The sequence below is a fragment of the Micromonospora sp. C28ISP2-4 genome, from assembly GCF_030519385.1.
Lineage (GTDB): Bacteria > Actinomycetota > Actinomycetes > Mycobacteriales > Micromonosporaceae > Micromonospora > Micromonospora tulbaghiae.
The window spans coordinates 110,813-341,498 of the sequence record NZ_JAUMKG010000003.1 but is presented as its reverse complement, the minus strand read 5'-3'; the positions used below and the strand labels follow the sequence as shown (position 1 = coordinate 341,498).

199 protein-coding genes, 4 pseudogenes and 1 riboswitch (2 of these 204 cut by a window edge) are annotated in these 230,686 nt (G+C 73.2%); of the genes and pseudogenes, 113 read left to right on the top strand and 90 right to left on the bottom strand.

Annotated elements, in window-relative coordinates:
• Window positions 1-361 carry the final stretch of a Tex family protein gene (locus Q3W68_RS14845; RefSeq protein ID WP_302905980.1) on the top strand. 2,129 nt of this gene lie to the left of the window's left edge, so the window shows 361 of its 2,490 coding nt (coding positions 2,130-2,490); the start codon falls outside the window, past its left edge; its stop codon occupies window positions 359-361.
• A 121-nt stretch (window positions 362-482) separates the two neighbouring features.
• Here the strand turns inward: Q3W68_RS14845 and Q3W68_RS14840 are convergent, their stop codons facing one another.
• The gene (locus Q3W68_RS14840; protein ID WP_302905979.1) at window positions 483-1,490 is read right to left on the bottom strand and encodes a DUF389 domain-containing protein; all 1,008 of its coding nucleotides are present in this window, start codon (window positions 1,488-1,490) and stop codon (window positions 483-485) included.
• Between the two features lie 143 nt (window positions 1,491-1,633).
• On the opposite strand from Q3W68_RS14840, the gene Q3W68_RS14835 reads away from it, so the two are divergent.
• The 7 genes from Q3W68_RS14835 to Q3W68_RS14805 all read left to right on the top strand — a co-directional run bounded on the left by Q3W68_RS14835 (window position 1,634) and on the right by Q3W68_RS14805 (window position 10,588).
• Window positions 1,634-2,068, top strand: coding sequence for a hypothetical protein (locus tag Q3W68_RS14835; RefSeq protein ID WP_302905978.1), 435 nt, complete (start codon window positions 1,634-1,636; stop codon window positions 2,066-2,068).
• A 112-nt stretch (window positions 2,069-2,180) separates the two neighbouring features.
• Complete coding sequence (locus tag Q3W68_RS14830; RefSeq protein ID WP_302905977.1) at window positions 2,181-3,263, top strand: GNAT family N-acetyltransferase; 1,083 nt, start codon at window positions 2,181-2,183, stop codon at window positions 3,261-3,263.
• 130 nt (window positions 3,264-3,393) lie between these two features.
• A complete protein-coding gene (locus tag Q3W68_RS14825) occupies window positions 3,394-4,623 on the top strand; it encodes a DegT/DnrJ/EryC1/StrS family aminotransferase (RefSeq protein ID WP_368045740.1) in 1,230 nt (409 codons plus the stop codon).
• An 85-nt stretch (window positions 4,624-4,708) separates the two neighbouring features.
• Complete coding sequence (locus Q3W68_RS14820; protein WP_302905976.1) at window positions 4,709-5,947, top strand: glycosyltransferase family 4 protein; 1,239 nt, start codon at window positions 4,709-4,711, stop codon at window positions 5,945-5,947.
• A 121-nt stretch (window positions 5,948-6,068) separates the two neighbouring features.
• Window positions 6,069-7,700: a hypothetical protein gene (locus Q3W68_RS14815; protein ID WP_302905975.1), complete on the top strand. Its 1,632-nt coding sequence runs from the start codon at window positions 6,069-6,071 to the stop codon at window positions 7,698-7,700.
• 28 nt (window positions 7,701-7,728) lie between these two features.
• Window positions 7,729-9,063, top strand: coding sequence for a lipopolysaccharide biosynthesis protein (locus Q3W68_RS14810; protein ID WP_302905974.1), 1,335 nt, complete (start codon window positions 7,729-7,731; stop codon window positions 9,061-9,063).
• Between the two features lie 250 nt (window positions 9,064-9,313).
• Entirely contained in the window at window positions 9,314-10,588 is a 1,275-nt protein-coding gene (locus Q3W68_RS14805) for a hypothetical protein (protein ID WP_302905973.1), read from the top strand.
• Window positions 10,589-10,611: 23 nt separating this feature from the next.
• On the opposite strand, the gene Q3W68_RS14800 is transcribed toward Q3W68_RS14805, so the two are convergent.
• Entirely contained in the window at window positions 10,612-11,598 is a 987-nt protein-coding gene (locus Q3W68_RS14800; protein ID WP_302905972.1) for an NAD-dependent epimerase/dehydratase family protein, read from the bottom strand.
• 137 nt (window positions 11,599-11,735) lie between these two features.
• Between Q3W68_RS14800 and Q3W68_RS14795 the strand changes: the two genes are divergently transcribed.
• Together Q3W68_RS14795 and Q3W68_RS14790 are read left to right on the top strand one after the other, a co-directional pair.
• A complete protein-coding gene (locus Q3W68_RS14795; protein WP_302905971.1) occupies window positions 11,736-13,022 on the top strand; it encodes a glycosyltransferase in 1,287 nt (428 codons plus the stop codon).
• Window positions 13,019-13,660 carry a sugar transferase gene (locus tag Q3W68_RS14790; RefSeq protein ID WP_302905970.1) on the top strand — a complete coding sequence of 214 codons (642 nt, stop codon included), beginning with the start codon at window positions 13,019-13,021 and terminating at the stop codon, window positions 13,658-13,660. The genes Q3W68_RS14795 and Q3W68_RS14790 overlap by 4 nt, the downstream gene beginning before the upstream one ends.
• On the opposite strand, the gene Q3W68_RS14785 is transcribed toward Q3W68_RS14790, so the two are convergent.
• Together Q3W68_RS14785 and Q3W68_RS14780 are read right to left on the bottom strand one after the other, a co-directional pair.
• Entirely contained in the window at window positions 13,644-14,759 is a 1,116-nt protein-coding gene (locus tag Q3W68_RS14785; RefSeq protein WP_302905969.1) for a DegT/DnrJ/EryC1/StrS family aminotransferase, read from the bottom strand. The two genes, Q3W68_RS14790 and Q3W68_RS14785, sit on opposite strands and share 17 nt — an antisense overlap.
• Window positions 14,756-15,619, bottom strand: coding sequence for a GNAT family N-acetyltransferase (locus Q3W68_RS14780; protein WP_302905968.1), 864 nt, complete (start codon window positions 15,617-15,619; stop codon window positions 14,756-14,758). Before Q3W68_RS14780 ends, Q3W68_RS14785 begins: the two co-directional genes overlap by 4 nt.
• Window positions 15,620-15,717: 98 nt before the next feature.
• On the opposite strand from Q3W68_RS14780, the gene Q3W68_RS14775 reads away from it, so the two are divergent.
• On the top strand, window positions 15,718-16,647 hold the full coding sequence (locus Q3W68_RS14775) for an NAD(+)/NADH kinase (RefSeq protein ID WP_302905967.1): 930 nt from the start codon (window positions 15,718-15,720) through the stop codon (window positions 16,645-16,647).
• A gap of 6 nt (window positions 16,648-16,653) precedes the next feature.
• Here the strand turns inward: Q3W68_RS14775 and pgm are convergent, their stop codons facing one another.
• Window positions 16,654-18,297, bottom strand: coding sequence for a phosphoglucomutase (alpha-D-glucose-1,6-bisphosphate-dependent) (pgm, locus tag Q3W68_RS14770; RefSeq protein ID WP_302905966.1), 1,644 nt, complete (start codon window positions 18,295-18,297; stop codon window positions 16,654-16,656).
• Between the two features lie 34 nt (window positions 18,298-18,331).
• Entirely contained in the window at window positions 18,332-19,564 is a 1,233-nt protein-coding gene (gene glgC / locus Q3W68_RS14765) for a glucose-1-phosphate adenylyltransferase (protein WP_194800913.1), read from the bottom strand.
• 93 nt (window positions 19,565-19,657) lie between these two features.
• Here glgC and glgA point away from each other — a divergent pair, with 93 nt between their 5' ends.
• From glgA to glgB, 8 genes are all read left to right on the top strand, one after another.
• Window positions 19,658-20,851, top strand: coding sequence for a glycogen synthase (gene glgA, locus Q3W68_RS14760; protein ID WP_302905965.1), 1,194 nt, complete (start codon window positions 19,658-19,660; stop codon window positions 20,849-20,851).
• Between the two features lie 116 nt (window positions 20,852-20,967).
• Window positions 20,968-21,711, top strand: coding sequence for a bifunctional 2-polyprenyl-6-hydroxyphenol methylase/3-demethylubiquinol 3-O-methyltransferase UbiG (locus Q3W68_RS14755; RefSeq protein ID WP_302905964.1), 744 nt, complete (start codon window positions 20,968-20,970; stop codon window positions 21,709-21,711).
• Between the two features lie 79 nt (window positions 21,712-21,790).
• Window positions 21,791-22,360 carry a TetR/AcrR family transcriptional regulator gene (locus Q3W68_RS14750; protein WP_302905963.1) on the top strand — a complete coding sequence of 190 codons (570 nt, stop codon included), beginning with the start codon at window positions 21,791-21,793 and terminating at the stop codon, window positions 22,358-22,360.
• Window positions 22,357-23,586 carry an NADH:flavin oxidoreductase gene (locus Q3W68_RS14745; protein WP_302905962.1) on the top strand — a complete coding sequence of 410 codons (1,230 nt, stop codon included), beginning with the start codon at window positions 22,357-22,359 and terminating at the stop codon, window positions 23,584-23,586. The genes Q3W68_RS14750 and Q3W68_RS14745 overlap by 4 nt, the downstream gene beginning before the upstream one ends.
• A gap of 14 nt (window positions 23,587-23,600) precedes the next feature.
• The gene (locus Q3W68_RS14740; RefSeq protein WP_302905961.1) at window positions 23,601-25,313 is read left to right on the top strand and encodes a 3-ketosteroid-delta-1-dehydrogenase; all 1,713 of its coding nucleotides are present in this window, start codon (window positions 23,601-23,603) and stop codon (window positions 25,311-25,313) included.
• A gap of 101 nt (window positions 25,314-25,414) precedes the next feature.
• Complete coding sequence (locus tag Q3W68_RS14735) at window positions 25,415-26,260, top strand: SDR family oxidoreductase (protein WP_302905960.1); 846 nt, start codon at window positions 25,415-25,417, stop codon at window positions 26,258-26,260.
• Window positions 26,261-26,360: 100 nt separating this feature from the next.
• Window positions 26,361-28,481: an alpha-1,4-glucan--maltose-1-phosphate maltosyltransferase gene (locus Q3W68_RS14730; protein WP_302905959.1), complete on the top strand. Its 2,121-nt coding sequence runs from the start codon at window positions 26,361-26,363 to the stop codon at window positions 28,479-28,481.
• Window positions 28,469-30,571: a 1,4-alpha-glucan branching protein GlgB gene (glgB, locus tag Q3W68_RS14725; RefSeq protein ID WP_302905958.1), complete on the top strand. Its 2,103-nt coding sequence runs from the start codon at window positions 28,469-28,471 to the stop codon at window positions 30,569-30,571. The genes Q3W68_RS14730 and glgB overlap by 13 nt, the downstream gene beginning before the upstream one ends.
• Before the next feature lie 116 nt (window positions 30,572-30,687).
• Here glgB and Q3W68_RS14720 read toward each other — a convergent pair whose 3' ends face one another.
• The gene (locus Q3W68_RS14720) at window positions 30,688-31,728 is read right to left on the bottom strand and encodes an App1 family protein (RefSeq protein ID WP_302905957.1); all 1,041 of its coding nucleotides are present in this window, start codon (window positions 31,726-31,728) and stop codon (window positions 30,688-30,690) included.
• 118 nt (window positions 31,729-31,846) lie between these two features.
• Between Q3W68_RS14720 and Q3W68_RS14715 the strand changes: the two genes are divergently transcribed.
• The 4 genes from Q3W68_RS14715 to Q3W68_RS14700 all read left to right on the top strand — a co-directional run bounded on the left by Q3W68_RS14715 (window position 31,847) and on the right by Q3W68_RS14700 (window position 36,021).
• A complete protein-coding gene (locus tag Q3W68_RS14715; RefSeq protein ID WP_302905956.1) occupies window positions 31,847-33,451 on the top strand; it encodes a hypothetical protein in 1,605 nt (534 codons plus the stop codon).
• Window positions 33,452-33,467: 16 nt separating this feature from the next.
• The gene (yaaA, locus tag Q3W68_RS14710; RefSeq protein ID WP_302906193.1) at window positions 33,468-34,271 is read left to right on the top strand and encodes a peroxide stress protein YaaA; all 804 of its coding nucleotides are present in this window, start codon (window positions 33,468-33,470) and stop codon (window positions 34,269-34,271) included.
• A 109-nt stretch (window positions 34,272-34,380) separates the two neighbouring features.
• On the top strand, window positions 34,381-35,025 hold the full coding sequence (locus tag Q3W68_RS14705) for a hypothetical protein (protein ID WP_302905955.1): 645 nt from the start codon (window positions 34,381-34,383) through the stop codon (window positions 35,023-35,025).
• 54 nt (window positions 35,026-35,079) lie between these two features.
• Window positions 35,080-36,021 carry a TAXI family TRAP transporter solute-binding subunit gene (locus Q3W68_RS14700; protein ID WP_302905954.1) on the top strand — a complete coding sequence of 314 codons (942 nt, stop codon included), beginning with the start codon at window positions 35,080-35,082 and terminating at the stop codon, window positions 36,019-36,021.
• 6 nt (window positions 36,022-36,027) lie between these two features.
• Here Q3W68_RS14700 and Q3W68_RS14695 read toward each other — a convergent pair whose 3' ends face one another.
• Window positions 36,028-37,416, bottom strand: a complete 1,389-nt coding sequence (locus tag Q3W68_RS14695) for a HAMP domain-containing sensor histidine kinase (protein ID WP_302905953.1) — start codon at window positions 37,414-37,416, stop codon at window positions 36,028-36,030.
• Between the two features lie 10 nt (window positions 37,417-37,426).
• Window positions 37,427-38,083 carry a response regulator transcription factor gene (locus tag Q3W68_RS14690; RefSeq protein WP_302905952.1) on the bottom strand — a complete coding sequence of 219 codons (657 nt, stop codon included), beginning with the start codon at window positions 38,081-38,083 and terminating at the stop codon, window positions 37,427-37,429.
• A 241-nt stretch (window positions 38,084-38,324) separates the two neighbouring features.
• Between Q3W68_RS14690 and Q3W68_RS14685 the strand changes: the two genes are divergently transcribed.
• A complete protein-coding gene (locus Q3W68_RS14685; RefSeq protein WP_302905951.1) occupies window positions 38,325-38,867 on the top strand; it encodes an acyltransferase in 543 nt (180 codons plus the stop codon).
• A 54-nt stretch (window positions 38,868-38,921) separates the two neighbouring features.
• On the opposite strand, the gene Q3W68_RS14680 is transcribed toward Q3W68_RS14685, so the two are convergent.
• The 4 genes from Q3W68_RS14680 to Q3W68_RS14665 all read right to left on the bottom strand — a co-directional run bounded on the left by Q3W68_RS14680 (window position 38,922) and on the right by Q3W68_RS14665 (window position 45,281).
• Entirely contained in the window at window positions 38,922-40,670 is a 1,749-nt protein-coding gene (locus Q3W68_RS14680) for a CDP-glycerol glycerophosphotransferase family protein (protein ID WP_302905950.1), read from the bottom strand.
• Between the two features lie 190 nt (window positions 40,671-40,860).
• Window positions 40,861-42,144 (bottom strand): nucleotide sugar dehydrogenase, encoded by a 1,284-nt coding sequence (locus Q3W68_RS14675; RefSeq protein ID WP_091423628.1) that lies wholly within the window; start codon window positions 42,142-42,144, stop codon window positions 40,861-40,863.
• 3 nt (window positions 42,145-42,147) lie between these two features.
• The gene (locus Q3W68_RS14670; protein WP_302905949.1) at window positions 42,148-43,716 is read right to left on the bottom strand and encodes a glycosyltransferase; all 1,569 of its coding nucleotides are present in this window, start codon (window positions 43,714-43,716) and stop codon (window positions 42,148-42,150) included.
• On the bottom strand, window positions 43,713-45,281 hold the full coding sequence (locus Q3W68_RS14665) for a glycosyltransferase family 4 protein (protein ID WP_302906192.1): 1,569 nt from the start codon (window positions 45,279-45,281) through the stop codon (window positions 43,713-43,715). Before Q3W68_RS14665 ends, Q3W68_RS14670 begins: the two co-directional genes overlap by 4 nt.
• A gap of 281 nt (window positions 45,282-45,562) precedes the next feature.
• Between Q3W68_RS14665 and Q3W68_RS14660 the strand changes: the two genes are divergently transcribed.
• Window positions 45,563-46,753: a hypothetical protein gene (locus tag Q3W68_RS14660; protein WP_302905948.1), complete on the top strand. Its 1,191-nt coding sequence runs from the start codon at window positions 45,563-45,565 to the stop codon at window positions 46,751-46,753.
• 4 nt (window positions 46,754-46,757) lie between these two features.
• Here Q3W68_RS14660 and Q3W68_RS14655 read toward each other — a convergent pair whose 3' ends face one another.
• On the bottom strand, window positions 46,758-48,653 hold the full coding sequence (locus Q3W68_RS14655) for a hypothetical protein (RefSeq protein ID WP_302905947.1): 1,896 nt from the start codon (window positions 48,651-48,653) through the stop codon (window positions 46,758-46,760).
• Window positions 48,654-48,930: 277 nt separating this feature from the next.
• Between Q3W68_RS14655 and Q3W68_RS14650 the strand changes: the two genes are divergently transcribed.
• Both Q3W68_RS14650 and Q3W68_RS14645 read left to right on the top strand, forming a co-directional pair.
• A complete protein-coding gene (locus Q3W68_RS14650; RefSeq protein ID WP_302905946.1) occupies window positions 48,931-50,373 on the top strand; it encodes a glycosyltransferase in 1,443 nt (480 codons plus the stop codon).
• Window positions 50,370-52,520 (top strand): glycosyltransferase family 1 protein, encoded by a 2,151-nt coding sequence (locus tag Q3W68_RS14645; protein WP_302905945.1) that lies wholly within the window; start codon window positions 50,370-50,372, stop codon window positions 52,518-52,520. The genes Q3W68_RS14650 and Q3W68_RS14645 overlap by 4 nt, the downstream gene beginning before the upstream one ends.
• Before the next feature lie 66 nt (window positions 52,521-52,586).
• Here the strand turns inward: Q3W68_RS14645 and Q3W68_RS14640 are convergent, their stop codons facing one another.
• The 5 genes from Q3W68_RS14640 to Q3W68_RS14620 form a co-directional block, all read right to left on the bottom strand.
• Entirely contained in the window at window positions 52,587-54,206 is a 1,620-nt protein-coding gene (locus tag Q3W68_RS14640) for a glycosyltransferase family 4 protein (protein ID WP_302906191.1), read from the bottom strand.
• A gap of 50 nt (window positions 54,207-54,256) precedes the next feature.
• Window positions 54,257-55,939: a glycosyl transferase family 1 gene (locus Q3W68_RS14635; RefSeq protein ID WP_302905944.1), complete on the bottom strand. Its 1,683-nt coding sequence runs from the start codon at window positions 55,937-55,939 to the stop codon at window positions 54,257-54,259.
• The gene (locus Q3W68_RS14630) at window positions 55,936-56,967 is read right to left on the bottom strand and encodes a Gfo/Idh/MocA family protein (protein ID WP_091423607.1); all 1,032 of its coding nucleotides are present in this window, start codon (window positions 56,965-56,967) and stop codon (window positions 55,936-55,938) included. The genes Q3W68_RS14635 and Q3W68_RS14630 overlap by 4 nt, the downstream gene beginning before the upstream one ends.
• Window positions 56,964-58,073: a DegT/DnrJ/EryC1/StrS aminotransferase family protein gene (locus Q3W68_RS14625; RefSeq protein WP_302905943.1), complete on the bottom strand. Its 1,110-nt coding sequence runs from the start codon at window positions 58,071-58,073 to the stop codon at window positions 56,964-56,966. Before Q3W68_RS14625 ends, Q3W68_RS14630 begins: the two co-directional genes overlap by 4 nt.
• Window positions 58,074-58,224: 151 nt before the next feature.
• Complete coding sequence (locus tag Q3W68_RS14620) at window positions 58,225-58,857, bottom strand: TetR/AcrR family transcriptional regulator (protein ID WP_120570716.1); 633 nt, start codon at window positions 58,855-58,857, stop codon at window positions 58,225-58,227.
• Between the two features lie 155 nt (window positions 58,858-59,012).
• Between Q3W68_RS14620 and Q3W68_RS14615 the strand changes: the two genes are divergently transcribed.
• The 4 genes from Q3W68_RS14615 to Q3W68_RS14600 all read left to right on the top strand — a co-directional run bounded on the left by Q3W68_RS14615 (window position 59,013) and on the right by Q3W68_RS14600 (window position 64,008).
• Window positions 59,013-59,915, top strand: coding sequence for an ABC transporter permease (locus Q3W68_RS14615; RefSeq protein WP_302905942.1), 903 nt, complete (start codon window positions 59,013-59,015; stop codon window positions 59,913-59,915).
• Window positions 59,908-60,708: an ABC transporter ATP-binding protein gene (locus tag Q3W68_RS14610; RefSeq protein WP_302905941.1), complete on the top strand. Its 801-nt coding sequence runs from the start codon at window positions 59,908-59,910 to the stop codon at window positions 60,706-60,708. The genes Q3W68_RS14615 and Q3W68_RS14610 overlap by 8 nt, the downstream gene beginning before the upstream one ends.
• A gap of 104 nt (window positions 60,709-60,812) precedes the next feature.
• The gene (locus tag Q3W68_RS14605) at window positions 60,813-62,315 is read left to right on the top strand and encodes a bifunctional cytidylyltransferase/SDR family oxidoreductase (protein WP_302905940.1); all 1,503 of its coding nucleotides are present in this window, start codon (window positions 60,813-60,815) and stop codon (window positions 62,313-62,315) included.
• A gap of 19 nt (window positions 62,316-62,334) precedes the next feature.
• Complete coding sequence (locus tag Q3W68_RS14600) at window positions 62,335-64,008, top strand: CDP-glycerol glycerophosphotransferase family protein (protein WP_302905939.1); 1,674 nt, start codon at window positions 62,335-62,337, stop codon at window positions 64,006-64,008.
• Window positions 64,009-64,054: 46 nt separating this feature from the next.
• Here Q3W68_RS14600 and Q3W68_RS14595 read toward each other — a convergent pair whose 3' ends face one another.
• The 5 genes and pseudogenes from Q3W68_RS14595 to Q3W68_RS14575 all read right to left on the bottom strand — a co-directional run bounded on the left by Q3W68_RS14595 (window position 64,055) and on the right by Q3W68_RS14575 (window position 69,038).
• Window positions 64,055-64,801, bottom strand: a complete 747-nt coding sequence (locus tag Q3W68_RS14595; protein WP_302906190.1) for an alpha/beta fold hydrolase — start codon at window positions 64,799-64,801, stop codon at window positions 64,055-64,057.
• 198 nt (window positions 64,802-64,999) lie between these two features.
• Window positions 65,000-65,843, bottom strand: a pseudogene (locus Q3W68_RS14590) (C39 family peptidase); the annotation flags it as partial.
• Between the two features lie 190 nt (window positions 65,844-66,033).
• Window positions 66,034-66,176: riboswitch (cyclic di-AMP (ydaO/yuaA leader) on the bottom strand.
• A gap of 308 nt (window positions 66,177-66,484) precedes the next feature.
• The gene (locus Q3W68_RS14585; RefSeq protein ID WP_302905938.1) at window positions 66,485-67,249 is read right to left on the bottom strand and encodes a hypothetical protein; all 765 of its coding nucleotides are present in this window, start codon (window positions 67,247-67,249) and stop codon (window positions 66,485-66,487) included.
• Between the two features lie 134 nt (window positions 67,250-67,383).
• Window positions 67,384-67,728, bottom strand: a complete 345-nt coding sequence (locus tag Q3W68_RS14580; protein WP_302905937.1) for a hypothetical protein — start codon at window positions 67,726-67,728, stop codon at window positions 67,384-67,386.
• Window positions 67,729-67,808: 80 nt separating this feature from the next.
• On the bottom strand, window positions 67,809-69,038 hold the full coding sequence (locus tag Q3W68_RS14575; RefSeq protein WP_302905936.1) for an acyltransferase: 1,230 nt from the start codon (window positions 69,036-69,038) through the stop codon (window positions 67,809-67,811).
• Between the two features lie 156 nt (window positions 69,039-69,194).
• On the opposite strand from Q3W68_RS14575, the gene Q3W68_RS14570 reads away from it, so the two are divergent.
• The 3 genes from Q3W68_RS14570 to Q3W68_RS14560 all read left to right on the top strand — a co-directional run bounded on the left by Q3W68_RS14570 (window position 69,195) and on the right by Q3W68_RS14560 (window position 72,632).
• Window positions 69,195-70,520 (top strand): polysaccharide pyruvyl transferase family protein, encoded by a 1,326-nt coding sequence (locus Q3W68_RS14570; RefSeq protein WP_302905935.1) that lies wholly within the window; start codon window positions 69,195-69,197, stop codon window positions 70,518-70,520.
• A gap of 40 nt (window positions 70,521-70,560) precedes the next feature.
• Window positions 70,561-71,196, top strand: a complete 636-nt coding sequence (locus Q3W68_RS14565; protein WP_302905934.1) for an alpha-ketoglutarate-dependent dioxygenase AlkB — start codon at window positions 70,561-70,563, stop codon at window positions 71,194-71,196.
• A 95-nt stretch (window positions 71,197-71,291) separates the two neighbouring features.
• On the top strand, window positions 71,292-72,632 hold the full coding sequence (locus Q3W68_RS14560; RefSeq protein WP_302905933.1) for a uracil-xanthine permease family protein: 1,341 nt from the start codon (window positions 71,292-71,294) through the stop codon (window positions 72,630-72,632).
• A 234-nt stretch (window positions 72,633-72,866) separates the two neighbouring features.
• Here Q3W68_RS14560 and Q3W68_RS14555 read toward each other — a convergent pair whose 3' ends face one another.
• Both Q3W68_RS14555 and Q3W68_RS14550 read right to left on the bottom strand, forming a co-directional pair.
• Window positions 72,867-75,356: a DNA topoisomerase (ATP-hydrolyzing) subunit A gene (locus Q3W68_RS14555; RefSeq protein ID WP_302905932.1), complete on the bottom strand. Its 2,490-nt coding sequence runs from the start codon at window positions 75,354-75,356 to the stop codon at window positions 72,867-72,869.
• A gap of 32 nt (window positions 75,357-75,388) precedes the next feature.
• The gene (locus Q3W68_RS14550) at window positions 75,389-77,503 is read right to left on the bottom strand and encodes a type IIA DNA topoisomerase subunit B (RefSeq protein ID WP_302905931.1); all 2,115 of its coding nucleotides are present in this window, start codon (window positions 77,501-77,503) and stop codon (window positions 75,389-75,391) included.
• 300 nt (window positions 77,504-77,803) lie between these two features.
• Here Q3W68_RS14550 and Q3W68_RS14545 point away from each other — a divergent pair, with 300 nt between their 5' ends.
• Window positions 77,804-79,060, top strand: coding sequence for a hypothetical protein (locus Q3W68_RS14545; protein ID WP_302905930.1), 1,257 nt, complete (start codon window positions 77,804-77,806; stop codon window positions 79,058-79,060).
• A gap of 80 nt (window positions 79,061-79,140) precedes the next feature.
• Here Q3W68_RS14545 and Q3W68_RS14540 read toward each other — a convergent pair whose 3' ends face one another.
• Window positions 79,141-79,773, bottom strand: a complete 633-nt coding sequence (locus Q3W68_RS14540) for a class I SAM-dependent methyltransferase (protein ID WP_302905929.1) — start codon at window positions 79,771-79,773, stop codon at window positions 79,141-79,143.
• Window positions 79,773-80,210, bottom strand: a complete 438-nt coding sequence (locus Q3W68_RS14535) for an Rrf2 family transcriptional regulator (RefSeq protein ID WP_302905928.1) — start codon at window positions 80,208-80,210, stop codon at window positions 79,773-79,775. The genes Q3W68_RS14540 and Q3W68_RS14535 overlap by 1 nt, the downstream gene beginning before the upstream one ends.
• Window positions 80,211-80,365: 155 nt before the next feature.
• Between Q3W68_RS14535 and Q3W68_RS14530 the strand changes: the two genes are divergently transcribed.
• The 13 genes and pseudogenes from Q3W68_RS14530 (at window position 80,366) to Q3W68_RS14470 (ending at window position 94,303) form a co-directional block, all read left to right on the top strand.
• Window positions 80,366-81,577, top strand: a complete 1,212-nt coding sequence (locus Q3W68_RS14530; protein ID WP_302905927.1) for a globin domain-containing protein — start codon at window positions 80,366-80,368, stop codon at window positions 81,575-81,577.
• 168 nt (window positions 81,578-81,745) lie between these two features.
• A complete protein-coding gene (locus Q3W68_RS14525) occupies window positions 81,746-83,398 on the top strand; it encodes a carbamoyltransferase C-terminal domain-containing protein (RefSeq protein WP_302905926.1) in 1,653 nt (550 codons plus the stop codon).
• The gene (locus Q3W68_RS14520; protein ID WP_302905925.1) at window positions 83,395-84,411 is read left to right on the top strand and encodes a glycosyltransferase family 2 protein; all 1,017 of its coding nucleotides are present in this window, start codon (window positions 83,395-83,397) and stop codon (window positions 84,409-84,411) included. The genes Q3W68_RS14525 and Q3W68_RS14520 overlap by 4 nt, the downstream gene beginning before the upstream one ends.
• Window positions 84,411-85,979 (top strand): HAD-IIIA family hydrolase, encoded by a 1,569-nt coding sequence (locus Q3W68_RS14515; protein WP_302905924.1) that lies wholly within the window; start codon window positions 84,411-84,413, stop codon window positions 85,977-85,979. The genes Q3W68_RS14520 and Q3W68_RS14515 overlap by 1 nt, the downstream gene beginning before the upstream one ends.
• Before the next feature lie 51 nt (window positions 85,980-86,030).
• Window positions 86,031-87,014: a glycosyltransferase gene (locus Q3W68_RS14510; RefSeq protein ID WP_302905923.1), complete on the top strand. Its 984-nt coding sequence runs from the start codon at window positions 86,031-86,033 to the stop codon at window positions 87,012-87,014.
• A complete protein-coding gene (locus Q3W68_RS14505; protein WP_302905922.1) occupies window positions 86,999-88,216 on the top strand; it encodes a glycosyltransferase in 1,218 nt (405 codons plus the stop codon). The genes Q3W68_RS14510 and Q3W68_RS14505 overlap by 16 nt, the downstream gene beginning before the upstream one ends.
• Window positions 88,216-88,782 (top strand): annotated as a pseudogene (locus tag Q3W68_RS14500) (SIS domain-containing protein); the annotation flags it as partial. The gene Q3W68_RS14505 and the pseudogene Q3W68_RS14500, both read left to right, overlap by 1 nt.
• A gap of 335 nt (window positions 88,783-89,117) precedes the next feature.
• Complete coding sequence (gene rfaE2 / locus Q3W68_RS14495) at window positions 89,118-90,518, top strand: D-glycero-beta-D-manno-heptose 1-phosphate adenylyltransferase (protein WP_302905921.1); 1,401 nt, start codon at window positions 89,118-89,120, stop codon at window positions 90,516-90,518.
• Window positions 90,519-90,551: 33 nt separating this feature from the next.
• Window positions 90,552-91,235, top strand: a complete 684-nt coding sequence (locus tag Q3W68_RS14490) for an SDR family oxidoreductase (protein WP_302906189.1) — start codon at window positions 90,552-90,554, stop codon at window positions 91,233-91,235.
• Window positions 91,232-92,218, top strand: a complete 987-nt coding sequence (locus Q3W68_RS14485) for a glycosyltransferase family 9 protein (protein ID WP_302905920.1) — start codon at window positions 91,232-91,234, stop codon at window positions 92,216-92,218. Before Q3W68_RS14490 ends, Q3W68_RS14485 begins: the two co-directional genes overlap by 4 nt.
• Window positions 92,219-92,241: 23 nt before the next feature.
• Window positions 92,242-93,099 (top strand): alpha/beta fold hydrolase, encoded by an 858-nt coding sequence (locus Q3W68_RS14480; protein ID WP_302905919.1) that lies wholly within the window; start codon window positions 92,242-92,244, stop codon window positions 93,097-93,099.
• A gap of 85 nt (window positions 93,100-93,184) precedes the next feature.
• A complete protein-coding gene (locus Q3W68_RS14475) occupies window positions 93,185-93,814 on the top strand; it encodes a hypothetical protein (protein ID WP_302905918.1) in 630 nt (209 codons plus the stop codon).
• A 111-nt stretch (window positions 93,815-93,925) separates the two neighbouring features.
• Window positions 93,926-94,303: a hypothetical protein gene (locus Q3W68_RS14470; protein ID WP_302905917.1), complete on the top strand. Its 378-nt coding sequence runs from the start codon at window positions 93,926-93,928 to the stop codon at window positions 94,301-94,303.
• Window positions 94,304-94,307: 4 nt separating this feature from the next.
• Here the strand turns inward: Q3W68_RS14470 and Q3W68_RS14465 are convergent, their stop codons facing one another.
• Together Q3W68_RS14465 and Q3W68_RS14460 are read right to left on the bottom strand one after the other, a co-directional pair.
• Window positions 94,308-94,493 (bottom strand): GTPase activator, encoded by a 186-nt coding sequence (locus tag Q3W68_RS14465; protein ID WP_252454082.1) that lies wholly within the window; start codon window positions 94,491-94,493, stop codon window positions 94,308-94,310.
• 60 nt (window positions 94,494-94,553) lie between these two features.
• Window positions 94,554-95,444, bottom strand: a complete 891-nt coding sequence (locus Q3W68_RS14460; protein WP_302905916.1) for a DUF72 domain-containing protein — start codon at window positions 95,442-95,444, stop codon at window positions 94,554-94,556.
• A gap of 144 nt (window positions 95,445-95,588) precedes the next feature.
• Between Q3W68_RS14460 and Q3W68_RS14455 the strand changes: the two genes are divergently transcribed.
• Together Q3W68_RS14455 and Q3W68_RS14450 are read left to right on the top strand one after the other, a co-directional pair.
• A complete protein-coding gene (locus Q3W68_RS14455; RefSeq protein WP_302905915.1) occupies window positions 95,589-96,299 on the top strand; it encodes a hypothetical protein in 711 nt (236 codons plus the stop codon).
• 23 nt (window positions 96,300-96,322) lie between these two features.
• Entirely contained in the window at window positions 96,323-97,039 is a 717-nt protein-coding gene (locus tag Q3W68_RS14450; protein WP_302905914.1) for a Pr6Pr family membrane protein, read from the top strand.
• 12 nt (window positions 97,040-97,051) lie between these two features.
• Here Q3W68_RS14450 and Q3W68_RS14445 read toward each other — a convergent pair whose 3' ends face one another.
• The gene (locus Q3W68_RS14445) at window positions 97,052-99,130 is read right to left on the bottom strand and encodes a glycogen debranching N-terminal domain-containing protein (RefSeq protein ID WP_302905913.1); all 2,079 of its coding nucleotides are present in this window, start codon (window positions 99,128-99,130) and stop codon (window positions 97,052-97,054) included.
• Window positions 99,127-99,504, bottom strand: coding sequence for an SCP2 sterol-binding domain-containing protein (locus Q3W68_RS14440; protein ID WP_302905912.1), 378 nt, complete (start codon window positions 99,502-99,504; stop codon window positions 99,127-99,129). Before Q3W68_RS14440 ends, Q3W68_RS14445 begins: the two co-directional genes overlap by 4 nt.
• Before the next feature lie 134 nt (window positions 99,505-99,638).
• Here Q3W68_RS14440 and Q3W68_RS14435 point away from each other — a divergent pair, with 134 nt between their 5' ends.
• Window positions 99,639-100,616 (top strand): glycoside hydrolase family 88 protein, encoded by a 978-nt coding sequence (locus tag Q3W68_RS14435; RefSeq protein WP_302905911.1) that lies wholly within the window; start codon window positions 99,639-99,641, stop codon window positions 100,614-100,616.
• Here Q3W68_RS14435 and Q3W68_RS14430 read toward each other — a convergent pair.
• Complete coding sequence (locus Q3W68_RS14430; protein ID WP_302905910.1) at window positions 100,603-101,109, bottom strand: DinB family protein; 507 nt, start codon at window positions 101,107-101,109, stop codon at window positions 100,603-100,605. The genes Q3W68_RS14435 and Q3W68_RS14430 overlap by 14 nt on opposite strands.
• 99 nt (window positions 101,110-101,208) lie before the next feature.
• Here Q3W68_RS14430 and Q3W68_RS14425 point away from each other — a divergent pair, with 99 nt between their 5' ends.
• On the top strand, window positions 101,209-101,724 hold the full coding sequence (locus Q3W68_RS14425) for a 2'-5' RNA ligase family protein (RefSeq protein ID WP_302905909.1): 516 nt from the start codon (window positions 101,209-101,211) through the stop codon (window positions 101,722-101,724).
• Between the two features lie 45 nt (window positions 101,725-101,769).
• Here the strand turns inward: Q3W68_RS14425 and Q3W68_RS14420 are convergent, their stop codons facing one another.
• Complete coding sequence (locus Q3W68_RS14420) at window positions 101,770-102,309, bottom strand: GNAT family N-acetyltransferase (protein WP_302905908.1); 540 nt, start codon at window positions 102,307-102,309, stop codon at window positions 101,770-101,772.
• Window positions 102,310-102,321: 12 nt separating this feature from the next.
• Between Q3W68_RS14420 and Q3W68_RS14415 the strand changes: the two genes are divergently transcribed.
• From Q3W68_RS14415 to Q3W68_RS14370, 10 genes are all read left to right on the top strand, one after another.
• Window positions 102,322-103,149 carry an MEDS domain-containing protein gene (locus tag Q3W68_RS14415; protein ID WP_302905907.1) on the top strand — a complete coding sequence of 276 codons (828 nt, stop codon included), beginning with the start codon at window positions 102,322-102,324 and terminating at the stop codon, window positions 103,147-103,149.
• The gene (locus Q3W68_RS14410; protein ID WP_302905906.1) at window positions 103,146-104,108 is read left to right on the top strand and encodes an anti-sigma factor RsbA family regulatory protein; all 963 of its coding nucleotides are present in this window, start codon (window positions 103,146-103,148) and stop codon (window positions 104,106-104,108) included. Before Q3W68_RS14415 ends, Q3W68_RS14410 begins: the two co-directional genes overlap by 4 nt.
• Before the next feature lie 136 nt (window positions 104,109-104,244).
• A complete protein-coding gene (locus Q3W68_RS14405) occupies window positions 104,245-105,714 on the top strand; it encodes a hypothetical protein (protein ID WP_302905905.1) in 1,470 nt (489 codons plus the stop codon).
• A gap of 124 nt (window positions 105,715-105,838) precedes the next feature.
• Entirely contained in the window at window positions 105,839-106,213 is a 375-nt protein-coding gene (locus Q3W68_RS14400) for a hypothetical protein (protein WP_120570752.1), read from the top strand.
• 43 nt (window positions 106,214-106,256) lie between these two features.
• A complete protein-coding gene (gene pip / locus Q3W68_RS14395; protein WP_302905904.1) occupies window positions 106,257-107,207 on the top strand; it encodes a prolyl aminopeptidase in 951 nt (316 codons plus the stop codon).
• A gap of 55 nt (window positions 107,208-107,262) precedes the next feature.
• Window positions 107,263-108,087, top strand: coding sequence for a metallophosphoesterase (locus tag Q3W68_RS14390; protein ID WP_302905903.1), 825 nt, complete (start codon window positions 107,263-107,265; stop codon window positions 108,085-108,087).
• Entirely contained in the window at window positions 108,084-108,746 is a 663-nt protein-coding gene (locus tag Q3W68_RS14385) for a 4'-phosphopantetheinyl transferase (protein WP_302905902.1), read from the top strand. The genes Q3W68_RS14390 and Q3W68_RS14385 overlap by 4 nt, the downstream gene beginning before the upstream one ends.
• A 90-nt stretch (window positions 108,747-108,836) precedes the next feature.
• Window positions 108,837-111,098, top strand: coding sequence for a catalase (locus Q3W68_RS14380; protein WP_302905901.1), 2,262 nt, complete (start codon window positions 108,837-108,839; stop codon window positions 111,096-111,098).
• An 85-nt stretch (window positions 111,099-111,183) separates the two neighbouring features.
• Window positions 111,184-112,284: an L-dopachrome tautomerase-related protein gene (locus Q3W68_RS14375; RefSeq protein ID WP_302905900.1), complete on the top strand. Its 1,101-nt coding sequence runs from the start codon at window positions 111,184-111,186 to the stop codon at window positions 112,282-112,284.
• A gap of 121 nt (window positions 112,285-112,405) precedes the next feature.
• Window positions 112,406-113,779 carry a glycosyl hydrolase family 18 protein gene (locus Q3W68_RS14370; RefSeq protein WP_302905899.1) on the top strand — a complete coding sequence of 458 codons (1,374 nt, stop codon included), beginning with the start codon at window positions 112,406-112,408 and terminating at the stop codon, window positions 113,777-113,779.
• A 59-nt stretch (window positions 113,780-113,838) separates the two neighbouring features.
• Here the strand turns inward: Q3W68_RS14370 and Q3W68_RS14365 are convergent, their stop codons facing one another.
• A complete protein-coding gene (locus Q3W68_RS14365; RefSeq protein ID WP_302905898.1) occupies window positions 113,839-114,597 on the bottom strand; it encodes a peptidylprolyl isomerase in 759 nt (252 codons plus the stop codon).
• A 224-nt stretch (window positions 114,598-114,821) separates the two neighbouring features.
• Here Q3W68_RS14365 and Q3W68_RS14360 point away from each other — a divergent pair, with 224 nt between their 5' ends.
• Window positions 114,822-115,970 carry an RNA ligase RtcB family protein gene (locus Q3W68_RS14360; protein ID WP_302905897.1) on the top strand — a complete coding sequence of 383 codons (1,149 nt, stop codon included), beginning with the start codon at window positions 114,822-114,824 and terminating at the stop codon, window positions 115,968-115,970.
• Window positions 115,967-116,572, top strand: coding sequence for a peptide chain release factor H (prfH, locus tag Q3W68_RS14355; protein WP_302905896.1), 606 nt, complete (start codon window positions 115,967-115,969; stop codon window positions 116,570-116,572). The genes Q3W68_RS14360 and prfH overlap by 4 nt, the downstream gene beginning before the upstream one ends.
• A 33-nt stretch (window positions 116,573-116,605) precedes the next feature.
• Here the strand turns inward: prfH and Q3W68_RS14350 are convergent, their stop codons facing one another.
• A complete protein-coding gene (locus Q3W68_RS14350; RefSeq protein ID WP_302905895.1) occupies window positions 116,606-117,028 on the bottom strand; it encodes a VOC family protein in 423 nt (140 codons plus the stop codon).
• A 304-nt stretch (window positions 117,029-117,332) separates the two neighbouring features.
• Between Q3W68_RS14350 and Q3W68_RS14345 the strand changes: the two genes are divergently transcribed.
• Together Q3W68_RS14345 and Q3W68_RS14340 are read left to right on the top strand one after the other, a co-directional pair.
• Complete coding sequence (locus tag Q3W68_RS14345) at window positions 117,333-117,962, top strand: hypothetical protein (RefSeq protein WP_302905894.1); 630 nt, start codon at window positions 117,333-117,335, stop codon at window positions 117,960-117,962.
• Window positions 117,963-117,991: 29 nt separating this feature from the next.
• The gene (locus Q3W68_RS14340) at window positions 117,992-118,819 is read left to right on the top strand and encodes a DUF72 domain-containing protein (RefSeq protein ID WP_302906188.1); all 828 of its coding nucleotides are present in this window, start codon (window positions 117,992-117,994) and stop codon (window positions 118,817-118,819) included.
• Window positions 118,820-118,902: 83 nt separating this feature from the next.
• Here Q3W68_RS14340 and Q3W68_RS14335 read toward each other — a convergent pair whose 3' ends face one another.
• Complete coding sequence (locus Q3W68_RS14335; protein ID WP_302905893.1) at window positions 118,903-119,697, bottom strand: DUF3152 domain-containing protein; 795 nt, start codon at window positions 119,695-119,697, stop codon at window positions 118,903-118,905.
• A gap of 136 nt (window positions 119,698-119,833) precedes the next feature.
• Between Q3W68_RS14335 and Q3W68_RS14330 the strand changes: the two genes are divergently transcribed.
• The 3 genes from Q3W68_RS14330 (at window position 119,834) to Q3W68_RS14320 (ending at window position 122,591) form a co-directional block, all read left to right on the top strand.
• On the top strand, window positions 119,834-120,337 hold the full coding sequence (locus Q3W68_RS14330; protein WP_302905892.1) for a SigE family RNA polymerase sigma factor: 504 nt from the start codon (window positions 119,834-119,836) through the stop codon (window positions 120,335-120,337).
• 5 nt (window positions 120,338-120,342) lie between these two features.
• Window positions 120,343-121,062 carry a hypothetical protein gene (locus Q3W68_RS14325; RefSeq protein ID WP_302906187.1) on the top strand — a complete coding sequence of 240 codons (720 nt, stop codon included), beginning with the start codon at window positions 120,343-120,345 and terminating at the stop codon, window positions 121,060-121,062.
• Between the two features lie 533 nt (window positions 121,063-121,595).
• Window positions 121,596-122,591, top strand: a complete 996-nt coding sequence (locus Q3W68_RS14320; RefSeq protein WP_302905891.1) for a zinc-dependent alcohol dehydrogenase family protein — start codon at window positions 121,596-121,598, stop codon at window positions 122,589-122,591.
• Between the two features lie 64 nt (window positions 122,592-122,655).
• Here Q3W68_RS14320 and Q3W68_RS14315 read toward each other — a convergent pair whose 3' ends face one another.
• Window positions 122,656-125,886, bottom strand: a complete 3,231-nt coding sequence (locus Q3W68_RS14315) for an Ig-like domain-containing protein (protein WP_302905890.1) — start codon at window positions 125,884-125,886, stop codon at window positions 122,656-122,658.
• Window positions 125,887-126,141: 255 nt separating this feature from the next.
• A complete protein-coding gene (locus Q3W68_RS14310; RefSeq protein ID WP_302905889.1) occupies window positions 126,142-126,714 on the bottom strand; it encodes a winged helix-turn-helix domain-containing protein in 573 nt (190 codons plus the stop codon).
• Window positions 126,715-126,973: 259 nt separating this feature from the next.
• Between Q3W68_RS14310 and Q3W68_RS14305 the strand changes: the two genes are divergently transcribed.
• Window positions 126,974-131,371, top strand: coding sequence for a S8 family serine peptidase (locus Q3W68_RS14305; protein WP_302905888.1), 4,398 nt, complete (start codon window positions 126,974-126,976; stop codon window positions 131,369-131,371).
• 153 nt (window positions 131,372-131,524) lie between these two features.
• Here Q3W68_RS14305 and Q3W68_RS14300 read toward each other — a convergent pair whose 3' ends face one another.
• Entirely contained in the window at window positions 131,525-132,016 is a 492-nt protein-coding gene (locus Q3W68_RS14300) for a winged helix-turn-helix domain-containing protein (protein WP_302905887.1), read from the bottom strand.
• Here Q3W68_RS14300 and Q3W68_RS28340 point away from each other — a divergent pair.
• A pseudogene (locus Q3W68_RS28340) lies at window positions 131,903-132,469 on the top strand (hypothetical protein); the annotation flags it as partial. The gene Q3W68_RS14300 and the pseudogene Q3W68_RS28340 overlap by 114 nt on opposite strands.
• Before the next feature lie 30 nt (window positions 132,470-132,499).
• Here Q3W68_RS28340 and Q3W68_RS14290 read toward each other — a convergent pair.
• Entirely contained in the window at window positions 132,500-133,534 is a 1,035-nt protein-coding gene (locus Q3W68_RS14290; RefSeq protein WP_302905886.1) for a sigma-70 family RNA polymerase sigma factor, read from the bottom strand.
• A gap of 96 nt (window positions 133,535-133,630) precedes the next feature.
• On the opposite strand from Q3W68_RS14290, the pseudogene Q3W68_RS14285 reads away from it, so the two are divergent.
• Window positions 133,631-134,196: pseudogene (locus Q3W68_RS14285) on the top strand (alpha/beta fold hydrolase).
• Between the two features lie 69 nt (window positions 134,197-134,265).
• A complete protein-coding gene (locus Q3W68_RS14280; RefSeq protein ID WP_302905884.1) occupies window positions 134,266-134,493 on the top strand; it encodes a hypothetical protein in 228 nt (75 codons plus the stop codon).
• Window positions 134,494-134,545: 52 nt separating this feature from the next.
• On the opposite strand, the gene surE is transcribed toward Q3W68_RS14280, so the two are convergent.
• The 5 genes from surE to Q3W68_RS14255 all read right to left on the bottom strand — a co-directional run bounded on the left by surE (window position 134,546) and on the right by Q3W68_RS14255 (window position 138,315).
• The gene (surE, locus tag Q3W68_RS14275; RefSeq protein ID WP_302905883.1) at window positions 134,546-135,376 is read right to left on the bottom strand and encodes a 5'/3'-nucleotidase SurE; all 831 of its coding nucleotides are present in this window, start codon (window positions 135,374-135,376) and stop codon (window positions 134,546-134,548) included.
• Entirely contained in the window at window positions 135,366-136,307 is a 942-nt protein-coding gene (locus Q3W68_RS14270; protein ID WP_302905882.1) for a 1-phosphofructokinase family hexose kinase, read from the bottom strand. Before Q3W68_RS14270 ends, surE begins: the two co-directional genes overlap by 11 nt.
• Window positions 136,308-136,349: 42 nt before the next feature.
• On the bottom strand, window positions 136,350-136,562 hold the full coding sequence (locus Q3W68_RS14265; protein WP_302905881.1) for a hypothetical protein: 213 nt from the start codon (window positions 136,560-136,562) through the stop codon (window positions 136,350-136,352).
• A gap of 208 nt (window positions 136,563-136,770) precedes the next feature.
• Entirely contained in the window at window positions 136,771-137,313 is a 543-nt protein-coding gene (locus Q3W68_RS14260; RefSeq protein WP_302905880.1) for a hypothetical protein, read from the bottom strand.
• A 57-nt stretch (window positions 137,314-137,370) separates the two neighbouring features.
• Window positions 137,371-138,315, bottom strand: a complete 945-nt coding sequence (locus Q3W68_RS14255) for an FAD-dependent oxidoreductase (protein WP_302905879.1) — start codon at window positions 138,313-138,315, stop codon at window positions 137,371-137,373.
• A gap of 136 nt (window positions 138,316-138,451) precedes the next feature.
• On the opposite strand from Q3W68_RS14255, the gene Q3W68_RS14250 reads away from it, so the two are divergent.
• Genes Q3W68_RS14250 through Q3W68_RS14225 form a run of 6 tightly spaced genes read left to right on the top strand, consistent with a single transcriptional unit; the run spans window position 138,452 to window position 141,284 of the window.
• Entirely contained in the window at window positions 138,452-138,865 is a 414-nt protein-coding gene (locus tag Q3W68_RS14250) for a YbaB/EbfC family nucleoid-associated protein (protein WP_302905878.1), read from the top strand.
• Complete coding sequence (locus Q3W68_RS14245; protein WP_302905877.1) at window positions 138,862-139,191, top strand: hypothetical protein; 330 nt, start codon at window positions 138,862-138,864, stop codon at window positions 139,189-139,191. Before Q3W68_RS14250 ends, Q3W68_RS14245 begins: the two co-directional genes overlap by 4 nt.
• 3 nt (window positions 139,192-139,194) lie before the next feature.
• Window positions 139,195-139,689, top strand: coding sequence for a hypothetical protein (locus Q3W68_RS14240; RefSeq protein ID WP_302905876.1), 495 nt, complete (start codon window positions 139,195-139,197; stop codon window positions 139,687-139,689).
• Entirely contained in the window at window positions 139,682-140,209 is a 528-nt protein-coding gene (locus tag Q3W68_RS14235; RefSeq protein ID WP_252450152.1) for an endonuclease, read from the top strand. The genes Q3W68_RS14240 and Q3W68_RS14235 overlap by 8 nt, the downstream gene beginning before the upstream one ends.
• Window positions 140,206-140,751: an SUKH-4 family immunity protein gene (locus tag Q3W68_RS14230; RefSeq protein ID WP_302905875.1), complete on the top strand. Its 546-nt coding sequence runs from the start codon at window positions 140,206-140,208 to the stop codon at window positions 140,749-140,751. The genes Q3W68_RS14235 and Q3W68_RS14230 overlap by 4 nt, the downstream gene beginning before the upstream one ends.
• Window positions 140,748-141,284, top strand: a complete 537-nt coding sequence (locus tag Q3W68_RS14225) for an SUKH-4 family immunity protein (protein ID WP_269700841.1) — start codon at window positions 140,748-140,750, stop codon at window positions 141,282-141,284. The genes Q3W68_RS14230 and Q3W68_RS14225 overlap by 4 nt, the downstream gene beginning before the upstream one ends.
• Before the next feature lie 2 nt (window positions 141,285-141,286).
• On the opposite strand, the gene Q3W68_RS14220 is transcribed toward Q3W68_RS14225, so the two are convergent.
• Together Q3W68_RS14220 and Q3W68_RS14215 are read right to left on the bottom strand one after the other, a co-directional pair.
• Window positions 141,287-142,153 carry a hypothetical protein gene (locus Q3W68_RS14220; RefSeq protein WP_302905874.1) on the bottom strand — a complete coding sequence of 289 codons (867 nt, stop codon included), beginning with the start codon at window positions 142,151-142,153 and terminating at the stop codon, window positions 141,287-141,289.
• 47 nt (window positions 142,154-142,200) lie between these two features.
• Window positions 142,201-142,815 (bottom strand): dihydrofolate reductase family protein, encoded by a 615-nt coding sequence (locus Q3W68_RS14215; RefSeq protein WP_302905873.1) that lies wholly within the window; start codon window positions 142,813-142,815, stop codon window positions 142,201-142,203.
• Between the two features lie 219 nt (window positions 142,816-143,034).
• Between Q3W68_RS14215 and Q3W68_RS14210 the strand changes: the two genes are divergently transcribed.
• On the top strand, window positions 143,035-143,385 hold the full coding sequence (locus tag Q3W68_RS14210; protein ID WP_302905872.1) for an ADP-ribosylation/crystallin J1: 351 nt from the start codon (window positions 143,035-143,037) through the stop codon (window positions 143,383-143,385).
• Window positions 143,386-143,429: 44 nt separating this feature from the next.
• On the opposite strand, the gene Q3W68_RS14205 is transcribed toward Q3W68_RS14210, so the two are convergent.
• Window positions 143,430-144,167: a VOC family protein gene (locus Q3W68_RS14205; RefSeq protein ID WP_302905871.1), complete on the bottom strand. Its 738-nt coding sequence runs from the start codon at window positions 144,165-144,167 to the stop codon at window positions 143,430-143,432.
• Between the two features lie 143 nt (window positions 144,168-144,310).
• Here Q3W68_RS14205 and Q3W68_RS14200 point away from each other — a divergent pair, with 143 nt between their 5' ends.
• The gene (locus Q3W68_RS14200) at window positions 144,311-144,736 is read left to right on the top strand and encodes an iron chaperone (protein ID WP_302905870.1); all 426 of its coding nucleotides are present in this window, start codon (window positions 144,311-144,313) and stop codon (window positions 144,734-144,736) included.
• A gap of 16 nt (window positions 144,737-144,752) precedes the next feature.
• Here the strand turns inward: Q3W68_RS14200 and Q3W68_RS14195 are convergent, their stop codons facing one another.
• Window positions 144,753-145,706, bottom strand: coding sequence for an FAD-dependent oxidoreductase (locus Q3W68_RS14195; protein WP_302905869.1), 954 nt, complete (start codon window positions 145,704-145,706; stop codon window positions 144,753-144,755).
• Between the two features lie 164 nt (window positions 145,707-145,870).
• On the opposite strand from Q3W68_RS14195, the gene Q3W68_RS14190 reads away from it, so the two are divergent.
• On the top strand, window positions 145,871-147,010 hold the full coding sequence (locus Q3W68_RS14190; RefSeq protein WP_302905868.1) for a zinc-dependent alcohol dehydrogenase: 1,140 nt from the start codon (window positions 145,871-145,873) through the stop codon (window positions 147,008-147,010).
• 17 nt (window positions 147,011-147,027) lie between these two features.
• Window positions 147,028-147,600, top strand: coding sequence for a hypothetical protein (locus Q3W68_RS14185; RefSeq protein WP_302905867.1), 573 nt, complete (start codon window positions 147,028-147,030; stop codon window positions 147,598-147,600).
• On the opposite strand, the gene Q3W68_RS14180 is transcribed toward Q3W68_RS14185, so the two are convergent.
• Window positions 147,597-148,316: a hypothetical protein gene (locus Q3W68_RS14180; protein ID WP_302905866.1), complete on the bottom strand. Its 720-nt coding sequence runs from the start codon at window positions 148,314-148,316 to the stop codon at window positions 147,597-147,599. The two genes, Q3W68_RS14185 and Q3W68_RS14180, sit on opposite strands and share 4 nt — an antisense overlap.
• A gap of 215 nt (window positions 148,317-148,531) precedes the next feature.
• Between Q3W68_RS14180 and Q3W68_RS14175 the strand changes: the two genes are divergently transcribed.
• Genes Q3W68_RS14175 through Q3W68_RS14165 form a run of 3 tightly spaced genes read left to right on the top strand, consistent with a single transcriptional unit; the run spans window position 148,532 to window position 149,683 of the window.
• Entirely contained in the window at window positions 148,532-148,864 is a 333-nt protein-coding gene (locus Q3W68_RS14175; RefSeq protein ID WP_302905865.1) for a helix-turn-helix transcriptional regulator, read from the top strand.
• A complete protein-coding gene (locus Q3W68_RS14170; protein WP_302905864.1) occupies window positions 148,861-149,337 on the top strand; it encodes an SRPBCC domain-containing protein in 477 nt (158 codons plus the stop codon). The genes Q3W68_RS14175 and Q3W68_RS14170 overlap by 4 nt, the downstream gene beginning before the upstream one ends.
• Window positions 149,315-149,683 (top strand): nuclear transport factor 2 family protein, encoded by a 369-nt coding sequence (locus Q3W68_RS14165; RefSeq protein ID WP_302905863.1) that lies wholly within the window; start codon window positions 149,315-149,317, stop codon window positions 149,681-149,683. Before Q3W68_RS14170 ends, Q3W68_RS14165 begins: the two co-directional genes overlap by 23 nt.
• Here Q3W68_RS14165 and ftrA read toward each other — a convergent pair.
• Window positions 149,650-150,651 (bottom strand): transcriptional regulator FtrA, encoded by a 1,002-nt coding sequence (ftrA, locus tag Q3W68_RS14160; RefSeq protein WP_302905862.1) that lies wholly within the window; start codon window positions 150,649-150,651, stop codon window positions 149,650-149,652. The genes Q3W68_RS14165 and ftrA overlap by 34 nt on opposite strands.
• A 62-nt stretch (window positions 150,652-150,713) precedes the next feature.
• Here ftrA and Q3W68_RS14155 point away from each other — a divergent pair, with 62 nt between their 5' ends.
• Together Q3W68_RS14155 and Q3W68_RS14150 are read left to right on the top strand one after the other, a co-directional pair.
• Window positions 150,714-151,178: a rhodanese-like domain-containing protein gene (locus Q3W68_RS14155; RefSeq protein WP_302905861.1), complete on the top strand. Its 465-nt coding sequence runs from the start codon at window positions 150,714-150,716 to the stop codon at window positions 151,176-151,178.
• A 54-nt stretch (window positions 151,179-151,232) separates the two neighbouring features.
• Window positions 151,233-151,811, top strand: a complete 579-nt coding sequence (locus Q3W68_RS14150; RefSeq protein ID WP_302905860.1) for a dihydrofolate reductase family protein — start codon at window positions 151,233-151,235, stop codon at window positions 151,809-151,811.
• On the opposite strand, the gene Q3W68_RS14145 is transcribed toward Q3W68_RS14150, so the two are convergent.
• Complete coding sequence (locus Q3W68_RS14145) at window positions 151,793-152,503, bottom strand: helix-turn-helix domain-containing protein (protein ID WP_302905859.1); 711 nt, start codon at window positions 152,501-152,503, stop codon at window positions 151,793-151,795. The two genes, Q3W68_RS14150 and Q3W68_RS14145, sit on opposite strands and share 19 nt — an antisense overlap.
• Window positions 152,504-152,524: 21 nt before the next feature.
• Window positions 152,525-153,400, bottom strand: a complete 876-nt coding sequence (locus Q3W68_RS14140) for a sulfotransferase domain-containing protein (protein ID WP_302905858.1) — start codon at window positions 153,398-153,400, stop codon at window positions 152,525-152,527.
• Between the two features lie 242 nt (window positions 153,401-153,642).
• On the opposite strand from Q3W68_RS14140, the gene Q3W68_RS14135 reads away from it, so the two are divergent.
• A complete protein-coding gene (locus Q3W68_RS14135; RefSeq protein ID WP_302905857.1) occupies window positions 153,643-156,915 on the top strand; it encodes a hypothetical protein in 3,273 nt (1,090 codons plus the stop codon).
• A 45-nt stretch (window positions 156,916-156,960) separates the two neighbouring features.
• Window positions 156,961-157,386 carry a VOC family protein gene (locus Q3W68_RS14130; protein ID WP_302906186.1) on the top strand — a complete coding sequence of 142 codons (426 nt, stop codon included), beginning with the start codon at window positions 156,961-156,963 and terminating at the stop codon, window positions 157,384-157,386.
• A 3-nt stretch (window positions 157,387-157,389) separates the two neighbouring features.
• Here the strand turns inward: Q3W68_RS14130 and Q3W68_RS14125 are convergent, their stop codons facing one another.
• The 3 genes from Q3W68_RS14125 to Q3W68_RS14115 all read right to left on the bottom strand — a co-directional run bounded on the left by Q3W68_RS14125 (window position 157,390) and on the right by Q3W68_RS14115 (window position 160,132).
• Window positions 157,390-158,379, bottom strand: a complete 990-nt coding sequence (locus Q3W68_RS14125; RefSeq protein ID WP_302905856.1) for a BtrH N-terminal domain-containing protein — start codon at window positions 158,377-158,379, stop codon at window positions 157,390-157,392.
• Window positions 158,376-159,485 carry a DUF3800 domain-containing protein gene (locus tag Q3W68_RS14120; protein WP_302905855.1) on the bottom strand — a complete coding sequence of 370 codons (1,110 nt, stop codon included), beginning with the start codon at window positions 159,483-159,485 and terminating at the stop codon, window positions 158,376-158,378. The genes Q3W68_RS14125 and Q3W68_RS14120 overlap by 4 nt, the downstream gene beginning before the upstream one ends.
• 77 nt (window positions 159,486-159,562) lie before the next feature.
• Window positions 159,563-160,132, bottom strand: coding sequence for a DUF4240 domain-containing protein (locus Q3W68_RS14115; protein WP_302905854.1), 570 nt, complete (start codon window positions 160,130-160,132; stop codon window positions 159,563-159,565).
• A gap of 93 nt (window positions 160,133-160,225) precedes the next feature.
• On the opposite strand from Q3W68_RS14115, the gene Q3W68_RS14110 reads away from it, so the two are divergent.
• Together Q3W68_RS14110 and Q3W68_RS14105 are read left to right on the top strand one after the other, a co-directional pair.
• On the top strand, window positions 160,226-161,167 hold the full coding sequence (locus Q3W68_RS14110) for an ATP-binding cassette domain-containing protein (protein ID WP_302905853.1): 942 nt from the start codon (window positions 160,226-160,228) through the stop codon (window positions 161,165-161,167).
• Window positions 161,164-161,910, top strand: coding sequence for an ABC transporter permease (locus Q3W68_RS14105; RefSeq protein WP_302905852.1), 747 nt, complete (start codon window positions 161,164-161,166; stop codon window positions 161,908-161,910). The genes Q3W68_RS14110 and Q3W68_RS14105 overlap by 4 nt, the downstream gene beginning before the upstream one ends.
• Here Q3W68_RS14105 and Q3W68_RS14100 read toward each other — a convergent pair.
• From Q3W68_RS14100 to Q3W68_RS14085, 4 genes are read right to left on the bottom strand one after another with little or no spacing between them, the layout of a single operon-like run.
• The gene (locus tag Q3W68_RS14100; RefSeq protein ID WP_302905851.1) at window positions 161,894-165,031 is read right to left on the bottom strand and encodes a BTAD domain-containing putative transcriptional regulator; all 3,138 of its coding nucleotides are present in this window, start codon (window positions 165,029-165,031) and stop codon (window positions 161,894-161,896) included. The genes Q3W68_RS14105 and Q3W68_RS14100 overlap by 17 nt on opposite strands.
• A 52-nt stretch (window positions 165,032-165,083) precedes the next feature.
• A complete protein-coding gene (locus Q3W68_RS14095; RefSeq protein WP_302905850.1) occupies window positions 165,084-165,770 on the bottom strand; it encodes a hypothetical protein in 687 nt (228 codons plus the stop codon).
• Complete coding sequence (locus Q3W68_RS14090) at window positions 165,767-166,588, bottom strand: ATP-binding cassette domain-containing protein (protein WP_302905849.1); 822 nt, start codon at window positions 166,586-166,588, stop codon at window positions 165,767-165,769. Before Q3W68_RS14090 ends, Q3W68_RS14095 begins: the two co-directional genes overlap by 4 nt.
• Entirely contained in the window at window positions 166,585-166,935 is a 351-nt protein-coding gene (locus Q3W68_RS14085) for a PadR family transcriptional regulator (protein WP_302905848.1), read from the bottom strand. The genes Q3W68_RS14090 and Q3W68_RS14085 overlap by 4 nt, the downstream gene beginning before the upstream one ends.
• A gap of 133 nt (window positions 166,936-167,068) precedes the next feature.
• On the opposite strand from Q3W68_RS14085, the gene Q3W68_RS14080 reads away from it, so the two are divergent.
• Window positions 167,069-168,046: a hypothetical protein gene (locus Q3W68_RS14080; RefSeq protein WP_302905847.1), complete on the top strand. Its 978-nt coding sequence runs from the start codon at window positions 167,069-167,071 to the stop codon at window positions 168,044-168,046.
• Between the two features lie 38 nt (window positions 168,047-168,084).
• Here the strand turns inward: Q3W68_RS14080 and Q3W68_RS14075 are convergent, their stop codons facing one another.
• Together Q3W68_RS14075 and Q3W68_RS14070 are read right to left on the bottom strand one after the other, a co-directional pair.
• Entirely contained in the window at window positions 168,085-170,157 is a 2,073-nt protein-coding gene (locus Q3W68_RS14075; protein ID WP_302905846.1) for an N-acetylmuramoyl-L-alanine amidase, read from the bottom strand.
• Between the two features lie 20 nt (window positions 170,158-170,177).
• A complete protein-coding gene (locus tag Q3W68_RS14070) occupies window positions 170,178-171,626 on the bottom strand; it encodes a VCBS repeat-containing protein (protein WP_302905845.1) in 1,449 nt (482 codons plus the stop codon).
• A gap of 243 nt (window positions 171,627-171,869) precedes the next feature.
• Between Q3W68_RS14070 and Q3W68_RS14065 the strand changes: the two genes are divergently transcribed.
• On the top strand, window positions 171,870-172,934 hold the full coding sequence (locus Q3W68_RS14065) for a LacI family DNA-binding transcriptional regulator (RefSeq protein WP_302905844.1): 1,065 nt from the start codon (window positions 171,870-171,872) through the stop codon (window positions 172,932-172,934).
• Here the strand turns inward: Q3W68_RS14065 and Q3W68_RS14060 are convergent.
• From Q3W68_RS14060 to Q3W68_RS14035, 6 genes are read right to left on the bottom strand one after another with little or no spacing between them, the layout of a single operon-like run.
• Window positions 172,924-174,558, bottom strand: coding sequence for a fucose isomerase (locus Q3W68_RS14060; RefSeq protein WP_302905843.1), 1,635 nt, complete (start codon window positions 174,556-174,558; stop codon window positions 172,924-172,926). The genes Q3W68_RS14065 and Q3W68_RS14060 overlap by 11 nt on opposite strands.
• 43 nt (window positions 174,559-174,601) lie before the next feature.
• A complete protein-coding gene (locus Q3W68_RS14055; RefSeq protein WP_302905842.1) occupies window positions 174,602-175,594 on the bottom strand; it encodes a substrate-binding domain-containing protein in 993 nt (330 codons plus the stop codon).
• A gap of 26 nt (window positions 175,595-175,620) precedes the next feature.
• A complete protein-coding gene (locus Q3W68_RS14050; RefSeq protein ID WP_302905841.1) occupies window positions 175,621-176,715 on the bottom strand; it encodes an ABC transporter permease in 1,095 nt (364 codons plus the stop codon).
• Window positions 176,712-178,325, bottom strand: a complete 1,614-nt coding sequence (locus tag Q3W68_RS14045; protein WP_302905840.1) for a sugar ABC transporter ATP-binding protein — start codon at window positions 178,323-178,325, stop codon at window positions 176,712-176,714. The genes Q3W68_RS14050 and Q3W68_RS14045 overlap by 4 nt, the downstream gene beginning before the upstream one ends.
• Complete coding sequence (locus Q3W68_RS14040) at window positions 178,322-180,445, bottom strand: family 43 glycosylhydrolase (RefSeq protein WP_302905839.1); 2,124 nt, start codon at window positions 180,443-180,445, stop codon at window positions 178,322-178,324. Before Q3W68_RS14040 ends, Q3W68_RS14045 begins: the two co-directional genes overlap by 4 nt.
• Complete coding sequence (locus Q3W68_RS14035) at window positions 180,445-183,729, bottom strand: DUF2961 domain-containing protein (protein ID WP_302905838.1); 3,285 nt, start codon at window positions 183,727-183,729, stop codon at window positions 180,445-180,447. The genes Q3W68_RS14040 and Q3W68_RS14035 overlap by 1 nt, the downstream gene beginning before the upstream one ends.
• A gap of 395 nt (window positions 183,730-184,124) precedes the next feature.
• Here Q3W68_RS14035 and Q3W68_RS14030 point away from each other — a divergent pair, with 395 nt between their 5' ends.
• The 3 genes from Q3W68_RS14030 (at window position 184,125) to Q3W68_RS14020 (ending at window position 187,475) form a co-directional block, all read left to right on the top strand.
• The gene (locus Q3W68_RS14030) at window positions 184,125-185,648 is read left to right on the top strand and encodes a VCBS repeat domain-containing M23 family metallopeptidase (RefSeq protein ID WP_302905837.1); all 1,524 of its coding nucleotides are present in this window, start codon (window positions 184,125-184,127) and stop codon (window positions 185,646-185,648) included.
• Between the two features lie 33 nt (window positions 185,649-185,681).
• Window positions 185,682-186,680: an alpha/beta hydrolase family protein gene (locus Q3W68_RS14025; protein ID WP_302905836.1), complete on the top strand. Its 999-nt coding sequence runs from the start codon at window positions 185,682-185,684 to the stop codon at window positions 186,678-186,680.
• A gap of 159 nt (window positions 186,681-186,839) precedes the next feature.
• Complete coding sequence (locus Q3W68_RS14020) at window positions 186,840-187,475, top strand: helix-turn-helix domain-containing protein (protein WP_302905835.1); 636 nt, start codon at window positions 186,840-186,842, stop codon at window positions 187,473-187,475.
• A 74-nt stretch (window positions 187,476-187,549) separates the two neighbouring features.
• Here the strand turns inward: Q3W68_RS14020 and Q3W68_RS14015 are convergent, their stop codons facing one another.
• The 21 genes from Q3W68_RS14015 to Q3W68_RS13915 form a co-directional block, all read right to left on the bottom strand.
• Window positions 187,550-188,641: an alpha/beta hydrolase gene (locus Q3W68_RS14015; protein ID WP_302905834.1), complete on the bottom strand. Its 1,092-nt coding sequence runs from the start codon at window positions 188,639-188,641 to the stop codon at window positions 187,550-187,552.
• A 5-nt stretch (window positions 188,642-188,646) separates the two neighbouring features.
• Window positions 188,647-189,645, bottom strand: coding sequence for an LLM class flavin-dependent oxidoreductase (locus Q3W68_RS14010; protein WP_302905833.1), 999 nt, complete (start codon window positions 189,643-189,645; stop codon window positions 188,647-188,649).
• The gene (locus Q3W68_RS14005) at window positions 189,642-189,965 is read right to left on the bottom strand and encodes a TIGR04076 family protein (protein WP_302905832.1); all 324 of its coding nucleotides are present in this window, start codon (window positions 189,963-189,965) and stop codon (window positions 189,642-189,644) included. The genes Q3W68_RS14010 and Q3W68_RS14005 overlap by 4 nt, the downstream gene beginning before the upstream one ends.
• Window positions 189,962-190,966 carry a zinc-binding dehydrogenase gene (locus tag Q3W68_RS14000; protein ID WP_302905831.1) on the bottom strand — a complete coding sequence of 335 codons (1,005 nt, stop codon included), beginning with the start codon at window positions 190,964-190,966 and terminating at the stop codon, window positions 189,962-189,964. Before Q3W68_RS14000 ends, Q3W68_RS14005 begins: the two co-directional genes overlap by 4 nt.
• Window positions 190,963-191,376 (bottom strand): nuclear transport factor 2 family protein, encoded by a 414-nt coding sequence (locus tag Q3W68_RS13995; protein WP_120570821.1) that lies wholly within the window; start codon window positions 191,374-191,376, stop codon window positions 190,963-190,965. The genes Q3W68_RS14000 and Q3W68_RS13995 overlap by 4 nt, the downstream gene beginning before the upstream one ends.
• A complete protein-coding gene (locus tag Q3W68_RS13990; RefSeq protein WP_302905830.1) occupies window positions 191,373-192,638 on the bottom strand; it encodes an amidohydrolase family protein in 1,266 nt (421 codons plus the stop codon). Before Q3W68_RS13990 ends, Q3W68_RS13995 begins: the two co-directional genes overlap by 4 nt.
• Window positions 192,635-194,305, bottom strand: coding sequence for a hydantoinase B/oxoprolinase family protein (locus tag Q3W68_RS13985; RefSeq protein WP_302905829.1), 1,671 nt, complete (start codon window positions 194,303-194,305; stop codon window positions 192,635-192,637). The genes Q3W68_RS13990 and Q3W68_RS13985 overlap by 4 nt, the downstream gene beginning before the upstream one ends.
• Window positions 194,298-195,986: a hydantoinase B/oxoprolinase family protein gene (locus tag Q3W68_RS13980; protein WP_302905828.1), complete on the bottom strand. Its 1,689-nt coding sequence runs from the start codon at window positions 195,984-195,986 to the stop codon at window positions 194,298-194,300. The genes Q3W68_RS13985 and Q3W68_RS13980 overlap by 8 nt, the downstream gene beginning before the upstream one ends.
• Window positions 195,983-198,034: a hydantoinase/oxoprolinase family protein gene (locus Q3W68_RS13975; protein WP_302905827.1), complete on the bottom strand. Its 2,052-nt coding sequence runs from the start codon at window positions 198,032-198,034 to the stop codon at window positions 195,983-195,985. The genes Q3W68_RS13980 and Q3W68_RS13975 overlap by 4 nt, the downstream gene beginning before the upstream one ends.
• Complete coding sequence (locus tag Q3W68_RS13970) at window positions 198,031-200,064, bottom strand: ABC transporter ATP-binding protein (RefSeq protein ID WP_302906185.1); 2,034 nt, start codon at window positions 200,062-200,064, stop codon at window positions 198,031-198,033. Before Q3W68_RS13970 ends, Q3W68_RS13975 begins: the two co-directional genes overlap by 4 nt.
• A gap of 2 nt (window positions 200,065-200,066) precedes the next feature.
• Window positions 200,067-200,951: an ABC transporter permease gene (locus tag Q3W68_RS13965; RefSeq protein WP_091427917.1), complete on the bottom strand. Its 885-nt coding sequence runs from the start codon at window positions 200,949-200,951 to the stop codon at window positions 200,067-200,069.
• Window positions 200,951-201,961 (bottom strand): ABC transporter permease, encoded by a 1,011-nt coding sequence (locus Q3W68_RS13960; RefSeq protein ID WP_302905826.1) that lies wholly within the window; start codon window positions 201,959-201,961, stop codon window positions 200,951-200,953. Before Q3W68_RS13960 ends, Q3W68_RS13965 begins: the two co-directional genes overlap by 1 nt.
• Before the next feature lie 15 nt (window positions 201,962-201,976).
• On the bottom strand, window positions 201,977-203,632 hold the full coding sequence (locus tag Q3W68_RS13955) for an ABC transporter substrate-binding protein (protein WP_302905825.1): 1,656 nt from the start codon (window positions 203,630-203,632) through the stop codon (window positions 201,977-201,979).
• A 331-nt stretch (window positions 203,633-203,963) separates the two neighbouring features.
• Window positions 203,964-204,830 carry an IclR family transcriptional regulator gene (locus Q3W68_RS13950; protein WP_302905824.1) on the bottom strand — a complete coding sequence of 289 codons (867 nt, stop codon included), beginning with the start codon at window positions 204,828-204,830 and terminating at the stop codon, window positions 203,964-203,966.
• Between the two features lie 59 nt (window positions 204,831-204,889).
• Window positions 204,890-206,257, bottom strand: coding sequence for an MmgE/PrpD family protein (locus Q3W68_RS13945; RefSeq protein ID WP_302905823.1), 1,368 nt, complete (start codon window positions 206,255-206,257; stop codon window positions 204,890-204,892).
• 1 nt (window position 206,258) lies between these two features.
• Window positions 206,259-207,095 carry an ABC transporter permease gene (locus Q3W68_RS13940; RefSeq protein WP_302905822.1) on the bottom strand — a complete coding sequence of 279 codons (837 nt, stop codon included), beginning with the start codon at window positions 207,093-207,095 and terminating at the stop codon, window positions 206,259-206,261.
• Window positions 207,092-207,913, bottom strand: a complete 822-nt coding sequence (locus Q3W68_RS13935) for an ABC transporter ATP-binding protein (RefSeq protein ID WP_302905821.1) — start codon at window positions 207,911-207,913, stop codon at window positions 207,092-207,094. The genes Q3W68_RS13940 and Q3W68_RS13935 overlap by 4 nt, the downstream gene beginning before the upstream one ends.
• Window positions 207,914-207,934: 21 nt before the next feature.
• On the bottom strand, window positions 207,935-208,999 hold the full coding sequence (locus Q3W68_RS13930; protein ID WP_302905820.1) for an alpha-hydroxy acid oxidase: 1,065 nt from the start codon (window positions 208,997-208,999) through the stop codon (window positions 207,935-207,937).
• A gap of 79 nt (window positions 209,000-209,078) precedes the next feature.
• Complete coding sequence (locus Q3W68_RS13925) at window positions 209,079-210,194, bottom strand: ABC transporter substrate-binding protein (RefSeq protein WP_302905819.1); 1,116 nt, start codon at window positions 210,192-210,194, stop codon at window positions 209,079-209,081.
• Window positions 210,195-210,235: 41 nt separating this feature from the next.
• Window positions 210,236-210,979, bottom strand: a complete 744-nt coding sequence (locus Q3W68_RS13920; RefSeq protein ID WP_302905818.1) for an aspartate/glutamate racemase family protein — start codon at window positions 210,977-210,979, stop codon at window positions 210,236-210,238.
• Window positions 210,980-211,145: 166 nt separating this feature from the next.
• Window positions 211,146-211,901 (bottom strand): hypothetical protein, encoded by a 756-nt coding sequence (locus tag Q3W68_RS13915; RefSeq protein ID WP_302905817.1) that lies wholly within the window; start codon window positions 211,899-211,901, stop codon window positions 211,146-211,148.
• Window positions 211,902-212,083: 182 nt separating this feature from the next.
• Here Q3W68_RS13915 and Q3W68_RS13910 point away from each other — a divergent pair, with 182 nt between their 5' ends.
• From Q3W68_RS13910 to Q3W68_RS13835, 16 genes are all read left to right on the top strand, one after another.
• Entirely contained in the window at window positions 212,084-212,893 is an 810-nt protein-coding gene (locus tag Q3W68_RS13910) for a hypothetical protein (protein ID WP_302905816.1), read from the top strand.
• A complete protein-coding gene (locus Q3W68_RS13905) occupies window positions 212,890-213,552 on the top strand; it encodes a carboxymuconolactone decarboxylase family protein (protein WP_302905815.1) in 663 nt (220 codons plus the stop codon). Before Q3W68_RS13910 ends, Q3W68_RS13905 begins: the two co-directional genes overlap by 4 nt.
• Entirely contained in the window at window positions 213,549-214,214 is a 666-nt protein-coding gene (locus Q3W68_RS13900) for an SDR family NAD(P)-dependent oxidoreductase (RefSeq protein ID WP_302905814.1), read from the top strand. The genes Q3W68_RS13905 and Q3W68_RS13900 overlap by 4 nt, the downstream gene beginning before the upstream one ends.
• 31 nt (window positions 214,215-214,245) lie before the next feature.
• Complete coding sequence (locus tag Q3W68_RS13895) at window positions 214,246-215,469, top strand: CaiB/BaiF CoA-transferase family protein (protein WP_302905813.1); 1,224 nt, start codon at window positions 214,246-214,248, stop codon at window positions 215,467-215,469.
• Window positions 215,470-215,514: 45 nt separating this feature from the next.
• On the top strand, window positions 215,515-216,363 hold the full coding sequence (locus Q3W68_RS13890; protein ID WP_302905812.1) for a cyclase family protein: 849 nt from the start codon (window positions 215,515-215,517) through the stop codon (window positions 216,361-216,363).
• Entirely contained in the window at window positions 216,356-217,798 is a 1,443-nt protein-coding gene (locus Q3W68_RS13885; RefSeq protein WP_302905811.1) for an MmgE/PrpD family protein, read from the top strand. The genes Q3W68_RS13890 and Q3W68_RS13885 overlap by 8 nt, the downstream gene beginning before the upstream one ends.
• Window positions 217,795-219,252, top strand: a complete 1,458-nt coding sequence (locus tag Q3W68_RS13880) for a dihydroorotase family protein (protein WP_302905810.1) — start codon at window positions 217,795-217,797, stop codon at window positions 219,250-219,252. The genes Q3W68_RS13885 and Q3W68_RS13880 overlap by 4 nt, the downstream gene beginning before the upstream one ends.
• Window positions 219,249-220,100: a CoA ester lyase gene (locus Q3W68_RS13875; RefSeq protein WP_302905809.1), complete on the top strand. Its 852-nt coding sequence runs from the start codon at window positions 219,249-219,251 to the stop codon at window positions 220,098-220,100. Before Q3W68_RS13880 ends, Q3W68_RS13875 begins: the two co-directional genes overlap by 4 nt.
• A 391-nt stretch (window positions 220,101-220,491) precedes the next feature.
• Window positions 220,492-221,814 (top strand): cellulose binding domain-containing protein, encoded by a 1,323-nt coding sequence (locus Q3W68_RS13870; RefSeq protein WP_302905808.1) that lies wholly within the window; start codon window positions 220,492-220,494, stop codon window positions 221,812-221,814.
• Between the two features lie 285 nt (window positions 221,815-222,099).
• The gene (locus Q3W68_RS13865) at window positions 222,100-224,529 is read left to right on the top strand and encodes a ricin-type beta-trefoil lectin domain protein (RefSeq protein ID WP_302905807.1); all 2,430 of its coding nucleotides are present in this window, start codon (window positions 222,100-222,102) and stop codon (window positions 224,527-224,529) included.
• 124 nt (window positions 224,530-224,653) lie between these two features.
• Entirely contained in the window at window positions 224,654-226,396 is a 1,743-nt protein-coding gene (locus tag Q3W68_RS13860) for a family 43 glycosylhydrolase (protein ID WP_302906184.1), read from the top strand.
• 11 nt (window positions 226,397-226,407) lie between these two features.
• Window positions 226,408-227,532, top strand: coding sequence for an RICIN domain-containing protein (locus Q3W68_RS13855; protein WP_302905806.1), 1,125 nt, complete (start codon window positions 226,408-226,410; stop codon window positions 227,530-227,532).
• A gap of 103 nt (window positions 227,533-227,635) precedes the next feature.
• Window positions 227,636-228,055 (top strand): PPOX class F420-dependent oxidoreductase, encoded by a 420-nt coding sequence (locus Q3W68_RS13850; protein WP_302905805.1) that lies wholly within the window; start codon window positions 227,636-227,638, stop codon window positions 228,053-228,055.
• A gap of 43 nt (window positions 228,056-228,098) precedes the next feature.
• Complete coding sequence (locus tag Q3W68_RS13845) at window positions 228,099-228,689, top strand: DinB family protein (RefSeq protein WP_302905804.1); 591 nt, start codon at window positions 228,099-228,101, stop codon at window positions 228,687-228,689.
• Between the two features lie 89 nt (window positions 228,690-228,778).
• A complete protein-coding gene (locus Q3W68_RS13840) occupies window positions 228,779-230,590 on the top strand; it encodes a hypothetical protein (RefSeq protein ID WP_302905803.1) in 1,812 nt (603 codons plus the stop codon).
• 36 nt (window positions 230,591-230,626) lie between these two features.
• Window positions 230,627-230,686 carry the 5' end (the start) of a glycosyltransferase family 2 protein gene (locus Q3W68_RS13835; protein ID WP_302906183.1) on the top strand. It continues 951 nt past the right edge of the window, so 60 of the gene's 1,011 nt are visible here — the first part of the coding sequence; it begins with the start codon at window positions 230,627-230,629; its stop codon lies beyond the right edge, outside the window.

The following is a 230,686-nucleotide window of genomic DNA, read 5'->3' as shown; positions in this document are numbered from 1 at the left end:
CGTGGACGTGCCGCGCAAGCGGATCTCGCTGACGCTGCGGCTGGACGACGAGGCTCCGGCCGGCGGCCGGACCGCGACCGGCGGTCCGGGCGCAGAGCAGCGCGGCGGCCGGCGCGGCGGCGGGCAGCGCGGTGACGGCGGCGGCCAGCGCAGTGACGGCGGCGGCCCGCGCGGTGACGGCGGTGGCCAGGGCCGTGACGGCGGTGGCCGGCGCGGTGACGCCGGCGGCCGGCGTGGCGGCCAGGGCGATCGGGGCGGCTCGCGCGGTGGTCCGTCGCAGCGGCAGGGACGTGGTGGCGGAGCGGCGGCGCCGGTCAACGACGCGATGGCGGAGGCGCTGCGCCGGGCCGGCCTGGCCTGACGGCGGCGGCCGCTGGTCGGGCCGACGCCACGAACGCGTCAGCCCGACCGGCGGCCGCTGGATCGGCCCGGGCGCGCGCCGCCCGCTGGACGACGGCCGGCCGGGCGCGGGCCGGTCCGTCTCATCCGGCGTCGCGACGCGGGCGGTCGCTCCCGGCGGACGCCGGGTCACGTTCGGCCCGCTGCCGGGGCACCGGCCGCCCGGCCCGCCGCGCCACCCACCGCCACCAGGAGCGCTGGACCAGCAGCGTGAGCAGACCGGCCAGCACGATGGCGGCCAGGTTGATGACCAGCTGGAGCGCGGAACCGGCGGCCTCGTGCCAGACGCCGTACGCGGCGGCGACCGCCACGTTCGCGGCCGCCGGCACGGTGGTCACCGAGATCAGCACGCCGACCAGGGAGCCGGACTTCTTCGAGGTCAGCGACAGCATCCCGGCGATGCCGGCGAGCAGGCCGACCACCCACGACAGGGCGTCCGGACGCCAGATGAAGTCGGTCAGCGGCCGCTCGGCCAGCAGCATCTCCCGGCTCACCAGACCGGCCGCGTCCAGCGCCCGGGTGCTGACCACCGTCGCGAGCATCGCCGCCACGAAGCCGACGACGAGCGCCTGCACCGATCGGACGGCGACACCCCCCTTGCCGCGCAGCAGCGCCACGCAGAGCGCCGCGAGCGGGCCGAACTCCGGACCGACGACCATCGCGCCGACGATGAGAATGGGCTGGTCGAGCAGCACCCCGATACCGGCGATCATGGTGGCGACGACGATCAGCGCCAGGAAGATGCCGGTGAGCACCGTCTGCTCGCCCGTCTTCGCGGCGACCTCGTCCCAGATCAGGGCGTCGTCACCGTGACCCGGGGCCGCCTCGGCGGCCCGGTCCGCGGCGGCCGAGAGGGTCAGCTCCACGTCGTCGGCGGCGATCGCCCCGCGCCCCTCGACGCCCATCTCCCGCAGCCGGCGCAGGACACCGTCGGCGCTCTCCCGGACCACGTCGCAGGTGATGTAGTCGCCGGCCGGCTGACGGGCCGCGCCCGGCAACACCACGAGGTGCGTCACGCCGGGGTCCGCAGCCAGCAGGTCGGCGATGTCGGACGAGCGGTCCGCTGGTGCGATCACCCGGATGTGCAGCACGAACCAGGCTCCTCGATGGGCGCGACGGACGTCAGCACTCTAGACGATCCGTGCCGGGCGGCAGGTGGCGGCGCGACGGCCCGGCGGTCCTCCCGGGAGCGGCCGGGTCGGGCGGGCGCGGTTGTGGGCGTACCCTCGCGGTCGTGGGTGCCGACGACGACGAGCGGTGGCGGGAGCGGCGACGCCACGCGGTGCGGGCGCACGCCGAGGCCGACGCCCGGCAGCGCGCCGCGGAGCAGGCCGAGGCCGCGGAGCTGGTCGCCCGGTTCGCGGCCGACGCCGCCCGGCGGGGCCTGCGCACCGAGCGGCTCGTGGCCACGCCCTACAGCGGACGCGGCCGCTACCGGACCCCGCTGGTCGGCTGGTACGTGGACCGGGCGCGGAGCCGGGCGGTGGACACCGAGGGCCGGTACTACCTGCTGACCGTGCCGGCCGGCCTGCGCCCCCGGCTGCTCGGCGCCCGGCCCGAGCCGTCCACGCCCTCACTCGTCATCGGCCGCGGCGGGCGCGACGGGGAGTCCCTTCCACTGTCGGCGCTGCTCAGCGCGCGCCTCGAAGCGGGCGACGACTGGCCCTGACGCCGCCGGGCCACCTGTCGACACCGTCCCGGCCGATCCTCGTTACCCAGAACGGACGACGCGTGGCCGGCCGCCATCGGGGCGGCCGTGTCCCGGCGACGGGGGAGCGCAGATGCGACTGGAGATCCTGGACGCCCGCAGACCGGCCGACGACGAGCGCTGGCGTGCTCTGCACCGGGACTGGGACCGGCGGGAGGTCTTCGCCCACCCGGCCTACCTCCGGCTGTTCGCCGGACCGCAGGACGAGCCGCTGGCCGCGTACGCCCGGACCGAGCACGGTTTCGTGCTGTACCCGTTCCTGCTCCGCCCGGTCGACGCGCCGCACCTGGGCGTGCCATCCGGTCGATATCACGACATCACCAGTCCGTACGGCTACGGCGGCGCCTTCCAGAAGGACACGGACGAGCGGGAGGCGAAGGAGTTCTGGGAGGCGTTCGACGCCTTCTGCGCCCGCCGCCACGTGGTGTCCGAGGTCACCCGGCTGTCCCTGTTCGACGACGAGCGGCTCTCCCCGCCGGGTCCGGTCCGGGAGAAGCAGTTGAACGTGGTGCGTGACCTGCGGACCAGCGACGAGGAGATGTGGCGGGAGTTCGACCACAAGGTGCGAAAGAACGTCAACAAGGCTCGCCGCAACGGAGTGACGGTCGAGGTCGACCTCGTCGGCGCGCGGCTCGACGACTTCCTGGGCATCTACGAGAGCACGATGGACCGGCGGGCGGCCGCCAGTGGCTACTACTTTCCCCGTGACTTCTTCGCCCGGATCATCGACGAGTTGCCGGGACAGTTCGCCTTCTTCCACGCGTTGCACGAGGGGAAGGTCGTCTCCACGGAACTGGTGCTGGTGTCCGCACTGAGTCTCTTCTCGTATCTCGGCGGAACCGATCAGGCCGCCTTCGATCTTCGGCCCAACGATCTGCTCAAGGTCGAGATCTGCCGCTGGGGGCGCGCCCAGGGCCGGACCAGGTTCGTCCTGGGTGGCGGTTACACCCCCGACGACGGCATCTTCCGGTACAAGCGGGCCTTCGCCCCCGCAGGGCTGGTGCCGTTCCACCTCGGCACGAGGGTGATCGACGAGCAGACGTACGGACAGCTGTGTTCCGCGCACCGACAGGAGGGCATGCGGCGGGATCCGGCGTGGTCGGCCTCCTCGGAGTTCTTCCCCGAGTACCGCGGCACGTTGCCCGATGCCCGCTGAACGCTGGGTGGGTACGCCGACGTGATCCGCCCGGACACCGTAACGCCACCTCCGTCGGCACGTTGAACCAATGGACCGGGCGCGACCGAGGTCGCAACGGCCCGATTCACGTGTGGTAACGCTTCCCAGCGTGCTGCCCGAAGCAATCACCTTCGTGACGGAGACCAGCACCGTGGCCCAGAACCATCCATTGGCAGCTCGATCCGCTCCCCGGCAGGACGGGGCGAGAAGCCTGGGACGCATATACCTCTCCCCGCCGGATGTCGGTCCGGCCGAGGAAGCGCTGATCCTCTCGGCGGTCCGCTCCGGCTGGGTCGCGCCCGCCGGGCCCGATCTCGACGCCTTCGAACGCGAGGTGGCCGAGCGGGTGGGCAGTGGGCACGCGGTCGGGGTGAGTTCCGGCACCGCCGCTCTTCACCTGGCATTGACGGTGGCCGGAGCCGGCCCGGGCTCCGTGGTCGTGGTGCCCACCATGACGTTCGTGGCGACCGCCAACGTCGTGACCTACACCGGCGCCGAACCGATCTTCGTGGACTGCGATGCCGACAGCGGCCACCTCGACCCCGGCCTCTTGCCACCGCTGCTCGGCAGGCTTCGGGCACAGGGACGCCGGGTGGCGGCCGTGGTGACGGTGGACCTCAACGGCTCCTGCGCCGACTACGAGCGGATATCGCCGATCTGCGCCGAGTTCGGAGTGCCGCTCGTCGAGGACTCCGCCCAGGCTCTCGGCGCGACCCGGAAGGCCCGGCATGCCGGCACCTTCGGGCAGGTGGGAGTCTTCTCCTTCAACGGCAACAAGATCATGACCACGTCGAGCGGTGGGATGCTGATCTCCGACGACGCAGATCTGATCGATCGCGCGCGTCATCTCGCCACCCAGGCCCGGGAGCCGGTCGCACACTACGAGCACCAGCAGATCGGCTACAACTACCGGCTCAGCAACCTGCTCGCCGCGCTCGGGCGAGCACAGCTACGACGGTTGACCGGCATGATCGAGCGCCGCCGGGCGATCCGGAAGCGGTACGCCGAACTATTCGCCACCGTCCCGGGCACACGCATCCTCGGTGACGGCGATCCCGGATCGAACTGCTGGCTCACCTCGCTGATCGTCGATCCCGGCGAGGCGGGGTGGCGGGCGGACGAGTTGGCCGAACACCTCGCGCGCCATGACATCGAGAGCCGCCCGATGTTCAAGCCGATGCATCGTCAGCCGGCCCACCTCGGCCGCGAAGCCGTCGTGACCGGCGCCGCGGACCGCCTCTTCGCCACCGGCATCTCACTGCCGAGCGGGTCGACCCTGGCCGGCGGGGCCGCGGAGCGACTCTTCGACACGCTCGACAGCTTCCTCGCCAAGCGCTGACCGCTTCCCGGCGACGCGCGACGTCTCGGCCAGGAACTGTCCCCACCCCGCCCGGGCCACGGCCCGCTCTTGGAGGTTTCCGTCAATGAGGGTTGTCGTCAGCACGGAGTCCCGACTCGTCCGGACGCCGGACGGGCGGGTGTGGACGATGCACGTGCCCGCCTACGGCTTCTGGCAGCGCTACCTGAGCGCCTTCGACGAGGTCCGGATCATGGCTCGGATCGCCGACCAGGACAGCGTCCCCGAGGGGATGGTGCGCGTCGACGGACCCCGGGTCGACGTGCACGCCCTGCCGTACTACCTGGGATCTCGGCAGTACCTCCGGCAACGCCGGCGCATCGGCCACGCCGTCGCCGCCGCGGCCGGGCCGTCCGACGCGGTGATCGTGCGGGCGCCGTCCGCGTTCGGATCCCTGCTCGCCCGGAACCGCCGCCGGCAGGGGCTGCCTTACGCGCTGGAGGTCATCGGAGACCCGTACGACGTGCTCGGACCCGGTGTCCTCAGCCATCCGCTGCGCCCGCTGCTGCGGCAGAAGTTCAGCACCCAGCTACGCCGGGACTGCCGATCGGCCGCAGCCGTCTCCTACGTGACAGAGCAGCACCTCCAGAGCCGCTATCCAGCCGCCCCCGACGCGGTGACCGCCGCGATCTCCACCATCGACCTTCCGCCCACCGCCTTCGTCGCCGCTCCGCGTCCGGTCGCCCGATGTCGCACCGCCGAGGCCCACCTGGTGAGCGTCGGCACCCTCGACCAGCTGTACAAGGGCATCGACTGCCTCATCCTGGCGGTGGCCCGCCTGGCCGCGTCCGGCGTCCGTGTCCGGCTGACGCACCTCGGCGGCGGCCGGTACCAACCCGATCTGGAGCGGTTGGCCGCAGCGCACGGCGTGACCGAGCGGGTGAGCTTCGCCGGCTGGGTTGCTCCGGGCGAACCGCTGCACGCTCGGCTCGACGAGGCTGACGTCATCGTGATGCCCTCCCGGACCGAGGGCCTCCCCAAGGCGCTCATCGAGGGTATGGCCCGGGCGCTGCCTGCGCTCGGCACCCGCGTCGGCGGAATCCCCGAGCTACTCCCCCCCGACGATCTGGTGGAACCGAACTCGCCGGACGCCCTGGCGGAGGCCGTACGCCGAATGACCGGCGATCCAGAGCGGATGGCGTCGGCCTCCGGCCGCAACCTCGACCGGGCGAGGCGCTACTCGCGGGACGTTCTCACGCCGCGCCGCGCCGACTTCTACCGCTCGGTCCGGGAGGCGACCGAGAGTGCCGTCCGGGGCATGACCCGGCCGGCGCCGGCTGGTCCGCAACCGGCTCGGCACAGGTGACCGATCCGCCGAACGGGCCGGGACGTCCGGCCGCACCGGGGCATCGCTCCCACCTGCGGCTGGCCCCGGTCCCCGGCGCTGAGTGATGCAACGAGCGGGATCCAACGCCAGAGGAGGCAGAATGGCGACGCAGCCCGCCGGAACACGTTCACCTCGGCTGGGATACGACGGGCGATGGCTCCCTGCGATCCTGCTGCCTGCCCTCAGCAGCGCGATCTTGGCCGCCGTCGACGACCGGCTCTGGCACTGGTATCTGATCCCCGTCACTCTCTGCGGCATACTCATGGCGCCAGACGTTGTGGCCTGCGCCGCGAAACGGCTCGATCTGTTCGATCCGCAGGCGCTCGTCGGTCTGTTCGGGTTTCACTTCTTCTACCTGGCACCCATCCTTCATGTGCTGCTGGATTACTGGGCGCCCGAAATACCTCCGTTGGAGGACTGGCGATCGGGCCTCGGGGCCATGGCGGCCCTCAACGTATTCGGCCTTGTGGCCTACCGACTTTGCGTCGACCTGCCGAACGGACGTCGCGTCCGTCGGCACATGGTGTGGTCGCTGGACGTGCGGCGATTCGCCCGGCTCGGCTTGCTGGCTTTCGTCATCGGTCTGATCGGATTCGCGGCCATCCTCGCCAAGTTCGGCGGGCCCATCGCCTACCTCGACACGGCCGCCGACGACAGGCTCGGCTTCGCCGGACAGGGCTGGCTGCTGCTCGTCGGTGAGTCCTTCCCCTTCGTCGGGTTCGTGGTAGTGGCGATCCGCTACCGAGGGAAGCTGGCGTCGCGGCCGAATCTTCTGGCAGCCGCATTTCTGGCCTTCGCCGCAGCGCAGTTCCTGGCCGGCGGGTTGAGAGGCTCCCGTAGCAACACGATCTGGCCGCTTCTCGTCGGGCTCGTCGTCGTACATCTGGTGGTGCGGCCCATCGCGCGCCGGACGCTCGTCCCCATGGCCGTCGCCTTCATGGCCTTCATGTATGTCTATGGTGTCTACAAGGCGACCGGAAGCGAGATCGTACGGGCCGGCTCGGACGGTCGTTCGGTCGTCGAACTCGGCGACGAGACCGGGCGCACCCTCCCGGCCCTGCTTCTCGGTGACCTCGGCCGTGCGGACATCCAGGCGGTCGTCCTCGAACGCCAGCAGGCAGCAACCGCGCCGTTGGGATACGGCCTCAGCTATCTGGCATCGGTGAAGTTCCTCGTTCCCGACACTCTGCACCCCGAGTGGCTCAGGGACAAATCCCAGCTCGGCACCGACATGGTGTTCGGGGAGGGAACTTACGCCTCCGTCCGGCAATCATCGCGGATCTACGGTCTCGGGGGTGAGGCTCTCTTGAATTTCGGCCCGGCTGGCGTGATCGTGTCGTACGCCGTCTTCGGGTTCGCGGTTCGGGCTGCCCGGCGGCGTTACGCTCTGGCATTGACCAGAACCGACCTCGGCGCTGCCGTGTTCAGTGCCATCGGCGGCGTGTCCGTGATTCTCGCCCTCGGTAGCGACCTCGGCAACGTCTGGTGGTTCATGGTGAAGACGGGTGCCCCGTTGGCGGTCCTCGTCGTTCTTGCTCGGACATCCCGCAGCTCGGCCCGCGAAGCGCACTCGGCTGTCGGACGAAGCTCGAAAGGCGGCGGAACCGGCCTCACCCAACGCGCGCCCACAGAAACGTCGCTCGACGCCGCCGGGATCGCGTCAGCTTCCAGAAGCCAGTTCGGTAGCGACGGGCCGCCCCGGGCAATGTCGGGAGACGTTGGTGGCCCCTAGCCAGAGCCCCACCCAGGGGCGAGCGGTCGTGGAGACCACTGCGGGACCACGCAGGCCGGCCACCCGCCGGGTCAACCTGCGCCTTCCCGATCAGATCGGCAACGTTGCCTGGAACCTGCTCGGCCTGTTCGGAAGCGCCGCCGCCCAGTGGGGGATCATCGCCATGCTGGCCCGCTACGGCAGCCCGACGATGGTTGGCCAGTATGCCTTCGGCCTCGCCACCACCGCACCGGTGATTCTTCTGGCCAGTCTCGGGCTACGGGTCGTGCTGGTGACCGACACATCGGGGCGATTCGCTTTCCGGGAGTACCTGCGTCTTCGAACCGCGGCGATGGCGGTGGCGGTGGCTGCCATCGGCGTCGTCGCCGTCACTCGCGGCTCCGGCGACGGCACGGTGATCATGCTCATCGGCGTCGCCAAAGCCATCGACGGAGTCGGTGACATCTACTGCGGCCGGTTCCAGCAACTGCTGCGCATGCGGCTGGTCGCCACGTCGATGATCATCAACAATGTCGCAACCCTGTTGATCATGGCTGTGTTGCTCCGCCTGACGCGAGACATCGGCTGGACCACCGCGGGTTCCGTCGCCGGTTCGACACTCGGCTCCCTGGTCTACTGCCGATACGCAGCCGGAAGAGCGGGGTCGATGGCACCGTCGGGCGCCACCCGTCCCATCTGGAAAGCAATCAAGAGGGGCGGAACGCTGGTGCGGATCGCGCTGCCCGTCGGACTCGCATCCGGCCTGAACTCGTTCAGCGGCAACGTGCCCCGCTACCTCCTGGAGCACCGACTGGGGACGGGCGCCCTGGGTGTTTTCGCGGTGGTGGCATACGCCACCGTGGTAACCAACATCTTCTTCGCCGGAGTAGCCCAGACGGCACTGCCGAAGATGTCCGAGCTCTACTCGGGTGGCGCCTACCGAGCCCTGTCCACCCTGACCGCGCGTCTCGTTCTCGGGTCCCTCGCGCTAGGAGCGGTTGCCGTGGCTGCCGCGCTGTTCGGAGGAAACGCGGCGCTTCGGCTCGTCTATGGGAGCGCGTACGCGCAGCAGGGCCATCTCCTGGCGATCCTCGCGGCATCGGTGGGTTTCAGCGGCGCCCTCTTCTTCCTCAACGGCGCCATCTCCGCGACACGCAAGTTCGGCCGGCAGCTTGCGGTGAGCCTCGCCATGCTGGTCTTCAACGTCGCCATCAGCCTGATCTTGATCTCGACCCAGGGCCTGGCGGGAGCGGCCTGGGCACTGGTTGCGTCGCTCGGCTGCGAGGCCCTGCTGAAATTGATGGTGTTCCGCCACGCGCTCGCGGTGCCCGCTGAACTGTCAGCGACGGCAAGACACAGGGCCTCGCCCAGCAGGTATAGGTGATTCACCAGATCGGGCGGCGCGAACAATTGTCGTCGCGGCGGAGAGGCAAAGGACAAGCCGGGGCCTCGGTGGCGGCATCGCGGCGACCAACTGCCGAAATATGAGCAATTCCCCTCCGAAGAAGCCGTTCTGGTGAATCATTGGAAGCGACCGTGACACTCGGGAATCGCACGTTCTCGCCGCCGACAGTCCGACGTCGGCCAAGCACACGGCACGCGTCCCACCGGTCGGGCATCAACTTGGAGACTCCATGGAACTGAGCACCGGCCCGGTGGTCTGGCTGTCCCTCGCACTCGGCGTGGCGATGTTGCTCGCGGTCTTTCTCCGATCAGGCCGGAGCGACTTCCTACCCTATCTGTTCGCCTATTTCATCTTTTTCGGGTTCGGCCCTGCAATCAACTACGCCCTCGGCAACGAGATCTATGCAGGGATCATCCCCGACAAGATCAACCAGGCCTGTCTCGCGCTGCTGCTGGCCCTCGCCGGCGTAGCGGCAGTGGCCCTCCTCATGCCGATCCGCGACCGGCTACCGGACCTGTCGACCCTCGGGCGCTCACCGCGGAAGAATGCACTGGTTCCGGCGGCGCTCTGGACCCTGGCTGCCTATGCCGCCGTCATCCTGGTGCTGCGCGGTCCCGCGATGATCACCGGCAACAAACTCGAACGGATCCAGCTCGCCGGGCCACTGCACTACCGCTACCTAGCTCTCGAGATCTGCGCCTGCTCGCTCTACTTCCTGACCAGGGCGGTGCCCTCGGCGCGATTGCCCTACTGGTTGAACTTCGGCCTCTACGTGCTCTACTGCATGGCGACCAACGAACGGGACTTTCTCTTCGTCGCCTTCGCAGTTGCGATGCACATTCTTCTCCTACAGCGGAGACGCATCCCGCCCAAGTTCGGGTTGGCCGGCGTCGCGTTCGCCGTAGCGGCCACCTACCTCAGCGCCGTTCGCAGCGGGGGCACGCTGAACATCGGAAAGGCCCTGAACGAGGGTTCCACGATGTTCGTGGACACCTACGTCATGACGTACGGCGAGAGCAGTCTCCAACTGTGGCCGGGTCAGAGCTATACGGAGGCGTTGATCGCCATCCTGCCGTCCGCGTTGGTGGCGGACCGCCCCATGCTCATGTACTGGCTCGTCGACCAGTGGGCCCCCGGTTCCTCATCAGGTTATGGGTTCTCCCTTACGGCCGAGGCCTATCTCAACTTCGGTTTGCTCGGCATCCCGTTCGTCTTCGCCGCGATCACCCTCGGCCATCGGCTGATCCTTCTCCGAGCCGGGCGAGGTCACGTGTTCGCCTACGCGAGCATCCTCTACACCGTCGACTGGATGTACGGCTTCCGCGGGGAGAGCGTTACTTTTCTCAGCACTCTTCTGTACGGCGCCGTCTTCTACGCCATCATCTGCCTGGGCTTCGCGCGCGTGGGAACCATGTCGACCCCGGCACAAATCGTGTCGAGGCGCAAACCCGTATCCGCGCCGATCGCCGCCGCACCGCGCCATCCGGTGCGTGCATCCGGATAGCAGTAACTTCTCAAGTTCACGCCTCAGGAAAGAGGCGCGCTGAGGGGCTGCCCCTGCGCCGGCACGGCGTCCGTCAGGGCCTCCCCCGACCGGAACCACTCGACCGTGGCCCGCAACCCCTCGGCGAAGGGGGTCGGCAACGCGGTCGGGAACAGCTCGCGCAGTCGTGCGTGGTCGGCCTGGGACTCGCGTACGTCACCGGGCCGGGCCGGCACGTGCACGACGTCCAACGGCCGGCCCAGCACGGTCTCCAGTTCGACGATGAGGTCGAGCAGGGAGATACGCGCGCCGAACGCGAGGTTCACCACGTCCGGGGACGCCACCTGCCGTAGGACGGCGTCCACGATCACCGAGGTCACGCTGCCCACGTAGGTGAAGTCCCGGGACTGCCGCCCGTCGCCGTGCACCTGCAACGGCCGGTTCTCCAGGGCAGCGGTGACGAACCGCGGGACCACTGCGGCGTACACGTGGTTCGCCGCCTGCCTCGGCCCGAAGACGTTGAAGAAGCGGAACGGCAGGACCGCCATGCCGTAGCAGTTGGCGAACGCGATCCCGTACGCCTCGGTGGCCAGCTTCGACACCGCGTACGGGCTGACCGGCATGGGCCGCAGCCCCTCCTGGCGCGGCAGTACCGGATTGGCGCCGTACACCGAGGACGAGGAGGCCAGCACGCACTGCGGGACGCCGTTGCGGCGGGCGGCGTCGAGGACCGTCAGGGTGCCGGTGGCGTTCGCGTGGTGGCTTCGCAGCGGGTCGTCGATGGAGCGGGGCACCGAGCCGAGGGCGCCGAGGTGGACCACGCTCGACGCGCCGCTCATCGCGCGGTCGAGCAGCGCGGGGTCCAGGACGGTACCGATCAGCACCTCCACGGGCAGCCCGCGCAGGTTCTGCACCGACCCGGTGGAGAGGTCGTCGACGACGACGATCTCGGTGACCCGGCCCGTTTCCGACAGGGCCCGTACCAGGTTGGAACCGATGAAACCGGCGCCCCCCGTGACGACGACTCTCACGCGCGCTCCTACCGCTCGCCGGTGCTCTCTCCGCAGGGCCAACGAGAGAATCCGACGTTGGTTACTAAACACCACAAAGCTCGTTGCCCTGGGTGGAGCGGCGAACGACGCCGCGCCGACGGTTGGAGGCGAACCACGTGAGGCACGATCCCCGGTCCGGCGTCGCCGGCGACCCGCCCGGGCGCCGGTCACTGCGCGTCGCCGTCATCGTCAAGACGAACTACGGCGGACTCTGGACCATCCCGCAGGCGTGCGCCCTGCGGGATCGCGGCCACGAGGTGGTGGTGATCTGCCCGCCCGGCGGTCGGCTGAACGCCCGCCTCGCCGAGGCCGGGATCCGGACGGTGGCGTCGCCGTTCTCGTTCCGCTTCCGGCCCAGCCTCAGCACGCTGTCCGAGCTGTGGCGGCTGCGCCGCCTCGTCCGCCGCCTGCGGTCCGAGGTGCTCTACCACCACCTGTACGCGGCCACGCTGGGCGCACGGCTCGCCACCGTCGGCCTGCCCCTGACGCGGGTGCAGTTCGTCGCCGGCCCCGCGTTCCTGGAGTCACGGGCGGTCCGGATGGTCGAGCGGCTGCTCTGGCGCCTGGACCGCACGATCATCTGCGGCACCCGCTACACCTCCCGCCTCTACGGCGAGCTGGGCGTGCCGGTGTCGCGGCGGCCGGCCGTGACCAGCGGGCTCAACCTCGCCTGGGCGACCGCCGACCTGCCGGACGACACGGCGGCGACGCGGGCGGAGGCCCGGGCGAAGTGCCGGGCGGATCTCGGGCTGAGCCCGGACCAGTTCGTCGTGATCATGGTGGCGTACGTCTATCCCCCGCGGAAGCTCGCCGCCCACCGGGACCGCGCGTTCAAGGGCCACGACGTCCTGCTCGCCGCGTGGCAGGAGGTCCGGTCCCGGCACCCCGAGGCGCTGCTGATGCTCGTCGGCGGCGGCTCGGACCAGGCCGGTGAGGAGCACCGGCAGGAGCTGATCCGCCGGTTCGGGGTCGCTGACGACCACTCCGTCCGCTGGATCGACACCGCCGACGACGTGCGGCCCTACTACCGGGCGGCCGACCTCAGTGTCAGCCCGTCGCTGAGCGAGGGCCACGGCGCGCCGCCCGAGGCGGCGCTGCTGGACGTACCAAGCATCGTCAGCGACGCCGGCGGGCTGCCGGAGACGGTGGACGAGAGCTGCGGGTGGGTGGTTCCCCGGGACGACCCGGCCGCCCTGGCGGCGGCCATCGAGCACGCGTACGCCGAGTTCCGGTCCGGGCGGCTCGCCGAACGCGGCGTACGCGCCCGCGAGCGGTCGCACCGGCACTTCGACAACCGGATCTCCGCGGTGCGGATGGCCGAGGTCATCGAGCACGCCGCCGGCGTCGGCGGACCACCCGGGGAGTACGCGCCGCCGGCCGCCGGGAAGGCGCACTCCCGGTGAGCCCCGCCCGCCGGACGATCGAGCTGCGGCTCAAGCGGCTCATCGACATCACAGTGGCGCTCGTCGTCCTCGTGGTGACCGCGCCGGTCGTGGCGGTCGCCGCGTTGCTCGTCCTGGCCCAGTTCGGCAGCCCGGTCTTCTTCCGGCAGGAACGCACCGGCCGGTACGAGCGCCGCATCCGGGTCCTCAAGCTCAGGACGATGTCCGACGACCGCGACGCGGAGGGCCGGCTGCTGCCCGACGGGGTCCGCTGCCGGGGTGTCGGCCGGACCCTGCGGCGGCTGAGCATCGACGAGCTGCCGCAGATGGTCAACGTGCTGCGCGGCGACCTCAGCCTGGTCGGTCCCCGGCCGCTGCTGCTGCGCTACGACCCCTGGTACACCGACCGGGAGCGCAAGCGTTTCGAGGTCCGGCCCGGCATCACCGGGCTCGCGCAGGTCAACGGCCGCAACGACCTGGCCTGGACCGAGCGCCTGGAACTCGATGTCCGTTACGTTCTCGACTGGTCCCTCTGGCTCGACCTGCGCATCCTGGCGCGGACGGCGGGCAAGGTCCTGCGGGCCTCCGGCGTGGCGGTCGACCCGTCGGCGCAGATGCTCGACCTCGACCAGGAACGGCGCCTCACCGGCGTCCGCTGAGCCGGTCGGTGCCCCCCCGCGCCGGGCGGGCACCGACGCCCGTTCGGAAGGAGCCGGTGGGGACGCCGGACGGTCGCGGCGCCGCGGCGGCGCTGCCCTGGACCGGCGCCACCGGACGCCCGGCGAGCGCGCCGCGCTCGGGGAGCGTGTCCAACGCCCGCCGGAAGCTCGCGACCAGCGCCCGGTAGTCGGCCGGCTCGACGTCCTGGTGTACGGGGAAGTTGATGATCTGCCGGGACAGCCGTGCCATCGACGGGTGATCCCGCAACTGTTCGATGAGCGTGTGGTAGAGGCTGACCATGCCGAAGCCGTCCCGGTTCATCTCGGCGTAGACATGGTCGCGGTTCTCCCGTCCGGTGCCGAGGATCCGCACCGGCAGTGTCTGCGGGGCGTCCTCCGGCGACAGGTCGAGCCACATCAGCTCGAACGCGACGCCGAGTTCGGGCAGGCCGCGCAGCAGCGCGCTGAGGGCGCGGAAGTTCTCCTGTCGCCGCGCGGCGATGCCGAGCGTGTCGTGGTCGAGCACGTGCCGGGACAGGTCCGGCTCGGTCTCCCGCTGACCGGTGAGCCGGCTCGGATCGCGGTAAGTGATCATCCCGCCGCGCGCGCCGGGCATCGGCAGCATCTTGTGCAGGGAGTAGAGCGAGACGTCGCCGGTGCGGCCGGCCGGCCCGCCGAGCGCGTGGGTGAACCACGCGTGCGCGAGGTCTTCGAGCAGCAGCGCGCCGTGCCGGTCGGTCAGCTCCCGGATCCGGCCGATCGCCCGTTCGGTGCGGCCGAAGTAGTGGATGACCACCACCACGTCGTAGGGACGCTCCGCGAGCCGGGTCTCCAGCGAGGGCACGTCCACCGCGAGGTCCTCGGTCAGGTCGTAGAAGCCGGGATCGAGCCCGAGTTCGGTCACCGGGTCGAAGACGCCGCTGCCCTCGTTGGCGGACCAGCCGATGAACGCGGGCAGCAGGATGTCGCGCCGCTCGCCGCGCCAGACCTCGGGCTGGGCGAGCAGGTCGCGCATGCCCTCCCGGGCCGCCCGGTAGAACAGGCTCGGCGTGCGGAAGGCGCCCGGGTCGGTGGCGGTCTTGGGGATCGTCTGCGTCACGGAAGCTCCAGTCTGGCGCGGATCTCGGAGGTGGACATCCTGAGTGAGCGGTTGACGGCCCGGAGCGGGCCGACCTCGCTGGGCGGTGCGTCCTCGCCGGGCGTCATGACCAGGACGCGGTCGATGCCGGGGAAGGCCCGGACCGCTGCGGCGACCACGGCCGGCCGTCGCAGCGTCGCCGGGTCGAAGCACCGCAGCACCCGCGGGCTCGGCCGCCCCAGCACGTGGGTGGCGTCCCCCGCGACGACGGTGAGCTCACCGAAGCCGTACGTGTCGAGCCAGGCCCGCGCGGCGTGCAGCCCTTCGAAGCGGACCTCGGCGGGCGCGACGCCGCCGAGCGCGAGGTCGGCGACCCACCAGGTGGTCGTGGCGTCGCCGGCGAATCCGAGCCGGTCGTAGAGCGCGCGGGCCGGGGCGTTGTCGGCGAACACGTCCAGCCGCATCGACCGGAGGCCGGGGTGGGCGCGGGCGTAGCCGCGCAGCAGTTCCCGGGCGACGCCCCGGCCGCGCGCGGCCTCCACCACGCAGAGGTAGGACAGGTGCGCCAGGCCCGGCTCGACCCGGGTCAGGTCGGCGAAGCCCAGCCGCCGGCCGTCCTCGTCCTCGGCCACCAAGAAGCAACGGCCGGGGAACGACTCCGGGTGGGCGAGCACGACCTCCCAGAACCGGCCGACGCCGGGCTGGGCCGAGGTGAGGTAGTCGTGCAGATGCCGCGCGAACGACGCCCGGCTGACCTCGGCCAGCCAGTCCGCGTCCGCGACGGTGGCCGGGCGAATCCGGACCTCCGGCGCGTCCGGGCGGGACGCCACCGCGGCGCTCGGGGAGGGCACGATCGGCTGGGCACCATACGAGACCGGCATGTTCACACCATAGTGTCGACTAACACCCCAAAGGGGGATTTCGGATCATCGCCGCTCGGTCCGGGCCTGGTCCGGTCCGGGTGTGGTGAGCTGTACCGGTGGCGGGCGATGTGCTGGGGCTGGTGCTGCACCCCACCCGGGACGTCTCCGAGGTGGTGGGGATCATCGCGGACTGGGCGGCCCGGCAGCGGATCACGCTCGCGGTACGCACCGAGGACCGGGCGCGCGTACCGGCCTCGGTGGAGGCCATCGCCGCGGACGAAATGGCCGGGCGGTGCGCCGCACTGATCAGCATCGGCGGCGACGGCACCATGCTCGGTGCGCTGCGGATGGCCGTCCGCGACCCCAAGCCGGTACTCGGCGTGCACCTGGGCCGGCTCGGCTTCCTGGTCGAGGTGGAACCGCCGGACCTGCCCCGGGCGCTGGAACGGCTGGTGGAGCACGACTTCACCATCGAATCCCACGCCTGCCTGGCCTGCGACGTCTGCGGCGACGACGTGGTGGCGTTCAACGACATCGCGCTGGTGCGGCAGCCCGGCGCCGGTTTCGTCACGGCCACCCTGGCGGTGGACGGCCAGCGGTACGGCTACTACCGATGCGACGCGCTGGTGGTGAGCACGCCGACCGGCTCGACCGCGTACAGCTATGCCGCGGGCGGACCGCTGATCTCACCGGCCACCGAGGCGATGGTGGTGACGCCGTCCGCGCCGATGGCCGGGATCTCCCGCTCGGTGCTGCTCTCCGCGCACGAGACGGTGCACCTGGAGCTGCGCGCGGACTCGGCGCCGGTGGCGGTGGAGATGGACGGGCTGCTGATCCGGCACGCGGCGACGGAGGGATCGGTGCACATCCGGTACGTGAAGGACGCCGGCCGGGTGGTCCGCCTCGACCCGCGCCGCTACCAGGAGCGCAACCAGCTCAAGCTGAGTCTGCTGGACCTGCCGCTGCTGCCCGACCAGTTGCGCGAGCTGTTGCCGGACGGTTTGCGGGAGCAGCTCAACCGCCGGGAGCTGCCCCCGCCCCGCTGAGCCGGGTCAGGCGGTGGCGAGCACGCCGTCGACCAGCGCCTTCGCCTCCTCCTGGATCCGGGCCAGGTGCTCCGGCCCCTGGAACGACTCGGCGTAGATCTTGTAGACGTCCTCGGTGCCGGACGGGCGGGCGGCGAACCAGCCCGACTCCGTGGTCACCTTGAGCCCGCCGATCGCGGCGCCGTTGCCGGGCGCGGTGGTGAGGATCGCGCTGATCGGCTCGCCGGCCAGTTCGGTGGCGGTGACCTGCTCCGGCGACAGCTTCGCCAGGACGGCCTTCTGCGCCCGGTCGGCCGGCGCGTCGATCCGGGCGTACGCGGGCGCGCCGAAGCGGCCGGCCAGCTCGGCCCAGTGCTCGCTCGGCGTACGGCCGGTGGTGGCGATGATCTCCGCGGCGAGCAGGCAGAGCAGGATGCCGTCCTTGTCGGTGGTCCAGGTGCCGCCGTCGCGGCGCAGGAACGACGCACCGGCGCTCTCCTCGCCGCCGAAGCCGACGGTGCCGTCGAGCAGGCCGGGCACGAACCACTTGAACCCGACCGGCACCTCCAGCAGCGGGCGGCCGAGGTCGGCCGCGACCCGGTCGATCATCGACGAGGAGACGAGCGTCTTGCCCACCGCCGCGGCCGGGCCCCACTGCTCCCTGGTACGGAACAGGTGGCCGATCGCCACCGCCAGGTAGTGGTTGGGGTTCATCAGTCCGCCGTCGGGCGTGACGATGCCGTGCCGGTCGGCGTCGGCGTCGTTTCCGGTGGAGACCGCGTAGTCGTCCCGGCCGGCGATCAGGGAGGCCATCGCGTTCGGCGACGAGCAGTCCATCCGGATCTTGCCGTCGCCGTCGAGCGTCATGAACCGCCACGTCGGGTCCACGAGCGGGTTGATCACGGTGAGGTCGAGGCGGTGCCGCTCGGCGATCTCGCCCCAGTACGCCACGCTCGCCCCGCCCATCGGGTCCGCGCCGATGCGCACCCCGGCGTCGCGGATCGCGTCGATGTCCAGCGCGGCGGGCAGGTCGTCGACGTACCGGGCGAGGAAGTCGTACTCACCGGTGGTGGCGGCGGCGCGCGCCCGCGCGTACGGGATGCGTTTCACCTCCTTGAGCCCGGCGGCGAGGATGGCGTTCGCGCGGTCCTGGATCCACTTCGTGGCGTCGGTGTCGGCGGGCCCGCCGTGGGTGGGGTTGTACTTGAACCCGCCGTCCGACGGCGGGTTGTGCGACGGGGTGATCACGATGCCGTCGGCGAGGCCGCTGGTGCGCCCCCGGTTGTGGGTGAGGATGGCGTGCGAGACGGCGGGGGTCGGGGTGTAGCCGTCGCGGCTGTCGCGCAGCACCGTGACGTCGTTGGCGGCGAGCACCTCCAGCGCGTCGGCCTCGGCGGGCGCGGAGAGCGCGTGGGTGTCCCGGCCGAGGAACAGCGGCCCGGAAAGGCCCTGCTCGCGCCGGTAGTCGCAGAGCGCCTGGGTGACGGCGAGGATGTGGTCGGAGTTGAAGGCGTTGCGCAGGCTGGATCCGCGGTGCCCGGAGGTGCCGAAGGAGACCTGCTGCGCCGGGTCGTCCGGGTCCGGGTGCTCGGCGTAGTAGGCGGTGACCAGCCGGGGCACGTCGACCAGGTCGGCGGGCTGTGCGGGCTGGCCGGCACGGGGGTGGGCCACTGCGGGATCCTCCTCGGGGTTGCGGCGGGACTGCTCAGGGCTCGACGCGCTGGCCCTTGCCGATGACGACGATGCCGTTGTCGGACACGGTGTAGCGCTGGCGGTCCTTCTCCAGGTCGACGCCGATCTCGGCGCCCTCCGGGACGTGGACGTTCTTGTCCAGGATCGCGCGCCGGACGACCGCGTGGCGGCCGATTTGGACACCCTCCATCAGCACGGCGCCGTCGACGTGCGCCCAGGAGTGCACCTTCACCTTCGGCGCCACGATCGAGTTCTCCACCAGCGAACCGGAGATCACCGAGCCGGGCGACACCATCGAGCTGACCGCGCGGCCCACGCGCTCGCCCCAGGCGTGCACGAACTTGGCCGGCGGGTACGGCGGCTGCTCGGTGTAGATCGGCCACTCGAAGTTGTAGAGGTTGAACACCGGGTGCACGTTGATCAGGTCCATGTGCGCGTCGTAGAACGAGTCGAGCGTCCCCACGTCCCGCCAGTAGCCACGGTCGCGGTCGGTGCTGCCGGGCACCTCGTTGTCCTTGAAGTCGTAGACGTTCGCCTCGCCGCGCTCGACGAGCATCGGGATGATGCTGCCGCCCATGTCGTGCTTGCTCGTCTTGTCCGCCGCGTCGCGCTCGACCGCCTCGCACAGCGCCCTGGTGGTGAACACGTAGTTGCCCATCGAGGCGTAGATCTCGTCCGGCGCGTCGGGCAGCCCGACCGCGTCGGTGGGCTTCTCCCGGAACGCGCGGATGCGCTTGCCGTCCTCGCCGACCTCGATCACGCCGAACTGGTCGGCCGTCGACAGCGGCTGCCGGATGCCGGCCACCGTGACCCCGGCGCCGGAGGCGATGTGGTCCTCGACCATCTGCCGGGGGTCCATCCGGTAGATGTGGTCGGCGCCGAAGACGATCACGTAGTCGGGCTGCTCGTCGTTGATCAGGTTGAAGCTCTGGTAGATCGCGTCGGCCGAGCCGGCGAACCACCACGGGCCGCGGCGTTGCTGCGCGGGCACCGGCGTGACGTAGTTGCCCAGCAGCGTGGACATCCGCCAGGTCTTGGTGATGTGGCGGTCCAGCGAGTGGGACTTGTACTGGGTCAGCACCACGATCTTGAGGAAGCCGGCGTTCGCCAGGTTGGACAGGACGAAGTCGACCATGCGGTACATCCCGCCGAAGGGGACGGCGGGCTTCGCCCGGTCGGTGGTCAGGGGCATCAGGCGCTTGCCCTCCCCGCCGGCCAGGACGATCGCGAGCACCTTGGCAGCCATGCTCAGACGCTAACGACCTGGAACCGACTTCACCACTCGGACGCCCACACTTGCCACCGCGTGCGACGTGGCGCTCTGCACTAGGGTGCGGCCATGGCACCGATGCGCGTCGACCTGCTCACCCGCGAGTACCCGCCGGAGGTGTACGGCGGCGCCGGGGTGCACGTGGAATACCTCGCCCGCGAGCTGCGCCGGCTCGCCGACGTGCGGGTGCACTGCTTCGGCGCGCCCCGCGACGAGCAGGGCGTCACCGCGTACGCCGAACCGGCCCCGCTCGCCGGCGCCAACGCCGCGCTGCGGGTCATGGGCGTCGACCTGGAGATGGCCGCCGGGACCGCCGGCACCGACGTGGTGCACAGCCACACCTGGTACGCCAACCTGGCCGGGCACACAGCGAAGCTGCTGCACGGGGTGCCGCACGTGGTGACCGCGCACAGCCTGGAGCCGCTGCGCCCGTGGAAGGCCGAGCAGCTCGGCGGCGGGTACGCGCTCTCCTCCTGGTGCGAGCGGACCGCGTTCGAGGCGGCCGACGCGATCATCGCGGTGAGCGAGGGCATGCGGCGCGACGTGCTCACCGCCTACCCGGCGGTGAACCCCGACCGGGTCCGCGTGGTCTACAACGGCATCGACACCACGCAGTACGTTCCGGACCGGAACACCGACGTGCTCGACCGGCTCGGCATCGACCCGGGGAGGCCCAGCGTGGTCTACGTCGGGCGGATCACCCGGCAGAAGGGCCTGCCGTACCTGCTGCGCGCGGCCCGGGAACTGCCCGCCGACGTGCAGCTGGTGCTGCTGGCCGGCGCGCCGGACACCCCGGAGATCGCCGCCGAGGTCGAGGAGCTGGCCGCCGAACTGCGGGCCACCCGGTCGGGGGTCGTCTGGGTCGCGGCGATGCTGCCCAAGCACGAGGTGATCCAGGTGCTCACCCACGCCACGGTCTTCGCCTGCCCGTCCGTCTACGAGCCGATGGGCATCGTCAACCTGGAGGCGATGGCCTGCGAGACCGCGGTGGTGGCCACCGCCACCGGCGGCATCCCGGAGGTCGTGGCCGACGGCGAGACCGGGCTGCTGGTGCCGATCGAGCAGGCCGGCGACGGCTCCGGCACGCCGCTTCACCCGGAGCGTTTCGTGGCCGACCTGGCCGCGCGGATCAACGAGTTGCTGGCCGACCCGCAGCGAATCGCGGCATTCGGGGCGGCCGGGCGGCGGCGCGCGGTGGAGCACTTCTCCTGGGACGCGATCGCCCGCCAGACGCTGGAGGTGTACCGCTCGGTAGGGGTGTAAGGAAGGGCCCCTTCTTAACGCCTCCGGTAGAGGAAGGGCCCCTTGTCAACGGGTGCGGCCCACCGCGCCCGGGCGCTACGACGTGCGGGCGCCACAAGCCGGGTTAGGGTCGCCCGATGCCCGATGCGATCTTCGCCCATCCGCGCCTCGCGCCGGTCTACGACGCCTTCGACTCCGACCGGGACGACCTGGCCGCCTACCTCGCGCTCGCCCGTGAGCTGGGCGCGCGCACGGTGCTCGACGTGGGCTGCGGGACCGGGTCGCTGGCGGTCCTGCTGGCCCGGCACGGGCACGCGGTCGTCGGCGTCGACCCGGCCGAGGCGTCCCTCGACGTCGCGCGGGCCAAGGACGGGGCCGGCCCGGTCCACTGGATCCACGGCGACGCCACGGCGCTGCCCGCGCTCGACGCCGACCTGGCCACGATGACCGGGAACGTGGCGCAGGTCTTCCTGACCGATGCCGACTGGGGACGGACGCTCCGGAGCATCCACGCCGCGCTCCGGCCGCAGGGGCATCTCGTCTTCGAGACCCGGCGTCCCGATCACCGCGCGTGGGAGGAGTGGGCGACGGACACCGGCCCGGTCATCCGATCCGTCCCGGGCGTCGGACGGGTGGAACGGCGTCTTCGGGTCACCGCGATCGACCTGCCGTTCGTCTCCTTCCGCTTCACCTACCGGTTCCTGACCGACGAGGCGGTGATCACGTCGGACTCGACGCTGCGGTTCCGCGACCGCGACGAGGTCGAGTCGAGCCTGACGGCCGCCGGATACCGGGTGCTCGACGTGCGGGAGGCGCCTGATCGCCCCGATCGGGAGTTCGTGTTCGTCGCGCAGTGTCGCCGCCCGGTCGCCGATTATTGACGCTTCCTGACAAAAATGCTTCACTGATGGCATGGCCTCGGATAACCCGCCCGCGCGGCGCCGACGTGGCCGGCCCACGGTGCTCGATCCCGAAGCGGTCGGCACCGCGGCGCTGCGGCTCTGGGCGGAGCACGGCTACGGCGCCACCGGCTGGGACGACATCTCCGCGGCCACCGGGATCAGCGCCCGCACCCTGATGCGGCACTTCCCGTCCAAGGCCGCCCTCGCCTGGGTGGGGGTGCCCGCCGCCACCCGGCGGCTGACCGACACGTTCCGCGCGCTGCCCCTCGACATCCCGCTGTCGGACGCGCTGCGCGCCGCCGTGGTCGCCTCCGTCTCCGACGACGCGCTCGTGCTCAGCGCGGGCGGGTACTGGATGCGGGTCGTCGCCGAGGAACCCGAACTGGCGGAAGCCTCGGCGCGCGCCTACGCGCCCTGGACCGAGGCCCTCGCCCGGGAGATCGCCCGGCGTCGACCGGGAGCGCCGTGGGCGATCTACCACGCCGTCGCCACCGCGTACCGCGAGGCGGCCCAGGCCGCGCTGTACGACTGGGCCCGCGGCGGCCCCGACGGCTCGCCCGCCCACGCCGTCGACGCCCTGCTGCGTCTGCTGAACATCCGCATCACCACACCCGAGGAAGCCCCGTGACCACCACGCGCCCGATTCCCGACCCGCTCTCCCCCACCACCCTCGGTCCGGTGCGCCTGCGCAACCGGGTCATCAAATCCGCCACCTTCGAGGGGGCGACCCCGGACGCCCTGGTCACCGACCGCCTGATCGAGTACCACACCGCTGTGGGCCGCGGCGGCGTCGGCATGACGACTGTCGCCTACCTCGCCGTCGCGCCCGAGGGACGCACCGAACGGGGCCAGGTCTACTGGCGGCCGGAGGCGTTGCCCGGGCTGCGGCGGCTGACGGAGGCGGTGCACGCCACCGGCGCCAAGGTCAGCGCCCAGATCGGCCACGCCGGGCCGGTGGCGAACTCCCGCTCGAACGGGCTGCCCTCGCTCGCCTCGTCGGCGCGGTTCAACCCCCTGGCGATGGGCTTCGACCGCGCCGCGACGCACGACGACATCCGCCGCATCGTGGCCGCGCACGGCAGCGCCGCCGCGGCGGCGCGCGAGGTGGGCTTCGACGCCGTCGAGGTGCACCTGGGCCACACCTACCTCGCCGGATCGTTCCTGTCGCCGAAGCTCAACCGACGCCGGGACGAGTTCGGCGGTGCGCTGGCCAACCGCGCCGAGTTCCCGCGCCGGATCCTGGCCGCCGTCAAGGAGGCCGTCGGCGACGACGTGGCCGTCATCGCCAAGATGAACATGAGCGACGGCGTACGCGGCGGTTTCGATCTCGACGAGTCGATCCCGTTCGCCCGGATGCTGCAGACCGACGGGCACCTGGACGCCCTGGAGCTCACCGGCGGGTCCTCGCTGCTCAACCCGATGTTCCTGTTCCGGGGCGACATCCCGCTCGCGGCGATGGCCGCGCCCCAGCCGCCGCTGCTGCGGCTCGGCATGAAGATGTTCGGCCGGTTCCTGTTCCACGACTACCCCTACCAGCCGCTCTACTTCCGCGACCTCGCACTCCAGTTCCGCCGCGAGCTGTCCATGCCGCTGATCCTGCTCGGCGGCGTCACCGACCTGGACGGGATGCGCACGGCCATGAGCGACGGCTTCGAGTACGTCGCGATGGCCCGCGCCCTGCTCCGGGAGCCGGATCTGATCAACAAGATCAGCCGTGACGCCGCCACCCGGTCGCGCTGCACCCACTGCAACCTCTGCGCGGCCAGCATCTTCACCGGCACCCACTGCCCCCTGGACGCCGAGGGGACGGCGGCGCTCGTCGCCGCCGGCACCCGGCCCGTCGTCGCCCCGTAGCAAGGAGTCCCCCGATGTCCGTACCCCGGCAGCCCCGCCCGACCTCGGTCGACCTCGTCGTGATCGGCTCCGGCACCGGCCTCGCCGCCGCGCTCAGCGCCCACGAGGCCGGCCTCTCCGTCGTGGTCGTGGAGAAGTCGCGCTGGGTCGGCGGCTCCACGGCACGCTCCGGCGGCGCCTTCTGGATCCCCGCCAATCCCGTGCTGGCCGCCGAGGGCTCCGGGGACACGCCCGAGCGCGGCGCGGCGTACCTGGAGGCCGTCGTGGACGGCTCCGCGCCCGAACAGCGCTGGCGCAGCTTCCTGGAGCACGGCACCGCCACGATCGAGATGCTCACTCGGACCACGCCGATGCGGTTCCTCTGGGCCCGCGGCTACTCCGACTACCACCCGGAGCTGCCCGGCGGCACCGCCGAGGGCCGGAGCTGCGAGTGCCGTCCGCTAGACCTGAAGATCCTCGGCGCCGACCGCGCGCGGCTGCGTCCCGCCGTCCTCTCCGCGCCCGTGCCCATGCCGGTCACCGGCGCGGACTACAAGTGGCTCAACCTGATGGCGAAGACCCCGGTTCGCGCGCTGCCCCGCATCGTGACCCGCCTCGCCCAGGGCCTCGGCGGCCTCACGCTCGGGCGCGAGTACGCCGCCGGCGGCCAGGCCATCGCCGCCGGCCTCTTCGCCGGCGTCCGCCGCGCCGGCATCCCGGTCTGGACCGAGACGGCACTGGAGCGGCTCCTGGTCGAGGAGGACCGGGTCGTCGGGGCCGAGCTGCGCCACGGGGAGACGACGTTCGCGGTACGGGCCGAGCGGGGTGTCGTGCTCGCCACCGGCGGCTTCGACCACGACCTGCCGCTGCGGCGCGCCCACCACCACCGCGACCTGGGCGACTGGAGCCTCGGCGCAGGCAGCAACACCGGCGACGGGATCCGCGCCGGCCAGGAGGCGGGCGCCGGCACCGACCTGATGGAGCAGGCGTGGTGGTTCCCCGCCGTCGCGCCGGTCGGCGACGCCGCGCCGTCGGTGCTCCTCGCCGAGCGTTCCCTGCCCGGGTCGCTCATGGTGGACGGCGCGGGCCGCCGGTTCGTCAACGAGTCCTGCGACTACATGACGTTCGGGCAGCGAGTGCTCGGCCTCGCCCACGAGGGCGAAGCCCTGCCGGCCATGTGGCTGGTCTTCGACCAGCGGTACCGCAACAGCTACGTCTTCGCCGGCACGCAGTTCCCCCGCGCTCCGCTGCCGAAGTCCTGGTACGAGGCGGGCGTCGCGCACCGCGCGGGCACCCCGGGTGACCTCGCCCGGTCGATGGGCGTGGACGCCGACGCGTTGAGCGCCACGCTGGCGCGGTTCAACCAGCTCGCCGCCGCGGGCGTCGACGACGACTTCGCGCGTGGCGCCAGCGCGTACGACCGCTACTACGGCGACCCGACGGTGACGCCGAACCCGAACCTGCGGCCCCTGGCCGGCATCCTGTACGCCGTCCGGGTCGTCCTGTCCGACCTCGGGACCTGCGGTGGCATCCGGGCCGACGGCCTCGGTCGGGCGCTGTCCGGCGCGGGGACCCCGGTCCCCGGGCTGTACGCGATCGGCAACGCCGCCGCCAACGCCTTCGGCCGCACCTACCCGGGCGCCGGGGCGACCATCGGCCAAGGCCTGGTCTACGGCTACATCGTCGGGCGGCACGCGGCGGGCAAGCTCCCCGCCGCCCCGGCCCCGGGCCGCCCGACGGCGGGATAGGCACGGTTTCGTCGCACCCGGGGTCGCCCGGCGTGCCAGCATCCGGCAGGACGCACGGCGCCGACCCGAACCGGCCGTCGGCGAAACGGAGAGGAACCGACATGGGTACGTACGCGGTGACCGGCGCGGCCTCCGGCATGGGCCGGGCGTCCGCCGAGCGGCTGCGGCGCGACGGGCACACAGTCGTCGGCGTGGACCTGCGGGACGTGGAGGTCGTCGCCGACCTCTCCACGCCGACCGGGCGCGCGGCGGCGGCGACCGAGGTGCTGGAGCGGGCCGGAGAGCGGCTCGACGGAGCGGTCTGCGCCGCCGGGCTCGGTGGCATCCCCGGCCGGGACCGGCTCGTGCAGCAGGTCAACTTCTTCGGCGTGGTGGAGCTGCTCGAGGCGTGGCGACCGGCGCTGGCCGCCGCCGGCAACAGCAAGGTCGTGGTGTTCGGCTCGAACTCCGTCACGCTCACCCCGATGGTGCCGGAACGCGCCGTGCGGGCCCTGCTCGACCGCGACGCCGACAGGGCGCTGCGCGTGGTGGGGCGCTTCGGCAAGCGCTCGGCGCCGTTCGCGTACGCGAGCTCAAAGCTGGCGGTGACGCGGTGGGCACGCCGCGCCGCGATCTCGCCGGAGTGGGCCGGCGCCGGCATCCGGGTGAACGTCCTGGCCCCCGGCATCATCGCCACCCCGCTGCTGGAGGAGCAGATCGCCCGGGGCGAGAAGGAGGCGGTCGAGGGGCTGCCGGTGCCGATCGGCGGGCGCGGCCGGCCGGCGGACGTCGGCGAGTGGGTGGCGTTCATGCTGTCGCCGGCCGCCGACTTCCTCTGCGGTTCGGTGATCTTCCTGGACGGCGGCTCGGACGCCTACTTCCGCACCGACGACTGGCCGGTCTCCACCGGGCCGGCCGGGGTGTTGCGCTACATGCGGCGTGCCAAGGCGTGGCGGGCCCGGCGCTGACGCGGCGGGCCCACCCACCCGGGGCGCGGCCGGGCCCCGGGTGGGCGTGGAAGCAGCGCGCAACCGAGCGCGAAAGGATCTCGCGCAGTAGGTTGAGCGGGTGACTGGACGGTTCCCGATCGAAGACGTCTCCCCGGTCGTCTCCTGCGGTCGCTACCCGGCCAAGGCGGTGGTGGGCGAGGTCGTGCCGGTGTCGGCGCGGGCCTACCGCGAGGGCCACGACGCGCTCGGGTGCAACGTGGTCTGGCTCGGCCCGGACGGCGCGGCCCGCCCGTTCACCCGGATGCGCCAGGGCGAGCCCGGCCAGGACCGCTGGCACGCCACCATCCGCCCGGACGCGGTGGGCCTGTGGCGCTTCGCCGTGGAGGCGTTCGGAGATCCCTACCTCACCTGGCAGAACGCGGTCACCAAGAAGATCGCCGCCGGCCAGGGCGCGGCGGAGCTGGCGAACGACCTGGCCGAGGGCGCGCGCGTGCTGACCGCCGCGCTCGACCTGGTGCCGAGGGCCGACCGTGATCGCGTACGCGAAGCCGTGCGGGCGCTGACCGACGACGAGCTGGACCTGCCGCGGCGGGTGAGCGCGGCGCTGGACCTGGCCGACCTGCTCTGGGAGCACCCGGTCCGCGAGCTGGTCACCACCGGCGAGGAGCGCACGCTGTGGGTGGACCGGCCCCGGGCGCTCTTCTCCGCCTGGTACGAGTTCTTCCCCCGCTCCGAGGGCGCGATTCCGGCGACTGTCGACGCGCCCGCCCGTTCCGGCACGTTCGCCACCGCGATGGAACGGCTGCCCGGTGTCGCGGCGATGGGTTTCGACGTGCTCTACCTGCCGCCGATCCACCCGATCGGCCGGGTCAACCGCAAGGGCCGCAACAACGCGCTCACCGCCGGGCCGGACGACGTGGGCTCGCCGTGGGCGATCGGCGCGGCCGAGGGCGGCCACGACGCCATCCACCCCGACCTGGGTACGCCTGAGGACTTCCGCGACTTCGTCGCTGCCGCCGCCGAGCAGGGGCTGGAGGTGGCGATGGACCTGGCGTTGCAGTGCGCGCCGGACCACCCGTGGGTGACCGAGCACCCGGAGTGGTTCACCACCCGGGCCGACGGCAGCATCGCGTACGCGGAGAACCCGCCGAAGAAGTACCAGGACATCTATCCGCTGAACTTCGACAACGACCCGGAGGGCATCCGGGCCGAGGTGCTGCGGGTGGTGCTGCACTGGGTCGGCGAGGGCATCCGGATCTTCCGGGTCGACAACCCGCACACCAAGCCGTTCGACTTCTGGCACTGGCTGATCGCCGAGGTCAAGAAGGTGGACCCGGACGTGCTGTTCCTCGCCGAGGCGTTCACCCGGCCGGCGATCATGCACGGGCTCGGCAAGATCGGCTTCACCCAGTCGTACACCTATTTCACCTGGCGCACGACGGCGGCCGAGATGCGGGAGTACTGCGAGGAGCTGGTCGCCTCGGTCGACTGGATGCGGCCCAACTTCTGGCCCAACACGCCGGACATCCTGCACTCGTCGTTGCAGCACGGCGGCCCGCCGATGTTCAAGATCCGGGCGGTGCTGGCGGCGCTGCTGTCCCCCTCGTGGGGCATGTACGCCGGGTTCGAGCTGTTCGAGCACGTGGCGCGCCCCGGCGCCGAGGAGTACCTGGACAACGAGAAGTACGAGCTGCGCCCCCGGGACTGGGACGGCGCGCTGGCGCAGGGCCGGTCGCTGGCGCCGTTCATCACCACGCTGAACCGGGTACGCCGGGACAACCCCGCCCTGCACCAGCTGCGCAACCTGCGGTTCCACGACATCGACAACCCGGCGCTGCTGTGCTGGTCGAAGCACGACCTCCAGACCGGCAACACGGTGATCGTGGTCTGCTCGTTCGACTCCCGTGAGGTGCAGTGGGGCAACACCACACTCGACATGCCGGCGCTCGGCCTGGACTGGCACGAGCGGTTCACCGTGCGCGACGAGCTGACCGGCGCCGAGTACGACTGGGGGCAGCGCAACGCGGTACGGCTGGACCCGTACCTGCAACCGGCGCACGTGCTCACCGTGCGCCGCCCGGCCGCACCCGAGCCGGCGCAGCCGGCCGCACCGGCCCTCACGGAACCGGAGCACCCGGCCGCGCCCGACCTGACAGTGGAAAACGTACCCGCCGACCTCTCCGGCGGCACCGCCCCGACCGCACCGGCCGACAAGGACGACGCCCGATGGACCAGCTGATCACCGGCGAGGTACACGACCCGCACGCCGTGCTCGGCGCTCATCCGGCCGACGGGAGCACCACGATCCGGACGCTGCGCCGGGGCGCGGGCGAGGTGACGGTGCTCGCCGACGGCGAACGGCACCCGATGAAGCGGGTGCACGACGCCGGCGTCTTCGAGGCGGTGCTCCCCGGCGAGGTGCTCGACTACCGGGTCGAGGTGGACGGCACGGCGCACGACGACCCGTACCGCTATCCGCCCACGCTCGGCGACCTCGACCTGCACCTGATCGGTGAGGGCCGGCACGAGCGGCTCTGGTCGGCGCTCGGCGCCCGCGTGTTCGACGAGGGCGTCGCGTTCACCGTCTGGGCGCCGAACGCCCGCGCCGTGCGGCTCGTCGGCGACGTGACCGGCTGGGGCCCGGACGACGGGTGGCCGATGCGGTCGCTCGGCTCCAGCGGCGTGTGGGAGATCTTCGTGCCCGGCATGCCGGTGGGCGCCCGCTACAAGTACCGCGTCCTGGGCGCCGACGGCCGGTGGCGGGACAAGGCCGACCCGATGGCCGCGCGCACCGAGGTGCCGCCGGCCACCGCGTCGGTGGTGCACGAGTCACGGTACGAGTGGGGCGACGCGGACTGGATCGCGCGCCGGTCGCGGCAGGCGCCGCACCAGGAGCCGATGAGCGTGTACGAGGTGCACCTGGGCTCGTGGCGGCCCGGCCTCGGCTACCGGGAGCTGGCCGAGCAGCTCACCGCGTACGTGGTCGAGATGGGCTTCACCCACGTGGAGTTCCTGCCGGTGATGGAGCACCCGTTCGGCGGTTCGTGGGGCTACCAGGTCACCGGCTACTACGCGCCGACCGCCCGGTTCGGCGACCCGGACGACTTCCGCCACCTGGTGGACCGGCTGCACGCCGCGGGCGTCGGCGTGCTCCTGGACTGGGTGCCGGCGCACTTCCCGAAGGACGAGTGGGCGCTCGCCCGCTTCGACGGCACCCCGCTGTACGAGCACCCCGACCCGCGTCGCGGCGAGCACCCCGACTGGGGCACGTACGTCTTCGACTTCGGCCGCAACGAGGTCCGCAACTTCCTGGTCGCCAACGCGCTGTACTGGCTGGACGAGTTCCACATCGACGGGCTGCGCGTGGACGCGGTCGCCTCGATGCTCTACCTGGACTACTCGCGGTCCGACGGGCAGTGGGCGCCGAACGTGCACGGCGGGCGGGAGAACCTGGAGGCGATCGCGTTCCTCCAGGAGGTCAACGCCACCGTCTACCGGCACCACCCGGGCGTGCTGATGATCGCCGAGGAGTCCACCGCCTGGCCGGGCGTCACGAAGCCGACCTCGGACGGCGGCCTCGGGTTCGGGTTCAAGTGGAACATGGGCTGGATGCACGACACCCTGCTCTACACCTCGAAGGACCCGATCTACCGGCAGCACCACCACCATCAGCTCACGTTCTCGCTGGCGTACGCGTGGAGCGAGAACTACGTGCTGCCGATCAGCCACGACGAGGTGGTGCACGGCAAGGGGTCACTGGCCGGCAAGATGCCCGGCGACACCTGGCAGCGGCTGGCGACCGTGCGGGCGCTGCTGGCGTACATGTGGGCGCACCCGGGCAAGCAGTTGCTCTTCATGGGCTGCGAGCTGGCCGACGACAGGGAGTGGAGCGAGGAACGCGGCCTCGACTGGTACCTGACCCACGACCCGGCCCGCGCCGGCGTGCAACGGATGGTGGCCGACCTGAACCGGGTCTACCGGGCCACGCCGGCGCTCTGGGCGCAGGACACCGACCCGGCCGGCTTCCGCTGGATCGCCGGGGACGACGTCGCAAACAACACGGTGTCGTTCATCCGGATCGCGCCGGACGGGCAGACGCTGGTGTGCGTGGCGAACTTCTCCGCGGCCCCGCTGGAGGACTACCGGATCGGACTGCCGGCGGCCGGTACGTGGGCCGAGGCGCTGAACACCGACGCCCACCACTACGGCGGTTCCGGCGTGGGCAACCTGGGCGAGGTGCACGCGGAGAACGTCCCCTGGCACGGCCTGCCCGCGTCGGCGTCCCTGCGCGTCCCCCCGCTCGGCGTCCTCTGGCTGACACCGAGCTGACCCGCCCGCCCGGTTGATCATGAGGTTGACGGCACCTATGGAGATCCACAAGGCCGTCAACTTCATGATCGACGCTGAGAGGGCGGAGAGGTCCGGGGAGGCCGGGCCGGGGGCGGTCAGACCAGGTCGGCTTCTCGGAGGAGCTTCCAGAGGCCGGCGCCGTCGGGGGCACTGAGCCACTTCTGGCCGATCGGGCCCGACGAGGACCGCCCGGCCGGCGCGGGGAGGCTGCCTGCGAGCACCGACTGGGTCGGGGACAGCTGCCGGATCGCCACTCCGGCCACATGGTCCGGGTGCGCGGCGGCGAACTCCCGGTAGATCTCCGGGTCGTGCTGCCCGTCGTCGCCGATCAGCAGCCACCGCACCTCGGGGAACTCCCGGGCCAGCCGGGCCAGCGTGGCCCGCTTGTGTTCCCGGCCGCTGCGGAACCACCTGTCGGCTGTCGGCCCCCAGTCGGTGAGCAGCAGCGGCCCGGCCGGGTAGAGGTGCCGGGACAGGAACCGGGTGAGCGTCGGCGCGACGTTCCAGGCGCCGGTGGAGAGGTAGAAGACCGGTGCGCCCGGGTGGGCGGTGGCGAGCCGCTCGTACAGCACCGCCATGCCGGGCACGGCGGTGCGGGCGTGCTCGTCCAGCACGAACGTGTTCCACGCGGCGAGCAGCGGCCGGGGCAGCGCGGTCACCATGACCGTGTCGTCGATGTCGGAGAGGATGCCGAAGCGGACGGCCGGGTCGAGGATGCGTACCAGCGCCTCCACCGGTTCGGCGTCGGCGACGCTGAGGCGTACGCAGCCCCAGCCGGGGGTGAAGTTTGCCTCGATCACGGTGTCGACGAAGCCGCTGCGGTCGGCGGTCACCTCCTGGCGCACGCCGTCGGCCTCGATGGTCACGGTGACGTGCTTGGCGGGCAGCGTGGCGAAGCTGCGCCAGCCGCGCACCTTGTCCAGCCGGCCCCGACGCCGCGTGTCCGGACGCCCGAGCAGCACCCGGCAGAGCACGCGCGCCCAGCCCGGGGCGCCGTAGCCCGCGTACGCGATGATGTTGGGCTGCCACCCGGTGCGCCGCAACCGGCGCTCGACCAGGCCGTGCACGGCGTCCTCGAAGCGCGCGGCGCGGTGTAGTTGCGGTACGGCCAGCTGGTCCGGTGGTGTGGGCGGCACACGGCAACAGTGCCACAACCGGAGCGGCCGGGCCACGCGAGTGATCCACGCCGATCCGCCCCGGCGCCGGACGCCGCCGTGACAGACTGCGGTCGGGACGACGACGGGGGCGTTTGTCGTGTCGACGACGAAGCGGGACCGGGTACGACCGCGTCCGGACGTTCCGGCGCTGGTGGCGCTGCTGCTCGGCGTCGCGGGGGTCGGCTACCGGCTGGTGCTGACGCTGCTCACGGTGCCCGCGTCGAACAGCGACGAGGCCACGTTCGGCCTGGCCGCGCTGCACATCGCCGAGCGCGGTGAGCGGCCGGTCTTCCTCTACGGCCAGCGCTACATGGGCGTGCTGGAGTCGTACCTGGCCGCGCCGCTCGTCGGCTGGGCCGGGCCGAGCTGGCCGCTGCTGCGGCTGCCGCTGCTCGCGCTGTTCGCCGCCTTCCTGTGGCTGGCGTACCGGCTGACCCGCCGCCTGTTCTCCCCCTGGCTGGCAGTGGTCGTGGTGGGGCTGCTGGCGCTCGGCTCGGAGCGGGTGGTCCGCGACCAGCTCACCGTGGTCGGCGGCCGTCCGGAGGTCAAGCCGGCGGTGCTGGCGATGCTGCTCATCGCGGTCGCACTCGGTGACCGGCGGGTCCGGCACCACTGGCTGGCCACCGGCGCGTTCGGGCTGCTCGCCGGGCTGGCGCTCTGGTCGGACTGGCTGATCGCGCCGTACCTGCTGGTGGCCGCCGTGGTGCTCGCCGTCGCGGTGCCCCGGGATCTGATCGGCTGGCCGGGCGTGCTGCTGGTGGCGGGCTTCCTGGCCGGGATCGCCCCGGTGGTCAAGGACAACCTCGTCGCGCCACCAGGGCAGGACTCGCTGTCGGTGTTCCGCAAGATCAGCACCAAGGAGGGGGTCGCGCCGTCGCTCGCCGAACGGCTGCGCGGCGGGCTGCTGGAGGGGGTGCCGCTGGCCTCCGGCATGTGCCCGATGGACGGCTGCGCCCGCTGGGCGCAGTGGTTCGGCGTGCTCTACCCGGTGCTGCTGGTGGCCGCCGCCGGGCTCGGGCTGCTCGCGTACCGCCGGGCCGCCGACCACGCCGCGCGGGTGCGGGCCGTGGCGATCCTCGCGCTGGTCGCGGGCGCGGCGTTGACGCTTCTGGCGTACGTGCGCAGCCCGCTCGCCGCGACCGACCCGCTCGGCAACGCCCGCTACCTGTCGGTGCTCCAGGTCTCGCTGCCGGCCGTGCTGTGGCCGCTCTGGCTGGCCGCCGCGCACGCGCTGCGGGGCACCGCCGGGCGGGCGGCCCGGCTCGGCGGCGCCACGGCGGCGGCGGTGCTGGCCGGGCTGACCGCCGCCACCCTGGCCGGCACCGTGGCGTTCCTGGCCGGCGTGCCCGGTGTACGGGACGAGGAGCGAACCGCCCGCCGCCTGGCCGACGCGGTGCGGGCGGCGGGTCTGCACGAGGTGTACGGGGACTACTGGACCTGCAACCGGCTGATCTTCAACACCGGCGAGGCGGTGTCCTGCGGTGTGCTCGACGGGGCGCTGACGCCGGGGCAGAACCGTTATCCGGCGTACTGGCAGCGGGTGGCGCGCGCGGAACGGCCCGGGTACGTGGTGGCCGTCGGCTCCCCGGCCGAGCGCACGCTGCGGCGGCTGCTGGGCGACCGGGCCGACGCGGCGGTGGTGGCCGAGGTGGGCGGCAGTCGCGTGTACCACCCCGAGCGTGCCGTCCGGCCGTGGCGCTGACCCCGGCCCGTACGCTGTGCCGGTGCTCATCCTGCTGCCCCCGTCCGAGGGGAAGGCCGAGGCCGGCACCGGCCGCCGGCTGGACCTGTCCCGGCTGTCCCTGATCGAGCTGAACCCGGCCCGGGAGGCGGTCCTGACCGCGCTCGTCGACCTGTGCGCCGGGCCGGACGAGACGGCGGCGCGGGCCGCGCTGGGCCTGACCGAGGGGCAGCGCGGCGAACTGCGGCGCAACGCGCGGCTGCGGGAGGCGGCGACCGCGCCCGCCGGGCGGCTCTACACCGGTGTGCTCTACGAGGCGCTGGGCCTGGACACGCTGCCGCCCGAGGCGCAGCGGGCGGCCCGCCGCCAGGTGCTGATCAGCTCCGGCCTGTGGGGCGCGGTACGCCTCGCCGACCGGATCCCGCCGTACCGCTGCCCGATCGGGGCGCGGCTGCCGGGGCTCGGGGCGCTGTCGGCGTACTGGCGGGCGGCGCTCGGCCCGGTGCTGGAGCCCGCCGCCGGACGCGGCCCGGTGCTGGACCTGCGCTCTGGCGCGTACGCGGCCACCTGGACGCCGCGCGGCGCGCTCGCCGAACGCACGGTGACGGTGCGGGTGCTGCACGAACGGATCGTGGACGGCACGCCGGCCCGGTCGGTGGTGAGCCACTTCAACAAGGCGACGAAGGGCCGGCTGGTGCGGGATCTGCTGCTCGCCGACGCCCGGCCGCGCACCGCCGACGCGCTGGTGGGGGCGCTGCGGGAGCTGAAGTACACGGTCGAGGAGGCGCCCCGGGCGGCCGGGCGGCCCCGGCAGGTCGACCTGGTGGTCACCGAGCTCTGAGACGCGGGCTTCCCGCAAATTTTGCTCAAGGCTCGGGCGCAGCGGTTCCCGGCCCGGCGCTCGGCAGCGACGGTAGAGGTACCCCGACTCTGACCGAGGAGCCGCGCCGATGCTCACCACGCTGCTCGACCGCCCGCGCCCGTCGCCGCCGCTGGACTGGCTGACCCTGACCGACGCCTTCGAGATCGCCTGCATGGTGCGCTGCACGCCGCCGCCGGCCGCCGACGTACGCCGCCTCGACTCCGGACCGCACCGGGGCGGGATCGCCGAGTTCAACCGCGAGGACGCGGCACAGCGGATGCGGCAGCTGCTGGGACGCCTCGACGTGCCGGTGCAGCACGAGCTGACCACCGGTGGCCTGCGCCGCCGCTACGAGCTGCACCGGCTGTCCGTGCCGCCGCAGCACCGGGCGGCGTACGCGAACCTGCTGGCCGCGGGCTGGCGGCAGGGCCGCCGGGAGCTGCTCGGCGGGCCGTTCCCGGGCGCCTCGGCGCCACGGCGGCTGTGGCGGCCCCGGCTGGCGGCGGCGGCCTGGCGGGCGGCGCTGCTGGCCGGCGGCCGGCACGTCCGCCGGCACTGCCTCGGCATCCGGCTCGCCGACCGGGACCTGGCGGCGGTGCTGGTACGCGGAGCGGCGCTGCTGGACGTGCCGGCGGCGCTGCGGCCGGGCTCGGGCTGTTTCCTCGTCGTGGTGCCGAACGGCGAGTACCGGGAGCGGATCACCGAGAGCGCGGAGCTGGCCCCGGCGAGCTGACCGGCGCGGGCGCGGGCTTGCGCGGCGACGGGTGCACGGCGCAGAGTGCAGCCCGTGAGCCGACACTGGCCTGTGCGCGCCGCCGCCCCGCTCGTGCTGGTGCTCCTGCTCGTCGCCGGGACGGCCGGCTGCCGGGACGAGCCGTCCGAGCCGACCCGCATCCGTATCGCCACCGGCAGCCCGACCGCCGTCTACCACGCCTTCGGCCAGTCGCTCGCCGCGCTGCTCAACCGCGAGGTGCCCGGCGTACGGGCCGAGGTGGTGGTCACCGCCGCCTCGGCGCAGAACGTCCGGCTGGTCGGCGCCGGGGAGGCGGAACTGGGGTTCACCCAGGCCGACGTGCTGCCGCCTCGCGAACCCGAGCATCCGTCGGTGCTCGCCGTGGCCCGGGTCTACGACGACCTGCTGCACCTGGTCACCCGCGCGGGCGGTCCGATCCGCACGCTCGACGACCTGCGCGGCCGGCGGGTGTCGGTGGGCGCCGACGGCTCCGGCACCGAGATCACCGCCACCCGCCTGCTGGCCGTGGCCCAGCTCGGCGGCGACCGGGTACGCCAGGAGCACCTGGGACTGGACGACTCGGTGGCGGCCCTGCGGGAGGGGCGGATCGACGCGTTCTTCTTCTCCGGCGGGCTGCCCGTACGCGGCGTCGCCGAGCTGGCCCAGCGGACCTCGCTGCGGATCGTGGACCTGGGCGACTGGACCGAGCCGCTGCGCCGGGCGTACGGGCAGGTCTACGTGACCCGGGACGTGCCGCGGTCGGTGTACCGGGCCGACCCGGTGAGCACTGTGGCGAACCCGAACTACCTGATCGTCCGCGCCGACCTGCCCGCCGCGCTGGTGCGGGAGGTGACCCGGCTGCTGATGGACCGCCGGGAGGAACTGGCCGCCGCGCACCCGGCGGCGGGACGGATGAGTCCCCGGTCGGCGATCGTCACCACCCCGCTGCCGCTGCATCCGGGCGCCGCGCAGTGGTACCGCGCCGCGAAGCCCTGACGCGGGTCAGCACCGGACCGGGACGTCGGCGGGCGCCGGGAACCACAGCTCGGCGACCAGACCCCGGGGCTCGCCCTGGCGCATGGTGAGCCGGCCGTCGGAGGCGTCCACGAGCACCGCCGCGATGGTCAGGCCGAGGCCGACGCCGTCCACGTTCTGCGCGTCCGGCGCCCGCCAGAACCGCTCCGTGGCCTGGTCGAGCTGACTCGCAGTCATGCCCGGGCCGGTGTCGCCGACGGTCAGCACCGTCCCGCCGTCGTCGGCGCGTACGGTCACAGTCACCTCTCCCTGCGCGCCGCTGAACTTCACCGCGTTGTCGATCAGGGCGTCGAGCGCCTGGTCGATGGCGGTCGGCACGGTCCGGGCGTACACCGGCGCGTCGCCGGCGTCGAGGCGGAGCGTGACCCCGCGGTGCCGGGCCAGCGGCAGCCAGGCCGCCACCCGGGACGCCGCGGTGGCGGTGGCGTCCACAGTCACCCGCTGGTTCTCCTCCCGCTCGGCGCGGGCCAGGGTGAGCAGCGCGTCGAGTACCGTGGCGAGCCGGTCGGTCTCCTCCAGCGCCAGCCGGTGCTCGGCGCGCCCGTCCGGGTCGGTGAGGCTGGGGCCCAGTTCCTCCACCCGCAGCCGCAGCGCGGTGAGCGGGTTGCGGAGCTGGTGGCTGGCGTGCGCGACGAAGGCGCGCTGCCGGTCCATCACGTCGGAGACCGCGTCGGCCATGTCGTTGAAGCTGGTCGCCAGCCGGCGCAGCTCGGGCGGACCCAGCCCGGCGCGCACCCGCGCCGCGCGGCGGCCCTCGGCGATCTCGTGGGTCACCGCGTCCAGTTCGGTGACCGGGCGCAGCACCCAGCCGGCCAGCCCGAACGCGGTCGAGACGCAGGCCAGCACCGCCAGCAGGCCGATGCCCGCCAGCAGCAGCCACCACACGGTGACGGTGCGGCGAACCCCGTCCGCCGGGCTGGTCGTGACCACGGCGCCGAGCACCTCGCCGCCGTCGTTGATCGGCACCGCCGTCACCACCGGCCCGTCGCCCCAGGGCCAGACCGACTCCGGGCCGCTGAACTGCTGCCCGGACAGCGCGGTGTCGAGCGCCGCGCCGGTGCCCGCGCCCGGCTCCCAGCCGGACGAGGCCACCACGGTACGGCGGTCCCGGTCCACCACCGCCGCGCCGATGCCGTAGAGCGCGTCGTAGGCGGCCAGTTCCCCGTCCAGCGGGCCCGGACTGCCACCCCGCAACGCCGGCCCGGCCAGCGAGGCGAAGCGGGTGGCGTCGGCGAGACGGTCGGCGCGTACCCGGTCGGTCTCCCGGGTCGCGAGCGTGGCCGCAAGCGGGGTCTCCAGGGCGAGCAGGACCAGCACCATCAGCAGCAGGTAGCTGATCACCAGCCGACGGCGCACGGTCCCCTCCTCACGCGTCGCGGAGCCGGTAGCCGACCCCGCGCACGGTCTCCACGAGCGTCGGGTCGCCCAGCTTGCCGCGCAGCGAACCGACGTGCACCTCAACGGTGTGCCGGTCGGCCCAGGTGGTGCCCCACACGTCGAGCAGGATCCGTTCGCGCGGCACCGCCACCCCCGGCTGGCGGGCCAGGGACAGCAGGATGTCGAACTCCTTGCGGGTGAGCGCGACGTCGCGGCCGGCCACGTTCACCGTCCGGCCGCCCACGTCGATGCGGACCGCGCCGGCCTCGATCAGGTTGCGCTGCGGCGCGGTGTGCGCGGCCCGGCGCAGCACCGCCTCGATCCGCGCCTGCAACTCCCCCATCGAGAACGGCTTCACCACGTAGTCGTCGGCGCCCAGCCGCAGCCCCAGCACCCGGTCGCGTTCCTCGCCGCGCGCGGTCACCGCGATGATGCCGAGCCGGCTGCTGCGCCGGCGCAGCTCACGGCACAGGTCGGTGCCGTCGCCGTCGGGCAGCCCCAGGTCGAGCAGCACCAGGTCGCACGGGGCGGCGGAGAGCGCGGCGGCCACCGTCGCGGCGTGTTCCACCTGGTAGCCGCGCCGGGTCAGCGCGGACGACAACGCCGCGGCGACCCGGCGGTCGTCCTCGACCAGGAGGATCCGCACCCGTGCCTCCCTCCGTTCGACGTGTTGCCCTGCGAATGGTGGCAGACGCGCCGCCCGGACGCGAGGCCGCTCCGGCTTGCTGCCGTGACCGGGATTCTCTCCGACGACGAGTGGGCGCAGGCGCGGGCGGACGGCCGGCCCGCCGCCGACGCGGTGGCCGAACTGCTCGCGTGAGCGCTCGTTATGCTGCGTCGAGCCCGCCCGACGGCGCGACGCGCCCTGGCATGTGATGCGAGTTGAGATGACTGACAGCAACGACCGGTCCGCCTCCGTCTTCGTCCACCCGACGGCCGACGTCGAGGAGGGCGCCCAGGTCGGCGACGGCACCAAGGTCTGGCACCTGGCGCACATCCGGTCCAGCGCCCAGGTCGGCGCCGGCTGCGTGATCGGCCGCAACGTCTACGTCGACGCGGGCGTCACAGTGGGCGACCTGGTGAAGATCCAGAACAACGTCTCGGTCTACCAGGGCGTGACCATCGAGGACGAGGTGTTCGTGGGCCCGTGCGCGGTGTTCACCAACGACTTCCGCCCGCGCGCCCAGAATCCGGACTGGACGATCACCCCGACGCTCGTCCGCCGGGGCGCGTCGATCGGCGCGAACGCCACGCTCGTGTGCGGCATCGAGGTCGGCGAGTACGCGATGATCGCCGCCGGCTCGGTGGTGACCCGCGACGTCAAGCCGTACCAGCTGGTGGCCGGCAACCCGGCCCGCCCGAAGGGCTGGGTCGACGCCAAGGGCGAGGTCATCTCCCGCGACGTCGACAACCCGCCGCACCAGGGCTGACCGGACGGGAAGGGGCGACGACCGCGCCGGTCGTCGCCCCTTCCCGTGTACGCCTCAGCCGCAGAGCCGGCCGATCTCGTCCCGGAACCGGTCCATCGGGTTCGACCCGGCCGGGCCGAGCAGGTACTCCTTCAGCTCCCGCCGCGCCCCGGTCATCGGGTCGTCACCGGCCCGGGTCACGTCGAGGATCTTCGTCAGCTCACCGCAGTCCGCCGAGAGCAGGTACGCCGCCCGAGCGGTCGGGAACTGCCGCCGGAACTCGTCCTCGGGCAGGCCGGCCGGATTCGCCACCACGTACGGGCGCTCGCTCTGCACGAAGTCGGAGACCACGCTGGACACGTCGCTGACCAGCAGGTCGGTGACGTTGAAGCAGTCGAACAGCCCCGGGGTGCGACCGGCGACCACCAGGTGCGCGCCGCCGTCCAGTGAGGACGGGTCGGTCTCGCCGCCGGCGGCCTTGATCCGGGACACGATCCGCTCGTGCACGGCGCGGGCCCTGGGCGAGCGCGTCCCGGTCAGCGGGTGCGGCTTGTAGATCACCCGCACGTCCCCGGCGGCCAGCAGGCCGGACACGATCCGCTCCCCCATCAGCACGAGCGACGTGTGGTACGGGTCGTCGTCGAGCCAGCCCTCCCAGGTCGGCGCGTACAGAACGGTGAAACGGTGGTCGGCGGCGCCGGAGCCGAACGTGTGCACCCCGGCCAGCTGCGGGCGGCCGACCTCGACGATGTCGCGGTCCAGCACGCCGACGTCGGCCCGGGCGTACCGTTCCCGCCCGGCCGGCCCGGCCACCCAGACCTCGTCGTACACCTTGCTGTACGGGTTGACGCTCGCCTGCTTGTCGCTGTCGCCGTGGCCGACGAAGACGTGCTTCACGCCCGGCTCCCGCAGCAGGTGGATGTTGGCGCCGACGTTCGCCGCGTACAGCGCCACGCGCAGCGAGCTGAGGTCCAGGTTCATGAAGTCCACGCCGGCCGGCACGCAGATCACCGGCAGCCGGGTGTCGGCCAGCTGCTCGAACGCCTCCGCCGCGCGCAGCAGCACGACCGCCCGGCGGCCGGTCGCCTCCACCGGCGCGAGCCACATGTTGGCCTGGTAGACGTCCTTGGCCGGGCCGGCGAAGTAGAGCGCCACCTCGGGCCGCTCCCGGGCCATCCAGTCGTGCACGGCCGGCAGCACACCCGGGGCCTTGCCCCGGCCGCGCAGCGCGGTGAGCGCCAGCACCGCGGCGGTGACCAGGCCGGCGGCGAGCGTGACCAGGCCGGTGACCACCACCGGAGCGACCCGGTCGAGCGCGGCGGCCACCACTGCGGCCGGCACCAGCAGCACGTTCAGCAGCGGCATGCGCAGCCCGGCCAGCTGCCGCGCCCAGGCCGGCGGCACCGGAACCCGCCGCAGCGCGCCGAGGTCGATGTTGCGGGTGTACGCCGGGGGGTCGACCCGGCCGTCGATCACCTTGGTCACCGCGTTGGTGGCGACGGCCACCGTCCACAGCGCGGCGGGCAGCAGCAGGACGGCGACGGTGCCGGCCACCCCGGGGCGCACCGTGGCGACCACCAGCAGGGCCACCGACAGGTCCCGCACGAGCCGCCGGAAGGTCTCGCCGAGACCGGCCTTGTCGAGCAGTGTGGCGGTCCCGGTGTGCCGCCCGGCCAGGGCCACCTCACCGGCGACGGCGACCACAGCGGCCACCGCGTACGGGACCACCAGGCCGAGGACTCCGGCGAGGACCATGACCGCGTAGCCGAGGAGCGTCGCGCCGACCGCGGCGAGACCCTGCTGGCTGCGTACTCTGCTCAACAACTAACGCTCCCTGTCTGCCCCGCCGATGTCGGTCCGGGTCGATTTCCGACGGCTGCGACCCTAAACGGATCACATGACACAAGTATTGCCGGGGTGTCCGGCAGGTGAACTCCGCACGGCCCCATCCCGGGCGGCGGCACGCGACGGGCCCCGGCCGTTCGAGACGGCCGGGGCCCGTGGAGTCGGTGGGTCAGCCCCCGATGACCACCCGGCGCACGCCGGTCCAGCGTGCCGGGTCGGTGACGCGGCGGCCGTCGACGAGCACCGTCACGCCCGGCAGGTCGGCCGGGGCGAGGGTGCGGTACTCCGCGTGGTCGGCCTGGATGACCGCGGCACCGACCGGCTCGCCGTCGTAGCCGGGCAGGCCGTGCGCGACCAGCTCCTCGTTCGTGTACATCGGGTCCGAGACGTACGGCACCGCGCCCCGGCGGCGCAGCGCCTCCACCGTCGGGAAGACGCCGGAGAACGCGGTCTCCTTCACGCCACCCCGGTAGGCGGCGCCCAGCACCAGCACACCCACCCCGGTCAGGTCGCCGTACGCGGCGGCGAGCAGGTCGACCGCGTACTCCGGCATGGCCGCGTTGGCCTCACGGGCCGAGCGGACCACAGTGGCGGCCGGGTCGTTCCACAGGTACATCCGCGGGTAGATCGGGATGCAGTGGCCGCCGACCGCGATGCCCGGCGAGTGGATGTGGCTGTAGGGCTGCGTGTTGCACGCCTCGATGACCTTGGTGACGTCCACGCCGACGGTGTCGGCGAAGCGGGCGAACTGGTTCGCCAGGCCGATGTTCACGTCCCGGTAGGTCGTCTCGGCGAGCTTGGCCAGCTCGGACGCCTCGGCGGAACCGAGGTCCCACACGCCGTTGGGGCGGTCCAGGTCGGGCCGCTCGTCGAAGTCGAGCACCGCCTCGTAGAACCGCACGCCGTGCGCGGCCGACGCCTCGTCGATGCCGCCGACCAGCTTCGGGTAGCGGCGCAGGTCGGCGAAGACCCGGCCGGTGAGCACCCGCTCGGGGCTGAACACCAGGTGGAAGTCGGTGCCGGCGGTCAGGCCGGAACCCTCGGCGAGCATCGACGCCCACCGGTTGCGGGTGGTGCCGACCGGCAGGGTGGTCTCGTAGCTGACCAGCGTGCCCGGCTTCAGCCCGCGGGCGATGGCCCGGGTGGCGTCGTCCATCCAGCCGAAGTCCGGTACGCCCTCGGCGTCCACGAACAGCGGCACCACCACGACGACCGCCTCCGACTCGGCGACCGCGGCGGCGGTGTCGGTGGTGGCCGACAGCAGGCCGGCGGCCACCGTCTCCTTGAGCTTGACGTCCAGGTCGGCCTCGCCCGGGAAGGGCACGGCACCGTCGTTGACCAGCTGGACGACCCGCTCGGAGACGTCGGCGCCGATCACCCGGTGCCCCTTGGACGCGAACTGCACGGCCAGCGGCAGACCGATCTTGCCGAGCGCGACGACGCAGATGTTCATGAACTACTTTCCTCCAGAGGGCCAGATTCGGCGCAGGCGGGCAAGGAACCGACCGGGGGTCACCGGCGTGATCGCGACGATCACCTGGCCCTTGTGGTTCGTGGTGGGTGTGACGAGGTGCCAGCGGACACCGCGCCGGGCCACCAGCCGGGGTGCGGCGACGGGGCGGTCGGTGCGCAACGGCGCCGAGCCCGTCCCGCCCAGGGCGGAGACCTCGGCGCGTACGATACGACGCTCGGCCGTCCCCGCGACGACCGCCAGCAGCCGGTCCACCGCGAAGTCCGTTCGTACGACGGTACCGGGGCCGGCGGACTCGACCGACGTCACACCCGTCAGATCGCCCACGCTGACCCGCAGCGCCTCCGCGCTCAGCTCGGCCAGCTCGGCCCAGCGGCTGCGCGCGGTGACCACCAGGGCCCGCGCCCCGGCGGCGTCGCGTCCCCAGGCCAGCCCGGTCGCGGTCAGCTTGGCCAGTATCGCGGCGGCCCGCGCGGTGACGTCGTACCAGTCGTCCGGGTAGCCGAACGCCGGGTCGCGGAAGCCGACGTGGTCTGCGTACCAGCGGTCGCCGTCGACGACGACCTCCGGCAGAGACCGGTCGGACTGCTGGCCGATGAGCGTGCGCAGCGCGTCGAGGTCGCCGTCACGCGCCACCGCCACCCGCAGCCGCTCCTCGGACGCCATCCGGGCGGTCACCCCGTCGGTCAGGTACGCCTCGGCGAGCTTGCGGATCCGGTCGTGGACGTGCCGCTGCACGTCCGGGGCGAGGGCGAGGAACTCCGCGCGGAGCAGCTTCGCCACCTCCCAGGTGAAGTGGCGTACCAGCACCGCGTCCCGCCGCGGGCCGGGCTCGATCAGGCCGGCGACGAAACCGACCAGCTCCTCGGCGCAGCGCAACCGCTCCTCGAAGCGGCTGGCGTAGGTGATGTTCTGGGCGTTGTCCCGCTTGACCGCGTAGTAGTACTCGTAGTCGCCGAGGACCGACACCTTCTTCGCCCGGAAGCACGCCTCCAGCGTGAACGGCTGGTCGCTGCCCATCGGCATGTCCGTGCGGAACCGCAGGCCGTACCGCTCGATCAGGTCCCGGCGGAACAGCTTGGTGTTCGACAACGACCAGGGCAGGTCGCTGCCGAACAGGTCGAGCCGCTCCTGGGTGGTGGCGTAGACGGCCTGGTGCACGTAGCGCTTGTTGGTGCCGACCATCCGGCCCAGCACCACGTCGGAGTCCCACCGGTCGGCGGCGCCGACGAGGCGCTCCAGCGCCTCCGGACCGAGGTGGTCGTCCGAGCCGACGAAGAAGACGTACCGGCCGCGGGCGTGGTCGAGCGCCAGGTTGCTCGGCGCCGCCGGGCCGCCGGAGTTGGCCTGGTGCAGCACCCGGACCGTGTCCGGGTACCGCTGCGCGTAGCGGTCCAGTTCCGCGCCGCTGCCGTCGGTGGAGCCGTCGTCGACGGCGACGACCTCCAGCCGGTCCAGGCCGATGGTCTGCCCGACGAGCGAGTCGAGGCAGGCGGTCAGGTACGGCATGGTGTTGTAGACAGCGACCACCACTGTCACGTCCGGCCCGCTCACGCGCCCACCTCCACCTGTGCCGGCTCCACCGGGGTGTGCGCCGGCGGCACCGGCCGGGGCGGCGCGTCCGGCAGCAGCCGGGAGTAGACCTCGTCGAGCACCCGCGCCTGCGCCTCCCAGGTCCAGCCGGCCAGCAGGCCCGGCCGGTCGTACGCGGCGCGGTAACGCTGCGGGTCGGCCAGCACCGCGGTGACCGCGCGGACGAAGTCGGCCACGTCCTCGGCGCGGAACACCTCGCCCTGACCGGTCTCCCGGACGGTCTCGGCCATGGTGCGCACGTCGGAGACGACAAGCGGCAGGCGGGCGTGTGAATACTCGAAGAACTTGGTGATCAGCGCGATCTCGTGGTTCGGCCAGTGCTGGATCGGGATGACGCCGACCTGCGCGCCGCTGAGGTACCGGACCACCTGGTGGTGCGGCACGTACGGCAGCACGTGCAGCCGGTCCGCCACGCCCAGCTCGCCGGCCCGGGTGACCAGGCCCCGGACGTACGCCGAGTCGGGCTTGTTGACCACGAACGCGACGTGCGCGCCGGGCAGCCGGGGCAGCGCCTCGACCATCACAGCGAGACCGCGCTTGGCGGCGGCCACCCCGCTGTAGACCAGCAGCGGCTCGTCCGGCCCGAGCCCGCAGCGGGCGCGGATGTCCGGCGCAGGCTCGGCCGGATCCGCGGGCAACTCGTCCACCGCCGGGGCGTTGAGCACGACCGCGGGCCGTTCGGCCAGCCCGTGCTCGGCGCGCAGCAGGTCGGCCAGGCCGCCGGAGACGGTCATGGCGGCGTCGGCGTACGGCACGTACTCCCGCTCGTGCGCCACGTTGCCGGGCAGCCAGCGGGCGTTGTCGCGCCACGGCTGCACGCCGGGCAGGTACTCGTGGGCGTCCCAGACCAGCGCGATCCGCCGCCCCTTCGCGGCGGCCCGGACCTTCGCGCGGGCGCCGACGCCGAGCATCCGGAAGTCGTTGGCGTGGATCAGGTCCGGCGCCAGCTCGTCGACCACCGGGCCGTAGGCCAGCTCGTAGTCCCACAGGCCCGGTTCCAGGCGCCGCCACGCGCCGTCGCCGCGCAGCCTGCGCCAGAACAGCGTGTACGCGCGGTCCCAGGGGCCGTCCAGCTTGCGGCCCTTGCGGGCCCGGGTGAGCTGACGGTTGCGGAAGCCGACCCACTTGCGGGTCAGGCCGGACAGCTTCTCCTCGGCGCGCAGCGCGGCCCAGGGCAGCCCGCCCGGCCGGCCCGCGCCGGACTCGCGGGCCGCGACGGTCAGCGCCGCGCGGCGTACCGCCAGGTCCGCGCGCCAGGCCTTCACCGCCTGGGTACGGTGCGCCGCGATGCCGCTGGGCGGGTAGGCGAGCGGGTGCCGCAGCCAGGCCCGGCGGAACTCGTGCCGGCGGCGGGCCAGCGGCTCGGGCATCGGGACGAGGCGTACCTCGGCGGCGCCGAGGCGCCAGCTCTGCGGGCGGCCGACCGGCGCCCGTCCGAGCAGCACGACGTCCCAGCCGGCGTCGGCGGCGGAGCGGGCCGCCTTCTGCACCCGGGAGTCCCCGATGACCCCGTTGTCCACCAGCATCACGACCCGTCCCCGGGTGCCCGCCGCTGCGGTCGTGCCGTCAGATCCCATTCCTGCCCGTTTCGTCGTCGCCAGCACCGCGCCCGCGGACCCGAGCGAGTCTACGACAGCGGATCGGGCCCGAACGCCCGCCGCCGCCGGTGCCCCACGACCTGGTGTGACTGTTGCTACCCTCCATCCTGTTCAACGACCGGCGCCCGCTCCGGGTCGTTCGCCGGGTCGCCGGCCGCGCCACGCGGGCCCTCCGGACAATCGCAGCTCAGCGCGAACGGGACCGCACAATGGACGTGGTGACCACCGAGGAACCCAGCCGGCCCGCACCAGCACCGCAGACCGGGCCGGCCACAGCCGACCGCGCCCGGCCCGGCCGCGTCCGGCGGCTGCGCGACGCCGCCCGGGACGCGGCGCCCGCGCTGGCGTTGTACGCGGTGATCCGGCTGATCGGCGTGGCCGTCGTCTACCTGTGGGCCCGCAGCGTCGACGTGTCGCCCGTCGCGCAGCTCACCCGGGCCGACGGCAACTGGTACCTCGGGATCGTCCAGCACGGCTACGACGGGTACGAGAAGACCCAGAGCAACATGGCGTTCTTCCCGCTCTACCCGGGCCTGACCGCGGCCCTGGAGCGGCTGTCCCCGTTCAGCCCGCGCCAGTCGGCGCTGGTCGTGGCGTGGCTGGCCGCGCTGGCCGCCGCCTGGGGCCTGTACGCCATCGGCAGGCACCTGCACGACAGGCGTACCGGCATCCTGCTCGCCGCGCTCTGGGGCGTCGTGCCGCACGCCGTGGTCGAGTCGATGGGTTACAGCGAGAGCCTGTTCACCGCGCTGGCCGCCTGGACCCTGTACGCGCTGCTGCGCCGGCACTGGGTCACCGCCGGGGTGGTGTGCCTGTTCGCCGGCCTGACCCGGCCCACCGCCTCGTCGCTGATCCCGGTGGTGGGGCTGGCCGCGCTGCTGGCGGTCGTCAAGCGGCGCGACGGCTGGCGGCCCTGGGCGGCGCTGCTGCTCGCCCCGGCCGGCTGGCTGGGCTACCTCGCCTGGGTGGGCACCCGGACCGGCCGGCCGGACGGCTGGTTCCACATCCAGTCCGCCGGGTGGGGCACCACGTTCGACTTCGGCGTCTACACGGTCGAGCGGGGCCAGCAGGCGCTGGCGCAGGTGGCCGCGTTGCCGCTGCTGGTGGTCACGGTGGTGGCGCTGCTGTCGATCATGTTCTTCGCGTTGAGCGCGATCGACCGGCAGCCGTGGCAGCTGCTGCTCTACAGCGGCCTGATGCTCGTCACCACGCTCGGCGCCGCCGGTTACTACCACTCCAAGGCGCGGTTCCTGCTGCCGGCGTTCCCGCTGCTGCTGCCGGCCGCCGTGGGGCTGGCCCGGGCCGGATGGGCCCGGGCCGGCACGGTGCTGGTCACGCTCGTCGCGTTCTCCGCCTACTTCGGCGGCTACCTGCTCCTGATCTGGACGAAGTCGCCGTGACCGGTCAGCGGGTGAACGGCCGGACGTCCCACACCCAGACATCCTCGACCCGCTCCCCCGGGCCGTACAGCGCGTCCAGCACGGTCTTCAGGTCGTCGTGGCGCCGGGCGCCACGGTCGGGCAGCACCACCGCGTCGGCCTTCCAGTAGCGGACGTCGGCGCGCGCCTGGTCGACGTCGGCCTGGCCGACGGTGGTGTCCCGCTCGCCGAGCGAGACGGCGGTGAGCAGCTTCGCGGTGGGCTGCGGCTCGACGCCCCAGCGGCCGGTGTTGTCGGTGGCGGACACCGGCGCGAGGAAGTAGCCCTCGGGGACGGCGAAGCCGGCCACCGCTGCGGAGCTCCAGTACAGCGACGTCATGCCGTTCACCGGCACGGGCACCAGCGTGCGGCCGGGCGCCACATGGTCACGCCAGGTGCCGGCGGTGACGAAGTCCGGCACCGGGGTGCGGCCCTTCGCGTCCAGCGGCATCGGCAGGATCGGCAGCAGCGCGGCGGCCACCGCGACGGCCCCGACGCGGGCGGCCAGCCGGCCGGCCGGTTCGGTGCGGCGGGCGGCGAGCCGGTCACCGGCGACCGCCAGCAGCACACCGAGCGCCACAGTGGTGATCAGCGCGAACCGGGACACCACCACGGAGTCGAACACGGGCAGGTCCTGCACCAGCGCGAACGGCGCGGGGACGTCGGTGCGACGGGTGCCGACGGTCCAGGTGGTGCCGATGGAGAACAGCGCCGACACCAGGCCGACGGCCCCGAGCACCCGGACCGTGGTCTCCCGGCGCAGCCACCAGAGCACCCCGGCCGCGAGCACCACCAGGGACCAGCCGTAGAAGCTGGCCTGTTCGGTGGTGTTCGGCGCCCAGCCGATCGCGCTGGTCGGGCCACCGGCGACCGACTTGGTGGCGAACTGGACGAACGAGCCGAGCTTCAGGGCGTAGATGTCCGGGGTGCCGGGGTGGCCGACCCGGTGCTGCGGGCCGGCGAACTGCATCCACAGCGGGTACGCGGCCGCTGCCGACACGAGTACGGCGGTGATCGCCAGACCGGACAGCAGTGGGCGCAGCCGGCGTACCGCGTCGCGGGGCCGGAAGACGAGGTAGGCCAGGACCAGCATCAGGCAGCCGAGCGCGGTCAGGAAGAGGATCTCCAGGCTGATGAAGAACTGGGCCACCACCAGCCCGCCCAGGATCAGGCCGTCGCGGATCACCCGCTCGCCGCGGGACAGCGCGATCACCCGCCAGACGATGAACGGCACCAGCCACTGCGCGGTGATGTGCGGGTGGCCGTTGCTGTGCGAGATCAGCGCGGGCGCGAAGGCGCAGAACAGTCCGCCGACGAACGCGGCCGCCCGGGAGGCGACCACGTGCCGGGACAACACGTGGTACCAGGCGTACCCGGTGCCGGCCAGGTTCAGCGTGATGAACAGCAGGTAGGAGAAGGACGCGCCGAAGAGCAGCGTGACCGGGGTGAGCACCAGGCCGGGCAGCTGCATCCCGACGTTCGTCATCAGGTTCACGCCGGCCGGGGCGTTCTGCAGCGTGGTGAAGAACGGGTTCTCCAGGTTGGTGACCGCGTGCGCCGCGTACGCCAGCATCCACTCGTTGAAGCCCTGGTCGTTCGGGCGGCTGCCGAGCAGCCGGCCGTCGTAGTCGCGCCAGCCGCGCGCGGTGACCCAGAACGCCCCGGCGAGGTAGATCAGCGCCACCAGCGCGTCGGCCCGCCGCCACCGGCCGCCGCGCCGCTTCTCGGCCACGGTGTCCGGCTCCGGCTTCTCCGGCTGCTCCGGGGCCGTGGTCGTCGTCGGGGTGGACGACCCCGGATCGGACGAGTCGTCGGCCGCGGACCCGTCGCCGCCGGTGGCGGCGGGCTCACGGTCGCGGGTGTCGGGCGCAGGCGCGGTCATGGCGTAGGAGTCTACGAAAGCGGAGGTCGCAGTCGAGGACCGGCCGAGACGGCGTGTTCGACCGGCCGGGTCCGGTGACGCGGCCGCGGTGATCCGGGGCACGGCGCACCCGCCGGCCGCCGGGCGGCGGCAGGTCCGGCGCGCGGAACGGCGTTATTGTAGTGTCCGCACGCGCTCCGGCGGTCGTTACGCGGCCACCGGCACAGCAGGTACCGCGTCCGGCCGAGCCGTCCAGGCCGCGACACGGCATCTCCCCACCTCCCCAGGATCGGAATCGATGAACAACGGGCGAACTCTCTGGGACTCGTTGAAACTTCCCCGGCCGCGACGGTCCGGGTCCCGGCCGCACATGGTCTACCTCGCGATCGGCTTCCCACCGGCGGCCAAGAGCTGCGCCTACCGCATGCGGGAGACCGCCAACCAGTTCGCCGCCGCGGGCTGGGACGTGACCGCGGTCACCATCGCCGACGAGGCCTGGGAACGGGAGTACGGACTCGACCACACCCTCTCCCAGGGGGTGGACCCCAGCGTGCGCGTGGTGAAGCTGCCGCTGTTCCGGGACGACCTCGAGACCGACATCCGCACGTTCACCGAGCAGCGCGCCCTGGCGCACAAGGACTACCTGGCCGACCTGCGCAAGCAGAACCTCAAGGTCTTCCCCGAGCCGGTCTTCGGCGGCTGGCGTCCCGCGCTGGAGAAGGCCCTGCTCCGCATCCACCGGGAGCGGCACGTCGATCTGCTGGTGACCACCTGCGCGCCGTACGTCAACCTGTCCGCGACCTGGAAGCTGTGGGAGACGCACCGGGTGCCGTACGTGGTGGACTTCCGCGACGGCTGGTCGGTCGACGTGATCAACAACGGCGAGGCGTTCACCCGGGAGTCGGTCTCCGGGCAGTGGGAGATCAAGCTGCTCACCAACGCCATCGCCATCTGGAACGTCAACGAGCCGATCTCCCGCTGGTACCGCGAGCGCTATCCGGAGCTGGCGCACAAGATGCGGATCGTGCGCAACGGCTACGACGCGGCGAGCATCCCGGCCCAGGTCCGCCCCGCCCCGCCGGACCGGCCGCTGACCTTCGGCTACCTCGGCGCGCTGAACCTCCCCGTACCGCTGCTGAGCGCCGTGCTGGAGGGCTGGCGCACGGCACGCGCCGAGGACCCGGAGCTGGCCGACGCCCGCTTCGAGGTGCGGGGCCACATCGGCGCCGCCTGGGCGCGCGGCGACAACGCGCACGCGGAGCTGCTCAAGGCCGCCGCCGTCGACGGCGTGCTGGTCGGCGGCTCGGTGCCCAAGGCCGAGGTGGTCGACCTCTACTCCCGCTGGGACGCGGTGGTGCTGATGGTGACCGGCGGCCGGTACATGACCTCCGGCAAGGTGTACGAGTACATGGCAACCGGCCTGCCGGTGGTCTCCGCCCACGAGGCCGACCACGACGCCTCCACCGTGCTGTCCACCTATCCGCTCTGGACGGGTGCGGTCGGGCTGGACCCGGCCGAGCTGGCCGGCGCCTTCCGGCGGGCCGCCGCGATGGCCCGTACCGCCGACGCGCCCGAGCGGGAGAAGGCTCGTGCCGAGGCGCGGCAGTACGCCCGCGAGGAGCAGCTCATCCCCGCCGTCCGGGAGGTGACCGAGCTGGTGCTGGGCGCCGGCGGTCCGGCCGGCACCCCACAGCCCTCCCCCGCCGGCGCTCGCGTCCTGGCCCGAGAAGGTAGGTCATGATCGAGGTCCTGATGGTTATGGGCACCGTCCCCGGGCGGGTGGCGGTCCTGACCGACGCGCTCCAGCAGTTCCGCGACCGGGGCGTCACCGTACGGGTGGCCACCACCTTCGACCCGGTGGAGAAGATCCCGGCGGCGACCGAGCTGGCCGAGGTGCACCTGCTGCCCACCGCCACCGAGCTGGGCCCTCGCTTCGGCCGGGCGGTCAAGCGGGCGGCCCCGGCCCGGCGCCCGTGGCTGCGCGCCCAGCGCGACCCGTGGGTACGCCGGCACGCCAAGCGGGCCGACGTCCTCGTCGCGCTCGACGCGCAGGCCCTGCACACCGTCTGGCAGCTCGCGCAGCGCTACCGGCGGGCCGACGCCGTCTACGGCATCGCCCCGGCGCTGCGGGCGGTGGAGAAGCGGTCCGCCGACCCGGCGCGCTACCGCCGTCCCCGCCTGAACACGGTCGGCCCGGCCCCGAGCGTGCTGGCGAGCGCCACCCGCAACCAGACGGTCGACCTGGCGAAGCGGGTGTTCGAGATGAGCACCGGCAAGCGGGCCATGAAGCTCGGTCCGGTGCGCTGGTTCTGGCAGGGCGCCGTCACTGCGCCCGGCCTGCCGGAGCGGCACCGGGGCAAGATCGCCCGGCGGGTCACCGGCAACATGCTCAAGACCGGGCACGGCGACAGCGCGAAGCGGCTGGCGCTGGCGGCGCAGGGCCGGCTGAAGAGCCCGGCGACCAGGGGGCAGCTCCTCGGCCCGATCGTGGACGGGGAGCTGAGCCAGGGCAGGGTGCCCGAGCACCTGATGACAGTGGTGCGGGGTCAGCTCAAGCTGGCCGACGGTTACCTCAAGAAGCGCAACCCGGGTAAGGCCGCGCCGCACGTGCTGCGCGCGTTCAACCTGATGTTCCACCGGATCGTGCAGTTCGACGGCACCACCTCGCCGCTGGCCGAGGACCCGGAGAAGTTCCTCGCGCCGCTGCACAACAGCGAGGCCGGCCGGGCCATGGCGACGCCGCGCGGGCGGCAGAGCCCGGCGGCGTTCCCGCCCGCCGGCCGGCCGCACCGGATGCTCTTCTTCACCGGGCTGAACGACAACTTCCTCGGGCCGATCCTGGAGCGCTACGAGGCGATGCCCGGGGTGGAGGTTCGCCGACTGAACCTGATGGATGAGTCGATCCTCCCGGTGCTCAGCAACGGCCGCACGAACGTGACGCTCCACATGCTCGCCGGGGCCTCCAAGCGGGCCGGGGAGGTCCAGGAGGCGTGGGGCCCCCACCTGGAGTGGGCGGACACGGTCTTCGCGGACTGGTGCAACCTCGGCGCCGCGATGCTGACGATGATCGACCCGGGCACCACCCGGGTGATCGTCCGCCTGCACAGCTTCGAGGCGTTCAGCTGGTGGCCGCACCTGACCGACTGGTCGCGTGTGGACGACGTGGTCTTCGTCTCCGAGCACCTGCGCGACCTGGCGCTGGCCGCGGTGCCGCGGCTGCGCGCGCCGCAGGGCCCCCGGACCCACATGATCAGCAACGCGATGGACCTGCACCGGTACGTGGCGCCGAAGGTCTCCGCCGACAGCCGGTTCACGCTCGGGCTGGTCGGGTTGAGTTCGCTGGCGAAGGACCCGCGCTGGGCGCTGGCGGTGCTGCGGGAGCTGCGCCGGCACGACGAGCGGTACCGCCTCAAGCTGGTCGGCGACGACCTCAACCCGGAGCTCAGCCCGGCCATCGCGGCCTACGTCCGGGAACTCGACGCCGAACTGGCCGAGCTGGAGCCGTCCGGCGCGGTGGTGCGGACCGGCCGCACCGAGGACGTGCCCGGTGCGCTCACCGACGTCGGGGTCATCCTCAGCACCTCGCTGCGGGAGAGCTTCCACTGTGCGCTCGTCGAGGGCGCGGCGAGCGGCGCGGTGCCGGTCGTGCGCGACTGGCCGTTCTTCGCCGGCCGCCCGCACAGCGCCCGGAGCCTTTTCCCGAGCGACTGGGTGGTGGGTACGCCGCAGGAGGCCGCCGAGCGGATCCTGGCCCTCACCGCCACCGAGGAGGTCTGGCGTGAGGCGGGCCGCGCCGCGGCGTCGCACGTGCTGAGCACCTGGGACTGGTCGGTGACGCAGAAGGACTTCGACCGGCTGCTGCTGGAGCCGCCGGCCACGTCCGCCTGACCGCCGTACACGTGATCGGCCGGCTCCCCTCCGCGGGGAGCCGGCCGAACCGTTCCGTGCCGGGGGTCAGCGGGAGGTGGCCGCGTACTCCCGCTCGTCGCCGGGACGCCGGGACGCCGGCGGACGCGCCCCGCCCGCCGCGGGCTTGCCGAGCAGCGAGGCGTACACCTCGTCGAGGATCCGGGCCTGGGCCTCCCAGGTCCAGCCCTCCAGCAGGCCGGGCTTGTCGTAGGCGGCCCGGTAGCGCTCCGGGTCGGCGAGCACCGCCCGGACGGCCCGGACGTAGTCGGCCAGATCCTCGGCGGTGAAAACCTCGCCCTGCCCGGTGGCCCGCGCGGTCTGCGCCATGGTCTTCACGTCGCTGACCACGATGGGCAGCCGGGCGTGCGAGTACTCCAGGAACTTCGTGATCAGCGCCAGCTCGTGGTTGGGCTTGTGGTGGATCGGGATGACCCCGGCGTCCGCGCCGGACAGGAACGGCACCACCTGCCAGTGCGCCACGTACGGCAGCAGGTGCACGCGGTCCGCGACGCCGAGTTCGGCGGCCCGCCCCAGCAGCGCCTCGGAGAACTGGTTGTCGCCGTTCGGGTTCATGGTCACGAACGCGACGTGCACGTCGGGCAGCTCCGGCAGCGCCTCCACCATGATCTGGCAGCCCCGGCTCGGGTTCACCGCGCCGGAGTAGACGAGCACCGGCGTGCTGTCGTCCACGCCGCAGCGCGCCCGCAGGTCCGGCACGTCGCCGTCGGCCTCGGCCGGTGGCGCCATCGGCGCGTTGAGCACCACGGCCGGCCGGTCGGGCAGGCCGTGGGTCTCCTGGAGCAGGTCGGCGAGCGTGTCGGAGACGGTCACCACGGCGTCCGGGTAGGCGGCGTACTCGGCCGTGTAGGCGATCTGGGCGGGCAGCCAGCGCGGGTTGTCGGCCCGGCCGGTGATGCCGCCGACGAACTCGTGCGCGTCCCAGACCAGCTTGGTCCGCCGGCCGGCGGCCCGGGCCCGCAGCGTCGCCCGCGCGCCGATGCCGAGCATCCGGAAGTCGTTGGCGTGGATGATGTCCGGCTTGAGTTCGTCGAGCGCCTTGCGGAAGGCCAGTTCGAAGTCCCACAGGCCCGGGTCCAGCCGGCGCCAGGCGCGGTCGCCCAGCAGCCCCTGCCAGAACCGCACCGGCAGGCGGCTGAACAGCGCGTCCGGGTCGACCTGCGCCTTGCGCAGTCGGCGGGTCTCGGCGCTGCGGAAGCGCACCCAGCGGGCGAGCGCGGTGGCGGCGGCGCGGGACGGCAGCTGGGCCGCCCGTCCCACGACGGCCGGAAGCCCGCCGCCCAGCGCCTGGGCGCGGACGCGGCGCTCGTACAGATCGGCCTGCCAGGCCTTGATCTCCTGGACCCGGTAGGCGGCCTTGGTGGTCGACGCGTACGCCAGTGGCCGGCGCAGCGACCGGCTGTACTCCCGGGGCAGCCGGTGCAGCGGCTTGGGCACCCGCAGCAGCCGCACCTCGGCGTCGCCGATGCGCCAGGTGTCGGCGTCGGAGCGGGCGTTGCGGATGCCGAGGAGGAAGACCTCCCAGCCGGCGTCGGCGGCCGAGCGCGCTGCCTTCTGCACCCGGGAGTCGCCGTGGACGCCGTTGTCGACCAGCATCACCACCCGGCCCCGGGTCGGTCGGGCATCGCTGTTAGCGCCAGCTTGCATCGGGTGCTTCTCCTCGTTGACGGTGCGGGCGTGGGTGGTGGGTGGGCTGGTCACCGGAGGAAGGCGTCGAAGACCTCGGCGGTGCGTCGCCCGTCGTGGTGGTCACGGACGTAACGGGTGCCCTCCGCGGCCAGGGCGACCGCGGCGGGCCGGTCGTCGAGCAGCGACTCGATGGCCTTGACGAGCGTGCCGGGGGTGGCGTTGGCGATCGGCGGCTGGACCCCGGCGGCCCGGTGCGGCCCCTCGCTGAGGTACGCCACCACGACCCGGCCGGCGGCCATCCCCTCGCAGGAGAACGTGCCGTAGCTGCCCATCACCAGCTGGTCGACCACGATGTCGCACTCCTGCACCTGGCGCCGCATCTCGTGGTGCGGCAGCCCCTCCACCAGGCGCAGTTCGATGATCCGTCGATCGTGCAGCTCCTGCAACCGGGGCAGGAGCCGGTCGGTGCCCTTGGTCCACCGCTTCGACGGCGCGTGCAGCACCACCGGCCTGGCGCGTTCGAGCACCGGGCGGTCGCAGGCCCAGGCGTCCACGTCGACGATCAGCGGCGCCCAGGTGGCGGACGGCACGTCGTCCAGCAGGTCGGGGGTGGTCACGAAGAACGGCAGGCCGCTCTCCTCGGCGGTGCGCCGGTTCCGCTCGGCCACCGTGGTGAGCTGCCCGATCAGGTCATCCGGGGCGTCCCGGAAGGCGGACTCGGCGTGCCGTTCCAGGTGCGCGCCCGGATGGCGGATCTCGCTGCCGTGCGCCAGCAGCGCGACCTTGATCCGGGCCCGGCGCAGCGCGGGCAGGTCCGCGGCGATGTCGTCGCCGTTGGCCCGGCCGAGCACCGGGCGGAACGCGTCCACGATCAGGTGGGTGTACCAGCCGAGCACCCGCTCGGCCCGGGCGATCTGCACGTCGAGCCGGTGTTCACCGGGGTAGTTCAGGTAACGGTCGGCCGGGTAGCGGTAGGTGGCCGGCGGCTTGGCCATCACCAGCTCCACGCCGACGTCGGCGCGGGCGGTGGTGATCGCGACCGCCAGGGCGGAGAGCTGCCCGGCGTAGTTCGCCGTGCCCAGCCCCAGCCGGATCGGCCCGGCGCCGAGCGGACGCCAGGGGCCGGGCGTGCCGGCCTCGACCGGCGCGACCGGCGGCTCCTGCTCCGGCGGCGCCTCGTCGCCGCCGCGCTGCCGGGCCCGTTCCACCGCGTTTGCGAACGACGGCAGCGAGCCGGGCGCGAAGAGGTCGCCGCCGCCGTGCCGGGCCAGGTGCTCGCGCACCACCCGGCTGTCGGCGGCGACCACCCGCAGTCCGGCGGCGAGGAAGGTGTCCAGCAGGTCCAGACCGGCGTCCGGGTCGAACCCGAACACCGCCACGTCCGCCGGGGCGAGGAACGCGGCCGTCACGGTACGCGGGCGCGGCACCAGGTGGACCCGCCGGCGCGCCTTGCCGGCGTGGCGGACCAGTTCCTGGGCCGGTGCCCGCTCCGCCTCGCCGCAGACCAGCGCCAGGTGGAACTCGGGGAGCCGGACGAGCGCGCGCAGCACGCCGTCCAGCGCCCGGTCCCCGGTGATCCCGCCGGCGTGCACCAGCAGCGGTGTACCGGCGGGGAGTTCACACAGTTCGCGTACCGAAGGGGTCTGCCAGGGCCGCGCGCCGGCGGCGGCCCGGCGGAGCGCGATGCGCCACCGCCGGGGAATCCGCCGCCGTACCGCGGAGACCGTCCGCCGCACCGGCGCCGGGCTCATCGCAGTGCCGGCTCCGCGTCGCTGCCGCTGGCCGCGACGGACACGACCTTGCCGTCGGCGGACGACTCCAGCAGGGCGGCCGCGACCTGGACGGTACGCAGACCCTGCCGCAGCGTGACGATGTCGCTCTGCTTGCCCTCGACCGCGTCCCGGAAGCGCTCGTGCTCGACCAGCAGCGGTTCCCGCTTCGGGATGGCGTAGCGGACCATGTCGCCCTCGGCCACGCCGCGGAACGCGCGCAGCGCCTCCCACTCGGTGTCGATGGCGGCGTTGGCGTAGAACGTCAGGTCGGCGGTGAGCGTGTCGGCCACGAAGCAGCCCTTGTCACCGGTGACCACAGTCGACCGCTCCTTGAGCGGGCTGAGCCAGTTCACCAGGTGGTTGACCATCGTGCCGTCGGCGAGCTGGCCGACCACGGCGACCATGTCCTCGTGCAGCCGGCCGCTGCGCGAGACCGTGCGGGCGGCGACCGAGCTGTACTGCTGGCCGGTCACCCAGGCGGTCAGGTCGATGTCGTGGGTGGCCAGGTCCATCACCACGCCGACATCGGCGATCCGGTGCGGGAACGGGCCCTGGCGCCGGGTCACGACCTGGAACACCTCGCCCAGCTCGCCTGCCTCCAGGCGGGTGCGCAGGCTCTGCAGCGCCGGGTTGTAGCGCTCGATGTGCCCGACGCCGGCGACCAGGCCGGCGTTCTCGAACGCCTCGACCAGACGGGTGGCGGCGTCGACGGACTGGGCCAGCGGCTTCTCGATGAGCGCGCAGACGCCGTTGGCGGCCAGTTCCATGCCGATCGGCTCGTGCAGCGCCGTCGGGCAGGCCACCACCGCGTAGTCGACGCCGAGGGCGAGCAGGTCGCTCAGCTCGGGTACGACTGGCGCGCGCAGCGTGCCGGTCACGTCGCCGGCCGGGTCGACCACGCCGACCAGCTCGACGCCGTCCAGGTTGGACAGCACGCGGGCGTGGTTGCGGCCCATCGCGCCGAGGCCGATCAGGCCGGCCCGCAGCTTCCGTCCGCCGTCGCTCATCGGGCACCGCCGGCCAGGTTCGCGCCCTCGGCGATCCGCTCCAGCTCGGCCTGGCTCAGCGACGGGTGCACCGGCAGCGAGACCACCTCGGCGGCGGCGCGCTCGGTCTCCGGCAGGTCCCACGGGCCCGGCTTGCCGTCGGCGGTGAGGTACGGCTTGAGCCGGTGGATCGGCGTCGGGTAGTAGACCGCGTTGCCGATGCCCAGCTCGGTGAGGCGGGCCTGGGCGGCGTCGCGGTCGCCCCGCACCCGCACGGTGTACTGGTGGTAGACGTGCTTGGCGCCGTCGGCGACCGGCGGGGTGACCATGCCGGTGATCGCCGAGTCGAGGAACTTGGCGTTGGCGCGGCGCTGCTCGGTCCACTCGGCGAGCTGGGTGAGCTGCACCCGGCCGATCGCGGCGGCCACGTCGGTCATGCGCATGTTGGCGCCGACGATCTCGTTGGCGTACCGCTGCTCCATGCCCTGGTTGCGCAGCAGCCGCAGGGTGCGGGCGAGGTCCACGTCGGCGGTGCTGATCATGCCGCCCTCGAGGGAGTGCATGTTCTTCGTGGGGTAGAAGCTGAAGCACCCGGCGGTGCCGAACGCGCCGACCGGGGTGCCGTTCAGCTCGGCGCCGTGCGCCTGCGCGGCGTCCTCGACCACGGCGAGGCCGTGCTGCTGCGCGATCTCCATGATCCGGTCCATCCCGGCCGGGTGGCCGTAGAGGTGGACCGGCATGATCGCGACGGTCTTCGGCGTGATCGCGGCGGCGACCGCCTCCGGGTCGACGCAGAAGCTGCCCGGCTCGATGTCCACGAAGACCGGCTCGGCGCCGACCAGCCGGACCGCGTTGCCGCTGGCGGCGAAGGAGAACGACGGGACGACGACCTCGTCGCCCGGGCCGAAGCCGAGCGCCATCAGCGTCAGCTGGAGCGCGGAGGTGCCGGAGTTGACGGCGACGCAGTGCCGGCCGCCGACCAGGTCACCGAACTCCTCCTCGAACGCGGCGACCTCGGGGCCCTGCACGACCCGGCCGCTCCGCAGCACCCGGACGGCCGCCTCGATCTCGGCCTCGCCGATGATCGGCCGTGCGGGGGGAATGAACTCTGGATGCGGCCCGGCCATGGGGCTTCCTCCTGTCGACGCGTGGTTCATGAGAGACATTTCGGGGGATGGTACCGGTCTGTCGGGAAAACCAGCCGGTTGCACTGATTGTCCGACCGGGTGTGACCTTCTGTTCATGATCGACGACGGCCCTCCGGGGGCGGCCCGGGGTTCAGACTTCCACCTCGTCGCGTACAGGCCCCACGCATGCTACCCGCAGCGCGGCGACGATAGCGGCCGCCATCCGGGGCACCTCGGTGGGCTCCAGCGGGGCCCGGGAGATCGCCATCCGCCAGTAGACCGGGCCGACGATGAGATCGACGGCGGCGCGCCGGTCGGTGTCCGGGGACAGCTCACCGCGCTCGACCGCCCGGCCGATCAGGATCCGCCCGATGGCCTGCTGGTAGTCGTCCAGGGCGGCCTGCAACTTCTCCGCGATCTGCGGGTTGCGGGCCGCCTCGGCCAGCAGGTCCGGGATGATCTGCGCGGCCAGCCGGTGACGCAGCGCGCGCGCCATCACGTGCAGCAGGATCTCCAGGTCGCCGAGGAGGCTGCCGGTGTCCAGCAGCGGGATGTTCCGCCCGGCCACCGCCGAGACCATGTCCAGCACCAGGTCGAGCTTGGAACGCCAACGGCGGTAGATGGCGGTCTTGCTCACACCGGCCCGGCGGGCCACCGCCTCGATGGACAGGCGACCGTAGCCGACCTCGGCCAACTCCTGCATCACGGCGGCGCGGATGGCACTGGTGATCTCCCCGCGCAGCACCGCCGCGCCGGCCGGGGCACGCCTCTTCTCGGTCGTCACGTGGAACAATGTAGCGCAACGACGGTACGGTTGCGTCCCGACGTTCGGTGGACTACCTTCCATGCAGCAGCGAGGCGGCTCCTCCCCGCCCGGCCACGCTGGATCTCATTCACCGCACTGCTCCCCATCAGCACGAAAGATCGGAGCGCCTGAACATGGCCAACACCGCGGTGGCCGACCCCGAATCCGGACTGACCCGGGCCCAGCTGGCCCAGCGGTACGGGCTACGGGTGGCCGGGGAACGACCCACCCTGGGCGAGTACGCCCGCAGGTTGTGGGCGTACCGGCACTTCATGACCGCGTACTCGCGGGCGAAGGTCGCCTCCTCGCTGAGCAACACCCAGCTCGGTCAGCTCTGGCAGGTGCTGACACCGCTCACCAACGCGGCGGTCTACTTCCTGATCTTCGGTCTGATCCTGGCCCAGCACAAGAACGTGCCGAACTTCATCGCGTACCTGTGCACCGGTGTGTTCATCTTCATCTTCACCCAGACCGCGGCGACGAACGGCGTCAGCGCGATCACCGGCAACCTGGGCCTGATCCGGGCACTGCAGTTCCCGCGTGCCGCGCTGCCGATCACCGTGACGCTGGTCCAGCTCCAGCAGCTGCTCATGTCGATGGTCGTGCTGGCCGCCATCGTGCTGATCACCGGCGAGCCGCTCACCTTCCGCTGGCTGCTGCTCCCCCTGATGCTGCTGCTCCAGACGATCTTCAACGTCGGGCTGAGCATGGTCATGGCCCGCCTCGGCTCCCAGGTCACCGACCTCAAGCAGATCATGCCGTTCGTGATGCGCACCTGGCTGTACGCCTCCGGCGTGCTCTACCCGGTGGCGCTCATCCGCGAGCACCTTCCGTCGTGGGCGGCCAACCTCCTGGAGTGGAACCCGCCGCTGGTCTTCATCGAGCTGGCCCGCTACGCGCTGCTCGACTCGCACCAGGCGAACCTGGTGAGCTCCCCGCTGAAGCTGTGGGCGCTCGGCGTGTTCTGGGCGGTCGTGATGGGCATCGGCGGGTTCGTCTACTTCTGGCGCGGAGAGAAGGAGTACGGCCGTGGCTGAGCAGACCCTGCCGTTGAACGCCGGCCCGGTGATCGACTCCGGCCGCGTCCCCACAGTGGTGGTGGACGACGTGCACGTGATCTACCGGATCCACAAGGGCGCGAGTGGCGGCACCACACCGGTCTCCGCGCTCAAGCGGATCGTCTCCCGCACCAAGGCGCCGAACATCCGCGAGGTGCACGCGGTCAAGGGCGTCAGCTTCACCGCGTACGAGGGTGAGGCGATCGGCCTGATCGGCAGCAACGGCTCCGGCAAGTCCACACTGCTGCGGGCCATCGCCGGGCTGCTCCCGCCGGCCCGCGGCGCCGTCTACACCCAGGGCCAGCCGTCGCTGCTCGGCGTGAACGCCGCGCTGCTCAACGACCTGTCCGGTGAGCGCAACGTGGTGCTCGGCTGCCTCGCCATGGGCATGCACCCGGACGAGGTCAAGAAGATCGCCCCGGAGATCATCGAGTTCTCCGGGATCAACGAGCGCGGCGACTTCGCCTCGCTGCCGATGCGCACCTACTCCTCCGGCATGGGGGCGCGGCTGCGCTTCGCGATCTCCTCGGCGAAGAAGCACGACGTGCTGCTCATCGACGAGGCGCTGGCCACCGGCGACCGCAAGTTCCGGGTCCGCAGCGAGCAGCGGGTCCGCGAGCTGCGCGACAGCGCCGGCACGGTCTTCCTGGTCAGCCACTCGATCGGCTCGATCCGGGACACCTGTGAGCGGACCATCTGGCTGGAGAGCGGCGTCCTGAAGATGGACGGCCCCACCAAGGAGGTCTGCGACGCGTACGAGAACCAGAAGTAGCGCCCCGGAGCGCACCGCACCGGGTTCCGCCCGGAGCGGTGCGCTCCGGCGTACGCGTTAAGGTTTTCGGATCCATCCCCTTTCACCCAGAGTGAGGTACGGCAATGACGCAGGACCACACCACCGCACCGGACGCCGCGCCGGCGAGCCCGGCACCCTGGCGCCCCGCGCGTACGGTGGCCGTGATCCTCGCCGGGGGGACCGGCACGCGCCTCGGACTGGGCATCCCGAAGCAGCTCCTCAAGATCGCCGGTAAGCCGATCATCGAGCACACGCTCGCCGTCTTCGAGGCCGCGCCGGAGATCGACGAGATCATCGTGCTGATGGCCACCGGTCACGTCGACGACGCGCGGCGCATCGTCGCCGACGCCGGCTTCCGCAAGGTCACCAAGGTGATCGAGGGCGGCGAGACCCGCAACGACACCACCCGGATCGCGCTCGACGCGGTCGGCGAGGGCGACGTCAACATCCTCTTCCACGACGCGGTCCGCCCGCTGGTCAGCGCCCGGATCGTGCGCGAGTGCGTGAACGCGCTCTGGACGTACTCGGCTGTGGACGTGGCCATCCCGTCCGCCGACACGATCATCCAGGTCGACGCGGACGACTGCATCACCGACATCCCCGTCCGCTCCCGGCTGCGCCGCGGCCAGACCCCGCAGGCGTTCCGCTCCGGCACCATCCGTGAGGCGTACCGCCGCGCCGAGGGCGACCCCGACTTCGCCGCCACCGACGACTGCGGCGTGGTGCTGCGCTACCTGCCCGGCACGCCGATCAAGGTGATCGACGGCTCGGACGAGAACATCAAGGTCACCCACCCGGTCGACGTGCACCTGGCCGACAAGCTGTTCCAGCTCGCCGCCGCCCAGGCGCCCCGGCTGACCGACCACCGCAGCTACGCCGAGGAGCTGACCGGCCGGACCATCGTGGTCTTCGGCGGCAGCTACGGCATCGGCCACGACCTCGCTGAACTGGCCCGCTCCTACGGCGCCCAGGTCTTCCCGTTCAGCCGCTCCACCACCGGCACGCACGTCGAGCGCGCCGAGGACGTGACCGCCGCGCTGAAGACCGCCTTCGAGGCGACCGGCCGGATCGACCACGTGGTGGTCACCGCCGGCATCCTGGAGAAGGGCGCGCTCGCCGAGATGGACACCGAGACGATGGACCGTCTCCTGCACGTCAACTTCGTCGGCCCGGTCACCATCGCGCGCCAGTCCCTGCCGTACCTGCAGCAGACCAAGGGCCAGCTGCTGCTCTACACGTCCAGCTCGTACACCCGGGGCCGGGCCCGCTACGCGCTCTACTCGGCCACCAAGGCCGCGCTGGTCAACCTGACCCAGGCGCTCGCCGACGAGTGGGCCGAGTTCGGCGTACGGGTCAACTGCGTCAACCCGGAACGCACCGCCACCCCGATGCGGACGCGGGCGTTCGGCGAGGAGCCGGAGCACACGCTGCTCTCCTCCGAGGCGGTCGCGCAGGCGTCCCTGGACGTGCTGATCTCCGAACTGACCGGCCAGGTGGTCGACGTGCGCCGGTCCCCCGGCGAGCAGGTGGCCGCCGTACCGGCCCAGCCGGGCCCGCACCGGTCCGAGCTGTCCGCCGACGCCTGAACCCGACGGGACGTACCAGATGCGTGGTGACCTGGTCCGCAAGCTGCTCGCCCGGGTGCTGACCACCGGGCTGGCGGTGCTGGCCTTCCTCGTCGTGGCGCTCACCGGGGCGACCGGCTGGGGCCTGGCCCTGGCCGTCGCGGCGCTCGCCGCCACCGCCTGGGAGCGCCGGGTCCGGCCGTCCGCCGACGGCCTCGCCGAGACGGTGCTCGTCGCCGCCGGCATCCTGGTCGGCTACGCGCGGCGGCTCGACGACGGCTTCGACCCGGCCCTCGCGGCCACCGCGCTGGTCCTGCTCGGGCTGGTGCTGCTGGTCGGGCCGCTGCGGCAGGCCGGCGCGCTGGAGATCCGGGCGGCGAACCTCCCGGTCCGCACGTGGACACCGCTGGTCGCCGCCCGGCTCGGCGACGCGCTGCTGGCGCTGCTCGCCGTGGTGGCGCTCGCCGCCGCCCTGGCGCTGCCCGCCTGGACGGCGCTCGTCGCCGCGCTGCTCGTCGGCGCCGGGTGCGGGGCGGTCGCGCTGGACCTCGCCCGGCGCCGGTTCCGCCCGCCCGCTGGCGGCGGACCGGTCGGCCGCGCGCTGCGCCGCCACCAGCCCGAGTTCGTGCTGCACTTCTCCGCCCCGCCCGGCTCGGAGTACCAGGTCACCATGTGGCTGCCGTACCTGGAACGGATCGGCCGCCCGTTCGTGGTGGTGCTGCGCGAGCCGGAGCTGCTGCCAGCGGTGGCCGCCGCCACCCGCGCCCCGGTGGTCCTCTGCCCCACGCTGAAGGCGCTCGACGAGGCGCTGGTGCCCAGCCTGCGGGTCGCGTTCTACGTCAACCACGGCGCGAAGAACGCCCACGTGATCCGGTTCAACCAGCTGACCCACGTGCAGCTGCACCACGGCGACAGCGACAAGGCCCCCAGCGCCAACCCGGTCTCGGCCATCTTCGACAAGATCTTCGTGGCCGGGCAGGCCGCGATCGACAGGTACGCCCGCGCCGGCGTGGAGATCCCCGCCGACAAGTTCGTCGTGGTCGGCCGCCCCCAGGTCGAGGCCATCGAGGTACGCCGGGAGCCGGTCACCCCGTCCGCGCACCCCACGGTCCTGTACACCCCCACCTGGACCGGCCACAACGCCGACGCCAACTACTGCTCGCTGCCGGTGGCCGAGACGCTGATCCGCCGGCTGATCGACCGCGGCGCGACGGTGATCCTGCGCGCCCACCCGTACACCGACAAGAACCCGGCCTCGGCCCGCCAGCTCGCCCGGCTCACCGAGCTGCTCGCCGCCGACCGGGCCAAGACCGGCCGGCCGCACCTGTGGGGCGCCGCCGCGAGCCGCGAGCTGACGCTCACCGAGTGCGTCAACCGCGCCGACGCGCTGGTCTCCGACGTCTCCGGGGTCATCTCCGACTGGCTCTACTCCGGCAAGCCGTACGCGGTCACCGACACCGGCGCCGACGGCGAGCACTTCGTCGAGCGGTTCCCGCTCGCGGCGTCCGGCTACGTGCTGCGGCGCGACATGTCCAACGTGGACGAGGTGCTCACCGACCTGCTCGACGCCGACCCGAAGGCGGCGCAGCGCTGGGCGGCCCGGACCCGCTACCTGGGCGACTTCCCCGCCGACGGCTACGCCGAGGCGTTCCTCACCGCCGCCCGCCGCGAGCTGGAACCGGACTGGGCGGTCCCGGCGCCGCGCACCGCCTAGGACGCCGCCGGCCTCCCGCCGGGCCGGCGGGGGTCGGCGCGGCCGCTCAGAGGTACGGGTCGAGCAGGGCGAGCACCGCCTCCGGGTCCTCGACGTGCGCGTTGTGGCCCAGCCCGGGCAGTGTCGCCACCGGCACGCCCAGTTCCTTGAGCTGCGCGTCGGTCACCATCGGGTCCAGCTCGCCCCGGGCCAGCAGCACCGGCACGCCGGTGGCGGCCAGCAGAGCGGGCAGCCGGGGCTCCCCGACCGCGAACGCGGCCGGGTCCATCGCGAGCCGCCAGCGGCCGTCCTCACGCCGCAGCCCCGCCTCCACCACCGGATGGTCCGGCGCGAACAGCCCGGCGAGCCCGGACACCCGCAGGTAGCGGCGGGCCGCCTCGTCCCGGGTGGCGAACCAGGTGACCGGCCGGGCGGCCAGCTCCGCCGACTTGGCCAGTTCGGCCGGGGACCAGACCGCCTTGATGCCGAGCCCGACCACGGCGTCGACCGGCAGACCCCGCCGCCGGGCGGCGAGCGCCAGCGCGACCACCCCGCCGAGCGAGTGCCCGAGCAGCACCAGCCGGTCGGTGGGGCCGAGCCGGACCGGGCCGAGCCCGTCGGCCACACGCTGGGCCAGGGCGTCGAACGAGTAGCCGTCTAGCGGCGGCGACCAGCCGTGTCCCGCCAGGTCGGGGGCGAGCCAGCGGCCGGGCCAGCGGCGCTCCAGCAGCGGCGCCCAGGGCAGCCACACCTCGCCGGTGGAGCCCATGCCGTGCAGGAGAACCAGGTGCCGCTTCCCCGTCGCATCGCCCATTGGCGCAGTCTGCCACCGCCCGCCCCGGACACGCGAGAGCGAGCCCTCGCCGACCTCCGCGCCGCCCGCACCCTGATCTTGCAGTTGCGGCCCCCAGGATGCCCGGCTTTTTGTCCGCTGTGACCGGGCCACAAGTGCAAGATCAGCGGGTCGAGGGAGGGCGGAGGGGCGGGGCGGGAGGGTCGGGGTCAGGCGGAGGCCGCGTGTGGAGACCCAGTTCGCCAGGTCCGATCGTGGTGACCCAGTACGACGGCAGCGACGGGTCGGCCGAGTCGGCGATGCGTACCGTCCGGCCGTCGTTCTTGTAGCCGACCACAGCGACGTAGTGGCCGCCCGGGAACGAGTGCCAGCCGCCGTTGGTGTCGGTGGCCGTGCCGGCGACGTTCGCGACGATCGCGCGGCCGTTGCTGATCGCCTCGACCACGTCGGCCTGGAGCCGGTCCATCTGGGCCGGGGTGGCGGTGCCGGGAATCATGCGGGTCCGGTACGGGTTGCCCTTGACCTGCTGGTTGAGCACGCGGGTGGTGTCCTCGGCCGAGTTGGTGCCCATCTCGGTGGTGCCGAGGGAGGCGGCGAGCGCGTCCTGGCTGCGCTCGATGCCGGTGGCGCTGAGCGCGTTGCGCACGGCGGCCGGACCGCAGTAGAAGTAGTTGATCTGCGCCTGGTAGTCGTAGTCGAGCGTCTTGCTCGACGGCGGCTTCGGCTTGGCCTTCGCCGTGGTGTCCGGGTCGGCAGTGGCCGTCTTCGACGGGGAGGCGCTCGGCGACGCGCTGGGCGCGGCGGAAGCGCTTGGCGACGCCTGCGGTACGGCGATGCGGGCCTCGCCGCGGCTGGCCGGCTGCTCGCCGAGGCGGGCGGCGCCGAGATCGGCGACCGCTGCGGTGTTCTCCTGGGCCGGGGCGTCGTCACCGGCGGTGGCGACGGTGCCGGCGCCGGCGGCCAGCACGAGCGCGGCGGCCGATCCGGCGACGATCTGGTACGGGCGTTCGGTGACGATCCGTCGCAGCTGACGCTTCAGGTGGTGCTTCACGAAATCCTCCACGGGGCGTGAGCGGCGCAAGCCGGCCCGGCACGCGGAGGAACTCACACGTGCTGGCGGGGCCGGATGGCCGGGGGATCGGGAACGCCCGTGATGCCGGGCGCCCAGGGGGCGGGCCGGTCGCGCGTCAGGCGAGCGCGGGCACCGCGGTGCCGTGGAGGCGGGGGGACGATCGAGGGGTGGGCAAGAGCGGTACTCCTTCCGTGGCCGCCGACCGGGTTAGCTGACGGATTCGGGCGGGAAGTACGCCCTACCGCGGGCCGTGGGCTCGCGGATTCACCCCGATGTTGCTCATGGGTCCCCGGTTCGTGGAACACGATTAGGCGGGTCGGTGCGGCGTCGCCGTCGGCGATCGATTACCGCATCGGACGCGCCGACACTACCGGCGGGTATGTCCCATGCCAAGCGCTCCCACCTGCGTAAACGTGATCCGGGGTAACCGATTTCGGAACACCCGGTTACTGACTTCACTCAATGGGACAAGCAGTTTCGACGGCACCCGGCGGCGGAAAGCGGACATACGGCCAGCGCCGACCTGGCAATTGCGCGACTCGATGACCTGTTCTGCGCCGGACGCCCGTTTCGGCGGCCCGGGCGACCGGGCTCACCACGTTCCGGGTAACGATTCGGTCGAGACGGTCGTCTCAGCCGACCCGGGCGGGGCGCCAGCGTGCGTTCCGGACCGCCGCGGGCACCGGCAGGGTGCTCGGCGTCGCGCTGCGGTACGCCGGGGCGGGCCGCAGCGCCACGGTGGCCTCGTACGCCTCGGTGGCGAGCGCGCTGGCGGCCTCGGCGGCCAGCTCCGCGTCCCGCCACGCCGCCCGTTCCCGTGCGGCGGCGCTCTCCCATCCGGCCCGGCGCCCGTCCCGGACGGTGCGGGCCAGCACGATCTCCTGCTCGGCCGGGTGCCGGCGCGGATCCCACCCGTTGCGGCCCGCCAGCACGTCGGCGAGCTGGCGGGCGGTCAGGTCGCCCCGCCAGTGCGCCGTCATGGCGGCGTGGTGCAGCCAGCGCTCGCGGGCCGCGTACTCGGCCGGGGTTCGCGGCGTACGCGGGGCGGCCAGCGCGGCGGCGCCGGCCAGGCGGCGGGCGGCGGCGTCCGCCTCGTCGTACGCGGTCCAGGCCCGGTCCGCCTCGTCCTGCGCGGCCAGCCACCGCTCCCGGCGGCGACGGGCCGTCTGGGCGGCCCCGGCGGCGGCCACCGCCACCTCCTCGGCGTACCGGATCAGGTCCTCGCGGCCGGCGGCGTCGGCGTCGGCCGGGTCGGGGGCGGTCTCCGGCGCGGGGTCGCGTTCGGGCCGGGCGACGAGCGCGGCGAGCAGGCCCAGCGCGAGCAGGAGCAGGAAGGACCAGATGGCGGCGGCCTCGGGCACGGAGGTGAGGAAGTGGTACAGAGCGGTCTGCGACATGGTCGGCACCTCACGGGAAGGACCTGGCGGGAGGACCCGCACGACCTGGCCGGGGTGGGCCGGTAAGGCCACCGGGGCGGGTGCGGGGATGACGTGCGAGTGGGTGCGGAACACGGGCGCGGCCCGTGGGCGGGTCAGCGGGCGGGCGGGGCCCGCGGGCCGGCCGGCGCGGCGGCCCGTCCGGCCGGGACCGGCTCCGCCACGACCGGAACGGTCGCCCGGGGAGCGGGCGCCGGGACAGCGGCGGAAGCGACCTGCCGCTCCGCGACGCGGTCGACCTCCGGCCGCGCGGCGGTCGAGGCGCCCGCGACCGGGTACGCCGAGGCGGCGACCGCCGGAGCCGGGGCGGCAGCGGCGACACCGGCCGGCAGCGTGGCGGCGCCGAACGAACAGGCGACGACCACGGCGAGACTGGCGAGCATCCGGGCGGTCCAGCGCGCCACCCACCACACGGGGCAGGTGAGCGCGATCGGAAGCACGGGTACAAATTACCGCCGATCCCCCACGAACGCACCGCCGCACGGCGTGTCGCGGACCTACCGGCCGACGTGTGCGCGTGTCAGTCCGGGCGACGCCGCCCGGCGTACTCGATGCCCTCGGCCCGACCGGCGACGGACGTCGAGCCGCCGTCGGCGGCCGGGCCGGCGGCGTCCTCGGCGGACCCGCGCGGAGCCGGCACCGCCGGCGCGACGGCCGGTACGCGCGACGCCGCGCGGGCCCGGCGGGACGGACCGAGCAGGCGCATCATCGGTGTCTCCACCCAGCGGTGCAGCGCGGCGGCCAGCGCGAGCGTGACCACCAGGAAGCCGAGCACCGCGACCGGGCCGCGCCAGCCGGGCAGCCCGGTCCCCCAATGCCCGGTCAGCCGCAGCACGGTGACCATGACCAGCACGTGCACCAGGTAGAAGGCGAACGAGACCTCACCGAGCCAGACCATCGCGCGGGACCGCCAGGGGGTGGGCCGGCCGCGCACGTCGGCATCCGCCGCGGCCGCGATGACCAGCAGGTACGCGACCGCGAGCAGCGCCGCCCAGAACTCGGCCGGGATCCACAGCGCGGCGACCACCCACGTGGCGACGAACAGCCCGGTGGCGACGGCGAGATTCGGGCCGCGCCAGCGCTGCCGGCGCATCAGCTCGGCCGCGGCCACCCCCATCCAGAACTCCAGCGACCGGGTCACCGGGAAGATCTGGGTGAACCACCACCGCTGCTCCTCCGGCACGAGGCGCTGACCCGGCCACAACGCCAGGATGAGCAGGGGCGCCGCGACCAGCACGGTCCGCAGCACGCCGGTACGGGCCCTTCGCAACCACGGCACCACGAGCGGCAGGCACAGGTAGAAGGCCAGCTCACAGGAGAGCGACCAGCTCACGTTGTTGACGCTGTAGAAGTAGCCGCCCAGCGGGATCCACGCCTGGACCAGGAAGAAGTTGGCGATCGCGGCCCACGGCACGACCGGGTCGGCGAACCAGGCCGCGATCGCCAGCGCCGCGACGAACGTCACCACGTGGTTCGGGTAGATCTTGGCGAACCGGCGGCGCAGGAACGTCCACGCGCGCTCCCCGTCCCGGTACGACCAGACCAGCACGAACCCGCTGAGGATGAAGAAGAACTCGACGCCGGACAGGCCCAGGCTGAACGCCTTGTCCACAGCGGTCTTCAGGTGCGGCTCGGCGACGATCCCCATGGTGCCGGCGTGGAAGGCGAAGACCAGGAGCGCGGCGACCCACCGCAATCCGGTCAGCGACGGCAGTCGTGGGGCACGGGTGACGGTCGGCGCGCTGGTCATTCCGGGCACCCTACCCCGGGGAACCGGGACGTTCCCGGCGAGCCGACGTCCGCCCGGCTCCGCACGGACTGCGGATAGGATTTCCGTTCCTGCACGCGCGGGCACCCACCCGGCTCCCGCCCGCACGCCGTGCCGTACGGAAGGTGAGCGAACCGGATGCACCAGCGGATCCTGCTCCGCGCCCGCAAGGGCCCCTTCGACGTCCTCACGCCCGAGGAGACGTTCGCCGGCAACTGGATCGGGGACAACAGCGGCAACCTGGTCTTCAGCCATGCCGCGTACAAGCTGCTCGCCACCTCCACAGCCGAGATCACACCGACCCGCACCCCGGCCGACCCGCGCCTCGCCGACGAGATCAACGAGCGGCACGACGTCTTCGTCATTCCGCTCGCCAACGCGTTCCGCCGCAGCTTCGTGCACCGCCTCACGCCACTGACCCGGCTGATCGAGCGCCTGAAGATCCCGGTGGTGGTGCTCGGCGTCGGCGTGCAGACGAACGTGGACGGCGACCGCGAGTACCTGCGGCCGATCGACGAGCCGGTCCGCGCGTTCTGCAAGGCAGTGCTGGACCGGTCGCACAGCATCGGCGTACGCGGCGAGGTGACCGAGAGCTACCTCAACGCGCTGGGCTTCTCCGCCGTGGAGCAGATCGGCTGCCCGTCGATGTTCCTGCACGGCGACACGTTCCAGCTGGAGAAGACCCGCCCGGAGCTGACCGCCGACTCGAAGGTCGCGCTCACCATCTCCCCGTACGTCCGCTCGATGGCCTCGGTGGTCCGCCACCACCAGGAGCGCTACCCGAACCTCTGCTACGTGCCGCAGGACCTGCGCACGCTCGGCACCCTGCTCTACGGCGACGCGCCCGAGCACCGCGGCCAGAGCAGCGACATCCCGCTGCACACCTCGCACCCGCTGTTCGCCGAGGACAAGGTGCGCATGTTCGTCGACCCGTGGACCTGGATGTCGCACCTGTCCGGGTACGACTTCGCGTTCGGCACCCGCATCCACGGCACCATCACGGCGCTCGTCGCCGGCACACCCGGCTACCTGTTCGCGCACGACTCGCGCACCCTGGAACTGGCCCGCTACTTCGGCATCCCGCACCGGATCATGCGGGACGTGCCGGCCGACGTCGACGCCGCCGACCTCTACGCCGAGGCCGACTACACGGCGCTCAACGACGGCCACAAGGCCCGCTTCGAGACCATCACCGCGTTCCTGGCCAAGCACGACCTCGGCACCTCGTTCGCCGACGGCGACAGCGCCGCGCGCTTCGACCGGCAGGTGAACGAGACGGTGTTCCCCCCGGCCGTCCGGCCCGCCGCCGCCACCACGCCGGCCGAGCTGCTGACCCGCATCGAGCGGCTGCGCGACGAGAACGCCAAGCTCACCACCACCATCGACGCGCTGCGCTCGCAGCAGCTCCGGGAGCGGATCAAGCAGGCCGTCCCGGGTAAGGTCCGCCGGATGCTGCGGCGCTGACCGTCGTACGCCTGTTCGAGAACACGGTACGATCGGCTGCGTGTCCGACGCGTACCAGCCCTCGATGCTCGACCTGGCCGAGCAGGGCCCGACCCTGGGCCCGCTCGCCGGGGCACTGCGCCGGCACGAGCTGAGCCGGGGCGCCTGGGTCGACCACCTGCCCGGCTGGGTGCGCGGCTCCGACGAGGTGCTCGACACGCTGCGCCACGAGGTGCCCTGGCGGGCCGAACGCCGCACCATGTACGACACCGAGGTCGACGTGCCCCGGCTGCTCTGCTGGTACGCCGCCGGCCGGCCGCTGCCACACCCCGTGCTCACCGCGGCCCGCGACGCGCTCACCCGGCACTACGCGCCCGAACTGGGCGAGCCGTTCGTCACCGCCGGCATGTGCCTCTACCGCGACGGGCGCGACAGCGTGGCCTGGCACGGCGACACCCTGGGCCGCTCCGCGCACACCGACACCATGGTGGCGATCGTCTCGTTCGGCTCGCCGCGCGCGCTGCTGCTGCGCCCCCGCGGCGGGGGCGGCGGCAGCCTGCGGTTCCCGCTCGGCCACGGCGACCTCGTGGTCATGGGCGGCTCCTGCCAGCGCACCTGGGAGCACGCCGTGCCGAAGACCACCCGCCCGGTCGGCCCCCGGGTCAGCGTCCAGTTCCGTCCCACTGGCGTCGCCTGAGCCCGGGGCGGGACCACGTCCTCGCAGGGCACATGCTAGAAACAACTCCCAGGGTCGATCACGCCCCCGTCACCAGATGACGCGAAGGGCGACCGATGACCCAGTCCCCCACCTCCTCCCGCTGGTCCCCGTGGACCCTGCACGGCGACGGCCGCCACGTACGCCCCGGCGACGTGGTCCAGCCCGACGAACGGCTGTCCTGGCCGCGCACCGTCGGCGTGGGCGTGCAGCACGTGGTCGCCATGTTCGGCGCCACCTTCACCGTCCCGCTGATCACCGGCTTCCCGCCCGCCACCACGCTGCTGTTCTCCGGGCTCGACACGCTGCTGTTCCTGCTGATCACCGGCAACCGGCTGCCCTCGTACCTCGGCTCGTCGTTCGCGTTCATCGCGCCGGTGCTGGCCGCGAAGACCGACGGCGGCATCGGCGCGGCCCTCGGCGGCATCGTGGTCGCGGGCGTCGCGCTGGCGATCGTCGGCGTGGTGGTGCAGGTGGCCGGCTCCCGCTGGATCGACGCGCTGATGCCGCCCGTGGTCACCGGCGCGATCGTCATGCTGATCGGCCTCAACCTCGCGCCCGTGGCCTGGGACGGCGACGGATCCGGCACCGGTGTGAAGGCGCAGCCGCTGATCGCGGTGGTCACGCTCGTCGCGATCCTGCTCACCACCGTGCTGTTCCGCGGCTTCGTGGCGCGCCTGTCGATCCTGATCGGCGTGGCGGTCGGCTGGGCGCTCGCCGCGCTCACCGGCAACCTCGACCAGCAGGCGGTCAGCGGCCTGCGGCAGGCGGCCTGGGTCGGGTTCCCCGAGTTCCACACGCCGAGCTTCGACGCGCGCGCCGTCGTGCTGGTCATCCCGGTGATCCTGGTGCTGATCGCGGAGAACGCCGGGCACGTCAAGGCGGTCGCCGCGATGACCGGCCGCAACCTGGACCGCGACATGGGCCGGGCGCTGCTCGGCGACGGCGTCGCCACAGTGCTGGCCGGGTCCGGCGGCGGTTCCGGCACCACCACGTACGCGGAGAACATCGGCGTGATGGCGGCGACCCGCGTCTACTCCACCGCCGCGTACTGGATCGCCGGCGCCACGGCGATCCTGCTCGGGCTCTGCCCGAAGTTCGGCGCGCTGATCCTGACGGTGCCGGCCGGTGTGCTCGGTGGCGCCACCACCGCCCTGTACGGCCTGATCGCCATCCTGGGCGCCCGCATCTGGATCGAGGGCCGGGTCGACTTCCACGACCCGATCAACCTGTTCACCGCCGCGGTGGCGGTGATCATCGGCGCCGCCAACTACACGCTGACCGCGGGCGACCTGTCGTTCAACGGCATCGCCCTGGGTACGGCGGCGGCCCTGGTGATCTACCACGGCATGCGCCTGATCGCCCGCCTGCGCGGCACCACCCCCGAGTCCCGCCAGTCCCCCGAACCCGAACTCTGACCCGCCCCACCCTCGCCCCGCGCCCCGCGCCCCGCGCCCCGCGCGATCTTGCACTTCCGGCCCCAACAATGTCTGCTTTCACCCCAAAGTGGGGGGCCACAACTGCAAGATCGCGTGGGCACGTACAGGCCGCAAACTCCTTGATCAACCGGGTCGGGTGGGGCTGGGAGGGCAGCCGGGGAAGGGCAGGCCGACAGGTAGGGGCGGGTGGCACACGCCGCCCGCCCTCTCCCGTCAGTCGCGGTCGACGTGGTGGCCCACCACGGTGGGGCCGAGCATCACGGCGAAACCGGAGCCGTCACGGCGCGGATCGGCCGGGGGCAGCTCCACCGGGTCGCCGGTGGCGGTCGCGCCCACCGGTCGCGGGCCGATCCAGGCCACCGACAGCTCCAGCTCGCCCTTGAGGAACCGCTGCGCGCGCACGCCGCCGGTCGCCCTCCCCTTCGCCGGGTACGCCTTGAACGGCGTCACCTTCACAGTGGCGCCGGTCGAGGTGACCACCATCGGCTCACCGTGCTTCGCGTCGTCGGTGCGGATCGCGCCGAAGAACACCGCCCGCGCGCCGTCCGGCAGGTTGATGCCGGCCATGCCGCCGCCCTTGAGCCCCTGCGGGCGTACCACCGACGCGGCGAAGCGCAGCAGCGACGCCTCCGAGGAGACGAACGCCAGCGTCTCCGCGCCGTCGGTCAGCCAGGTCGCGCCGACCACCTCGTCGCCGTCGCGCAACGAGATCACCTCGAACTCGTCGGAGCGGACCGGCCAGTCCGGAGCGCACACCTTCACCACGCCCGCCCGGGTACCGAGCGCCAGCCCGGGCGACCCCTGCGCTGACGGTCCCAGCGGAGCGAGCCCGACCACCGTCTCGCCCGGCTCCAGCGGCACCAGTTCCGCCGCCGACATGCCGCCGCGCAGCGACACCGTGCCGGACTGTTCCGGCAGCACCGGCAACGGCAACACATCGATCTTGAACGCGCGGCCGGCGCTGGTCACAAGCAGCACCCGGCCGCGGGCGGTGGAGTGCACGATGGCGCGTACCGCGTCGTGCTTGACCCGGCCGCTGCGCCGGCGCGCCTCGGCGGCCTCCTCCGACTCGGCCGCGGTCCGCGCCACCAGGCCGGTGGCGGAGAGGATCACCTGGCACGGGTCGTCGGCGACCTCCAGCGGACCGGCCGGCACAGAGGCGGCGAGCACCTCCTTGAGGTCGCCGTCCACGAGCGTGGTACGCCGCGGCGCGCCGAACTGCTTGACCACTGCCGCGAGCTCGTCGGAGACCACCTTCCGCAGCACCTTGGAGTCGTCCAGGATCTTCGACAGCTCGGCGATCTCGCCGCGCAGCTTCTCCTGCTCGGCCTCCAGCTCCAGCCGGTCGTACTTGGTCAGCCGGCGCAACGGAGTGTCCAGGATGTAGCTCGCCTGGATCTCGGAGAGCTTGAACTTCTGCATCAGGCCGTCCTTGGCGGCCTGGGCGTCCTCGCTGGCGCGGATCAGCTTGACCACCCGGTCGATGTCGAGCAGGGCGATCAGCAGGCCGTCGACCAGGTGCAGGCGCTCCTCCCGCTTGCGCTTGCGGTACGAGCTGCGCCGGGTCACCACCTCGTAGCGGTGCGCCAGGAACACGTCGAGCAGTTCCTTGAGCCCGAGCGTGCGGGGCTGGCCGTCGACGAGGACCAGATTGTTCACGCCGAACGACTGCTCCAGCGGGGTGAGCCGGTAGAGGTCCGCAAGCAGCGCCTGCGGGTTCACGCCGACCTTGCACTCCACCACCAGGCGGGTGCCGTTCTCCCGGTCGGTGAGGTCCTTGACGTCGGCGATGCCGGTGAGCCGCTTGGTCTTGTTCACCTCGTTGGTGATGGCCGCGATGACCTTCTCGGCGCCGACGCCGTACGGCAGTTCGGTCACCGTGATGGCCTGCCGGCCGCGGCTGCCCTCCAGCGGGCCGATCTCCACCCGGCCGCGCATGCGCACCACGCCACGCCCGGTCTCGTACGCGCGGCGCACCTCGTCCAGGCCGAGCAGCAACCCGCCGGTCGGCAGGTCGGGGCCGGGCACGAACTCCATGAGCTTGTCGAGTGTGGCGTCCGGATGGTTGATCAGCCAGCGGGCGGCCTGGACCACCTCGCCGAGGTTGTGCGGAATCATGTTCGTCGCCATGCCGACCGCGATGCCGGACGCGCCGTTGACGAGCAGGTTCGGGAACGCCGCCGGCAGCACGGTGGGCTGGGTCAGCGAGCCGTCGTAGTTCGGCTCGACGTCGACGGTGTCCTCGCCCAGCTCGCCGGTGAGCAGCATCGCCTCCCGCGACATCCGGGCCTCGGTGTAGCGGGCGGCGGCCGGGCCGTCGTCCGGGCTGCCGAAGTTGCCGTGCCCGTCGATGAGCGGGACGTTGAGCGAGAAGTCCTGCGCCAGCCGCACCATCGCGTCGTAGATCGCGGTGTCGCCGTGCGGGTGGTACTTACCCATCACGTCGCCGACGATCCGGGCGCTCTTGACGTGGCCGCGGTCCGGCCGGTGGCCCTGCTCGTGCATGGACCACAGGATGCGCCGGTGCACCGGCTTGAGCCCGTCGCGTGCGTCGGGCAGGGCGCGGGAGTGGATGACCGAGAACGCGTACTCCAGGTAGGAGTCCGAGACTTCGGTGACCAGCGGGTTGTCGAAGACGCGGGCGCCGGCCTGGTCGAAGGCGGCCAGGTCAGCCTTCGCGCGGTCGTCCTTGCGGCGTGCCATGGTGCGGTTTCCTTCCGAGAAGAACCCGTTGGTCAGGCGTCGATGGCGTCGCGGTCGACCCGGTCGGCGGAGTCGATCAGCCAGTTGCGGCGGGGCTCGACCTTCTCCCCCATCAGCAGTTCGAGGATCCGCTCGGCGGCCTCGACGTCGTCGAGCGTGATGCGGCGGACCGCCCGGGTGGCCGGGTTCATGGTGGTCTCCCACAGCTCGTCGGCGTCCATCTCACCGAGGCCCTTGAAGCGCGGGATCGGCGTGACGATCTGCTTGCCGGCCTTCTCCAGCTTGCGGACCGTCGCCTCCATCTCGGCCTGGGTGTAGGTGTAGACGGTCTGCGGGTTGCGCCCCTTCGTGGTGATCTTGTGCAGGGGCGGCATCGCCGCGTAGAGCCGACCGGCCTCGATCAGCGGCCGCATGTAGCGGGCGAACAGCGTGATCAGCAGGGTACGGATGTGTGCGCCGTCGACGTCCGCGTCGGCCATGATGAGCACCCGGCCGTACCGCAGCGCGGACAGGTCGAACGTGCGCCCGGAGCCGGCGCCGAGCACCTGCACGATCGCGGCGCACTCGGCGTTGTCCAGCACCTGCTGGAGGTTGGCCTTCTGCACGTTGAGGATCTTGCCGCGGATCGGCAGCAGCGCCTGGTATTCCGACGAGCGGGCCATGCGGCTCGTCCCCAACGCGCTGTCGCCCTCCACGATGAACAGCTCGCTGCGCTCCACGCCGGTGGCGCGGCAGTCGACGAGCTTGGCCGGCATGGCCGCGCCCTCCAGCGCGGTCTTGCGGCGGGCGGCGTCCTTCTGCTGCTTCTGGGTCAGCCGGACCCGGGCCGCGTCGACGATCTTCTGGAGCACCGTACGGGCCTCGGCCTTGGTGCGGCGGTCGTCCAGCCAGCTCTTCAGGTGTGCCTCGACCAGGCCCTGGAGCACATTGGTGATGCCCGCGGTGGACAGCTCGTCCTTGGTCTGCGAGGTGAACTGCGGCTCGGGGATGCGCACGTGCACCACCGCGGTCATGCCCTCCAGGACGTCGTCCAGGGTGGGCGCGTCCTCCTTGGGCTTGAGCAGGCCGCGGGCGTTGCGGGCGGCCTCGGCGAGGGTACGGGCCAGCGCCCGCTCGAAGCCCTTGCGGTGGGTGCCGCCGTGGGCGTTGCGGATGGTGTTGGTGAAGCACTCGACGGTGCGCTCGTAACCGGTGCCCCAGCGGAACGCCACCTCGACCTCGGCGCGGCGCTGCACGTTGGACTGCATGACGCCGTTGGCGTCGGCGGCGTTCTCCCGGTAGGTGCCCTCGCCGGTGACCAGCAGCGTGCCGGAGACCGGCCGGTCGCCGGCCGGGGCGAGGTATTCCACCATGTCGGTGAGCCCGTCGGGGAAGTGGAAGCGCTCCTCGACCGGTTCCTCGCCGGTCTCGTCGCGCAGCCGGTAGGCCACGCCGGGGACGAGGAAGGCGGTGTTGCGCAGCTTGAGCCGGACCGCCTCGGTGTCGAGCGCGGCGCCGGTCTCGAAGTAGCGCGGGTCGTGCCACCAGCGGATCGAGGTGCCGGTGCGCTGGCCGCGCTTCATCGCGCCGACGATCTGCAGGCCGGGGCCGGGGGTGAACGGCGCGTCCGGGCCGTCGCCGTCGAAGACGCCCGGCACGCCGTGGCGGAACGACATGGCGTGGACCTTGCCGCCGCGCCGGACGGTGACGTCGAAGCGGCGGGACAGCGCGTTGACCGCCGACGCGCCGACGCCGTGCAGGCCGCCGGAGGTCTTGTAGCCGGAGCCGCCGAACTTGCCGCCCGCGTGCAGGCGGGTCAGCACCAGCTCGACGCCGGAGATGCCGGACTTGGCGTGCACGTCGGTGGGGATGCCCCGGCCGTCGTCGTCGACCTGGACCGACCCGTCGGCGTGCAGGAACACGTCGACAGTGGTGGCGTGACCGGCGACACCCTCGTCGGTCGAGTTGTCGAGGATCTCGTTGACGAGGTGACCCACGCCACGGCTGTCGGTCGAGCCGATGTACATGCCCGGGCGCTTGCGGACGGCGTCGAGGCCCTCCAGATGCGTCAGGTCGTCGGCCCCGTAGAGGGTGTCAGGCTGTGCGGTCAACTGGTCGTACTCCCAGGTCTCGGCGGTGTGGTGCCGTTCACCGTGTGAACCCCCCACGATGATCGCCGGGCGCGGCGCGCCGCAGCGAGCCTAGCCGGGTGCCCCGACAGGTCGGCGGCACCGGGGCGGTGCGTTGCGCGATCGGCCTGCCGGCCGGGTCCACGTCGCGGCCGGATACGGCGGCCCGGCGGGACGGGCGGGGTCCAGGCGGCACAACGACCCGGGCGCCGGATGTCTTCCCCGGCCAGGTCCGCGACCGGGGATCCGAGGTGTCCGACCATTGACGTCCGTCACACGCACGTGATCTGATCGCCCCCCTGAAGAATCTTTCACATTTCGATGTCTGGGAGGTCGGGCATGTCCGTGTTCCGTCGTTCCGTGCTCGCGGCGGCGCTGGCGCTCGCCACGGTGGCGTTACCCGCCGCCGCGGCGCCCGCCCGGCCGGCCGCCGCCGCGCTGCCCACCGCCGCGGTGGCGCTGGGAGACAGCTTCATCAGCGGTGAGGGCGCCGGGGCGTACGCGCCGGTGGTGGACGTCAACGGGGTGGCGCAGGGCTTCCCCGGCTGGTCCGCCGCCAACGCGAACGCCTACTTCTGCCACCGCTCGCCGAACGCCTCGCTGTTCCAGGCGAGCCTGCCGGGCATCTCCGCCCGGTTCAACCTGGCCTGCTCGGGCGGCCAGCCGTACGACATCGCCAACGCCTCGTCGACGCGGGCCAAGGGGCGGCAGGTGGCCGCCCAGCTCGACCAGCTCCGGTCGGTGGCCCGGACCCACGACATCGACCTGGTGCTCGTCGGCCTCGGCTCGAACAACAGCTCGTTCACCTTCGGCAGCGTGGCGGAGAAGTGCGCCAACCGGTTCATCGCCGACGCGTGGACGGGCTGGTGGGAGTTCTGGGCGTACCTGGGCGGGCCGGTGGAGCAGAAGCCGTGCACCGACGCCGACCTGGGCACGGCCGCGCAGTTCACCGCCGCCACCGCGGAGACCACGACGGCGCTGCGGCAGCTGCTGGCCACGCTGGACGAGATCGACGCCGACGGCCAGCACCGCGTGGTGTTCCAGGACTACACCAACCCGCTGCCGTTCGAGCTGGACCAGAGCTACTGGACCGAGGACAGCCGCGACGACACCCGGGACAAGTTCCGTGCGCTGGGCGCCGAGCGGTACGCGGCCGGCTGCCCGATCCACCGGGCCAGCCTGGCGCCCGGGCACCGCTTCTCGCAGGGGCTCGGCACGCTCGTCAGCTCGGTACGCGGCACGCTCGCCGCCGAGTTCCCGCAGGACGACCTGGTCTACCTGAACGTGCAGCGCGCCTTCGACGGCGCCCGGCTCTGCGAGTCGACAGGCAGCCCGGGCAACGCCCTGGCCACGCCGATCCGGCTGATGGACGGCCCGACCGGCACGTTCGTCACCAGCCTCTCCGGGTACGACAAGCTCGACATCCAGCGGATCGCCAACGCCTGCGGCACGTACTTCCAGACCTGCCAGGAGTCGTGGCACCCGAGTGCCGCCGGGCACAAGGTGCTCGGCCGGTGCCTGGCCGGGGCGGCGGCGACGGGTGCTCGTACCGTCTCCTGTGTCCGCGCCCCGGACGGCACGGTGAGTGTGAGCTGACCGCGCCGGTCGGCGCCCCCGCACCCCCGGGGGGCGCCGACCGAGCCCGGCCGGAACGCGAGCCCGGCCCCGGTCCGGCGTCAGGCCCGGATCGCGGTGCCGAGCACGTGCGGCGAGGCCGGGGCGGGCAGTCCGGTCGGCGGGAAGCGGAACCGGTCCAGTCCGGTCACCTCGAAACCGGCGGCCCGGATCGCGGCCACCGTGTCCCGGGCGGTGTGGCAACCGGCGCAGAACAGCGGCCAGAGCGTGGCGTCGGCCAGGCGCTGGGCGCGGCGCAGGCCGGAGGTCTCGGCCACCACGTGTTCGTAGAAGCGCAGTTCGCCGCCGGGCCGCAGCACCCGGCGTGCCTCGCGCAGCGCTACGGCCTGGTCCGGCACCGAGCAGAGCACGAGCGACAGCACCACCGCGTCGGCGGCGCCGTCGGCGACCGGCAGCGCCTCGGCGAGGCCGGCGGCGACTGTCACAGGGGCCGGGGCGCCGGGTGCGGCGGCGCGGGCCAGGGCACGCAGGCGTGGTTCCGGTTCGACGGCGACCACCCGGGTCACGCCCGGTGGATAGTGCGCGAGGTTGCGACCGTTGCCGGCGCCGACCTCGACCACCCGGCCGCGCAGTCCGGCGACCAGGCGGGCGCGGTGCTCGGCCATGCCGGCCTGGTCCATGGCGACGCTGGCGCGGGCGAAGAGCCGGGAGAAGATCGGATGGGAGACGGCCATCAGCGACCGGCCGGTGGCGCGCCGAGGCTGAGCAGGAGCGGGCCGGCGGATCCGTCGACCAGGTCGCCGAGGCGTACCCCGTCGAGCACGGCGAGGAACGCGGCCTGCGCGCGACGCAGCTCACCGCGCAGCCGGCACTCCGCGATCAGCGGGCAGACCGGCTGGGCGCAGTCGACCACCTCGCCGTCGCCCTCGAAGGCGCGGACCACCTGGCCGACTGTGATGTCCGCGGCGTGCTCGGCGAAGGCCACGCCGCCGGAGCGGCCCCGGATGGTCACCAGGACGCCGGTGCGTTGCAGCCACTGCACCACCTTGGCGACGTGGCTGCGGGGCAGCACGAGCCGGGTGGCGAGTTCGTCGACTGTGGCCCGGACCGGGGACGCGGCGGCCAGCATGGCGATCCGCAGCGCCATGTCGGTCGACCGGTTGAGCCTCACGCACCGACCCTAGCCACTCGGCGCCGTCCAGGACACCAGCAGATTCACAGTGATCCATGCCACCGCCTCCCCGGGACCTTCGGCCCTAAAAGACGAATCAAGAAATCCTGTTTCGTGGGCATCGACCTGTTCGAGCCCCGGAAGGAGATTCGGTCGTGCTCTCGGAATCCTCAGCAGCGGTCGTGACCGCCACCCTGCCCGTCGTGCGGGCGCACGGCGAGGCCATCACCGGCCGTTTCTACCAGCGGATGTTCGACGCCCACCCGGACCTGCTCGACCTGTTCAACCGGGGCAACCAGGCCACCGGGGCGCAGAAGGCCGCGCTCGCGTCGGCTGTGGTCGCGTACGCGGCGCACCTGACCGGCGACGCCGGCATGCCGTGGGGCCCGGTCCTGGACCGGATCGCGCACAAGCACGCCTCGCTCGGCATCACCGCCACCCAGTACCCGATCGTCGGGCGGCACCTGCTCGCCGCGGTCGGCGAGGTGCTCGGCGACGCGGTCACCCCGGAGGTGGCCGCCGCCTGGGACGAGGTCTACTGGCTGCTGGCCTGCGAGCTGATCGCCCGCGAGGCGCGGCTCTACGCCGGCGCCGGCGTACCCGAGGGCGGCCCGGTGTGGCAGGACTGGCGGGTGACCGGCCGCACCAGGGAGAGCGCCGACGTCGTCTCGCTCACCCTCGCGCCGGCCGGCGGCGGCGCCGCGCCCGGCTTCACCCCCGGCCGGTACGTGTCGGTCGCCGTCGACCTGGACGGCGGCCGCGGGCAGCAGATCCGGCAGTACAGCCTCTCCGGCCGTCCCGGCGCCGAGGAGTGGCGGATCACCGTGAAGCGGGTACGCGGCGCGGACGGCGCGCCCGACGGCATGGTCTCCAATCACCTGCACGACCGGGTGTCCGTCGGCGACACGCTACGGCTCAGCCCGGCGTTCGGCGAGGTCGACGCCACCGGCGGCGACGGGCCACTGCTGCTGGTCAGCGCCGGCATCGGGCTCACCCCGGCGATGGCGGCGCTGGCCCACCTGGCCGACCGGGACCCCCGACGGCAGGTGACGCTGGCGCACGCCGACCGTGACGCCGAGGCGCACGCGCTGCGCGCGGAACTCCCCGCGCTCCAGCAGCGGCTGCCGAACCTGACCGTCCACCTCTGGTATCTCGACGCCGCCGGGGCCGACCTGCCCGGCCTGAAGGCGGAGGTGTCCGCCGGGCTGATCGAACCGGACCGGCTCCCGCTGCCCGCCGGCGTGGCCGCGCACCTGTGCGGCCCGGTCGCGTTCATGAACCTGGTCCGGGCCGACCTGCTGCGCCGGGGTGTGCCGGCCGAGCGGATCGCCTACGAGGTGTTCGGCCCCGGCATGCTGCCGGGTTGAGGCCGGCCCTGTCGCGAAACAGGACTTCGGCAGACCCGTTTTTCACCACGGGGACGCGCGTCGATGCCCTGGCCAGGACCCGGGAGCCTCCACAGCGGAGGCGGCGGGCCCGCAGAGAAGTCGATGATCTACAGGTTAGGGGCGGATCACGAGGGTAGGGGTCCTCCCATGCGCGTCCTTGGCATCAACGCGATCTTCCACGACCCGGCCGCCGCCCTGGTGGTCGACGGCCGGGTGGTGGCCGCCGCCGAAGAGGAGCGGTTCAGCCGCCGCAAGCACGGCAAACGGCCGGTGCCGTTCTCCGCGTGGGAACTGCCCGAGTTGTCCGCCGCATGGTGCCTGGCCAGTGCGGGCATCGACGTCGACCGGCTCGACGCGGTCGCGTACTCCTTCGATCCCGGCCTGTGCCGCGACGCGGCCGAGCTGGGGCTGGCCGACCCGTGGGACGGGCTGCGGGTGGACTACGCGCGCCGGGCGCCGCAGTTCCTCGCCGCCGCGCTGCCCGGCCTCGACCCGGAGAAGGTGCGGTTCGTACCGCACCACGTGGCGCACGCCGCGTCCGCCGGGCTGGCCGCACCACCGGCCGGTGACGACACCGCGGTGCTGGTGCTCGACGGCCGGGGCGAGGTCGCCAGCCACCTGGCCGGGGTCTACCGGGACGGGCGGCTGTCGCCGCTGCGCTCGCAGGAACTCCCCCACTCGCTCGGCCTGCTCTACGAGGACCTGACCCGGCACCTGGGTTTCCTGCACTCCAGCGACGAGTACAAGGTGATGGCGCTGGCCTCGTACGGCACGCCGAAGCACCTGGACGCGCTGCGCGAGCTGGTCCGGGTCACCGACGACGGCGGCTTCCGGATCGAGCCGATCGACTGGGCGGGCCTGGCCAAGCGCGTCGAGGCCGGTACGGAACTGGGCGAGGCACACGCCGACCTGGCCGCCAGCGTGCAGCGGCGGCTGGAGGAAGTAGTGCTCGACCTGGCCCGTTGGCTGTACGACGCCTCCGGCGGCGCACGCACGCTCGCGATGGCCGGCGGGGTGGCGCTGAACTGCGTGGCGAACGCGCGGATCGCCGCCGAGGGCCCGTACCGCGACGTGTGGGTGCAGCCGGCCGCCGGCGACGCGGGCACGGCGCTCGGCGCGGCGCTGCACGTCGCCGGCGAACTCGGCGACCGTACCGCCCCGATGTCCGGGGTGGACCTGGGCCGGGGCTGGTCCGACGAGGAACTGGAGGCGGAGCTGCGGCGCGCGGCGCTGCCGTACACCCGGCCGGAGTCGATCGCCGCCGAGGCGGCGGAGGTGCTCGCCGGCAACGGCATCGTCGCCTGGTACCAGGGACGCAGCGAGTACGGCCCGCGCGCGCTCGGCCACCGGTCGCTGCTCGCCCACCCCGGCGACCGGGACACCACCCGCCGGATGAACGACGTGAAGGGCCGGGAGCAGTTCCGTCCGATCGCCCCGATGGTGCGCGCGGAACGCTTCCCGGACGTGTTCGAGGGCGTGTACCCGAGCCCGTACATGCTGTTCGTGCACCGGGTGAAGCCGCAGTGGCGGGACCGCATCCCGGCGGTCACCCACGTGGACGGCACGGCCCGGGTGCAGACCGTGCACGCGGAGACCGAGCCGCTGGTGGCCGAGATGCTGGCCGAGTTCGAGCGGCGTACCGGCCTGCCGGTCGTGGTGAACACGTCGCTGAACACCGCCGGGCGGCCCATGGTGGACACGCCGCGCGAGGCGATGGAGCTGTTCGGCTCCGCGCCTGTCGACCTGCTCGCGCTCGGCCCGTTCGCCGTGCGCCGCCGGGCACTCGGCGGTGACCGGTGATCAGCCTGGTCGTTCCCACACTGGGCCGCCCCAGCCTGGCCGCCCTGCTGGACGCGCTCGCCGCGCAACTGGGCGGGAAGAGACGCGACGAGACGACGGACTACGAGCTGCTGCTGGTCGACGACCGGGGCGAGGGCGCCGGGGAGCTGGCCGTGCCGGGGGCGCTGACCGCGTACACGAAGGTGCTGACCGGGCGCGGCGCGGGCCCGGCGGCCGCCCGCAACCTGGGCTGGCGCGCGGCCCGGGGCGAATGGGTGGTCTTCCTCGACGACGACGTGGTGCCGGCGCCGGACTGGGCGGCGCGGCTGCGCGCCGACCTGGCCGTGCCCGGCCGGGCCGGCGGCGTGCAGGGCGTGGTGGAGGTGCCGCTGCCGGCGCACCGGCGCCCCACCGACTGGGAACGCGGCACCGCCGGGCTGGCCGACGGGCGGTGGATCACCGCGGACATGGCGTACCGGAGGGCCGCGCTCGCCGCCGTCGGCGGGTTCGACGAGCGGTTCCCGCGCGCCTACCGGGAGGACGCCGAGCTGGCGCACCGGGTCCGCCGCGCCGGGTGGGAGCTGGTGCGCGGCACACGCCGGGTGACCCACCCGGTGCGCCCGGAGAGCCGCTGGGTCAGCCTGCGCACCCAGCGCGGCAACGCCGACGACGCGTTGCTGCGCCGCCGCTACGGCCGCCGCTGGCGCACCGAACTGGACCTGCCGCCGGGGCGGCGGCCCCGGCACACGGCGATCACCGCCGCCGGAGCGCTGGCGCTCGCCGCCGTCGCGGCACGCGCCGCCGTCCGGCACCCGGCGCGGCGGGCACTCGGCGTGGCCGGCGCGCTGTCCGCGCTCGGATGGGCGGCCGGGACCGCCGAGTTCGCCAGGGCCCGGATCGCGCCCGGTCCGCGCACCCCGGACGAGGTCGCCACCATGCTCGTCACCAGCGCGCTCATCCCGCCGACGGCGACGATCCACTGGGTACGCGGCTGGTGGCGCGCCCGCGCCGTCCCGGCCGGGGACGGCCGCTGATGTCCGCCACCGACCTGCGGCGCGGCCTGTACGACGCGGTGCTGCTGGACCGTGACGGCACGCTGGTGGAGGACGTGCCGTACAACGGCGACCCGGAGAAGGTACGGCCGGTGCCCGGCGCGCGGGAGGCGCTGGACCGGTTGCGGGCCGCCGGGTTGCGGCTGGCGGTGGTGACGAACCAGTCCGGCCTGGCCCGGGGCCTGTTCACCGAGGCGCAGATGCGTGCCGTGCACGCCCGGGTCGAGGAGTTGCTGGGCCCGTTCGACCACTGGGCGATCTGCCCGCACGACGACGGCGACGGCTGCGCCTGCCGCAAGCCGGCGCCCGGCCTGGTGCACGAGGCAGCGCGCGCGCTCGGCACCACGCCGTCCCGGTGCGTGCTCGTCGGCGACATCGGCCGGGACATGACCGCCGCGCTCGCCGCCGGCGCCACGGGTGTGCTGGTGCCCACCCCTGTCACCCGGCCCGAGGAGGTGGCCGCCGCGCCGGCCGTGGCCCGGGACCTGCCCGCCGCGGTGGACGAGGTCCTGCGCCGGGCCCGGGCGGTCCGGCCGGTGACGCCCCGGCGGACCGGCACGGTGCTCGTGGTCCGCAGCGACTCCGCCGGGGACGTGCTGGTGACCGGGCCGGGTATCCGGGCGGTAGCGGCCGGCGCGGCGCGGGTGGTGCTGCTGTGCGGGCCACGCGGCCGGGCCGCCGCCGAACTGCTGCCCGGCGTCGACGAGATCATCGAGTGGCCGCTGCCCTGGATCGACGGCTCCCCCGCGCCGGTGGACCCGGACGACATGCGCCGCCTCACCGACCGGCTCGCGGAGGTACGCGCCGACGAAGCGGTCGTGTTCACCTCCTTCCACCAGTCCGCCCTGCCCCTGGCCCTGCTGCTGCGCCTGGCCGGCGTGCCCCGGATCAGCGCGATCAGCGACGACTACCCCGGCAGCCTGCTCGACGTCCGCCACCGCGTCCCCGCCGGCGTACCCGAACCCGAACGCGCCCTGTCCCTCGCCGCCGCCGCCGGCTTCGCGCTGCCCGACCACGACGAACCGGCGCTGCGTGTGCGGACCGGGCCCGACCCGGACCGGTCCGACGGTGGGTACGTAGTGGTGCACCCCGGCGCGTCGGTGCCCGCCCGGGCCTGCCCGCCGGAACGCTGGGCGCGGATCGTGGCCGCGCTGGCGGCCGACGGCCGGCGGGTGCTGGTGACCGGCGGGCCGGACGAACGGGAGCTGACCGCCCAGGTGGCCGCCGCCGGTGGCGTGGACCTGGGTGGGACCACGGACCTGGCCGGGCTCGCCCGGCTGCTCACCGGTGCCGGTTGCCTGGTGGTCGGCAACACCGGCCCGGCGCACCTGGCCGCCGCGCTCGGCGTGCCGGTGGTGAGCCTGTTCGCGCCCACTGTGCCGTTCGGACAGTGGGGGCCCTACCGGGTGCCGACAGTGCGGCTCGGTGACGCGGGAGCGCCCTGCCGGGACACCCGCGCCACCGTCTGCCCGATACCCGGGCATCCGTGCCTGAGCGGCGTCGACCCGGGCGCGGTGGTGGCCGCCGTCCGCACGCTGGCCCCCGGCTGACCCGGCCGCCACGCCGTCGAGCACCGCAAACCGTCGCCCCCGAGGAGAGAGATGAACGTACTGCTGTGGCACGTGCACGGCTCCTGGACGACGTCCTTCGTACACGGCCGGCACCGCTACCTCGTGCCGGTCACCCCGGACCGGGGTCCGTACGGCCTGGGCCGCGCCCGCACCTACCCGTGGCCGGACAGCGCCGTCGAGATCACCCCCGAGGACCTGCGCCACGCGCACGTCGACGTGGTCATCCTGCAACGCCCCGAGGAACTCGACCTGGCCGCGCAGTGGCTGGGCCGCCGACCCGGCCGCGACGTGCCCGCGATCTACGTCGAGCACAACACCCCGAAGGGCGACGTCCCCCACACCCGCCACCCGATGGCCGACCGCGACGACCTGCTGCTCACGCACGTCACCGCGTTCAACGAGCTGTTCTGGGACAACGGCGCCACCCGCACCACAGTCGTCGACCACGGCGTCGTACCGCCCGCAGTGGAGTGGACCGGGGAACTCGACCGCCTCGCCGTCGTCACCAACGAGCCGGTACGCCGGTGGCGCGTCACCGGCACCGACCTCATGCCGCGTTTCGCGGCCGTCGCCCCGCTCGACGTGTACGGCATGGGCGTGGCCGGGCTGCCGGACGCGCTCACCGCGGCGGGTTTCCCGGGCCTGCCGGTCACCGGGCACGAGGACCTGCCCCAGCACGCCATGCACGCCGAACTCGCCAGACGACGCGCGTACCTGCACCTGTGCCGCTGGACCTCACTCGGCCTCAGCCTCATCGAGGCCATGACCATGGGCATGCCCGTGGTGGCACTGGCCACCACGGAAGCGGTGGACGCCGTCCCACCGGACGCCGGGGTGCTGTCCACCCGCGTCGACACGCTCGTGGAGGCGGCGCGCTGGCTGACCGAGGACACCGACGCCGCGTACCGGCTCGGCGCACGGGCACGCGAGGTGGCGAAGGAACGGTTCGGTCTGGACCGCTTCCTCGCCGACTGGGACCGGATCCTGGAGGAGGAGACATGCGCATCGCGATGATTTCCGAGCACGCCAGCCCACTCGCCGCCCTCGGCGAGGAGGACGCGGGCGGCCAGAACACGCACGTGGCGGAACTCGCGTCCGCGCTCACCGGCGCGGGACACGACGTCCGCGTCTACACCCGCCGCGACTCCCCCACGCTGCCCGAGGTGGTCGGCGCGCCGGACGGCTACCAGGTGTGCCACGTGCCGGCCGGTCCCGCCCGGCGGGTGCCGAAGGACGACCTGCTGCCGTACATGGGGGAGTTCGGCAGCTGGCTGGCCGACACCTGGCGGCGCGGCGGCTGGACCCCGGACGTGGCGCACGCGCACTTCTGGATGAGCGGACTGGCCACCGTGCACGCGAGCCGCCGCACCGGCGTGCCGACGGTGCTGACGTACCACGCCCTCGGCACCGTGAAGCGCCGCCACCAGGGCACCCGGGACACCAGTCCACCAGGGCGCGCCGGCTACGAGCGGGCGCTCGGCCGGGCCGTGGACCGGGTCGTCGTGCAGTGCTCGGACGAGGTCGCCGAACTGGTCCGGATGGGCGTACCCCGGTCCCGGATGGTGCTCGTCCCGTCCGGCGTCAACGAGGCGGTGTTCCGCCCGGACGGCCCGGTCGCGCCCCGCGACCCGGCCCGCCCGCGCATCCTCACGGTCGGGCGGATGGTCGAACGCAAGGGCTTCCTGGACGTGGTCCGGGCGCTGCCCGCGGTGCCGGACGCGGAGTGCGTCGTGGTCGGCGGCCCGCCCGCCCACCTGCTGCCCGCCGACACGTTCGCCCGCCGGTTGTCCGCGCTCGCCGACTCGTGCGGCGTGGCCGACCGGGTACGGCTGCTCGGCGGCGTGCCGCGCGAGGAGATGGGCGCCTGGTACCGGTCGGCGGACGTGCTCGTGGCCGCCCCCTGGTACGAGCCGTTCGGGCTCACCCCGCTGGAGGGCATGGCCTGCGGCGTGCCGGTGATCGGCACGAACGTGGGCGGCATCGCCGACAGCGTGGTGGACGGGCTCACCGGCGACCTGGTGCCGCCCCGCGATCCCCGCGCGCTCGGCACCGCGCTGCGCCGGCTGCTCGGCGACAACGTGCGCCGGTTCGCGTACGCCACCGCCGCGCTCGACCGCATCCGCAGCCGGTACTCCTGGAAGCGGTGCGCCGAGCAGCTCGGCGCGGTCTACGGCGCGCTGACCAGTGCGGCCCGGCCCACACCGGCGGTGGCGTGATGACCGGACCCGATCCACTGGAGACGCACCTGACCGGGCTGGCCGCGGCCCTGCTGCCGTACCGGCGGGAGGCGCAGCGGCTGGCCGCCTGGGGCACCGAACTGGCGTGGACGCTGGCCCGGGGCGGCCGGCTGCTGGTGGCCGGCAACGGCGGCAGCGCCGCCGAAGCACAGCACCTCACCGCCGAACTCGTCGGCAAACTCCGCCACGACCGCCAACCACTCTCCGCCATCGCCCTGCACGCCGAAACCAGCGCCCTCACCGCCATCGCCAACGACTACGGATACGACGAAACCTTCGCCCGGCAGGTACGCGCCCACGGCCGACCCCACGACCACCTCCTCCTCATGACCACCAGCGGTACCAGCACCAACCTCCTCACCGCCGCCCACGCCGCACACCAGACCGGCCTACGCACCTGGGCCTTCACCGGACCCGCACCCAACCCCCTCGCCGACCTCTGCCACGACGCGCTCGCCGTGCCGTCGTCCGACAGCCAGGTGGTGCAGGAGCTGCACCTGGTCTCGACGCACCTGCTGTGCGAGTACGTCGAGCAGGCGCTGCCGCTGGTCCGGCACCTCCCGCACGCGCCGTGGCGGCCGGCCGATCCCGCATCCGTGGATCGGACCGGCCGGAGGGCGGCCGAGGGCGGGCCGGACCGGGCCGGGCGGGACGGCCTGGTGCTGGCCGCTGTCGACGGCGCGGCACCGTTCGGCGCGGGCGGGCACGGGTCCAACGGGCACGCGCCGAACGGACACGGGCCCAACGGGCACGGTCCGAACGGGCACGGTCCGAACGGACACGGTCCGCACGGCTTCGCGCCGCCGAAGGGATTCGCGGCGGACGGGCGCGCGGCGAACGGGCGCCGCGACGGCGACACCGGCACCGGCTGGGTGGAGTCGTGAACGGCCCCCTTGTCGTCGTCGGCGACGCGCTGCTCGACCGCGACGTGGACGGCACCGTCACCCGGATCTGCCCGGACGCACCGGTGCCGGTGCTCGACGAGCGCACCGCCACCGACCGGCCGGGCGGCGCCGGACTCGCGGCGCTGCTCGCGGCCGCCGACGGCGGTGAGGTCGCGCTCGTCACAGCGCTCGCCGACGACGCCGGTGGCGCGCGCCTGGCGGAGCTGCTGACCGGCGCGGGCGTCGCGCTCTACCCGATGCGCCTGCCCGGCGCGACGGCGGAGAAGATCCGGCTGCGGGCCGGCGGGCAGACGCTCCTGCGGCTGGACCGCGGCGGCGACCCACAGGCGCCGGGAGAGCCGTCGCAGGCGGTACGGGAGCTGCTCGGCCGGGCCGGCGCGGTCCTGGTCAGCGACTACGGGCGCGGGTTGCTGCGGCAGCCGGCGCTGCGAGCGGCGCTGGCCGAGGCGACCGCGCCGGTGGTCTGGGATCCGCACCCGCGCGGCCCGGCCCCGGTCCCCGGCACCCGGCTGACCACGCCGAACCTCGACGAGCTGCGCCGCGTCACCGGCGACGCGGGCGGCGGCTCGCCGCTCACCACCGCCACCCGGGCCGGTCAGGAGCTTCGTCACCGGTGGCGGGTCGGCGCGGTCGCGGTGACCATGGGGCCGGACGGCGCGGTGCTGTGCCACGGCGGCACCACCCCGCTGGTGCTGCCCCCGTCGTCGGTGCCGGAGCAGGTCGAGGACACCTGCGGCGCGGGCGATCGGTTCGCCGCCGCCGCGGCCCGGGCGCTCGGTGAGGGCGCGCGGATCGCCGAGGCGGTCCGCGCGGCGGTGGAGGCCGCGTCGGCGTACGTGGCGGCGGGCGGGGCCGCCGGGCTGCGCCGCGAACAGGCACCGGCTCCGCCGGATCCGGCACGCCCCGCCGAGGACCTGATCGCCGGGGTACGCGCCGACGGCGGCACCGTGGTCGCCACCGGCGGCTGCTTCGACATCCTGCACGCCGGGCACCTGTCCACGTTGCGCGCGGCCCGCCGCCTCGGTGACTGCCTGGTCGTCTGCCTCAACTCCGACGCGAGCGTGCGCGGGCTCAAGGGACCGGAGCGCCCGGTCAACCCGGCCGAGGACCGGGCCCGGCTGCTGGCGGCGCTGGACTGCGTCGACGCGGTGGTGGTCTTCGACGAGCCGACCCCGCACCAGGTGCTGGCCCGGCTGCGCCCGGACGTCTGGGTCAAGGGCGGCGACTACGGCGACGTCGAGCTGCCCGAGGCGGAACTGGTACGCCGCTGGGGCGGCCGGGTGGTCACCGTCCCCTACCTGTCCGGCCGGTCCACCACCGGCACCATCTCCGCCGCGCGGCAGCGCGGTCTGCACCTGGTCCGAACAGTGGTCTGAACGAGCGAGAAGGAGTCCGGCATGAGCAGGGACATCAACGGCCGCGCGGTGCTCGTCACCGGCGGGTCCAGCGGGCTCGGCGCGGCGGTCGTGGCGGCGGTGGCGAAGGCCGGCGGGCGGCCGTACGTGCTGGACCGCCGCGCGCCCGCCGACGGCGTGCCCTGGGTCGAGTGCGATCTGGCCGACAGCCGCGCCGCAGAGGCGGCCACCCGGCGGATCGCCGAGCAGGCCGGCGAGCTGACCGGCGTGGTGACCGCCGCCGGCATGGACGTGCCCGGGCGGCTGGGCGACGTCGACGGGGCCGTCTGGGACCGGATCGTGGCGATCAACCTGCTCGGCACCGCCGCGGTGGTCCGGGCCGCGCTGCCCGAGCTGGAACGCGCACACGGCACCGTGGTCACAGTGGCGTCGACGCTGGGCGTGAAGGCGGTGAGCGACGCGACGGCGTACTGCGCGGCGAAGTTCGGGGTGGTCGGCTTCACCCGGGCGCTCGCCGCCGAACTGGCCGGCCGGGTCGGCGTGACGCTGCTGATCCCGGGCGGGATGCGGACCGCGTTCTTCGACGAGCGCGACGACAGGTACAAGCCCGGCCCGGACGCGATCCTCAACGATCCGGCGGACACCGCCGAGGCGGTGATGTTCGCGCTGACCCAGCCGCCCGGCTGCGCGGTACGCGAGATGGTGGTCTGCGCCGAGCAGGAGTCGTCGTACCCGTGATCCTCGTGCTCCGCGCGCTCGGCGTCGGCGACCTCGCGACCGGGGTGCCGGCGCTGCGCGCGCTGCGTGCCGCGTACCCCGGGAAGGATCTGGCGCTTGTCGCGCCGCGCTGGCTGGCGCCGCTGGTCGAGCTGGTGGGTGGCGTGGACCGGCAGGTCCACGCGGACGGGCTGGGACCGCTGCCCTGGTCCGGCCCGCCACCGGAGACGGCGGTCAACCTGCACGGCCGGGGCCCGCAGTCGCACCTGATGCTGGCCGCGCTGCGGCCGGGCCGGCTGCTGGCCTTCGCCAACCCGGACGCGGGCGTGCCGGACGGGCCGCCGTGGCGGGCGGACGAGCACGAGGTGGACCGCTGGTGCCGGATGCTCGCTTGGTACGGCGTGCCCGCCGACCGCACCGACCTGGCGTTGCGCCGCCCGGCGCGGGGCGGGTTCCCGGCCGGCGTGACGATCGTGCATCCCGGCGCGAAGGCGGCGGCGCGGCGCTGGCCGGTGGCGCGCTTCGCGGCGGTGGCCCGGGAACTGGCCGGGCGCGGGCACCGGGTGGTGGTGACCGGCAGCCCGGCGGAACGGGACCTGGCCGAGGCGGTGGCCCGGGCGGCCGGCCTGCCCGCCGACGCGGTGCTGGCCGGGGCGACCGACGTGGGCGAGCTGGCCGGGCTGGTCGCGTACGCCCGGCTGGTGTTGTGCGGCGACACCGGCATCGGCCACCTGGCCACCGCCTACGCCACCCCGTCGGTGCTGCTGTTCGGGCCGGTGCCGCCGTCGTGGTGGGGGCCGCCGCCGGACCGGCCGTGGCACGAGGCGCTGTGGACCGGCCCGGGTCCGGCCGCCGCCGGTGAGCGCGTCCACCCGGCGCTCGCCGCGCTTGACGTGCCGGACGTCCTGGCGGCGGTGGAGCGGGTGGAACGGGCCGCCCGGCACCGCCCGCAGGCGCCGGCGCAGCGGACACGCACACGGACACCCCTTCCTACCCGCGGGTAGGTTCGGGCCGTACGCTGATCCGGGTGAGCGGGGACTACACCCAGGAGTTCGTGGACGTCGACGGCGCGCGCATCGGCGTGCAGATCTACCCGGAACCGGCCGGTCCGCCCGGCACGCCGGTGGTGCTGATCTGGCCGGCCATGGGCGTGCGCGCCCGCTACTACCGGCCGTTCGCCGCCGCGCTGCGCGACGCCGGGCTCGCGGTGATCGTGGCCGACCTGCGCGGCACCGGCGAGAGCACCCCGACGCCGTCGCGCGCCTGCCGCTACGGCTACCAGGAGATGGCCGCCGACATCGGCGCCGTGCTCGACGCGCTCAAGCCCCGGCTGGACGGCCGCACCCGGCTGCTGCTCGGGCACTCCCTCGGCGGCCAGGTGGCGGTGCTGCACCAGGCGCTGCACGACGACGGCCGGGTGGACGGGCTGGCGCTGGTGGCCGTGGGGCTGCCGTGGTGGCGGCGGTATCCGGGGCTGCGCGGGTGGGGCGTGCTTCCGTACACCCAGGGGATCGCGGCGACGGCCCGGCTGCTCGGCGTCTGGCCGGGCTGGGGGTTCGGGGGCCGGCAGGCGCGCGGCGTGATCCGGGACTGGGCACACACCGCCCGGACCGGCCGGTTCCCGGCCCTGGACGGGGTGGACGCGGAGGCCGCCGTGCGGCGGATCCGGACACCCGTGCTCGCGGTGAGCGTCGACGACGACCAGTACACGCCGCACGAGACGCTCGACCACCTGTGCGGGAAGCTGACCGCTGCGCCGGTGACACGGCACCGCTACACCGTCGCCGAGGCGGGCGCGCCGCTGGACCACTTCACCTGGGTACGCGCGTCGGCTCCACTGGCCGCCCGGATCGCCGCGTTCGCCGGCACGCTTCCCCGGCGCTGAGCCCTCCTCCTGCCCGCCACGCCGGGGCGTGAGTCGCCCGATCGTGGGTATGCCGCACCGCCCGAACACGGCGGAGGGGGATCTGATGTCAGAACGGCACACCACGCTGCGCTCGATGCACGACCTGGGCCTGGCGGCCTGGTTCGGCGGTTCCCTGATGGGGGCGCTGGGCGTCAACGGCGCGGCGGCACGGATCAACGACACGACGGAGCGACTGCCGGTGGCGTCGGCCGGCTGGGCGCGGTGGACACCGGTCAACGCGGCGGCGATCGGCGCGCACCTGGCCGGCGCGGTGGGTGAACTGGTCACCGAGAGCCCGCGGATGGCCCGCCAGGCGGGCGTGGGGCGGATGAGCGTGGTGAAGACCGCGCTCACTGTCGGCGCGCTGGCGGTGACCGGCTACAGCCGGCTGGTGGGCATGCGGCTGGAGAAGGCCGGCGGGCCGCCGGTCGAGGGGACCACCGAGCCCAACCACCACACCCCGGCGAACGTCGCCGCGAGCCAGCGGCAGATGAAACTGCTCCAGTGGGCGGTCCCGGCGATGACCGGGGCGCTGGTGGTGGTGTCGGCGTACATGGGTGAGCAGCAGAAACCGGGGCAGGTGTTCCGGGGCATGCTGGACCGCGCGGGCGGGATCATGTCCGCGCCGAAGAACATCGGCAAGGTGGCCGCCATGGGTGCGGCCGGACGTTCCCTGGTCGGGGCGGCCCGTTGACCACCGCACGGCCGGTGACCCACATCGGGGTGGGCCACCGGCCGTGCGGTGCACCGGGACAGGCCGCCCGTCGGCGGGCGGCACGGACATCAGCAGCCAGGCGAGGTGACCATGACCAGCAGGGACCGACCGGGTGACGGGCGCGGGCCGGAGTCGGCCGCGCCGTGGGGCACCACAGACGGCTTCGACGCCGACCCGCCGTGGGGCGCGGGCGACCGCGACCCGATGGACGAGGGCAGCGAGGAGACCGCCGTACCCGAGGGGCGGCTCGGCGAACGCCGGGCGGCGGGCGCCGGGCCGGGCGGGCCGAAGGCGGGCCGGCACGGGTTCGGATCCGTGGAACCGACCCGGACGCCCGAGGCCGGGCCGGGCGCACCGCCCGATCCGGCTCCGTCGGGGCGGACGTTCCCGGACGACAGCGCGGACGGCGACCTCGGCGACAACGCGCTGGAGGAGGCCACCGGGATGCACCCGGAGACGCGCCCCTGAGCGTTCAGGAGCCGGTGCCGTCCTCACCCGGCCGGCCCGGCGCCGACGGCTCGTTGTCCGGCACCGGTGACTCGGCCACCGGGTGCCCGGTGTCGTCGACGAGGCCCGGCGCCATGCTGCCGCCGTGCGCCTCCTCGGCCTCCCGGGTCGCTCGCGGGTCCCGCTCGTCCTCGCCACGCCGCTTCTCCACAGATCCCCCTTCGCGCTCGTCCATGCACCCGGCGGTACCCGGACGACGGCCGGGGAAACGTCAGGCGCGCGCGGCGGCGGGCGCGACGCCGAGCAGGTCGGCCAGGCGGGCGGCGTCGCGCTGGGCCTGGTCGCCGCAGCAGTTGTTCATCAGCACGTGCAGCTCGGCGCACTCGTCGGCCAGCTCGCGCAGCAGCACCGACCAGTGCCGCAGCTCCCCCTCGCCGTAGGCGTAGCGGAACCGCTCCTGCTTGTCCCCGCTCTCCCAGGCCGTGCTGTGCCCGTGGAACCGGATCACGGCCAGGTCGGTGGTGGCGACCAGGATCGGCGGCACCGAGGAGACGTGCCCCTGCGGCATGTCCACACAGGCGTACCCGAGGTCGTGCTCACGCAGGAACGTGACGGTGTCGGCCATCGCGTCCCCGGCGAACCAGGACGAGTGCCGCAACTCGACCGTCACCGGCCAGGGGCGGCAGCGCCGCGCGGCGTCCAGGATCCGCCGCCGGGCCGCCTCGCCGCGGGCCAGCCACGGCGGAAACTGCAACAGCACGGCGCCGAGCCGGTCGGCCGCCGCGAGCGGGGCCAGCGCCGCGTGGAACCGGTCCCACAACTCGTCGTACGCCCCGGCGGGCAGGTCGCGCCAGCGGATCCGGCTCGGGCCGCCGGCCGGACGCAGGTCGCGGGGCAGCGCGTCGACAGGCGTGTGGTGGCCGGTGAACAGCCGGAACGCCTTGACGTCGAAGGTGAACCCGTCCGGGGTCGCCTCCGCCCACGCGGCAGTGGTCTCCGGCACCGGCACGGCGTAGTACGACGTGTCCACTTCGACCAGTCCGAACCGCTCGGCGTACCAGCCGAGCCGCCCGGCCGGAGTGTTGACACCGCGCGGATACCAGCCGGAACGGACCAGCATCTGGTCGGCCCACGAGGACGTGCCCACCTTGATGACACCCATGTAATTCAGTTCACCGCGACCGCCGGACATCGGCAACCGGAGATGCCCTCCGCGCCCTGACCGGCGCGAGGTGACGGGCCTCACCCGGATTCCGCCGGGCGGCAGTGTGACGCCCGGCCGGGTGGCGGCGCTGAGGGTCACGAGATGGACGCATCCGGCCTGGACCAGGAAACCGTCGAGCGGCTGCTCGCCGGCCGCTCCGGCGACACGCCAGCCGGCCCGCCGGGACTTGCCGCCGTGCTGGCCGCGGTCCGTGCCGCTCCCGGCGCGGGCGAACTCGACGGCGAGGCGGCCGCCGTCGCGGCGTTCCGGTCGGCCCGGCGGATCGACAGTCGCCGCGGTGCCCGGTTCGGCGTCCGGGCCCGGTTCGGCGTCCGGGTGGCGGTGACCGCGCTCGCCGCGTCGCTCACCGGTGGCGTCGCACTCGCCGCGACCGGGAACCTGCCGCGCGCCGTCCGCCCGGCGGAGCCGCCGGTCGTCACCGCACCGCCCACGCCGCCGGACCGCACCGGCGCGCCGTCCGCCGCGCCGGTGCCCGGGACACCACAGCCGTCCGAACCGTCCGGCCTGTGCGTCGCGTACCGGGCCGTCGCCGAGCCGGAACGGGGCCGCGCCCTGGGCACGCCCGCCTTCGGCGACCTCGTCAGCGCCGCCGGTGGCCGCGACCGCGTGCCGGACTACTGTGCCGGCCTGCTGGGCGACGACGATCCGCCGGGGAAGGCCGGCGACGAGCGAGGCGGCGGCAGGAGCGCGCACCCGGTCCGCCCGGACGGCACGCCGCCGGGCGTGGACGGCCCCGCGCCCGGGCGCGCCCGGCCGCCGTCCGGCGCCCCGCCCGGGCGGCGTCCCGGCTGACGACCGGCTGGTAGCTTGCCCCCGTGACCCCCCGGCGTCGCCTACCGGCGATCCTCCTCCGCCTCGCCGTGGTGCTCGCCGTGCTGGCCGGCGTCGTGCTCACCGCGCTCGGCCCGGCCACCGTGACCGGCCTGCTGCCGTACTTCACCATCCAGAGCAACGTGGCGGTCGGCGTCCTCGCCGGGTATGCCGCCTGGTGCGCGCTGCGCGACCGGCCGGAGCCGCCGAGCGTCCTCAAGGGCGCGGTGACGCTCTACATCGCCATCACCGGCACCGTCTACCACCTGGTGCTGGCCAACCCGGCCAGCCCGTTCGCCATGGCGCAGCCCGACCGGCAACCGGGTGAGTGGTGGGGCAACCAGCTCCTGCACACAGTGGTGCCGCTGCTGGCGGTCGCCGACTGGGTGCTGTTCGACAGACGCGGCCGCCTGCGCCCCCGGTACGCCGCGTGGTGGCTGGCGTTCCCGGTCGGGTACCTCGGATTCGCGCTGGTCCGCGGCCTGATCGTGGACAGCTACCCGTACCCGTTCATCGACGTGGGCGAGCTGGGCTACGCCGGGGTCGCGGTCAGCGCGGCCGGCTTCGCTGTCGTGTTCTGGCTGCTCGGCCTGCTGTTCGTGGGCGTGGACCGGCTGCTCGCCCGGGCCGGCCGTGCCGGAGCGACGGGGCCGGCGGCCGCAGCCGAACCGGTGGAGTCGGCGGCCGGCTCGCCGGTGGCACAGCGGGAGACAACCGGCTGAGCGGCGAGCGGCTCAGGCCGCCCGGCGGGCCGGCTCGCCCGCGCGCATCCGCCGGCCCGCGCCGCGTTCCCGGCCGTACGAGTCGGCCCTGCCCCACCGGCCCGGCACGTCGAGCAGCTCGACCCGCCCGAAGCCGGCCGGGATCGCCGGGTTCACCAGCAGGTTCTCCCCGCACGGGCGCAGCCCCAGCATGGTCGCCAGCAGCATCAGCAGCCCACCCGAGGCCCACGACTGCGGTCGCCCGGCCTCCGGCAACTGGACCGGGTACTTGGTCAACGCGCGGGGATAGCCGGCGATCACCTCCGGGACCGAGCCGCCGAGCGTCTCCGCCATCGCGAACACGCCGGCGGCGATGTCGGCCGCCTCCTCGTCGTAGCCGTACCGCCGCAGGCCCGCCGCGACGATCGCGTTGTCCGACGGCCAGACCGCGCCGAGGTGCGCGCCGACCGGGTTGTACGGCCGCTGCCCCAGCGCGTAGGTGCGCACGCCCCAGCCGGAGAACAGGTCCGGCCCGCACAGGTGCCCGGCCACCGCGTCGGCCCGGTCCGGCTCCACGATGCCGCTCCACAGCAGGTGTCCCAAATGCGAGGTGAGCGCGTCGACCGGCTCGCCGTCCGGGGTGAGCGCCAGCGCGTAGTAGCCCCGTTGCGGCAGCCAGAAGTCGTTGTCGAACCGTTCCCGCAGCCGCGCCGCGTCGGCCTCCAGGCGCTGGGCGTAGCCCGGGTCGCCCCAGAACTCCCGGGCCAGGCGGGCGCCCCGGATCCGCGCGTCGTACGCGTAGCCCTGAAGCTCACACGTGGCGCGCGGGTACGGCGGCTCCACCCCGTACCGGTCGACGATCGCCTCCGGGGAGTTGCGCCAGGCCTGGTTGGCGACCCCGCTGTCGGTGTTGCGCGGCCGGTAGCGCAGGTAGCCGTCGCCGCACTGGTCGCCGTAGCGGGTCAGCCAGTCCAGCGCCATCCGGGCCGGGTGGCGCAACTCGTGGACCAGGTCGGCGTCACCGGTCCAGCGCTCGTACTCGTCGAGCAGGATCACGAACAGCGGCGTGGTGTCGGCCGCGCCGTAGTAGGGCGCCGTGGGCTGCTCGTCGAACGCGGCCGCCTCGCCGTACCGCAGCTCCGCGACGATCTTGCCGGGCTCCTCCTCGTGCCGGTCGTCGAGCCGGCCGCCCTGCAACATCGCCAGCATGTGCAGCGTGGCCGGGGTCAGCTCGGGCGTGAACGGCAGCGTCTGGAGGCAGGTGAGCAGCGCGTCCCGCCCGTACAGCGTCATCGCCCAGGGCATCCCGCCGACCGGCACCCGGTCGGTGTAGGCCAGCGGCATGTAACGCAGGGCGGCGAGGTCGGTCAGGGCCTGCCGGTAGACGGCGGTGAGCGCGGGCCGGTCGGAGACCAGGTGCGGCGCCCGTTCGTACCACCGTTCGAGGTCCCCGCGCATGTCCTGCCGGATGTGCTGCCGGTGCGACTCGATGTCGGCCCGCAGGTCCCGTCCTCCCGCGCCCTGAATGATCATGGCGACGTGCAGGTCGACGTGCCACTCGCCCTGCGGCTCGACGCGGATGCGGAAGGTCATCCCGCGCGTGTCCACCTCGGCCGGGGCGGTGCTGGAGACGCACGTCTCCCGGACGAACCGCCCGCGCTCATACCGGATCCGCAACCGCCGCCCCTCCGGGTCGGGGACGACAGTGGGGCGACGCGGGCCGGGACGCAGGATCTCGGAGGTGTCGGCGAAGTCGCCCGCCATCTCCATCCGCACCGTGTACTCGGCGGGCTCGGCCGAGTGGTTCAGCACCGTGAGGCTCTCGTGGTACGCCTCGTCGATCGAGCGGTGCCGGATCACCGAGACGTCGGCGTCCACGTAGTGGCTGGCCGCGCCCGGCACCAGCACGAAGCGGGTCTCGAAGTAGGTCAGGTCGTCGCGGGACAACGCGTGCAGCCGCTCGCCGTCGATGGTGAGCACCCAGTGGGACAGGAACCGGGTGTCGAAGGAGAACAGACCGATCGGGGCGGACGGGTCGCGTTCCATGTCGCCCTGCGCGTCGCTCAGCGCGAACGCGTTGCCGGCGAGGACGTGGACCAGTTCCTGCCTCATCGGGCCGCCGCCCGCTCGCCGGACATGTCGCGGGGATCCCGGGCGTCCGGCGGGCCGGGGAAGATCCGGCGCAGCGTCATCAGCAGCTTCAGTTCGCCCCGCGCGGCGAGGTCGTTGCGCAGCAGCGCGGTGGCCGGGTGCAGGCGCCCCGCCGCGATCCGGTCGAACACCTCCCGGTCCGCGCCGACCACCAGGTCGGCCTCCTCGGCCAGGCGGTCCACCCGGACGTCCTGCCGGTCGATGGTCAGGTACCAGTGCTCGGTGTGTCCGTCGTCGCGCAGGTCCAGGCGGATGGTGCCGGAGGTGGTCTCGGGCAGCTCCGGGTGCCGGCCGGCGGTCCCGCGGGCCAGGTGTTCCACGGCCGAGACGCTCATCGGGCCCTCCTCGTCGGTGGTCGCGGCCGCCCGCCTGCCGGCGCCGCTCGTCCCGCAGCGTCCCCGCGCTGCGGGTGAGGCGAACTCACCCGGTCCGGGTGAGCCGCGGCGGCCCGGCGGGTATCCCCGAGGTCATGCCGACGACCGGGGACGCCACCGCCGACCGGGTGCTGCTCGCGTTGCTGACCATGCAGCGCGAGTCCTGGGAGCAGGGAATCCTCGGCCAGGCGCTGCTCGACCTGGGCCTGGCCGAGGCAGCCGTGCTGGTCGCCGACGCCGCGGTGACCCGGCAGCGGCCGGACGGGCGGCTCGGGGAGCCGGCCGGTTCGGTGGGCGCGGTGAACGGCGCCGCGTGCGGCGAGGTCGTCCGGCACGCGGCGCGCACCACCGGCGACCGGCGGTACGCCGTGGCGCTGGACGCCCAGCTCGACTGGCTGACCCGCCGCGCGCCCCAGGCCGCCGACGGCACCCTGTTCCACCTGCTCGACGGCCGCCAGGTGTGGGCGGACACGATCTACATGGTGGTGCCGCTGCTGGCGCTGACCGGCCGGACCGACGCGGCCTTCGCGCAGGTCGCGGGACACCGGCGACGGCTGTACGACACGCGCACCGGCCTGTACGCCGCCCGCTGGGACGAGGACCGGGACGAACTGGACCGGCCCGGTCCCTGGGGCACCGGCAACGGCTGGGTGGTCGCCGGGATCGCCCGCGCGCTGCGGCTCGCGCCGGACTGGCCGGGTGACGTCCGCGCCGCGCTGGCCGGGCACGTGGAGGAGGTGCTGACCGCCTGCCTCGCGTACCGGGGCGCGGACGGGCTGTTCCCCGACGTGCTGGACGAGCCGGGCGCGTTCCGCGAGGCCAACACCGCCCAGCTGCTCGGCTATGCGGCTCTCACCGGGGTGGCCGGCGGATGGCTGTCCCGGTCCTGGTACGAGGTGGGAGCGGACCTGCTCGCGGCCGCCGCCCGGCGGGTCGACGCGTACGGCCGGGTGACGGGCGTCAGCGGGGCGCCGGACTTCGAGCGCCCCGGCACCTCGCCCGAGGCGCAGGCGTGTCACCTGCTCGGGCACGCCGCGCTGCGCCGGGCCGGTGCGGCGCTCAGCGCAGGATGAGCCCGCGCACGTACGCGGCCTGGCCGACGTGCTGGAGGTCGTCGTCGAGCACGCTCACCAGCCGCACCCCGAGCGTGACCGGCGGATCCCAGTTCTCGTCCACCACCCGGTCCAGGTCGGCCGGGCGCAGCCCGCGCAGGTACGCGAGGCTCCGGTCCACCACCGCCCGGTGGTAGTCCAGCAGCACGCCGCCGTCCTCGGGGCGTACCGCGGCGATCTGCTCCGGACCGTGCCCGAAGCCGGTGTCGGCGGGGTCGGGCCGCAGGCCGCACTTCGCCGCCCAGTCGCCGGTGGCCCACAGCTGCGGCTCGCCCATCACGTCGGCGACGTGGTCGTCCTGGATCCGGGTCAGGTGCCAGACCAGCCAGCCGACCGGGTTCGCTCCGTCGGCCGGCGCCCGCCGCAGCTGGGCCGCGTCGAGCCCGTCGAGCGCTCCGGCGACCAGATCGGGCAACCGCCCGTACGCCTCGGTCAGCACATCCGTCGCGTCCACGCGTCCCCCACTCCCCGCCGTTTCCTGCCGTCACCTCGGGCAGTACCGCCCAGCGTGCCCGGCAAACCTCGGCCCGGGCACCGCCTCTAGGGTGATCGCGTGGTCGCGGCGCTGGAGCTGTATCTGGACACCGACGCCACCCGGCGGATCCGGGTGCTGTGGGACCTGCTGGAGTCCGACGGGGTGCCGAGCATGCGGTCCCTGCTGGCGCAGCGGCACCGCCCGCACGTCTCCCTGGCGGTCGCGCCCCGCCTGGACCCGCACCGCGTCGCCGAGGCGCTCGACGGAACCGTGGTGGCCGCGCCGCTGCGACTTGAGTTCCAGCACGCCGGGCAGTTCCTCGGGCGGGTGCTCTGGCTCGGGCCGGCGCCGACGCCCGAGCTGCTGGCGCACCACGCCGCCGTGCACGAGCGGCTGGCCCGGTCCGGCGTCGAGGTGGTGGAGCACTACCGGCCGGGCCGCTGGGTGCCGCACTGCACGCTGTCCATGCGGGTGCCGAACCCGCTGATGGGCGCGGCGGTACGCCGGTGCCTGGAGGTGCTGCCGCTCACGGCGACGGTGGTCGGCGCGGCGGTGGCCGACCACGCCCGCGACATCTCCCACCCCCTCCCCTGACGCCCTCCCCACCAAGCTCCACGCCACCTCGGGGAGGTGGTGGCATCAGGCCGCCTTCAATGCAGCCACCTCCCCGAACTGGTGTCGATCTTGACCGGTCCGCGAGCCGGTCACGTCAGGGACAGGCAGGCACGGTCGCTGCGGGGTGAGGTCGAGCAGGAAGGTCGGATAGTCCGGCTGCGGGCACGGATCGCCCCGGTGGCCGAGCCGCTGGTAGAACGGCGCCGCCCGCTCGTGGTGGGCCTGCCACTCCAGGTGACGGGCCCGGTCGGCGGCCCACCGGCGGACCGCGTCGAACAACGACCTGCCCACCCCGTCGCGCCTGCGGTCCGCCCGGACGTACAGGTCGTGCAGGCGTACGGTGCGGTGCGCGTTCCCGGAGCGCAGGTGCGGGCCGTGGTCCCGGGCGCCGGCCAGTCCGGAACACGCAGTTCTCGTACGGTGATCGACATCGGTCCAGGGTGTGCGCGGGCCGGCGTGCCCGCGACCGGGTTTCGCACCGCCGGCCCGGCCCCGGGTGATCCGCCGGCGGGCGGCCACGGCCTGGCGCGGCCCCTCGCTGGGCTGGGCATAGACTGGGCCCATGAGGCGGAGTCGGTGACCAGCGGGGACGTGACGTACCCGGGCTACAACCATGGCTGCCTCGCCTACGACGACCCGGCCGCGCTGCGCGCGCTGGCGGTCGAGCAGGTAAGCGCCGGTCTGGCCGCCGGTGAGCAGGTCTGGGTGGTCTGTCCGGAAGATCGCGCCACAGTCGCCGGCTGGCTGGCCTCCGTCCCCGGGGTCGACGCCGCGCGCCGGCGGGACGCGCTACGGCTGGTTCCCATCGGCGAGGCGTACCGGCACGACGAGGTCGTCGACCCGGAGCGGCAGGTCCGGGCGTACGTGCGGGCCACCACCGAGGCGCTGACCGCCGGGCACACCGGCCTGCGGGTGCTGGCCGAGGCGACCAGCCTGGTCCGTACGACCGCCCAGCGGGACGCCTTCGCCCGCTACGAGCACCGGATCGACCACTGGATGCGGCACCGGCCGATGTCGGCGATCTGCGCCTACGACCGCCGGCAACTGGACGACGCGGCGATCGCCGAGCTGGCCTGCCTGCACCCGGAAACCAACGCCGACGTGCTGTTCCGCCTGCACGCCGGCAGCGGCGACACGGCCGCTGCGCTGGCCGGCGAGCTGGACCCGTCCAACCACCGGGACTTCGCCGCCGCGCTGGAGCGGGCCGACCCGCGGCCGGTGGCGGGCCGGCTGGTGTTCGACGCCGCCGAGCTGCGGTTCGTCGACCACCGCAGCCTGCTGCACCTGCGGGACCACGCCCGCCGGCACGACGCCGTCGCGGTGCTGCGCACGCCCAGCCACGCCCCGGCCCGGCTGGTCGACCTGCTCGGTCTGTCCGAGGTACGGGTGGAGGTCGTCCGATGAGGAGCGGCGCGGCCTCCGGCCACGTGGGCTACTTCCACGAGGCGTTCGTCTACGACTCCGACGAGGAGTTGCTGACGGTGGCGCTGCCGTTCCTGCTGGACGGGGTCGCGGCCGGCGAGCCGACGGCGGTGAACCTGGACGAGCGCAACGCCGAGCTGGTGCGCCGGGCGCTGCCGCCGGGTGCCGAGGTCACGTTCCTGCCGGTCGCCGAGCTCTACGCCCGGCCCAGCGTCGCGCTGCGCTCCTACCGGGAGCTGCTCGCCTCGTACGTGGCGGCGGGGGCGGCGCAGATCCGGTTGGTCGGCGAGCTGCCGCCGGTGCTGCTCGGCGCGACCTGGGACTGGTGGGCGCGCTACGAGTCGGCGATCAACCACGCCTACGACGACTTCCCGCTCTGGGGCATCTGCGCCTACGACCGCCGGGCCACACCCGCGCACGTGCTCGCCGACGTGGCGCGTACCCACCCGCTGGTGGCGCGGCCGGACGGCCGGCACGAGGCGGCGGGTCTCTACACCGAGCCGACGAGCTACCTGACCGAGTTCCGCCCGGCGCCCCCGGACCCGGTGCAGCGGACCGTGCCGCTGGTCGAGCTGGTCGACCCGACGCCGGCCCGCGCCCGCGCCGAGGTGCGCGCCGCCGACCGTGGTCTGCTGACCCCGGAGGGCCTCGACGGCCTGGTCATCGCCGTCAGCGAGGTGGTGAGCAACGCGCTGCGCCACGGTGAGCCGCCGGTGTGCCTGCGGTTGTGGCGCGCGCCGGACCGGATCGTCGTGACGGTCCACGACCGGGGCGGCGGCCCCAAGGATCCGTACGCCGGGCTGCTGCCGGCGGGCGACGGTTCCAACGGCGGGCTGGGCCTGTGGATCAGCCACCAGAGTTGCGACCACGTGACGTACCACAGGGACGCGGGGGGCTTCACCATCCGCCTGACGGCGGGGAACCCGCACTTCCCGGTCTGAGCGCGCCGCCGGTCGGCGGGCAGCGGGGCGGGGCGGGGCGAGCCTCGCGCGCGGACGCGGTACCGTAGCGCCTCATCGTGCCCTGCGGGGCGGTCATCCGCCGGCCTGGCGCTGGCGAACCGACGGAGGATGGCGCATGTCAAACGCTGCCGAGCCGTTCGCACCCCACGACGACCTGTCGGCGCGACCGCGGTTCGATCCCGCGTTGCGCGGCTACGACAAGCGTCAGGTGGACCGGTACGTCGAGCAGGTCGACGCCGAGGTGAGCGCGTTGACCGCCGCGCGGGACCGGGCGTACGCGCAGGTGCGTGACCTGACCGCGCAGGTGCAGCGGGCGCAGGCCGAGGCGGTGGAGCTGCGCGACCGTCCGACCGCTGTGGACCGGGCGTCCTTCCGCGACCTCGGCCCGATGGTGGACCAGATCCTGGACCTGGCCGAGAAGCAGGCCGGCCAGATCACCGAGGTCGCCAGCCGGCGCGCGGAGGAGGTCCAGGGGCAGGCGGAGAAGCTGCTGGCCGCCGCGCAGGAGCAGGCCGCGCGGGAGCGGCGTGAGCTGGACGAGGAACTGGCCGCCCGCCGGGCCGAGCAGGAGCGGGTGGACGAGGAGCGGCGGGCCGCCGCGCAGGCGGAGCTGACCGCCGTGCGGGAGCTGGCGGAGAAGCTGCGCGTCGAGGGCCAGGCCGCGCACGACCGGGCCCAGCAGGAGGCGAAGCGGATCACCGAGCAGAGCGCGCAGCAGGTCGAGCAGGCACGCTCGGCGTCCGAGGCGCTGGTGAAGGCCGCGCGGACGCAGATCCAGCAGGAGGTCCAGGCCAACCGCAGCAAGGCCCAGCAGGAGCTGGCCCAGTGGCAGGCCACGATGGCCAAGGAGCTGGACGAGCGGCGGGCCGCCGCCGAGCAGGAGCTGGCCGACCGGGCCGCCGCCGCGGAGAAGGACATCGCCGCGCTGGTCGCCGAGGCGCAGCAGTACGCCACCGAGGTTCGGGAGCGGGCCGACGAGGAGACGGCGGCGCACCAGGAGCAGCTCGCCGGCGTGCAGCGGGAGATCCAGCAGCGGCAGGAGACGCTGACCCAGCTCAAGGCGGAGCTGGAGACGGTCTCCCGGCAGCTGGAGGACACCCGCCGGGAGATCGCCACCATCGAGCGGACCGGCGCGGAGCTGGAGGAGCGGCTGGTCGGCGTACGCCGGGAGCTGGCCGTGGAGAGCAAGCGGCTCGACGAGGCGCGGCGGGCGGCGGACCTGGCCGAGCAGCACGCCAAGGAGACCCGGGCCCGGGTGCAGCGGGAGGCCAAGCGCGTCGCCGACCTGGCCGCGGCGGCGGTCATGGCGGCCGCGGCGGGCGGCGGGGAGACTGCCGAGTACCCGCAGGTGGCGACGCGCCCGGCCATCACCGTCCCGGCCGAGGTGTCGCCCCGGACCGTGGACGGGCGGACCGAGCCGGACGCGATCGAGCCGGACCGGTCGGAGCCGCCCGCGGTGGAGCCGATCGTCGAGCGGCTGGACGGGCCGAGCTTCGACGCGTTCGCGGTCCGCACGCCGGCTCCGCGCGCTGTGCCCGAGGCGGAGACCACCGGTACCGACAACGGCGTACCGGCTACCGCCTGAGCGATCGGCGCCGCCGGTCCGGGCCGGGCCGGCGGTGCCGCACCTTGCCCATCGACCTTGATATATGGAAACATTTGGATCGATCTGCTGGTGCGTCTCAATCTTCATTCGGGGGTTGACGGGTATGCGGAAGATTTCCTCGATCGGTGCCGCCGTCGTCCTGACCGTCGCCTCGGCGGGCGCCGTGGTGGCCGGTACGGCCGGACCGGCGAGCGCCGGGTGCAGCCACTCGCACTCCAACGTGGACAGCAAGTTCGGCCAGCTGTTCAACGCCACGAACGTCAACATCCGCACCGGCCCGCACACCACCTGTGCCTCGCTGGGCTACGGGCAGCTCAGTCACACTGTCGACTTCCACTGCTTCGCCAGCGGCGACCGGGTCAGCGCCAACGGCCACACCACCTACACGTGGACGTACCTGCGGGACGTCACCACAGGTGTCTCCGGCTGGGTCGCCGACGCGCTGCTGGACAACCTCGGCGGCAACGTCGCCTGCTGACCGGGACCACCCGCGGCCGCCTCGGCGGGCAGAATGACCGGGCATGACCGGCCTGCACCCGCCCGTCGAGCCGTACGCCACCCACCGGATCCCGGTCGGTGACGGCCACGTCCTGTACGTGGAGGAGGTGGGCCGGCCGGACGGCGTACCAGTGGTGTTCCTGCACGGCGGGCCCGGCGGCGGCCTGGTGCCGGCCGCCCGCCGGTTCTTCGACCCCGCGCGCCACCGGGCCGTGCTGTTCGACCAGCGCGGCGCCGGGCGCAGCACCCCGAACGGCGAGGTACGCGCCAACACCACCTGGCATCTGGTGGCCGACCTGGAGACGATCCGGCAGCGGCTGGGCATCGGCTCCTGGATGGTGTTCGGCGGCTCGTGGGGCACCACGCTCGGCCTGGCGTACGCCCAGACGCACCCGGAGCGGGTGACCGGCCTGGTCCTGCGCGGCGTGCTGCTGCTTCGGCGCAGCGAGCGGGACTGGTTCTACCAGGGCGGGCTGCGCCACCTCCAGCCCGAGGAGTGGGAGCGGTTCGTCGCGCCGATCCCGCCGGACGAGCGCGACGACGTGCTGGCCGCGTACCACAGGCGGCTGCACGGCCCGGACGAGGCGCGGGCCCGGGAGTACGCGCGGGCCTGGGGGCGGTGGGAGGCGGTCAACTCGTCCCTGCGGCCCGACCCGGAACTGCTCGCCCACTTCACCGCCGACGACCAGGCGCTGCCGGTGGCCCGGATCCTGTCGCACTACGCGGTGCACGGCGGCTTCCTCGCCGAGGGCCAGTTGCTCGACGGCGTGGACCGCATCCGGCACCTGCCCGCGGTGATCGTCAACGGCCGCTACGACCTGTGCTGCCCGCCGGTGTCCGCGTACGACCTGGCCCGCCGGTGGCCGGAGGCGACGCTGCGGATCGTGCCGGACGCCGGGCACTCCGCCGCCGAGCCGGGCGTGACCCGGGCGGTGCTGCGCGCCCTCGACGAGGTGACCGCGAAGGTCGGCTGACACCTCGGCCGGGCGAGCCTGGTCATCCGGGAGCGCCGCTGGAAAGATCGGCCGGGTGACGGGTGCGCTGTACGCGGTCAGTGACCTCCACGTGTCGTACGCGGAGAACCGCGCGGTGGTGGACGGCCTGCGGCCGGAGACTGCCGACGACTGGCTGATCGTGGCCGGCGACGTCGGCGAGGTCTTCGCCGACGTGGAACGGACGCTGCGGCTGCTGCGCGACCGGTTCGCGACTGTGGTGTGGGCGCCGGGCAACCACGAGCTGTGGACCCACCCCAACGACCCGGTGACGTTGCGCGGGGTGGCCCGCTACGACGCGCTGGTGGCGATGTGCCGCGAGCTGGGCGTGCTGACCCCGGAGGACGACTATCCGGTGTGGCGGGGCGCGGGCGGGCCGGTCACCGTGGCGCCGCTGTTCCTGCTCTACGACTACTCGTTCCGGGCGCCCGGCACCACCACCAAGGAGGCGTCGCTGCGCGCGGCGTACGACGCCGGTGTGGTGTGCACCGACGAGATGCTGCTGCACCCCGACCCGTACCCGGACCGGGAGTCCTGGTGCGCGGCCCGGCTGGAGCAGACGCGGCGGCGGCTGGAGGCCACCGACCCGGCGCTGCCCACGGTGCTGGTCAGCCACTGGCCGCTGGTGCGCCGGCCCACCGAGGTGCTCTGGTTCCCCGAGTTCGCGCAGTGGTGCGGCACCGACCGCACCGCCGACTGGCACGTGCGGCACCGGGCCACCGTCGCCGTCTACGGCCACCTGCACATCCCGCGCACCACCCACTACGACGGCGTGCGGTTCGAGGAGGTGTCGCTGGGTTATCCGCGCGAGTGGCGGCGCCGCGGCGGCGAGCCGGCGCCGATGAAGCGGATCCTCGGATGATCGCGGCGCTGCTGCCGGCCGGGGCGCTGGCCGTCGAGGCGTTCGCCGACGTGCCGGACGAGGTGCCGTACCCGGGCGAGGAGGACCTGGTCGCGCGCGCGGTGGCCGCCCGCCGCCAGGAGTTCGTCACGGCCCGCCGTTGCGCGCGGGAGGCGCTGGCCCGACTCGGGTACGCCCCGGCGCCGATCCGTCCCGGCCCCCGGCGGGAGCCGATCTGGCCGGCCGGCGTGGTGGGCAGCATCACGCACTGCACCGGCTACCGGGCGGCGGCGGTGGCCCCGGCCGGGACGCTGGCCGGGCTGGGCATCGACGCGGAGCCGCACGAGCCGCTGCCCGACGGGGTGGCCGGCGTGGTCCTCACCGCGGGCGAGCCGCAACGGCTGGCCGCGCTGCGTGCCGCAGACCCGGCGACGCACTGGGACCGCCTGCTGTTCAGCGCCAAGGAGTCGGTCTACAAGGCGTGGTATCCGCTGACCGGGCGCTGGCTCGGGTTCGAGGAGGCGGAGCTGACGTTCGACCGGTCCGGCCGGTTCAGCGCCCGGATCCTGGTCGACGGCGCCCGCACCGACGGCGGCCCACCTCTGGACGTCCTGGACGGCCGCTGGCTGGTCGCCGGCGGGCTGCTGCTCACCGCCGTGGCCGTGCCGCACCGGCCCTGACCTGTGCTCCCCGATCGTTCCGGTTTGCCCGCGCCGCCCTGGGGTAGGGCCGAAGGGGCCTGACGTATCGCCGTAGGAGGACAGGTCCTGATGGAATCCAGCAAGCCCGCCCAGATCGTCAAGGGTGTCGTCGAAGCCGCCGTCGAGAAGGTCGGCGACGCGCTGACTCCGGACGTGCCGGGCGCTCCTGGCAGCGCGCCACCACCGCTGGAGGAGCCGACCACGCCGCACGGGCCGCTGCCGCCCAAGCACGAGCAGGGCGGGCCGGACACCCGGACCCCGACCGGTGCCGAGACCGGCGTGCCGAAGATCGCCAAGGGGCAGCAGGGCGCGTACCTCACCACCGCCAACGGAGCCCGGCTGCGCGACACCGACCACTCGCTGAAGGCCGGCCCGCGCGGCCCGGTCCTGCTCCAGGACCACCACCTGCGGGAGAAGATCACCCACTTCGACCACGAGCGGATCCCGGAGCGGGTGGTGCACGCCCGGGGCGCGGGCGCGCACGGCACGTTCGTCGCGTACGGCACCGCCGAGGAGGTGACCCGGGCCGGGTTCCTGAAGAAGGGCCGCGAGACGCCGGTCTTCGTCCGCTTCTCCACAGTGCTGGGCTCGCGCGGCTCGGCGGACACGGTCCGCGACACCCGCGGCTTCGCCACCAAGTTCTACACAGACGAGGGCACGTTCGACCTGGTCGCCAACAACATCCCGGTCTTCTTCATCCAGGACGCGATCAAGTTCCCGGACGTCATCCACGCCGGCAAGCCGCACCCGGACCGGGAGATCCCGCAGGCGCAGAGCGCCCACGACACGTTCTGGGACTTCGTCTCGCTGCACACCGAGGCGCAGCACCACACCATGTGGAACATGTCCGACCGGGGCATCCCGCGGTCCTACCGGACCATGGAGGGCTTCGGCGTGCACACGTTCCGCCTGGTCAACGAGGCGGGCGCGACCGTGCTGGTCAAGTTCCACTGGAAGCCGAAGCTGGGCGTGCACTCCCTGACCTGGGAGGAGGCGCAGCTCATCGGCGGCATCGACCCGGACTACCACCGCCGCGACCTGTACGACGCGATCGAGGCCGGCGCGTTCCCGGAGTGGGAGCTGGGCATCCAGGTCTTCCCGGACACGCCGGAGGAGACGTTCGCCGGGATCGACCTGCTCGACCCGACGAAGATCGTGCCGGAGGAGCTGGCGCCGGTGCAGCCGATCGGCAAGCTCACGCTGAACCAGACGCCGCGCAACTTCTTCGCCGAGACCGAGCAGGTGGCGTTCCACGTCGGGCACCTGCCGCCGGGCATCGACGTCACGAACGACCCGCTGTTGCAGGGCCGCCTCTTCTCGTACGTGGACACGCAGCTCACCCGCCTCGGCGGACCGAACTTCACCCAGATCCCGATCAACCGGCCGCACGCCGACGTCAACGACATGTTCCGCGACGGCTTCCACCAGCACGCGGTGCACGCGGGCGTGGCGCCGTACCGGCCGAACTCGCTCGACGGTGGCAACCCGTTCCCGGCCGGCGACCGGGAGCACGCGTTCGTCGACACGCCGGTGACGGTGGCCGAGGCGCCGAAGGTGCGGGCCGCGCCGGCTTCCTTCGACGACCACTACACGCAGGTACGCCTGTTCTGGCAGAGCATGTCGCCGGTGGAGAAGGAACACATCATCCGGGCGTACACGTTCGAGCTGGGCAAGTGCTACCACCAGGCGATCAAGGAGCGGCAGCTCCAGTGCCTGGCCAACGTGGACCCGGTGCTGTGCGAGCAGGTGGCGATCGGCCTGGGCCTGCCCGTGCCGCAGCCCACCGTGCCGCTGGCCGACGTCCAGCCCAGCCCGGCCCTGTCCCAGGTCGGCCGGGAGTGGCCGGCCGACGGCCGGATGGTCGGCATCGTGGTCGACGCCCAGGGCGACATGGACGACGTGCACGAGGTGCGCCGGGCGGTGTTCGCCGCCGGCATGGTGCCGCTGCTGATCGCCGCGCACGGCGGCACCGTCGACGGGCTGCCGGTGCAGCGCACGTTCGCCACCGGCCGCTCGGTCGAGTTCGACGCGGTGCTGCTGGCGGGCGCCCCGGCCCCGGCGCCGGACGCGCTGCCGGCCCGCGACGCCAAGGCCGGCGCGCCGGGCTCCCCCACCGTCGACCCGCGGGTGCTGCTGCTGGTCGAGGAGGCGTGGCGGCACGCCAAGGTGATCGGCGCCTGGGGCGCGGGCGCCGAGGTGCTGCGGCACGCGGGTGTCACCGGCACGCCGGGTGTGGTCACCGGTGGCTCCGGCGCCGAGGTGCTCACCGAGGTGCAGCGTCTGATGGCGGCGCACCGGGTCTGGGAGAGGTTCCCGGCCTCGGTCGCCTGATCTCGTCAGGTGCGTGGGGCGGTCCCGGATCCGGGACCGCCCCACGCCGACGTTTGCCGCGGTCCCGCCCGGGAACGAGCAGTGGATGAACGGGCCTGTGGCCGACGAGCCGGTCGGCGAGCTGGAACTGGTGCACACCTTCACCGGGGCGATGCCGACCGGGGTGAGCGTGTCGCACACCGGCCGGATCTTCGTCAACTTCCCGAAGTGGGGCGACGAGGTGCCGGCCACCGTGGTCGAGCTGCGCGACGGCCGTGAGGTGCCGTTCCCCGACCAGGACTGGAACGATCCGTCCGGCGACGACGACGCGGGCGCGTTCGTCTCGGTGCAGAGCATCGTGGTCGACCCGGCCGACCGTCTCTGGGTGCTCGACACCGGCAGCCCGATGTTCCAGCCCACGAAGCCGGGCGGCCCGAAGCTGGTCCGGGTGGACCTCGACACCGACTCCGTCGGTCAGGTGATCACCTTCCCGGCCGACGTGGCGCTGCCCACGACGTACCTCAACGACGTCCGGTTCGACCTGCGCCGCGGCGAGGCGGGTCTGGCCTACATCACCGACTCCTCCGACTCCGGTCCGAACGGTCTCGTCGTGGTGGACCTCGCGACCGGGGAGTCCTGGCGCCGGCTGCACGAGCATCCGTCCACGAAGGCCGAACCGCTGTCGTCGTTCCGGCCGGTGGTGGAGGGGCGGCCGTTCGCGCAACGCCCGGCGGACGGGCCGGCGACGCCGGTGTCGATGGGCGCGGACGGCATCGCGATCTCCGCCGACGGCGCCCGGCTGTACTACTGCCCGCTCGCCTCACGCCGCTGGTACAGCGTGGCCACCGACGCGCTCGCCGACCGGTCGCTCGGCGACGAGCAGGTCGCCGCCACCGTGGTGGACGAGGGCGACAAGGGCACCGGCTCCGACGGTCTGGAGACCGACGACTCCGGGGCGCTCTACCTGACCGCGTACGAGCACGACGCGGTGCTGCGACGCCGCCCGGACGGGGAGTTCGAGACAGTCGCGCACGATCCGCGCCTGCTCTGGCCCGACACCATGTCGGTGGCCGTCGACGGGCACCTCTACGTCACCGCGAACCAGTTGCACCGGCAGGCGACCTACCAGGGTGGACGGGATCTGCGGCGGAAGCCGTACGCGCTGTTCCGGGTGCCGATCGGCGCGGGGCCGGTGCTGCTGCGCTGACCGAGGGCGCATGCCGCGTCACGTATCGAAGTGTGTCGTTGACGCCTTAGTTAATACTCTTTAATATTTGGGCCACCTCGAGGAAGACCCCCATCCGCCCCGTCCCCCGGGAAGGCCCTCGATGCCCAGTCCCCACCTCCGGCGGCGCCTGGCCGCCGGCGCGCTCGCGCTGGCCACCACCGCCGCGACGCTCACCCTCGCCCCGACCGCCGCCGAGGCGGTGGTGCTGCCGAACAACTTCAAGAGCGTCGGCTACATGCCGTCCTGGAGCGGCAACGTCAACACCGTCCAGTACGGCAAGCTCACCCACGTCAACTACGCGTTCGTGCTCCCCAACGGCGACGGCAGCCTGCGCCCGGTGGAGAACCCGAGCAAGCTCTCCTCCCTCGTGTCGCTCGGGCACGCCAACAACGTCAAGGTCTCCATCGCCGTGGGCGGCTGGAACGACGGCGACGACTCCGCGTTCGAGGCGCTCGCCGCCAACTCCGGCTCGCGCAGCGCGTTCGTCAACAACCTGATCGCCTTCGTCAACCAGTACAACCTCGACGGCGTGGACATGGACTGGGAGTATCCCGACCCGGGCGCCTCGGCCAACAACTACACGCTGCTCATGCAGCAGCTCGGCAGCGCCCTGCACAGTCGCGGCAAGCTGCTCACCGCCGCCGTGGTCTCCGAGGGCTACTACGTCGACGGGGTGCCCACAGCCGTCTTCGGCTCGGTCGACTGGCTGAACATCATGGCGTACGACGGCGGCAGCCCGCACGCCAACTACGACTGGTCGATCGCCAGCGTCAACAGGTGGAAGTCGCGCGGCCTGCCCGCCGCCAAGGCGGTGCTCGGCGTGCCCTTCTACAGCCGGCCCGGCTACTACACCTACTCGGCGCTGGTCGGCATGGACCCGGCCAACGCCAACCGGGACTGCACCACAGCCGGCGGCGCGCAGCAGTGCTACAACGGCGTACCCACCGTCAAGCGCAAGACGCAGTGGGCCATGGCGAACGCCGGCGGAATGATGAACTGGGAGCTGTCCCAGGACACCACCGGTTCGACGTCGCTGGTCAGCGCCATCTACGACACCGTCACCGGCGGTGGCACGCCGCCGCCGTCCGGGCGTACCGGGCCGATCACCGGCATCGGCGGCGCCTGCGTGGACGTGGCGGCCGCGAGCACCGCCGACGGCACCGCGATCCAGCTCTACGGCTGCAACGGCACCGCCGCGCAGAGCTGGACCGTCGCCGCTGACGGCACGCTGCGAGCGCTGGGCAAATGCCTGGACGTGACGAGCGCCGGCACCGCGAACGGCACGAAGATCCAGCTCTGGGACTGCAACGGCACCGGCGCCCAGGTCTGGCAGGCGCAGAGCAACGGCACGCTGCGCAACCCGGCGTCGGGCCGGTGCCTGGACGCCACCGGCAACAGCTCCGCCAACGGCACCCGGCTGCAGATCTGGGACTGCTTCGGCGGCGCCAACCAGGTCTGGCGGCTGCCCGCCTGACCACGGCACGACACCGGCCCGGCGGGCGGCCCCGGCAGCCGTCCCGCCGGGCCGTCGCGTCAGCGGCCCTGCTTCGCGCGGCAGATCTCCACAGGCACCGCCGGGGCGCCGTCGACCGGAGCCGGATCCTCAGGGGTGGGCGCGATGCCGCCGGCCGAGATCCGGTCCAGCGTGGCCAGCCCGGCCGCGTCGACCTGGCCGAACACTGTGTAGTTCGGGCGCAGCGCCGAGTCGGCCTGGACCAGGAAGAACTGGCTGCCGTTGGTGTCCGGGCCGGCGTTGGCCATGGCCAGCGTGCCGCGCGCGTACAGGCGGCGTACGCCGGTCGGGTCGGTCGGCGCGGGCGGCAGGTCGGTGGGCAGCTCGTCGCGGTAGCGGTAGCCCGGGCCGCCCTCGCCGGTGCCGGACGGGTCACCGCACTGGAGCACGGTGAGCGTCGGGTACGCGGTGAGCCGGTGGCAGGGCGTCCGGTCGTAGAAGCGCTTCCGGACCAGGTGCAGGAAGCTCTGCACGGTGCACGGCGCCGCCTCGCGGTCCAGCGTCAGCCCGATCGGCCCCTGGTTGGTGCGCAGCGTGACCCGCACGGTGCCCCGGTCCGGCGTCCGGCGCGGGTCCGGCGGCAGCGGCACCGGACGGGCGGCCGGCTCGTCCGGCGTGGGCGTGTACGCGCACGGCCCCTTGGTGGGCGCGGGGTCGGCGGCCGGCGCCGCGGTCGCGGCGACACCTGCGGCGGCGACGATCGTCGCGGCGGCCACGCTCACCCCGGCGAGGCGGGCCAGCAGGGGTAAGGCGGCGTGCGTTCGGGTTTCGCTCGACACGGTGGTCCTCCCTGGACTCGTGGTACCAGAACGACCGGAGTCTATGGATCGCGTCATCGGATGTCGACGCGGGCGCTCCGGCGGGTCGAAAGTCGGTTGCCGGTCCGCGCCGCTCTGCGAAAAGGTGAGCGGCATGACGTTCTGACGGATCGCAACCCGCCCGCAGGCCCCTCGCCGCCTGCCGTCCGCCGTCCTCCGCGTTCTTTCCCAAGAAACGAGCGTCTGTGTCCGCGTACCCCTCCGGGCGGGCCGTCGTGCCCGCCAGCGTCTCCGTCTTCTCCTCCCCCGGCAGCTGGATCGAGTCCGCCGCGCTCGACCAGTGCCGTCAGGTCGCCGCCCTGGACGGCATGGCGCACGTCGCCGCCATGCCGGACCTGCACCCCGGCAAGGGCGCGCCGATCGGCGCCGCGATGTCCTCGACGGTGCTCTACCCGTTCCTGGTCGGCTCCGACATCGGGTGCGGCATCGCGGTGTTCCCGATCGCGCTGCGCCGGGTCGTACCCGAACGGCTCGCGGCCCGGTTTCCCGACCTGGACCGGGCGCTCGACCCGGACACCGACGACCCGGCGTGGTCGGTGCTGGTCGGCGACGTGCCGGCCGGGCACTTCGACGGGCTCGGCACGGTCGGGCGCGGCAACCACTTCGTCGAGCTGGCCCGCGTCGGGCCGGTCCTCGCGGCGGAGCACGCCGCGCGGCTCGGGCTGGACGCCGGCGACCTGGTGCTGGTGGTGCACTCCGGCTCGCGCGGGCTGGGCGAACGGATCCTGCGCGAGCACACCGAGGTGCACGGCGCCGGTCCCGCGCCCGACCCGGACGCCTACCTGGCCCGGCACGACGCGGCCGTGCGGTGGGGTTCGCTCAACCGGCGGCTGCTGGCCGCGCGGGTCGCGTACGCGCTCGGTGCCGAACCCACCGAACCGGTCGTCGACCAGTGCCACAACCTGGTCGAGATCCGGGACGGACGCTACCTGCACCGCAAGGGCGCGGCACCGGGCGACGGCCGGGACGTGCTGATCGCCGGCACCCGCGGTACGCCCTCCTACCTGGTGGCGGCGCACGCCGGGCCGGAGGCCGGCTACTCGGTGGCGCACGGCGCCGGGCGCAAGATGTCCCGCGCCGACGCGCTGCGCCGGGGCCGGGCCAAGCACACGGTCGAGGAGCTGCGGCGTACGCCGGTCGGCTCGATCGTGGTGTGTGGCGACCGGCAGCTGCTGTTCGAGGAGGCGCCCACCGCGTACAAGCGCATCGAGCAGGTGATCGGCGACCTGGTGGCGCACGACCTCGTCACGCCGGTCGCCACGACCGTTCCGCTGGTCACGTACAAGACGCCGGACGTGGGCCGTCGCGACGAACGCCGGATGGGCCGCCGGTGACCGAGCTGCTGCTGTCCGCCGGTCGCGGACCGGCCGAGTGCGCGTGGGCGCTGGCCCGGCTGCTGTCCCGCCTGGAGGGCGAGGCGGCCCGGCGGGGCCTGCGTACCGACCGGGTCGAGACGGTGCCCGGCGACCGGGCGGGCACCTACCGGTCGGTGCTGGTCCGGATCACCGGCGCCGGGGCGGAGGCGTTCGCGGCCGGGTGGACCGGCACGCTCTGCTGGCAGGCGTCCAGCCCCTACCGGACGGGCCACGGACGGAAGAACTGGTACGTCACCGCGCGAACGTGCCGGACCGACGTGGCGGTCACGCCGTTCCACGAGGCCGACGTGGAGTTCGTGCCGTGCCGTACCGGCGGGCCGGGCGGCCAGCACCGCAACAAGGCCAGCACCGCCGTCCGGGCCACGCACCGCCCGTCGGGCCGGACCGTGGTGGTCGACACCGAACGGCACCTGCACCTCAACCGCCGTATCGCGGTCGAGCTGCTGCGGCAGCGGATCGCCGCCGACGACGAGGCGGCCCGGCGCGCGGGCGTCGACGCCCGCTGGCGGATCCACGACGACCTCGTGCGCGGCGACCCGGTACGGGTGGAGCGGCCGTAGGGCGGGCCGGGCGTGACCCGTGCCCACCCGGCCTCACGCGACGAAGACGCAGAACGGGTGGCCGGCCGGGTCGGCGTACACCCGTAGCGGCTCGTCCGGGTCGTCGGACCGGTCCCGCAGCAGCCGCCCGCCGAGCGCGAGCACCCGCTCGTGCTGCCGGTCCAGCTCGGCCACCGACGGGACGGTCAGGTCGAGGTGCAGCTGCTGCGGCACCTCCCCCTCCGGCCAGGTCGCCTCCGGCAGCCGGTCGACCTGCTGGAAGGCCAGTTGCGGCGCGCCCTCCGCGGTCCGCAGCACCAGCCAGTCCCGGCCGCGCTCGTCCGGCTCCCCGGCCGCCGGGGCGTCACCGGGCCGGTAGACCAGGCCCAGCAGCGCGCGGTAGAACTCGGCCAGGGCGCGCGCGTCGGTGCAGTCCAGCACCACCTGACACAGCCGCAGGCCCGGTCCGTCGGTCATCGTCACCACCTCCGGCCTCCTCTTGCCCCGCCGGTCGCGGCCCAATCCGCCGCGGTGACGCCCCGGCGGTCGCGGCCCGATCCGCCGCGATGACGCCCCGGCGGTCGCGGCCCGATCCGTCGTCGCCGGCCGGTCCGGCTACCGTGGGCGCGGCGGACGGGCGGCCCGGCCCGCCGACGTACGGCGCGCGAGGAGGACGCATGCGACGGAGAAGGACCGGTCCGGTGGCGACACCGGCGCTCACCCTCGCCTCCTGCGGCGGCGGACAGGTCACCGACGGCGCCTGCGACGTGGACCGAGTCCGGTGAACCCACTCGTGCAGCGCTTCCGCGCCGTGGTCGCGATGTGGATCTTCGTCGGCTGGGGCGGGTTCCTGCTGGCCGGGTTCCTCGGCCTCGCCCTGCTGACCCAGACGGGTCCGTTCGCGGCCGCGTCGACCTTCTCCGCCGCCGCCGAGTTCGCCCCCGGCGCCGAGATCAAGGTGCGGGACACCGGCGTACGCCCCGGCAACATCCTCATCCTCGCGACCCCGGCCTCGGTGGACCCGGCCACCGTCCGGTGCACCGCGAAGAGCCGCGTCTACTCCACCGGCGAGCAGCGGAGCAAGGAGCTGACCGGGGCGCGGCCCGAAGGAACCGCGGCGGTGATGCGCGACCACGGCGACCCGCGGCAGTTCACTCCGGTGCTGGCCACCGAGGGGACCACCTGGATGGAAACCGACTTCGTCAGCTGCACCGGCGCCGGTGCGGAGGCGTTCGCGCTGACCACCGCCAAGGGCATTCAGAGCGACAGGTTCCGGCTCGGCGCCGGCCTGCTGCTCATGCTGCTCGCCCCGGTGTTCGCCGGGCTCGGCTGCCTCGCGCTGTACCTCACCCGGAGATGGAACCGGGAGGCGGCGCTGCGCGGCGGCTCGACGAGCTGGCCCTACCGGTGACCGGGATGCGCCTGCACGTCGGCTGTGCCATGTGGACGCACAAGTCCTGGTCCGGCCGCTTCCTGCCGCACCCGCTGCCCGCACACGAGCGGCTGCGCGCGTACGCCGGGTGGTGCGACGCCGTGGAGGGCAACACCACGTTCTACGCGACCCCGGCCCGGGAGACGGTGGCGTCCTGGGCCGAACAGACCGAGCCGGGCTTCCGTTTCCTGCCGAAGCTGCCGAAGGTGGTCACCCACGAGCGCCGGCTCACCGGCGGCGAGGCGGAACTACGGGCGTTCCTGCACGCGATGGAGCCGCTCGGCCCCCGGGCGGACGCGCTCTGGATCCAGTTGCCCGGCTCGTTCGGCCCCGGCGACGTGCCCGACCTCGACCGGTTCCTGCGCACGCTGCCCGCCGGCCACAGGTACGCCGTCGAGGTCCGCCACCCCGCCTTCTTCACCGAGGCCGGTGCGGTACGCGCGCTGGAGACGACGCTGCACCGGGCCGGCGCCGAGTGGATCCCGTTCGACACCACAGCGTTCTTCCGCACGCCGCCGACGAGCGACGCGGAGCGGGAGGCGTGGACGCGCAAGCCGCGCCTGCCGCTGCGTACCCGGGCGCTGACCGACCGGCCGATCGTGCGCTACCTGGGCCGGGACGACCCGGCCCGCACCGTCGAGGGTTGGCAGCCGTGGCTGGACGTGGTCACCGGCTGGCTGCGGGAGGGCCGCTCGCCGACGGTGTTCGTGCACACGCCGGACAACGCGGACGCCCCCGAGCTGGCCCGCCGCTTCCACGACCAGGTCCGTCAGCGGGTGCCCGGGCTCGCGCCGCTGCCCGAGCCGGAACCGGTCGGTCCGGCCACGCTGTTCTGAGCGCCGGATGGGACGTCGGCGCCGGCCCGGCCGCGCTGTTCCGGCACCCGCGCGGCCCGGGCCGCGCGGGTGCGAGCGCCCGCTCAGCCCGGCCGGCCGCCCTCGGGCGGGGGCAGGCGGTCGTCGTACGCGCCGGACTGTCCCACGTACCGCTCGCCACGCAGGAACGGCAGCGGGTTCGGCGTGCAGCCGTGCAGGCCGAGTGTCTGCTGCTGCATCACCGGCGCCGGGCGTCCCCGCCCCGGGCAGCGCTCGTGCCCGTGCCCCAGGCGGTGACCGACCTCGTGGTTGACCACGTACCGGCGGTACGCGGTGAGGTCGCTCCCGTAGGCGGGCGCGCCGAGCACCCAGCGGGCCACGTTCACCACCACCCGGTCCCCGCTACGGCAGGACGTGTACCGGTCCGGCCCGTCCCCGCACAGGTCGTCGCGCGTACCGGGGGTGGCGAGGTAGACGGTGAAGTCGGCGGGTCCGCCGGCGCCGACGCGGCGCAGGGCGATCCGTCCGTCGGTCGTCCAGCCACCCGGGCCGGCGAGGATGCCGGTGACCTGCGCCCCGAACTCGGCCGGTGGCAGACCGGTGATGTCACGCTCCACCGCCACCCGGTAGCGCAGCAGCCGGCCCGTACCCCTTGTGGTGGCCGGTTCGGCGGCGGCGAACCGCCACTTGTTGCCGCCGTCGGCGGGATAGCCGATCCGCGCCGGCCGGGACCGGACGGGCGCCGCCGCCGACGCGGCCGGCGCGGCAGCGGACGGCCCGGCCGGCTCGGACAGCGCGACTGCGGGCTGGTCGGCCACTGCCGGTGTGCAGCCGGCCAGCGACACCGCCAGCGCGATCACCGCCGCGCCGCCGCGTGTCCGGTCCACGGTCCTGGTCATCTCGTCTCCCCTCGGCGCCCGGTCGGGGGCACGGGGATGAGGACGGGTGACCCGTCGAGAAAGTTGGTACGGCGAGGACTCAACCTTTTCCGCTTCCCGCACGTCCCTACCGGGGTGAGAGGTGCAGAGGGCGCGCATGGCCCGGGGTGACGCGGAGTTCGTCGAGTTCGCGCGGGCGTCCTCCGCGCGGCTGACGCACGCCGCGTTCCTCATGACCGGCAACCACCACCACGCCGAGGACGCCGCCCAGACCGCGCTGGTGCGCACGTACGCGTCCTGGTCCCGGATCCGCAACGGCGACCCGTACGGCTACGCCCGCTCGGTGCTGGTGAACCACGTCGTCGACACCTGGCGGCGGCCGATCCGCGAGTACCCGAGCGACGACCTGCCGGAGCGGCGCGGCGGCGACATGGCCGAGGAGGTGGCGACCCGGCGGTGGCTGGTCACCGCGCTCGGCACGCTCACCGCGCGCGAACGCGCCGTCGTCGTCCTGCGTCACTACTTCGACCTGCCGGAGGCCCAGGTGGCCCGCGAACTCGACGTGTCGGTCGGCACCGTCAAGAGCACCTCGTCCCGGGCGCTGGAGAAGCTGCGTACCGCCGGTCTGTCCGCGCCCCGGCCGCAGGAGACGTGCCGGTGACCGAGATGGACGAGCTGCGCCGCGCGATGCGGGCGACCGAGCGGGCCGACGGCCTGGACATCGCGGACATCATGCGCCGGGGACGCCGGTTGCGCCGTCGCCGGCGGATCGGTGCCGCAGTCGCGGCGGCGGTGGCGACGGTCGCGGTGGCCGTCGGGGTCGACGCCGTGGCGACGCGGCCCGGCCCGCCGGACCTCCCGGCCGGGGAGCCGGTCGCCACCGCGTCCACCGGCACTCCCCCACCCACGCCGACCGCCGCGCCGGCCCCGACCGAGTCGCCGCTGCGACCGCTCGGAACCGTCGTGGACAGCGGCATCCGGTACGGCGCCGACGCGCGCGTGTTCTTCATGGTCCCGGTCGACGTGCCGGAACTGCCCCGCGTGACGATCGGCCTGGTCGCCGGGCGGCGCGCGCCGGACGGCCACCTGACGTCGGACTTCCTGGTGAACGACGTGACCGGCAGCGACCGCCGGCCGGGGTTCCACGAGATCGGGTACGACCAGCAGCGGACGCCCACCGACCCGTCGATACCGACGTTCGGCTACTTCGTCGGCCCGGCGGCCCGCATCGTCGGGACGGTCGACGGCCGGCAGGTCGAGGCGAAGCTGGCCAGGTGGAGCGAGGACACTCAGGTAGTGATCTTCTGGTTCGACCCGAAGACCCTCACTCCGGGAACCCCGCTGGACGGCATCACCGCCCGAGACCCCCAGGGCCGCCACCTGTAGCCCTCCTTCCCCGTCCTCTCCCTCCCGGTGATCAAGGAGTTTGCGGACTGACACCGCCCTGATCAGGACACAAACTCCTTGATCACCGGGGTCAGGGGGGCGAGGCGTGAGAGCCGATCCCGCCCCGAACTGCTCCATTCGCCGACCCGTGCCGCCCCCGCGCGCCCTCCCCCGCCTCGGCGACCCGAGCCGCCCCGTAGATCTTGGTACGAAACGGCCCCCGTGAGGGCGCTTTCGTACCAAGATCTAGGGCTGCTCCCGGGATGCGGACCAGGGATCCCAGGTGATGGGGATATGACGCGCCGGGGACGGGCAGGCGAGGCGAGCACCGGCCCTCGCCGGCGATCTTGCACTTTCTGCCCGGTCAGATGGGACATCTGCGACATCCGACAGGGCCGCAGATGAATCGCGAGGCGCGAGCAGGGAGCGGGGTGAAGTGGGGGTGTGAAGGCGGGAGGGTCGGGGTGTGAGATCAGGGGGCATGCGATGCGGTGGTGTTCGAGCCTTGCCGGTTCGAACGGCGGATCCGGAAGGTGGACGACCCGGTGCCGGCGCCGGACGGGGTGGTCGTCCGGGTCGGCGCGACCGGGCTGTGCCGCAGTGACTGGCACGGCTGGCAGGGCCACGACCCGGACATCCGCCTGCCCCACGTACCGGGGCACGAGTTCGCCGGTGTCGTCGTGGCGGCCGGTGCGGACGTCCGCGGGTGGCGGCCCGGCGACCGGGTGACCGCGCCGTTCGTCTGCGCGTGCGGGCGGTGCCCGTCGTGCCTGGCCGGCGACCAGCAGGTCTGCGAGCGCCAGACCCAGCCGGGCTTCACCGGGTGGGGATCGTTCGCCGAGCTGGTCGCCGTGCGGCACGCCGACGTGAACCTGGTCCGGTTGCCGGACGAGCTGGACGAGGCGGCAGCCGCCGCGCTCGGCTGCCGGTTCGCCACCGCGTTCCGGGCCGTCGTGGCGCAGGGCCGGGTGGCCGCGGGCGAGTGGGTCGCAGTGCACGGCTGCGGGGGCGTCGGCCTGTCCGCCGTCATGGTCGCGGCGGCGAGCGGGGCGCGGGTGGTGGCCGTGGACGTCTCACCCGGCGCGCTGGAACTGGCCCGTCGCAGCGGCGCCGCGGTCTGCCTGGACGCGAGCGCGCTGGGCGGTCCCGGCGAGGTGGCCGCCGCGATCCGGGACGCCACCGGCGAGGGCGCCCACCTGTCGCTGGACGCGCTCGGCAGTCACGCCACCTGTGTGGCGTCGATCGAGGGTCTGCGGCGGCGCGGGCGGCACGTGCAGGTCGGGCTGCTGCCCGCCGCGCAGGGCCGCCCGGCGCTGCCGATGGACCTGGTGATCGCGTACGAGCTGGAGCTGCGGGGCAGCCACGGCATGCCGGCGCACGCGTACCCGGAGATGCTGCGGCTGGTCACCGCCGGGGTGCTGCGCCCGGCCGAGCTGGTCACCCGCACCGTCGACCTGGACGCCGCCCCGGACGCGCTGGCCACGATGGATCGCCCGGCCACGGCCGGGATGTGCCTGATCCGGCCCTGAGACGGGCACGGGCCGGCCCGGCGCCGGAAGACCCCGGCGCGGACCGGCCCGCGAGCCTGCCCGGTCAGTCGGTGACGGTCACCGTGACGGTACGGGGCGGCTGCTGGTACTGCCCCCGGTTGTCCATGCCGCGGACCGTCACCGTGTACGTGCCGGCCGGGATCACCGGCGACGTGTACGCGAAGTTCGACCCCGGCGAGCCCGGGCTGGTGAGGAACGTGGCGATCCACGGCCAGCTGGTCGGCGCGCCCGCGCGGCCGAACGTGCCGGCGGCGTTCATGCCCTGCCCGGCGCTGTTGCCGATCTGCACCTCGACCTTCTGCATCCCGCCGTCGTCCACCGCCCGGCCGGTGACCACGATCCGGCCGCCGGTGTACGCCTGCCCGTCGACCGGCGTGATGCTCGGCTCCAGCGTCGGGTCGGTGTCACCCGGGTAGACCAGGTATCGGGCGGTCGCGCCGTTCGTCGAGTTGTCCTGCTGACCCGCGGTGTCCACGGCCCACGCCTCGACGCTGTACGTGCCCCGGGTGGGTAGGTCGATCAAGAGCGTGAACGCGGTGCTGGTCGCGCCGGGCGCGGCGAGCGTCGCGTCGACTGTGGCGAACGCGGCGGCCATGGTGCCGTCGGGCTGCACGTACCGGCCGGTGTCGAGGTCGCGCAGCGCGATCCGGACCGCGCGGATCCCCTTGTCGTCGGTGGCGGTGCCGGCCAGGTCCAGGTGCAGCTGGTCGATGTCCTGGTTGGTGCCGGTGAAGCCGAGCAGCCCGTTCGGGAAGGCGTCGCCGGGCACCTGGGCGGTGACCGTGAGCCGGCCCATGTTGCTGCTGGACGTGGTCAGGCCGAGCTTGTCGGTCGCCCGTACCCGGAAGTCGTAGACGCCGGGGGTGAGCGGCACCGTGGTGAACGACCAGTCGAACGTCGCGGCGTCGAGGTTGGCCGGGGAGATCCGGTGGTAGCCGGCGACCGAGTCGGCGCCCCACGTGCCGTCGCTGGCGAGCGCCTCACGGGTGGTGTTGTTGCGCAGGTAGATCTCGACCGACTTGAGGGCGTCGTCGTCGTTCGCCGTACCGGCGAACGTGATCGTGCCGCCGGGCGCGACGGTGAACGGCGCCGGGTTGCCCGGCGGCGTCATCGCCACCGGCGAGGTGATCGCCACTGTCGGCGGTACGCCGTTGGCCGAGACGGTCCAGTCGCGGGTGTCGCCGCGCAGGTCGCTCTGCCCGGTCGTGTCGACGGCGGTGGCGGTCATCTTCCACTGCCCCTCGACGGGCAGCGTGACCTCGTACTGCCAGGTGGTGGACGTCGCGCCGATCACGTCCGGCTCGCCGCGGAAGGTGTTGTAGACCGCGGCGACCGTGCCGTCGTCCTGCAGGTACCGGTTGTCCGCCGTGCGGAACGAGTAGATGAGCGAGTTGACGCCCTTGTCGTCGGTGGCGGTGCCGGAGGCCACGAACGTCTGCGTGGCGAGCAGGCCGGCCGCCGGCGAGCTGATCCGGGTCGTCGGCGGCAGGTCGTCGAAGCGGAACGCCTCGATCTTCTTGACCGCCTTGGTGGTGTCGCCGGCCCCGTTGCGGTCGAACGTCTTTGCCTGCAACTGGTAGACGCCGGCCGGCAGCGTCACCGGCAGGCTCCACGTGGTGGAGGTGGCGTTCGGCGCGGCGACCGTCGTGTTGATCGCCTTGAACGCGCCCCAGGTGGTCAGGTCGGCCTGGAGGTACTTGCCGCTGTTGCGGTCCTGGATCTCCAGCTGCACGCGGGCCACGCCGGCCGGGGCGAGCGCCTGGCCGCTGATCGTGAACGACTCGCCGGCCGGCTTCACCGCACCCTCGATCGGCGTGGTGATCGTGGTGTCCAGCGCCGCGGGCGCGGGCTGGGAGGAGAGGTCGAAGAAGGCCACCCGGCCGGTGGTCTTGCCGCCCTTGACGTTGCCGTCGCCGCCGACGAGCAGGCCGCGCGAGGTGGCGAGCATCGCCTTCTCGCCCTCGTACGAGTTGGAGCCGGGGTTCCACTCCAGCGCGGTGCCGGTCAGCGGGTCCAGCGCGCCGAGGTGGTCGCGGCGGACCACCTGGTCGCCGAGGCCGTAGCCGCTGAGGCCCTGGCCGGTGCCGTAGCCGACGTTGTCCAGGCCGGGCCACGGCACGTTCGACGTGGGCGACTCCTGCCAGCTGAAGTGGCCGCCGACGTAGACGGCGGTGTCGGTGATCGCGACCGAGTAGATGCTGTCGAAGTGCCGGGAGATCCAGAGCGGCTCGACGTGGTCGTTCCCGGTCAGCGGGTACGCGATGGCGGTGTCGTTGATCGGCGGACGGTCACCGCCGGACCCGCTGGTGACCACGAAGTACGAGTCGTCCGGCGCGATGTCGCCGGCGAAGACGCGCTGGATGCCGCCGACGAAGGAGAGGTTGTCCTCCCACAGCCGGGTACGCCACGGCAGCAGCGCCTTGCTCGCCGTACCGATGAGCGCCACGCCGTAGCGGTCCTGGCCGGCGATCTGGCGGCCGGTGTGCACGACCAGCAGCTTGCTGCGGTCGTGGGTGAGCTTGAGCTGCTGCACGGTGAGCATGCCGCCGACGCCGATGCCGCCGGTGACCGGCAGGTTGAAGCCGGTGTCGACGGCGCCGGTGGTGGGGTTGAGCGCGGCGAGGCCGCTGCGGGTGACCCCGTTGACGGTGGCGAACTGGCCGCCGACGTAGACGGCGTTGCCGCTGACCGCGAGCGCGGTGGCCCGCGCGTTCGCGGTGGCGGTGAACGCGGCGACCGGCGCGCCGGTGGTCGGGTTCAGCCGGGCGATCTTGCGCTTGGTGACGCCGTTGATCGTGTTGAACGAGCCGGCGATGTAGAGCGACGAACCGTCCGGCGACGCCTCCACCGCGGCGACCGCGCCGTCGACGACCGGCTTGAAGCCGGTGTCCACCTTGCCGGTGTCGAGGTTGTACGACGCCAGGGACCGCTGCGCGATCGTGGACCCGCCGACGTTCGCGATCGAGGTGAACGTGCCGGCGATGAAGACGCGGTTGCCGATCACCTCGATGTCGGTGATCTCGCCGTTGTTGATCCGCGGCGTGTCGGTGCGGGGCGTGGTCGGCATCAGCCGGGTGTCCCCGGGGGTGACCAGCGCACGGGTCGCTGTGGTGCGCGCGGCACCCAGCGCGGCGCTGCTTCCCGTCGCCTGTGCCCCGGTCTGGCCGGCCACGCCGGCGTCCCGCACGGTGACGGTGGCGGCGAGCGCCGGCACTCCCGCCACCACGACCGCGCCGGCGGCGACCACCGCCACGGCGCGAAGCCAAACTCGCATCGAGACAACTCTCCCTGTCCGCCGGGACGGCCCCCTCGGGTGATTTCCCGAGTCCCCTCCGTCCGCGTGCCGGACGCCACCGTAGGAGGCAAAGACTCCTCGCGATACGTGCCGCACCGGTAATCGACCGGTCGCCATCAATTCCGGCCACACCGGCGGCGCGGCTCCACCGATCGGGTCACCGGCTGTCACCGTCCGGCGGTACGCGCCGCCCGGTGCGCGCCGACCGTGTCTCCATGCCGGACGGACGGGCGGTCAGTCTCCCCGTACCCGGGGGTGGCGGTGGTCGGTGAGCCGCAGGCCGACGCCGCGTACCGCCGCGATGGTGACGCCGGTGCCCAGCTCGTCGAGCTTACGGCGCAACCGCTTGACCAGGGACTGCACGTCGGCCCGGCCGTGCGTCGGCGCGTCGTGCCAGACCGCGTGGTGCAGCTCGGCGTAGCTCCACACCCGTACCGGCTCGGTGGTCAGGCAGGTCAGCAGGTCGCGCTCCAGCCGGGTCAGGGCGGTCTCCCGGTTGCCCCACCGGGCGGTCGAGCGGGCCGCGTCGATCACCAGCGCGCCGTCCGGCGCGGGCTTGTCCCCGGGTACGGACCGGGCCGGCACGACGGCCGGGGCAGGCACGACGGCCGGGGTCGGCCCATCCGTCGTGATCAACTCGCGCAGCTCGTCCAGATCGGCGACCATCAGAAGGGGCGCGACGCCGTCCAGCAGCTCGGTCAGCCGCAGCCGCTCGGCCGGGGACGAGGTCACCCCGATGACGAGCGAGAAGGGGCGCTCCGACGGGTCGGTGCCGGAGTTCGCCGCGTTCGTGCCGTCAGTCGTCACCGCGCCCCACCGTGACAAAAACTGTCAACAGGCCGCCCGATCCGGGGGCCTGTTGGTGACATGTTGCTCACGTACGGTTATTGATCGTTCCTTACTGTCGATCATAGTGTCCACTCAGGCGTCCGGCGCAGACCCGCACGGCGCCTAGGGGGCCTGGGGGGTTCTTTTCACACCGGTGTCGCAGTCGGGAGAGCACGTCTCCTGGCCCTTCTGCCATGGCTCGATCATCAGCGGGTCATCGGAACAGGAGGCAGCACCGATGCTGAGACGTCCACACAGATGGGGCCCGGCCCGGCGGCTGGTGAGCGCGGGCGCGGCCCTGGTGCTCGCCGCCACCGCGCTGGCCGCGACCGGCACGGCGGCGCAGGCCGAGACGGGCGCGGGCGCGTCGGCCGGCGACAAGATCCGCCCCGAACTCACCCGTCAGCTCCAGGGCAAGAGCGAGGGCGACTTCTGGATCCACTTCGCCGCCAAGGCGGACCTGGGCAAGGCCGCCGGGATCAAGGACTGGAACGAGCGTGGTGCCGCCGTCGCGGCGGCGCTGAAGAAGACCGCCGCCGACAGCCAGTCGAAGATCCGCGCCGAGCTGGACCGCTCGGGCACGAAGTACCAGACCTTCTGGGCGACGAACGCCATCAAGGTCACCGACGGCTCGCTGACCATGGCGCAGAACTTCGCCGCCCACTCCGAGGTGGACGGCCTGTACGCGCCGGTGGAGTACAAGCTGCCGGAGACCACCCCGGGCACCGACGAGAAGTCGGCGAACGCCCTGGAGTGGGGCATCGCCAACATCAACGCCGACGACGTCTGGTCCCAGTACGGCGTCAAGGGCGCCGGGATCACCGTGGCGAGCATCGACAGCGGCGTCCAGTTCAACCACCCGGCCCTGGTGAACGCCTACCGCGGCAACAACGGTGACGGCACCTTCGACCACGACTACAACTGGTTCGACGCGGCCGGCGAGTGCGCCACCGCGCCGTGCGACTCAGACGGCCACGGCACGCACACCATGGGCACCATGGCCGGCGCCGACGGGGCCAACCAGATCGGTGTCGCGCCCGAGGTCAAGTGGATCGCCGCGAACGGCTGCTGCCCGTCCGACGCCGCGCTGATCTCCTCCGGCCAGTGGATGCTGGAGCCCACCGACCTCAACGGGCAGAACCCGGACGCCAGCAAGCGGCCGAACATCATCAACAACTCGTGGGGCACCACGGCGCCGTCCAACGAGCCGTTCATGGAGGACGTCACCGACGCGTGGACCGCCTCCGGCATCTTCGGCGTCTGGTCCAACGGCAACAACGGCCCGTCCTGCCAGACCAGCGGCTCACCGGGCAGCCTGGCGAGCAACTACTCGGCCGGCGCGTACGACGTCAACAACAACATCGCCAGCTTCTCGTCCCGGGGCACCGGGCAGAACGGCGAGATCAAGCCGAACATCTCGGCGCCGGGTGTGAACGTGCGCTCCAGCGTGCCGACCAACTCGTACGCCAGCATCAGCGGCACCTCGATGGCGGCACCACACCTGGCCGGCGCGATCGCGCTGCTCTGGTCGGCGGCGCCCACACTGGTCGGCGACATCACCGCGACCCGCGCGCTGCTCAACGACACGGCGATCGACAAGGGCGACTCGCAGTGCGGCGGCACCACCGACGACAACAACGTCTACGGTGAGGGCCGCCTGGACGCGCTCGCGCTGCTCGCCGCCGCCCCGATCGGCGACAACGGCACCCTGGCCGGCAAGGTCACCGACGCCGCCACCGGCGCCGGGATCGCCGGGGCGACAGTCACCCTGACCGGCGCGACTGACCGCACGCTGATCACCGGCGCGGACGGGACGTACTCCTCGCTCCTGCCGGCCGGCGACTACCAGGTGGTCGTCTCGGCGTTCGGGTACGCGACCCGCACGCTGTCGGCGACGATCACCGCGAACACGACCACCACGCTCGACGTCGCGCTCACCGCGGTACCGAGCGTCACGGTCAGCGGGCAGGTCACCGACGGGTCCGGGCACGGCTGGCCGCTGTACGCGAAGGTGAGCGTCGAGGGCACGCCGATCTCCGACTACACCACGCCGTCGACCGGCCGCTACAGCCTGTCGCTGCCGTCCGGGGCCACCTACCGGCTCACTGTCGAGCCGCAGTACGCCGGCTACCTGACCACCACCAAGGAGGTCACCGTCGGCGCGGGCAACGTGACCGCGAACATCGCGGTGCAGGCGAACCCGGAGGCGTGCGCCACCGCCCCCGGCTACACCGTCAGCTCCGACGGCGAGTACGAGACGTTCGACGGCACCGGTGTCCCGGACGGCTGGACCGTGGTGGACAACGCCGGCACCGGCCAGGTCTGGGAGTTCACCGACGCCGGTGAGCGGGGCAACCTGACCGGCGGCGGCGGCAACTTCGCCGTCATCGACAGCGACAACTACGGCAGCGGCGGGCGGCAGGACACGTCGCTGGTCAGCCCGGTGGTCGACCTGACCGGCGTGACCGCGCCGGTGATCCGGTTCAACCAGGACTACAACTGGCTCAACAGCGACCGCGCGGACGTCGACCTGAGCCTGGACGGCGGCACCACGTGGAGCAACGTGCTCCGGCAGGCCGCCGACGTACGCGGCCCGCGGGTGACCGAGGTGCCGATCCCGCAGGCGGCCGGCCAGTCGCAGGTGCGGGTGCGCTTCCACTACTACGAGGCGAGCTGGGAATGGTGGTGGCAGGTCGACAACGTGCTCATCGGCAGCACGCTCGTCTGCAAGCCGGTCAAGGGCGGCCTGGTCCTCGGCCACGTCCGTGACAAGAACGACAACAGCTACGTCAACGGCGCCACGGTGACCAGCAAGGACCGCCCGGCGGAGAAGGCCACCACGGTTGCCACGCCTGATGACACCGAGCTGCCCGACGGCTTCTACTGGATGTTCTCGTCGCTGACCGGGACGCACCCGTTCACCGCCGCCGCGGGCAACTACGTGAGCCAGACCAAGCAGGTCACGGTCGAGGAGGACTGGGCCACCGCGGCCAACTTCCAGCTCGCGGCCGGCCGGCTGTCGGTGAAGCCGACCTCGATCACCGGCACGGTCCGGATGCCGAGCGGGAAGGTCAGCAAGACCTTCACCGTGACGAACACCGGCGGGGCTCCGGTCACCGCCGAGTTCAGTGAGCGCGACGGCGGGTTCGTGCTGCAACGGGCCGACGGCTCCCAGCTGTCCGAGCAGGCGCTGCTCGGCTCCACCGGGGCGCCGGTCCAGCGGCTGACCGCCGCCACGTCGTTCGCGGCCCGCTCGTCCGGCAAGTCGTCGAACGCGATCGCCGCCGCCGCACCCCAGGCGGACCCCTGGACCACCATCCCGGGTTACCCGGCGAACGTGATGGACAACCGGGTCGTCAACGTCGACGGCAACGTCTACTCCATCGCCGGCGGCGACGGCACCGCGTCGAGCGCCAAGAACTACAGGTACGACCCGATCACCCAGACGTGGACCGGCATCGCCGACCTGCCCGGCGCGCGTAACGCCATGACTGTCGGCGTGATCGACGGCAAGATCATCGCCACCGGTGGCTGGGGCGCCGCCGGTCCGGACGCCGCCACCTTCTCGTACGACCCGGCGGCGAACACCTGGACCCGCAAGGCCGACAACCCGGCGCCGCGCGCGGCGGCGGGCCAGGCGGTCGCGGGCGGCAAGCTGTACGCGATCGGCGGCTGCACCACAGCGAGCTGCACGCCGATGGCCAACTCGGTGGTCCGGTACGACCCGGGCACCGACGCCTGGGAGACGCTGCCGGCGTACCCGAAGTCGGTGGCGTTCCTGTCCTGCGGCGGGATCGACGGCATCGTCTACTGCACCGGCGGCAACGACGGTTCGGCCTCGCAGAAGGCCGGTTACGCCTTCGACCCGGCCGCAGGCGCCTGGACCGCCATCCCGGACGCGCCGGCCGACAGCTGGGCCTCCTCGTACGCGGTCGCCAACGGCAAGCTCCTCGTCGTCGGCGGTTCGCAGGGCGGCGCCATCACCAACGCCGGCTTCGCGTTCGACCCGGCGACCAACTCGTGGGCCAACCTGCCCAACGCCAACACCGCCCGCTACCGGGGTGGCGCGGCCTGCGGGTTCTACAAGATCGGCGGTTCGTCGGGCAGCTTCACGGCCACCAAGGACAGCGAGGTCCTGCCCGGCTTCGGCGAGTGCACCGAGGGCGCGGCCGACGTGAGCTGGCTGACCGTCGACACGTCGAAGGTCACGCTGGCGCCGGGCGAGAAGGTCACCGTCACGGTCGGCATGACCGCGAGCGTCGACCAGCCCGGTACGTACTCCGCATCCGTGGTGATCAAGGAGAACACCCCGTACACGGTGGAGCCGGTGGCGGTCACCATGATCGCTCAGCCGCCGACCACCTGGGGCAAGCTGTCCGGCACGGTCTCCGGCAAGAGCTGCCAGGGCGCCACCGCGCCGCTGGCCGGGGTGACAGTGCAGGTCGACTCCTGGGCGAGTTCGTACACCTTCACCACCGACGCCCAGGGCCGGTACGCCTACTGGATGGACCGGCGCAACAACCCGCTGACGATGATCGTCGCGAAGGACGGCTGGAAGCCCCAGACGCGCCAGACGAAGATCAACAGCAGCACGCCCACCGTTGAGGACTTCACCCTCTCCCCCACCCGCTGCTGACCCGGCACCCGACGAGGACGGCCCGCCCGGCGCAAGCGCACCGGGCGGGCCGCCCCACGTTCTCGGCGATCTTGCACTTACCGCCCCGGCAAGGCACGCAAAAGCCCCACCCGAGGGGCCGCAACTGCAAGATCAGCGGCGAGAGGGGCGAGGTCAGGGGGTGAGGCGGAAACCCACGCCTCTCACCGCGTGGATCGTGGCGGGGGCGTCCAGGCGGCCCAGCTTGCGGCGGAGGCGGCGTACCACCGAGTGCATGTCCGAGCCCCGCCCGAGGTGGTCGTTGCCCCAGACGGTGCGGTGCAGGCGGGCGTACGTCCACACCTGGCCGGGCGTACCGGTCAGGCAGACGAGCAGATCGTGCTCCAGCGGCGTCAACCCGATCTCCCGCCCCCGCCAGCGCAGCACCCGCCGGTCGGAGTCGACGGCCAGCTCCCGCCCCGACGGCTCGGCCGGCGCCTCGTCACTCGCGGGCGGCTGCGGCGCCGGGGCGAGCGCGGGACGGCGTACCAGGTCGAGGAAGCGGCGGGCCTGATGGGCGCTGGACACGATCAGGAACGACTCGGTGCCGCCGAGCAGTTGGGCGAGCTGCCGGCGCTCGGCCGACGAGGACGCGATGCCGATGACCAAGGACGGGAGCCCTGTCATCCGTTCCCACCTTTCCGGCAGGCCGAACCACAACGCCGAGCGGTCGCCAGGCACGACGTCGCGGAGCACCTGGCTTGCGGAGTTCGACCCGAGGGGTGCGGGAGCTGCGGTTTCGTGAGGCTTCGGGGTGAACTACCGGGATCATATAGCCGAGCACCGATGATTGGTATAGCAGTTAACGTCGATGTAACTGCATGCGACAACGTGACCCGCGTACCGATGAGAGCCGGGACGTACGGCGGTCCAATGCGTGTGATCACGCACATGCTCTGCCTGGCGGACGGGACGCCGACCCGCGCGGACATCGCGGCCCGCTGCGCCGAACTGGCCGAGGCGCTGCGCGGCCGCGACCGGGGCGTGGTGGTGTGCGACGTGTCCGCGGTGACCGCGCCCGACCTCGTCACGGTCGAGGTGCTGGCGCGGATGCGCCTGACCGCCCGGCGGTTCGGCTGGCGGATGGAGGTACGCGGCGCGGGCGACGACCTACGCGAGCTGGCCGGCCTGCTCGGGCTGGCCGGCGCCCTCCTCCAGCCGGGCGGGCAGCCCGAACAGCGGGAACAGGCGGTCGACGTCGAGGAAGTTGTTGAGCGACGTGATCCGGCCGCCGGAGACGCCGATCACGATCAGCGCCCAGGGCACGTGGCCTGAGCCGTCGGGGTCGCGCCGGTAGTGCCCGAACGCCGGCATCCCGTTGGCGGCGGTCGGCACCAGGCGGGAGCCGCGGCAGCCGCTGCCGGTGCCGGCCATCCACGCCGCGATGTGCTCGGGGCCGCGCAGCCACAGCGGCAGCGGCGGCATCGACAGCGTCGCGTCCTCGTGCAGCAGCGCGGTGAGCGCCGCCAGGTCGTACGCCTCGAAGGCGCGCACGTAGCGGGCGAGCAGTGCCTGCTGCTCGGTGTCCAGCGGCCGGCGCACGTCGGCCTCGGTGTCGGCGGAGGCGAGCGTGGCGCGCGCCCGCTGCAACGCGCTGTTGACGCTCGCCACCGACGTGTCGAGCAGGTCGGCGACCTCCTGGGCCGACCAGGCCAGCACCTCGCGCAGGATCAGCACGGCCCGCTGCTTCGGCGGCAGGTGCTGCAACGCCGCGACGAACGCCAGCCGGACCGACTCCCGTCCGGCGACCACCTCGGCCGGGTCGGCGACCTCGGGCAGCACCCGGTCGTCGGGTGCGGGGCCGAGCCAGATCTGCTCCGGGCGCGGCTCGCCGGGGTGGGTGGCGGTGCCGACGCCGGCCGGGCCGAGGTCCATCGGCCGGACCCGGCGCTGCGCGCTGGTGGACATGGTGAGGCAGACGTTCGTCGCGATCCGGTAGAGCCAGGTCCGCAGCGCGGACCGCCCCTCGAACTTGTCGAAGTTGCGCCAGGCCCGGACGAACGTGTCCTGCACCGCGTCCTCGGCCTCGAAGGCCGAACCCAGCATCCGGTAGCAGTAGCCGGTCAGCTCGGACCGGTACGCCTCGAGTTGCGCCTCGACGGGGACGCTCGCCACCTCGCTCACCTGGCTGAAACTAGCCCACATGCTGCGCCGACGCGAGCACGTTCGAGCCCGTGCCGATGAATACGCCCCGCCCGCCCGGTCCATCAGACGTCAGGTCACCACGTCCGAGGAGCACCGATGACCACAGCGCAGCGCGACGAGACCCACGCCCCGGGGCGGTACGCCGACGTCAACGGCGTCCACCTCTACTACGAGACGCACGGCGAAGGCCGGCCGATGATCCTGCTGCACGGCGGCCTCACCTCGGGTGAGATGTTCGCGCCGATCCTGCCCGCGCTGACCGCGAAGCACCAGGTGATCCTGGTGGATCTGCAGGGCCACGGCCGCACCGCCGACGTGGACCGGCCGCTCGACATGGCGCTGATGTCCGACGACGTCGCCGCGCTGATCGACCACCTCGGCCTGGACCGGCCGGACGTGGTCGGTTTCTCCCTCGGCGGCGGCGTCGCCCTGCACACCGGGTTCCGGCACCCGGAGAAGGTCGGCCGGCTGGTCGCGGCGTCCGCGCACATCCGCCGCGACGCCGTCTACCCGGAACTGCTGGCCGGCGCGACGGCGGCTGGACGGGCGAGGGCCGCCCGGCGGGCGGGCACGCGCTGGCGATCCTGCCCGGCCTGACCCACTACGACATCGACCAGTCGCCGCTGTTCGCCGCGGTCACCCTGGCCTTCCTCGACCGCTGAACCCTCGCGCGTGTGCCGCGTCCCCTCCCGGGGTACCGCTTGCGCAGGAGCACCGGTGAGGAGGACGAGATGACCGACCCCAGGTACGCACCGATCGGGCTGGCCGCCGCCGGGCGGCTGGTCCCCGACGACGGACAGACCGACGGCGGTGAGGTCGTCGGCGCCGACGACGCGGCAGCGGACGCCGCCCGGGCCGGCGCCGACGTGGACCTGTCCGGGGCCGACCGGGACAGCGACGGCACCCCGGTGGGCGCCGCCGACGCCGAGGCCGACCGCAGGCGCGCCGCCGGCGAGTGAACGACCGGTTCCGCCCCGCCACCTGTGCGACTGTGGCGGGGCGGAGCCGTCCTCAGCCGTCGACCGGCAGCTCCACGCCGGGCAGGTGCCCCAGCGCCCGGATCGCTGTCACGGCGGCGTACCCGTCGGCCAGCCACGCGATGTCGGTGCCGGGAACCGCGCGGACCGCGTTCTCCTCCACCGCAGTACGCACGAACCCCTCGCCGCGCTCGGCGATCGACACCTGCACCTGACCGAACGGGGCCAGCGTCGCCTGGCGCAGCCCGGCCACCCGATCGGCCGGCAGGTCGGGCACGTTGAGGTTGAGCACCGTGCCCGGGTCCGCGCCGGCCAGCCACGGCAGCAGCGTCCCGGCCAGCTCGGCGGCGGTCGACCAGTGGCGGGACTCGTCGTCGACGCTGTCCAGCACCGCGATCGCCGCGCCGCCGCTGCCGGCGCTCGCCGCCGCCGGGGTGAGCACGTCGAGCGACACGGCGAGCGCGCGGATGCCGTTGTTGCCGGCGGTCAGGGCCGCGCCCACGGTGCCGGAGTGCAGGACCGCGTGGCCCGCGTTCGCGCCCCGGTTGATGCCGGACAGCAGCAGGTCCGGTACCGGCCCGAACACCCCGAGCCCGGCCAGGACCGCGATGTACGCCGGTGAGGCGGCCACCGCGTACGCGGGCACGGCGGGCAGCCCGTCCAGCTCGGTCTCGCGGAACACCAGCCGGCCGTCCTCGGTCACCGCGGACAGCGCCGCGCTCATCCCGCTCGCCTCGGCCTCCGGCGCGGCGACCACCACGTCCAGCCCGCTTTCGTACGCGGCCCGGGCCAGCGCACGGATACCGGGGGCGTACACGCCGTCGTCGTTCGTCACCAGCACCCGGGGCGGCCGGTCAGCCGTCATGGTCGCCGCCGTCCAGCGAGGTCAGCCGCACCCGGCCGGCCAGTTCGCGTACCGCCTCGGCCCGGCCCGTGCCCAGCCCGTGCCGGGTCACGTTCAGCGCTCCGGCGGCGGCGCCGACGTGCAGCGCCTCCCGCATGTCGCCGCCCCGGGCCAGCACCGCCGCCACCCCGGCGGTCATCGAGTCACCGGCGCCCCGGTGGTCGGCCAGCTCCAGCGGTGGGGCGTGCACCAGCAGCGACTCGCCGTCCTCCGGCAGCGCCAGCGCGGGCTCCCCCGCCCGGCTGATCAGCACCGTCCGCGCGCCGCGCTCCTGGCACCGGCGACCGGCGTCGCGCAGCGCCTCGACGCTGTCGTCCTTGGCCAGGCCGTCGTCGAGCAGTTCCTCGTGGCTGACCTTCAGCACGCTCACGCCGCCGTCGAGCACCGCTTCCAGGTACGGCCCGGACAGGTCGGCCACCACAGTCCCGCCGTTGGCGCTCAGGTCGGCGGCGAGCCTGCGGTAGATGTCCGGGTCCACCACCTGCGGGTCGGCCGGTCCGCTGAGCACGCTGACCGGGGCGCGCAGCCCCTCGGTGAGCGTCACCGTGTACAGCTCGTCGATGTCGTGCCGCACCATCGGCGCGCCCGGGTGCTCGGCGATCTCGGTCCGCTCACCGTCGCGCCGGTCGTGCACGTACCAGCCGGTGCCGGACTCCCGCCGCACCACCCGTACCGTGACGTCCTCGTCGTCGAGCAGCTTGCGGACCGCGTCGCCGACCTCGCCGCCGAGGCCCACGCACATGGTCACCGGTACGCCGAGCGCCGCGATCATCCGGGTCTGCCACACCCCCTGCCCACCGGGGTGCAGATGCAGCTCGCTCGCCTCGCCCTGCTGCTCGATGGTCACAGTCAACAGCGGGGCCGGGGCGAACACCATCACCTTCTGCTCCATCCACCAGTGTTGCCCGCTGACCGGCCCCGGTAATCCCCCAGGTCAGCGCGGACGCGCGGCGGCGCGGCGACGCCGCAGGTACGGCAGCGCGAACAGGTAGAGGCCGCTGATCAGGAGCAGGGCGAGCGGGAGCAGCGGCACGTAGGAGATCCACACGATCGGGTCCTTCTGGGCCAGCGCCACGAACGTGATCACGACGGTCACGGTGAAGGCGACGGAGAACCAGCGGTGCAGCTGACGGATGCGCGTATCCATTGATGCCCACCTCCCGGCGTGGCCTCCCCGGCGGGGCGGCCCGTACCGGAAACGCTAGGTCCGCCCGCCCGCCCGATGCTTCTCGATTCCTGACCGGTCCACGCCGCGCTGTTTGCTGATGCCACCCGGCATCACGCGGATCTCGGCTGCGCCCACCAGCTCCATGAGCCGGACGCTGAACAGTTGCCCCGGCTCCTCCACTCGGGGGTCACTCCCGTCCCGCCGGGCCCGCGGACCAGTCGTCCACCCGCATCCGCCGCGACGCCGGGCTCGCCGTTTCGGAGCGCCGGACGAACCCGGCGACGGCGAGCGCGCTCATCGTGGTGGCCACGGCCGCGGCGAGCACCAGAAGGTTGGTCTCCACCTGCACCGTACGCATGTATTCGCCGCCCTCGGCGGTGGCCGACGCGTAGCGCACGGCCGCGAGCGGGTTGAGCAGTACCGCAGCGATGCCGGCGGTCCACGCCGCCACCGGTGGCCGCTCGTCGCCGGGGCGGACGGTCCGCCGGACGGCCCACCGACCGAGGGCCGCGAACGTGACGAGCAGCGTGACCGGCAGCAGCCAGAGCACGGCGGGCAGCAGGTCACGGAGAGGCACCACGGCGTCGAGCAGCTCCACCGGGAAACTTGCGCCGTCGTGTGTCACCAGGCCGATCCGGTGGCTGTAGGCCGCGAGCGCGATCAATGTGCAGCCGATGTGGACGGCGATCAGGGCGACGAGGGCGGACAGTGCGGCGCGGCGGGCGGACACCGGGCCGAGGTTACCGCCCGCCGAGCCCCGACGGTGGACCGTCGCGCGCCGGGGCAGTCAGACGCCCTGGGCGAGATCGGCGACCTCGGCCGCGCACCCCCAGGACAGCGTCACCCCGGCCCCGCCGTGCCCGTACGCGTGCACCAGCCGCCCGTCCGCCGCGTCCACCTCGACCCGCGGGCCGCCGTGCCGGGCCGGCCGCAGCCCGATCCGCTCCCCCAGCACCGGCGCGTCCGCGAGCTGCGGCACCAGCGCCACGCACCGGCGCCGGATCGCCGCCGCCTCCTCCGGGTCGGGGCGGGTGTGTCCCACCCCCGCCTCGTAGGTGCCGCCGAGCACCACGTCGTGGCGGCGCGGGTGCACGTACGTGATGCCGGCCGGGTCGTCCTCGTCGCGTACCGAGACGGTCAGGCCGGGGTTCGCGACCAGCAGGACGTGCCCGCGCGCCGGGTACACGGCCGGGTCGGCGGCGAGCCGTCCGGCGGCCAGGCCGGTCGCGTTGACCACGACCGGCGCGACCCCGTACGCCTCGGCGAGCGTGCCCAGCGGGCGGCGGACGACCCGGCCGCCACCGGCCTCCAGGCGCTGCCGCAGCCAGGCGAGATAGCTGGTCATCTCCACCGACGGGGCGGTGAACCGCAGCAGCGCTGTGTACGGCGGCTCCGCCGGCTCGGCCACCAGGTCGCCGCAGGCGTCGGCCCACCAGGGCGGCGCGGCGTAGCGGTGGCGCAGCCACATCCGGGTGGGCCGGTCGACCACCCCCGGCACGCCGTCAGCCGCCTGGCGGCGCAGCTCGGCGTGCGTGTCCCGGGCCCAGCGCAGCACCCGGGGGTCCTCGTCGGTGTGGCTGGGGTACCAGACCGCGGCGGCCACAGTCGACACCGTGTCGGCCGGGTCGTGGGCCGTGAGCACGGTGACCCGCGCGCCCCGCCGCTGGAGCGTGAGCGCGATCGTCATCCCGATCACCCCGCCGCCGACCACCGCCACGTCCGCCTCGACCATGATCCGCTCCCGTCGCCCGTACCGTCGTGCTCCCGCCGATGGTGGTCGCTCGTGCGTCCGCTGTCCAAGACGGACGGGGCGGAATCGCTTTGTCCCTCTCGGTTACGCTCGTGGCGTTTGGCCTTGGGGAGGGCTCATGAGTGCGGATCCTTCGATGAGCGGCGACTTCACCCGCATGCTCGACGCGACGATGGCGGCACTTCGGACGGTCGGTCCGCCGCCGGCGGAAGAGGCGGAGACGCCCGCGCTGGGCGAGGCCGCCGACGGGCAGGTACGCGCCGAGATGGGGCGCGACGGCAGGCTCCAGTCGCTGCACGTCGAGCCGCGGCTGATGCGGCTCGGCTCCGAGGAGCTGACCGCGCACATCGTCACCGCCGTGAACGCGGCGATCGACGGGCTGCGGACCGGTACGGCGCCGCAGGTCGCGGACATGTCGCAGTTGCGGGAGCAGTTGCAGGAGGTACGGGACACCGCAGTACCCCGGCTCGGGTCGTTCCTCGACGCGCTCACCGAGGCGCAGGAGCGGCTGGCGCGCGGCGGGCAGCGATGAGCGGCGACGGCTTCGAGGTGCACCCGCCGCTGATCCGGGCCGCCGGGCGCGGCGTCGGCGACCTCGCCAAGCGGTTCAGCGGCGAGCTGGAGGCGTTCGAGGCGCGGATGCAGGGCTACGGCGAACCGTGGGGCACCGACGACATCGGGTCGCTGATCGGCATCGCCTACACCGAGGTGGCGAACTACATCTTCGACTGCGTCGGGATGGCCGCCGACGAGTTCACCTCGGCCGGCGCCGACATCACCGGGATGGCCGACGCGTACGAGCGGGTCGACGAGGACGGCGCGGGCACGATGCGCTCGCTCGCCGGCGGGCTGGGGTGAGCCGTGGGACTGCAACTACCCGGTGAGCTGATCACCGCGCTCGGCTGGATCGGCTACACCTGGCCACAGGCCGACGAGGAGAAGCTCTTCGAGATGGGCCAGGCGTGGATCGAGTTCGGCGGCCGGATCGGGGCGGCGGCCGGTGAGGTGGACGCGGCAGCCGCGCAGGTCTGGACGCAGAACGTCGGCCCGGCGATCGCGGCGTTCCAGAAGTGGTGGGGTGGCGAGCAGAACGGGCCGCTCGTGCTGCACGACAGCATGCCCGCGGCCATGCTGCTCGGCACCGGTCTGATCATCTGCGCGGCGATCGTGCTGGCACTGAAGATCGCGGTGATCGTGCAGCTCGCCATCCTCGCGTTCCAGGTGGCCCAGGCGATCGCCACCGCCGTGGTGACGTTCGGCGCCTCGCTGGCCGAGATCCCGATCTTCCAGATCATCACCCGGGAGATCGTCGGCGCGCTGATCGACCAGGTCATCGGAAGACTGCTCGATGCCTAGCCCGAAGCGCGGCCGGGGCGCCGCCGCGAAACCGGCGGCCGGCAAGATCGTCCGCAAGGCGGTCGAGAAGCTGGAGAAGCCGATCGTCCGGGTCACCGGGCCCAACCACAGCCTGCCCACCAAGGTCGTGCGGGTCGAGCGCCGGGACTTCCACGCCACCGCGCAGTTCCGGCGCAAGATGGCCGCGCTGAAGAAGCTCAGCGACGAGGGCAAGCTCTACAAGGCCACCAACCCGGTGCAACGCGACAAGAGCATCACCGACGGATACAAGGACCGGATCCGGCAGAAGATCTGGGACAAGTACTGGCCGCACGACAAGGACCTCGCCAACCGGCTCAGTCAACGGCTCAGCGACTACCATCCCGACCACGTGTGGGAACTCCAGCTCGGCGGGCCGGACACCGTCGACAACCTCAAGTTGCTGCATGGTAGAACCAACACGGACATCGGCTCCCAGATCTGGGGGCAGATCCAGAATCTGCCGGACGGAACCCCGATCCGAATAGAGGTAGTGGATTGACTTCCGATCTCGCGCAGCTTCTCGACGAACTCCGCGCCGACCTGACCGCCGACGAGCCGGCCAGTCTCGCGTACGGGCAGATCGGCGGCCCGGCCGACGACGGCGACGTGCCGGCGGAGCTGCCGGCGGGCCTACGCGACCTGCTGCTCGCCGCCGACGGCCTGCGGGCCGGCGCGTTCGAGCTGGCCTCGACCGGCCGGCTCGCGGGCCTGCAGTACTTCCTCGACTACGCGCCCGACTTCTCCCCCATCCCGCAGGACAAGACCGGCTGGCTGGTCGTCGGCACGCGCAGCGACGAGCCGATCTTCCTGGAGCGGGCGACCGGCGCGGTCTGGTACTTCCCGCCGACCGGCACCGAGTGGTTCATGGGCGACGCGTTCGAGGAGCTGGCGCCCGACCTCGACTCGTTCGTGCACTACTACGTGCTCGGCCCCGGCTACGCCGAGCTGGTCACCGACGACGACGGGTGGTACGCGTTCCTGGACCGCCAGGGCCTGCTCGACGAGGCCGACGACGTGGACGAGGACGAGGCGCAGCCGTGACCGTCACCCGGGAGCAGCTCACCGCCCTCTGGGGTGAGCGCGGCGTCATCTACTTCCCCGACCAGCGCTTCGACGCGATCCTCGGGCCGCTCGGGCCGGAGGTCTTCCCGCCCGACGGTGCGCTGCCGGTCGAGGTGCCGATCCTGTTCACTGTCGACGTCTCGGTCCCCGACGTCGAGCTGTTCTCCACGCTGTCGATCGAGCTGGGCGACCAGGGCCCCCGCCCGTACGTCGTGCTGGGTGCCTCGCCGGAGGACCCGGCGCTGCTGTTCTGCCTCGACGCCGGCACCGGCGCTGTGATCCTGCTGGACCTGGAGACACCCAACCTGGAGACGGTGAACAGCACGTTCGCCGCGTTCGTGGAGTTCCTCTACCGGCTCGGGCAGCTCATCGCCACGGACCCGGGCGGGCGGGAGCGGGCCGCGCGTGCGGCGGCGATCCGCGACGACCTGCGCCCGGTCGACCCGGCCGCGTTCGCGGAGCCGGAGTCGTGGTGGAACATGGCCTTCGACGAGCTGGAGTCGACCGCCTGACGTCAACCGGCCTCCGCCGGCGCGGGCACCGCCGGTGCGGCGCGGTTCGCGCCGGTCAGGCCCGCGACGAGCAGCAGGTACGCGGCCAGCTCCACCGCCGCCATCAGGGCCGGGACGGGCTGCGGCAGCATCCGGGTGGGCACGATGGCGTACCAGGCGAACAGCCCGGTGCCGTCGAGCGAGGGGGGCAGCGGCACGGCCTCCATGCCCGCGTCCAGCAGTGGCAACGCGAGCACCGCCAGCAGTGCCGCGCCGGCCGCGGCGAGCCGCCGGCCCCGCCCGGCCAGCAGCACGGCGAGCACCAGCGCGGCGAGCGCGAGCGCCAGCGGCGGCAGCACCGCGAGGACGAGCGCGGACACGACGTCGGCCTGGTCGTAGTACCCCGGGCTCTCCACCCGGGTGCCGGCGGCGACGGCGAAGCCGATGTCGATGACCCGGACGGCCGCGTACCCGACGACGGGCGCGGCGGCGACCGCCCCGGCGATCAGGTGCCGGCGTCGTCCACGCCCCCGGAACGCGACCAGCAGCACCGCCACCGCTACCAGCGCCGCCCAGCTTCCGGCGAACGCCACGTCGAAGCCGGCCGTACTGTCGAAGCCGCTCTCAATGCTGCCGTACACCAGCCAGATGAAGTCCCCGGCGCCCGGCTCGGCCGGCATGGTGCGGACCGCGTCCACGAGCAACGGTACGAGCGCCGCCGGCACAGCCCAGCGCGGAGCCGGCAGTCCGGCGGCGACGGCGTACGCGAGCAGCAGCGCCAGGCTCAGCACCTCCGCGCCGCGCCAGAGCGGGGCGGCCGTCAGGACGCCGACGACGTGGGCGACGGCGCACACCGCCGCGAGGATCAGCAGCAGCGGGGCGCGACGCACCGGCGGATCCTCTCACGACACACCGGCCCGCCGCGGCCCCGTGATCGTCAGCTCCCGGCCGGCACCTGGTCCTTGACGTCGTCGTAGCCGACCGCGCCCGGCGCCGGCGCCGGGGTGTAGATCACCCGGATCACGCCGGTCGGGTACGCCTCGGTCGCGGCCACCCGCAGGTGGTACGGCGTATCGCCCTCGTCGAACAGCCGGCGGCCCTTGCGGGCGGCCACCGGGTGCACCAGCAGCCGCAGCTCGTCCACCAGGCCCGCGGCGAGCAGTTGCTGCACCACCGAGATCGACCCGGGGATGAGGATGCCCTTGATGCCGGCGTCGGCCTTGAGCGCGCGCACGGCGTCGGTCAGGTCACCCTGGATCAGCTCGGAGTTGCGCCAGGAGAACTCCAGCGGCTGGCGCGAGACGACGACCTTGCGCATGTCGCCGAGCTGCTTGGCGAACGGCGCGTCCTCACCACCGGCGGCCTCCCGGTCCGGCCATGCGCCGGCGAAGCTGTCGTACGTCTCCCGGCCGATCAGCAGCACGTCGGAGGTGTCGTAGTCCTCGGTGACGGCGCGGCCCATGTTCTCGTCGAAGTACGGGAAGTGCCAGTCGGGGTCGATCTCGGCGACACCGTCGGCCGAGATGAACAGCGTGGAAATGACTTTGGCCATCGCGGTGCTCCTTGTCAGTGGGTTCGACGGGTTGACCGCCGCACCGTGTCAAACTCATCGGCCCGCGACGACGTCACCGGCGTCAGAACGTGAAATCCGGCGGAGCGCCCTCGCCCACCCGCCCGTCGACCGCCTCGGCATAGGCAGCCGGCGAAATCCGTGGGGGGCGGCGACGGTCCGCCGGTCGGTGCCCGGGACGGGACGCGAGAGGGGTACGCGATGACGGAGACGACGACGCTGTGGCGCCCGACCGGCCCACGGGAACTCGACCTCGTCCGCGCCTCCGGCTGGCGGGCCTGGCCACCGCGACTGCCGGACCAGCCGATCTTCTACCCGGTGCTCAACGAGCAGTACGCCGTCATGATCGCCCGGGACTGGAACGTGCCGGCGTCCGGCGCCGGCTACGTGACGCGCTTCCACGTCGACAGCGCGTTCGCCGCCCGCTACCCGGTCCGGCAGGTGGGTGGCCGGGACATCCTGGAGCTGTGGGTGCCGGCCGAGGAGCTCGACGAGTTCAACCGGCACATCGTCGGGCCGATCGAGGTGGTCCACGAGTTCCGGGCGGCCTGACCGGCGCCGGGCGGTCATTCCCGCCCGGCGCCGCGGTCCGCGGGTCAGGCCGGGGTGAGCACGCAGAACTCGTTGCCCTCCGGGTCGACGAGCACCCGCCAGTGGAGGTCGGCCCCACCGAGGTCGGCGTCGGTGGCGCCGAGGGCCCGCAGGCGGGCGGTCTCGGCGTCCAGGTCGTCGCCCGGGTAGGGGCGGACGTCGAGGTGGACGCGGTTCCATCCGCTCTTCGCGTCGGCCGTGCGGGCGAACCGCAGGTACGGTCCGACACCCTTGGCGGAGCGCAGCACCGCCTGCCGGTCGGTCACCTCGTGAACGGTCCAGTCGGTGGCCCGACTCCAGAAGCCGGCCATGGCGCGCGGGTCGGCGCAGTCCACCACCACCTCGGCGATCAGACCGGTGTCCGCGTGCCGCGGGTTCGGCTCCCGTACGCAGAACTCGTTGCCCTCCGGGTCCGCCAGGACCGTCCACGGCACGTCGCCCTGGCCCACGTCGGCGGGGGTGGCGCCGAGCGCGGTCAGGCGCGCGACCAGCTCCGCGTGGTGCGCGGCCGACGTGGTCGCGAGGTCCACGTGGACGCGGTTCTTCGCGGTCTTGGGCTCCGTGGAGACGACGAGGTCGACGTAGAGGACGCGGGGATCCGGGTAGGTGAAGCCCGCGGGTTCGAGGTTCGTCACGCCGGGGGCCTCGCTGGAGATCTCCCAGCCGAGCACCTTCGCCCAGAAGTCGCCGAGCGCGACCTCGTCGTGCGCCTTCATGTTGAGCTGTACGAGCCGGGTTGCCATGGCCGCGATGCTAGGGCCACGGCCGGGCCGGGGTGGTCCCGGCAGGTGATCAGGAATCGAGAAGCGCACCGTGACCGCCGCGCCATAGCGTTGTCCCCGGCGGTCGGCACCACGCGGACCGCGAGCCACGAGGGGGGATCGAGATGTCCGACGGTTTCAGCGCCGAGGAGCGCGCCGCGATGAAGGAGCGGGCCGCCGAGCTGCGCGCGGAGGGGAAGAAGGGCGCGAAGAAGGCCGACGACCTCCAGGCGGTGCTCGACCGGATCGCGCAGATGGCGCCGGCCGACCGTGAGCTGGCCGAGCGGGTGCACATGACGATCACGGCCACCGCGCCGGAGCTGTCGCCGAAGACCTGGTACGGCATGCCCGCGTACGCCAACGCGGCCGGCAAGATCGTCGTCTTCTTCCAGGACTCGGGGAAGTTCAACTACCGCTACTCGACGCTGGGCTTCCAGGACACGGCGAACCTCGACGACGGCGACATGTGGCCGGCGTCGTTCGCGCTGGTGAAGTGGAGCCCGGAGGTGGAGAAGAAGATCACCGAGCTGGTGCGGGCCGCCGTGTCCTGACCGGGCCGGCGGCCCGTCAGGCGGCGGACGCCGCGCCGAGGGCGAGCGCCGCGGCGTCGCGGGCGCAGCCCCAGGACAGCATCACGCCGTTTCCCGCGTGGCCGTAGTTGTGCACGACGAGCGCGTCGCCACGCCGCTCGGCCTCCACGCGCGGCGCCGCCCGGCCGGGGCGCAACCCGACGCGGTGGTCGAGGACCTCGACGCCCGCCAGGGAAGGCTCGATCGCGGCGCACCGGGCGATCACGTCGGCCTCCTCGGCCGGGTCGGGAGTCGTGTCGTCGCTGCGCCGCTGCCCGCCGCCGAGCACCACGTGATCGCCGTGCGGGAAGATCGACGCCCATGCCGGCGCCATCGGCGCCTCCATGAAGAACCGGTCCAGGCCGGGGTTGCGCACCACGATCCGGGGGCCGCGCACCGGGTGCAGGCCGGTGTCCCCGGTCAGCGCCCGCGCCGCCAGCCCGGCGCAGTTGACCACCACCGGGGCCGACGTCGCCGCCTCGTCGAGCGAGCCCACCGGCGCGACCCGCACCTCGCCGCCGGCGTCGCGGAAACGCTCCAGGAGGTACGCGAGGTAGACCGGCATGTCGACGAGCGGCAGCCGGACGGTGAACGCGGTGCCGAAGCCGGCGGGGCGCTCGTCGTCGCCCAGCTGCCGGAAGCCCGGCGTCCGGTCGGCGAACGGGGGCGTCGCCCCTTCCGGCCGGGCGGCGAGCGTGCCGTCGCGCCACGCCACGCCCGGCAGCGGCTCGGTGCCGAGCACCCGCAGCGTCTCGTCGGTCCAGGCGCGCTGCGGGTCGCCGGGTGGGGACAGATTCGGGCCGACCATCGCCCCGGCCAGCGCCGACGTCGTGTGCGCGGGCGGCGCCGCGGTGCGGACGAGCACCCGGGCGCCGCTCTCGGCCAGCCGGATGCCGGTGCTCAGCCCGCTCACCCCGGCACCGAGGACGACGACGTCCGGACGTGCGGTCATGGCGGGCTCCCATCGCGTCGCGGCTGTGGTCGCCCGCCCATTCTGCCCGGTCGTCCCGCTCCCGTTTGCCCCTCCTCGTCGGGGGTAGCCCTTCCAGTGCTCCGGACGATCCGGGGCGAGTCGAACAAGCGGCACGGCCAACCGGGAGGCGTCCAGTGCGAGCAATGGTCTACCGCGGTCCGTACCGGGTGCGGGTGCAGGAGAAGGACCGGCCCGTCGTGGAGCATCCCAACGACGCGATCGTCCGGGTGACGCGGGCCGCCATCTGCGGTTCCGACCTGCACCTCTACCACGGGATGATGCCGGACACCCGGGTCGGGATGACGTTCGGTCACGAGTTCGTCGGCGTGGTCGACGAGGTCGGGCCGTCGGTGCGCAACCTCAAGCCCGGCGACCGGGTGATGGTGCCCTTCAACGTGTACTGCGGGTCGTGCTTCTTCTGCGCCCGGGGCCTCTACAGCAACTGCCACAACGTGAACCCGAACGCCACCGCCGTGGGCGGCATCTACGGCTACTCGCACACCTGCGGCGGCTACGACGGCGGCCAGGCCGAGTACGTCCGGGTGCCGTTCGCCGACGTCGGGCCGAGCCCGATTCCGGAGTGGATGGACGACGACGACGCGGTGCTGCTCACCGACGCGCTCGCCACCGGTTACTTCGGGGCGCAGCTCGGCGAGATCGCCGAGGGTGACGTGGTGGTGGTCTTCGGCGCCGGGCCGGTCGGGCTCTACGCCGCCAAGTCGGCGTGGCTCATGGGCGCCGGCCGGGTCATCGTCATCGACCACCTCGACTACCGGCTGGAGAAGGCCGCCTCCTTCGCCCACGCCGAGACGTACAACTTCGCCGAGTACGACGACATCGTCGTGCACATGAAGAAGATCACCGACCACCTGGGCGCGGACGTGGCGATCGACGCGGTCGGCGCGGAGGCGGACGGCAACCTGCTCCAGCACGTCACCGCGACGAAGCTGAAGTTGCAGGGCGGCTCGCCGGTGGCGCTGAACTGGGCCATCGACTCGGTCCGCAAGGGCGGCACGATCTCCGTGATGGGCGCGTACGGGCCGATGTTCAGCGCGGTGAAGTTCGGCGACGCGCTGAACAAGGGGCTCACGCTGCGGATGAACCAGTGCCCGGTGAAGCGGCAGTGGCCGCGCCTGTTCGAGCACATCCGCAACGGCTACCTGAAGCCCAGCGACATCGTGACCCACCGGATCCCGCTGGAGCACGTCGCCGAGGCGTACCACATCTTCTCCGCCAAGCTCGACGGCTGCATCAAGCCGCTCATCGTCCCGAACGCCGCCTGAGAGGACCGGAGCCGACCATGCCGTACACGCCGGACAAGCCGAAACTCGCCGAGTCCACGGACGAACTGCGTGCCCGGATCCCCGGGTGGGGCGCCGACCTCGACCCGGCGGACCGGCCCGCCGTACCGAAGGAGCGCTTCGCCCCGGAGATCACCGGCGCGCACTGGGAGTTCCCCGAGCGGCAGCCGGAGAAGTGGCCGCGTGAGCGGTCGATCGAGCACAAGTTCCTGACCCCGGTCTTCGGCACCTCGTGCCCGCCCAAGGGGCTCTCCGGCGTGATCCGCCGCTACTCGTACCGCCGGTTCAGCGAGGGCCGCGCGGCGCACTGGCTGCTGCTGCTCGCCGCCGACCGGGTCGACACCGCCGAGAGCAGGCTGGGGTCGCTGTTCAGCCGCCACCCGGACAACCCGGTGACCGAGACCGGCGTGCTCAGTGAGTTCAGCCATCACGGGCTCTCGTCGCGGCTTCGCGGCAACCGGGCCGACAAGGTGCACCACCCGCTCGACCCGATCGTGGTCGCCGCGCCCTGGGTGCTGGCCGGCGGCGTCGCGTTTCTGCTCGTACGCCGGGTGGCGCGCCGTCGTCGCTAGCGCTGCCAGGAGTCGAGGCCGCGGACCGCGGCCCGGGCGACGTCGTCGGCCAGGCCGGGGTCGTTGCTGGTGCCCTCCCAGCCCTGGTCGTGCACGACAGTGACGGCATCGGCGACCCGGATCACGAGGATCTGGCTGGTGGTCCGCCCCTCGGCCGGGCTGCCGTCCAGGCCGGTCGCCGGCCGGCTCACCGTCACCAGCAGGGCCTCGTCCCCGGTCCGGGCCATCGGCTCGGACCGGACGGTGACGGTGCCGCCGGAGGCCGGGAAGGACCGGCAGTCCGCCACCGCGCCGCGGACCCGGCGCAGGTAGTCGGCCGCGCCGGTGCCCTCGAAGGCGAAGACGGTCTGGTGCAGCGTGCCGTAGGGGACGTTCTCCGGCGGATCCTTCGGCTGCTTGTAGGTGCTCATCATCGCGGCGCTCGCGGTGACCGACCGCCCACCGCTGCGGAACTCCTGGTCGCACAGCCCGGGCAACGCGTCGGTGACCTCCATCGGCTGCGCGTCGGTCTTGCGCAGTTCCGGCGGCAGGTCGGCGAAGGCGGACCTCGGGATTGTCACGCGACCGCCGGACGACTGGGACGCCGACGGCGCGGCGGCCGTGGGCGCCGGGGCCGCCGAGGTCGCGCCCGGCCCCGCGTCGCCGCCGTCGTTCTCACCGCCGTCGCCACACGCGCCGGCCAGCAGCGCGGTGACGAGCAGGGGTACGCCAAGCATCCGCCTACGGCGACCCGGTGTCCTCACGTCGACCTCCGTCCCGTGCCTGTCCCGACGACGGTTCCCGATGCCACATGACCCGAAACGGTCCTCCCGTCCCCTGCTTCCCCAACGCCCACACCCCCTGCCGCGTTCCGGCGCGGAGGCCACCCGCCCGCCAGACGCATCTGCAAATAGTTGTTTGCGCAAACCGACGTTTGCGATAGCGTGGGGCCATGCGCTCCGACCCGGACCTCGACCGCGCCTTCGCCGCCCTCGGCGACCCGGTCCGCCGCGCCCTGGTGGCCCGCCTCGCCCAGGGTGAGGCCACAGTCGGCGAGCTGGGTGAGCCGTTCGACCTGACCCCGCAGGCCATCTCCCACCACGTCGGCGTGCTGCGCCGGTGCGGCCTGGTCGAGCAGCGGCGGGAGGGCACGCGGCGACCGTGCCGGCTGCGCGTCGACCGGCTCGCGCGGCTCGGCACGTGGATCGACGAGCAGCGCCGCGCCTGGGACGACCGTCTCGACGCGCTGGAGACCCACCTCGCCGATCCGGAGGCGACCCGGTGAGGGCCCGTACCGAGCGGCACGGTGACGAACTGATCGCGCGACGCCACCTGCCCGCCGCGCCCGACCGGGTGTGGGCCGCCTTCACCTCACCGTCCGGCATCGCCGCGTTCTGGGGCGGCTCGCACGCCACGGTGCGGCCCGGCTCGGTGACTGTCGACCTGCGACCGGGCGGCGAGTTCGCGCTCGACACGCGTGGGCCGGACGGCCGGACGGGGCGCCTGCGATTCGTCTACGTGAGCGTCGATCCGCCGCGCGAGCTGGTGTTCGACGAGCCGGTCACCGGCCTGCGCACGACCGTCACCCTGCGGCCCGCCGGGGACGGCACCGATCTCACCGTGCACCAGCGCAAGCTCCCGCCCGAGTTGCGTACCGACCAGGCGGCCGACGGGCTCGCCTCGATCCTCGACGCCCTCGCCGCCCACCTACGACACCACGACGACGGAGACACCAGTGACCCGAGCAACCCAGCGTGACCTGGTCGCCGAATACTTCGCCGGTTTCCGGGCCGGTGACCACGAGCGCATCCTCGCCACGCTCACCGACGACGTCGAGTGGGTCATCCACGGCCACCGCACCACCCGGGGCCGGACGGAGTTCGACGGCGAGATCGAGAACCCGGCGTTCACCGGCAGCCCGCGCCTCGACGTCGAGCGCGTGCACGAGGACGGGCCGGTCGTCGTGGTGACCGGCGAGGGCCGGGGCGTCAGCGTCGAGCACGGGCCGTTCCGGTTCGCCTTCAACGACCTGTTCACGTTCCGCGACGGCCTCATCGCCCGCGTCGACTCCTACGTCGTACCGCTGGGTGCCGCCGGGTCGTGAGCGCGGCGACCGCCGGGCCCTGTGAAGGCCCGGCGGTACGCCGACGGCGAGGTTCGCATCACGGCGGCGAAGTGGTGCCGGAACGTCACAGCCGTCTCGAACCCGACGGTCGTGGCGACCTGCTCGATCGGCGCGGTGGTGGTCTCCAGCAGCGGCAGGCTGGCCTGGACGCGCCGGTCGATCAGCCACCGGATCGGTGTGGTCCCGGTGGCCCGCGCGAAGTGGCGCAGGTAGGTACGCGCCGACATGTGGGCCTGCCGGGCCAGCCGGTCGACGGTGATCGGGGTGTTCAGGTTCGCCAGCGCCCAGGACATGCTCGCCGCGAGCCGGTCGTCCTCCGGGTCGCCGGGCACCGGCGCCTCGATGAACTGCGCCTGGCCGCCCTCGCGGTGCGGCGGTACGACCAGCCGGCGGGCGACCGCGTTGGCGATCGTCGGGCCGTGGTCGCGGCGTACCAGGTGGACGCAGAGGTCGAGACCGGCGGCACTGCCGGCGCTGGTGAGGATGTCGCCGTCGTCGACGTAGAGCACGTCCGGGTCGACACGTACCGCCGGGTGGCGCCGGGCGAGCAGGTCGGCGTACCGCCAGTGGGTGGTGGCCCGGCGGCCGTCGAGCAGTCCCGCGCCGGCCAGCGCGAACGCGCCCGAGCAGATCGACACGATCCGGGCGCCGCGCCGGTGGGCCGCGCGCAGCGCGCCGGTGAGCGCCGGTGTCGGGTCGGCGTGCACGTCGGCGACGCCGGGCACGATCAGCGTGCCGGCGGCGGCGAACGTGTCGAGGCCGTGGCCGGTGTGCAGCGTGGCGCCGCCGACCAGCCGCACCGTGCCGGGGGCCTCCGCGCAGACGGTCAGCTCGTACCAGGGCACGTCGAACTCGGGGCGGGGCAGCCCGAAGACCTCGGTGACGATGCCGGTCTCGAACACCGACATGCCCTCGTACGCCAGCACCGACACGGTGGCGCGGTTCATGGCGGGATCTTAGCGAAGGGCGTCGCTCGCGCCACTGGAGCGGCCGGACGGCGGCCACCACGATGGGTGCCATGTCGAACGTCCTGCGCATTCCCGCCGCCCGCCCCGCCGACGCCAGCGCGCACTTCTCGGCCCGGCTCGCCTTCGAGGCCGACGTGAGCGACGTGCACGCCGATCTGGAGGCGGGCGTACCGGGCCTGGTCGTGGTCGACTCGCGTTCCCTCTCGGCGTGGCGGCAGGGGCACATCCCCGGGGCGGTGCACCTGCCGACCGCGGAGATCGCCGAACGGGCGGACGAACTGGTCCCGGCGGACACCACAGTGGTGACGTACTGCTGGGGGCCGGGCTGCAACGGCGCCACCCGCGCGGCGCTGGAGTTCGCCCGGCTCGGCCGGCCGGTCAAGGAGATGATCGGCGGGTACGAGTACTGGGTGCGGGAGGGCTTCCCGGTACGCACCGAGGCGGGGCTCGCCCGGCGGCCCGCCGACGACCTCACCGCCCCGGCCGGCGTCTCGTGCGGCTGCTGAGGCGTGTCGGTTCCGTACAAGACGGCAGGTGGCGGGCCTTCCTAGCATGGCCGCATGCGTGATCTTGTCTACACCGGATTCATGTCGCTCGACGGCGTCGTGGACTCCCCCGGCGGCGGCCCGGGCGAGGAGCACCGCAGCGGCGGCTGGGTCGTCAAGGACGTCGAGTTCCTGCCGGAGGCGTTCTCGCTCAAGGGCGAGGAACTGGCGCAGACCACGGCGCTGATGTTCGGCCGGCGCAGCTACGAGGCGTTCGCGCCGACCTGGCGCGACTCCGAGGACCACGCCGCCTACCGGGACCTGCCGAAGTACGTGGTGTCGTCCAGGCTCCCCGAGGACGCGCTGATCGACGGCTGGGGGCCGCTGACGATCCTGCGCTCGACCGCCGACGTGGCCGCGCTCAAGCAGGGCGACGGCGGCGACATCTTCATCCACGGCAGCGCCGAACTCGCCCGCCGGCTCGCCGAGGCGGACCTGATCGACAGGTACCACCTGCTCGTCTTCCCGGTGCTGCTCGGCGCCGGCAAGGGCCTGTTCAGCCAGGCGGACCGGGACCGGCAGACGCTGCGGCTGCGCGACTGCGCCGCCTACCCCAACGGCGTCGTCAAACTGGTCTACGACGTGACCCGCTGAGCCGGGTCCAGCGCGATCGCCCCACCGGCGCCCGCGCGCAGCTCACCGGCCGTCCGCCCGACGTACCGGCGCAGCGCGCGGGCCAGGTGCGGTTCGTCCACGTACCCGAAGGTGGTGACCGCGTCGGCGGGCGGGCCGCCGGCAGCCAGCAGCACGGCGGCGCGGCGCGCGCGGTCGATCTGCCGCACCGCGCCCCGGGTCAGCCCGGTCGCCGCCCGGAACCGGCGTTCGAGGGTACGCGGTGACGCCGGTGGACGGCCGCCGCGCAGCGTCTCGGTGACGAGCGGGTCGCGGACCACCGCACCGGCACGGACCAGCCGCTCGACCAGGGCCTCGGCGTCGTCCGGGCCGGGTGTGGGCCACCGGCCGCCGTCGAGCCGGAACGTCCGGCGGCCCACGTCGGGCAGCTCGGCGCCGCTGTCCACCAGCTCGGGCGTGGGTACGAGCCGCAGCGAGGTGCCCACCGCGAACTCGATGCCGACGAACGTGGCGCCCTCGGGCACCGGCGCGGTGCCGGTAGCGGTCTCCGGACCGGAGACGGCCGCGTAGGAGCGCCCGTCGCGCTGCCAGAACACGAGCCCCCAGCACGGCGTCGCCACCGAGGTCATCTCGTCGACCCGGTCGCTGGCGCAGGTCCACACGGTGTCGATCCAGGCCGAGTCGGACGCCCGCGTGGTGAACCTCAGCTCCACGGCAGGAGCATACGGCGACCGTCAGCGGGCGGGGGTCTCGTCGCGGGCTGGGTAGCCGAGGATCTCCGCGAGGTCACCGGCCGCCTTGGTGTACGCGGCGTAGATGTCGTCGTCGAAGTGGTTGCGCCAGTCGCCGGACGCGCCCTTGCGGTAGTGGGAGATCCGCCCGGGCGTCTCCTTGGCCTTCTTCATCTTGGTGAAGCTGTAGCGGGCCAGCAGCGCCTCCAGCTCGGCCGGCGGCAGCGTGATGCCGCAGTGCCGCAGGAGCTGGTCGACCTCGTCGGCCTGCCGTTCGCCGGTGAGGTCTTCGTAGCGGAACAGCCGGAACGTCTCGTCGCTCGGCGCGACTGCCCAGGAGCGCATCTGCCCGAACTGCTTCTTGTCGCGCAGGCGGTCGATGACGTAGAGCATGCCCTCCTTCTTCGGCAGTTCCTGGAGGGCCTTGCGCGCCTGCGGGATGTCGCCCATCGGGGCGTGCGAGTTGCGCAGCGAGAAGTAGCTGGACACGACCACGTCGCGCGGATCGCGGATCACGAAGAACGCGCGGTAGCTGCCGGCCTTGGGCACTGCCTCGAACCGCTTGTGGGAGAGGAAGATCGCCAGACCGATGCGGCCGGCCGGCACCGGCGCGGTGGCGCCGCCGGAGTAGAAGCGCGGGTCGTAGGGCAGCAGCCCGCAGTGGCGGTAGACGGCCGGGTCGCTGAACAACGCCTTGATCCACTGGCTGCCGGTCTTGCGGACGGTGCAGTGGAAGATGTTGTCGAACTCGCTGCGGGCCACCACCGGAACGGTGAGTCGCATACGGGCGTTGCGCGCTTCCATCTGCGCCCGCCGGGCCTTGACGCGCAGAGAATTCGGCGAATTGTGCTTGGCGAATTCGACGGCCCGATTAATCATTTCCCAACCTCATCCGGACCCCGCGGAGCAGGGGCAGCACGAACACCTTTCCGCACGTCACGCAGGTGAAATCCGCAGACTTCGCCTGCTCCGCCCCGCGCCCCGACGCGCCGCTAGGAATATCCCCGACGGTCCGAATGATGTCAATCCCGGACAGCTGGGAGAAAGCTGAAAATCTACAATTTCCATAGGAATTGCGGAATAGTGCGACGGGGCACCGCGGCGGGCCGGGCACCGGCACAATGAGCGCCGTGCTCACCGCCGCCCGCGACCTGCTGACCGCCCTCGACCCGCTTCCCCACCGCGACCGGAGCCGGCGTCTCGTGGCGTGGGCACGCACCGCGCCCGACCGTGCGCAGGTCTGCGCCGACCTGCGCCGGCACGGCCCCTACGAGCGGCGTCTCGCGCTGCTCGCCGCGCTGGCCACCCGGGACACCGCGGCGGTCCTGGCCGCGACGTTCGACCCGGACCCCTCGATCGCCGCCACCGCGCTGACCGCCGCCGTGCGGGCCGGCGTGACGCCCGCCGACCTGACCGAACGGCCGGCGAACGCGCGGCGGCGCGTCTACCGGGCGCTGCGCCGCAACCCGGTGCCGGCTGTCGCCGACGCACTGATCATCGGGGTACGCGAGCGGTTCGGCGACCACGAGGCCGCCGCGTTGCTGCCGGCCTGCGGCCCCGAGACGGTACGGGCCTGGCTGCCCGACCTGGAGCACGCGCTGAATCCCGAGCGGCTGATGCGGAGGCACAGCGACATCGTGCTGGCGCGCACCGGTGAACGGCTCGCCGCGGCACCGCCCGACAGGCGCGGGCGGATCTGGGCGGAGGTCGGCGGCGCGGTGCTGGGCGGTGATCCGGCGCGGGCGCTGGACCTGCTCGACGCGTACGCGCCCGAGGAGTCGCTGCCCGGCCCGCTCGTCGCGTACGGGCGGCTCGCCGCACACGACGCGCGCCGGGTCGTACGCCTGCTCACGTCGCCCGACCGCGCGGCCTGGCTGGCCCGGATCGTGCCGCCCCGGGCGCTGCTGCTCCGCCTCGCCGCGCTGCCCACCGGCGAGCTGGTCCCGCTCGCCGCCCGGCTGCGGGACCACGACCTGGCCCTCGCCGCGTTGCTGCGCGCCGTCGCGCCGAGCCGCCGGGCCGAGCTGTACGACGGGGCGCTGGCCGACACCGACACCACGGCACTCCTACCCGGCGCCGCGGTGATGGAGATGCTGCCGGCTGCGGCACGGGCGCGCGAGGCGGCCCGCGTGCTGGCCCTGCCGTCGGTCCGCGAGCGGCAGGAGCAGGTGCGGTTCTGGAGCGCGTACCTGCCGTGGCCGGAGGCGTCGGCGTCGGCGAGCGCCGCGCTGCGCTCGGGCGACGCGGAGGAACGGGCGGACGGCTGGCGGCTGCTGGTGGCGGCCGCGCGCCGGTCCCGCGACCCGCGCACGGTGGCCCAGGTGGTGGTCCGCCTCGGTCGGCTGCGCAACGAGCAGGACCCGGTACGCGCGGCAGCGCTCACCGCGCTGGCCACAGTGGCGCCGCTGCTCACCGCCATGAGCGCGGGCGGGCTGACCGGGCTCACCACCGACGCGGTCGACGCGCGGGACACCTCGGCGATCACCACCACCGCGTTGAGCCGGCTCGCCGTCGACGTCCTCACGCACCACGTGGACGTGCCGGAGCTGGTCGAGTGGGCGTTGCTCACGATCGACGTGGTGAGCAGCGACGCGACGGTGCCGGTGCTGCGCCGGCTCGACACGGTGCTGCGGCACGGCCAGGAGACTGTGGTGTTCGACCGGCTCCGGAGCCGGATCGAGGCGGGCATGGCGCGCGGCCGGTACGGGCTGCTGTTCGCGCTCACCCACGCGCTCGGCCGGCGGGCCTGGCGTCTGCCGGAGCTGCAGGACCTGCTGCGCCGGGCGATCGGGCCGGGCACCCTGCCCCCGGTGGCCCGTACGGCGATCGGGCTCTGGCTCGCCGATCCGCGTACCCGCTCGCGGCGCGTCGCCGAGGTGCTCGACGTGGACGCGTCGGCGGTGGCGCTGCACGAGGTGTGGACGATCGTCTGCACGTGCCGCACCGACCTGCTCGACCGGGTGCTGGACCGCGCTCCGCGCGGCCGGTTCGTGGAGAGCGGGAAGCGGTGGGTGCCCGGCCGGGCGCCGCACGCGCAGCGCTGGCTCTCCCGCCACCAGGAACAATTCGTGGCGCTTCAGGCACGCATCGTCGCCGACTCCGGTCACCGGGTGTGGCAGCGCGCGGCGGCGATCCAGGCCGCCGCCGGGGCCGGCCCGGCCGGACGCGAGCTGGTGCTGCGCCACGTCGACGCGTCCGAGGTGCCGGTGGCCGAGGCGGCGCTCGGCGCGCTGGTCTGGACCGACCGGCCGGACGAGGCGTTCCCGGTGCTGCTGCGGTACGCCGACGGCGACCGGGCGCGCGTCGCGCTGTACGCCGCCGGGCGGGCCGCCCGGTACGTCCGGCCGGTCCGCCTGGCCGAGCTGCTGGGCTGGGTGCTGACCGGCGCCGCGAAGGTCACCAGCCGCAAGGAGGCCGCCCGGCTCCTGGCCCGCTACGCGCACGTGGACGTGATGGCGGCGCTCGGCGAGGCGTACGCCGATCCGGGCACGCACCGCGACGTACGCGCGGCGATCGCCTCCGCCGCCCGGCAGCGGCTGGGGACCGAGGCGGGCTGGGCGGTACTGCACGCGGCGGTGCACGCCAGCCGGGAGGAGCGGCGGGCGGTGCTCGGCGCGTACCCGTCCGGGATCTCGCAGCGCCACCGTCGCACCTACGCCGCGCTCGTGGTGCAGGCGTGCCGGTCCGACGACCGGGAGGTCCGCCGCGCGGCGTTCAACGCGCTCGGCGAGTGGTCGCAGTGGCTGACCGACGTCACCGGCCTGGTCGTGGACCGGCTCACCGACCTGGACGAGACGACGCCGGGCCTCGGCGTGGCGAACCTGCTGCGGGCCGGTGGCGACGCGGCGTTCCGGGCCGCGCTGACCCGGCTGGTGGAGCGGGACGCCGCCGACGACGACCCGGGCGGTCCGGCCGCCGACCGGCCCGCCCGGCGGCGCGTCGAGCTGCTCGCGGAGGGCGCGGCCCTGTGGTCAGACAGCCGTCCGGCCGGCGCCGACCGGGCCGGGCTGGTCGAGGCGGCGCGGTGGCTCGCCGTCCAGGACGGCTTCCTGGGTACGGCCACCGGGCTGCTGGTCGACCTCGGCCGGCTCGACGGGCTGGACGGGGTCGCCGCGCTCTGCGCGGGCCGGCCCGTGGTCGCGGTGCGCACCGCCGGACGTGTCGGCGATCGCCTGCTGACCATGCGGCGGCGGCCCGAACCGGCGGCGCTCGCCGACACGGTGGCCCACCTCGCCGGGCGGGGCGACCTGGCCGGCGGGCTGTTCGCGGTGGCGCTCGTCGCGCACGGGTCGGAGTTCGGCTGGAAGACGCCGTGGCGGGACCTGCTCGTCGGGTTGCGCCGTCATCCGGACGCCGACGTGCGGGAGGCCGCGTACACGCTCGACATGAGCTGACCACGCCGGACGCCGCCCTATGCTCGGGGTGTGACGCTTCAGCGGATGGACCACGTCAGCGTCGTGGTGAACGACCTGCCGGCCGCGATCGCCTTCTTCACCGAACTCGGCATGGAGGTGGAGGGCGAGATGCCGGTCGAGGGGGCCTGGGTGGACCGGGTCAACGGCATGGACGGCGTCCGGGTGGACATCGCGATGATGCGGACGCCGGACGGCCACGGCAAGCTCGAACTGACGCGGTTCCGGTCGCCGGCGCTCGTCGCCGCCGAACCGCCGGGCGCGCCGCCGAACACGCTGGGCCTGCGGTCGGTCATGTTCGCCGTGGACGACGTCGACGACACGGTGGCCCGCCTGCGGGCCCACGGCGGCGAGCTGATCGGTGAGGTGGCGAACTACGGCGACGTCTACCGGCTGTGCTACCTGCGCGGCCCGGCGGGAGTCGTCGTGGCGCTGGCCCAGCAGCTCGGCTGACCGCTACCCGGCGGCCACGGCGGCCAGCACCGTCATCGCCTCCCGTTCGCGGACGGCCAGGTCGGCGAGGAGCGCCGACGCGCGGGTCAGGTGGGTGGCGTCACCGGTCCGCCCGGCGGTGGCGATGTGGTCGGCGACGGCGGTCCACAGCGGCGCGATGCCGGCGTACATCAGCTGTGCCCGCCGCAGCCGCGCGTCGCCGGTGACGGCGGCGGCCTCGGCGAGGAAGTCGCGGTACACGTTGCGGAACAGCGCGCCGCCGGTGCCGCCGCGTTCCATCAGCGTCGCGGCCAGCGGCAGGTCGCGGGCCGGGACGGCGGCGCGGTCCAGCCAGCGGGTGACCCGGGCGGCGGCGGTGGCGATCCCCCGGTGCCCGAGGTTGGCGATCGGCGGGTCGAGGAACGCCCCGGCGTTGGCGCGTACCGCCGCGCGGACGGCGGCGGCCAGATCCGGGGGGCCGCCGGACGCGGTGAGGGTGTACGACAGGTGGCGCGCGGTCATCGGGCCACGCGCGGCACGGGCCCGGGCCAGGCTGTCCAGCGTCGTGGTCACCGCGCCGCCCTGCTGGGCGGTGTCGACCAGGTGGGCGCGGGTGTCGTCGTAGCCGTACACGGCGACTGTGTGCCCGCCGAAGTGGACCCTGGTGGTGAAGTAGTCGAGGTGGTACGAGTCCAGTTGCAGGCCGACCGGCCGCCCGGCGTCCAGCGCCTCGGTGACGTTGCGCCACGCCTTGGCCGCCGACGTCGTCTCCCGGACGCGCAGATCCAGGCCGAGGCGGCCGGCGGCGGCCCGGGTCACGCACAGCGGCTTGGTGCGCCCGCCGAGGAACGGCACGTCCATGCTCTTGGCGTCCCAGTAGACGAAGCCGAGCCCTTCGCCGAGGCCGAACAGCATCGGCTCGGAGAGATCCAGACCGGCGTGCCGGGTCAGCACGCCGAGCGTGGTGGTCTCGCAGTGCACCCCGCCGGTCGGCGTCACGTCGTCGAGGATCACGCCGGCTCCTGTTCCGCCGGCAAGGCGTGCGGCTCGTGCGCTGCCCTGGCGCTGGTCGGTTCCCGCGTCGCGTCGGCGGCACCCGGGCGGGGCCTGGCTTCGGCGGCGTTCGGATCAAGCGCGGAGTCCGGGGACAGCAACGGGCGCAGCGGTCCGTCGCCGGGGACGCCGGGCATCCGGCGGGCCACCCCGGCGAGCAGGTCGGCGGCCTGCACGCGCGGGTCGTCGCGCGAATCCGTCATCACCAGCCCGGCCAGCGGTGACGCGCGGGCCGGATCGCCTGCGGCCAGTGCCGCCTGGAGGCGGCGCAGCCGGTCCTCGGTGAGCGCGCTCTGCTCGTCGTGGATCACCAGCACCCGCCGCCGGCCGGCGCTCCAGTGCAGGACGGTCTCGGCCAGCGCCGGCAGCAGCGGCTCCAGCGGCGGCGGGATGGTCCGGTCGCCCGCGTACAACCGGGCCTGCACGGCTGCCACCCGGGCCGGGTCGAGCGCGTCGAGTACCGCGCCGGCCCGCGCGTCGTCGACGTGGCGGCGCAGCGCGTCCCGGGCGGCGAAGAACCGCGCCACGCTCCGGTTGTCCGCCCGGTCCCGCCGCTTGGTGCGCAGCATCTCGACCACGGCGGCGAGGAAGGCCGCCCACTCGGGCCCGGCCGCCCGCCCGGCCCGGTGCAGCGCCGTCGCGGCCGGACGCCGGTCACCGGCGAGGCGGGTGCCCGCCGCGTACGACGGCTCGGCCAGCAGCAGGTCGACGACCCGGGTGGCGAGGAAGAACTCCTTGTCGACCAGGTGCACGTGCGCCCGGCCGCGCAGCGCCGACAGGAACCACTGCACCGCCTCGGCGGCTTCCCGGCGGCGCAGGAACTGCCGGGACTTGACCTCGTCGGGCGAGAACCGGAACCCGGACCGCAGCGTACTGATCAACGCGGCCGCCTCGTCGCGGCTCAGGTCGACGCTGGCGTGGACGATCACCGGGGTGGCCGGGTCGAGCAGGTTGGTGCCGGAGAAGCCGGACTCGTCACAGGCGATCTCCCGCACCGCGCCGGTCAGCGCCTCGCCGGGTGGCAGCCCGCCCTGGAGCGGCAGCCTCGCACCCGTCGACCCGGCCATGCCGACCATGCTCGCCCACCCGGACCGCAGCGGACCAGCGGTTAACCCGGATCGGGTCGGCGGCGGGTCGTGACGCCTCATTCCACCGGCCGGTAGATCGCGGCCAGGCGCGGCAGGCGGGCGCGCATCTGCTCGTCGTCGTCGAAGTCGAAGTCCGCACCGGCCGGGTCGGCCGCCGCCGGGACGGGAGCAGCCCGGTCGGCGGCGTCGAGCGCCTCCCAGAACGCGTCGGTGCCGCCGCCGGTCGCCCGGGCGTAGGCGTGGCCCGCCGCACTCAGCACCGCCTCGCAGTCGACCGCGTGGTCGTCCTGGTCGACGCCGGCCCCGGCGAGTGAGTCGGGATCGGCGACGGCGCGCTCCCAGACCGCCCGCCCCTGCGCCACCAGCCAGCCGCGGAAGTAGTCGAACCCGTCGTCCGAGCAGCCGCCGCGCATCAGGTAGGCGGCCGCCCACAGGTCCCAGCGCCACCCCTCCGCGGTCACGTCGTCGTACGCCTGCTCGAAGCCCACGATCGCCGCCGGGTTCAGCACCGACAGCTCCGCGACCAGATGCCGGGCCACCGCGTCGGCTCCCTCGGCGGTGACCGTCTCGCGTCCCGCGGCAAGGCGCGCCCGCTCCACGATCTCCCAGAACGTCTCCCGATCCACGGCGGGACCGTACGCCGGCCCACCGACAAGCTGTCAGCGGCCGTGTCAGCGCCGTGTCAGGGCGGTGGCGGTACGGCCGCCCATGGTGGGCGCATGACGACTTCAGCGATAGCGGTCTCCGGGCTGCGCAAGGCGTACAAGGACAAGGTGGTGCTCGACGGCGTCGACCTGGACGTCCCCGCCGGCACGATCTTCTCCCTGCTCGGCCCGAACGGAGCCGGCAAGACGACAACCGTCAACATCCTGACCACCCTGATCCGCGCCGACGCCGGATCGGTGCGGGTCGCCGGGCACGACGCGGTCACCGAGGCCAAGGCGGTCCGCGCGGCGATCGGCGTGACCGGGCAGTTCGCGGCGGTGGACGAACTGCTCACCGGGCGGGAGAACCTGCAACTGATGGTCGACCTCGGCCCGCGCAACCGCGTGCCCGGCAAGCGGGTCGTCGCGGAGCTACTGGAACGGTTCGACCTGGTCGAGGCCGCCGACAAGCTGGTGTCGACGTACTCCGGGGGCATGCGCCGCAAGCTGGACCTGGCGATGACGCTCGTCGGCGAGCCGCGGATCATCTTCCTCGACGAGCCGACGACCGGGCTGGACCCGCGCAGCCGGCGCACCATGTGGTCGATCATCAGGGAGCTGGTGGCCGGTGGCGTGACGGTCTTCCTCACCACCCAGTACCTCGACGAGGCCGACCGCCTCGCCGACCGGATCGCGGTGCTCGACCAGGGCCGGCTGGTCGCCCAGGGCACGCCGGAGGAGCTGAAGCGCCGGATCCCCGGCACGCACGTGCGGTTGCGGTTCGGCACCGTCGCCGAACTCGACGCGGCGGCGCTGGTGCTGCCCGACGCGGTACGCGACGAGGAGGCGCTGGCGCTGCGCGTGCCCACCGACGGCGGAACCGCGGCGCTGCGCGCCCTGCTCGACCGGCTCGACGCGCACGCGATCAGCGCCGGCGACCTGTCCGTACAGACCCCGGACCTCGACGACGTCTTCCTGGCCCTGACGGGCCGCGCCCCGGAGGTGGCCGCCAAATGAGCAGGAACCACTCGGTCGTCATGCTGCGCCGCAACCTGACGCACCTGCGCCGCAATCCGACCTCGGTGTTCAACGCGGTGCTGATGCCGATCATCGTCATGCTGATGTTCGTGTACATGCTCGGCGACGCGTTCTCCGTCGGCGTGGACTACGTCGACTACGCGACGCCGGGGCTGATGCTGCTGGCGGTCTGCTACGGCCTCGGCGGCACCGCGACGTCGGTCAGCTCCGACATGACCAAGGGCATCATCAACCGGTTCAAGGTCATGCACGTCTCCCGGGGCGCGGTGCTGACCGGCCATGTCGTCGCCACCGTGCTGACGAACGTCCTCGCGGTCGCGGCCCTGGTCGGGGTGGCGTTCCTGCTCGGCTTCCGCCCGGACGCCGATGCTCTGCACTGGCTCGGCGTGGCCGGCATGGTGGTGCTGCTCAGCGTCGCCGTCAGCTGGTTCACAGTCGCCCTGGGCCTGTTCGCGAAGTCACCGGAGTCGGCGGGCATGGCCGCCGTGCCGCTGGTCCTGCTGCCGTTCTTCAGCAGCGCGATCGTGCCGGCGGACAAGATGGGGCCGGGACTGCGGCAGTTCGCCGAGTACCAGCCGTTCACGCCGATCATCGAGACCCTGCGCGGCCTGCTCGACGGCGCGCCGTCAGCAGGCGACGTGATCCCCGCGCTCGCCTGGTGCGCCGGCATCGCGGTGGTCGGCTACCTGTGGGCGCGGTCCACGTTCACGAAGCGAGCGTGATCTCCACCAGCCGCTCCCAGCCGGTCTCCCGGCCCTGTGCGACCGCCTCGGCGAACCCCGCGTCGCCGAGGCGGTCGCGCGCCGCCGCCTCGATCCGGGGCACGTCGGGGTGGGCGCGGTCGGGCAGCCCGCGTACCGCGACGGCGGCGCCGAGCAGCCGCGCCGCCTGGTCCGGCCGGTCCAGCCGCATCGCCAGGTCGGCGACACCGACGAGCACCTGCGCGGTCAGCGGCGCGTAGCCGGCCTCGCGCGCCGCCCGGCACGCCGCCGCCCGACGGGTACGGGACTGCTCGACGTCGTCGGTCAGGTAGCCCAGCAGATCCTGGATGCCCGCCCGGACGCCGGCCAGGTTCGCCTCGTCGCCGAGCAGCGCCGACACCGACCGCAGCTGCGCGTACGCCTCGTCCGCGTCACCGTCGTGCCGGGCCAGGTACGCCCGGACCAGCGCCAGTTCGGCCAGCGCGCCCGGCCAGGCGACCCCGGCGGCGAGCCGGTGCGCCTCGGACAGGGCGTCGGCGCTCGCCGCCGCGTCGCCGCCCAGCCGGTACAGCCAGGCCAGCCGCGCCCGCATCCGGATCACGTCCTCGACGGCGCCGACCTCGGTGACCGCCGCGACGGCCTGCTCGTAGTAGTCGCAGGCGGCGGCGACGTCACCGCGTACGGCGATCAGCTCGGCCAGCTCGCTGAGCGCGAACGAGATCCCGAAGCGTTCACCGACCGTCCGGAACTCGGCGAGCGCCTGCCGCAGGCACGCCTCCGCCTGCGCCGCCTCGATGCCGAGGATGACCCGCAGCTTGCCCAGGTGCAGCCGGGCCAGCGCGCGTACCCACGGGTCCTCGTGGTCGAGCAGCGACTCCCAGGCGGGCAGCAGCGCGTCCGGCTCCCGCAGCATCCGCTCCATCGGCACGACCAGGGCCAGCTCCGGGTGACCGCCGCGGCCTTCCCCGCTCAACCGGTACGCCTTGTGGATCCACTCGGCCGCGTGCTGCGCGTCGCCCGGCCCGGAGCTGAGGAACAGCACCACGAGTCCGTACACCACGGCACGGATGTGGTCGGGCACCTCGCCGGGCGCCTCGGTGGCCGCGATGATCAGTTCCATGCCCTCGCTGCGGTGGCCGCCGAGCCACCAGTACCAGCCGGCACCGGCCGCGAGCCGCATCGCCTCGCGCCCCTCACCGGCGGCGAGCGCCCCGCGCATCGCGGCGGTGATGTTGTCGTGCTCGGCTTCGAGCCGGGCGAGCCAGGTGAGCTGGTCGGCACGGCGCAGCCGCGGCTCGGCCGCCTCGGCCAGCTCGGTGAAGTACGCCAGGTGCGTGTGGCGCGCGAGGTCCGCCTCCCCCGCCTCGGCGAGCCGCTGCGCGGCGTACTCCTTGATCGTGCCGAGCATGCGGTAGCGCGGCGCGACGTCGCCGGCGGCGACCAGCAGCGACTTCTCGGTCAGCGCGGTGAGCAGGTCGAGCACGTCGCCCGGCTCGACGGCGCCGCCGGCGCAGACCCGCTCGGCGGCGTCCAGGCTCGCCCCGCCGGAGAACACCGACAGCCGGCGCAGCACCGCGCGTTCGGCGTCGGTGAGCAGTTCCCAGCTCCAGTCGACCATCGCGCGCAGCGTCCGGTGCCGGGGCAGGGCGGTCCGGCTGCCGCCGGTGAGCAGCCGGAACCGGTCGTCGAGCCGGGTGGCGAGCTGGTCGACGGACATGGTGCGCAGCCGCGCCGCGGCCAGCTCGATCGCCAGCGGCATGCCGTCGAGCGCGCGGCAGATCCGCGCCATCGTCATCGCCGTGCGGGCGTCGGACGCGAGGTCCCGGCGGACCGCCGCGGCCCGGTCCCGCAGCAGGCGGACGGCGGGCGACGACTCGACCTCGGCGACGGCGGCGTCGCCGTCGGGCAGGCCCAGCGGCGCGACCGGCCACAACGCCTCCCCGGTGATGCCGAGCGGTTCCCGGCTCGTGGCCAGGATCCGCAGCCGCCGGCACTCGCCGAGCAGCCGGTGGGCCAGCGCCGCCGCCTGCTCCACGACGTGTTCGCAGTTGTCCAGGATCAGCAGCATGTCCCGGTCCCGGATCGCCGCGACGAGCCGGTCGGCCGGCTCCGCGCTGCCCGCGTCGCCGAGCAGCGCGTCGCGCAGGCCGAGCCCGGAGATCGTCGCCTGCGCCACGTCCCCGTCGGCACTGATCACGGCGAACTCCACCAGCCACGCGCCGTCCGGCAGGTCGCCCGTCAGCCGGCGCCCGGTCTCGGTGGCCAGCCGAGTCTTCCCGGAGCCACCCGGACCGGTGAGCGTGGTGAGCCGGTGCTCGGCCACCAGCGCGCCGACCGCGGCGAGGTCGGCGTCCCGTCCGACGAAGCTGGTCAGCTCGGCGCGCAGGTTGGTCCGGCGGGTGTCGTCGCGGCGTACCGTCTCGCCCCGCAGCAGGGCGACGTGCAGCGCCGACAGCTCCGGCGACGGATCGGCGCCGAGGGCGTCGGCGAGCGCGTCGGCGGTGCGCTGGTAGACCAGCAGCGCCTCGGTGTCCCGCCCGGCCGCGACGAGCGCGCGCATCAAGGCCGTGGCGAGCCGCTCGCGCACCGGATGGGCGGCCACCAGGTCGGTCAGCTCCGGGATCAGGTCCGCTTCCCGGCCGAGCCCGATCTCCGCGTCGTACCGGTCCTCCGTCGCGGTCAGGCGCAACCGTTCCAGCCGGGTCGCCGCCGCGTCGAGCGCCGGACTGTCGGGCAGGCCGACGTCGCGCAGCGCGTCGCCGCGCCACAGGCCCAGCGCCTCGCGCAGCAGCAGTACCCGCTGCGGCCCGGCGCCGTCGCGGGCCCGGCGGACGAGCCGTTCGAACCGTACGGCGTCGACGGCGTCGGGCTCGACGGCGAGCCGGTAGCCGTCCGGCAGCCCGTCGACGGCGCCCGCCGGCAGCGCCTTGCGCAGCCGGGACACCAGTCGTTGCAGCGCGTTCGCGGCGTCGGCGGGCGGCTGCTCGCCCCAGATCCAGTCGACGAGCGCCGCCTTCGGGACCACGCGGCCGGGCTGGAGCGCGAGGGCGGCCAGCAGCCCGCGCAGCCGTGCGCCCGGTACGTCGGCCGGTACGCCGCCGTCCGTGGTGACCTGGAACGGCCCGAGCAACCCGATCTGCACCCGCCGATCCTGCCACGGCAGGCGCCCCGGTCCGGTCCGCCGCCCCCGCCGGTCAGGTGGCCAGGCGCAGGTGCCGGCGCTGCCGCAGCCGCACCGCGGCGGCCACCACGACCAGCAGCGTGAGGACGACCGCGAAGACCAGCCCGTGGGTCAGGCCCCGGGTGAGGTAGCCGCCGTCGGTGTGGTCGACGGCGTACGTGGCCAGCTCGCGGCTGAACCAGAACGGCAACGCGCGGGTGGCGCCGCCCGCCGGGTCCATCACCATCTGGAGACCGATCACCGTCAGCAGCACCAGCGTGCCCTCCAGCTCGCGCGGCAGCACGGCGCTCAGCAGCAGGCCGAACGGCACCGACACGAACACGGTCAACGCCATGATCAGCGCGATCGCGCCGTACCGCACGTCGCGCTGGTCGGCCAGGACGAGCAGGAGGTACGGGGCGGAGAGCAGCACGCCGACGGTCCAGAGCGCGAGCAGCCGGCCGAGCACCAGGTGCCGGCTGCCGTAGCCGGAGAGCCGCAGGCGGGGTTCGAGGCCGCGCGCCGCGCTGCCCGCGAACAGCGCGGCGGTGCTCAGCGCCCAGGACAGGCCGAGACAGACGAAGCGGATCGACTGCCCGAGGTGGTCGCCGCGGCGGCTCAGGTAGAAGGCCAGCGGCATCAGCAGCAGGATGACCAGCACGGTACGGCGGCGCAGCAGCTCGCGCAGGGCGGCCTCGGCCACCACGAGGGTCCGGCTCATGCGTCGCGCTCCCCGGCCAGGTCGAGCACGACGTCGACGCGGTCGAGCTGGTTGAGCAGGTGGGTGACGACCACGACGGCCTTGCCGGCGTCGCGCCACCGCCACACCTCGTGCCAGAAGTCGAGGTACGTGCCCCGGTCGAAACCCTGGTAGGGCTCGTCGAGCAGCAGTACGTCCGGCTCGCCGAGCCGGGCCAGCACCAGGTTGAGTTTCTGCCGCGTGCCGCCGGAGAGGTGCCGGGCCTGGGTGCGCCGCGGCGGCGTCCACTCCAGCCCGGCCGCCTCGGCGCGCCCGGCCCGCCGCGCCGCCGTCCGGCCCAGGCCCCGGCCGGCGCCGATCAGCACGAAGTGCTCGTCCGGGCTGAGGAACTCGGCGGTGCCGCCGTCCTGCGGGCAGTATCCGAGCGTGCCGTGCACCTCGACGGTGCCCGCCTCCGGGCTCAGCAGGCCGGCGCAGATCCGCAGGAACGTGCTCTTGCCGGCGCCGTTGGCGCCGACCACCGCCGCGATCTGGCCCGCCCGGACGGTGAGGTCGACCCGGTCCAGGACGGTGCGTCCCCGGTAGCGCTTGGTGACGCCCCGGGCGGCGAGCCGCACCGGTCCGGGCTGGCGGCGCGGCGGCCGCAGGTCAGGGCCGCCGAGGCTGTCGACCACCGCCCGGGCGTACGTCTCCGGCGCGCCGAAGACCCGCAGCGGCGACTCCCCGCTGTCGAGCAGGTGGGTGGCCGCCTCGGCGACGACGTGACCGGTCAGGTCGGGCCCCACCCCGTGCCGGCGCAGCTCGCCGGTCAGGGCGGCGAGCCAGGGTTCGTGGTTCACCGCTTCGGCTCCTCGCGCAGTATCGTGCCCACGCTCGACGCGAAGGCGCTCCAGTCGATCGCGGCGGCCCGCAACGCCGCGCTGCCGGCCGGGCTGATCCGGTAGTACTTCCTCGCGGGCCCGGTTCCGCCCTCCCGCCAGTGCGCGGTGAGCAGGCCGGAGCGCTGCAACCGCAGCAGCACCGGGTAGAGGGTGCCGCCCTGCACGGCGCCCAGGCCGTGGGCCCGCAGCGCCTGGGACAGCTCGTAGCCGTAGGACTCGCCGCGGCTCAGCAGCGCCAGCACGCAGAGGTCGAGCACCCCGCGCAACCACTGCGCCCGCCGTTCCTGGTTCATCCCGCTCCGCACTGTCCCGATCGGACGACATCCGGCGATGACGGTAGCGCCGCCATCTAGGTAGCGCAACCATCCAGTGGGCCTCCTCCGGTCCGGCGAGGCTGATAGGTTGCGCGCTCCGGACGGGTTCGACGGGGGAATGCGCATGTCCGACACGGGGGCCGGATCCGAGCAGGGACCGGCGGGGGACGCGGAACAGCGGGGAGAGACCGCCTGGACGCGGCCGGCCGGCGAGCCGCCCGGCGTTCCCGAGCCGCCACCACCGCCCGCCACCGGGCCGGGTCACGGGTCACCCGTTCCGGGTTACGGGCCACCCACCGCTGGTCCGCCGTACGGTCCGGCCACGCCGGCTCCGCCGTACGGGCCGTACCCGCCACCCGGCCCGCCGTCGTCCGGCCGCAGCCGTGCTCTGGTCGTCGCCGTCGCGGTGCTGAGCGTGCTGCTGCTGGTGGCGTGCTCGGGCCTGATCGGCGGCGCGTTCCTGCTGGGTTCCTCGCCCCGCGAGGCGGCCGAGCGGGAGCCGGCCGCGCCGCCGGCGGCACCCTGGCGGTCGTCCGGCGCGACGCCCACGCCGGGTGCGACGGCGAGCGCGGAGCCGTCGGCGCGCGGGCCGCAGCCGAGCGACTTCCCGGCGGCGCAGATCTCCGATCTGAACGACGTGTGCGACGGTGTTCTCTACTTTCCGCAGTCGCCGAAGCGCACCGGAGCGGCGCCGCACCCGGTGGCGCTGCTCGTCGGCACCGATCTGGGCACGGGCAGCCGCCGCCACGACCAGGTCTACTACTACGACGAGGGCCTGTCGAAGCGGGTGGAGCGGACCTGGGCGTCGGAGGACCCGAAGGTCGTGCAGACGGTCGCCTGCCTGGATCGCACGAGCACCGGCGCGACGATCCGCAAGTGCCGCTACGACGACCCGAAGCCGGACACGCTGACGCTGCTGAAGGCCACCTACCGCCTGCGGGTGTACGAGGTGGCAACCGGTCGACGGCTGCTGGACAAGACCATGGGCGGGGACGACCAGCAGTGCCCGTACGTGGTCCTGTACGGGCAGGACAAGAAGATCTACGCCGAGGTCAGCCACCGATCGCTGCTCTCGGCGCTGCGCAACCTGGTGAAGCGGTAGACGCCGGCCCGCCGGGCCGGCGTCTACCGCTGTCGGGGTCAGAGTGTGGTTTCGCCGGTGAGGCCGAAGTAGTCGTGCCATTTGCTGCTGGGGGCGAAGGTGGTGCCGGTGGACAGGGCGACGTAGATGTCGTTGGTGGTGTTCTTGGTGAAGACGATGAGGTCGTCTTTGCCGTCGCCGTTGGTGTCGGCGAGGTAGGGGAATTCGCCGGGTAGGCAGAAGAAGTCGTGCCATTTGATCGTGGTGCCGGCGAAGGTGGTGCCGGTGGAGGTGGCGGCGTAGACGTCGGCGTCGGTGTTGCAGGTGAAGGTGACGATGTCGTCGCGGCCGTCGCCGTTGATGTCGCCGACGCGGGGTTGTTCGGTGCCGACGGCGAACAGGTCGTGCCATTTCTGGGGTGGGCCGAAGCTGGTGCCGGTGGACAGGGCGACGATGACGTCGGCGGCGGTGGCGGGGCCTTGGGTGAAGGTGATGATGTCATCCTTGCCGTCGCCGTTGACGTCGCCGAGGGCGGGGAACTCTCCGGGGATGGAGAAGTAGTCGTGCCATTTGACGGCGGTGCCCGCGAAGGATGATCCGGTGGACAGGGCGACGTAGACGTCGGCGTTGGTGTCGTGGGTGAAGGTGATGATGTCGTCGCGGCCGTCGCCGTTGACGTCGCCGACGGCGGGGACCTCGGTGCCGGGGGCGAACCAGTCGTGCCATTTCGCCGACGCCGCGAACGACGTGCCCGTCGACAAGGCGACGTGGACGTCGGCGGTGGTGCCGTGGGTGAACACGATCGCGTCGTCGCGTCCGTCACCGTTGACGTCGCCGGTCAGCGGTGTCTCCCCGGACAGGGCGAACCAGTCGTGCCACTTCACCGACGTGCCCGCGAACGACGAACCCGTCGACGTGGCCACGTAGGCGTCGGCCAGCGCACCATGGGTGAACGCCACCACGTCATCGCGACCGTCACCATCGAAATCGGTAGGCGAACCACCGAGATACCGAGCGGCCGATCCACCCCCGCCCTGGTTCACCAGTGAGAGGTAGTAGTTCCAGTTCCAGTTCGGCCCCGGGTCGGTGTGGTCGTTGCCCGGAATCTCGTTGTGCCCCTTGATGCCGGTGCGGTTCTTCGGGATGCCGTACTTGTCGCACAGGTAACGGGTCAGCGCGGCCGACGAACGGTACATCGCGTCGGTGAACCAGGCCGGGTTGTCGACGTAGCCCTCGTGCTCGATGCCGACGCCGTACGCGTTGCCGGACCGGGCGTGGTACGCGGTGTCGCCCTCGCGGACCATCTGGGTGATCTCGCCGTTGCTGGACTTGACCACGTAGTGGGCGCTGACCCCGGACGACGGGTTCTGGAACCAGCTGATGGTCCCGGCGTACGAACCCTGGGTGACGTGGAGGATCACTGTGGTGATCCGGCTGGACCGCCCGACGCCGTAGTTCGCGCCGTTCGCGGCGACCCACCGCGCCGGCGGGTACTCGGGCACGGCGGCGGCCAGGGTACGGGACGCGGTGCCGGCGGGGGGAACCGTGGCGTAGCGGCCCCGCTCCGGCTCGACCCGGTGCGCCCGGACGGGCACCGCTCCCGGAATGCCCTGCTGCACCAGCTCGTAGATCCCGTCCGCGTACAGGCGTGCGGTGGCGTCGTCGGCCGCGCCGCCGTACCGCGCCACCACCGGGTACCAGGCGGTCACCCGGTCCCGGTCCCGCGCGGTCAGTCCCTCGGCGTCGGCCAGATCGCGCAGCACGGCCGCACCGCCGCGGATGTTCGCCGGCGTGACGGTCTTCAGTCGCGCGACCGGCTCGCCCGTCAACTCCGCCGCCCGTTCCAGGCTGTGCTGGACCGGGTTGCTCACCAGGTGCATCACCCCGTAGCCGTTCGCCTGGCTCGGCTTGCCGCCGTGCGCGTCGAGGCGGGACTCGCCGTAGCCGACCGCGACCAGGACGTCCCGGGGCACGTCGTACTCCTGCGCCGCCCGCACGAACGCGGCGTCCAGCGCGGTCCGGCCCGGCGGCGTCGCGGACGCCGGCGCGGGCTGCACCGCGATCCCGCCGGCGAGCGCCGCGGCCAGCAGGGCGATTCCGGCGCGCCGCCGTCTCCGTCGTGTTCCGGCCACGAGGGCCTCCCATCCTGACGTCACAGGGTCACCTCACCGGTGAGCCCGAAGTAGTCGTGCCACTTGCTGGAGGGACCGAAGGTGGTGCCGGTGGACAGCGCCACGTACACGTCGTTTGTGGCGCCCTTGGTGAAGACGATGAGGTCGTCTTTGCCGTCGCCGTTGGTGTCGGCGAGGTAGGGGAATTCGCCGGGCAGGCAGAAGAAGTCGTGCCATTTGACGGTGGTGCCGGCGAAGCCGGTGCCGGTGGAGGTGGCGGCGTAGACGTCGGCGTCGGTGTTGCAGGTGAAGGTGACGATGTCGTCGCGGCCGTCGCCGTTGATGTCGCCCACCCGAGGTTGCTCGGCGCCCACGGCGAACAGGTCGTGCCACTTCTGCGGCGCCCCGAAGCTGGTGCCGGTGGACAGCGCCACGATCACGTCGGCGGCGGATGCGGGGCCCTGGGTGAACGTGATGATGTCGTCGCGGCCGTCGCCGTTGACGTCGCCCAGGGCGGGAAACTCCCCCGCGACGGAGAAGAAGTCGTGCCACTTCACAGCCGTGCCGGCGAACGACGATCCGGTGGACACGGCGACGTAGACGTCGGCCGTCGCGTTGTGCGTGAACGCGACGATGTCGTCGCGGCCGTCGCCGGTGACGTCGCCCACGGCGGCTATCTCCGCGCCGGGGGCGAACCACTCGTGCCACTTGCCGGGTGACGTGAACGCCGAGCCGTTCGACAGCGCCACGTACACGTCGCCGGTGTTGCCGTGCGCGAACGTGACGATGTCGTCGCGGCCGTCACCGTTGACGTCGCCCGTCGACGCGGTCTCCCCGCCGATGGAGAAGAAGTCGTTCCACTTCACCGACGTGCCCGCGAAGCCGGTTCCGGTCGACGTGCTCGCATACACGTCGGCGGAGGCGTTCTGGGTGAAGGTGAGGACGTCGTCGCGGCCGTCACCGTTCACGTCAGTCGACGAGCCGCCGGCCATACCGTGGGTACGCGCCGCCTGGTTGAGCAGGGTCCGCGCGGTCGCCGCCGCCTGGTCGTACCGGTCGGGGAAGCCCGACCGCTGGACGCACTGGGCGACCTGGCCCGCCGTGAAGCCGGGGTTGTTGCGATCGCAGGTGATCGCACGCGTGACGTACTGCGTGGTGGCGTAGACCGGGTCCATGATCTGCTCCGGCGTGCCCCAGCCGTAGTCCCAGCGCTGCTGGAACACGCCCAGGCTGGACTTGTCGCCGCAGGGCAGGTTGTTCATGTGGGACTCGACCCAGCCCGCCTCGAAGGTGGAGAGCATGACCTTGTCGTTGACGTTGTACGAGCGGGCCACCCGGTAGACGATCACGGTGACGGCGGGGTCGTGGGTGGCCGGCACGGACGGGCAGGCGAGCGTGTCCATCGGTACGGCGGCGGCGGGCGCGCCGACCGCGCCGGCCGCCGTGACGGTGCAGAGCGCGACAAGCATCGCCAGCAGGTTTCGTCTCACCGTGCTCCTCGGGGGTGTGGGGGTGACCAGCGGCACCGGGCGAGAAATCGATTGCTGACGAGTCTCGTAGTCACAAACATCGATGTCAATAGCGCCGGCACGACGCGACCCACCCGTCCGGAAATCGATTGCTACGCCGGTATAGGATTCCGAGCGATCTCCCGCGGTGGCGGTCCCCCTCCGGTACGTCACCATCCCACGGGGGCCGGGCCGGAGCGCCCGGGCGACGACGACGGGAGCGCGATGACGACCATCTACGACGTGGCGCGTCGCGCGGGAGTGTCGCCGGCGACCGTCTCCCGTGTCCTCAACGGGCGTGCCTCGGTCGACCCGGAGATGGCCGCGCGGGTACGGCAGGCCGCGCAGGACCTCGACTACCGCCCCAACGCCGTCGCGCGCAGCCTGCGCCGCAGCCGGACCAGCCTCTGGGCGGTCATCATCTCCGACATCGGGAACCCGTTCTTCACCTCGATGGTGCGCGGTGTCGAGGACGTCGCGCAGGAGGCCGGCTTCTCGGTCGTGCTCTGCAACGGCGACGAGGACCCGGAGAAGGAGGCCCGCTACGTCGCGGCGGCCCTGGCCGAGCGGATGGCCGGGGTGATCATCTCTTCGTCCGGGCGCCCGGCCCTGATCAGCCGCCTGGTGCAGGCCCGCATCCCGGTCGTGGCGATCGACAGGCAGCCACGCGGCGTCGAGGTGGACACCGTGCTCGTGGACAACACCCACGGCGCCGAGCAGGCGACCGCCCATCTGGTGGGCAGTGGCTACCGGCGGATCGCCTGCATCACCGGCCCGCGCCGGATCTCCACCGCCATGCAGCGGCTGCGGGGTTACCAGCGGGCGCTGAAGGCGAGCGGGCGTCAGGCCACCGGGGACCTGATCCGGTACGCGGACTTCCGCGAGGAGGGCGGCTACCGCGCGATGGCCTCGCTGCTGGAGACCGCCGAGCCGCCGGACGCGGTGTTCGCGGCGAACAACCTGATGACTGTGGGCGCCGTCGAGTGCCTCGTGGACAACGGCATCGGCGTGCCCGACCCGTTCGGCATCGTCGGGTTCGACGACATCCCGTGGGCGCACCTGGTCCGGCCCTCGCTGAGCACCGTCGCGCAGCCCACCTACGACCTGGGGCGTACCGCTGCCACGCTGCTGGTCGAGCGGATCGCCGACCCGGCCAAGGCGCCCTCGACCGTGGTGCTCCACACCGAGCTGCGGGTACGCGACAGCTCGGCGCCGTCGGCCGGCCGGCCGGGCTCCGCGGCGGGCCGAACCCGGTCACGCGGCACTGCCGCCGGCTCGCTCAGATCGTGACGTCCCCGCACAGGTGCACCCGTACGCCCAGCTCGGCGAAGAGGGCGGCCTTGACCCGCAGCGCTCGGTCGGCGGTGCCGGCGTCGGGCGCGTAGACCACGTTGACGTGGTTGGCCTTGTGCCGGGCCATCAGCTGGTCGCGGCCCACGCCGTGCAGCACGGCGTGCATGATCGGCCACTGCGGTGTGGTGGCGTCCAGCCGCCGCCGGGTCTCCGCCTCGGGCAGCTCCACCACCGTGCCGCGCCCGAGGTCGACGTGCAGGCCACCGTCCATCAGGAACACCCGTGACCAGACGATCTCCCCCGGCTTCGACACGCCGCTGAGCGTGCCACCGCCCAGCGGGAAGTACATCGGCGGCTGACGCATGCTGTAGGACCTGTCGTAGCCGCCGTTGTGCGACGCGGGCACCGAGCCGGAGATCTCGAAGACCCAGACGAAGTGCTCGCCGTACTGCTGCCCCCAGCGGATGTCGTGCAGCGTCGTCGCCGGGTCCAGGCCCATCGCGGTCCAGATCCGGTTGGTGACCAGCGAGTCCACAGCGACGCCCTCGTCGACCTCGTTGAAGTGCGGCAACGCCACGCCCGGATACAGCTCCCGGGAGCCGTCCCGGCTGGTCACCGGAGGGCGTACCACGTTGTTCAGCAGACCCTCGGCCAGGTCGCTGGCCGGCACCGTGTCCTTGAGTCCCTGCTGGTACTGGATCCCGACCGCGTCCAGCCCGAAGTCGTCGGCGATGCGCAGCGCGGCCACGTACATCCGGCACTGGCTCAGCAGCTGCGCCCGGGTCAGCTCGGTGGCCTCGTCGGTGCCGGTGTGGAACGTCATCCCGGCCGCCTCCAGCCAGGCGAGCACCGCCTCCGCCTCGGCGTCGGGCACGCGTGCCATCTCCGCCACCAGCGCGCTCTGGGAGAGGCGTTCCTTGAAGACACCGATCGGGTTGAGCAGCTCGTCGTCGATGATGGCGTTGTACATGCCCATGCAGCCCTCGTCGAAGACGCCGATGACGGCCCGCTCGGCGACGAGCTGCCGGGCCAGCGCGACGCCGAGTTCGACCTCCTCGTCCGGCCGCAGCTGCGGCAGCGGGCGTACGTGGCTCTCGTCGTGCACCACCTCGCCGGTCTCCAGCCACCTCTTCAGGCCGTCGCGCGCCCATTCGTCGGTGAAGTCCTCGCTCCACAGCGTCGAGTACCGCACCCCCGCCTTGGTGAGGCTGCCGGCGAGGTTGAGCAGGCCCACCAGGCCGGGGTGCTGCCCGCTCCAGTTCGCCACCAGCAGGATCGGCCCGCGATGGGCGCGCAGCCCGGCCAGCACGTGGTGGCTGTACTGCCAGACCGCCTCGACCACTATCAGCGGCACATCGGCCGGGATGCGCCGGAACACCTCGATCCCGGCGCGCTGGCCGTCGATGAAGCCGTGGCCGGTGGCCGGGTCGACGCCGTGACCGCGCCGCACGTGCCAGCCCAGCGCGGTGACGGCGGCGGCGAGGTCCGCTTCGAGCTGCCGCTGTACGGGCCAGCAGGTGACGTTCGCGCTCAGCCGCAGGTCGCCGCTGGCCACCGTGTAGACGGTGCGGGGCGGGGCGGCCGGACGCTCAACCGGCACGGGCAGTGTGTAACGGGTCACGGGGCAGCTCCCTCGGTCGGCGGGACGGGACGGGGGTCGGCGTTCAGAGACCGCCGAACTTCGCGTACGCCTCGGCGGCGTTCTCCTTGGTGATCCGCATGGTGCCCAGCGTGGTGCTGCGCGGGACGTCCTCGGCGCAGTCGACGAGGATCTTCCGGGCCAGCTCGACCGCCTCCCGGCCGCCGGTGGCGTACTGGAACGTGGCGGCCAGGCGGCCCTGCTCGACGGCCTTGATCCCGCCGGAGGGCACCGGCAGCGCGTCGATGCCGGTGAACTTGATCCGCCGCTCGGCACCGGCCGACTTCGCGGCGAGGTAGGCGCCCTCGGCCATCGGATCGTTGTGCGCGTAGATCGCCGCCACGTCCGGGTGGGCCTTGATCAGCGCGTCCGCCACCGACTGTCCCTTCTCCCGCAGCCAGTCGCCGGGCTGGGAGGCGACGATCTGGATCTTCGGGTTGGCGGCGATGCCGTCGCGGAAGCCCTGCGCGCGCTCGGCGGCGGGGGTCGAGCCGGGCAGCCCGGCGATCTCGATCACCTTGCCGCCGTCGGGCAGCAGCGTCGTGGCGTAGAACTCGCCCGCCGCCCTGCCGATCGCCACGTTGTCGCCGCCGACGAACGCGGTGTACGCGTCCCCCTCGACCTTGCGGTCCAGCACGATCACCGGCACGCCCTGGTCGTACGCCTTCTTCACCACGGCGGTCAGCGGCTTGGCCTCGTTCGGCGAGATGATCAGCAGGTTGATCTTCTGGGTGAGGAAGTTCTCCACGTCGGCGACCTGCTTGCTGTTGTCCTGCGCGGCGTCGGAGACCACGACGCGGAAGCCGGGTACGGACTTCGCCGCCGTCTGCACGTCGTTGTTCATCACCTGCCGGTACGGCTCGGCGTTGTTGGCCTGGGACATGCCGATCAGGAAGTCCTTGCCGGCGCCGCAGGCACGGGCCTGGCCGGCGTCGTCGGACGGTTTCTCGACGCTGCATCCGGTCGCCGCCAGTACGCCGGTGACCAGCAGCGCGAGCAGTCTGGTTCGCTTGTCCATGGGGTGGCTCCTCGGTGTGGATTCGGTCAGGCGAGGCCGCGGCGCAGCTTCTGCAACGCCGCCGCGAGCACGATCACCAGTCCCTTGATCAGCAGCTGGACGTTGGCGTCGATGTTGTTGAGCGCGAGGATGTTGTTGAGGATGCCGAGCAGCAGCGCGCCGGCCAGGGTTCCGCCCATCGAGCCGGAACCGCCGGCCAGGCTGGTGCCGCCGATGACGACGGCGGCGATCGCGTCCAGCTCGTATCCGGCGCCGTCGTTCGGGCTGCCCTGGTTGAGCTGTCCCGCGTGGACCACGCCGGCCACCGCCGCCAGGAGGCCGGCGACGGCGAACACGGCGACCTTGACCCGGGTCACGGGTACGCCGGAGAGCCGGGCGGCCTTCTCGTTGCCGCCGATCGCGTAGACGTGCCGGGCGAACGCAGTCGTCCGCAGCACCACAACCGCGGCCACCCCGATCAGCACGAACAGCACCGCCGGCACCGGGAGCACCCCGTTTATCGAGCCGTTGAGCAGTTCGAAGGCGGGCGGCGCCTCCTGCGGTCCGTCACCGTAGGCGATCGGGATGCCGAGGCCGCCGGACCAGATCCGGGCGATGCCCCGCGCCACCTGGAGACCGGCGAGGGTGACGATGAACGACTGGATGCCGAGGCGGGCGACGGCGTACCCCTGGAGCGCGCCGAACAGCGCGCCGATCGCGAGCACCGCGGCGACGGCGGGCAGGATGCCGAGCCCGGAGTCGACCATGAGCGTCGCGGTGCCGACCGCCGACAGGCCGAGGATGGCCCCGACCGACAGGTCGATGCCGCCCAGCAGGACGACGAACGTCATCCCGATCGCGATGATGCCGATCTCGGACACCGCGCGGACGATGTTCCCCAGGTTGCCGGCGGTGAGAAAGAGGATCTCGCCGTCGCGGCGCGGGGAGGCGAGGATCGCCACGACGAAGACCACCAGCAGCGCGAACAGGCTCTGCACCGCGAACAGCCGGTCGACCAGTTCCCGGCGGCTCCGTGGCCGGCGCAGCCAGCGGGCGGTGGCGGCGCGCAGCCCCACCGTACCGGCGGCGGGCGGCACGCCGGTCACGGCCGGCTCCGGCGGCGGCACGCGGGTGTCGGTCATCGGTCGTCCCTTCCGGCGGCCGGGCCGCCCATCGCCGCCGCGAGGACGTCCTCGGCGGTGCAGCCGCCGGTGGCGAGGTCGGCCACGGCCCGGCCGCGGCTCAGCACCACCACCCGGTCACAGACGCCGAGCAGCTCGGGCAGTTCCGAGGAGGCGAGCAGGATGCCCATGCCGTCGCCGGCGAGGCGGCGCAGCAGCCGGTAGATCTCCGCCTTCGCCCCGATGTCGACACCGCGTGTCGGTTCGTCCAGCAGGAGCAGCCGGGGTTCGGTGAGCAGGTGCCGGGCGAAGACGACCTTCTGCTGGTTGCCGCCGGAGAGCGCGCCGACCGGTGTGGCCGCCGACGCCGTCTTGATCGACAGGTCGGTTACCGACCGGGCGACTGCGGCCCGCTCCCGGCCGCGCCGGACGATCCCGGCCGTGGTCAAGCGGGCGAGCGCGGCCAGCACGATGCTCCGGCCGACCGGGTGTTCCAGGACCAGCGCGGAGCGGCGCCGGTCCTCGGGGACGAAGCCGACGCCGGCGCGCAGCGCCGCGCGGGGGCGGCGCGGCGCGTACGGGCGGCCGGCCAGCAGCACCGTGCCGGTGCGGCGACCCGCGGGCCCGGCGCCGAACAGGGTCTCCAGCAGTTCGGTACGTCCGGCGCCCATCAGCCCGGCCAGGCCGACGATCTCGCCGGCCCGCACGGTCAGGCTGATGCCGTCCGGGTCGCAGCGGCCGGGCCGGGGCGCCCGGGGCCGCACGGCCAGGTCGATGACACGCAGCAACGGGTCGCCGCCGGCCGATCCGGGCGGCGGGCCGGGAGCGCCGGCCTCGTCCGCCGGGGCGGGCTCGAACAGCGACGCGGCCCGGCCGCCGACCATCATCGCCACGATCCGCCGCCGATCCATCCGGCCGGCCGGTACGACACCGGCTACGGAACCGTTGCGCAGCACCGTCGCGCGGTCCGCGACGACCTCGATCTCCTCCATCCGGTGGGAGATGTAGACGACGCCGACGCCCCGCCGGCGCAGGCCGCCGATGGTGGTGAACAGCCGGCGTACCTCCCCGTCGGCGAGGGCGGCCGTCGGCTCGTCCATGACGAGGACGCGGGCGTCCAGGGCGAGCGCCTTGGCGATCTCGACGAGCTGCTGCTCGCCGACGCGCAGTGAGCCGACCGGGCGGCGCGGGTCGATGTCGGCGCCGAGCCGGTCCAGGTGCTCGCGCGCGGTACGGGCCACGGCCCGCCGGTCGACTGTGCGCAGCCGGGTCCGGGGTTCCCGCCCGAGCACGAGGTTGTCGGCCACCGACAGCGCGGGCACCAGGTCGAGTTCCTGGTGGATGGTCGCGATCCCGGCGGCCTGGGCGGCGGCCGGGCCGGTGAACCGTACCGGCGTCCCGTCGACTGTGACCTCTCCGTCGTAGTCGGTGATGACGCCGGAGAGGATGTTGATCAGGGTGGACTTGCCCGCGCCGTTCTCGCCCAGCAGCGCGTGCACCTCGCCCGCCCGGACGTCGAAGTCGACACCGTCGAGGGCCGTCACGCCGCCGAACCGCTTGGCCACGCCGGCCGCCGCGACCACCACCCGGCCGCTCGCGCCCGGCGCGTCGCCGGTGGCCGCGCTCGTCACGGGATCGCGTTGATCGCGGCGTGCGCGGCGTCGGCGAACGCCACGTCCCGCCGGACCCCGCTCGCGGTCAGGCGCCAGGTGCCGCCCGCGTACTGGCCGGGCGCCCAGGACAGGCCGCCGGAACGCCACAGCGGTTGCCAGGCCGCCATCGCGTGGCCGGCGTCGTACCAGGTGTTGTCGCCACGCCAGGCCGACCCCCACCGGTGCGCCGCGACCACCGAGAGCCCGTCGCCGGTGCTCATCGTCCAGCGGGGCATCCCGGTGACGTCACCTGTCGGCCGCGCCTCCACCGCCGGGTCGCCGACCAGCGGGGACGCGCCGTCGATGTTGAACGCCACCTCCCACACCGCGGCGGTCGGCCACCCGTTCACCGACCAGGTGACGTCGCTCTGCAACCCGGGGCCGGTCCACCGGGGCGTCACGGTGAGCAGCCAGTCGGCGGTGACCGGCTCGTCGCCGAACGGGATGCCGACCAGGTTGATCCGGGAGCCGTCGGCCGACACGTCGACCCGGGCCGGCGCCCCGGCCCGGTCGGTCACGTCGAACCGGCCGACGGCGAGGTACGGGCCGGTGCCCCGGTGCGACGAGTCGAGTGCGGGACGGTGGTTGCCGGCGCCGGCCGGGTCCATCGCCAGCTCGGCGATCCGGGCGTTCGGCCAGGTGCGCACGTCGGCGCGCAGGAAACCGGTGGTCACCGTCCAGCCGCGCGCCACCACGCCGGTCGACCAGGTCAGCGGCGCCAGCCACAGCCCGCCCTGACCCCAGCCGGCGTGGGTCAGGTACCAGTTCGAACCGTCCACCACGACCTCGGCGGCGTGCGCGTCCAGCACCGTCACCTTCTCCGCGCCGTCGAAGCGCAGCGGGTCGCGGCTGCGGTAGACGGCCGTCCGGCGGTACGCGGCGCCGTAGTCGGTGCCGTCGCAGCAGACGAACAGGTACCACCACTCCCCCCGGCGCACCACGAACGGAGACTCCGTCTGCCCGCCCGCCCGGCCGGTGTGCGGCGAGGTGTACGCGATCGCGCGGCCGCTCCACGAGCGCAGGTCGGTGCTGGTCCGGTACGCCACGACGTGGTTGCCGCCGGACGGGCTCGACGTGGCCGTGTAGTACATGACCCACCTGTCACCCACCCGGGTCACCATCGGGTCGCGGCCCTCCCACCCGTCGGTGAACAGCGGGTTGGCGGAGCTGCGGGTCCAGGTGAACAGGTCGGTCGAGGTGGCCAGGTGCATGCGGTACCAGGCGTAGTCCGGGTTCCCGGCCGCGTAGAACATGTAGTAGACGCCGTTGTGGTGCACGACGTGCGGGGCCCAGATCCACTGCTCCCCGGCGCCGGGGTCGGCGGCCAGCGCCACCGGCCGTTTCGTCCACGGGCCGGTCGGGGTGGGCGCCGTTGCGTGCCCGAAGACCTTCTCGTCCTGCGGCGCGCCGGGTTCGGCGTGGGTGATGCCGAACAGGTGCCACACGCCGGTCTGCTGGTGCCGCACCAGCGTGTGGTCGTTGTAGTACCAGGTCGTCGACTCGCCTGCGCTCGGGTCGTAGACGCGAGTGGAGCCGCCCCGCGCCGGTGTCTCGCCGAGCAGCTCGTACGGGGTGGTGGTGACCGCCGCGAGCGGGCCGACGCGGCGCAGCGTCACCGTGTCCAGGCCGGCGAAGAAGCCGGTGGAGGCGCCCGAGCGGCCGGTCACCGTGACGGTGAGGCGGTGCGTGCCGGCCGACAGGGACGCCGAGCCCAGCGGCACCGCGCCGGTTCGCTGCACCGCGCCCGCGTACCCGTCGAAGAGCTGGCCGATCGCGACCCCGTCGACGGCGAAGCGCAGCGTGCCGTAGTCACCGGCCCGGGTGAGCACCGCGCCGAGGTCGTACTGCCCGGCCGGCACCGACGGCAGCGTGAGGGTCACCGAGTCACCGGCGCGGGTGCCCCGGAACCACAGTTGCCGTCCGCCGGACCAGCTCACCCCGCAGCAGTCGGCCTGCGCCTCGACCGGAGCGGTGGCGGAGACGACCGCGAGGGACTCGGCTTCGAGGCGTACCGGGTCGTCGGCCGGGGCCGGTGCGGCCGGGACGGCAGCCAGGGCCACCCCGAGCAGGAGCACCGCGAGCACGCGTCGGGCGCGCATCACGACACGCTCGGGCGGGGCAGGTCGGCGCCGGGCGCGAACTGGTCGTGCCAGCGGTTGCCGGGTGGCCCGAACCCGCCGCCGGTGGAGGGTGAGACGTACACGTCGGCCGTCAGCCCCCGGGTGTACGTCACCACGTCGGCGCGCCCGTCGCCGGTGAAGTCCCCCAACCCGGGCAGCTCGTCGCCGAACGCGAAGTGGTCGTGCCACTTCCACGAGTTCTGCACGAAGCGGGTGCCGTCGGACAGCGACACGAACACGTCGCCCGTCGTACCCCTGGTGAACGTGACGACGTCGTCGCGGCCGTCACCGTCCACGTCGCCCACCGCGGGCAGCTCGTCGCCGACGGCGAAGCTGTCGTGCCACTTCCAGCCGTCCTCCACGAAGCGGGTGCCGTCGGACAGCGACACGAACACGTCGCCCGTCGTACCCCTGGTGAACGTCAGGATGTCGTCGCGCCCGTCGCCGTCGACGTCGCCCACGGCCGGGAACTCGTCGCCGAGCGCGAAGTGGTCGTGCCACTTGACGCCGGGTCCGAAACCCGAGCCGGTGGAGAGCGCCACGTAGACGTCGGCGGCGGCGCCGCGGGTGAAGGTGATGATGTCGGTACGGCCGTCGCCGTTCACGTCACCGACGGCGGGGACCTCGGCGCCGACGGCGAAGAAGTCGTGCCACTTGACCCCTGCGGAGTATCCGGTGCCGGTGGAGAGCCCGACGTAGACGTCGGCGCTGTCGCCACGGGTGAACGTGATGACGTCGGCGCGGCCGTCGCCGTTGACGTCGCCGGTGAGTGGCACCTCCGCGCCGACGGCGAAGAAGTCGTTCCAGGGCCGGCTGTCCGGCACGAACCGGGTGCCGTCGGAGAGCGAGGTGAACACGTCCGCCGCGGCGCCGCGGGTGAAGTCGACGGCGTCGTCGCGCCGGTCGCCGTCGGCGTCGCTGGTGTTGCGGCCACGGGTGGTGCCCGAAACCTCGGCCGAGGGCGCGGCGGCGTTGCCCGACCCGTCGACAGCCACGACCCGGTAGTGGCGGGTCTGCGCGGCGGGCAGCGGGCCGTGCCGGAACGTGGTGGCACGGGTCGTACCGACCAGGTTGGCGGCCGTGATCGCCACCCCCGGGTTCCGGGAGGCGTAGACGCGATAGGAGACCACGCCCACGTCGTCGGCGGAGGGGGACCAGGTCAGGCCCAGCGCGTGCACGCGCCCGCCGGCCAGCGCGAGGCCGGCGACCGGGGCCGGGGCGACGGTGTCGGTGAACGGCGCCACCATGCTGTCGGCGACGTACCGGGCGGCGGTCCAGGCCGGCGCCCCCGCCACCGGGGTGAGCTGAACGGTCACCGAGGACCGGCCCGCCGTCAGGGCCGCGGACAGGACGAACTCGTCGGCCAGCCAGCGCTGTCTGTCGTTGCCCAGCGGCTGGAGCCACACCCCCGCCGGGTTGCCGTCCACCGACACGGCCGCCTGCTGGTAGCCGCCGGCCTGGTCGCCGTGGCGGCGCAGCCGTACCCCCTGGTTGTCGGGGTCGGTCGCCAGCCGGAAGCGGACCGGCGCGGTAGTGGCGCGGACCTGGCCGGTCTGCGGGACGTTGTCGTCGTCGCCCTCGAAGCTCGCGGTGAGCGTGGTCTGGGTCGCCGCCGAGTCGGTGTACGCGTGCGCGGCGCGGCTGGCGGCGTCGCCGGTGACGACCGTGTCGGTCCGGCGCGTGGTCACGGTGCGCTGGGTGTAGAGGAATGCGGTCGAGGCGTACTCGGCGGGCATGTCGTTGGCCGGTCCGTGTTCGATGCCGAAGCGCAGCGCGGTGCCGTACGCCACCGCGTCGCCGATCATGAGCCGGTAGGCGGCGTCGCACTCGTCGGCGCATCCGCCGCCGCGGACCAGGTGGGCGGTGTTGCCGGTGAAGACGCCGCTGTACTCGCCGCGGTTGAAGTACCAGCCCGACTCGTAGAAGTCCTCGGTGCCGGTGCCGTAGATCTGCGGCGTGGGCGAGCCGTCGACGTACACCCGCTCGTCGCCCTCCAGGTAGTTGCGGGTGTTGCCGCCGATGATGTGGCCGCGCATGGTCTGCGAGACGCCCACGAACCGGCCCCGCCCGGACTGGTCCGCGATGATCCAGTCGGTGCCGCCGGCCGTCTCGGCGCGGCGTGACTGAGTGGTGAAGTAGCCGGCGCTGCCGTCGGCGGCGAGCCGGGACGTCCACTCGGTGCCGGGCGCCGACGTCACCTCGACCTCGACGCCGCCGACTGTGGTGCCCGTCGTGTTGACGAGCGTCAGCGCGGCGGCGGTGCGGAACGGCATCGGCCACCAGGCGCTGTACCAGCCGCCGGGCGCGGAGTCCATGGCGAACATCAGCGACCGGACGCTGCGCTCGCCCAGCCCGGCGCAGAAGAACTCGCCGACCGGGCTGTCCACTGTGGTACGCCCGTCGAACGTCATCCGTAGCCGCAGCCCGGCCAGCGTTGGCGCCCCGGCCGCGGCGTCCGGTACGCGCAGCCGCAGCGCGGTGATCGCGCGTGGCCCGGTCAGGGCGGCCAGTGACACCTGCCCCTGCGCCGGGGCGGTGACGGTGGCGCGCGTGGTGGAGGCGCCGGCCTGGGCGGGCTTCGGGTCGCGGGTGCCGGCGGCGCGCAGCAGCGTGACCACGTCGGTGGCCGGGTCGGCCGGATCGAACCGGGGGACCCCTGCCGCGTCGGCGAAGGTCCGGTAGGTGACGTGGTGGAACAGCGGGTTGTTCTGGGTGGTGATCCGCATGGACTCCCGGTAGGGCATGGGCACCTTGACGGTGACGCCGCCGGACGTCTGGTCGGCGTTGCTCACCAGCGGCGCGACGAACGGGCTGCCGAGCCGCCCGTCCACGAGATCCTGGAGGTCGGCCTGGACGACCACGACGCCGTCGAGTTCGACGCGGATCCAGCCGGTGGCGCGGACGTTGCCGTCGTCGCGGGTGAACCAGATCGACTGCACCTCGCCCGGGCCGCGCGCCTCGGCGATCACACATCCCCCGCTCTGACGCAGACACGACCAGGTGCCGACGAAGCCGTCGTCGTTGGAGCCGTCGCGGCCGAAGCTGGAGAACTGGTGGGTACGGGTGCCGGCGGCCAGCTCCGGCAGGCGGTCGAGCCGGCGGTAGGCGTCCCAGCCGATCGGGCCCTTGTCGTCGGCGACGGCGAGAGCGGGAGCGGGCGCCGACGTAGCCGCCGGCGCGGCGGCGGACGAGGTCGCGGGTACGGCAACGGCCAGCAGCGCGGCTGCTGCGGCGCCGGCCCAACGGCCGATGCGAAGCCTCATCGGTGTCCCTTCCGAGCGACCGTAGGAGCCATGAGAAATCGATTGCTGGCGAGTTAACTTCGAGACTTCCACGGTTGTCAATACTTTGCGTCCGGCTTTCCCTCCGGGGCAGGAATCTTCGCGGCGGGTCGGCCCGCACGCCGCGCAGCCAGGCCGGGCGGAAGCGACGCTGAAGGAAGTTTTCCGTCGGCACGAACCACCCCGGCGGGTATTGACAGGCTCCGAAGTCTGCGGTTTCACTTCTCCTCAGCGCCACCGTCCCGCCGATCGGGACGCCAGCCGCCCCTTCTCCCACGCGAACTGTCAGGGCCCGCCCATCGGCGACACCGGGCCCTGGCCTGACGCGCCCACGTGCCGCTCCGACAGTCATCCCTCTTCCGACGAGGAGTCACCGCATGCCCAGATTCCCGACGCGTCCCGCCCGGCGGGCCCTCGTCGCGCTGCTCACACTGGCCGCGGCGATCCTCACCGCGGTGACGGTCGCCCCGTCACCGGCACTCGCCGCGCCCAACTTCAAGGCGCCGTTCCCCTGCGGGCAGCGGTGGACGTACAGCCACCACAGCGCCGAGGTGCGGCAGGCGCTGGACTTCGTCCGCGCCGACGGCACCACCGGCGGCACGCCCCAGGTGGCGTCCGCCGCCGGAGTCGCCCGCCGCTACTCGCAGCCCAGCGGCGCCGGCAACTACATCGTCATCGACCACGGCGGCGGGTGGACCACCTACTACTTCCACCTCAGCGCCTACTCGGTGCCCGACGGCGCCTACGTGCAGCAGGGCCAGCAGATCGGGATCACCGGCAGCACCGGCAACTCCTCCGGCGCGCACGTGCACTACGAGCAGCTCTACAACGGCGTCGGCCAGGTCATCTCGATCAACGGGGTCTCGCTCGCGCCGTATCCCGGCCAGTACAACCAGCGGTACCTGGTCAGCGACAACTGCGGCACGCCACCGCCGCCGCCCACGCCCCGCTATCTCGGTGGTTCGCCTACCGATTTCGATGGTGACGGTCGCGATGACGTGGTGGCGTTCACCCATGGTGCGCTGGCCGACGCCTACGTGGCCACGTCGACGGGTTCGTCGTTCGCGGGCACGTCGGTGAAGTGGCACGACTGGTTCGCCCTGTCCGGGGAGACACCGCTGACCGGCGACGTCAACGGTGACGGACGCGACGACGCGATCGTGTTCACCCACGGCACCACCGCCGACGTCCACGTCGCCTTGTCGACGGGCACGTCGTTCGCGGCGTCGGCGAAATGGCACGACTGGTTCGCCCCCGGCACCGAGGTCCCCGCCGTCGGCGACGTCAACGGCGACGGCCGCGACGACATCATCACCTTCACCCACGACACCAACGCCGACGTCTACGTCGCCCTGTCCACCGGATCATCCTTCGCGGGCACCGCCGTCAAATGGCACGACTACTTCTCCATCCCCGGAGAGTTCCCCGCCCTCGGCGACGTCAACGGCGACGGCAAGGATGACATCATCACCTTCACCCAAGGCCCCGCCACCGCCGCCGACGTCATCGTCGCCCTGTCCACCGGCACCAGCTTCGGCCCACCCCAGAAATGGCACGACCTGTTCGCCGTCGGCACCGAACAACCCCGCGTCGGCGACATCAACGGCGACGGCCGCGACGACATCGTCACCTTCACCTGCAACACCGACGCCGACGTCTACGCCGCCACCTCCACCGGCACCACCTTCGCCGGCACCACGATCAAATGGCACGACTTCTTCTGCCTACCCGGCGAATTCCCCTACCTCGCCGACACCAACGGCGACGGCAAAGACGACCTCATCGTCTTCACCAAGAACACCACCAACGACATCTACGTCGCCCTGTCCACCGGCACCACCTTCGCCCCCAGCAGCAAATGGCACGACTACTTCGGCCTCACCGGCGAAACCACACTCTGACCCCCGAACGTCAACCGAGTCCCAGGAGGATCCATGTCGCACGATCGCATCGCTCCCCCCACCGTGAGCCGCCGTCGGCTGCTCACCGGCGCCGCCGCGGTCGCGGCGACCGGTGCCCTGGCCGGCGCCTTCACCGCGCCGTCCGCGGCGAGCGCCGCCGCCCGCGACGGGTACGGCCTCCGCATCGTCGACCGCAACGAGAACGGCGGCCGGTTGCAGTACTTCCGCTTCGCCACTGACGCGATCGAGTGGGATCCCGCGGTGAACGTGCTGCTGCCCGACGGCTACCACACCAGTGGCAAGCGCTACCCGGTGCTGTACCTGCTGCACGGCGGCCGGCAGGACTTCCGCACGTTCCATCTCCAGGACAACATCATCAACCTGACCGCCGGCCGCGAGATCATCGTGGTCATGCCGGACGCCTCCACCGGCTGGTACTCCAACCCGGTCACCAGCAACGCCGGGCCGCGCAACTGGGAGACGTTCCACATGGCCCAGTTGCTGCCGTGGATCGAGGCCAACTTCCGCACGTTCCCCGAGTACAACGGTCGCGCGGTGGCCGGCTTCTCGATGGGCGGTTTCGGGGCGCTCAAGTACACCGCGAAGTACTACGGCCACTTCTGCTCGGTCAGCTCCCACTCCGGGCCGGCCAGCCTGCGCCGGGACTTCGGTCTCGTCGTGCACTGGGCGAACGCCACCTCGGCCGCGCTCGACCTCGGCGGCGGAACGGTCTACGGCGCGCCCCTGTGGGACGAGGCCCGGGTCAGCGCGGACAACCCGGTCGAGCGCATCGAGAGCTACCGCAACAAGCGGATCTTCCTGGCCGCCGGGACGTCACCCGACCCGATCAACTGGTTCGACCAGGTCAACGAGGGCCAGGTGCTGGCCGGGCAGCGCGAGTTCCGTAGCCTGCTGGGCCGGGCCGGCATCCCGCACGAGTGGCGCGAGGTTCCGGGCGGCCACTACTTCCGCCACGAACTGTTCGTCCAGGACCTCGCCGGCATGCTCGGCCGGCTGCGCCGCGCCGGCTGACCCGTCGGGCCGGTCCACCAGGGACGACGTGGCGCGGAGGCACCCGCGGTGACCGGAATTGACAGCGCCTCCCCCTCGCACATTCGCGGCCATGTTCGATACCATCGAACATCCCGGGCGGATCCCCCGCCACCGCGACAGGGAGGTCTCGTGCGGCCCATGAACAGTCAGCCGCCGTCGGAGCAGGCCGGCTCCGGTGGCGCCGCGGACGAGAACACGCCCGCGGGCGTCGTCGGCGCCCGGATCCGGCGCTACCGCAAGGAACGCGGGCTGACGCTGCGCGGCCTCGCCTCCCGCTCCGGGTTGTCCATCGGCTTCCTGTCCCAGGTCGAGCGCGGCATCTCCTCCATCGGCCTGACCGCGCTCGGCAGCGTCGCCAAGGCGCTCGACCGGTCGGTGGCCGACTTCTTCGACGCCGGCACCGCCTCGCCGGACAGCACCGTCTCCTCGCTTCCCCGGCACTTCACGCTGACCAGGGCGGAGACGGCCGCAACGCAGTACGTGTCCGGGCAGCAGACCTACCGCATGCTCTCCGACCGGGGGCCGGACCTGGTGCTCGAACCGATGCTCGTGCACATCGCGCCGGGCGGGCGCCGGGAGAACGCGTACGGCCACCGGGGCGAGGAGTTCGCCTACGTCATCTCGGGCGAGCTGCTCTACGAGGTCGAGGGCGTCGAGCACCGGCTGTTCCCGGGCGACAGCGTGCACCTGCGCTCGTCGGTGCCGCACCAGCTCTACAACGACACCGACGCGGTGACGACTGTGGTCTCCGTCGTCACGCCCCGCCTGTTCTGAGGGCGCGCGCCGGGCACCACGAATCGCCCTCCGTGTTCACCTATGTGAACCCGGAGGGCGATTCCGTGTCCGCGTCAGCGACCGAGGCGGGCCTCCACGGCGGTCATCGTGTCCTGCCAGATGACGGAGGCCGGGTCGATGACGGCGAAGTGGTCCCCCGGCTGTTCGAGGTAGCGGACGTCGTCCCCCGCATCGGCCGCCGCCACGGCGTAGCGCCGGTTGGCGTCGACGAGGTCGAGGCTGTCCTCCGTCCCCTGCACGAGGAGTGTGGGCACCCGGGTCGGCAGGCGCCGCATCGGGTCGCTCTCGGCGTACCGGCGTGAAGCCGTCGCCGGTGAACCGCCCAGGGCCTCGGCGACCGCGCCGTCGCCGAGGTAACGCCGCTCGCCCTCGGTGAGGTCGAGCACCCCGGCCAGCGAGACCGCGAGCGCGACACGCGGCCCGCCCGTACGCGCGGCGAGGTCCGCCGCGGCGCGCAGCGCGAGCTGCCCGCCGGCCGAGTGTCCCAGCACGACGATCCGGTCCAGGTCCAGCGGCCGGTCGCGAGCCGGCTCCCGCAGCGCGACGAGGCCCGCCTCCACGTCCCGCGTGGTCGCGTCCCAGCCGTGCCGATCCGGGCGCCGGTACTCCAGGTTCCAGGACGCGTACCCGCGCCGGGCCAGGTCGGCGGCGAGCGCGTCCATCAGGTCGGCTCCCCAGACGGAGCGCCAGAACCCGCCGTGCAGCAGCACCGCGACCGGCGCCGGGCCGGTGTCCGGCGTGGACGGCAGCCGCAGGTCGCCCCACTGGTCCGGGTCCGGTCCGTAGGCGATCCGGGTGGCCGGCGCGCGGAGGCGGTGCACGGAGTGCCGGATCGCCCAGGCCAGGCCCCACAGTCCCCGCCCGGCCAGGTGGACCGCGCCGGGCACCGGCGGCTCGACGGTGAGGTCGTACCAGACCACGCCGGACGGCTGCGCGCCGATGAGGGCGCGGGCCGCCGGTGTGGGGCCGGGCAGCGCCACCACCGGCTGGTCCGTGGTGGCGAGCAAGGAGCGCAGCTCGTCGGCCGAGGCGACGGTGACGACGTGACCGGCGACGTCGAGTTCGGCGCAGGTGGCGGCGGTCAGCGACGCCAGCAGGGCCGCGTCGGCCACCAGGCCGGGGCCGACCAGGACGGTGAGCCTCACCTGACTCACCTGCGCAGCAGCGGCAGGACCGCGGAGCCGAGCAGGTCCACGCCGCGCTCGTCGGTGAGGCCGTGCGGCGTGCCGAACTCGACCCGGCGGACACCCGCGTCGATGAGCGCCTGGGCCTGTGCGGCGACCTGCTCCGGGGTGCCGGAGAAGGCGAACCGGTCGAGTACGTCGTCCGGGATCAGCCGGCCCGCCGCCTCGTCCTCGCCCGCGTCGACCAGCTCACCGACGCGCTTGACCAGGTCGTCGGACATCTCGACGGTCGGGTCCAGCTCGGCCACCACGGCCAGGTACATGGCCACCTCGGTGCGGGCCTTCGCGCGGGCCGCCTCACCGTCGGTGTCGACGACTGTCACGGCGCCGAGCACGATGCCGACGTCGGCGACGTCGCGGCCAGCCTTCTCCGCGCCGGTCCGCAGCCGCTCGCGGATCACCGGGACCATGTCGGGGTTGGCGCTGCCGCCAACCTTGATCTCGTCGGCGATCCGGCCGGCCAGCGCGGCGCCCTGCGGGCCCCACGCGCCGAGCAGCAGCGGCGGGTCGGGCCGCTGCACGTCGTAGCGCAGCGCGGTGCCGGGAGCGAGCGAGAAGACCTTTCCGGTGAAGCCGCCGCGGTCGCCGCGCAGCAGGCGGTAGACGACCTGGACGGCCTCCTCGATGGTGGTCAGCGGCCGCGGCTGCGGCAGGCCGACAGCGCCCAGCCAGGTCCCCCGGGCCAGCCCCAGGTAGGCCCGGCCGTGCGAGGCCAGGTCCAGGGCGGCGATCTGACCGGCGATCTCGTACGGCGCCATCGAGTACGGGTTCAGGCAGGCCGCGCCGAGGCGTACCCGCTCGGTCGCCTGCGCCATCTCCAGCAGCGGGAAGATGGGCGGCTGGTACATCAGGTCGCCGAAGACGGTGAGCACGTCGAAGCCGTGCGCCTCGGCGGCGCGGGCCAGCCGGGCGTAGGCACCGGCCGGCTTGTCGCTCTGCAGGCCGAGCCCGATCTCGACGGTCATGTCAGGTCCGCCGAGTTCATCGTGCGCCGGCAGGTCCGTTCCACCTTCATGACGAGCCGCTCCTCCGGGTCGGGGCAGATGAAGTGGGAGTCCTGGGCCAGCCAGTCCCCCGGCGCCAGGTCACGCTGCTTGGCGGCGAGGAAGGGCAGCACCGAGGCGAGCGCGTACACGCAGAAGTGCTTTCCCTCGGGCAGCCGCAGGTGCGCGCTGTTCGTCAGTTCGAAGTGGTCGCCCACGGCCATGCCGCACACCGACCGGCCCTCGATCCGGTCGACTGTCACCTTCAGGTCGTAGATCTCCATGTCGCCGTCGTCGCTCACGGCCCCTCCCCCTCCTCGATCCGTACGATGATCTTGCCGATGGTCCGGCGTTCGGCCAGCTCGGTGAGCGCCGCGGGCGCCTCGTCCAGCGACACCACGCGGCTGACCGGCGGCCGGACCGCGCCGGAGACGCACATGTCGAACAGCTCCTGGTAGGCGGCCTCGACGGCGCTCGCCCGGCGCCACGGGTACTGCGAGCCCCAAGACAGGCCGACGAGCGTCGCGTTCGCCGCCATCAGCCGCAGCGGGTCGACCGGCGGCGGCGTGCCGCCGGCTGCGCCCACCGCCACCAGGCGACCCTCGAACGCGAGGCACTCCCAGGATCGGGCGAACACGTCGCCGCCCACCGGGTCCACCACGACGTCCACGCCCCAGCCGCCGGTGGCGGCGAGCACGGCTGGTACGAAGTCCGCCGCGGTGTAGTCGATCGCGACCGAGGCGCCGTGGTCGCGGCAGATCGCCGTCTTGGCCGGACCTCCCGCGGTGGCGAGGACCCGCGCGCCGCGGGCGACGGCGAGCTGGATCGTGGCGATGCCCACCCCGCCGGCGCCCGCGTGCACCAGCACCGTCTGCCCGGCGGTGAGACCGGCCCGCTCCAGCGCGAACCACGCGGTCTGGTAGGTGACAGGAAGCCCCGCCGCGGTCACCGGGTCGACTGTGGACGGCCGCGGCACCACCACCGCGGCGTCCACGGTGACGGTCGTGCCGAGCGCGCCGCGCGGCAGCGCCGGGCAGGCGAGCACCTCCTGACCCAGCAGGTGCCCGGCCCCGGCGCCGGCGGCGACGACAAGTCCGGCCGCCTCCACCCCGGGTGTCATCGGCGGGTCGGGCCGCACCGGGTACTCGCCCCGGCAGAGCATGACGTCCAGGAAGTTCAGCCCCACCGTACGCACGGCGAGCCGTACCTCACCGGGGCCGGGCGGCGGGTCGTCGGGCAGATCGGCGACCGACAGCACGTCCGCCGGCTCGCCGGTCCGCCCGGCGACCAGCCGCCGGATCACGCCGCGCCCACCGGTTCCCGGACCAGCTCGGCGTGGTGGTGCACGATCACCCAGCGGCCGTCGATCCGGCGCACCACGTCGGTGACCCGGGTGATCTCCGGCTCGTCGTCCGGGCCGAGCTGCGCGACCAGCTCGTACCGGGCCACGCCGAAGTCGTCCCAGACGTCGATGCGCTTGTCCCGTGCGGCGAGCACCGCCAGCCGGGGCCGCTGCCCCGCGGCGTCCCGCCGGGCGCGGTACTCGTCCAGCTCGGCGCGGGTCCGCAGCGGCCCGGGCAGGTGCGTCTCCCAGGTGGTCACCTCGGGGTGCAGGTGCGTGTCGAACCGCTGCTGGTCCCCGGCGAGGAACGCGTCGTACATGTCGTCGATGCCGGCGGCGATCGCCGCCGCGCCTGCCTGCGCGAACGTCATCGCGTCTCCTCCTGGTTGCGGTCGTCGCGGGCGATCTGCCCGCCCTTCATCACCCACCGCACGTCCCGGAAGGCCGAGGTGTCGGCCAGCGGGTCGGCGTCGGTCGCGATCAGGTCGGCCAGCTTGCCGGCCTCGACCGTGCCGAGGTCGGACTCGGCGCCGAGCCACCGGATCGGGCCGAGCGTGCCGGCGTGGATGGCCCGCGCGGTGCCGATCCGCTCGGACATGTACTCCAGCTCCCGGATCGAGGCGGTGGTGCCCTCGAACTGCCAGAACGGGGGCATGTCGCTGCCGAGCAGCACCTCCACGCCGGCGGCGATCGCCATGTCGAAGCTCTCCAGGTGCCGAGGGCCGGCGCCGAGCGACCGGCACTGCATCCACTCCGGTACGCCCAGCTCGTCGAAGAACTCCTTGCACCGGGTCACCAGCAGCGTCGGCACGAGCGCGGTGCCGCGCTCGGCCATCCGCGCCGCGACCTGCGGGGTGAGCTGGTAGCCGTGCTCCACGCAGTCCAGTCCCAGCTCCACGGCCGCGCCGATCACGTCGGCGGGCCCGGCGTGCGCGGTCACCTTGCGGCCCCACGCGTGCGCGGTCTCGATCACCGCGCTCATCTCGTCGGCGAACAGCTGGGGCGTGTGGATGCTCTCGTGCTCACCGGCGATGCCGCCCGAGATCATCACCTTGATCAGGTCCGCGCCGGCCTTGATCTGGCTGCGGACGCCCCGGCGGAACCCCACCGGACCGTCGCACTCCAGCGTGTCGTTGCTCTCGTGGCCGTGCCCGCCGGTGCAGACCAGCGCCCGGCCGGCGGTGTAGATGCGCGGACCCGGCACGCGCCCGGCGTTGATCGCCCGCCGCAGCGCGAAGTCGGCGTGGTCCTTCTCCGCCACGCAGCGCACGGTGGTCACGCCGGAGTGCAGCGTGCGCCGCGCCCCGTCGGCCATGTAGTGGGCGAGGTCGTACGAGCCCATCCCCTTGACGCCCTCGCCTGCGGAGCCGGGCAGCGACAGCGAGAAGTGGGTGTGCATGTTGACCAGACCCGGCGTCAGGTACGCGCCGTCGAGGTCCACCTCGGCCAGCCGGCCGGCGGCCCGCGCCTGCTCGGCCACCTCGGCGTACGGCCCGACGGCGGCGATCCGGTCACCCCGGACCCACACCCCGGCGCCGGTCACGGGCACCATGCCGTCCACCACGCGGGCGTCCAGCACTGTGCAGTTGCCGAGCAGCACGCTCGGCTGCTCGGGCGAATAGGCGGCACTCACGCGATCACTCCATAAACGTCTCGGGCGGCCCGGGCGGAGACGTAGCCCTCGGCCACGTCCCGTCGCACCGCCTCCGGATCCCGACTCCTCGGGTCACCGTGCCCGCCGCCACCGGCGGTCAGCAACGTCACCCGGTCCCCCACCGCCACCGCGGTACGCCGTGTGCTCACCCGGTGCTCCCGGTCCGTGCCCGGGAACACCACCACCTGGTTCGGCTCCGGCTGCTCGCCGCCGGCCAGTGCCCACGGCGCGCTCTTCGTCTTCTTGATCACCGTCAGGAACTCACCCGGCGTCACGAACCGGATGTCCCGCCGCAGGCCGCAGCCGCCCCGGAACCGCCCCGCGCCACCGGAGTCGGTACGGATCTCCAGGCGCTCGAAGAACATCCCGGTCTTCGACTCCAGCACCTCGACAGGCGTGTTGCGCGCCTGGGTCTGGCAGAGGTGGTTCGCCGGTCCGATCCCGTCGTGCGAGGGCGTGCCGCCCCAGCCGACCGGGTCGTTGTTGCTGACCGCGAACATGTCGCCGGTGTCCGGGTGCCGGCCGACCATCATGAACCCGGGCACGTCGCCGCCGGAGGAGGCGGCGAGCCGGTCCGGCATGCCCTGAGCCAGCGCCTTGAGGATCAGCTCCAGCGCGACGGTGCCGGTCCACTGGGTGAACGTGGCGGCCGGGTACCGCGCGTGGAACAGCGTGCCGGGCTCGGCGCGTACCCGCAGGGGCGCGAAGTGCCCGGCGTTCGTCTGCTCGTGCGGCGTCGTGACGCCCTTGAACGCGACCCGGCAGGTGGCGATGGTGGCGCCCAGCGGCAGGTTCACCGGCCCGGGCACCGCCGGGGACGACCCGGCGAAGTCCACTGTGAACTCGCCGTCGGCGACGGTGACCGTGACCCGCATGAGGATCGGCTCGTCGCTGACGCCGTCGTCGTCGAGCCAGTCCTCGGCGGTCCAGCTGCCCTGCGGCAGCGCGGCCACCGCCTCCCCGGCGCGCTGCGCGGCGACGTCGATGACCCGGTCGACCACCGCGTCGACCACCGCGGGGCCGTACTCGCGGTACAGCTCGGTCAGCCGCCGTTCGCCGGTACGCAGCGCGGCGATCTGCGCGTTGAGGTCGCCGAGGACGAGTTCCGGCATGCGCGAGTTGAACCGGATCAGCTCGTGGATCTCGTGCACCGGCTCGCCCCGGTCGTACACCTTGGTGCCGGGGAAGATGATCCCCTCCTGGTGCATGTCGGTGGAGTCGAGCACGTAGCCGGGATCCTTGGCCCCCAGGTCCATCCAGTGCGCCCGGATGCACAGGAACCCGATCAGCTCCTCGCTGCCGGGCAGCACGACCGGCGCGAACATCGTCGCGTCGTACGTGTGCGCCGCGTTCCAGTACGGGTAGTTGAGCAGCACCACGTCGCCGCGGTGCAGGTTCTCCACGCCGACGTACTCGACGCCCTTGCGCAGCGAGTAGTCGTTGGCGCCGAGGAAGCGGGACAACCCGGTGGACTCCGCGACCAGCCGCAGCCGCCGGTCGTAGACGGAGATGCCGAAGTCGTACACCTCGTAGATCACCGGGTTGAACGCGGTGCGCACCAGCGCGGCCCGCATCTCCTCGGCGGCCGAGACGAGGTGGCTGCGGACGACCTCGACGGTCGCCCCGTCGACCGCCGGCTCACCCATCGACGTCCACTCCGTAGACGTCCCGGGCCGCCTCCCGGGAGACGTAACCCTCGGCCACGTCCCGCCGCACCGCCTCCGGGTCACGGCGGCGCGGGTCACCGTGCCCACCGCCACCGGCGGTCAGCAAGGTCACCCGGTCGCCGACAGCGACCGTCGTGCGCTTGGTGCTCACGCGGTGCTCGCGGTCGGTGCCCGGGAACATCACGATCTGGTTCGGCTCCGGCTGCAATCCGCCGTCGAGCGCCCACGGCGCGCTCTTGGTCTTCTTGATCACCGTCAGGAACTCACCGGGCGTCACGAACCGGATGTCCCGCCGCAGACCGCAACCGCCCCGGAACCGGCCCGCGCCACCGGAGTCCTCGCGGATCTCCCAGCGCTCGAAGAACATCCCGGTCTTGGCCTCCATGACCTCGATCGGGGTGCCCCGGCCGGTGCTGCCGGAGACGTGCGTGGCGGCGTCCATCCCGTCGTGCTGCGCGGTGCCGCCCCAGCCCACCAGGTCGTTGTTGCTGACCGCGAACATCTTCCCGGTGTCCGGGTGCAGGCCGACCATCATGAACCCGGGCACGTCGCCGCCGGAGGAGGCGGGCAGCAGGTCCGGCATGCCCTGGGCCAGCGCCTTGAGGATCAGTTCCACCGCGACGATGCCGGTCCAGAGCGTGAACGTCGGCTGCGGGTAGACGGCGTGGAACAGGCTGCCCGGCTCGGCCCGCACCTCCAGCGGCGTCACGGTGCCGGCGTTCGACGGCTCGTCCCGGGAGGTCAGCGACTTCAGCACGACCTTGCAGATCGCCTCGGTCGCGCCGAACGGCATGTTGATCGGACCGCGCGTGGCAGGCGCCGAGCCGGCGAAGTCGACGATGAAGCGCCCGTCGGCGATGGTGACGGTGACCCGCATCTTCACCGGATCGTCGCTGATGCCGTCGTCGTCCACCCAGTCCTCGGCGGTCCAGGTGCCCTGCGGCAGCGTCGCCAGCGCGGCGCGGGTCCGGGCCTCACCGTCGGCGATGATGCGGTCGATCGCCTGGTTCACTGTGTCCCGGCCGAACTTCTCGATGATCTCCAGCATCCGGCGCTCGCCGGTGCGCAGCGCGGCGATCTGCGCGTGCAGGTCACCGAGCACCGCGTCGGGCATCCGCGAGTTGAACCGGATCAGCTCGTGGATCTCGCGCACCGGCTCGCCCCGGGACACGACCTTGGTGCCCGGGAAGATGAGCCCCTCCTGGTGCATGTCGGTCGAGTCGAGCACGTAGCCCGGGTCCTTGGCGCCCAGGTCCATCCAGTGCGCGCGGACGCAGAGGAAGCCGACCAGGTCGCCGTCCGCGTCGGGGTCGGCCTCATCGGGCCGGAACACCGGGGCGAACAGCGTCGCGTCGAACGCGTGCGCCGCGTTCCAGTACGGGTAGTTCAGCAGCACCACGTCGCCGCGGTGCAGGTTCTCCCGGCCCACGTACTCCACGCCCTTGCGCAGCGAGAAGTCGTTCGCGCCGAGGAAGAACGTCAGGCCGGTGGCCTCGGCGACCAGCCGCAGGTCGGCGTCGTACATCGACAGGCCGAAGTCGTGCACCTCGTAGATGACCGGGTTGAACGAGGTACGGATGAGGGTGGCCCGCATCTCCTCCGCGACCGACAGCAGATAGCTGCGGACGACCTCGACCTGGGCTCCGTCCAGCGTGGTCATGCGGCTTCCTCCAGGGTGACGAGCAGGTATCCGTGGTCGTCGACGGTGACCCGCTGACCGCTCGGCACCACAGTGGTGGAGGTGCCCTCGTCGATCAGCGCCGGTCCGTCGAAGGTGTCGCCCGGCTCCAGGCGGGCCCGGTCGTAGACGGCGAACGGCACCACCGCGTGCTGCCCGAAGTCGTAGGCGTCGCGCTGCGTCAGCAGCGCCTGCGACGGGTCGCCGTCGCCGCGCGGGTGGGTCTGCAGCTCGGGCCGCTCGGTGCGGCCGATGCCGCGCACCCGCAGGTTGAGGATCTGCAGCGGGTTGCCCATGGTGTGGCCGTACCGGGAGCGGTGCGTCTCGTCGAACGCGGCGCGGACGGCGTCGCGGTCCAGCTCACGCCCCACGGTGACCATCAGGCTGTGCTCCTGGCCCAGGTAACGCAGCTCGAACTGCCGCTCCAGCACCGCCTCGCCGGCCGGCACGCCCTGCGCCACGAGCGACGCGACCGCCTCGGCCTCGACCGCCTTGAACAGCTGCTCCAGCTCCGCCAGGTCGGCGTCGTCGAGCGTGGCCATCACGGTACGGCTGAAGTCGTTGACGATGTCGGCCGACAGCATGCCCCACGCGGAGAAACCGGACGGCGCGAACGGCACGATCACCTCGCCGATGCCCATCTCCCGGGCCAGCAGCGGCGCCAGCAGCGGTCCGGCGCCGCCGAACGCCAGCAGCGCGAACTGCCGGGGGTCGTGCCCCCGCTCGACGGTGATCTGCCGGACCGCGCCGACGGTGCGGGCCAGCAACACGTCGAACACGCCCGCCGCCGCGTTCTCCACCGTCAGGCCGAGCGGCTCGGCGAGCTGCTCGGCGATGGCGGCGCGCGCCTCGGCGTCGCGCAGGCCCATGGTGCCGGCGAGGAAGCGGTCGGGGTCCATGTAGCCGAGCACCACGGCGGCGTCGGTGACCGTCGGCTTCGTGCCGCCCCGGCCGTAGCAGACCGGGCCGGGGTCGGCGCCGGCGCTCTGCGGGCCGACCTTGAGCAGGCCGTGGTCCAGCCACGCGATCGAGCCGCCGCCGGCGCCGATGGTCCGGATGTCGTACGTCGGGATGAGCAGCGGGAAGTGCTCCAGCTGGGCCTCGTACGCGGCCACCGGGTTGCCGCGCTCGATCACGCAGGCGTCCAGCGAGGTGCCGCCGATGTCGAACGTGAGCACGTTGTCCCGGCCCAGCTCGGAGGCGACGTACGCGGCGCCGACGATGCCACCGGCCGGGCCGGACAGCACGGTGTGCGTGGGTGCGGTCTTGGCGACCGCGCTCGTCATCGAGCCGCCGCCGGACCGCATGATCAGGAAGCGCCCGGAGAAGCCGCGGTCGGCCAGGCCGGCCTCCAGCTCGTCCACGTACCGCTCGAAGATCGGCCGGATGTACGCCTCCAGCACCGTGGTGCTGGTGCGCTCGTACTCGCGGTACTCGCGCACGATGTCGGTCGACAGCGACAGGCTGACCTCGGGGAACTCCTCGTGGATGAGGCGCGCGGCCTCCCGCTCGTGGCTCGGGTCGAGGAACGAGTGCAGGAAGCAGACGGCGATCGAGGTGACCTGCTGGTCCACCACGAGCGTGCGCGCGGCCTCCCGGACGCTGTCCGGGTCCAGCGGCTCCACCACCCGGCCCCGGTGGTCCAGCCGGCCCCGCACGCCGGCGGTGAAGCGGCGCTGCACGAGACTCTCCGGCCGCTGGTACTGGAAGTCGTACATGTGGTCGGACGGCACGTTGCCCCGCCCGATCAGGAAGATGTCCCGGAAGCCCTCGTTGGTGATGATGCCGGTACGGCCACCACGGCGTTCCAGCACCGCGTTGAGCCCGAGCGTGGTGCCGTGGATGAACAGCTCCACCTCGGACAGGTCGGTGCCGAGCGCGGTGATCGCGTTGAGGACACCGTCCGCGGGCCGGGCCGGGGTCGTGGCCGCCTTGCGGAAGCGGACCCGGTTGGTGCGCGTGTCGAGTTCCATGGCGTCCACGAAGGTCCCGCCGATGTCGACGGCGAGCCGGATGGGGCGACGGGTCATGGCGTGACAGCCTGCCTTCCGATGAGGGCGGGAAGCTCGGGAACGCGCCAGCAGGCGGCCCGGCTCTCGCCGTACGACTGAAGCTCCTGCTGCTCCGATCGGCACCGGTCGGTGACGAACGGGCACCGGGCGGCCAACGGGCACCCGGTCGCGGCGTCGGCTTCCTCCAGGTCCTTGACCAGCTCGACGGCCTCGCCGTCGGACCCGGTCGTCCCGCCGAGGCGGGGGGCGCTGCCCAGCAGCGCCCGGGTGTACGGGTGCCGGGGCGTGTCGAAGACGACGTCCACCGGCCCCTCCTCGACGACCCGGCCGAGGTAGAGGACCACGACCCGGTCGGCGAACCCGCGCACCGTCGCCAGGTCGTGGGAGATGAACACCGAGGCGCGGTCCGCGTCGGCCGCCACGTCGGCGATCACGTCGAGGATCTGCGCCTGGACGGTCACGTCCAGGGCCGAGGTCGGCTCGTCGAACACGATCAGGTCGGGCTCGCCGACCAGCGCGCGGGCGATGCCGACGCGTTGCGCCTGGCCGCCGGACAGCTCGTGCGGGTAGCGCTGGAGGATCGACCGGTCCAGCTCCATCCGGTCCAGCACGGCGGTGACGCGCTCCTGCCGTTGGGCCGGGGACAGTCCCGCGGCGCGCAGCGGCTCGGCGATGGAGTCGCCGACGGGACGGCGCGGGCTCAGCGAGCCGATCGGGTCCTGGAACACGAGCTGCGCCCGGGTCCGGGCCCGGCGCAGCGCCCGGCCCCGCGGGCGCTGACGGCCTGGCTGCTTGACCAGCGCCTGCCCGGCGACCGTGACGGTGCCGGACGTGGGCGCGACGAGGCCCATCACGAGCTTGGCGAGCGTGCTCTTGCCGCAGCCGCTCTCGCCCACCACGCCCAGCGTCTCGCCCGGCCCGAGCCGCAGCGTGACGCCGCGCAGCGCGTGGTGCCCGCCGGAACCGAACCGGCTGCGGTAGACGACGTGCGCGTCCTCGATCTCCAGCACGGCCGGCTTCGCGTCCGCGCCGGCCGCGACCGCGCCGGACGCGGCGGGGACGTGCGACGTCCGCGGCAGGCCGGCGTCCAGCGGCCGGGTCTGCGGGTGGAAGCAGGCGAGCGACCACTCACCACCACCGGGCACCGGCACGGTGGCCGGGCGCCGGGACGAGCAGGTGCCGTCGGCGTGGGCGCACCGGGCGACGAACGGGCAGTTGTGCGGCGCCTGCGTCAGCAGCGGCATGGCGCCGGGGGTGGCGACGACCGGCCGGCCGCCGACGTCCGGCACCGAGCGCAGCAGCGCCCGGGTGTACGGGTGCGCGGGCTCCCGCAGCACCTGCGCGGCCGGTCCGCTCTCCACCACGGTGCCGGCGTAGAGCACCACCACCCGGTCGCAGACCTCCGCGATGGACGCCAGGTCGTGCGAGATCAGCAGGACGCCCCGGCCGTCGGTGTCGGCGGCGTGCCGGAACTGACGCAGGATCTCCCGGGTCAGCGTCACGTCCAGGCCGGTGGTCGGCTCGTCGGCGATCAGCAGCTCCGGCGCGCAGCCGGTGGCCAGCGAGATCATCACGCGCTGGGCCATGCCGCCGGACAGCTCGTGGGCGTACGCGTCGAGCCGGCGCTGCGGGCTGCGGATGCCGACCGCCTCGAACAGCTCGCGCGCCGCCTCCCGGGCCCGCTCGCCGGACATCTCCTGGTGGGTGGCGAGCCGGTCGACGAGCTGCTTGCCGATCGTTCGGGTGGGGCTGAGCGCGCCGCGCGGGTTCTGGAAGCAGATCGCGACCCCGCGCCCGCGGTGGGCGGCGAGCGCGGCGTCGTCCATGCGCAGCACGTCCGCGTCGCCGAACAGCACCCGGCCGGTGGCGTGCGAGCCGCCCGGCAGCAGCCCGACGATCGCGCGGGCCACCATGCTCTTGCCGCCGCCGCTCTCGCCGACCAGGCCGACGACCTCGCCGGGTCGTACGGCGAAGCTCACGCCGCTGAGCGCCGCCACCTGCCGGCCGGGCCGGCGGATCGTCACGGAGAGGTTCTCGATCGAGAGCATGGTCACCGCCGCTTCGCGTTGGCGCGGTCCTGCAGGCCTTCGCCGAGCAGGCTGAACCCCAGGACGCAGACGAACAGGGCCAGGCCGGGCGGGACCGAGGTCCACCACCGGCCGCCGACCACGTCCGCGGCGCCCAGGCTGATCATGGCGCCCCACTCCGCCTCGGGGATGCTCACGCCCAGGCCGAGGAAGGAGAGCCCGGCCAGGGTGAGCATGGCCCAGCCGCAGTTCAGCGGCGCGATGACCCGGACCGGGGTGAGGCTGTTCGGGAGCAGGTGCCGCCAGAGCACGCCGACCGGCGACGCCCCGGAGGTGATCGCGGCGTCCACGAACGGCAGTTCCCGCAGCGACCGCACCTCGGCGCGGACCAGCCGGGCGTACGCCGGCGCGTTCACCGCCGCGATCGTGATGATCAGGTTGATCGTGCCGTTGCCGAGCAGGGCGGCCACGGCCAGCGCCAGGATGAACGTGGGGAACGACTGGAAGATGTCGACCACCCGCATCAGCACGTCGTCGAGCCAGCCGCCGAAGTAGCCGGCGACCAGGCCGAGCAGCGTGCCGACGACCACCGCGAGCGCGACAGCGGCCAGGGCGATGCCCAGGTCGAGCCGGGCGGCGTAGAGCACCCGGCTCCAGATGTCCATGCCGTTGCCGTCGGTGCCGAGCAGGTGGCTGCCGCCCGGGGCGACCAGGGTGTTCGCCGCGTCGATCTCGGTCTCGCCCCACTGGCTCAGCAGCGGCGCGAACACCGCCACCAGCGCGACCACCGACAGGATGCTCGCCCCGGCGATGATCATGCGGCGGGCGAAACGGCTGTCCCGGTCGCCGCCGGGCACGACCACCGGCGCGGCGGCGGGACCGTCCGGGACGGTTCGCAGCTCGGCCATCAGAGCCTCACTCTCGGGTCGAGGATCGCGTGGACCACGTCGGCGACGAGGAACACCAGCACGTAGCACAACGCGATGACCAGCACCGACGCCTGCACCACCGGGTAGTCCCGGTAGAGCAGGCCGCGCAGGGCCCACTGGCCGAAGCCCTGCCACGAGTACACGTACTCGACGAGCACGGTGGAGCCGATCGCCGTGCCGAAGACCAGCGCGGCGAGCGACGGCAGCCGGACCAGCGTCGCCCGCAGCAGGTAGCCGTAGTGCAGCGTCCGGTCGCGCAGCCCGTGCGCCTTCGCAGCGGCGTACGACTCGGAGTGCAGCACCTCCAGCGCGGAGGCCCGGACGCTGCGCAGCAGCGGGGCGACCACGCCGACCACGAGTGTCAGCACCGGCAGCACGAGGTACGCCGCGGCCGAGGCGATCGCCGGCCCGTTGGCGGTGAGGACGGCGTCGACGAGGTCGGCGCCGGTGAGCGGGGTCAGGCCGGTGTCCGGGTCGACCCGGCCGTTGGGCGCCGGGAACCAGCCGAGGATGCTGTAGCCGACGAGCACCAGCACCAGGCCGAGCCAGAACTCCGGCACGGAGTTGCCGACCAGCGCGAAGATCCGGACGCTGTGGTCCCCGGCCCGGTTGGCCCGCTTGGCCGACCAGATGCCCAGCACCGTCGCCACCACGAGCGCGATGGTCACCGAGATGACCACGAGCTCCAGGGTCGGACCCACCCGGAGCGCCATCTCCGAGCCCACGGAGCTGCCGCTCTGGATCGAGGTCCCGAAGTCACCGGTCAGCAGCCCGCCGAGGTAGTCGAGGAACTGCTGCCACAGTGACTGGTCGAGCCCGAAGCGGGCCCGGGCCGCGGCGGCGTCCTCCTCGGTGGCGTTCTGCCCGAGGATGCTGCGGACGGGGTCGCCCGGCAGCACTCGGACCAGGAGGAAGGCCAGGACGACCACTCCGAGCAGAACGGGGATCAGCTGGAGCAGTCGCCTGGCGACGAACCGGAAGATACGCATGGGTGGGTGACGTCCCTAGGCCGAAGCGCTCAGGTAGCGCAGGCGGGCGAGGCCGTCCATCGGCTGCACCCAGCCGGCGACGGATTCCCGGACGGGCAGGTTGAAGTTGGGCTGGCAGATGACCACCCACGGCACGTCTGCGGCGAGGATCTCCTGGACCCGCTTCCACAGCGCGTTGCGGGCGCCCGTGTCGACTGTGGTGTGCGACTTCTCGTAGATCTGCTCGATCTCCGGGTTGCTGTAGTTCGAGTAGTTGAGGTTGGCGCCCTTGACGAAGCTGGTAGCCAGCATGTACTCGACGTCGTCCACCCAGAGCTGCCCGGAGGTGATCTGGAGCGGGATGTTCTTCTTGGTCCGCCGCTCGCCGAGGGTCGCCGGGTCCAGCGGGGTCAGCTTGAGCCGGATGCCGGCCTTGGCTGCCTCGCTCTGCACCTGGACGGCGATCTTCTGCTGCTCCTCGTTGTCGGCCTCGAAGACCAGCTCGGAGTCGAGCGACGCCCGGCCGGCGGCGGCCATCGCGGCCTTCGCCTTGTCCAGGTCGTGGGTGAACGGGTAGCCGCTCTCGTCGTACCCGGGCATGTCCAGCGGGACCGGGCTCTTGGCCGCGCGGGCGTCGCCGCCGTACACGTTGTTGATGATCTGCTCGTAGGGCACCGCGTAGGCGAGCGCCTTGCGCACGTTCACGTCGTTGAACGGCGCCGCGGTGACCGACATCTGGATGGCGACCTGGCGGTTGCTGGCCGCCGAGATGACCTTGATGCCCGGGGCCTTCTTGAGGTCCTGGATGTCGCGCTGGCTGATGCCCAGGGCGATGTCGATGTCACCGGCCTGGAGCTGGAGCCGCTGGTTGGAGGCGGCCGGCACCACCGAGATCCGGATGGTCGGCGTCCTGGCCGGGTCCGGGCCCGGGTAGCCGGTGTTCGCGGTGAGTTCGATCTCCTGGCCCTGGGTGGCCTTGGCGACGTTGAAGTAGCCGCCGGTCGGCGGGTTCTTCGCGAACCAGTCCTTGGCCCACGGGTCGCTCGCGCTCGCGTGCTTCTTGGCCTCGACGGAGTCGAAGACGTACAGCGAGATCGCCTGGATCTGCCGGGTGAGCGCGCTGGGGAACGCCTGGTGGAACTCGACCGTGTAGTCGTCGACGACCTTGACCTGGTCGGCGCTGGTCAGGCCGATGGTGCGGTAGACGCCGGCGACGTTGGCCTGGGCGGCGAACGCGCGGTCCTTCGACCACTTGACGTCGGCGGCCTTCATCTCGTTGCCGCTGGCGAACTTCACGCCGCGGCGCAGCTTGAGCGTCCACACCTTCTGCTCGGCGTCCGGCTCGAACGACTCGGCGAACGTCGGGGTGATGTTCTGGGTGTCGAGGATCTGGCTGCCGCCGGCGTTGGTGACCCCGTAGTCGATCAGGTACGGGAAGACGTTCTTGTAGAGCATCAGCGCGGTGAGATCGAAGCCGACGAAGTCCTGGTCCCAGCTCGACAGGTAGCTGGAGACCGCGATGCGCAGCGTCTTGGCGGAGGCACCGCCGGACTTGCCGTCCGTGGACTTGTTGCCGCTGTCCGCGGCGCAGGCGCCGGTGGCGAACAGCAGCGCGACGCTGCCACCCAACTGCAGGACGCCGCGGCGGGAGAGCGCGGGCGAGGAGGCGCCCGGACGGGGTGAACGAGCCATGAGAAGTCCTCCTAGAAGCACGAGGCAGATGGCCCGAGCAGCGGACCTACCAGGAGTTCTACCGGATTTAGCAAGAGTGAACAATAGGGTGAACGGTGTTCACTGAACACGCCCGCGCCGTGAAACTAGAGCGCTCCCGAAGTGCGGGATAGCCTGAGTGTCAGCGTTCATGACGGTTCATCAAAACGTTACGTACGGCGTATCGAAGAGGGCCGGAAACGCCGATGACCCCGGGAGGGACACCCGGAGTCATCGTGGCGCGAAGATCCGCGCGGTCAGGGGCGGCCGGTCTCCTCGGACCCGCCGGGCGGGCCGGAGCCGGCGCCGTCGGTCAGAACGGCCCGCGGTAGCCGATGTCACGGGACACGGCGCGAGCCGCCTCGACCACCGCCGCGCCGTGCCGCAGCGTCTGCTCGGCGAGCCGCTCCCGCGGACCACACAGCGACACCGCGCCCACCACGTCACCCGAGGCGCTGCGGATGGCCGCCGCGACGCTGGCCGACCCGGCCTGCCGCTCGCCGAAGCTCACCGCGTATCCCCGCTCCCGGATACCGGCGATGTCGTCACGCAGCGCATCGGCCGAGGTGAGCGTCCGCGGAGTGAGACTGGCGTGCCGGTGCTGGGTGAGGAACTCCTCGATCGTCTCGTCCGGCAGCGCGGCGAGGATCGCCTTGGAGGACGACCCGGCATGCAGCGGGTACATCCGGCCCAGGGCCACCGACATCCGCACCTCGTGCGGGGAGAGCACCTGGTCCACGTACACCCGCTGCCAGCCCTGCCGGATGGAGAGCGTGGCGGTCTCCCCGCTGAGCTCGACGAGCCGCTCGAGATAGGGACGGGCCGTCTTCGGCACGTCCAGGGTCCGCAGCGCGGCCAGGCCGACAGTCAGCGCGCCCGGCCCGAGCTGGTACTGCTTGGTCCCCTCGTCGAAGGCGAGGAACGCGTCCGTCACCAGTTCCTTGAGGATCCGGTGCGCGACCGCCTTGGGAATGCGGAGGTCGCGTGCGATCGCCGAAACGCCCAGCGCCTCCGGCGCCCGGGAGGCCAGCAGATTGATGATCGCGAAGGTCCGGGCCAGCCCGGACCGGGCCCGGCCGTCCTCCCCGTCCGGCTGCTCCGCGCCCGGCGCCGGTCGTCGACCGGGGCGGGACTGAACGATGATCTCCGCGCCAGCCGGACCGGTATCCACTGGGGCCATCTGGAAGGCTCCTTACAGAACAGTTGGCGTCTATGGTGCCGGAGAATGCCGCGGACACGTTAACCGCCGAGCCGGACCGCTCGCATCAGCGTCTCGCAATCCGTCGTCGGCAGCGCGGCCGCACCGTCTACCAGCCGTTCCACAGAGGCCTCCGGCCACCGGCCGGCCAGCAGCCGCCGCACCTTGCCCGCGACCCGGTCGAAGCCGAGGGGATTGCCCGCGTGCCCGCTCGCGGCGAGCACCTCGGCGGTCGCCTGCCGGCCGTCCCGGGCCACCAACTGGATCCGGGCGCCCAGGTGCCGGGGCGGCAACCGGTCGAGCCGGTCGTCCACGGCCAGCCTGGTCACCGACTGCAGGCGCGCGAGCTCCGGGTCCGCGATCCGGCCCGGATCCAGATGGGACAGGTCGAAGCTCCCGTCGCGGACGCCACAGGCGACCACGTACGGAGTGCTCATGCTCGCGGCCAGCGCCGTCGCCGGATGGGCCCGGCCGAGCACGTCGACCATCTCGCGGAAGCCCCAGCCGTTGATCTCCACGATCTCGGCGGCGTCGCAGCCCAGTTCGGCACGGGCGGCCACCGCCGCCTCCAGCGCGGCGTGCGTCGCGCCGGAGGAAGGGTACAGCTTCTGGCCCGCCCGCATCAGCATCGGCTCGCCACCCAGGCCCTCGGTGAGGCTGTCGAGGTCGACCTGGTCGGAGGCGGCGGCCAGATAGCCTCGGTCGGCCGCCAGCGGCTCGTCGGTGGCGCTCAGGCCGGCGCGCGCGGCGAGGCCGGCGAGCAGTCCCTCCCGCGACGCCTGGCCGGACAGGGCGTACCAGGCGTCGGAGAAGTACGACGCGCCGACCACGCCCGCCGCCGCGTTGACGGCAAGGCCGATCGCCGCCTGGTAGACCTCAACCCGCTGCTCGCCGCCCACCTTCAGGCTCGCCACGGCGGCGGCCGCCGTGTTGCACCCGCCCCGCGGATGCCAGCCCCGGTCGAACGCCGACCGGCCGAGAGCGGTGCCGATCCGCATGGTGACCTCGTATCCGACCACCGCCGCCTCGATCAGCGCCGGGCCGGAGGCACGTACCTCCTCCCCGCGCGCCAGCAGCGCCGGGAACGTGCCGACGCCCGGATGCCCGAGCGAGCCGTGCCAGACGTCGTCGAGGTTGGGACCGGACGAGCCCGCGACGCCGTTGAGGAACGCCGCCCGGTCGGGTGCCACGCGCAGGGCGGTGCCGACGACGGTGCTCAGGCCCGGCTCACCGCCGCCCATGCGCAGTTCGGTGGAGACCCAGCGCCGGTGGTGGTCGCGGGTGCTGCCGAGCACCGCCACGCCCAGGTGGTCGAGCAACAGCCCGCGTACCCGCCCGACCACGTCGGCGGAGAGGTCGTCGTACCGCAGGTCGGCTGCCCAGCGTGCCAGCGCGGCGGTCGGGTTCATCTCAGCCCTGCTTCCAGCGGGTCGCCCAGCGCTCCAACACGATGATCAGTTGGGAGAGGATGACCGAGACGCATGCCACGAGCGCGACGCCGGCCAGCACGCCGGTGGTGTTGAAGAAGGCGGCGGCGTTGGCGATGACGTAGCCCACGCCCTGGTTGGACGAGATCAGCTCACCGACGACCGCGCCGATGACGGCCTGCGGCACGGCGATGCGCAGACCGGTCATCACCCACACCGCGGCCGACGGCATGACGACCCGGCGGTAGATGGTCAGGCGGTTCGCGCCCATGATCCGCAGGGAGTCGATGAACAGCGGGTCGACGTCACGCGCGCCGGTGAACGTGTTGTAGAAGACCAGGAAGAACGAGATCAGTCCGACCAGGACGATCTTCGAGCCGAACCCGATGCCGAACCAGAGCACGAACAGCGGGGCCAGGGCGAGCTTCGGCATGCTGTAGACGACTGTGACGAACGGGTTGAGCACCGCCGCGGTGGTCGGCAACCGCCCCAGGGTGAAGCCGACGAGTACGCCGGCCACACTGCCGATCGCCAGGCCCGCGCCGAACTCCTGCAACGTGATCAGCAGGTGCGGCCAGATCGATCCGGTACGGAACCACTCCAGCAACTGCTGCCCGATCGCGCTGGGCGAGCTGGTGAAGAACGGGTCGATCAGCCGGCCGGACATCCACTGCCACGAACCGAGCCAGACGACCACCACGGCGATCTGCCCGAGCGCGATCTTGATCTTCGGATTGAGCTTGCGGGGCGGCTTGGCGGCGGCCGGCCCGGCGGCCGGCGCGGTGACCGCGCTGCGGCTGACCGTCTCGGTGTCACTCATGGCTTCGCCATCTCCTTCTCGCCGGCGTGGATCTCCCGCCCGAGGTTGTGCCAGACCCGGCGGCGTACCTCCTGGTACTCCGCGGTGAACTGAAGCTGCTCCAGGTCCCGCGGGCGGGGCAGGTCGACCTCGATCACGTCGACGATGCGGGCCGGGCGGGCGCTCATCACCACGACCCGGTCGGCCAGCGTGATCGCCTCGTCCATGTCGTGGGTCACGAACAGCACCGCCGCGCCGAGCTTCTCCATCAGCGAGAGCAACTCGGCCTGCATGCGCAGGCGCAGGATCGCGTCGAGCGCGCCGAACGGCTCGTCGAGCAGGAGCGTCTCCGGCTCGTACACCAGCGCCTGGGCCAGGCCCACCCGCTTGCGCATGCCGCCGGACAGGCCGGCCGGGTACGTGTTCTCGAATCCCTTGAGGCCCACCATCTCGATGTAGGTGGCGACCTTCTCGCGGCGCTCCCGGGCCGGAACCCGGCGGATCTGGAGCGGCAGCTCGATGTTCTCGGAGACCGTACGCCAGGGCAGGATCGAGTCCCGCTGGGTCATGTAACCGATGCTGGTGTTCGGGCCGTCGATCGGCGTGCCACGGTAGGTCAGCGACCCACTGGTCGGCGTGATCAGCCCGGAGACCATGTTGAGCAGCGTCGACTTGCCGCAGCCGGACGGGCCCAGCAGCGCGACGAACTCACCCTCCCAGAGGTTGAAGTCCACGCGGGAAAGGGCGTTCACCGGGCCACGGCGTCCGTGGTAGGTCATGGACACGCCCTGCGCCGACACGACGGCGTTGCGGGCGGTCCCCGTTTTCTCAGTAGGCATCCGACTTCTCCCGTATCGCTGTCAGGCCGGCTGGAGCATGGATCGGTCGACCTCGGCCAGACTCGATCGCCCGAGCAGGGCCAGCGACTTGACCATCTCCGCCGCGACCATCTCCAGGGCCCGCCGTACGCCGTCGCGGCCGCCGGCGCACAACCCCATCGCCGCGAGCCGGCCCACCACCACCAGGTCGGCGCCGAGGGCGAGCGCCTTCAGCACGTCGGTGCCGCGCCGGATGCCGCCGTCGATGGCGACGCTGATCCGGCCGCCGACCGCCTCCACCACCTCGGGCAGTTGCCGGAGCGTGGCCGGGGTGCAGTCGAGCTGACGCCCGCCGTGGTTGCTGACGATCACGCCCGCCGCGCCCATGTCGGCGGAGAGCACCGCGTCCTCGCCGGTCATCACGCCCTTGATCACCACTGGCAGGGAGGTCTCGCTGAGCGCCTCGGCCAGGTAGTCGAACGTCCACACCGGCTGGCTCATGGCGCGGAACTCGCCGAACATCTCCTCGGCGTGGTTCGTCTCGCCCTGGTAGTTGCCGCGCATGACGTCCTCGTAGACGAACTGGTTGGCGAGGTTGCGGTCGCGGTAACCGGCGGTCGGGCAGTCGGCGGTGATCACCAGGCCGCGGTATCCGGCCGACTCGGCCCGGCGGACCAGCCGCCGGAAGTTGACCAGGTTGCCGACCGGGTGGAGCTGGAACATCAGCGCCGACTCGGGCGCCACCTCGCGGATCCTCTCCAGCGGGTGGGTGGAGACGTGCGGCGCCAGGGCCAGCGCGCCGACGTCCTGCGCAGCGCCGGCCACGGCGAGCTGGCCGTCCGGGTGGAACAGCCCGTCCGCGCCGAACGGCGCGGTGGCCACCGGCATCTTCAGCGGCCAGCCCAGGTACGTCGTCTCCAGTGACGGCGGCTTGCTGCCGGTGAGGATCCGGGGCCGGAACGTCCAGCGTTCGAACTCGTCCAGGTTGGCGGCGACGCTGCGCTCGGCGCCCGCGCCGCCCTCCAGGAAGTCCCAGACGGCCTGGCGCGCCCCGCTGCGGGCGGCTGCCTTGAGGTCTCCGAAGTTCTTGATGTGGGTGGAGCTCACCCCTGGTACCGAAGTCGTGTTCACGATCGTCTTCCCAACGTCGAGGAGCCGGTCCGGCCGGCGATATGGGCGGGGCAGATCAGTAGGACGTGCCGACCTTGTCGAACGCCTGCTGGGCGATGGAGGCGTTCCAGGTGTCGTCGAAGCCGATCTTCTTGGCCGCGGCCGCCTCGGTGACGCTGCCGTTGATCTCGAAGGCGGTGACCACGAACTCCTTGGCCTGCTCGTACTGCTTCGGGGTCGGGACGATGCTCTTGCCGTAGATCGGGTAGTTCGACTCGAACGCCGTCTTGAAGACCTCGGGCTTGATGTCGGTGAAGATGCCGGCGAGCAGGTCGCGGAACTCGTCCTTCTCCGCCTGGATGAAGTTCAGCGACCGCTGGATCGCCCGGCAGTACGAGGCGATGGCCTCGGGGTTCTTCTCCAGGAAGTCCTTCTTGCAGGAGGCCATGATGTAGGGGAAGCCCACCAGCGGCTGGACCGGGTCCCTGGACATGTCGTAGAGGTACTTCATGCCCAGGTCGGAGATCGCCTGGTCGGAGATCGGCGACGAGATCGCCATACCGTCGATCTGCTTGTTCTTCACCGCCGCGAGCATCGCCGAGCCGCCGCCCTGGATCGGCACGATCTGCAGGTCCTTGTTCGGGTCGAGCTTGCCCAGGTTGCTAGAGACGTAGCGGATAAGCAGGTCCGGGGTGCCGGCGACACCGGTGGAGGCCAGCCGCATGCCGCGCATGGCCGCGCCCCGCTGCTCGGGTGTGCTCGAGTCGGTCAGGCCGGCCTTCTCGAACGACTCGGCGCTGACCACGATGTTCGTGGCCAGGGTGGTCACCATGCCGCAGAAGCTGATCAGCGGCTGGCCCACCGCGGTGGACTTCATGGTGTCCATCGGCGAGCCGACGACGAACTCGGCGTCACCGGCGAGCACAATGTTCGCCACCACGCCCTGACCGGCCACCTTGCCGTTCTGCTGCAGCCCTTCCTCGGCGAAGTAGCCCTTCTTCTCGGCGACGAGGAACGGGGCCCAGATGTAGGAGGTCGCGGTCGACCGGATGGTGGTGTACGGGCCGCCGGAGTTGCCGCCGCCGGTGGAGGCCGCCGGGGCGCCCTCCGGGCGGGAACACGCGGCCAGCAGGCCACCGGCGCCGGCCAGGGTGCCGAGCCGGAGCAGGTTGCGACGGGACAGAGAAGACATGGTTACTCCCGGGGGACGAGTAAGAGAGACGGGGTGGGCGCTCAGTGCCGGCCGAGGGTGCCGAATGCCGCCGGCGAGTCGCCGAGACCGGCCGCCCGGAAGGCGGCCCAGATACTGGCCTGGTTGGCCGTGACCACGGGGATGGAAAGGTCGTTCTCCAACTCGGCGACCACGCCGAGGGTGGAGAGGTTCGTGCAACTGATGAACAGCGCCTCGGCGTCCGGGTGGGCGGCGGCACGAGCGAGTCGGTAGACGACCTCCTCGGACTGCTGCGCGATGGCCGAGACCGGTGTGCGGGCGAGCGGGAAGTGCGCGACGCGCTCCCGCAGGCCGAGACCGACCAGGTTGACCACGTCGAGACCGTGTCCGGTGAAGAACTCGCGCAGCCGCCCGTTGATGGTGTCGTCGTAGGGGGTAGCGACGGCGACCCGGGTGACGCCCAGCGCGCGCAGCGCCTGCACACCGGCGCCCGACGTGGACAACGCCGGGCAGCCGGCGCGCTCGGCGATCCGCCCGACCAGGTCGGTCTCGTACTCGTGACCGCCGACGAAGCTGCCGGATGTGCAGCCGAAGATCACCACATCGGCGTCGAGTTCGGACAACTGCTCCGCGGCGCGCAGGGCGTCGTCGGCCATGGTGACAAGACCGGCCGGATCGAGCCGGGGAATCACCATCCGGGCCGCGTGTGCCGACGCGCCGCGGGGCAGAACGGAGTAGATCTCCGGCTCCATCGTCATGTTGACGTGCGGGACGATCAAGCCGATTCGGGCTCGCCAGCCGTGCATCGTCTGTCACCTCCTGGCGGCCCGGTGCCGGGGCGTAGGTTTAGTGGTGAGGCGGATTCGTTCGCCTGAGTGGAACGCCGGTCCGCTGTGTATGCCGGGACGCTAATGGCTCGTCCCGAGGCCCGTCAAGGGTGGAACAGCAGCCGAGACAAAACGTCCGGCCCGCTCACCGCCAGCGGCCGACCAGGTCGTTGACCAGGCACGACGACGACGCCTCCGGCTGACCGAGGCGGTGCAGTGCGCGATACGCCGCGGCCACCGACGAGGAGAGCACCGGTACGCCGAGCTCGCCGCCGACCGCCGCCACGGCCTCGACCGTGGGCATGCCGGTGCCGCTGAGCAGCACCACCGTGTCCGGGTCGGGGCGCAGCTCACGCAGCAGGGCGGTGACCTCGGCGGGGGTGATCGCGTAGATGCCGTTCGGCGCCGGGGCCTTCTCCACGCCGGCCACGGTAAGCCCGGCGGAGGCCCAGTACGCGACCGCCAGGTCGGTGAGCCAGTCCGGGTACGGCGAGACCACCAGCACCCGCGTGCGGCCGAGTTCGGCGAGCGTCTCCAGGATCGCCCGGGCCGCGGTCAGCCCCTGCCCGGCGCCCGCCGCGTCGATCGCCTCGTGCAGCCGCGCGTCGCCGTCCGTTCCCACCAGGTAGGACGAGCCGGTGCAGGCGAAGTAGGTGACCTCGGGCCGGGCCGGGAGCAGTGTGCTCGTCGCGGGGGTGAGCGCGTCGTTGTAGCCGAGCAGCCGCTCCTTCAACGTGCCCGGGATCTGCGGCAGCGGCGCGATCCGGACATCCACCGCACTCGGCAGCAGGGCGCGCAGCTCGGTCGCCACCGTCGGGTTCTCCGGCGGCACCAGCGCCGCGACCCCACCACCGCCGTTACCGCCCGCCGACACGTCGATCCGATTCGGCTCGTCGCCCATGACAGCCACCGCCTTCCAGTTCGCTAAACATTCCGAGACTTGGCCCGACCCGTTGACAGGCCGGGCTGTGGCACGACAGTATCCACCTTGTTCCGCCTGGGAAACCACCGTTTGTTTCAGAGGAACAATCCTTATCTCGGATGGGCACCCAGGAACCCCGAGGCAAAGGTGTGCAGACTGACATGTGGAATCGCCCTGACGTCGACTTCATCGCGACCCAAGACCTGCCCTGGGCCCCGGTCCCGGGCGGTCAGTTCGGCTCCGGCCACGGCGGCGGCCTGCGCAAGACCTTCTCGGTCGACGAGGAGGACGGCGCCCGCACCGAGCTGCTCGCCTTCGCCAACCGGCAGCAGGGCGTGCTCAGCGCCCAGGCCGACATCTTCGTGATCGCCGGCCGGGGCACCGTCAACGACGAGCCGTACGCACCGGGTACCTACCTGCACGCCCAGGCGATGACCGAGCTCGACTGGGTGCCCGGCGTCGGTGAGACGGTGCTGTACTTCGGCCCGCACAGCACGCCGGACTTCGCCGCCGGACCGGGTTCGGGAACGCTCACCGTGCTGCACGAGACCCGCGACGAGTGGGTGTCGATGGGCTGGCGCGGCGCAGAGGCGCAGCCGGCCGACGTGCGGATCCGGTGGCTGCGCCGCGACGAGGCCGGCATCGTCTTCCTGGTCGGGATGCTGCCCGGATACACGGCGATCAACGAGGAGAAGCACCCGGTCTACGAGGAGTCCTTCAAGATCGCCGGGGACCTGATGCTGGGACGCCGCGGCGTGGTCAAGCCCGGCGGCTACTTCTTCCGCAGCCCGCAGACCTGGCACGGCCCGCTCTACAGCCGCACCGGCAACCTCTCCCTGATCCGCAAGAACGACTTCGGCAGCACCGACTACCGCGACCCGCTGCCGGGCCACGACCTGGGCAGTCTCATCCCCGCCTTCTACGACCGCGACGCCTCGTTGACCCCGAGCCTGGGGCCGTCGCAGCGATGAGCGAGCCCGGCCAGCTCGCCGCGATCCGGGCCGAGCGCGGCTACCTGCTGTCGTACCACGAGGTGTACGCCCGCACGGAGCCCGGCTTCCTGGAGGCGTACACCCGGCTCTACCGCCGGTTCACCCTCGACGAACGGCACCTGTCGGCCCGCGAGCGGGAGCTGATCTGGGTCGGTCTGCTCGTCGCCGACGAGGAGGCGGTGGGCACGCTGCACGTCGAGCGTGGGTACGCCGCGGGGCTGACCACCGACGAGATGGCGCAGGCGACGGCGGTGGCCGGGGCCGCGGCCGCGTGGCGGCCGATCTTCTTCGCCGCGCGGTCCTGGTCGGCCACGCTGCCGATGGACGGCTTCGCCTGCTACCACGCCCTGCTCGCCGCCGCCGCCCCGGACCTGTCCGGCCGCGAGGCCGACCTGATCGCCGTGGTGGTGCACGCGGTGCACCAACAGGAGGAGGCGTTCCTGCACCACCTCGACCGGCTGTACGCCGCCGGGGTGCAGGAGCGGGACGTCGCCGAGGCGATCAGCTACCTGCTGCTGCCGCGCGGCGCCAACGCGCTGCTCTGGGCCACCGACCAGTGGCTGGCCGCCGTGGAGTCCGGCCGCATCACCCCCACCGGCGAGCTGGCCGGCGTCAACACCCGGACCCGCCGCTCATGACCTCGCTGGTGGTCGGCGGACGTGGGGCGATCGGCGCCGCCGTGGTCGACGCCCTGCGCCGCGACGGGGAGACGGTCCACGTGCTGGACCGGGCCGACGGCGTGGACGCCGCCGACCCGCGCCAGGTCCGCCGGTTCCTGGACGCGTTGCCCGAGGCGCCGACCCGGGTGGCGCACCTGGCCGGGTCGGTCGGGCACGGCGGGCTGCTCGACGTCTCGCCCGAGCAGTGGCGGCAGGTGCTGGACGACAGCCTGACCAGCGCCTACGTGGTGGTCCGGGCGGTGCTGCCGGCCATGCTCGCGGCCGGTGCCGGCGCGATTGTGCTGATGAGCTCGGTGAACGGCCGGCACGGCGGAAACGCGCTGTCCGGGCCGGCCTACGCGGCGGCGAAGGCCGGTGTGCTGGCGCTGACCCGCAACATCGCCAAGGAGTTCGGCGGCCGGGGCGTCCGCGCCAACGCGGTGGCGCCCGGACCGGTCCGGTCGGTGATGACCGAGCGCCTGTCCGCCCGGGAGCTGTCGGACCTGGTCGGCCAGGTGCCGCTGCGCCGGCCCGCCGAGCCGGCGGAGGTCGCGGAGACGATCGCGTTCCTGCTCGGGGAACGAGCCAGCTACGTCAACGGCGCCACCGTCGACGTCAACGGCGGGATGTGGACGGGATGACCGGGACCGTACGAGTAAGGAGGTACCAGCGGTGACCGAACGGGAGAACCGGGCGGACGGGCACGGCCCGCTGCACGGCATCCGGGTGCTGGACGTCTCGACCATTCTGGCCGGGCCGCTCTGCTGCCAGCTGCTCGGCGACTACGGCGCCGACGTCGTCAAGATCGAGCACCCCGTCGCCGGGGACAGCATGCGCGGCCACGGCGAGGCCAAGGACGGCGTGCCGCTGTGGTGGAAGGAGATCTCGCGCAACAAGCGGACCGTCGGGCTCAGCCTCTCCGATCCCGACGGCGCCGACCTCTTCCTCCGGCTCGCCGCCACCGCCGACGTCGTGGTGGAGAACTTCCGCCCCGGCACGCTGGAGCGGTGGGGCGTCGGCCCGGACCGGTTGCACGAGGTCAACCCCGGGCTGGTGATCGTCCGGATCACCGGCTTCGGTCAGACCGGCCCCTACGCCGCCCGCCCCGGCTTCGGCACGCTGGCCGAGGCGATGAGCGGGTTCGCCCACCTGACCGGCGAGGCGGACGGCCCGCCGACGCTGCCCGCGTTCGGCCTGGCCGACAGCATCTGCGGCATCGCCGCGTCGTCGGCCGCGGTGATGGCCCTCTACGCCCGCGACGCCCGGGGCGGCCGGGGCCAGGTCGTCGACCTGAGCCTGCTGGAACCCATCATGGCCGCCGTCGGCCCCGGGCCGATCACGTACGACCAGCTCGGCGTCGTCGGCCAGCGGCACGGCAACCGTTCGACGAACAACGCCCCGCGCAACACCTACCGCACCCGGGACGGGCGCTGGGTCGCCGTGTCCACCAGTGCACAGGCGATCGCCGAGCGGGTCCTGCGTCTGGTCGGTCACCCCGAGGTCGTCGACGAGCCGTGGTTCCGCTCCGGCCGGGAGCGGGCCGCGCACGCCGACCTCCTCGACGCGTACGTGGGCGGCTGGATCGCCGAACGGACCCGCGACGAGGTGCTGCGGGAGTTCAGCGCGGCCGGCGCGGCCGTCGGCCCCGTCTACGACGCGCGGGATCTGGTGGAGGACGAGCACGTCCGGGCCACCGAGATGATCACGACGGTGCAGGACGACGACCTCGGCCCGATGCGCATGCACAACGTGATGTGGCGGATGTCGGACACGCCGGGCCGGATCCGGTTCACCGGGCGTGCCCTGGGCGCCGACACCGACGAGCTGCTCGGCACCGAGCTGGGCTGCGCCCCCGAGGTCCTGGCCGAGCTGCGCGCGCGCAAGGTCGTCGCCTGACCGCCCCCGTGGTCGGTCGACCGATTCCGAAAGAGTGAGGAACCCGTGACACCCCCAACCCGAGCCACCGTCGCCGACCCGCTGCTCGCGGCCGTCCGTGGCGGAGTGACCGTCTACGACCTCGGCCGCCGGCTCTCCGTCGGCATGCCCCAGTCCCCCAACCACCCCGCCTACTGGCACTCCCTGCCCCGCCGGCACGGGGACATGGTCCGCTCCGACGGCGGCTCCGCGGCGAACGACATGATCACCATGGGTACGCACGTGGGCACGCACATCGACGCGCTCGCCCACGTCTCGCACCGCGGCCTGCTCCACGGCGGGGCGGACGCGGCCGAGGCGGGCCGGGGCGGCCGGTACGTGGAGCTGGGCGCGCACACCATCGCGCCGATGGTGCGCCGTGGCGTGCTGCTCGACGTGCCCCGCGCGATCGGCGCCGGCGACGGCTGCCCGGCCGGTTACGAGATCACGCCGGACGACCTCGCGGCCACCGAGGCGGCGCAGGACACTCCCGTCGGCGCGGACGACGTCGTCCTGGTGCGCAGCGGCTGGGGCCGGTTCTTCGAGCACGAGGACCGCAACGTCTACATGGGCCTGGAGTCCGGGGTGCCGGGCGTCGGCGAGGCCGGGGCGGTGTGGCTCGCCGACCGCGCGGTGCACGCCGTCGGGGCGGACACCATCGCCTTCGAGCGCCTGCGCCCGGGTGCGGCGCACAGCGTGCTGCCGGCGCACCGGGTGCTCCTGGTGGAACGCGGGATCTACATCATCGAGGCGATGGCGCTGGAGGAACTCGCCGCCGCCGGAGTGCACGAGTTCACCCTGATCCTGGCGCCGCTGCCGCTGTTCGGCGCGACCGGCTCGCCGGTGCGTCCGCTGGCGGTGGTCGGGCATGGCTGAGCTCACGCTGGCCGAGCGGCTCGCCGCGTTCGCCGCAGCCACCACGCACACCGGCCTGCCCGACGACGTACGGCACAGCGTCCGCCAGCGGGTGCTCGACGTGCTGGGCCTCTGCGTCGCCGCGTACCGGCTGTCGACGAGCACCGCGGCGGTCGGCTTCGTGGCCGACCAGGGCGGCCGGCCCGAGGCGCACGCCGTCGGCCTGCCCGAGGCGGTGCCGGCCGCGCAGGCCGCGTTCGCCAACGGGGTGCTCGCCCACTCCCTCGACTACGACGACACGCACCTGCCCTCGGTGCTGCACCCCAGCGCGGGCGTGGTGCCGGCCGCACTGGCCGCCGCCCAGGCGGCGGGCGCCGGCGGGGGGCAGTTGACGGCCGCCGTCGCGGTCGGCCTGGAGGTCGCCGTCCGTCTCGGCATGGCCGGGTACGACCGCAAGCTGGGCAACTCGGTCTTCTTCGAGCACGGACAGCACGCCACGTCGATCTGCGGGGCGATGGGCGGCGCCGCCTCGGCGGCGCTGCTGTTCGGCCTCGGCGCCGAGGGCGTCGCCAACGCCCTCGGCGTCACCGCCTCCTTCTCCGCCGGCATCATCGAGGCCAACCGCACCGGCGGCACCGTGAAGCGACTGCACTGCGGATGGGCGGCGCACTCGGCGGTCACCGCCGCGCAGCTCGTCAAACGCGGTTTCACCGGCCCGCCGACCGTTCTGGAGGGCAGGTTCGGCTTCTTCCGCGCCTTCCTGCGCGACGAGGTGGACCTGGATCAGGTGACCGGCGGGCTGGGCGAGGACTGGTCGGTGCCGGGGATCTTCTTCAAGCCGTACCCGGCCAACCACTTCACCCACGCCGCGATCGACGCCGGGCTGCGGCTGCGCGAGCGCGGTGTGCCGCTGGACCGGATCAGCCGCATCGAGTTGCGGGTGCCGGCCGCGGTGATCCGCACGATCGGCCAGCCGATCGAGGTCAAGCGGGCGCCGGAGACCGGCTACCAGGCGCAGTTCTCCGGGCCGTACGCGGTCGTCGCGGGCCTGCTCGGCGGCTCCGGGCTCGGCGTCGGGCTGACCGACTACACCGACGAACTGGCCCGCGATCCCCGCCGCCGCGCGCTGATGGCCACCGTGGACATGCTCCCCGACGGCCGCTGCGACTCGATCTTTCCCAACCAGTTCCCGGCGATCGTGACGGTCCACACCGACGACGGCCGGGAGTGGACCGAGGAGGTGCTGGCCAACCGCGGCGGCCCGCAGCGTCCGCTCAGCGACGAGGAACTCGCGGTGAAGTTCCGGGAGAACGTCGCCGGCCGGCTCACCGACGAGGCCGCGCGCCGGGTCGAGGACCTGGTACTGCGCCTCGACGGCCTCGACTCAATCGACGAGATCCCCCGGACCCTGGCTCGCCTGGAGGCCGGCTCACCACCCTCACGGAGGAACCCATGACGTCCTTTGACACCCTTGTGACGAACGTCCGCGTGGTACGGCACGAGTGGACGCAGCCGCGGCAGGTGGACATCGCCGTCCGCGACGGCCGGGTCGTGCAGGTCGCCGCCGGCATCGACCCGGCGCTGGCCCGGACCCTCGTCGACGGCGGCGGCAGGCTCGCCTTCCCCGGCGTGGTCGACGCGCACCAGCACTGGGGGATCTACAACCCGCTGGACCAGGACGCCGCCTCGGAGAGCCGGGCCTGCGCCCAGGGCGGGGTGACCTCCGCCATCACCTACATGCGCACCGGGCAGTACTACCTGAACCGGGGTGGCGCGTACGCCGACTTCTTCCCCGAGGTGCTCGCCGCCACCGCCGAACGGTCGCACGTGGACTACGCCTTCCACCTCGCACCGATGTCGAAGCAGCACATCGGCGAGATCCCCGACCTGGTCGAGCGGCACGGGGTCACCTCGTTCAAGGTGTTCATGTTCTACGGCAGCCACGGCCTGCACGGCCGGTCGTCCGACCAGAGCAGCTTCCTGATGATCCCGGAGAACGAGCGGTACGACTACGCGCACTTCGAGTTCGTCATGCGCGGCGTGCAGGCGGCCCGGGAGCGGTTCCCCGAGCTGGCCGACGAGATCTCGCTGTCACTGCACTGTGAGACCGCCGAAATCATGAACGCGTACACCCGGATGGTGGAGGAGGAGGGGACGCTGTCCGGGCTGGCCGCGTACCACGCCTCCCGGCCGCCGCACTCCGAGGGCCTGGCCGTCAGCATCGCCTCGTACCTGGCCCACGAGACCGGCCTGCCGACGATCAACCTGCTGCACCTGACGTCCCGCAAGGCGGTCGACGCCGCCCTGCGGATGTCGCAGGCGTTCCCCCACATCGACTTCCGCCGCGAGGTCACTGTCGGGCACCTGCTCGCCGACATCGACACCGCGAACCTGGGCGCCAAGGTGAACCCGCCGATCCGGCCGCGTGAGGACGTCGAGGCGCTCTGGGAGTACGTCCTGGACGGCAAGATCGACTGGGTGGTCAGCGACCACGCCTGCTGCCGGGACGAGGTGAAGTTCGGTGAGCCCCGGGACGACGTGTTCGTGGCGAAGTCGGGCTTCGGCGGCGCCGAGTACCTGCTGCCCGGCCTGATCTCCGAGGGCAACCGCCGGGGCCTACCGTACCACCGGATCGCCGAGATGACCGCGTGGAACCCGGCCCGGCGCTTCGGGCTGCGGACCAAGGGCGACATCGCCGAGGGCTTCGACGCCGACTTCTGCCTGGTCGACGACGACCACACCTGGACGGTGCGGGCCGTCGACTCGGAGTCGGTGCAGGAGTACACCCCGTTCGAGGGCTTCGAGCTGAGCGCCCGGGTCACCGACACGTTCCTGCGCGGCGAGCGGATCCTGGAGGCGGGTGCCGTGGTCGGCACGCCCCGCGGGCGCTACCTGGCCCGGCCGGCGTGACCCGTACGCCGCGCAGCTACCTGTACGCGCCCGGCAACGAGCCGAGGAAGCTCGCCAAGGCCGCCACGGCCGACGCGGACGCCGTGATCTGCGACCTGGAGGACGCGGTCCCACCGGCCGCCAAGTCCGCGGCCCGGGACAACGTGGCCGCGTTCCTGGCCGACCCGCCACGACCGGACGGTGACTGGTGGGTGCGGATCAACGCCGACTCGGCCACCGAGGACGTGGCGGCGGTGGCGGGCCCGGCCCTGCGCGGCGTCGTGGTGCCCAAGGCCGAGCCGGAGCTGCTCGACGAGGTGGCCGAGGCGTTGACCCGGGCCGAGTCGGCGTGCGGGCTGCCGCCCGGCACGCTGCGGGTGCTGCCCCTGCTGGAGACCGCGCGCGGCGTGCTCACCCTGGACCGGGTGGCCGCCGCGCCGCGGGTCCTGCGGCTGGGCCTCGGCGAGGCGGACCTCGCCGCCGAGCTGGGCCTGCGGCCCGGGCCGGACAAGGAGGAGCTGTGGCCGCTGCGCACCGCGGTGGTGCTCCACTCGGCGGCGGCCGGGCTGGTGGCGCCGGTGGGTCCGGTCGAGACGGCGGTACGCGACACCGAGCGCCTCGACCGGAGCACCCGGATGCTGCTGCGGCAGGGCTTCCGGGCCCGAACCGCGATCCATCCCGCGCAGGCGGCGGTGATCAACGAGGTGTTCACGCCGTCCGCCGAGGAGGTGGCCGACGCGCGGGACGTGGTGGCGCGTCTCGCCGCGGTCACCGGGCACGGGCACGGTGTGGCCGTCACGGCGGACGGCCGGATGATCGACGCCGCGGTGGCCCGGGCCGCTCACGACGTCCTCGCCCGCGCGGTCTGAGGCGGATCCGGCCGGCCACCTGTTATCGCTAACAGGCCGGAGTTCCCCCCGGCCGACGACGCCGCGGCGACCAGCGCCGGAACGGGCTCCCGCCGCCCGTTCCGGCGCTCGCGGTTGAATGTGTTATCGATAACCTGCTATGTTCCGGCACGGGAGCGAAGGGCACGCTCCCCGTCACCCCCGCAACCGGCAAGGCGACCCGAGGCACCTTCCTCGCCGCCCCGCCGGCCGGTGACCAGTCCGGGCCGCTCCGCCGATGCACGCCGACGCAGGCGGCCAACGGACGACTTCGGCCCCGGCCGCACGCGCGGCTCCGCGCCCTCTTCGCAGGCGACGTCGGCATCGACGGACGGTCCGGCCTGCACCGCCACCCAGGGCAAGGAGTCCAGCAATGGCGAAACGAACATCCCTCCTCTCATCCGTCGCCGCCGCGGCCGTGCTCCTCGCGGCGGCGGCCGGCGGCGCGCTCAGCGCCGGCCTCGGCGAGACGGCGCAGGCGTCGACAAACGGCACACTCGCCGCGACCGCCGGCTGCGGCAAGGCGCCCACGCTGTCCAGCGGGACGCGCACCATCTCCAGCGGCGGCCAGAACCGCAGCTACATCCTGCGCATCCCGGACGGGTACGACCGCAACCGCCCGTACCGGCTGATCTTCGGGTTCCACTGGCTGAACGGCTCGGCGAACAACGTCGCCTCGGCCGGCTACTACGGGCTGCTGCCGCTGTCGAACAACAGCACGATCTTCGTCGCGCCGCAGGGCATCGACAACGGCTGGGCCAACACCAACGGCCGGGACCTGACGCTGTTCGACGACATCTCCCGGCAGGTCGAGAACGACCTCTGCGTCGACACCAGCCAGCGGTTCGCGCTCGGCTGGAGCTACGGCGGGGCGATGAGCTACGCGGTGGCCTGCGCCCGGCCCACGATCGTCCGCGCGGTCACCGTCATCTCCGGCGCCAACCTCAGCGGCTGCAACGGCGGCACCCAGCCGGTCGCATACTTCGGCATCCACGGCACCTACGACAGCGTGCTGAACATCTCCATGGGCCGGTCGCTGCGCGACACGTTCGTCCGCAACAACGGCTGCACCGCGCAGAGCCCGCGCGAGCCGAGCCGGGGCAGCCTCACCCACATCACCACCACGTACTCCGGCTGCCGCGAGGGCTACCCGGTGCAGTGGGCCGCGTTCGACGGCGACCACACCCCCAGCCCGGTCGACGGGTCGTCCAGCCCGAACGACTCCCGGACCTGGACGTCGGGGGAGATCTGGCGGTTCTTCAGCCAGTTCGCGTCCACCACGCCGCCGCCGACCACCGCGCCGCCCACGACCCCGCCGCCCACGACCCCGCCGCCCACCACGCCGCCGCCGACCACCCCGCCCCCCACGACCCCGCCGCCGACCGGTGAGCCGGGCGCGTGCACCGCCACCTACCGGACCGTGAACACCTGGCCCGGTGGCTTCCAGGCCGAGGTGACGGTGGCCAACAACGGCGCGACCACGCTCAACGGCTGGACCGTACGCCTGACCCTGGCCTCCGGCCAGGCGATCAGCAGCCTCTGGAACGGCGTCAACACGGGCACCACCGGCTCGGTGTCGGTCCGCAACGCCGACTACAACGGCACGGTGGGCGCGAACGGCTCGACGACGTTCGGGTTCACCGCCACCGGAAACGGGGCCACCGCGCCCAGCGGTGTCAGCTGCACCAGTCCCTGACCTCTCGCCGGACCGCCGGTCCCCGCACGGGGAGCCGGGCCGTGGGTGGCATGCGCCGCCCCGGCCCGGCACCGGCCGGAACAACCGATGTCCCGCCGGGCGGCGGGATGTGCTCTAATTAACACTGGTCGATGTTTGCGCTAACATTTGCGACTCCGCCGAGCACCGCCACCGACACCTCGGAGCCGTTGCACCGTCACTGTTAGCGTGTACACCGACGGCCACCCACAACTCGCTAGGCACCGTCCGTACGGTCGGGCGCCCGCGCGTACCCGAGGAGCCGTCATGGTGATCCCCCGTCCCCGGTCCGCCCGATCCGGGCCGTCGCGTCTCGTCATTTCCGCCCTGGCTCTCGCCCTGGCCGCCACCGGCGGCGGCCTGACGCTCGCCGCGAGCCCCGCACAGGCCGCCACCTCGATCACCGTCAACGGCGCCTCCGCCGGCCAGACGTTCGACGGGGTGGGTGCGGTCAGCGGCGGCGGCGGCAACAGCCGGCTGCTGATCGACTATCCGGAGCCGCAGCGCGGGCAGATCCTGGACTACCTGTTCAAGCCCGGCTACGGCGCCGCCCTGCAGATCCTCAAGGTCGAGATGGGCGGCGACACCAACTCCACCAGCGGCTCGGAGCCGAGCCACGAGCACGTCCGGGGCGACCTGAACTGCAACCGCGGCTACCAGTGGTGGATCATGGAGCAGGCCAAGGCCCGCAACCCCGCCATCAAGCTGGCGGCGTTGCCCTGGGGTGCCCCCGGGTGGATCGGCAACGGCAACTTCATGTCCCAAGACATGATCAACTACTTCGTGGACTGGCTGGGCTGCGCGCGGCAGCACAACCTCACCATGGACTACATCACCGCCGCACAGAACGAGAAGCGGACCGACGCGAACTGGACCATCAGCCTGCGTCAGGCGCTGAACGCCAACGGCTACGGCGGCGTGAAGATCATCTACGGGGACGACTACCCCGGCAGCTGGGGCCCGGCCAACGCCGTGGCCAGCAACACCACGTTGCGCAACAGCATCGACGTGCTCAGCGGCCACTACCCGTGCGGCTACCTCAGCGCGCAGACCACCTGCACCGTCTCGTCGACAGCCACCTCCACCGGCAAGACGCTGTGGAACAGCGAGGGCGGCTCGCAGGACTACAACGACGGCGCCAAGCCGCTGGCGCGCGGCATCAACCGCGGCTACATCGACGGCCGGATGGTCGCCTACCTCAACTGGGACCTGATCGCCGCCATCACCCCGAACCTGCCCTGGTCCACGGTCGGGCTGATCCTGGCCAACCAGCCCTGGTCCGGATGGTACTCGGTCGGCAAGAACACCTGGGCGCTGGCGCACACCACGCAGTTCACCGCGCCGGGCTGGCGCTATCTGGACTCGTCCTCGGGCTACCTGGGCGGCAACCGCAACAACGGCAGCTACGTGTCGCTGCGCTCGCCCACCACCGGCGACTACAGCACGGTCATCGAGACCATGGACGCCACAGCGGCCCAGCAGGTCACCATGAACGTCACCGGCGGGCTGTCCACCGGGCAGGTGCGCGTCTGGTCCACGAACCTGAACTCGACGAACCCGAACGACTTCTTCGTCCGTGGCGCGGACATCACCCCGTCGGGCGGTTCGTTCTCGCTCACCGTCCAGCCCGGTCACCTCTACACCGTCACCACGACCACCGGGCAGGGCAAGGGCACCGCGACCAGCCCGGCGCAGGGTTCGCTGAGCCTGCCGTACCGCGACGACTTCGACAGCTACGCCAGCGGGCGGATACCGAAGTACCTCCAGGACATGCAGGGCGCGTTCGAGATCGTCGGCTGCGGCGCCGGCCGGGCCGGCATGTGCCTGCGTCAGATGTCCGCGCAGGCGCCCATCACCTGGAAGACGCTCGCCGACCCGGCCACCTACGGCGGGAACCTGAGCTGGGGCAACTACACGGTCTCCGCCGCCGTCCTGCTCGAACAGTCCGGCTACGCCCAGATCCAGGGCCGCGTCGGCACCACCAACCTGGACCCGATCGGCCGGTACAACGGCTACTTCCTGCGGGTCACCGACTCCGGCGCGTGGTCGATCCTGCGCAACAACACCGCGGGGCAGCTCGCCACGCTGCGCAGCGGGAACGTCGCGGCGCTGGGCACCAACCGCTGGCACAGCCTCGCGCTCGGCTTCTCCGGCACCACCATCACCGCGAGCATCGACGGCACGGCTGTCGGCACCGTCACCGACTCCACGTTCGGCACCGGCCAGGTCGGCTTCGGCACCAGCCAGGGTGAGACCGCCCAGTTCGACAACCTGTCGGTGGTCGCCGGCCCGGGCGGCAACCCCGGCGGTACGAGCGGCGCGTGGCTCAACCCCAACTCCAGCCGGTGCCTCGACGTGCCGAACCAGTCCCAGACCAACGGCACGCAGGTGACGTTGTGGGAGTGCAACGGCGGCGCGAACCAGCAGTGGACCGCGACCTCCGGCCGGCAGCTCCAGGTGTACGGCAGCAAGTGCCTCGACGCCGAGGGCCAGGGCAGCTCGTCCGGCACCCGGGTGATCATCTGGGACTGCAACGGCGGCACCAACCAGCAGTGGAACGTCAACTCCGACGGCACGATCACCGGCGTCCAGTCCGGACTGTGCCTGAGCCCGAACGGCGGCGGGACCGGCAACGGCACCCCGATCGTCCTGTCCGCCTGCACCGGCGGCAGCAGCCAGAAATGGAGCCGGGCGTGACGGCCCGACCTTCGCCGACCGTACCCATCCGCCGCGGCGCGGCCTACCGGGGAGATGACCTGTGACGTCAACGCTATGGAGAACCGACCGCCGGACCAGACGATGGCTCGCGCTGGCCGTGACCATGCTCGCCCTGCTGGGGCTGGCCCCGGCCATCGCCGGAGGGCTGACCCCGACCGTCGCCCGGGCGGACAACCCGATCGTGCAGACGATCTACACGGCCGACCCGGCCCCGCTGGTCCACGACGGCCGCGTCTACCTCTACACCGGCCACGACGAGGACAACTCGACCTGGTTCACCATGAAGGAGTGGCGGGTCTTCTCGTCCGACGACATGGTGAACTGGACCGACCACGGTTCGCCGTTGAGCCTGGCCACCTTCAGCTGGGCCAAGCAGGACGCGTGGGCCGGGCAGGCGGTCCAGCGCAACGGCAAGTTCTACTGGTACGTGCCGATGGTCGTGCGGGCGACCGGCCAGATGGGCATCGGGGTGGCGGTGGCGGACAGCCCCACCGGGCCGTTCCGCGACGCCATCGGGCGCCCGCTGGTGAGCAACGGCGAGATCGACCCGACTGTGTTCATCGACGACGACGGCCAGGCGTACCTGTACTGGGGCAACCCGCGCCTGTGGTACGTGAAGCTGAACGCGGACATGACCTCGTACTCCGGCAGCCCCACACAGATCCCGCTGACCACGGCGGGCTTCGGGGCGCGGACCGGTGACGCGAACCGGCCGACCCTCTACGAGGAGGGGCCGTGGGTGTACAAGCGCAACGGCCTCTACTACATGGCGTTCGCGGCCAAGTGCTGCTCGGAGTTCGTCGCCTACTCGACCGCGCCCGGGCCGCTGGGCCCGTGGACGTACCGCGGGACGATCATGCCGACCCAGGGCAGCAGCTTCACCAACCACCCCGGGATCATCGACTTCAAGGGCAACTCGTACTTCTTCTACCACAACGGCGCGTTGCCCGGCGGCGGCGGTTTCACCAGGTCGGTGGCGGTGGAGAAGTTCTCCTACGGTGCGGACGGCTCGATCCCCACGATCAACATGACCACCACCGGCGCGCCGCAGATCGGCACGCTCAACCCGTACGTCCGGCAGGAGGCCGAGACGAGCGCCTGGGCGTCTGGCGTGGAGACCGAGCCGGCCAGCGGCGGCGGGATGAACGTCGGCTTCATCGACAACGGCGACTACCTGAAGATCAAGGGCGTGGCCTTCGGGACCGGCGCGACCTCGTACACCGCCCGGGTGGCCTCCGCGGGCAGCGGCGGCACCATCGAGCTGCGGCTGGACGGGACCAACGGCCCGGTGGTGGGCACCTGCCGGGTGTCCGGCACCGGCGGCTGGCAGACCTGGACCGACACGACCTGCGCGGTCAGCGGCGCCACCGGCACCCACGACCTCTACCTGCGGTTCACCGGCGGAAGCGGCTCGGTGTTCAACATCGACCACTGGCGGTTCACCTCCGGTGGCAGCACCCCGCCGCCCACCAGCCCGCCGCCCAGCAGCCCGGCACCCACCACGCCGCCGCCCTCCTCTCCCCCGCCGCCCACCACGCCGCCGCCGAGCGGCGACGCCTGCACCGCCACCTACCGCACCACCAACTCCTGGTCCGGCGGCTTCCAGGCCGAGGTGACCGTCACGGCCGGCGCCGCGGCGCTCAACGGCTGGTCCGTGCGGTGGAACCTCGCGAGCGGCCAGAGCATCAACCAGGTCTGGAGCGGCACGCTGAGCACCAGCGGGTCCACCGCGACCGTCAGCAACGCCGCGTACAACGGCTCGGTGCCCGCGTCCGGCTCCACCACGTTCGGCTTCATCGCCAACGGTTCGCCCACCACGCCGTCCCTTACCTGCACCGGCTCGTGAGAGGAGCAGTCATGCGTACCCGAGCGAGAAGATGGCTCACCGCGGGCGCCGCGCTCGCCGTGCTGGCCGCCGGGGTGCTGACGGCGGCCGGGCCGGCGGCCGCCGAGTCCAACGGCGGCACCCGGGTGATGCCGCTCGGTGATTCCATCACCGAGGGCACCCAGGTGCCGGGCGGCTACCGGATCGGCCTGTGGCAGCGGCTGGCCGGCGGCGGCTACCGGGTCGACCTGGTCGGCTCCCAGTTCAACGGGCCGGGCAACCTCGGCGACCACGACCACGAGGGCCACCCCGGCTGGCGCATCGACCAGATCGACGCCAACATCACCGGCTGGCTGAACGCCTACCAGCCGCGCACCGTGCTGCTGCACATCGGCACCAACGACATCCTGCAGAACTACAACGTCTCGACCGCGCCGAACCGGCTCTCCTCGCTCATCGACCGCATCACCGGCACGGCCCCGAACGCGGACGTGTTCGTCGCGCAGATCATCCCGCTCGCCAACTCCGGCCAGGCGGCCGCGGTGCGCACGTTCAACGCCGCGCTGCCCGGGATCGTGCAGTCGAAGGTGAACGCCGGCAAGCGCGTCCACCTGGTCGACCAGTACTCGGCGCTGACCACCGCCGACCTGATCGACGGCATCCACCCGACCGCGACCGGCTACGACAAGATGGCGGCGGTCTGGTACCGCGCGTTGCAGTCGGTGTCCGGCAGCATCGGCACCCCCGGCAGCAGCGGTGGCACGTACCAGAACGTGCAGCTCGTCGGCGCCGGCTCGGGCCGGTGCCTGGACGTGCCGAACGGCAGCACCACGAACGGCACCGCGGTGCAGCTGTACGACTGCTGGGGCGGCACGATGCAGCGCTGGACCTACACCTCGGCCAAGCAGTTGCAGGTGCTGGGCGACAAGTGCCTGGACGCCAGCGGGCGGGGCACCGCGAACGGCACCAGCGTGATCGTCTGGGACTGCAACGGCCAGCCCAACCAGCAGTGGAACCTCAACGCCGACGGCACGATCAGCGGGGTGCAGTCCGGGCGCTGCCTGGACGCGGCCGGCTACGGCACCGCCAACGGGACCAGGATCAACCTCTGGGACTGCCACGGCGGCACCAACCAGCGGTGGAGCGTACGCGCCTGACCGGCACGCGGCGGGCTCCCCGGCGTCGCCGCCGGGGAGCCCGTCCGGGCGGTGCCCGCCGCATGACCAGCGGCCGGCCCGGCGGGTACGTAGAGTGAGAGCCATGTCGAAGCCGCCGCTTCCCGAGCCCGCCGTCGCCATGCTGCGCAAGCCGAACCCCCCCGTCATCGCCACGCTGCGTGCCGACGGCCAGCCGGTGTCGGCGGCCACCTGGTACCTGTGGGAGGACGGCCGCGTCCTGGTGAACATGGACGAGGGCCGCCGCCGGCTGGAACACCTGCGCAACGATCCCCGGGTCACCCTCACCGTGCTCGACGAGGAGGGCTGGTACACCCACGTCAGCCTGATCGGGCGGGTCGCCGAGCTGCGCGACGACGAGGGCCTGGCGGACATCGACCGGATCTCGCAGCACTACACCGGGCGGCCGTACCCCCGGCGGGACCGCACCCGCGTCAGCGCCTGGATCGAGATCGAGCGCTGGCACGGGTGGGGCGCGCACAAGGACAGCAGCCAGACCGGCTGACGGCGCCCCCACGATGTCCGACCCATAGGGGAGAGTGTCGGGCATGACGGAAACGAACGACCCCAAGGCCGCGCTGCACGAATACCTGCGCGGGATCCGGGAGGACCTGCTCTGGAAGCTCGAAGGGCTGAGCGAACGCGACGCCCGGCTTCCGCGCACCGCGAGCGGCAACAACTTCCTGGGCCTGCTCAAGCACTGTCTGAACGTCGAGGCCGGCTACTTCGGGCCCACGTTCGGCCGCGAGTTCCCCACCCCCGGGGAGCTGGTTCCGGCAGACGCGTTCGACGCGGACCCGCAGGCGGACTGGTACGCCCGGGAGGACGAGACCAAGGACGGGCTGATCGACCTGTACCGCCGCGTCGCTGTGTTCGCGGACGAGACGATCGAGACGCTGCCGCTGGACGCGCCGGGACGGGTGCCGTGGTGGCAGCCCGGCCGGCAGGACGTGACGTTGCACCGGATCATCGTGCACGTCTGCGTCGACCTGGCCCGGCACGCCGGTCACGCCGACATCATGCGCGAGCAGCACGACGCGGCGATCGGGCTGGGACGGGACAACACGAACATCCCCAGCGGCTACGACTGGCCGGCTTACGTCAGTAAGCTGTCCGCGCTCGCGGACCGGTTCGCGTAGCCGGCCCTTCCGGTATTGCGGCCGGAAGTTTCATCCATATTTCGGACAGCGGATCGACAGGACCAGCAGCATCGTGAAGCATCTATCCCATGAAGATCCGGCCCGCCGTCGCCCCGCCGACCGCTGAGGACACCGGTCCCGGGCAGCCGCCCGCCGACCTTCCTCCGGACGACCGGCCCTCCGACGAGCGGCCCACTGACGAGCGACGCCGGTGGCGGCCGAACCCGGAGTGGACGCTGGCGATCCTGGGCAGCCTCCTGCTGGCGGTGGTGCTGACCTGGCCGACGATGCGGCACCCGGCGACCACGATCCCCGGCGACCTCGGCGACCCGACGTTGCAGGCGTGGCAGGTCGCCTGGTCCGGGCACGCCCTGCTCAGCGACCCGGCCAACCTCTGGAACTCGAACACGTTCTATCCGGAGCGCTACACGTACGCCTACAGCGACACGCTGCTCGGGTACGCCCCGTTCGGGATGCTCGGCTCCGGCTTCGAGGCCGCGGTGGTCCGCTACAACGTGCTCTACGTGCTGCTGCACGCGCTGGCGTTCCTCGGGGCGTACGCGCTGGCCCGGCAGCTCGGCGCGAACCGCTGGGGCGGGGCGGTCGCCGGTGTGGCGTGGGCGTACGCGCCCTGGCGGCTGGCGCACTCCGGCCACCTGAACATCCTGTCCAGCGGCGGGATCGCGCTGGCGCTGGCGATGCTGGCGCGCGGTCACGGCTGGTCGTTGCGCCACGGCTACCGGCCGGAACGCCGCAAGCCCGGCTGGGCGGTGGCCGGGTGGCTCGTCGCGGCCTGGCAGGTCACGCTCGGCTTCGGCATCGGGCTGCCGCTCGTCTACTTCCTGCTCGCCGCCGTGCTGGTGGCGGCCGGCTGCTACGGCTGGTCCTGGTGGCGCAAGCGGGAGCGGCCCCCGTTCGGCCGGCGGCTGCTGATCGCCGACCTGGCCGGCGGCGCCGTCTTCGGCACCGTGACGCTGCTGCTCGGGCTGGTCTACCTGCGCGTGGTCGACCTCAACCCGCAGGCCGTCCGGTCGCTGGACTGGACGAAGATGTTCTCCCCGCCGCTGATCGGGTTCGTCACCGCACCCGGCGACTCGTGGCTGTGGGGGGAACGGCACGCCGCCGCTCGCGAGCAGCTGTCCTGGCCGCCGGAGATGGCGCTGCTACCGGGAATGACGCTGATCGGGCTGGCCGCGGCCGGGCTGTTCGTCTCGGCGTTCCCGGTGCGGCACCGCGTCGCACTGGGGCTCGGCGTGGTCGGCACCGTGCTGCTGGGCCTGGGCGCCACGCTGGGCGGGGACGGCGACCCCGGCTACCTGACGTTGTCCACGCTCCTGCCGGGCTGGGACGCGTTGCGCACCCCGGGTCGGATGATGCACTGGACCAGCCTGCTGCTCGCAGTGCTGGCGGCCGGGCTGGTGACCGCGCTGGCCGAGTCGTGGCGCCGGCCGGCAGCCGCGCGCGCGTCCCGGGCCGTGGCGGCGCTGGTCCTGCTGGTGCCGCTCGCCCTGGTGACGCTGGAGGGCGTCAACCGCACGCCGCACCCGGCCGTGCCGACGCCACCGGCCGCGATGCGGACCGCGCCGGAGCCGATGCTGGTGCTGCCCGCCGGCGGGGTGGGCGACCTCAACTACATGCTCTGGTCGACCGACGGGTTCCCCCGGATCACCAACGGGCTCGGCGGTTTCGAGCCGGTCACCCAGGCCCAGACGCGGGTCGCCGTGGCGACGTTCCCCGACGCGGGCAGCGTGGCCTACCTGCGCGGGATCGGCGTGCGGTCGGTCGTCGCGGTGCCGAGCCGGGCGGCGGGGACGCCATGGGAGGGCATCGAGGCCCGGCCGGTCGACGGGCTGGGCATCACCCGGGAGGATGTCGATGGCACGCTTGTCTACCGCCTCTGACCCCGGGTGCACACACCCGAGCGCGGGCCGGGCGGGGTGAGCGCCGTGCGGTTGTCGGTGGTGGTGCCCTGCTTCAACGAGGAAGCGTCGGTGGAG

Coding starts and splice junctions, on each gene's coding strand:
- Q3W68_RS13975 (WP_302905827.1), bottom strand. CDS start 198,034: ATGACCCGTCGCCCCATCCGGCTCGCCGTCGACATCGGCGGGACCTTC.
- Q3W68_RS14195 (WP_302905869.1), bottom strand. CDS start 145,706: ATGACCGCACGTCCGGACGTCGTCGTCCTCGGTGCCGGGGTGAGCGGG.
- Q3W68_RS14830 (WP_302905977.1), top strand. CDS start 2,181: ATGCGACTGGAGATCCTGGACGCCCGCAGACCGGCCGACGACGAGCGC.
- Q3W68_RS13955 (WP_302905825.1), bottom strand. CDS start 203,632: ATGGCTCGTTCACCCCGTCCGGGCGCCTCCTCGCCCGCGCTCTCCCGC.
- Q3W68_RS14640 (WP_302906191.1), bottom strand. CDS start 54,206: ATGCAAGCTGGCGCTAACAGCGATGCCCGACCGACCCGGGGCCGGGTG.
- Q3W68_RS14410 (WP_302905906.1), top strand. CDS start 103,146: ATGAGGAGCGGCGCGGCCTCCGGCCACGTGGGCTACTTCCACGAGGCG.
- Q3W68_RS14740 (WP_302905961.1), top strand. CDS start 23,601: ATGTCCGTACCCCGGCAGCCCCGCCCGACCTCGGTCGACCTCGTCGTG.
- Q3W68_RS14475 (WP_302905918.1), top strand. CDS start 93,185: ATGTCAGAACGGCACACCACGCTGCGCTCGATGCACGACCTGGGCCTG.
- pip (WP_302905904.1), top strand. CDS start 106,257: ATGACCGGCCTGCACCCGCCCGTCGAGCCGTACGCCACCCACCGGATC.
- Q3W68_RS14155 (WP_302905861.1), top strand. CDS start 150,714: ATGGGTGCCATGTCGAACGTCCTGCGCATTCCCGCCGCCCGCCCCGCC.
- Q3W68_RS13925 (WP_302905819.1), bottom strand. CDS start 210,194: ATGTCTTCTCTGTCCCGTCGCAACCTGCTCCGGCTCGGCACCCTGGCC.
- Q3W68_RS13905 (WP_302905815.1), top strand. CDS start 212,890: ATGAGCGAGCCCGGCCAGCTCGCCGCGATCCGGGCCGAGCGCGGCTAC.
- Q3W68_RS13900 (WP_302905814.1), top strand. CDS start 213,549: ATGACCTCGCTGGTGGTCGGCGGACGTGGGGCGATCGGCGCCGCCGTG.
- Q3W68_RS14335 (WP_302905893.1), bottom strand. CDS start 119,697: ATGACCAGGACCGTGGACCGGACACGCGGCGGCGCGGCGGTGATCGCG.
- Q3W68_RS14815 (WP_302905975.1), top strand. CDS start 6,069: ATGGCGACGCAGCCCGCCGGAACACGTTCACCTCGGCTGGGATACGAC.
- Q3W68_RS13950 (WP_302905824.1), bottom strand. CDS start 204,830: ATGGCCCCAGTGGATACCGGTCCGGCTGGCGCGGAGATCATCGTTCAG.
- Q3W68_RS14445 (WP_302905913.1), bottom strand. CDS start 99,130: ATGAGGCAGGAACTGGTCCACGTCCTCGCCGGCAACGCGTTCGCGCTG.
- Q3W68_RS13940 (WP_302905822.1), bottom strand. CDS start 207,095: ATGAGTGACACCGAGACGGTCAGCCGCAGCGCGGTCACCGCGCCGGCC.
- Q3W68_RS14025 (WP_302905836.1), top strand. CDS start 185,682: ATGTCGCACGATCGCATCGCTCCCCCCACCGTGAGCCGCCGTCGGCTG.
- glgC (WP_194800913.1), bottom strand. CDS start 19,564: ATGGCTGCCAAGGTGCTCGCGATCGTCCTGGCCGGCGGGGAGGGCAAG.
- Q3W68_RS14265 (WP_302905881.1), bottom strand. CDS start 136,562: ATGGATACGCGCATCCGTCAGCTGCACCGCTGGTTCTCCGTCGCCTTC.
- Q3W68_RS14120 (WP_302905855.1), bottom strand. CDS start 159,485: ATGGCCGGGTCGACGGGTGCGAGGCTGCCGCTCCAGGGCGGGCTGCCA.
- Q3W68_RS14210 (WP_302905872.1), top strand. CDS start 143,035: ATGACGGAGACGACGACGCTGTGGCGCCCGACCGGCCCACGGGAACTC.
- Q3W68_RS13880 (WP_302905810.1), top strand. CDS start 217,795: ATGACGTCCTTTGACACCCTTGTGACGAACGTCCGCGTGGTACGGCAC.
- ftrA (WP_302905862.1), bottom strand. CDS start 150,651: ATGAACCGCGCCACCGTGTCGGTGCTGGCGTACGAGGGCATGTCGGTG.
- Q3W68_RS13960 (WP_302905826.1), bottom strand. CDS start 201,961: ATGCGTATCTTCCGGTTCGTCGCCAGGCGACTGCTCCAGCTGATCCCC.
- Q3W68_RS14350 (WP_302905895.1), bottom strand. CDS start 117,028: ATGACCGACGGACCGGGCCTGCGGCTGTGTCAGGTGGTGCTGGACTGC.
- Q3W68_RS14245 (WP_302905877.1), top strand. CDS start 138,862: ATGAGCGGCGACGGCTTCGAGGTGCACCCGCCGCTGATCCGGGCCGCC.
- Q3W68_RS13915 (WP_302905817.1), bottom strand. CDS start 211,901: ATGGGCGACGAGCCGAATCGGATCGACGTGTCGGCGGGCGGTAACGGC.
- Q3W68_RS14755 (WP_302905964.1), top strand. CDS start 20,968: ATGCCCGATGCGATCTTCGCCCATCCGCGCCTCGCGCCGGTCTACGAC.
- Q3W68_RS14180 (WP_302905866.1), bottom strand. CDS start 148,316: ATGCTTGGCGTACCCCTGCTCGTCACCGCGCTGCTGGCCGGCGCGTGT.
- Q3W68_RS14660 (WP_302905948.1), top strand. CDS start 45,563: ATGGACGTGGTGACCACCGAGGAACCCAGCCGGCCCGCACCAGCACCG.
- Q3W68_RS14510 (WP_302905923.1), top strand. CDS start 86,031: ATGAACGTACTGCTGTGGCACGTGCACGGCTCCTGGACGACGTCCTTC.
- Q3W68_RS13985 (WP_302905829.1), bottom strand. CDS start 194,305: ATGGGTGAGCCGGCGGTCGACGGGGCGACCGTCGAGGTCGTCCGCAGC.
- Q3W68_RS14685 (WP_302905951.1), top strand. CDS start 38,325: ATGACTGACAGCAACGACCGGTCCGCCTCCGTCTTCGTCCACCCGACG.
- Q3W68_RS14280 (WP_302905884.1), top strand. CDS start 134,266: ATGACCGACCCCAGGTACGCACCGATCGGGCTGGCCGCCGCCGGGCGG.
- Q3W68_RS14645 (WP_302905945.1), top strand. CDS start 50,370: ATGATCGAGGTCCTGATGGTTATGGGCACCGTCCCCGGGCGGGTGGCG.
- Q3W68_RS14235 (WP_252450152.1), top strand. CDS start 139,682: ATGCCTAGCCCGAAGCGCGGCCGGGGCGCCGCCGCGAAACCGGCGGCC.
- Q3W68_RS14595 (WP_302906190.1), bottom strand. CDS start 64,801: ATGGGCGATGCGACGGGGAAGCGGCACCTGGTTCTCCTGCACGGCATG.
- Q3W68_RS14405 (WP_302905905.1), top strand. CDS start 104,245: ATGTCAAACGCTGCCGAGCCGTTCGCACCCCACGACGACCTGTCGGCG.
- Q3W68_RS14585 (WP_302905938.1), bottom strand. CDS start 67,249: ATGTCGCAGACCGCTCTGTACCACTTCCTCACCTCCGTGCCCGAGGCC.
- Q3W68_RS14315 (WP_302905890.1), bottom strand. CDS start 125,886: ATGCGAGTTTGGCTTCGCGCCGTGGCGGTGGTCGCCGCCGGCGCGGTC.
- Q3W68_RS13845 (WP_302905804.1), top strand. CDS start 228,099: ATGACGGAAACGAACGACCCCAAGGCCGCGCTGCACGAATACCTGCGC.
- Q3W68_RS14150 (WP_302905860.1), top strand. CDS start 151,233: ATGCGTGATCTTGTCTACACCGGATTCATGTCGCTCGACGGCGTCGTG.
- Q3W68_RS14635 (WP_302905944.1), bottom strand. CDS start 55,939: ATGAGCCCGGCGCCGGTGCGGCGGACGGTCTCCGCGGTACGGCGGCGG.
- Q3W68_RS14205 (WP_302905871.1), bottom strand. CDS start 144,167: ATGGCAACCCGGCTCGTACAGCTCAACATGAAGGCGCACGACGAGGTC.
- Q3W68_RS14325 (WP_302906187.1), top strand. CDS start 120,343: ATGGACGAGCTGCGCCGCGCGATGCGGGCGACCGAGCGGGCCGACGGC.
- glgA (WP_302905965.1), top strand. CDS start 19,658: ATGGCACCGATGCGCGTCGACCTGCTCACCCGCGAGTACCCGCCGGAG.
- Q3W68_RS14735 (WP_302905960.1), top strand. CDS start 25,415: ATGGGTACGTACGCGGTGACCGGCGCGGCCTCCGGCATGGGCCGGGCG.
- Q3W68_RS14820 (WP_302905976.1), top strand. CDS start 4,709: ATGAGGGTTGTCGTCAGCACGGAGTCCCGACTCGTCCGGACGCCGGAC.
- Q3W68_RS14135 (WP_302905857.1), top strand. CDS start 153,643: ATGAGCGCCGTGCTCACCGCCGCCCGCGACCTGCTGACCGCCCTCGAC.
- Q3W68_RS14435 (WP_302905911.1), top strand. CDS start 99,639: ATGCCGACGACCGGGGACGCCACCGCCGACCGGGTGCTGCTCGCGTTG.
- Q3W68_RS14095 (WP_302905850.1), bottom strand. CDS start 165,770: ATGAGCCGGACCCTCGTGGTGGCCGAGGCCGCCCTGCGCGAGCTGCTG.
- Q3W68_RS14385 (WP_302905902.1), top strand. CDS start 108,084: ATGATCGCGGCGCTGCTGCCGGCCGGGGCGCTGGCCGTCGAGGCGTTC.
- Q3W68_RS14515 (WP_302905924.1), top strand. CDS start 84,411: ATGTCCGCCACCGACCTGCGGCGCGGCCTGTACGACGCGGTGCTGCTG.
- Q3W68_RS14460 (WP_302905916.1), bottom strand. CDS start 95,444: ATGGGTGTCATCAAGGTGGGCACGTCCTCGTGGGCCGACCAGATGCTG.
- Q3W68_RS14020 (WP_302905835.1), top strand. CDS start 186,840: ATGAACAGTCAGCCGCCGTCGGAGCAGGCCGGCTCCGGTGGCGCCGCG.
- Q3W68_RS13995 (WP_120570821.1), bottom strand. CDS start 191,376: ATGACGTTCGCGCAGGCAGGCGCGGCGGCGATCGCCGCCGGCATCGAC.
- Q3W68_RS14190 (WP_302905868.1), top strand. CDS start 145,871: ATGGTCTACCGCGGTCCGTACCGGGTGCGGGTGCAGGAGAAGGACCGG.
- Q3W68_RS14305 (WP_302905888.1), top strand. CDS start 126,974: ATGCTGAGACGTCCACACAGATGGGGCCCGGCCCGGCGGCTGGTGAGC.
- Q3W68_RS13860 (WP_302906184.1), top strand. CDS start 224,654: ATGCTCGCCCTGCTGGGGCTGGCCCCGGCCATCGCCGGAGGGCTGACC.
- Q3W68_RS14545 (WP_302905930.1), top strand. CDS start 77,804: ATGTCCGTGTTCCGTCGTTCCGTGCTCGCGGCGGCGCTGGCGCTCGCC.
- Q3W68_RS14505 (WP_302905922.1), top strand. CDS start 86,999: ATGCGCATCGCGATGATTTCCGAGCACGCCAGCCCACTCGCCGCCCTC.
- Q3W68_RS14525 (WP_302905926.1), top strand. CDS start 81,746: ATGCGCGTCCTTGGCATCAACGCGATCTTCCACGACCCGGCCGCCGCC.
- Q3W68_RS14130 (WP_302906186.1), top strand. CDS start 156,961: ATGGACCACGTCAGCGTCGTGGTGAACGACCTGCCGGCCGCGATCGCC.
- Q3W68_RS14630 (WP_091423607.1), bottom strand. CDS start 56,967: ATGAGCGACGGCGGACGGAAGCTGCGGGCCGGCCTGATCGGCCTCGGC.
- Q3W68_RS14570 (WP_302905935.1), top strand. CDS start 69,195: ATGCACCAGCGGATCCTGCTCCGCGCCCGCAAGGGCCCCTTCGACGTC.
- Q3W68_RS14215 (WP_302905873.1), bottom strand. CDS start 142,815: ATGGCCAAAGTCATTTCCACGCTGTTCATCTCGGCCGACGGTGTCGCC.
- Q3W68_RS14805 (WP_302905973.1), top strand. CDS start 9,314: ATGGAACTGAGCACCGGCCCGGTGGTCTGGCTGTCCCTCGCACTCGGC.
- Q3W68_RS14050 (WP_302905841.1), bottom strand. CDS start 176,715: ATGACCGACACCCGCGTGCCGCCGCCGGAGCCGGCCGTGACCGGCGTG.
- Q3W68_RS14540 (WP_302905929.1), bottom strand. CDS start 79,773: ATGGCCGTCTCCCATCCGATCTTCTCCCGGCTCTTCGCCCGCGCCAGC.
- Q3W68_RS14650 (WP_302905946.1), top strand. CDS start 48,931: ATGAACAACGGGCGAACTCTCTGGGACTCGTTGAAACTTCCCCGGCCG.
- Q3W68_RS14560 (WP_302905933.1), top strand. CDS start 71,292: ATGACCCAGTCCCCCACCTCCTCCCGCTGGTCCCCGTGGACCCTGCAC.
- Q3W68_RS13840 (WP_302905803.1), top strand. CDS start 228,779: ATGAAGATCCGGCCCGCCGTCGCCCCGCCGACCGCTGAGGACACCGGT.
- Q3W68_RS14200 (WP_302905870.1), top strand. CDS start 144,311: ATGTCCGACGGTTTCAGCGCCGAGGAGCGCGCCGCGATGAAGGAGCGG.
- Q3W68_RS13945 (WP_302905823.1), bottom strand. CDS start 206,257: ATGAACCCGACCGCCGCGCTGGCACGCTGGGCAGCCGACCTGCGGTAC.
- Q3W68_RS14105 (WP_302905852.1), top strand. CDS start 161,164: ATGAGCAGGAACCACTCGGTCGTCATGCTGCGCCGCAACCTGACGCAC.
- Q3W68_RS14035 (WP_302905838.1), bottom strand. CDS start 183,729: ATGAGGCTTCGCATCGGCCGTTGGGCCGGCGCCGCAGCAGCCGCGCTG.
- Q3W68_RS14040 (WP_302905839.1), bottom strand. CDS start 180,445: ATGCGCGCCCGACGCGTGCTCGCGGTGCTCCTGCTCGGGGTGGCCCTG.
- Q3W68_RS14250 (WP_302905878.1), top strand. CDS start 138,452: ATGAGTGCGGATCCTTCGATGAGCGGCGACTTCACCCGCATGCTCGAC.
- Q3W68_RS14705 (WP_302905955.1), top strand. CDS start 34,381: ATGCTCACCACGCTGCTCGACCGCCCGCGCCCGTCGCCGCCGCTGGAC.
- Q3W68_RS14615 (WP_302905942.1), top strand. CDS start 59,013: ATGGCCAACACCGCGGTGGCCGACCCCGAATCCGGACTGACCCGGGCC.
- Q3W68_RS14370 (WP_302905899.1), top strand. CDS start 112,406: ATGCCCAGTCCCCACCTCCGGCGGCGCCTGGCCGCCGGCGCGCTCGCG.
- Q3W68_RS13885 (WP_302905811.1), top strand. CDS start 216,356: ATGGCTGAGCTCACGCTGGCCGAGCGGCTCGCCGCGTTCGCCGCAGCC.
- Q3W68_RS14255 (WP_302905879.1), bottom strand. CDS start 138,315: ATGGTCGAGGCGGACGTGGCGGTGGTCGGCGGCGGGGTGATCGGGATG.
- Q3W68_RS13970 (WP_302906185.1), bottom strand. CDS start 200,064: ATGCTCTCGATCGAGAACCTCTCCGTGACGATCCGCCGGCCCGGCCGG.
- Q3W68_RS14340 (WP_302906188.1), top strand. CDS start 117,992: ATGTGGACGCACAAGTCCTGGTCCGGCCGCTTCCTGCCGCACCCGCTG.
- Q3W68_RS14380 (WP_302905901.1), top strand. CDS start 108,837: ATGGAATCCAGCAAGCCCGCCCAGATCGTCAAGGGTGTCGTCGAAGCC.
- Q3W68_RS14185 (WP_302905867.1), top strand. CDS start 147,028: ATGCCGTACACGCCGGACAAGCCGAAACTCGCCGAGTCCACGGACGAA.
- Q3W68_RS14065 (WP_302905844.1), top strand. CDS start 171,870: ATGACGACCATCTACGACGTGGCGCGTCGCGCGGGAGTGTCGCCGGCG.
- Q3W68_RS13935 (WP_302905821.1), bottom strand. CDS start 207,913: ATGCCTACTGAGAAAACGGGGACCGCCCGCAACGCCGTCGTGTCGGCG.
- Q3W68_RS14455 (WP_302905915.1), top strand. CDS start 95,589: ATGGACGCATCCGGCCTGGACCAGGAAACCGTCGAGCGGCTGCTCGCC.
- Q3W68_RS14300 (WP_302905887.1), bottom strand. CDS start 132,016: ATGACAGGGCTCCCGTCCTTGGTCATCGGCATCGCGTCCTCGTCGGCC.
- Q3W68_RS14080 (WP_302905847.1), top strand. CDS start 167,069: ATGTCCGACACGGGGGCCGGATCCGAGCAGGGACCGGCGGGGGACGCG.
- Q3W68_RS14555 (WP_302905932.1), bottom strand. CDS start 75,356: ATGGCACGCCGCAAGGACGACCGCGCGAAGGCTGACCTGGCCGCCTTC.
- Q3W68_RS14625 (WP_302905943.1), bottom strand. CDS start 58,073: ATGGCCGGGCCGCATCCAGAGTTCATTCCCCCCGCACGGCCGATCATC.
- glgB (WP_302905958.1), top strand. CDS start 28,469: ATGGACCAGCTGATCACCGGCGAGGTACACGACCCGCACGCCGTGCTC.
- Q3W68_RS13980 (WP_302905828.1), bottom strand. CDS start 195,986: ATGACCACGCTGGACGGAGCCCAGGTCGAGGTCGTCCGCAGCTATCTG.
- Q3W68_RS14470 (WP_302905917.1), top strand. CDS start 93,926: ATGACCAGCAGGGACCGACCGGGTGACGGGCGCGGGCCGGAGTCGGCC.
- Q3W68_RS14375 (WP_302905900.1), top strand. CDS start 111,184: ATGAACGGGCCTGTGGCCGACGAGCCGGTCGGCGAGCTGGAACTGGTG.
- Q3W68_RS13870 (WP_302905808.1), top strand. CDS start 220,492: ATGGCGAAACGAACATCCCTCCTCTCATCCGTCGCCGCCGCGGCCGTG.
- Q3W68_RS13855 (WP_302905806.1), top strand. CDS start 226,408: ATGCGTACCCGAGCGAGAAGATGGCTCACCGCGGGCGCCGCGCTCGCC.
- Q3W68_RS14175 (WP_302905865.1), top strand. CDS start 148,532: ATGCGCTCCGACCCGGACCTCGACCGCGCCTTCGCCGCCCTCGGCGAC.
- Q3W68_RS13910 (WP_302905816.1), top strand. CDS start 212,084: ATGTGGAATCGCCCTGACGTCGACTTCATCGCGACCCAAGACCTGCCC.
- Q3W68_RS13850 (WP_302905805.1), top strand. CDS start 227,636: ATGTCGAAGCCGCCGCTTCCCGAGCCCGCCGTCGCCATGCTGCGCAAG.
- Q3W68_RS14055 (WP_302905842.1), bottom strand. CDS start 175,594: ATGGACAAGCGAACCAGACTGCTCGCGCTGCTGGTCACCGGCGTACTG.
- Q3W68_RS14420 (WP_302905908.1), bottom strand. CDS start 102,309: ATGGGCCCAGTCTATGCCCAGCCCAGCGAGGGGCCGCGCCAGGCCGTG.
- Q3W68_RS14400 (WP_120570752.1), top strand. CDS start 105,839: ATGCGGAAGATTTCCTCGATCGGTGCCGCCGTCGTCCTGACCGTCGCC.
- Q3W68_RS14010 (WP_302905833.1), bottom strand. CDS start 189,645: ATGACCGTCGAGATCGGGCTCGGCCTGCAGAGCGACAAGCCGGCCGGT.
- Q3W68_RS14605 (WP_302905940.1), top strand. CDS start 60,813: ATGACGCAGGACCACACCACCGCACCGGACGCCGCGCCGGCGAGCCCG.
- Q3W68_RS14665 (WP_302906192.1), bottom strand. CDS start 45,281: ATGCTGGTGGACAACGGGGTCATCGGGGACTCCCGGGTGCAGAAGGCG.
- Q3W68_RS14575 (WP_302905936.1), bottom strand. CDS start 69,038: ATGACCAGCGCGCCGACCGTCACCCGTGCCCCACGACTGCCGTCGCTG.
- Q3W68_RS14110 (WP_302905853.1), top strand. CDS start 160,226: ATGACGACTTCAGCGATAGCGGTCTCCGGGCTGCGCAAGGCGTACAAG.
- Q3W68_RS14270 (WP_302905882.1), bottom strand. CDS start 136,307: ATGGAGCAGAAGGTGATGGTGTTCGCCCCGGCCCCGCTGTTGACTGTG.
- Q3W68_RS14290 (WP_302905886.1), bottom strand. CDS start 133,534: ATGTGGGCTAGTTTCAGCCAGGTGAGCGAGGTGGCGAGCGTCCCCGTC.
- Q3W68_RS14330 (WP_302905892.1), top strand. CDS start 119,834: ATGGCCCGGGGTGACGCGGAGTTCGTCGAGTTCGCGCGGGCGTCCTCC.
- Q3W68_RS14440 (WP_302905912.1), bottom strand. CDS start 99,504: ATGAGCGTCTCGGCCGTGGAACACCTGGCCCGCGGGACCGCCGGCCGG.
- Q3W68_RS14600 (WP_302905939.1), top strand. CDS start 62,335: ATGCGTGGTGACCTGGTCCGCAAGCTGCTCGCCCGGGTGCTGACCACC.
- Q3W68_RS13965 (WP_091427917.1), bottom strand. CDS start 200,951: ATGGCCGAGCTGCGAACCGTCCCGGACGGTCCCGCCGCCGCGCCGGTG.
- Q3W68_RS14030 (WP_302905837.1), top strand. CDS start 184,125: ATGCCCAGATTCCCGACGCGTCCCGCCCGGCGGGCCCTCGTCGCGCTG.
- Q3W68_RS14140 (WP_302905858.1), bottom strand. CDS start 153,400: ATGATTAATCGGGCCGTCGAATTCGCCAAGCACAATTCGCCGAATTCT.
- Q3W68_RS14655 (WP_302905947.1), bottom strand. CDS start 48,653: ATGACCGCGCCTGCGCCCGACACCCGCGACCGTGAGCCCGCCGCCACC.
- Q3W68_RS14780 (WP_302905968.1), bottom strand. CDS start 15,619: ATGCCGGTCTCGTATGGTGCCCAGCCGATCGTGCCCTCCCCGAGCGCC.
- Q3W68_RS14675 (WP_091423628.1), bottom strand. CDS start 42,144: ATGAACATCTGCGTCGTCGCGCTCGGCAAGATCGGTCTGCCGCTGGCC.
- Q3W68_RS13865 (WP_302905807.1), top strand. CDS start 222,100: ATGGTGATCCCCCGTCCCCGGTCCGCCCGATCCGGGCCGTCGCGTCTC.
- Q3W68_RS13920 (WP_302905818.1), bottom strand. CDS start 210,979: ATGCACGGCTGGCGAGCCCGAATCGGCTTGATCGTCCCGCACGTCAAC.
- surE (WP_302905883.1), bottom strand. CDS start 135,376: ATGACGGCTGACCGGCCGCCCCGGGTGCTGGTGACGAACGACGACGGC.